The sequence below is a fragment of the Paenibacillus sp. LHD-117 genome (genome assembly GCF_030929555.1).
Lineage (GTDB): Bacteria > Bacillota > Bacilli > Paenibacillales > Paenibacillaceae > Pristimantibacillus.
The window spans coordinates 115,343-282,510 of record NZ_JAVFVT010000003.1 but is presented as its reverse complement, the minus strand read 5'-3'; the positions used below and the strand labels follow the sequence as shown (position 1 = coordinate 282,510).

At 48.4% G+C, this 167,168-nt stretch carries 122 protein-coding genes and 3 pseudogenes (1 of these 125 cut by a window edge); 22 read left to right on the top strand and 103 right to left on the bottom strand.

From position 1 onward, the window contains the following. Positions 1 to 190: 190 nt before the first annotated feature. On the bottom strand, positions 191 to 331 hold the full coding sequence (locus RB620_RS03605; RefSeq protein WP_308092150.1) for a hypothetical protein: 141 nt from the start codon (positions 329 to 331) through the stop codon (positions 191 to 193). A gap of 66 nt (positions 332 to 397) precedes the next feature. After that, the gene (locus RB620_RS03600; RefSeq protein ID WP_308092149.1) at positions 398 to 2,842 is read right to left on the bottom strand and encodes a glycoside hydrolase family 27 protein; all 2,445 of its coding nucleotides are present in this window, start codon (positions 2,840 to 2,842) and stop codon (positions 398 to 400) included. 445 nt (positions 2,843 to 3,287) lie between these two features. On the opposite strand from RB620_RS03600, the gene RB620_RS03595 reads away from it, so the two are divergent. Both RB620_RS03595 and RB620_RS03590 read left to right on the top strand, forming a co-directional pair. Next, a complete protein-coding gene (locus RB620_RS03595) occupies positions 3,288 to 3,860 on the top strand; it encodes a PadR family transcriptional regulator (protein WP_308092148.1) in 573 nt (190 codons plus the stop codon). Continuing rightward, positions 3,844 to 4,824 (top strand): BtrH N-terminal domain-containing protein, encoded by a 981-nt coding sequence (locus RB620_RS03590; protein ID WP_308092147.1) that lies wholly within the window; start codon positions 3,844 to 3,846, stop codon positions 4,822 to 4,824. The genes RB620_RS03595 and RB620_RS03590 overlap by 17 nt, the downstream gene beginning before the upstream one ends. Positions 4,825 to 4,913: 89 nt before the next feature. On the opposite strand, the gene RB620_RS03585 is transcribed toward RB620_RS03590, so the two are convergent. Continuing rightward, complete coding sequence (locus RB620_RS03585) at positions 4,914 to 5,399, bottom strand: tetratricopeptide repeat protein (protein WP_308092146.1); 486 nt, start codon at positions 5,397 to 5,399, stop codon at positions 4,914 to 4,916. Then, a complete protein-coding gene (locus RB620_RS03580; RefSeq protein WP_308092145.1) occupies positions 5,396 to 6,340 on the bottom strand; it encodes an aldo/keto reductase in 945 nt (314 codons plus the stop codon). Before RB620_RS03580 ends, RB620_RS03585 begins: the two co-directional genes overlap by 4 nt. 559 nt (positions 6,341 to 6,899) lie before the next feature. Between RB620_RS03580 and RB620_RS03575 the strand changes: the two genes are divergently transcribed. Then, complete coding sequence (locus RB620_RS03575) at positions 6,900 to 7,151, top strand: cyclic nucleotide-binding domain-containing protein (RefSeq protein ID WP_308092144.1); 252 nt, start codon at positions 6,900 to 6,902, stop codon at positions 7,149 to 7,151. Here the strand turns inward: RB620_RS03575 and RB620_RS30260 are convergent. The 3 genes from RB620_RS30260 to RB620_RS03565 all read right to left on the bottom strand — a co-directional run bounded on the left by RB620_RS30260 (position 7,138) and on the right by RB620_RS03565 (position 9,208). Next, positions 7,138 to 7,323 (bottom strand): zinc-binding dehydrogenase, encoded by a 186-nt coding sequence (locus RB620_RS30260; RefSeq protein WP_374121356.1) that lies wholly within the window; start codon positions 7,321 to 7,323, stop codon positions 7,138 to 7,140. The genes RB620_RS03575 and RB620_RS30260 overlap by 14 nt on opposite strands. A 518-nt stretch (positions 7,324 to 7,841) precedes the next feature. After that, on the bottom strand, positions 7,842 to 8,273 hold the full coding sequence (locus tag RB620_RS03570) for a DUF6326 family protein (protein WP_171688075.1): 432 nt from the start codon (positions 8,271 to 8,273) through the stop codon (positions 7,842 to 7,844). Positions 8,274 to 8,392: 119 nt separating this feature from the next. Then, a complete protein-coding gene (locus tag RB620_RS03565) occupies positions 8,393 to 9,208 on the bottom strand; it encodes a hypothetical protein (RefSeq protein ID WP_308092143.1) in 816 nt (271 codons plus the stop codon). 268 nt (positions 9,209 to 9,476) lie between these two features. Between RB620_RS03565 and spoVB the strand changes: the two genes are divergently transcribed. After that, positions 9,477 to 11,027 (top strand): stage V sporulation protein B, encoded by a 1,551-nt coding sequence (gene spoVB / locus RB620_RS03560; protein WP_308092142.1) that lies wholly within the window; start codon positions 9,477 to 9,479, stop codon positions 11,025 to 11,027. Positions 11,028 to 11,091: 64 nt separating this feature from the next. Here spoVB and RB620_RS03555 read toward each other — a convergent pair whose 3' ends face one another. From RB620_RS03555 to RB620_RS03515, 9 genes are all read right to left on the bottom strand, one after another. Next, positions 11,092 to 11,475, bottom strand: a complete 384-nt coding sequence (locus RB620_RS03555; RefSeq protein WP_308092141.1) for a VOC family protein — start codon at positions 11,473 to 11,475, stop codon at positions 11,092 to 11,094. Then, positions 11,475 to 11,753: an ArsR/SmtB family transcription factor gene (locus RB620_RS03550; RefSeq protein ID WP_308092140.1), complete on the bottom strand. Its 279-nt coding sequence runs from the start codon at positions 11,751 to 11,753 to the stop codon at positions 11,475 to 11,477. Before RB620_RS03550 ends, RB620_RS03555 begins: the two co-directional genes overlap by 1 nt. Positions 11,754 to 11,899: 146 nt before the next feature. Continuing rightward, positions 11,900 to 12,223, bottom strand: a complete 324-nt coding sequence (locus tag RB620_RS03545; protein ID WP_308092139.1) for a type II toxin-antitoxin system RelE/ParE family toxin — start codon at positions 12,221 to 12,223, stop codon at positions 11,900 to 11,902. Beyond that, on the bottom strand, positions 12,207 to 12,491 hold the full coding sequence (locus RB620_RS03540) for a type II toxin-antitoxin system Phd/YefM family antitoxin (protein WP_308092138.1): 285 nt from the start codon (positions 12,489 to 12,491) through the stop codon (positions 12,207 to 12,209). Before RB620_RS03540 ends, RB620_RS03545 begins: the two co-directional genes overlap by 17 nt. Positions 12,492 to 12,576: 85 nt before the next feature. Next, on the bottom strand, positions 12,577 to 13,080 hold the full coding sequence (locus RB620_RS03535; RefSeq protein WP_308092137.1) for a hypothetical protein: 504 nt from the start codon (positions 13,078 to 13,080) through the stop codon (positions 12,577 to 12,579). A 3-nt stretch (positions 13,081 to 13,083) separates the two neighbouring features. After that, entirely contained in the window at positions 13,084 to 13,554 is a 471-nt protein-coding gene (locus RB620_RS03530; protein ID WP_308092136.1) for a hypothetical protein, read from the bottom strand. Positions 13,555 to 13,727: 173 nt separating this feature from the next. Beyond that, entirely contained in the window at positions 13,728 to 15,152 is a 1,425-nt protein-coding gene (gene araA / locus RB620_RS03525; protein WP_308092135.1) for an L-arabinose isomerase, read from the bottom strand. Positions 15,153 to 15,197: 45 nt separating this feature from the next. Next, the gene (locus RB620_RS03520) at positions 15,198 to 15,893 is read right to left on the bottom strand and encodes an L-ribulose-5-phosphate 4-epimerase (RefSeq protein ID WP_308092134.1); all 696 of its coding nucleotides are present in this window, start codon (positions 15,891 to 15,893) and stop codon (positions 15,198 to 15,200) included. A gap of 2 nt (positions 15,894 to 15,895) precedes the next feature. Beyond that, complete coding sequence (locus RB620_RS03515) at positions 15,896 to 17,512, bottom strand: xylulokinase (protein WP_308092133.1); 1,617 nt, start codon at positions 17,510 to 17,512, stop codon at positions 15,896 to 15,898. A gap of 286 nt (positions 17,513 to 17,798) precedes the next feature. On the opposite strand from RB620_RS03515, the gene RB620_RS03510 reads away from it, so the two are divergent. After that, positions 17,799 to 18,881, top strand: a complete 1,083-nt coding sequence (locus RB620_RS03510; RefSeq protein WP_308092132.1) for a GntR family transcriptional regulator — start codon at positions 17,799 to 17,801, stop codon at positions 18,879 to 18,881. An 80-nt stretch (positions 18,882 to 18,961) separates the two neighbouring features. Here RB620_RS03510 and RB620_RS03505 read toward each other — a convergent pair whose 3' ends face one another. From RB620_RS03505 to RB620_RS03450, 13 genes are all read right to left on the bottom strand, one after another. Beyond that, the gene (locus RB620_RS03505; RefSeq protein WP_308092131.1) at positions 18,962 to 21,343 is read right to left on the bottom strand and encodes a glycoside hydrolase family 95 protein; all 2,382 of its coding nucleotides are present in this window, start codon (positions 21,341 to 21,343) and stop codon (positions 18,962 to 18,964) included. A 79-nt stretch (positions 21,344 to 21,422) separates the two neighbouring features. Continuing rightward, on the bottom strand, positions 21,423 to 21,968 hold the full coding sequence (gene paiA / locus RB620_RS03500) for a spermidine/spermine N(1)-acetyltransferase (protein ID WP_308092130.1): 546 nt from the start codon (positions 21,966 to 21,968) through the stop codon (positions 21,423 to 21,425). A gap of 16 nt (positions 21,969 to 21,984) precedes the next feature. Beyond that, entirely contained in the window at positions 21,985 to 22,434 is a 450-nt protein-coding gene (locus RB620_RS03495; protein ID WP_308092129.1) for a MarR family winged helix-turn-helix transcriptional regulator, read from the bottom strand. Positions 22,435 to 22,707: 273 nt separating this feature from the next. Continuing rightward, positions 22,708 to 22,908 (bottom strand): DUF5605 domain-containing protein, encoded by a 201-nt coding sequence (locus RB620_RS30255; protein WP_374121355.1) that lies wholly within the window; start codon positions 22,906 to 22,908, stop codon positions 22,708 to 22,710. 20 nt (positions 22,909 to 22,928) lie between these two features. Beyond that, the gene (locus RB620_RS03490; RefSeq protein ID WP_308092128.1) at positions 22,929 to 25,430 is read right to left on the bottom strand and encodes a glycoside hydrolase family 2 TIM barrel-domain containing protein; all 2,502 of its coding nucleotides are present in this window, start codon (positions 25,428 to 25,430) and stop codon (positions 22,929 to 22,931) included. 13 nt (positions 25,431 to 25,443) lie between these two features. After that, positions 25,444 to 28,092 carry a glycosylhydrolase-like jelly roll fold domain-containing protein gene (locus tag RB620_RS03485; protein WP_308092127.1) on the bottom strand — a complete coding sequence of 883 codons (2,649 nt, stop codon included), beginning with the start codon at positions 28,090 to 28,092 and terminating at the stop codon, positions 25,444 to 25,446. Positions 28,093 to 28,168: 76 nt separating this feature from the next. Next, positions 28,169 to 29,740 carry a type 2 periplasmic-binding domain-containing protein gene (locus RB620_RS03480; protein ID WP_308092126.1) on the bottom strand — a complete coding sequence of 524 codons (1,572 nt, stop codon included), beginning with the start codon at positions 29,738 to 29,740 and terminating at the stop codon, positions 28,169 to 28,171. A 74-nt stretch (positions 29,741 to 29,814) separates the two neighbouring features. Next, on the bottom strand, positions 29,815 to 30,690 hold the full coding sequence (locus RB620_RS03475) for a carbohydrate ABC transporter permease (RefSeq protein WP_308092125.1): 876 nt from the start codon (positions 30,688 to 30,690) through the stop codon (positions 29,815 to 29,817). Positions 30,691 to 30,692: 2 nt separating this feature from the next. Continuing rightward, positions 30,693 to 31,598: an ABC transporter permease gene (locus RB620_RS03470; RefSeq protein WP_308092124.1), complete on the bottom strand. Its 906-nt coding sequence runs from the start codon at positions 31,596 to 31,598 to the stop codon at positions 30,693 to 30,695. 149 nt (positions 31,599 to 31,747) lie between these two features. Then, positions 31,748 to 33,331, bottom strand: coding sequence for a response regulator (locus RB620_RS03465; RefSeq protein WP_308092123.1), 1,584 nt, complete (start codon positions 33,329 to 33,331; stop codon positions 31,748 to 31,750). Positions 33,332 to 33,352: 21 nt separating this feature from the next. Next, positions 33,353 to 34,933: a cache domain-containing sensor histidine kinase gene (locus RB620_RS03460; RefSeq protein WP_308092122.1), complete on the bottom strand. Its 1,581-nt coding sequence runs from the start codon at positions 34,931 to 34,933 to the stop codon at positions 33,353 to 33,355. A 510-nt stretch (positions 34,934 to 35,443) separates the two neighbouring features. Continuing rightward, entirely contained in the window at positions 35,444 to 37,018 is a 1,575-nt protein-coding gene (locus RB620_RS03455; RefSeq protein WP_308092121.1) for a hypothetical protein, read from the bottom strand. 254 nt (positions 37,019 to 37,272) lie between these two features. After that, the gene (locus tag RB620_RS03450) at positions 37,273 to 38,493 is read right to left on the bottom strand and encodes a cytochrome P450 (RefSeq protein ID WP_308092120.1); all 1,221 of its coding nucleotides are present in this window, start codon (positions 38,491 to 38,493) and stop codon (positions 37,273 to 37,275) included. Between the two features lie 245 nt (positions 38,494 to 38,738). On the opposite strand from RB620_RS03450, the gene RB620_RS03445 reads away from it, so the two are divergent. After that, a complete protein-coding gene (locus tag RB620_RS03445) occupies positions 38,739 to 39,287 on the top strand; it encodes a PadR family transcriptional regulator (protein ID WP_308092119.1) in 549 nt (182 codons plus the stop codon). An 81-nt stretch (positions 39,288 to 39,368) separates the two neighbouring features. Here RB620_RS03445 and srtB read toward each other — a convergent pair whose 3' ends face one another. From srtB to RB620_RS03365, 16 genes are all read right to left on the bottom strand, one after another. After that, positions 39,369 to 40,493, bottom strand: coding sequence for a class B sortase (srtB, locus tag RB620_RS03440; protein WP_308092118.1), 1,125 nt, complete (start codon positions 40,491 to 40,493; stop codon positions 39,369 to 39,371). A 247-nt stretch (positions 40,494 to 40,740) separates the two neighbouring features. Next, positions 40,741 to 41,367: an LPXTG cell wall anchor domain-containing protein gene (locus tag RB620_RS03435; protein ID WP_308092117.1), complete on the bottom strand. Its 627-nt coding sequence runs from the start codon at positions 41,365 to 41,367 to the stop codon at positions 40,741 to 40,743. 170 nt (positions 41,368 to 41,537) lie between these two features. Further along, entirely contained in the window at positions 41,538 to 43,847 is a 2,310-nt protein-coding gene (locus RB620_RS03430; protein ID WP_308092116.1) for a glycoside hydrolase family 2 protein, read from the bottom strand. A 206-nt stretch (positions 43,848 to 44,053) separates the two neighbouring features. Further along, the gene (locus RB620_RS03425) at positions 44,054 to 44,812 is read right to left on the bottom strand and encodes an SDR family oxidoreductase (protein WP_308092115.1); all 759 of its coding nucleotides are present in this window, start codon (positions 44,810 to 44,812) and stop codon (positions 44,054 to 44,056) included. A gap of 50 nt (positions 44,813 to 44,862) precedes the next feature. Beyond that, positions 44,863 to 45,078, bottom strand: a complete 216-nt coding sequence (locus tag RB620_RS03420; protein ID WP_308092114.1) for a hypothetical protein — start codon at positions 45,076 to 45,078, stop codon at positions 44,863 to 44,865. 127 nt (positions 45,079 to 45,205) lie between these two features. Then, positions 45,206 to 46,801 (bottom strand): GH35 family beta-galactosidase, encoded by a 1,596-nt coding sequence (locus RB620_RS03415; protein ID WP_308092113.1) that lies wholly within the window; start codon positions 46,799 to 46,801, stop codon positions 45,206 to 45,208. A 33-nt stretch (positions 46,802 to 46,834) separates the two neighbouring features. Then, on the bottom strand, positions 46,835 to 47,686 hold the full coding sequence (locus RB620_RS03410; protein WP_308092112.1) for an SDR family NAD(P)-dependent oxidoreductase: 852 nt from the start codon (positions 47,684 to 47,686) through the stop codon (positions 46,835 to 46,837). Positions 47,687 to 47,924: 238 nt separating this feature from the next. Then, entirely contained in the window at positions 47,925 to 49,520 is a 1,596-nt protein-coding gene (locus RB620_RS03405; RefSeq protein ID WP_308092111.1) for a response regulator, read from the bottom strand. Next, positions 49,517 to 51,271, bottom strand: a complete 1,755-nt coding sequence (locus RB620_RS03400) for a sensor histidine kinase (protein WP_308092110.1) — start codon at positions 51,269 to 51,271, stop codon at positions 49,517 to 49,519. Before RB620_RS03400 ends, RB620_RS03405 begins: the two co-directional genes overlap by 4 nt. A gap of 104 nt (positions 51,272 to 51,375) precedes the next feature. Beyond that, positions 51,376 to 52,260 carry a carbohydrate ABC transporter permease gene (locus RB620_RS03395; protein ID WP_308092109.1) on the bottom strand — a complete coding sequence of 295 codons (885 nt, stop codon included), beginning with the start codon at positions 52,258 to 52,260 and terminating at the stop codon, positions 51,376 to 51,378. An 11-nt stretch (positions 52,261 to 52,271) separates the two neighbouring features. After that, positions 52,272 to 53,237: an ABC transporter permease gene (locus tag RB620_RS03390; RefSeq protein WP_374121354.1), complete on the bottom strand. Its 966-nt coding sequence runs from the start codon at positions 53,235 to 53,237 to the stop codon at positions 52,272 to 52,274. A 170-nt stretch (positions 53,238 to 53,407) separates the two neighbouring features. Then, positions 53,408 to 54,679 (bottom strand): glycoside hydrolase family 1 protein, encoded by a 1,272-nt coding sequence (locus tag RB620_RS03385; RefSeq protein WP_308092108.1) that lies wholly within the window; start codon positions 54,677 to 54,679, stop codon positions 53,408 to 53,410. An 18-nt stretch (positions 54,680 to 54,697) separates the two neighbouring features. Further along, positions 54,698 to 56,272, bottom strand: a complete 1,575-nt coding sequence (locus RB620_RS03380) for a glycoside hydrolase family 43 protein (protein ID WP_308092107.1) — start codon at positions 56,270 to 56,272, stop codon at positions 54,698 to 54,700. A 52-nt stretch (positions 56,273 to 56,324) separates the two neighbouring features. After that, the gene (locus tag RB620_RS03375; protein ID WP_308092106.1) at positions 56,325 to 58,100 is read right to left on the bottom strand and encodes a family 43 glycosylhydrolase; all 1,776 of its coding nucleotides are present in this window, start codon (positions 58,098 to 58,100) and stop codon (positions 56,325 to 56,327) included. A gap of 149 nt (positions 58,101 to 58,249) precedes the next feature. Next, positions 58,250 to 59,800: an ABC transporter substrate-binding protein gene (locus tag RB620_RS03370; RefSeq protein WP_308092105.1), complete on the bottom strand. Its 1,551-nt coding sequence runs from the start codon at positions 59,798 to 59,800 to the stop codon at positions 58,250 to 58,252. A 64-nt stretch (positions 59,801 to 59,864) separates the two neighbouring features. Then, positions 59,865 to 62,690, bottom strand: a complete 2,826-nt coding sequence (locus tag RB620_RS03365) for a family 78 glycoside hydrolase catalytic domain (protein WP_308092104.1) — start codon at positions 62,688 to 62,690, stop codon at positions 59,865 to 59,867. A gap of 224 nt (positions 62,691 to 62,914) precedes the next feature. Between RB620_RS03365 and RB620_RS03360 the strand changes: the two genes are divergently transcribed. Continuing rightward, on the top strand, positions 62,915 to 63,724 hold the full coding sequence (locus RB620_RS03360) for an SDR family NAD(P)-dependent oxidoreductase (RefSeq protein ID WP_308092103.1): 810 nt from the start codon (positions 62,915 to 62,917) through the stop codon (positions 63,722 to 63,724). An 85-nt stretch (positions 63,725 to 63,809) separates the two neighbouring features. Here the strand turns inward: RB620_RS03360 and RB620_RS03355 are convergent, their stop codons facing one another. From RB620_RS03355 to RB620_RS03285, 15 genes are all read right to left on the bottom strand, one after another. Then, positions 63,810 to 66,059, bottom strand: a complete 2,250-nt coding sequence (locus RB620_RS03355; RefSeq protein ID WP_308092102.1) for a glycoside hydrolase family 2 protein — start codon at positions 66,057 to 66,059, stop codon at positions 63,810 to 63,812. Between the two features lie 27 nt (positions 66,060 to 66,086). Next, the gene (locus RB620_RS03350) at positions 66,087 to 67,877 is read right to left on the bottom strand and encodes a family 43 glycosylhydrolase (protein ID WP_308092101.1); all 1,791 of its coding nucleotides are present in this window, start codon (positions 67,875 to 67,877) and stop codon (positions 66,087 to 66,089) included. Positions 67,878 to 67,893: 16 nt separating this feature from the next. Continuing rightward, positions 67,894 to 69,660 (bottom strand): ABC transporter ATP-binding protein, encoded by a 1,767-nt coding sequence (locus RB620_RS03345; protein ID WP_308092100.1) that lies wholly within the window; start codon positions 69,658 to 69,660, stop codon positions 67,894 to 67,896. Then, positions 69,657 to 71,384, bottom strand: a complete 1,728-nt coding sequence (locus RB620_RS03340) for an ABC transporter ATP-binding protein (RefSeq protein WP_308092099.1) — start codon at positions 71,382 to 71,384, stop codon at positions 69,657 to 69,659. Before RB620_RS03340 ends, RB620_RS03345 begins: the two co-directional genes overlap by 4 nt. Next, complete coding sequence (locus RB620_RS03335) at positions 71,381 to 71,833, bottom strand: MarR family winged helix-turn-helix transcriptional regulator (protein ID WP_308092098.1); 453 nt, start codon at positions 71,831 to 71,833, stop codon at positions 71,381 to 71,383. Before RB620_RS03335 ends, RB620_RS03340 begins: the two co-directional genes overlap by 4 nt. Before the next feature lie 427 nt (positions 71,834 to 72,260). Further along, positions 72,261 to 73,598: a glycoside hydrolase family 30 protein gene (locus RB620_RS03330; RefSeq protein WP_308092097.1), complete on the bottom strand. Its 1,338-nt coding sequence runs from the start codon at positions 73,596 to 73,598 to the stop codon at positions 72,261 to 72,263. Next, complete coding sequence (locus tag RB620_RS03325) at positions 73,595 to 75,628, bottom strand: beta-galactosidase (protein WP_308092096.1); 2,034 nt, start codon at positions 75,626 to 75,628, stop codon at positions 73,595 to 73,597. Before RB620_RS03325 ends, RB620_RS03330 begins: the two co-directional genes overlap by 4 nt. A 21-nt stretch (positions 75,629 to 75,649) precedes the next feature. Next, complete coding sequence (locus tag RB620_RS03320) at positions 75,650 to 76,474, bottom strand: carbohydrate ABC transporter permease (protein ID WP_374121353.1); 825 nt, start codon at positions 76,472 to 76,474, stop codon at positions 75,650 to 75,652. After that, a complete protein-coding gene (locus tag RB620_RS03315; RefSeq protein ID WP_374121352.1) occupies positions 76,474 to 77,376 on the bottom strand; it encodes a carbohydrate ABC transporter permease in 903 nt (300 codons plus the stop codon). The genes RB620_RS03320 and RB620_RS03315 overlap by 1 nt, the downstream gene beginning before the upstream one ends. A gap of 69 nt (positions 77,377 to 77,445) precedes the next feature. After that, positions 77,446 to 78,735, bottom strand: coding sequence for an ABC transporter substrate-binding protein (locus RB620_RS03310; RefSeq protein WP_308092094.1), 1,290 nt, complete (start codon positions 78,733 to 78,735; stop codon positions 77,446 to 77,448). Positions 78,736 to 78,836: 101 nt separating this feature from the next. Next, entirely contained in the window at positions 78,837 to 79,895 is a 1,059-nt protein-coding gene (locus tag RB620_RS03305; RefSeq protein ID WP_308092093.1) for a response regulator transcription factor, read from the bottom strand. A gap of 9 nt (positions 79,896 to 79,904) precedes the next feature. Next, a complete protein-coding gene (locus tag RB620_RS03300) occupies positions 79,905 to 81,680 on the bottom strand; it encodes a sensor histidine kinase (protein ID WP_308092092.1) in 1,776 nt (591 codons plus the stop codon). A gap of 268 nt (positions 81,681 to 81,948) precedes the next feature. Next, complete coding sequence (locus RB620_RS03295; protein WP_308092091.1) at positions 81,949 to 85,227, bottom strand: S-layer homology domain-containing protein; 3,279 nt, start codon at positions 85,225 to 85,227, stop codon at positions 81,949 to 81,951. Between the two features lie 270 nt (positions 85,228 to 85,497). Then, positions 85,498 to 86,088 carry a response regulator gene (locus tag RB620_RS03290; RefSeq protein ID WP_308092090.1) on the bottom strand — a complete coding sequence of 197 codons (591 nt, stop codon included), beginning with the start codon at positions 86,086 to 86,088 and terminating at the stop codon, positions 85,498 to 85,500. Positions 86,089 to 86,091: 3 nt separating this feature from the next. Next, positions 86,092 to 87,315 carry a sensor histidine kinase gene (locus RB620_RS03285; protein ID WP_308092089.1) on the bottom strand — a complete coding sequence of 408 codons (1,224 nt, stop codon included), beginning with the start codon at positions 87,313 to 87,315 and terminating at the stop codon, positions 86,092 to 86,094. 163 nt (positions 87,316 to 87,478) lie between these two features. On the opposite strand from RB620_RS03285, the gene RB620_RS03280 reads away from it, so the two are divergent. Beyond that, the gene (locus RB620_RS03280; protein ID WP_308092088.1) at positions 87,479 to 87,901 is read left to right on the top strand and encodes an ACT domain-containing protein; all 423 of its coding nucleotides are present in this window, start codon (positions 87,479 to 87,481) and stop codon (positions 87,899 to 87,901) included. Between the two features lie 893 nt (positions 87,902 to 88,794). On the opposite strand, the gene RB620_RS03275 is transcribed toward RB620_RS03280, so the two are convergent. Together RB620_RS03275 and RB620_RS03270 are read right to left on the bottom strand one after the other, a co-directional pair. Next, positions 88,795 to 89,001: a DUF1657 domain-containing protein gene (locus RB620_RS03275; RefSeq protein WP_308092087.1), complete on the bottom strand. Its 207-nt coding sequence runs from the start codon at positions 88,999 to 89,001 to the stop codon at positions 88,795 to 88,797. Next, on the bottom strand, positions 88,985 to 89,554 hold the full coding sequence (locus RB620_RS03270; RefSeq protein WP_308092086.1) for a class I SAM-dependent methyltransferase: 570 nt from the start codon (positions 89,552 to 89,554) through the stop codon (positions 88,985 to 88,987). The genes RB620_RS03275 and RB620_RS03270 overlap by 17 nt, the downstream gene beginning before the upstream one ends. Before the next feature lie 247 nt (positions 89,555 to 89,801). Here RB620_RS03270 and RB620_RS30250 point away from each other — a divergent pair. The 3 genes and pseudogenes from RB620_RS30250 to RB620_RS03255 all read left to right on the top strand — a co-directional run. After that, positions 89,802 to 90,030, top strand: a pseudogene (locus RB620_RS30250) (Tn3 family transposase); the annotation flags it as partial. A 638-nt stretch (positions 90,031 to 90,668) separates the two neighbouring features. Beyond that, positions 90,669 to 91,277: a YhcN/YlaJ family sporulation lipoprotein gene (locus RB620_RS03260; protein WP_308092085.1), complete on the top strand. Its 609-nt coding sequence runs from the start codon at positions 90,669 to 90,671 to the stop codon at positions 91,275 to 91,277. Between the two features lie 194 nt (positions 91,278 to 91,471). After that, positions 91,472 to 92,248, top strand: coding sequence for an alpha/beta fold hydrolase (locus RB620_RS03255; protein WP_308092084.1), 777 nt, complete (start codon positions 91,472 to 91,474; stop codon positions 92,246 to 92,248). Between the two features lie 84 nt (positions 92,249 to 92,332). Here RB620_RS03255 and spoVAE read toward each other — a convergent pair whose 3' ends face one another. Genes spoVAE through RB620_RS03235 form a run of 4 tightly spaced genes read right to left on the bottom strand, consistent with a single transcriptional unit; the run spans position 92,333 to position 95,065 of the window. Further along, positions 92,333 to 92,683 (bottom strand): stage V sporulation protein AE, encoded by a 351-nt coding sequence (spoVAE, locus tag RB620_RS03250; protein ID WP_308092083.1) that lies wholly within the window; start codon positions 92,681 to 92,683, stop codon positions 92,333 to 92,335. A gap of 1 nt (position 92,684) precedes the next feature. Beyond that, the gene (gene spoVAD, locus RB620_RS03245; RefSeq protein WP_308092082.1) at positions 92,685 to 93,698 is read right to left on the bottom strand and encodes a stage V sporulation protein AD; all 1,014 of its coding nucleotides are present in this window, start codon (positions 93,696 to 93,698) and stop codon (positions 92,685 to 92,687) included. A 1-nt stretch (position 93,699) separates the two neighbouring features. Continuing rightward, a complete protein-coding gene (gene spoVAC / locus RB620_RS03240) occupies positions 93,700 to 94,182 on the bottom strand; it encodes a stage V sporulation protein AC (RefSeq protein WP_308092081.1) in 483 nt (160 codons plus the stop codon). 22 nt (positions 94,183 to 94,204) lie between these two features. After that, complete coding sequence (locus RB620_RS03235) at positions 94,205 to 95,065, bottom strand: DUF421 domain-containing protein (protein WP_308092080.1); 861 nt, start codon at positions 95,063 to 95,065, stop codon at positions 94,205 to 94,207. A gap of 420 nt (positions 95,066 to 95,485) precedes the next feature. Here RB620_RS03235 and RB620_RS03230 point away from each other — a divergent pair, with 420 nt between their 5' ends. The 3 genes from RB620_RS03230 (at position 95,486) to RB620_RS03220 (ending at position 98,866) form a co-directional block, all read left to right on the top strand. Beyond that, positions 95,486 to 95,608: a hypothetical protein gene (locus RB620_RS03230; protein ID WP_308092079.1), complete on the top strand. Its 123-nt coding sequence runs from the start codon at positions 95,486 to 95,488 to the stop codon at positions 95,606 to 95,608. Positions 95,609 to 96,401: 793 nt separating this feature from the next. Beyond that, a complete protein-coding gene (locus RB620_RS03225) occupies positions 96,402 to 97,805 on the top strand; it encodes a sialidase family protein (protein ID WP_308092078.1) in 1,404 nt (467 codons plus the stop codon). An 8-nt stretch (positions 97,806 to 97,813) separates the two neighbouring features. Then, on the top strand, positions 97,814 to 98,866 hold the full coding sequence (locus RB620_RS03220; protein ID WP_308092077.1) for a YheC/YheD family protein: 1,053 nt from the start codon (positions 97,814 to 97,816) through the stop codon (positions 98,864 to 98,866). A gap of 149 nt (positions 98,867 to 99,015) precedes the next feature. On the opposite strand, the gene RB620_RS03215 is transcribed toward RB620_RS03220, so the two are convergent. Continuing rightward, complete coding sequence (locus RB620_RS03215; protein ID WP_308092076.1) at positions 99,016 to 99,618, bottom strand: TetR/AcrR family transcriptional regulator; 603 nt, start codon at positions 99,616 to 99,618, stop codon at positions 99,016 to 99,018. 212 nt (positions 99,619 to 99,830) lie between these two features. Here RB620_RS03215 and RB620_RS03210 point away from each other — a divergent pair, with 212 nt between their 5' ends. Beyond that, complete coding sequence (locus tag RB620_RS03210) at positions 99,831 to 100,799, top strand: alpha/beta hydrolase (RefSeq protein ID WP_308092075.1); 969 nt, start codon at positions 99,831 to 99,833, stop codon at positions 100,797 to 100,799. A 2-nt stretch (positions 100,800 to 100,801) separates the two neighbouring features. Continuing rightward, the gene (locus tag RB620_RS03205; protein WP_308092074.1) at positions 100,802 to 101,968 is read left to right on the top strand and encodes an MFS transporter; all 1,167 of its coding nucleotides are present in this window, start codon (positions 100,802 to 100,804) and stop codon (positions 101,966 to 101,968) included. A 309-nt stretch (positions 101,969 to 102,277) separates the two neighbouring features. On the opposite strand, the gene RB620_RS03200 is transcribed toward RB620_RS03205, so the two are convergent. The 9 genes from RB620_RS03200 to RB620_RS03160 form a co-directional block, all read right to left on the bottom strand. After that, complete coding sequence (locus RB620_RS03200) at positions 102,278 to 104,509, bottom strand: FAD-dependent oxidoreductase (protein ID WP_308092073.1); 2,232 nt, start codon at positions 104,507 to 104,509, stop codon at positions 102,278 to 102,280. A gap of 99 nt (positions 104,510 to 104,608) precedes the next feature. Continuing rightward, positions 104,609 to 109,075 carry a hypothetical protein gene (locus RB620_RS03195; protein ID WP_308092072.1) on the bottom strand — a complete coding sequence of 1,489 codons (4,467 nt, stop codon included), beginning with the start codon at positions 109,073 to 109,075 and terminating at the stop codon, positions 104,609 to 104,611. Between the two features lie 168 nt (positions 109,076 to 109,243). Further along, entirely contained in the window at positions 109,244 to 110,857 is a 1,614-nt protein-coding gene (locus RB620_RS03190; protein ID WP_308092071.1) for a response regulator, read from the bottom strand. Continuing rightward, on the bottom strand, positions 110,823 to 112,526 hold the full coding sequence (locus tag RB620_RS03185) for a sensor histidine kinase (protein ID WP_308092070.1): 1,704 nt from the start codon (positions 112,524 to 112,526) through the stop codon (positions 110,823 to 110,825). Before RB620_RS03185 ends, RB620_RS03190 begins: the two co-directional genes overlap by 35 nt. Before the next feature lie 164 nt (positions 112,527 to 112,690). Continuing rightward, complete coding sequence (locus RB620_RS03180; protein ID WP_308092069.1) at positions 112,691 to 114,286, bottom strand: extracellular solute-binding protein; 1,596 nt, start codon at positions 114,284 to 114,286, stop codon at positions 112,691 to 112,693. A gap of 70 nt (positions 114,287 to 114,356) precedes the next feature. Beyond that, entirely contained in the window at positions 114,357 to 115,226 is an 870-nt protein-coding gene (locus tag RB620_RS03175) for a carbohydrate ABC transporter permease (protein ID WP_308092068.1), read from the bottom strand. Positions 115,227 to 115,238: 12 nt separating this feature from the next. After that, a complete protein-coding gene (locus RB620_RS03170) occupies positions 115,239 to 116,198 on the bottom strand; it encodes an ABC transporter permease (RefSeq protein ID WP_308092067.1) in 960 nt (319 codons plus the stop codon). Positions 116,199 to 116,745: 547 nt separating this feature from the next. Next, a complete protein-coding gene (locus RB620_RS03165) occupies positions 116,746 to 117,204 on the bottom strand; it encodes a MarR family winged helix-turn-helix transcriptional regulator (RefSeq protein ID WP_308092066.1) in 459 nt (152 codons plus the stop codon). 58 nt (positions 117,205 to 117,262) lie between these two features. Further along, positions 117,263 to 118,060: an SDR family NAD(P)-dependent oxidoreductase gene (locus tag RB620_RS03160; RefSeq protein ID WP_308092065.1), complete on the bottom strand. Its 798-nt coding sequence runs from the start codon at positions 118,058 to 118,060 to the stop codon at positions 117,263 to 117,265. Positions 118,061 to 118,257: 197 nt separating this feature from the next. Here RB620_RS03160 and RB620_RS03155 point away from each other — a divergent pair, with 197 nt between their 5' ends. Next, entirely contained in the window at positions 118,258 to 119,160 is a 903-nt protein-coding gene (locus RB620_RS03155) for an AraC family transcriptional regulator (protein ID WP_308092064.1), read from the top strand. Between the two features lie 71 nt (positions 119,161 to 119,231). On the opposite strand, the gene RB620_RS03150 is transcribed toward RB620_RS03155, so the two are convergent. The 13 genes from RB620_RS03150 to RB620_RS03090 form a co-directional block, all read right to left on the bottom strand. Then, positions 119,232 to 121,343, bottom strand: a complete 2,112-nt coding sequence (locus RB620_RS03150; protein ID WP_308092063.1) for an alpha-galactosidase — start codon at positions 121,341 to 121,343, stop codon at positions 119,232 to 119,234. Between the two features lie 30 nt (positions 121,344 to 121,373). Beyond that, a complete protein-coding gene (locus RB620_RS03145; protein ID WP_308092062.1) occupies positions 121,374 to 123,452 on the bottom strand; it encodes an alpha-galactosidase in 2,079 nt (692 codons plus the stop codon). A gap of 29 nt (positions 123,453 to 123,481) precedes the next feature. Beyond that, the gene (locus tag RB620_RS03140; protein WP_308092061.1) at positions 123,482 to 124,450 is read right to left on the bottom strand and encodes a carbohydrate ABC transporter permease; all 969 of its coding nucleotides are present in this window, start codon (positions 124,448 to 124,450) and stop codon (positions 123,482 to 123,484) included. A gap of 21 nt (positions 124,451 to 124,471) precedes the next feature. Continuing rightward, complete coding sequence (locus RB620_RS03135) at positions 124,472 to 125,377, bottom strand: carbohydrate ABC transporter permease (protein WP_308092060.1); 906 nt, start codon at positions 125,375 to 125,377, stop codon at positions 124,472 to 124,474. Next, positions 125,374 to 127,908: a DUF5696 domain-containing protein gene (locus RB620_RS03130; RefSeq protein WP_308092059.1), complete on the bottom strand. Its 2,535-nt coding sequence runs from the start codon at positions 127,906 to 127,908 to the stop codon at positions 125,374 to 125,376. The genes RB620_RS03135 and RB620_RS03130 overlap by 4 nt, the downstream gene beginning before the upstream one ends. A 17-nt stretch (positions 127,909 to 127,925) precedes the next feature. Continuing rightward, a complete protein-coding gene (locus RB620_RS03125) occupies positions 127,926 to 128,546 on the bottom strand; it encodes a Yip1 family protein (RefSeq protein WP_308092057.1) in 621 nt (206 codons plus the stop codon). Further along, positions 128,536 to 129,972 (bottom strand): tetratricopeptide repeat protein, encoded by a 1,437-nt coding sequence (locus tag RB620_RS03120; protein ID WP_308092056.1) that lies wholly within the window; start codon positions 129,970 to 129,972, stop codon positions 128,536 to 128,538. Before RB620_RS03120 ends, RB620_RS03125 begins: the two co-directional genes overlap by 11 nt. 17 nt (positions 129,973 to 129,989) lie before the next feature. Beyond that, entirely contained in the window at positions 129,990 to 130,859 is an 870-nt protein-coding gene (locus RB620_RS03115; RefSeq protein ID WP_308092055.1) for a carbohydrate ABC transporter permease, read from the bottom strand. Between the two features lie 5 nt (positions 130,860 to 130,864). Next, positions 130,865 to 131,794, bottom strand: coding sequence for a carbohydrate ABC transporter permease (locus tag RB620_RS03110; RefSeq protein ID WP_308092157.1), 930 nt, complete (start codon positions 131,792 to 131,794; stop codon positions 130,865 to 130,867). A 53-nt stretch (positions 131,795 to 131,847) separates the two neighbouring features. Beyond that, positions 131,848 to 134,742: an extracellular solute-binding protein gene (locus RB620_RS03105; protein WP_308092054.1), complete on the bottom strand. Its 2,895-nt coding sequence runs from the start codon at positions 134,740 to 134,742 to the stop codon at positions 131,848 to 131,850. Between the two features lie 109 nt (positions 134,743 to 134,851). After that, the gene (locus tag RB620_RS03100; RefSeq protein ID WP_308092052.1) at positions 134,852 to 136,252 is read right to left on the bottom strand and encodes an extracellular solute-binding protein; all 1,401 of its coding nucleotides are present in this window, start codon (positions 136,250 to 136,252) and stop codon (positions 134,852 to 134,854) included. 504 nt (positions 136,253 to 136,756) lie between these two features. Further along, positions 136,757 to 137,761 carry a LacI family DNA-binding transcriptional regulator gene (locus RB620_RS03095; protein ID WP_308092051.1) on the bottom strand — a complete coding sequence of 335 codons (1,005 nt, stop codon included), beginning with the start codon at positions 137,759 to 137,761 and terminating at the stop codon, positions 136,757 to 136,759. Between the two features lie 160 nt (positions 137,762 to 137,921). After that, the gene (locus RB620_RS03090) at positions 137,922 to 140,552 is read right to left on the bottom strand and encodes a CBM35 domain-containing protein (protein ID WP_308092050.1); all 2,631 of its coding nucleotides are present in this window, start codon (positions 140,550 to 140,552) and stop codon (positions 137,922 to 137,924) included. A gap of 219 nt (positions 140,553 to 140,771) precedes the next feature. Between RB620_RS03090 and RB620_RS03085 the strand changes: the two are divergent. Further along, positions 140,772 to 141,163, top strand: a pseudogene (locus RB620_RS03085) (VOC family protein). A gap of 547 nt (positions 141,164 to 141,710) precedes the next feature. On the opposite strand, the gene RB620_RS03080 reads toward RB620_RS03085, so the two are convergent. Both RB620_RS03080 and RB620_RS03075 read right to left on the bottom strand, forming a co-directional pair. Continuing rightward, on the bottom strand, positions 141,711 to 142,160 hold the full coding sequence (locus RB620_RS03080) for a cell wall hydrolase (RefSeq protein ID WP_308092049.1): 450 nt from the start codon (positions 142,158 to 142,160) through the stop codon (positions 141,711 to 141,713). 163 nt (positions 142,161 to 142,323) lie between these two features. Beyond that, complete coding sequence (locus tag RB620_RS03075; protein ID WP_308092048.1) at positions 142,324 to 142,692, bottom strand: histidine kinase; 369 nt, start codon at positions 142,690 to 142,692, stop codon at positions 142,324 to 142,326. Between the two features lie 345 nt (positions 142,693 to 143,037). Here RB620_RS03075 and RB620_RS03070 point away from each other — a divergent pair, with 345 nt between their 5' ends. Next, positions 143,038 to 144,276, top strand: a complete 1,239-nt coding sequence (locus RB620_RS03070; RefSeq protein WP_308092047.1) for an RNA polymerase sigma factor — start codon at positions 143,038 to 143,040, stop codon at positions 144,274 to 144,276. 749 nt (positions 144,277 to 145,025) lie between these two features. Here the strand turns inward: RB620_RS03070 and RB620_RS03065 are convergent. From RB620_RS03065 to RB620_RS03045, 5 genes are all read right to left on the bottom strand, one after another. Next, positions 145,026 to 145,388, bottom strand: coding sequence for a hypothetical protein (locus tag RB620_RS03065; RefSeq protein ID WP_308092046.1), 363 nt, complete (start codon positions 145,386 to 145,388; stop codon positions 145,026 to 145,028). A 347-nt stretch (positions 145,389 to 145,735) separates the two neighbouring features. Beyond that, a complete protein-coding gene (locus RB620_RS03060; RefSeq protein WP_308092156.1) occupies positions 145,736 to 148,819 on the bottom strand; it encodes a discoidin domain-containing protein in 3,084 nt (1,027 codons plus the stop codon). Between the two features lie 78 nt (positions 148,820 to 148,897). Continuing rightward, positions 148,898 to 150,535 (bottom strand): ABC transporter substrate-binding protein, encoded by a 1,638-nt coding sequence (locus RB620_RS03055; protein WP_308092045.1) that lies wholly within the window; start codon positions 150,533 to 150,535, stop codon positions 148,898 to 148,900. 140 nt (positions 150,536 to 150,675) lie between these two features. After that, a complete protein-coding gene (locus RB620_RS03050; RefSeq protein ID WP_308092044.1) occupies positions 150,676 to 152,406 on the bottom strand; it encodes a cache domain-containing sensor histidine kinase in 1,731 nt (576 codons plus the stop codon). Continuing rightward, positions 152,381 to 153,898, bottom strand: coding sequence for a response regulator (locus tag RB620_RS03045; RefSeq protein WP_308092043.1), 1,518 nt, complete (start codon positions 153,896 to 153,898; stop codon positions 152,381 to 152,383). The genes RB620_RS03050 and RB620_RS03045 overlap by 26 nt, the downstream gene beginning before the upstream one ends. 242 nt (positions 153,899 to 154,140) lie before the next feature. Here RB620_RS03045 and RB620_RS03040 point away from each other — a divergent pair, with 242 nt between their 5' ends. Together RB620_RS03040 and RB620_RS03035 are read left to right on the top strand one after the other, a co-directional pair. Beyond that, on the top strand, positions 154,141 to 155,055 hold the full coding sequence (locus RB620_RS03040) for an ABC transporter permease (protein ID WP_308092042.1): 915 nt from the start codon (positions 154,141 to 154,143) through the stop codon (positions 155,053 to 155,055). A 14-nt stretch (positions 155,056 to 155,069) separates the two neighbouring features. Further along, positions 155,070 to 155,963, top strand: coding sequence for a carbohydrate ABC transporter permease (locus tag RB620_RS03035; RefSeq protein WP_308092041.1), 894 nt, complete (start codon positions 155,070 to 155,072; stop codon positions 155,961 to 155,963). A 153-nt stretch (positions 155,964 to 156,116) separates the two neighbouring features. On the opposite strand, the gene RB620_RS03030 is transcribed toward RB620_RS03035, so the two are convergent. Beyond that, on the bottom strand, positions 156,117 to 158,585 hold the full coding sequence (locus tag RB620_RS03030) for a beta-mannosidase (protein WP_308092040.1): 2,469 nt from the start codon (positions 158,583 to 158,585) through the stop codon (positions 156,117 to 156,119). A 196-nt stretch (positions 158,586 to 158,781) separates the two neighbouring features. Between RB620_RS03030 and RB620_RS03025 the strand changes: the two genes are divergently transcribed. Beyond that, positions 158,782 to 159,618 (top strand): helix-turn-helix domain-containing protein, encoded by an 837-nt coding sequence (locus tag RB620_RS03025; RefSeq protein WP_308092039.1) that lies wholly within the window; start codon positions 158,782 to 158,784, stop codon positions 159,616 to 159,618. A 109-nt stretch (positions 159,619 to 159,727) separates the two neighbouring features. On the opposite strand, the gene RB620_RS03020 is transcribed toward RB620_RS03025, so the two are convergent. From RB620_RS03020 to RB620_RS02995, 6 genes and pseudogenes are all read right to left on the bottom strand, one after another. Further along, a complete protein-coding gene (locus RB620_RS03020) occupies positions 159,728 to 161,929 on the bottom strand; it encodes a glycosyl hydrolase family 95 catalytic domain-containing protein (RefSeq protein ID WP_308092038.1) in 2,202 nt (733 codons plus the stop codon). Positions 161,930 to 162,172: 243 nt separating this feature from the next. Continuing rightward, entirely contained in the window at positions 162,173 to 163,261 is a 1,089-nt protein-coding gene (locus RB620_RS03015) for a GntR family transcriptional regulator (RefSeq protein WP_308092037.1), read from the bottom strand. Positions 163,262 to 163,618: 357 nt separating this feature from the next. Next, the gene (locus RB620_RS03010) at positions 163,619 to 164,818 is read right to left on the bottom strand and encodes an MFS transporter (protein ID WP_308092036.1); all 1,200 of its coding nucleotides are present in this window, start codon (positions 164,816 to 164,818) and stop codon (positions 163,619 to 163,621) included. 17 nt (positions 164,819 to 164,835) lie between these two features. Then, positions 164,836 to 165,645 (bottom strand): Cof-type HAD-IIB family hydrolase, encoded by an 810-nt coding sequence (locus RB620_RS03005; protein ID WP_308092035.1) that lies wholly within the window; start codon positions 165,643 to 165,645, stop codon positions 164,836 to 164,838. Further along, positions 165,623 to 166,414, bottom strand: a complete 792-nt coding sequence (locus RB620_RS03000; protein ID WP_308092034.1) for a DeoR/GlpR family DNA-binding transcription regulator — start codon at positions 166,412 to 166,414, stop codon at positions 165,623 to 165,625. The genes RB620_RS03005 and RB620_RS03000 overlap by 23 nt, the downstream gene beginning before the upstream one ends. 270 nt (positions 166,415 to 166,684) lie before the next feature. Beyond that, a pseudogene (locus tag RB620_RS02995) lies at positions 166,685 to 167,168 on the bottom strand (glycoside hydrolase family 127 protein); it runs 1,462 nt beyond the window's last position.

The following is a 167,168-nucleotide window of genomic DNA, read 5'->3' as shown; positions in this document are numbered from 1 at the left end:
TTTCGTAAATGGTGGGTCGCACTTCCATTTTACCAAGAAACGATTTCTTTTTGTTATTTCTTTAGACAAAAACGGGGCTAGCCCTCAGGTCAATGAATTGACCTTATGGGACAGCCCCTTCTTATAAACACCGTCCATATATGGTTTTACTTTGGAATTATTCCGAATTCACTTTATGCTTGTCGCTCCTCTAGCTTCGAATGGGGCGAAAGTGGTACATCCGGCCCGTCTTGGTAGCGAACCGGACTCCTCCTTGCTCCAAGCGCTGAACGGCGATTTCCTCTCCGTCCAGCGTGATCGACAGCCCGTCCGCCTCGGCGATCACGTTCATTTCCCTCTCGTCGTTCTTACGTTTTCGAAGCGCTTTACTCCGGTTGGCGGGATCTCGCTCTAATTACTACGGAATGATCCGCAGGGAATCCAGAAGCATGAACGTACCCGATTTCTTCACCATTTTAATCGTGTGCGAGCCACTGGACAAACCGCTGACGCTATAGATAACCTGATTCGTCAGCCGCGTTGCGTTAAACGTGTTGACTGTTTGCATTAGCACGTTGTCGATGTAGATGTCAACGTTGCCTTGGTCGGCTGCCTTCTCGGTCAGCAACTCGATACCCGTGCCGGTGAATGTGTACTGCAGGTAATCGTTGTTTGTCGACGTATAGTGAACGTCATCGTTGTAGTCACCAAAGCCACGGTTCCAGTTTTGGTGCCAAGAGCCGGAATAAGTGATACCGGAATCCGTATTATTCACCTGAATTCGGTTACTGCGGACATTAAACTTATCAAGCACCATATAAGTTCCCGATTTTTTGACACCCTTAATCGTGTGAGTGCCACTTGGCAGTCCGCTTATACTATACACCGTCTGTTGAGCCAGTCTCGTCGGGTTATATGTGCTCACTGTTTGCTTGAAAACATTATCAACGTAGATGTCGATATCCCCTTGCGAGGCTTCCTTTTCGGTAATCAGGTCTACACCTGTGCCGGTGAACGAGAATTGGAAATAATCGTTATTCGTCGTTGTGTAGTGGACATCATCCTTATAATCCCCGTACCCTCGTGCACTGCTCAGGGACCAGGATCCGTTGTAAGTGATGCCCGTGTCGGTATCATTCACCTCGATCGGAGACGCTACGTTGAATGAGAGTTTATCGAGCAGCATGAAGTCGCCTGATTTCTTCACTACCTTGAGAGTATGGAGACCGTTCGAGAGCCCCGTGATGCCGTACACCTTTTGTTGCGTCTGTCTAGTCGCGTTGAATGTGTTCACTGTCTGTTTAAGAACGCCATCGATATAGATATCGACATTGCCTTGGTCAGCCGACTTCTCGGTAAACATCTCAACACCTGTGCCATTGAACTTAAATTCGAAATAGTCCCCGTTCGTATTCGTATAATGAACGTCGTCTTTGAAATCTCCAAAGCCCCGGTTCGCGCTGCGATACCAATCGCCTGTGTAAACGATGCCTGTATCGTCGTCATTTACAACATTCGAACCTCCGTTGCTGACGACTCTCAGGAGCCTTGAAGCATGGGGTGCCAAGTTAACGGAACTGAAGCCCGTTGCAAATGTACCCAGGTCGGTATGAGTCCAGAGATCTCGGACGGTTGCGGATCCATTAAGTCCAATATCGCTCCAGTTCACGTTCACCGTTGAGGCCGAATTGCCGAGATTGACTAGCGCCACCGTATAGCTGCCATCCCCGTTATTGGCGTACCACGCTTGCTGGTTTGTTGCAGTAGATACGGGATGCGCCGGCCTTCCTGCCTGGTTAACAGCGATGACCTCATCGTTCGTCAGTAGTTGAATGCCAAAACTGTCCAGGTTGGTCAAATCGTTGCCCAAATACAGCGGTGCGCAAGCCATCGACCATAGAGTCATCGCAGTGCGCCTCTCGTCTTGTGTCAATCCGTCCATCGCCCCGTTGCCGACATTAAGTGAATCGAAGTCGTTCCAGCCACCCGGTCCTGCATCACGCCACCAAACGGCTGCATCGGGAAACAACCGAGCGATGTTGTTCCACTCCGTCAACTTCACTCCAGGTTGATAGGCCTCAACGTCCCAATTGACGCGCCATCCATTGGCATACTTTTTCCATGTGTCGACGTAATAGTGATCCAGCGCCCAACTCAATTCGAACCATATACCGTGCGGTTCCAGCGCTTTGGACCACGCGGCTACGTCGTCGCGCGCATCAATCGATGTATCATTATGGCCAGATCCAGGCGTAACGCTATCTAATTTGAGGAAATCGATTCCCCATTCTCCAAATAGGTCTGCAATGGAATCGATGTATTTCTGCGCGCAAGGATTAGAAAAATCAATTTTATAACCGATATCCCAATAATCAGCTTTTCTGAGTGGTTGCGCGGCGATATCCTGCATGTGGCAGGTTGTTCCAAATATCGGTAAATTTTGCTCATAAGCATACTTTGATAATCCCGGAATCATATAGACGCCGATCTTCTGCCCGTTGTTGTGAACATAATCAATTAAGTTCTGAAATCCATTCGGGTAAAGCGTTGTACTCGGAATTGGTCTACCATATCCATCCATGCTGCCTTGCCAGCCTGCATCGATGTTGATGTAATTGTATCCATGCGACTGAAGCGTGGTATGCATGGCGTCAGACATCGCCTTGATTTTAGCCTCTGAATTCCAATTCCCTGCACCATCGTATACCTGCATGCTCCAGCTGCTCCAGCCCATGTACGGCTTCTCGCCTAACCCATTATTAGCCGCAATAGCCGAAGGGGTATGCGTGAACCATCCAAATCCTCCTATGGCAATCATTAGAACTAGAATGCTGGATAGAAGTTTGCGTGCCAAAACTTTCATCAAACCTTCTCCTCTCAAATAGCAAAATGGTATACCTCAGTCTTTCAAGCGGAAGCCGGACTTTAGTAAAGTTACATCTGAGCCAGTTCATTCGCTTACCGTCTTCTTGATAATCTTTTATCAAGTTCTAATCGATGATGTCTTCAACTCATCCCCTTTACCAAATGTCATAATGGATGCGCTTACAAAAACTTGGTGTAAAAATATACCTACCATCAGATTCTCTTCAACCTAATGGGAATTAACTGGAGATCATCTCCTTCCATATTTGAATTCACCACTTATTCTATAAAAACGTTCTGTTGTAAGAAATAGAAATTGTTATGACTTCTAGGAGAATTCAACGATTGACCTCCTATAGTTTTCGAGTAGATTCGGATATTGAACTATTATTACACCCATGATATATTTCATATATGAAATAGTAAAGATAAGGAGTCTCTCTATGCATACATTATCGAATGTCGAATTCATGCTCCTGCAAATGATCGCGGAATATCGTCAAGCTTCCGGATACGATATTATGAAGTTAGTCGATCAGCGAGGTTATAAAGAATGGGCGAATATCGGTACAACTTCGATCTATGCAGGATTGAAGAAACTTAGCGATAAAGGATGGATCTCACCCGAGGCATCCGACGAGAAATCCGGCAAGGGACCAACGCCGAACCGGTTTGCCCTCACCGAAGCTGGTATACGTAAGCTGAGAAATGAAATTCTTGATAGTCTGTCGTCTACACGGGAACGTGACAACCGCTTCGATCTCGGTTTGGCCGCTTTGCCCCATATCGGGAAGGAAGAGGCCATCATTGCTTTACGGAAACGACTGGATTTTCTTGGACAAGCCTCGATAAAAATAAAACAGAAGTACGAATCACAAGGCGGTGCTAGCTTGCCGCTGAACGTAAGGGCGTTGTTCTTGCATCCGATAAGCTTAATCGAGAGCGAGCAAGCGTTCGTTGGCCGTTTAATACATGAATTATTGGAGGAGACAAGTGGATATGGTCAAATTTATTGAGGGTTTTATTCCTTATCAAGGCGAACATTGCGAAACAACCGCCATGGGCAATTTAATGCAATATGCGGGTGTCCACTTGTCTGAGCCGATGTTGTTCGGACTCGGACAAGGGCTTGGATTCATATACTGGGATTCGAAGGGAATGGACTTTCCCTTCATCGGAGGAAGGGTAAAACCGGATGAACTGACCGCTTATCTCGCCGACCGACTCGGCTTGACCGTCAATTTTCAAGAAACCTCGTCCGTCAATAAGGCGTGGCAGAACGTCCGGAACTGCATCGAACGCGGCATTCCGGTTGGGCTTAAATTAGATTCCTATCACTTGGATTATTTTAAGAACAAAGTGCACTTTGCCGGCCACTATGCGGTACTTTACGGTATAGATGACGAATACGCCTACATGGCGGACACCAGACAACAGGGTGGACTTGTAAAGACGCGTTTGACAAGCTTGGCCGCTGCCAGAAATGCGAAGGGACCCATGAGTTCCAGAAATCGTTCTTTTACGATCGAACCAATCGACGCATTGCCTCTGCTAGTTCCTGCTATACGGAAATCCTTGACCATGAATGCACATGACTATCTGAACCCGCCCATTCGGAATATTGGCAATAAAGGCATTGTTAAAATGAGCAATGAAATCTTGAAGTGGCCTTCTCGCAGCAACAATTTCGAACATGATTTATGTCTTACTGCGTCGCTAATGGAGCGGGCGGGAACCGGTGGCGCTTTATTTCGGAATCTGTATAGGGATTATTTGAGCGAATGCGCTGATCGGTTGGAGGACCCAAGGATCGAACAAGCTCACCTTATGTTTACAGAGATCGCTCCAATGTGGGTCAGCGTCTCTTCATCAATCGACTGTGCGGGAAGAACGGGTGATGACCAAGAGCTCGTGCAAGCGTCTAAGCTGTTGCTCGAGATTGCGGATAAAGAACGCGCAGCCATGGAGCTATTGTTGTGATAGCATGCCGGCATCTCCCAGCCACCGACTCCCCCAGCATCCTTTTCTTCAACTTAACTAAAGGATGTCAACCTGCGAATTCATGATTCCTAGGACTTCCATATCTGATCCAATTTATCCGAGTAAAAAATTATCGCTTTTCTATAGTCCTGGATCCCCTTATCATCACTTGTTTCTGCAAGTTGCATTAATAAAATTGACATCGCTTCACTGAAAGCATTCTGATTGTATAAGACCATAGCTTGAAAAACTTGATACTCTCTACGAGCTGGATATTCTTTAATGGCTTCTTCAAAAATTAATTTGGCTTCATCATACATCCCTAAAGTTCTATATGTACTTCCAAGCCCTAATAATGCACCTTGTCTTTCCTCTTCTTTTAATCCAAGTTCTAAAGATTTCTTATAATAAGGCACTGCTTCACTTTCTAATCCAAGTACGTCATGAACCCATGCACATTGATACCAAACAGATGGATTTAATGGTTGTTGAACGAGTAATTCAAGTAATAATGAACGTGCCGCTTCAAAATTTCCTGATTCTCTTAATTGAATAGCTGCTTCTAATTGATTCATTTTTCATCACCTTTAAAAATACGATCAATTTCGTTGATTTCTTCTTCTGTCAGTTGGACGTCTAATGTTTTCAAATTATCCAGAACTTGCTCTGCGCTTTTTGCTCCGGGAATGACAACATCAATCGAATCATGTTTTAAATACCAAGCAAGGACTACATGAGCAACTTCGGCATTTTTTTCATTTGCAATTTTACGGAGCTGCTCTACCTTTTCTAGATTTTTATTAAATTTATCTCCCTGGAAGTGAGGCATATCTTTGCGTAGATCATTGAATGTCATTTCCTTATAGTATTTACCGGCCAGCAAGCCTGATGCTAGTGGAAAGTATGGAATAAACGAGATATTATTCTCTCTCGTATATGGAAAGAATTCTTGTTCCGCTTCACGCTGCAGCAAATTGTAGTTTCCCTGTAATACATCGACATAACCATCCTTATTTGCTTCTTTCAATTGTTCAAGTGAGAAGTTAGAAACGCCAATTGCTCTAATTTTACCTTCGTCCTTTAGCTGTTTTAAGACTCCAACCGCCTCATCTTTTGGCGTATCCTGATCTGGAACATGAATATAAAATAAATCTATATAATCTGTTTGCAGCCTTTTCAAACTATCTTCAACGGATTGTTTTAAAAAAGCAGGCGAATTATCCATCGCAACATCATTGCCGACAAGCGTAAGGCCGCCTTTTGTTGCAAGGATGATTTCATGACGCTTTCCTGCTTCTTTTATCACTTCACCTACTAGCTCCTCTGAACGTCCTGTTCCATAAAAAAACGCTGTATCTAAAAAATTCACTCCATGGTTGATCGCAGCCCGCACCAAATCTTTTCCTACTTCTTCATTTAAATTTGGAAAAATATTGTGCCCGCCTACAGCGCTTGTTCCAAGTCCGATTGGATTGACTTCTAAATCTATTTTACCAATTCGTGTTTGTTTCGACATTCTCTTCAACTCCCTATTTTTTATCAATTAGTCAACTTTTATATAACCTTGTTCTCCAGTAATCTATTCAGCCTAAAATTGCGATGCAAAAAAACAACCCTCCGCTTGTAGAGTGTAAAGTGAGTCTACCAATAGGGCGTTACTAGCAACAGAAAGGTCTGAAGCACTGGAACAATGTACTGCCTCTTCGAGGATGAACGAGCAGGGCGGGAAGGGCGAGTACCGCCAATCCCAACCATTCTCGTGTACCGCTTTAGTTCCATACATCAGATCCTTTGCTTTATTTTTTATGCTTTATCTCATGTGAGTGCTTTTACTATAAGACATTACGCTACGTAAGGTGCAAGAGGAATATAAAAAAAATAATCTCCAAGTGTGGAAGATGAAGAAAAGCTGTCAATTCATTTATGGAAAACTGACAGCTTTTCACTGAAGTGTGCGACAATTCGCCGTCGATGAGAAAGGGAAGGAAACGAAGGAGGAGACGCTCACTAAGTGTAGTTTCGTCTGCTCTGAAGATTGCGTGCTTGTGGTGGGAAATCTGAACGAAGAGGCGGACATGTTTGCTCAGTATGGCCAGCTCGAGAATATGACACGCCGGATGATAGAGCATAATGCCAGCACGGTCAAAGACGATTTTGCTAGTTACATCTCGGCTTCGCCGGAGGAGTGGTTCAGACTGCTGTTGCAACAACGTCCCGACCTCCTTCAACGTGTGCCTCAGCATCAATTGGCAAGCTATCTAGGCATAACGCCGGAATCGCTTAGTCGCATCAAGCGGCGGGTGTTGCAAGGGACTACGATATCGTGAGGATTACGTTTCCCTTCTTGCGTCCTTGATCTACATAGCTGTGAGCTTCGGCTATTCGTTCGAAGGGAAAGCAAGTATCGATTACCGGTTGCAGATGTCCGAGCGAGAGAAGTTCCCCGAGAAAATCCAGATCCTCCTTGTTGGCTTTTGCAAACCCGGCTAATATCGTCACGTATTTGCCGTTTTCCGTTAACACTCTTGCGCAATCCGTCCTTGATTGTTTCCCCACGGCGTCGAATATGAGATCATACCGATATATAATGAGGAAAAGATTGTCAATGTGTTTTCTTATAATCGTTTTTGGTATTATGGGTAGTGATTGACCAAATGGACATCGTATATGTTGATTTTGATGGAGTCGGGTGGGAGTATGACGGCGTCAGCAACCAAGTCAATACTGGCTGTTACACGATGTCCCACCGCTGACCCAAGAAATGTAACAGCAACATATTTTATCTTACTTCGGATACTTGTGTGAATTTTCGCACAAAAGTGGGCGGTCATCGCAATTAATCAACCATTTTGTATGATTTTCCGTACAAAAGTGAGCATACCCCTCGACGCCATGAATACCGATATGCAAAAGTTGCGACTATGTCATCATCATTCTTCTTAGTAATGCCCGAAACCCGCGTTGCTAGCTATCCTGCCTAGGCCACTTCCATGCAGTAAAGATAATTAGTAACGTAATTACCGTAACGAAGAAGGCCATTTCCATGCATACCAGATAATTAGACAAAGAAGAGCGACTTCTACAACAGCGCCAAACACCATGTGCACCCAAGCCTCTCCTGTCAAATTAAACAATGTATAGGGAATATACACCGCGGCAATAATGATATTTGCCCAGCGACTTACTTTTGCCGGCAGGGCAACAGAAAGGAAAATCATAAGAGCTGGAATTGTTACCGAAATCAGTGCTATCAATAGAAAGACATATGAAATGTCAAATATAAATATTTTTCCTGCCAGAATACCTTCTATTTTGCCCGGCATATATAAGGCGAAATAATCAACATAAATATAGAGAAACATAAAACTCGCCCACAGCGTAGCAATCTTCAGTTTCGAGCTGACTTTGATGTCTTCCAGTGCATTTTGCGCTTTATTTTGTGTATTCATATTAATCTCTCCTTTAAGGTTATATGGTTTCTCTTGCCTACAACCTTAGTCTAAAGGAGAAGTATAAACACCCTCGAAAGCAATTCTAAAAATTTTCTAAAATATTACATTTTGAGGGTTCATGGGTTTTGCCGCTCATCAACAAGTCCATCCACATCCATTGGTGGTTTTCCACTCACGGCATAAAATCCTAGATCCTCTTCCTGACATTCAGTAATTGACCCCAGATCGTCCCCTTTATTCCACAATCCAAAAGAGTTCCATTGTTTATTAAACTTTCCGTAAAAATAAAGCGTATAATTGACATGACCTTCTCCATGTCCAAACCCGCCACCTTCCGGTGGACAATGAATCCAGCCTTCTATTGTATCTCTACCGGTTACCTTAATGTATTGTTTTGTAGACCGACCAGCAATTCTTCTGGCCAAATCAATTTGAATCTGACCGTCATCGGTTTCAAGAAACGTAAATCGAAGTATACCCGCACGATATGTAGCTGTCATTTCCGCACGAATATGATAATCATCAAGCGTCACCGCATAATAACCTGCCTGCGTAACTTCGGATGTATGATCATAACGTGATTTCCAGCCAGGTTTATCAGTTTGATACAAATCATGGCTGTTGCTGCCGCTATGGAATCTTATCTCTCCTGTCGTAGGCATGACTTGCAAATTCCCTAAATCGCCATACCATCCTATTCCACTCAAATGGTTGAAACTGAAACCTTCAATCGTTTCATGGTGATAGCTATAACCCGGCCCGTTATCCCCACCGGTAATAGTATCAGGGCTGAGTTGCACCATGCCGAATGGCATGACAGCTCCTGGATAGGTTTTTCCCCCGCCATGAATGTTCGCAGACTCCACATCTGCCACACAACCGGTAATCGTATTCACATATCTGGAATAGCTTTCGTTATGGTTAGCTGACAATACAGATGACCTCCATCCATAAAAGTTAAGTTAGAATATTATACAAATTAACATTGATTTTTCTAAAATAACATGCAAAAAATTAAGTTAAGTTGGACTTTTTATTGTTATTTGCTTTATTCTTTCAAAGTCATCCATAAACAATCTTTTTCCAATTCATCATTCATAATCTTTGGAAGTCCAAAAATGAAATCAACACCGGCTTGTTCGCATGCTTTTCCAAGTATTGAATACACTTAAGTATTCGATAGTCAGGAGGATACAAGTCATGTCACAACACGGACAATCGTTCATGCGAGGCGCGCTGGTCTTATCTGTCGCTGCTTTCATTAACCGTATTCTCGGTTTTATCAGCGGCATGTATATCGCTCGCTTACTGGGCGCAGAGGGTATCGGCATCTTGATGATGGCGCATCCGCTCGTCCCGCTCGTCATTACGATTACGGAGCTCGGATTGCCGGTAGCCATCTCAAAGTTGGTCGCAGAAGCTCACGCTCGCGGAGAACGAAAAAAAGTGAGACGCATCTTGCATGTCTCGCTCGCTGTCACGGGATTTTTGAGCATAACGCTCACGACCGTATCGTTGCTTGGATCTGAGTGGATCGCATCCATACTGTTAAGCGATCAACGCGCCTATTACGCGATGCTGGCGATTACGCCGATCGCGCCGATCATCGCTATTTCTGCCGTATTAAAAGGATACTTCCGCGGTATGCAGCAGATGAAGACCATTGCCGCTTCCGATGTGCTCGAGCATACGGTTCAAATCGCCTGCGTACTTGCGCTGGTCCACCTATTGCTGCCTTACGGCGTCGCTTATGCGGCTGCCGGAGCGATGGCTGCCTCTGTCGTCAGCGAAGCGATCAGCCTCTTGTTCCTGGTCACAAGCTACAAACTTTACGGAGAACCGAAGATGCCGGGCGAGACTTGGGCAAGCCACCTGAAACAAGGAAGAAGCACGCTCGGAGAACTGCTGCAGATTGGACTGCCGACAACCGGGCATGGTGTCATTCAATCCTTATACAGCACCTTCCAGCCGCTTCTCATTACAACCAGTCTGGCGCTGGCCGGCATCGGCACGGCTTTGGCCACGAAACAATTTGGCCTGCTGGCCGGCTACACATTCCCGTTGCTCTTCATGCCAAGCTTTATTACGCAGTCCTTGTCCACCGCTCTCATTCCTGCGATTGGCGAGGCAGCGGCGAACAAGAACAGTCTGCTCATCCATGAGCGGATGCATCAGGCTATGAAGTTTGGACTACTGATAGGCGCGCCGGCGACCGTCATTCTGTACGAATGGGCAACTCCGCTAACGACACTGATCTATAATGCTCCGGAAGCAGGATTGCTTCTGAAAATACTGGCTCCGATGTTTTTCCTGCATTATTTTGACGCTCCCCTTCATGCGATTCTGCTCGGTCTCGGCCGCGCGAAAGCAACGCTGTGGAATTATGTAATAGCCACCGCATTCAAGGCTGTTTCGATCTTCGTATTAGGCAGCCAATTCGGTATTAGCGGCGTTGCTTACGGCATCGGTATCGGCATTGTGATGCAAACACTGCTGAACTTCTTTTCCATCTCAGGCTCGATCGGATTTTATTGGAGTATTTATCCTTACGTCAAGGTTGGGATCTGCATGATGCTGATGGCGATAGGCGGTCACTGGATCTACAACTATGTTGCCGGATATGGTTTGCCGCAGTTATGGTGCGTTATCGCTTCGATCGTCTGTTCCTTGTTACTCTATTTCGCCGCACTCATCTTGACGGGTACGTTGAATTGGAAAAGTACGCGCCACCGATTTTCGATTCCATGGTAAGTTTATTTGAGAAAGAAAAAGCAGCCATAATCGGCTGCTTTTTCACTGCATGCTTATAGGAAAATTACTTCTGCATAATCTGAATAAGGTTGCCGCATGTATCGTTGAAGACAGCTATTGTGAGATCGCCCATTTTTGTCGGCTCTATCGTAAAACTCACGCCGTTTTCCAATAATCGATTGTACTCATAATTAATATCTTCAACGCCAAACATGGTTGCTGGGATACCATCGGCAAGTATCTTCTTTTGATACTCTTTGGCGGCAGGATGGTCATTCGGTTCAAGTAACAGCTCGGTACCGTCCTGCTCGCCGGGAGAAACAACCGTTATCCACCTGAATTTTCCGACGGGAACGTCATGCTTTTTTACAAAACCCAGCGTTTCTGTATAAAACGCCAATGCCTTGTCTTGATCTTGAACGAAAATACTAGTAACAATAATTTTCATTACTCTATCCATCCTTTGAGCAAATTTTTAAGAGGTTCGTTGTTGAATATAACCACTCTATATTTCCCCTTTTTTTCCGATCTTACAAGCCCTGCATCTTCCAATACAGAAAGATGTTTAGCTATCGCCTGTCGCGATATGGAAAGATCGTGCTTCATAATGAGACGTACCGAAAGCTCATATAACGTCATCTCGTTGCGTTCGGATAGTTCGTCCAAAATAAGCCGCCGATTCGAGTCGGCAAGTGCTTTGAATATAGCGTCTTTGTCCCCGTTCATGTATCGATTATAAGCAACCGTACGGTTGCTTGTCAAGCATAAGCAACTGTTGAGTTGCTTATTAAAACCGCAGAATCGGCATTTTGTCGGTTCAACGATTATAATAAACACGGCCAGCAGAATATTACCGGCTGGCCTTCATCTTTTTATGTTTGGTGGAGCCAAGCATACTCTTGCCTACAGTCTATAATAAAATCTACATATACATGATCGTTTTTGAACTGATAAATGATAAGATAACGCTTTCCAAATACGAGTTTGCGGTATTTGTTTATCGGCAAAGCGGAATCAATAAGCCAAGGGTTACGTTCAGGAAACGTTTCCAAAGACATCGATGCTGATTGAAAATCCTTAATCAAATTCTGAGCAGCCTCTTCGCTTACATTCGCAAGGAAACGTGCATGATCGACCAACATTCCGACTGCTCGTTCTGACACAATCACGGCATGACGCTTATTTTCGTTTTGCATCCATAACCTCATTAACTGCTTTTTGCATCAAAGATACGGTTTCTTCAATTGAATATCCTTTATTCCCGTATAATCGATCTTCCTCAGCTGCTACAAGGTGCTCTCTAAGTTTCAACATACTTTCGCGTCTTGTAAAAGCTTCGATATCCATGACCACGAGGTCACCCTCGCCATTTTTGGTGAGGTAAACGGGTTCACCGGTTTCCTTGCACCATTCTGCGATTTCGTTGTAATTGTTACGAATGACGGCTGAAGGCTTAATTTTCAAGTTCATCGCCCTCCAATAGCAATAGGATACCTTTATTATACACTTATATCGCTATGCTAACAATAAGACTAAGTTGGCAGATTCATTAAACTCCGCGTTCCGTCCTCATGCCGTTCATTTTGTGAAAGAAAAGAAGAGACAAGCTGATCACCAGAAGATAGATCGGGAAAGAGTAATAAAGATTGTATCCGTTTTTATAGTGAAAAACGCCTATTTTCATAGCAAACCATTCCACGCCTACAGACAACAGCGCCCAGCACAACACATATAGAGGATCGCGTGATGGTTTGATTTTCCAGCGGTCATGAAGGTAGGCTAACAAATAGGAAAATGGACCGTATATGACATATGTCAAAAAGTCCAGTAACTCAAAGCTGGAGTTATCATTCACGTCGTAATAGTCTAACGGCTCTACGGCGAGCGTATGGTCCAGGTACAATCCGGAAAATGCTCCGTATAGGGTAAAAACGGCAGCCCATTTTACGGGAAAACGCCTCGGCAGCACCGCAAGAAGGATAATGACGAGGGTTAGCATTCCGATCACGAACCATTCATTTGCATTGAAACGATTGTCGTAGTGAATGATCACGGCTTATATAACCTCCTCCTTGCGGAAAAAATAGGCGAAAATTTTCTCCAGCAGCCAGGCGGCCGCCATAAAAAACGCGAACATGAGCATGCTTAGCAGGGGGTTCCAGTGAGGAAAGGTCATGGCCTGCATGAACTTGAATGAGAAATGGACGGAGCATAGCGCAGCGAACGTAAAGAGCACCATTCCGAAGCGCAGCGCCGCCGACCGAGCGGCAAAAAAAACATTCGTAAACACAAGCAGCAGGACCGGATAGATGATATAACGCGTAAACTCACGGCAGAAAAAAATATCAAGTTTGTCGCTGAATTCGATTAATTTAAAATTGTGGATGATCGTTGTGAATGTGGACGTCATCAGTAGACAGATGCAGAAATAAACACACAAGTTTTCCGTAATAGGCAATTTCTTCGGGAGTAAGGCGAACAAAGTAATGACGATCCAAGCGACCATACTGTAAACAAAGATAGTCATTCCTACCACCTTCATCCTTCTTTAAACATCAGATTCAGTATGAATCGCATCCAGGAAAAATATGCATAACGGCCCTCTGAAGTCGGCAAAAAGAAACCGCTCCTTGGTAAATGGAATCAACCATTTACACAAGAAGCGGTTTCTTTACGTTCTACTTTATTATCCAATAAAGGTTACTTAATAACGACGTACTCCAGGTTCACCAGCTTCGCGTAGGTGACGATCTGGTCGGTCGTCAGGTTCAAGGATACGACGGTATGATGGCCGCCGCCATTCTCGATCCAAGCCTTCACCCCATCCTGGAAGTTCGGTTTCACGGTCCACAGGACGCGAGCTACCGGCAGGTTAGGAGCCGGAACCGTCGGTTCGAATGCAGAAACCTCGTTGATTAGCAGTTTATAATGGGTGCCGAAATCGGCCATGGAGACGACGACGCCTTCGCCGGATTTGCCGTCGAATACGAAACGAGCAGGATCTTCGCGGTCGCCGATTCCGAGCGGATTCACAATGATTTTTGGCTTGTTGCTTGCCAAGGACGGATCCACTTCGAGCATATGGGATTGAAGGATCGCTTCCTGTCCGGCCGCCATCTCGTACGTGTAATCCTCCATGAAGCCCGTATTCTGGTTGCGGCTCATCACTTTCAGCAAGCGGTCGAGCGCGGCCGTCTTCCAGTCGCCTTCGCCTGCGAAGCCGTAGCCTTGCGCCATCAGACGTTGAACGGCAAGTCCCGGAAGCTGCTTCATGCCATGCAGATCCTCGAAGTTTGTCGTAAAGGCATTGTAGCCTCTCTCGTCGAAGAAACGTTTCATGGCGATTTCATAGCTAGCTTGGACTCTGACGCTGGCTTCCCAAGACTCTTTGCTGTTCGTGCCGTAATCGAAGTCGTACAGCTCCGCGTATTCGCCCATCAGATCATCGATCTCTTGCTCGGTAACGGCATTCACGTATTGCACGAGGTCGCCGATGCCGTAGTAGTCCACGGTCCATCCGAATTGGATTTGCGCTTCGACCTTGTCGCCTTCCGTTACGCCCACGTTGCGCATGTTGTCTCCGAAACGGGCGACTTTGACGTTGAAGCTTTCGTTGTAGGCAACCGCTACGTCCATCCAGTCCGCAATTTGCTTCTGTACTTCCGGACGCTCCCAGTAGCCGACGACGATTTTGTTTTGCTTTTTCAGACGCGCATTGATAAAGCCGTATTCGCGATCGCCGTGAGCGGCTTGGTTCAGGTTCATGAAGTCCATGTCGATCGTTGCCCATGGAATACTTTCGTTGTATTGAGTGGCCAAGTGAAGCAAAGGCTTCTGCAGCAGCTTCGTGCCGCGAATCCACATCTTCGCAGGCGAGAATGTATGCATCCAAGTAATGACGCCCGCCACTTCGTCGCGGTAGTTAATCTCTTTCATGATGCTGGTGATTTTATCCGCGCTGACCGCCAGGTCCTGCAACACGATCGGGTAAGGCAGTACACCGCTATTATTCAAGGCGTCCGTCATCGTCTGCGCGTGCGCTTTGACCTCGGCCAGCGCTTCTTCCCCGTACAAATGCTGCGAACCTACGACGAACCAAAACTGTTTAGCTGCTGTTACTGACATCCTGATCATCCTCTTTTCTATAATTTAAGTAAGGAATAAGTCCAATTACTTTTGCCCGTAATAGGCGTCTTTTCCGTGCTTGCGGAGATAGTGTTTATCGAGAATGCCCTGCGGCAGTTCTTTGGCAAAGTTGTTCAACTGACGCGCGTACAAGTTCATTTTGCATACTTCCTCCAGCACGACGCTGTTCACGACCGCCGACTTCACGTCTTTCCCCCAGGTGAACGGTGCATGTCCTTGGAGCAGGACGGCCGGAATCGCCATAACATCCAGTCCGCGCTTCTCGAACGTCTCGATAATGACGTGGCCCGTTTCTGCTTCGTACCCCCGGTCAACCTCCTCTTGGTTCAGAAACCGAGCGCAAGGGACGGCGCCGTAAAAGGTATCCGCATGCGTCGTTCCCATGACGGGTACATCGAGCCCCGCTTGCGCCCAGATCGTTGCCCAGGTCGAGTGGGTATGCACGATGCCGCCGATTTGCGGATAATGTTTGTACAGGACGGCGTGAGTTGCGGTATCGGAGGAAGGTCTTAAGCTTCCCTCGACCACTAGTCCGTCCAAATCCACGACGACCATATCGCTCGGCTTCATCTTCTCGTAGCTGACGCCGCTCGGTTTAATGACGAACAGTCCGCTCTCCCGATCGATCGCGCTTGCATTGCCCCATGTAAATTTCACGAGTCCGTGCTTCGGCAAATCCAGGTTCGCCTGATAGACCTCTTCTTTCAGCTGTTCTAACAACGTTAGCCCCTCCCGTTCTCTAGCAGATGGTCTACTGCTGCCTGCTCAATCGCAAGACCTGCTTTGTATCTTTCAAGGAAGGCTTCGAACCCTTTCACGTCCGCCGGATCCGGGGCCATCTCTTGTCCCTCGACATCTTGGAACACTTTCCGCTCGAGGAAGTCGTCCAAACGCTGTTCTTGCTCCTTGTCGATCAAGTAAGAAGCCAGCAGCGCCATGCCCCATGCCCCGCCTTCGCCAGCCGTGGACATGACCGAAATCGGTACATTGAGCGCGGCGGCTACGATCCGCTGTCCGACGACAGGAGTCTTGAATAGACCGCCATGCGCCAAGATGCTGTCGATAGCCACGTTTTCGTTTTCGGTCAAAATATCCATGCCAATCTTGAGCGCTCCGAATGCCGTGAACAAGTGCGTGCGCATGAAATTGGCCAGATTGAAGTTGCTTTCCGGCGAGCGGACGAAGAGCGGCCGGCCTTTTTCGATTCCCGTCATATTCTCGCCTGATAGATAGCCGTAGCTGAGCAAACCTCCGCCATCCGGATCGGCTTCGAGCGCTTTATTCAGCAACACGCTGAACAATTTGCCGGAGTCTGCCTCGTATCCCATGGCCACTGAGAATTCCCGGAACAAGCCGATCCAGGCGTTGAGATCGCTGGAGCAGTTGTTGGCATGCGCCATGCCGACCGGACTGCCGTCCGGCGTCGTCACCATATCGATCTCCGGATACACCTTGGACAGTTCTTTCTCGAGGACAATCATGGCGAAAACGGATGTACCTACAGAGATGTTGCCCGTACGCTTCCTGACGCTGTTCGTCGCCACCATGCCCGTCCCCGCATCGCCTTCCGGAGGACAGAGCGGAATGCCGGACTGCAGATCTCCGGCCGGGTCCAGAATGGCAGCTCCCGCTTCCGTCAGCTCGCCTGCTTGCTCGCCTGCGACGTACACTTTGGGGAGAAGATCGTTTAGCTTCCAAGGAAATCCCTTGGCTGCGATTTGTTCATCGAATTGCTTGACCATCGTCGCATGATAGTTATGGGTAGCTTCATCGATCGGAAACATGCCGGAGGCATCGCCGACGCCAAGCGCCTTGTTGCCGGTCAGCAGCCAGTGGATATATCCTGCAAGCGTTGTCACATGATCGATGCGAGGCACATGCTCCTCTTGATTCAAGATCGCTTGGTATAGATGCGCGATACTCCAGCGCTCGGGAATATTGAATTGGAAAAGGTCCGTCAGCTCTTTGGCCGCCTGGCCGGTCGTTGCGTTGCGCCAAGTCCGAAACGGCACGAGCAGCTCGCCCTTGTTGTCGAATGCCATATAACCGTGCATCATCGCGGAAAATCCGATCGAACCTGCCGTCCGGAGAGTCACTCCGTAATTCCGTTCAACATCCTTCTTCAATTCGCTATACGCGGTTTGAAGGCCTGTTAGAATATCCTCCTGATCGTACGTCCAATACCCGTCCTTGAGCAGGTTCTCCCACTCATGGCTGCCTGATGCGATAGTCTGGAAACGACGATCGATTAGCACCGCTTTGATCCTTGTGGAGCCTAATTCGATACCAAGCGAAGTTTCGCCGTTGATTAATGCTTCTTTCAAGTCCGCATGACTCATGATCACGTTCGTCCCCTCTCCGTTCAAAAGTACGCGCTTTCCCTAATTGACAGCCTAAGTATATTTTTTGTACGTACATTTGTCAATATAGTCTTGTAGTTATACCTACATAAGTCCCTGTGCCTGATTCTTCAATTAACACTCAAGTTTTACGATATTTATGCAACAAATGTATATAGTTACAAGCTTAATTCAGCATCGTTGCATTTGCATTCTAACCGTTTCATGCTAGAATATGTACGTACAACTTCCCCTACATGAAACAGCGAAGAAAGAAGTGGATCACATGAAGCCAAAGTACCAGGTCATCCTTGATGATATAAAAAGCCATATTCTGTCCGGAACGTACAAGGCAGGCGAGCAGATTCCAACGGAGTCCGCCTTGCAGGACAGCTACAATGTGAGCCGGCAGACGGTTCGGAAAGCCATTTTGGAGTTGTCGAACGAGGGTTTCCTGAGAAGCGAGAAGGGCTCCGGTACGTACGTCAGCAGCCAATACCGGTCCCGAACGGGCGGCAAACGAACGATTGGCGTCATAACGACCTATATTTCCGATTATATCTTCCCTTCCATCATTCGCGGCATCGAAAGCCGGTTGAACGAAGATAATTATTCTTTGCTGCTTGCCAGCACCAATAATGATATCGCGCAAGAGAAGAAGGCGCTGGAGATGATGCTGTCCTATGGCGTGGACGGACTTATCGTCGAGCCGACCCGAAGCAACGTCTACAATCCAAATATCGCGTACTATCTGTCCTTCAAGGAGCAAGAGGTTCCTTTTACGATGATCAATGCCTACTACGAAGAGCTGGAGGTCCCGTTCTTTTGTCTGGATGACGTGCAGTCCAGCTATCTTGCAACACGGGAGCTGATAACCAATGGGCACGCCCAGATCGGCCTCGTCGCGAAAATGGATGATTTGCAAGGAAAATTCCGCATGAAGGGCTACATCAAGGCTCTCGGGGAAGCCAAATTGCGGTTCCAGCCCGAGCATGTGCTTTCCTTCGATACGGCGACGAAAGCGGATCTTTCCGCCAACCTGGAAGCATTCCTGAACGACAATCGGGATGCGTTGACGGCGCTAGTCTGCTACAACGACGAGGTAGGCCTCGAAGCCGTCCATGTCTGCCGAAAGCTCGGCATCTCCATCCCGGACGAGCTCTCCATCATCGGGCAGGACAATTCCTATATCGCCAAAACTGCGAACATCAAATTGACGACGCTGACGCACCCCCAGGAGCAGATGGGACACGACGCAGCTGACTGGATCATCAAAAAATTGCAGGGCAAAAAAGATCTTCCCGCCAACACCTATTACCAGCCGGTATTTGTTCCTGGCGAAACTGTTAGAGCGATTAACGTGGAATAAACAACGAACACGAAAACAATTGGAAATAGCAAGGGGCAGAACCCTTTGTCACTAACGATGACTGGGACCGCCCCTTACAACTATTTAATATCGTATCGCTGACCTGAACGAGTCTGAATACGATAAAACTCATCGTTGTTGTTCCCGATTGCGGGAACAACTTTTCCCTCATGCCATACTGCGAATCCGTTAGGAAGCTTAATGACACATTCTGCATCATTACAAGCGTAAAGCTGGGCTTGAAGCAATGCGCCGTTCTCCCAATTGATATCGATAACGAACCCCCCGCGAGCCCTGAGTCCCTTAATGGCCCCAGATGGCCAAGCATCCGGCAATGCCGGTAGCAGATCGATATACCCATCATGGGATTGAACGAGCATCTCCGCGATCCCCGCTGTAGCAGCGAAGTTGCCGTCGATTTGGAAAGGCGGATGCGCACAAAATAGATTGGCATACACGCCGCCGTGATGATAATTGTCTGCTTCTTCTGCACGTACAAGCCTTAGCATGTTCGAAAGTAACGCGAAAGCTCTGTTCCCGTCCTTAAGCCTGGCCCAAAGGGCGATTTTCCACCCTAAGCTCCAACCCGTACCTTCGTCGCCCCGCCGCTCCAGCGATTGGCGGGCTGCGGAAAACCGATCAGGGTCTTTCCGCTCCGTCCATTGCCCTCCCGGATATAGGGCAAACAAATGCGAGACATGTCGATGATGCGGATCTTCGTCTTCAAAATCCCTCGACCATTCCTGAAGTCGGCCGTCGCTGCTGATTACGGGAGCAGGGAGCTTCTCCCTTACGCTCAAGAGCGATTCGCGCCACTCCTCATCGATCTCAAGCAACGAGGCAGCATGATAAGTGTTCGTCAGCAACTCCCAGATCAGTTCCAGGTCCATGGACGTAGATTCACTTAAGCTATAGATCCCGCCTTGTATCCTGAAATTATGCTCAGGAGAGGAAGAAGGAGAGGTTATAAGTTCGCCGTCTTCTCCTTCGTGGAGCCAATCCAAGCAAAACCGTGAAGCCTCCTTCATGATTGGATATGCCTTCTCGCGAAGGTAATCCCTATCGCCACCGAAAGCAAAGTGCTCCCACAGATGCTGGCAAAGCCAGACGCCGCCCATCGGCCAAATCGCCCATACCGGATCGCCATGCCGGCCGTAATCGCCGACCGGCGAAGTCTGACCCCATACGTCCGTGTTATGGTGAGCAACCCATCCACTCGCTCCATAATGAAGTCTGGCCGTCTCTGCCCCGTTTCGTGCCAAAACGCCTGTAAACCGGAGAAGAGGCTCGTGGCATTCGGCCAAATTACAGATTTCGGCTGGCCAATAATTCATCTGAGCGTTAATATTCAGCGTCCAGTTACTGCTCCAAGGAGGGCGCGTCTCTGCGTTCCAAATGCCTTGCAGGTTAAGAGGCAATCCTCCCGGCCTCGAGCCAGAAATCATTAAGTAACGTCCGTACTGGAACAGCATTTCGACCAATCCTGTATCGAGCGCACCTGTTTCGGATATGCGCCGATGAGTCGGAACGACATTCGTTTCCTCTCGTTTCTCATCTCCAAGTCGGAGACTGACGCGATCGAACATGGCCTTATAATCAAGGAGATGACGCAACAGGAGCTCGTTATCGCTATATTTGGATGCAGCCGCTAACGTCTCTATCGTTGCGCGTGAAGCGCTTATTGATTCCTTACCTGGCGCGATGCCGGCTTCGATGAACGTGGTTGCCGCCGTAAAAAGAAGCGTGACTGAAGTTGCTCCACGGATATATAGCCCGTTCGAATCGATTTCCATCGTACCGTCTTCGTGCTTGGCGCTCATTCGACCTTCGAATCGCATGGCGTCCGTCTTGTTCGTGTCGCCATACCGAATAGGTTCATCTTCGTTATAATAGCTTGGCGTGACGTGTTCCGGTGCTTGTCCCGATAAGATTAACTGTCCTCCTGAGGCCGACAAGCTGCTTCTTAACTGACTTTGAAGCGACGCTCGCATCGTTATAGCGCCTTTTCGGGAAGCGATTATTTTCATCACGATGACATGATCCGGCTGAGAGATGTACGCTTCTCTACGGTATTTGGTGCTCCCAATTCGATACTCGGTGACGGCAACCGCTTCGTCTAATGAAAGGGTCCTCCGGTATTCCTGCGAGATATCTCCGTGTTCGAATCGCAGAATGAGGTCCCCGAGTGGAAGATACGACTGCGTGTATGGCCCCATCATGTCGCGAGCTCGCACGCCGGCCTCCAAGTACCGCTCCTCACGAATGTTAGCACGAACTTCGCCTAAAGCCTCCAACGCTTTTGGATTATGCCAATCGCGCGGACTGCCTGACCATAACGTTTCTTCGTTAAGTTGAAGACGCTCCGTTTCCACCCCGCCAAATACCATGGCTCCCAGTCGTCCGTTGCCAATCGGTAGCGCCTCCGTCCAAGCCTGAGCGGGCTTATCGTATACCAGCTTCATTTCGTCTCCCCGCCTTCGCCTGTAACCGTTTTCCCACATTGTATCATCAAATATCTATTGTAAATATGTCGGATAGACGTTAATTTGTATCCTTATTTGATATTCCTTCAGATGAGAGTGTTTTAGTCATAATAAAATCGATTTGCTCTTCATTCCCCATATAGAAGGAGTGAACTCCCGTTTGAACAAACCCCTTTCTTTTGTAAAAAGCAATCGCATTTTCGTTTTTCTCCCATACGCCTAACCATATTTTCTTTTTATTCCGTTTTTCCGCAATTTCCATTGCTTCATTTAATAGCTGCTTGCCAAGTCCGTGTTTTTGATAGTTTCTTTTGATATAAATCCGTTCGATTTCAAGCGATTCATGACCCATTTTTTCAGACTGAGCATCATCAGTATTGATTTTTAAATATCCAGCAACTTCATCATTCAAATAAATAAAATAAAACTGCGAAAAAGGATTGGATAGTTCACCCTCTAGTTGGTTTAAGTTAAATGCTCGTTCCAAATAGTCATTTAAAGTATCAGGCGAATTTTGTTCTTTAAATGTCTCATTAAATGTTTCATAACTAATGACTTGAAGTTTGCGTGAATCTTCAAGGGTACATTTTTTTATAGCAATCATCGTTCCTCGCCCCTTTTCAATAATTACGTTCGTTTCCCTTTTTCACATATTCCCAGTCCTTCTCAATATTGCTTCTTATTCTTGCTAGAAGATTGAACACGGTTTTTACTTCACTTTCGGATAAGCCTTCTAGTGCAACGCTAGTGGAATAATCATGTTCTCTCTTTATAGAAGGATAAACATTCTCGCCCTTTTCAGTCGGAAAGAGCTTTTTAATTTTTTTGTTATTCGTATCTTCTTTCTTCAAAATAAATCCATTCATTTCAAGTTTTATAATTGCACGCGCTGCCGTTGTTCGATCTACTTTTATCATCTCAGCCAACTTCTCTTGAATGATTCCCGGGTTTTCACATATTCTCACAAGGTACAAATACTGCCCTTTTGTAAGGTCATATTCTTTGAATTCAATATTACTTATTGAGTCTAATGCCCTTGCAATCATTCCAATCTCACGTAGAATTTCCATCTGAACGAACTCCTTAACTCTAAATTTTATTGCATATACAACAAAATCAACACAAATCTAATTTACCTCATCTTTGTTGCATTTGCAACAAAATAGTTATTTAGATAGTATCCACGTACTTACCAAAAAGTTAGTACGAACGCCAAAGATCTTTAAGTTTAACAAAACCTTTGTTCTTTTTTTCGAAAACGACTTCTTTAACGAAAAAAACAAAGAGGCGGCTTCCCTCTTTGTTTTTAGCTTACTCCATATGAAGCCAGATACCGGTTTCTATCAAATACCTAATTGGTTGTGTATTGCGATGGCGGCGGTTCCTTCCTTACCCGGCAGCTTTATCTTCATTTTCCCACTATCCCTCGGAATGATGGTCTCGCGCGTCATCTCCCAAATATCGACGAGATCTATGGCATATTCAGATCCCTCAGGCAAATCCAGGGTATAAGCAGCTTGGCAACTTTTGCCGAAGTAATGGATCAGATAATTGTCTTATTGCCCTATTGGGCATTCGCACTTCGAGCGCCATGAGGATGATCCGTCGCTTCGGTTGAGTATGCAACAGCCTTGATCTGTATGACCCTGGGTTCGCATCCGTCTGCAGCTACCGTCACGGTGATCATTCCAGCATCCTTGGGGCGTACAACCGCCAACACTTTCCCATCAAAAGTCGTTCGTTCGGCATCAAAGAAATTTTCCGTAGACTTCGGGTCCGCACTGCCGAATCCTTGCAGAACACCTGGCCCCTCAACCTGGACTTTCACTTTGCGGTCGGCGCTGTTGTATAGATTCCCTTGAACGTCCACCAAACTGATCGTTACAAACGACAGGTCACGGTCGGACGCGACGATTTCCTTCCGGTCCGCCTCTACGTTCAACTGGACGTCGCCCGTTGCTGAATAAAGAATCATTTGGCCGGTTGGTTGACCATCCGTATAGGCTACGGCCATGATTTCTCCTGGCTCGTAGTTGAGATCGAATTCAGCTTTATATCTGTGCTCTTCTCCTGCAGCTGCCTTTCCTGCCGCTCTGCCGTTCACGAACAGCTCAACTTCATCCGCATCGGCATACACTTCCACCCGGATCGGTTTTCCTTCGAAACCGTTCCAGGACCAACTAGATACGGAATCGCTCCAGCTCCATTTGGTCAATATCGGTTGTATACCGTAATACTCGGGGCGTTGAACCGCGATATACGGATCTTTGCGAAGACCAAAGACGATCTCACGGTAATACGATACCGGGCGCCGGTTACCGATAATATCAATATCGCCGCACCAAGCCGTAAGCCAAGGGTATGCCCCCATAAAACCGCCAGATTCGTTAAGATCATACTTGATCCGCCCGATTCCCACTTCACCCAGGTAGTCCCAGCCCGTCCAAGTAAAATCGCCAATAACATGATTGTTCTTCTTCACCAGCTTCCAATTGATATCGATCATCGCGGGAAAAGTTTCGCTACCCACGATCACCCGGTTAGGAAACCGCTCCCTATCAGCCAGATATCGCGCCTCCGCATAATTATAGCCAGCAATATCTACGTAGCCGAACGATTCTGACGTTCGATGCGTGGCGAGCTCCGAAGTATTAATAGCTGCCATCGCCTGACCGATGTTGTTCATCATCGTGTTAATGCCTATATTGTTAGCGGCCTGGTTCTCGCTCATCAACTTCATTTGTTCTACTATGACGGAAATAATGAAGTTGACTGAGTTTGTTATGAAACGGGTGTTGTCGATCGACCGGATCTTCTCTGCCAGCTTATGTCCCCAAACAGAAGCAATCGGCTTGCCCGCTTCCGGAATTTCGTTCCCGATTGAATACATAATGACACAGGGGTGATTGTAATTCTTGTCTACCATTGCTTGAATATCGTGCTCCCACCAGACTGGGAAATGAAGCGCGTAATCGTTTTCTACCTTTGTTGAGGTCCACATATCAAAGCTTTCGTCCATAACAAGCATGCCGAGTCGGTCGCACGCAGCAAGAAGCGCCTTACTTATCGGGTTATGCGCGCTACGAAGCGCATTGAACCCTGCCTGCTTAAGAATTTCGACTCGTCGCTCTTCGGCCCGATCGATCGTAACAGCTCCGATCACGCCATTGTCGTGATGAATGCATGCCCCGCGCAGCTTCACAACTTCGCCATTGATACAAAGCCCTCTGTCCGGATCCAGTGTAAGGGAACGGATTCCGAATGTATTCGTCTCCTCGTCCACCAACTTATTTTCTTCTTCAATGCGAGTCCAGCACTTATATAAATGAGGTTGTTCAGCGCTCCAAAGTTGAGGCGACCTGACATTCAAGCGCTGGCGAAATGTCGTACGTTCTCCTGCGAACGAAGTAACGGGTAACGTATCGCTGGCAACGATGTTACCGTCTTTATCCATGATTGTCGTATGCACGTTAACACTTCGAGTTTGATGACCCTCATTTTCAATCACGGTACCTATGGTGACTACGGCACGGTCTTTCGTTATGTCCGGGGTGGAAATTTTTACGCCGTCCAAGGCGATATGCAATAGCTCCCCTATTATTAGGTTAGTGTTGCGGTATATCCCTGCACCGGAGTACCAACGCGAATCCTTATGATTCATCGCAATCACTTTAATTTCATTTTCTTCGCCGTATTTCAGATAACGATCCGCTTTTATATAAAAGTTCGAATAGCCATAAGGATGCTGTCCAGCGAAAGCCCCATTCAGGTACACCATCGCATTCCTGTACACGCCTTCAAACTCAATGGTTACTCTCTTATCTTTGTACGCATCCGGCACAAAAAATGTCTTTCTATACTCGTATTCCCCTTCTGGATAGAAACCGATATTGAAATCGCTTCGACCGCTGTCTTCGCCTTCTGCAGGTTTCTTGCGATGCCTTTCGATCATGGCATCATGAGGCAGCGTAACGTCCTTCGGATTTATCTTTGCATGAGCTTTTTCTGAAAAAAAACCTTTTTTGGGACCGACTGTCCATTTTTTGTTAAAGGATGTCCGATTCATGGTAACCTCCAATTCATATGATGCCGATTAATCGGACAGGCCCGATCAACCCGCTCGGCTCTTGCTGCGCAAAGGCAGACAAAAAGTCATGCTGATCCTTCGCCAGAGTGTTCGTCACTTCGATTACAAGCTTATTGATGCCTTTCTTGATCAGGCCATCTATCTCCATGCGGTATGGCGGACAAATCCGTACTCCGGCTTGTTCGCCGTTCACCCATACTTCGGCCGTTTCGAACGCCTCGCCCAAGTCGAGCAGCACGCGGACTGCGGATTCCGTCCACTCGAACTCTGTTTCATAGCGGAAGGTGCCGCTGAATCGAGGCAACTGCTCGCGTCCGCTCATATTTGTCAACGCCGTCAATGTTCCCCATTCCTTGAAATGAGGATAGTTCATGGAATCAACGATGGAAACCGACCAATCGCCCCGAAGCTCGAGCTCCCCATTGGCGATAATACTAGGGTGTGCAGCGAATCCGTCAATACCGCTCCCATGGAGCATTATGATAGACTCGTACGGGATAAGCTCAAGCTGAACGTCCGTCATGCCGTCTTCCGCCTTTCCGTTCAAGTGTGTGAGCCGGTTCAGGAACGCATCATAAATATAGACCTCCCCATGTACAGGCAAGGTAATCCTCGTCGACAACGATTGATAAGGATGCTCATTGAAGAACATAAATACATTCAGCCCGTCAAGCACATAATGATAGCTTCGAAGATACGGCTCATATTGATTCACTTGAATATCGTAATGTCCGTCTGCAATAAGTTCTTTTGCCAGTTGGTCCAAAGCAACGCACTTCACCTGCCGGTGTCCGGCAAGCTGAGCCAGCTCAGCGGAAACATCGTTCCCCTCGCTCGATCGAACGGGCAGCCCGTCCACGAACCGAATTGCCAATCCTTGCTCAGCTAATTGAACCAGATACTGTATCATCGCTGCCGGCAACGCTTCTGCATAAGGGACGATCAGGCAGCCGAAATCCTCGCGATGGATCAGCAGCCGGCCGTCGCTCACGCTCGCTGCTTCCAACATAACATCGATGGGAACGACGTCGCAGTCGATCTGATGTTGCATGAGCGTCTTTAATGGCTTATGGAAATACATGGCCTCCCCCGACCATTCGGCTTCGGCGTGATAGAGGACTGCCGCGGACGCTATGTGGCTCCCGCCGGTAATGAGGTGGCTTATTCGGTTTATGTAATGGTTCAGATGTTTGTAATACCGGAATTGTGGATTCTTCCCGCTTGCGTACATATGCGGCGGACAGTCCGGATCAGGGAAAGCCTTCTGGGTAAAAGCATGCGGGACAAAATAATTGACACCGCGGACGAGCATATGGTCGGTCAGCCATTTCATCAGCTTAAGACCTTCCGTCCATCCATACGCCCCGTACACCTCGGCCATCGTCCGGCCATGCTTCTTGGGATCGAGATGTCCAAGCGACACGCCTAACTTCGCGAGTCCATAGTGGAAAAATTCGCTGTCCGTCTCTGAGCCGACACCACGGAAAGAGATTTCATCAAAACCAGGCACGATCTGCCAGAGCACTACGTCAATGCCCGACATGTCCTGTCCCCACATCGAGCGGAAGAAATGTCCGGTACTTGGACCAAGTCTGGCATGAACATTGTTGTCTTCGAGTACATGACCGATATATTCAACTCCGCGTGCTCTGCACCATTCACCGATCTGATTGCAAAAGTTTTCCCCGTAGAGTTTGCTGACGATATTCATATAGGCATACCGGACGATGTTCGACTGTTCGCCCTCATGCCAGAGGAGGTGCAGCTGCTTCCGATAGTCCACACCAAGTGCCTGCTCTAGCAGAGCCGGCATCTCGCTGCACCAAGGCAGCGGCACTCCTTTCTTACCGGGCCTCGAGTTGAAGTCGAAGGTTGTTTTATCGTTGTAGAAGCCCGGTTCGTCCGAGAAGAAACCAAGGAACGTCTTGCCGAATTCGTCTCTGTACCGTGCATAGAAAGCCTCGTAGACGTTGTCGATCAGAATACGAACGGAATCCCGCTCCAGCGGGTTTAAATAATCCTTCTGCGCCTCGCTGCCACCATCCTTATTTTCGGAGAGAATGAAGACTCGCCAATATCCGTCTGGGATATCCCAATACAAAATACCGTCATGCGCATACTCCGTGATGTCGACACAGTCATCAAGCAAAGCGCCATTCGATGGATCACGGCGGACTGCGATAACGGCAATCAGCTTATTCCTACCGTTTACATGTGAGGCATTCGAGATGGTTGGCCGAAGCCCGTTCATAAGCAGTGTATCTATTAGCACCGAGGCGCCTAGCGCAGGGCCGACCGTATCGATATAACGTTCGCCCAGAAATTTGCGATGCAGCGATTCAGGTGCCCCCCTCACCTTTCCTGCAGCATGTCCCGTAGGAAAATGATCATCGTCGAGCATCCATACCTTCATGCCGCGCTGCCGGGCTTCATCCATAATGATGTCCATATCCGTCCACCACTTGGATCCGAGAAAATCCGGATGCGGCCTAGCCTCAATACATACGGCTCCAATACCTGACTCATGTACACGGGCTAACTCTTCCCGGATGACGTGCTCTTCCTCGCCATGTTGCCAGAGAAAAGGCAGTATATAATTGTGCTCCTGACCCTCTAGCACTTCCTTCAACCTTTTGTTCATTGGATAGCCCCCTTATTAAAACGCGCGCCCATACAGGCGCGCGTTCCAGTATTAAATTCTAGTCCTTTAGACCACACTACTGCTTGACCTTTGCGAGCCATTCTCTGGCCCGTTTTGTAACCTCTTCGCCGCCCGACTGGTTCCACTTCTCGACAAATTCGTCGAACTTCTCGATCGAATAGGTGCCGATGATGATTTTGCTAGCATACTCCGTGTACAACGTACGGTTAGTGATGTCCGGAAAGCCCTCATAAATGCTTGCCGGCATACCGTCACCTGCAATTGATTTCGCATACTTCTGTGCTTCCTGAATATTTCCGGTAACCTGATCCATTGCCCACTTATTGTCTTCCGACGCGGTACTGTTATAGAGATCAACGGTCATATCCAGCGTCCCTACACTCGAGTACGTATTCAAGAGCAGATTTTCCTGATTGGCCTTGTCATCCGGAAGCTTGACGGCTTTGCCATCTTTCATCGTATAGTGCATGCCTTCCACGCCAAGGTAAAGGTCCTTAAATTTGCTCTTATCGTACATGTTATTCAGCAACTTCAATGTGGCGATCAGCTTGGCCTCATCTTTGTTGTTCTTGACAAGCCATTGCGCGTTCGCAATCTTCTTCATCGTATAGAAGCCTTCATAGCCTTCAACTTTTGGAAGAGGAAGCACGGAGTACTTAGCCTTGATTCCTGTATTCTTAAAAAGATTTTCAAAAACTAGGCTTCCATGCTCGACCCAATGGAAGTAGTTTCCAACCTTATCCGAATGAATTTTTCCTTCCCACTTATCCTTCGTATTCAAAAGAGATTCCTTGTCGATCAGGCCTTCCTTATACAGCTCGGCTATGAAAGCCAAGGCCGCTTTCATGTTAGGCGTTACTGCAGAATATGTCAGCTCGCCGTTATAAAGATCCCATTCCGGGTAACCTTCGAACATCGCGACCCCGTACATTGCAAAGAGATGGTCCATCCAACGCACCTGCTCCCGGCCACCCGTCGGGATTTCATCCTGCTGTCCATTGCCGTTCGGATCCTTGTCCCGAAATGCCTTCAGCACCTCGACGTATTCATCCTGCGTCGTCGGCATTTTCAGACCAAGCTTGTCGAGCCAGTCCTGACGGATCATTCCGCCGTATCTGCCGTATTCCACAATGCTCGGGATATAATATATTTTACCTTGACCTGTCGGATCGTTCGCTTTTACCACATTCCAGATATCCTCCGAAATGGCAGACATCACATTCGGGGCGTACTTCGGCAGCAACTCTGTCAGGTCCGCGATCGCACCATTCTGGGCCAGGCTGACTTCAATCCCTTGTTGAGGGATGAACAGATCCGGCATTTCATTGGCCGCAATCTTCATGTTAAGCTGGTTTAGATAGTTGGTTCCTCCACCCCATTCGATGTAAGGGTGTATAACGCCGACGCCAAGCTTCTCTTTGTAGAACTCATACAACCTGCTTCCTTTTTCAATCGGCTTATAGCCGATATTCGTACCCCATACTTCGATATCGACAATACCCTCGGCAGTGTCCGTTTGATTCTGTTCATTCTCTTTGGACGAGTTCTCGTTGTTGCCGCACCCGGACAAGACGGTCATGCCCAGGATGAGGGCTGTAAACAGCAGCCCCATTTTCTTAGTCTTCATGCTTGTTCCCCCTTAGAATCATTATGATATGTTCAAGGCGTTTTTCGCCTATAAACCGGATGGAATGTTCAAGCCTAACCTTTTACGGAGCCGATCATAGCTCCTTTGACGAAATACTTCTGCAAGAACGGATACACCGCAATAATTGGAATGATCGCGAAGATAACGGTCGCCGCTCTTAGCGTGCGTTCATTATAGTTCAGATCGGCCGTTGAAGCGGCACCGGCCATAATTACGTTATCGTCGGTAATGAACTGCCGGATTTTTATTTGCAACGGGAACCAGTCCGGATTTTGCAGGAAGAAGAGCGGGTGCTGGAACTGGTTCCACAGCATAACTCCATAGAACAATGCTAGCGTTGCAAGAACAGCTTTGGAGAGCGGAAGCACGAATTGAAACAGCATCCGAAAATAACCGCAGCCTTCCAGAAAAGCCGCCTCCTCAAGCTCCTTAGAGAATTGCTTGAAGAACGTTCGCATAATAATCAAGTTGAACGGATTCAAAATATGCGGGATGATCAGCACAAGCGGATTATTATAAAGCCCGATGCCTCGAACCGTCAGAAAATAGGGAACGATCGGTGCCTTGAAAATCATGGCGACGACGACGCCGACCATTATGACTGCTCCCCATCGGAACTCCGACTTCGACTTTGACAACGGGTATGCCAGCAGCGCAGTCATCAATAGGGCCGCAATGGTTCCAACTACCGTCGTGCCCAAGGTCAGGAAGAACGAGCGCCACAAATCCGGACGGTCGATGATATACAGCCAGGAGTCAAGCGTCACCTGCTTTGGCCACAAGGTGACCAGGTTCATTTCTACGGCGCTCTTGGAACTAAGCGAGGTGGAAATGACCGAAACAAGCGGAATAAGCGCCATAATGGATAAGAGGATGAGCACTACTGTAATGGCATTGACGAATACTTTTTCGCCTTTCGATTCGAACATGTTTACCAAAGCCCCCCATCCGATACTTTCTTCGAGAGCCGGTTAAAGACGAATACAAGAATGAAGCCGATAATCGACTGGAACAAGCCGACCGCCGTTGCAAAACTGTACTGCGCTTGCTGAATGCCTGTCCGGAACACATACGTGTCCAGAATATCGCCGACGTTATATGTCATCGGCGTAATCAGATTAAATACATGATCGAATCCGAGATCCAAGAAGTTGCCGATCTCCAACAGAAACAGCACGAGTACAGTCGGTAGTAGTAATGGGAACGTAATATGGCGAATTTGCTTAAACTTTGACGCGCCATCAATCATCGCCGATTCGTACAACTGCGGATCAATTGCACTGATGGCAGCGATATAAACAACCGTTCCCCAACCGGCATCCCTCCATATGGAGGTAAGCACGTACACCAGCCGGAAGTACTCGCTCTCCTGCATCGCTAGAAGCGGTTCGTATCCGAGCCTGTCAATGATAATGTTGAACAATCCGCTTAAGGAGAAGAAGTCGAACACGATGCCGGCCACGATAACCCAGGATAGGAAATGCGGGATATACAGGGCGGTTTGAATGCCTTTCTTCAGCGCCTTCTTACGAATCTCGTTAATCATGAGCGCCAGCAGAACGGGCACAGGGAAAACCAGCGCAAGCTTGAGAAATCCCAGAATGAGCGTGTTGACGAACACGCGGGCAAAGTCGGGATGCTGCAGCAATGTCTCGAAGTGTTTGAATCCGACCCAAGGGCTATCGAGCACTCCTTTGAACACGGAATAATCCTTGAAGGCGATTACAGCTCCGGTCAGCGGAATGTATTTGAACACAATGAGAAATGCGATTCCTGGAATCGCCATCACATATAGCGGCCAATACACCTTCAATCGATGAATTGCGATAACTTTCACTTCATTCCCCCCAATATCTTGTTGCTGAATTCGCTTACAATGTAAATATACAGTCAGCGGCCGCATCTCTCAATCGGGCTATTTTAAGGAAAAACACGGGGTTTTTTGCGCAAAAAAACACCACTCCTTAATGAGTGGCGGTATCTTTACTAGGCATTCGGGTTCTGCTTACGATAGTCCCTCGGCTTGCAGCCGGCCAGTTTCTCGAACATCTGCGCGAAATGCTGAGTATCTAAATAGCCAACCATCCGACATATTTCGTACACCTTGAGATCCGTTTGCTTCAGCAGCTCTTTCGCTTTGGCGATGCGAATCTGGGTCAGGAAGCTCACATACGTTTCCCCTGTTTTTTGCTTGAAATGTTTGCTCAGATAGTAGGGACTGATATAGAAACGCGCAGATAAATCAGCCAGTGTTATCGGTTCATTATAATGCGCCGCCACGTATTCCTTGACCTGAGTGATAATATCATTCTTCTTACTGTTATTATGTTCCTGTTTGAAGGAGATCATTCTATCGATGATCTCAATCATCCATTCCTCTAGCACTTCGAGCGTCCTGAATTTGGATATTCCCTCCAGCGATAGGATATGGCGGCCAAGGAAATCGTTCTGCTGCAGCTGCTGAAACGACATCTTCCGAATGCTCGATAATAGAATGTTCAGGCAATGCATTTGGAGTTCGTCGGGCCTCATGCCCGGCTCATCTTCCATGAGCCGGAAAATTTCGCGCAAGATGCGCGTGCATTCCTCTTTGTCCATATGATCGATGGCCGCTTCAAGCTTGGCGATTACCTCTTCCGGAACCGATAGTCCCGGTCCTGTGAGCTTCAACATGTCAAGATAGGGAAGAACGGCGTCCGTCCCTTTTATCACCTTATAGCTCAGTGCTTGCCTAGCCTCCTCGAACGACTTGCTGATCCCCGTTACGCCACCATGGACTCTGCCGATGCCGACGGTGACGGACAGTTTCAACTCTCGAAGAGCTGCCTCCTTCAGCACACGAATCATACGGATTAATTCCTCGTCTTTCATCGGAGAGCCATGGGCAACCACAATCGCGATCTGGCCAGCAGAATACCGGAAGCGATACACACAATGGTACCTTCGCAGCGCGAGGTCGATCTGCCGGTATAGCGGCTGAAGGCCATTCTCCTTCAACGAATCGGTATTTCCATCAAATTCCATTAAAATAGATGCAAACCGGGAGCACTTCTTTGGAATACGGGCGGCTAGCAGCAGCTCTTCCATTAGATCCGCTTGCTCCGGACCGATATACGAAATATCCCGTAACGCATCCTCTTGGATACGGCTTAACACTTCCTGACGCAATTCATCTACCTCTGCAAGTTTGTCCCTGTCAGATCTGATTGCATCCATCACCTGATTGACGCATTCGCGCAGCTCCTCTTCCTCGACCGGCTTGTTAAGGTAGAACTTCACCCCTAGTTGGATACCTTTTCGGGCATATTCAAAATCCGCAAAACCGCTCAATAAAATAAATGCTGCCCGGCTGTTCGCCTCTCGCAACATGTTGATCATATCAAGGCCATCTGCTTGGGGCATTCGGATATCGGTAATAACAATATCCGGCTGCTTCTTCCGAATGAGTTCGAACCCCTCGAGCCCATTGTGCGCGGTACCGACAACCTCACATTCTGGGATATAGCGGCCAATCATCTTCTTGAGCCCTTCTACTATGCCTTTCTCATCGTCCACGAGGATGAGCTTCATAGACTACCATCCTTTCTTCATTCAAGTTATGGGAATGAGAAACTCCACCATCGTTCCTCGCTTATCCGTTGGAACGATTTTCAAATAATACCGATCACCGTATTTAAGCTTGATGCGATCGGCGATATTCCGCAACCCTAAGCCTTGATCGGCCGAGTCTTCCTGCAGCAGTTTGTAGTTGTTCGATTCTGCCCCCTCCAACAGCACTTCCAGCTCCGCCTGCTTCAACACGGACATACCGATTCCATCATCCGTGATACGTATTAACATTTCGTTTTCTGTGGTCCATACTCCAACGATGTCAATATTCATAGACCGACAGTAATTTTCAAAGCCATGATTAATGCTATTCTCCACTATAGGCTGGAAGACGAGCGGAATGACGCTGCAATCAAGCATCTCGTCGGGTATCTGTATATTTAGTTTAAACATATTATTGAACCTAATATTCTGCAAATGCAGATAGTTGGTCGTATACTCCAGCTCGTTCCGGATCGAATGGTGCTGTCCTTCTTTGCCTAACGATAACCGGAACATGCGCGCCAATATTTTGATCATATCGGCAATCTCATCCTCATCCTTGACCAGCGCTTTCATCCGAATGGACTCCAGTGTATTGTACAGCATATGGGGATTGATCTGATTCTGGAGCGAAATGAATTTGGCCTGGCGTTGCTTAATCTCCGCGATATATACGTCTTCGATCAGCGTTCGGATAGTCGTGATCATCTTGTTGTAGCTGTGCACGAGACTGCCGATCTCGTCGTTCGTATGCTCCTTCTCAATCGGTATATATTGGCCCACTTCCGCCTGCTTCATGCTTCTGCGGAGCGCCTTAATCGGCTTCGTGATCGTATAGCTTAAACCTAGCGAGATGAGGGTAATGACCAAACAGCTGACTAGAATGACAATAACGGTTGTCCCTTTGATCTGATTGATCTTCGCCAACAGCTTCGCGCGCGGGATCTCTGTCTTAATGCTCAGCTCTCCTCGCAAGGTGCTTCCCGTCAGCGTAATGCTGTCCCGTCCACTGTCGGTCTGGATATATTCCGAGCCCAGCCTGAGCACACGATCCCATGATAACCGTCCGCTGGCCGCATCGGAATGATAGACGATTTCATTATGACGGTTGCTGATTGTCACGCTCATCCCGTACTTGTCCCTGGCGAGGACGAATTCGTGATCAAGCTGGAGAAGCGAGAACGGATCCAGATCGATCAACAGAATGCCAGCATAGGCCCCTTTGGAGCTGAACAGAACGCGTCCGACGGTCACTACAGCACCTGCTTCTTTATCCTCGTAATGGGCACGATCATGCAGCCCGGTTATAAACAACGTTTCGTCCAAGCTGCGGATCCCTTGAAACCATTTTTGAGCCAACAACTGCTCCTCATTCACTTTGTCTTTCGTATTCGTATATTGATACACGCTGTTTCCGCGGCTGATCAGCATGACGGTGCTGATCTCCGACTTTAGCACCGCAACTCGCATCAACAAGCGCTGCACGTCTAGTCGCTGATTTACAATCTCGTCGATCGTTAGATTACGCTCATCCCCGAGCTGATAGATTAGTTCGTTATCGACAAGGACAGACTTCGTCACCTTGTCATACTCTTTTATGAACTCATTCAACGAATTCTTGATTTGTGATGTATACAGGGAGGCGAATTCTTCCGAAGAATCCTGAAGCCCCGTGGCTGACTGATGAAATATGAGCGCGCTTACAAATAAGAGTGGAGCAACGCAAGCGAGCAGATAGCCGGCCATTAATTTTTTTTGGAATTTCATATTGCGAATTAATAACGATGCCCTTCGTATCCAGTCTTTATATCCCATACAGGTCCTCCCTTTCGACTTTCTATTCCATCATCCGTAACGATACGCAATGATCATATCGGGAACAACAGGGTATTTTCGTGTTTGTATAGGGGGATTTTAGCTTTTCTACAACAATCATTTTAAAGTTAGTTGTCAGTCGATTGTGCTGATGTAGAAAAAAACAAAGAGGCGGCTTCCCTCTTTGTTTTTAGCTTACTCCGTATGAGCCACCAGTTAACTATAACCGATAAATCGTTATTCAGGCGCAGTTTCAAAATGGAATTATTTTCACAACTATTCAAACAGATCTGCAATGTTTAGTGTGACACCGTTATATGTTGCTGAACCATAACTTTTGGGCTTGCCGTCTGCATCTGTGTCAAATAACAGTCTGACTGGCTCAGGTCCTGCAAGTGCCGAGAATGTTGCCCTAAAATTCATTTCCCCTTGCTTGGAGCCAGTCAATTGAATGTCAGTTTCATAGCGGCAACCTTCGGCTGCGTTATAATGGTTCTTCTCATATCCATTATAGAAATTTTCGCCATCGTCACTAAAGTTGACAAACTGCGCCTCCGTCTTACCCGAGTAACCGGAGAGATTACGGGTATAGTTCATGTATCCGGAGTGTTTCCCCGCAATTTTCCCTTCTATATTCGGATTGATGGAATCCAATACGGTCAAGTCTCTTATACCATACGGGATATTATCGGTAGTTGTTGTCAAAGGTACAGGAGGTTCCGGCTTATAATCCGGCAACTTCGCTGTCTGGAGCCGCATTTGTTTGCCGTCGCTACCTCTAAGCATCTCCGGCCACATGACCCGTTTCCCGTCGGGATGCCAGGACATGGGCGAGCTATAAACCCAATTTTTCTCGTCCGTTGTCAGCTGTATCCCTTGATATCCTGCTTCGTGCATGGAACGTTGAATGTCGATCAATACCGGACCAATATTCCCAGGCCTGAATTTACGTACTCCATCTACCGCATACATATATTGAAAGCTAATCATCCCCAACGAGGTATAGATCCCGTAGGGTCTGGGCATAAGTCCGAATATGGCCGGATCCGTGTTTTTCGAGAACCTGGTGCTCATGACGATTCCCAATCGTTCATTGGGAGAAAAGATAGTGGTTTCATCATATCCGGGGGTATAGGTGATTTGCGAAAGATTGTCGGAGGTCAAATCCTGCACGATGGAATCGGTGGTACTGTTATGTTTCCCCCCAACGATGGATATAGCATTTCCTCCCCGTACAAACTGCTTCACTTCCCCTCCCCGTAAGGGGCTCGGAATGATAAAGCCAGGATTGTTCGGGTCATGCTCAAAGGAATGTATGTTGTTTATAAGCTGCACGTTTTCGATCGCATAGTGATCCGTTTTGCGTTCTAGTACGCCTATCGCTACAGCGGCACCAAGATCTGAGCGGAGTATCGTCCAACTCATATGCTTATTGTCAGGCGCGATGATGATCTCCGACCAGTGATGGGTTGTGCGCGAATCTTCCTCGAGGATCGACGGGTAGGCGATGGGAACTAATGTCGCGCTAGTGCAGGTGTCAATATCGGGCGTGCATTCGAGTACGTAATCTCCCAGCAGCACCCGCTTATTATCCTGATAGGGCATATACCGAATCCCGTTGGCCTTAGGTTTTTGTGGAATGACGCCGGAGAAGATCACCTTGAAATCCGTTCCATCATCATTGAGAACAGCCAGGTTATAAAAATCGACTGTATGAATATCCTTTTCTGTCTTATACGAAACCAGTACTTTTCCGGAGTATGTGTAAGTACCTATTAGCAGAATAACATCATCCGGCATTGAGACAGTACTTACCACTACTCTTCCGATTGAAGCATCTTTTTTTTCCACCAATATCGCCTCCTGTTTTTTCTATCATTTTCATCATAAGGTTAATCTCAAGAGATCACTAACACTCTCACGACTTTTCCATTACGGTTTTACCGACTTCCTTTATTGAAGTCTGGCGAAACCAAAATGAACAGTAAAGCAGACAGCAAAAAGACGGACTCATTGCCCAAAAACCGGGAAATGGGTCCGTCTTTTGCTTTGCATCTTTAAGCTGCTCCATCAAATTATGAGTTATTCAGTGGCCTTCAGCAGCGCTACGTCTGAAGTCCGATAGGCAAACTCGTTAAAGACTGACCAGCGATCGACTCGGTTAAATGCTCGCCTACGTCGAACGCCTCCACCCGATGAATGCCGGCGAACCTTTTCACAAACGACGCTAAAGCCATATTCGCTTCCATTCGGGCGAGCGGTGCTCCCAAGCAGAAATGAGGACCGGCTCCGAATGCCAGATGACGTTGATTACCCGAGCGATGGATATCGAAGATATCCGCGTTCGCAAATTGGGATTCATCCCGATTCGCGGCACCGATCCATGCCACGATAGCTTGCCCCTCCTTCATCTGGGGACCGAAGACATTCGTATCTTGCGCCACCCTCCGATCCATCGAAGCGGGGAAGCGGAAACGAAGCACTTCCTCGACTGCATTGGGAACCAAAGACAAGTCGGCTTTAAGTTGTTGATAGACGTTCGGCCCGTCGTAAAGAATGGAATAGAAAATATTGGAGAGCAGCGTGGTCGTCGTTTCGTTGCCCGCGCCGAGCAGGCCGATGGCCGACATCACCACTTCTTCATCCGTTAATCGTTCGCCTTCCAGTTCGGCCTTGGTCAAGTCGGATATGATGTCATCTTCCGGATGCTGCCGTTTCTTCAGGACAATGGGATATAAGTATTCCACGAATTCCTTCATGGCGATTCCCTTTCGCCTGTCGATATCAGCATAAGCCTCCGTGTTATACGGGAGGAAGAGAATATCGGACCATCCTTTGATCAAATGGCGATCCTGGGAAGGAACGCCTAGCAGATCCGCAATGACGGTAACGGGCAATGGAATTGCCAGCTTCTCCACGATATCGATAGTCAGGAAGCCTTCCATGTTCGCGATCAACTCGTCAACGATACCCTGGATCCGCGGCTCCCACTCTTTTAGACTGCGGGGAGTAAAGGCTTGAGAAAGAAGGGCACGCCGTTTCCGATGATCCGGCGGATCCACCAAATTGACGTTGCTGCGGCTTTCAAGCCGATCGGGAATCGGAATCAAGCTTCTCTGCTTTTTGTTAGAGAACAGCTCATGGTCGAATAGCACGCGTTTAACATGGTCGTACAAGAACACGTTCCAAACATCTTGCTCGGCGTCGTAATAGACGGGACTATTATCCCTCATCTCCTTGTACCAAGCATACGGTTCCCACCCAGCTTGCTTGGTGTTAAGCTTCGTGATTTCGTTCAGCAGGATCATCTGACGCTTCCCATTCATAATCGTTCCCTCCAAACCGGATTCATTTGCATGAATTGCGCGTTTTTTAAATTACAATCTGCCTTCCTCTCGTGATGATGATCCTAAATCTATCATTTGTGCTCGAAAAACCTCCTTCCAGACGCAGCCATATTGGCTTTGCCATTATTATATGTTAATCTTACATAGGTTAGTTTAACATATAAACTGAGTTTCCGGTATTTGGATAATGTTTGTTCACCAAAAATTCACCGAAGGAGGACCCTATGTACGCGGACATCTTGATATTGGGACAGTTATTAACCGGTCCAAAGCATGGCTACGAAATCAAAAAAAACGTTCAGGAAGCGCTCGGGGAATCGTTCGAAATCAACAATAATTTATTGTATCCTGCTTTACGGCGATTTTTGGAAATGGGTGCGATAAGTAAGAATACGGAGAAAACGGAGGGCAAACCTGACCGGCATATCTATCTGTTGACGAACGCGGGGGAAGAAATCTTTAATGAGCTCATTCGCGATTTTCCGAGGAAATCGGCTTCCAATTCATTAGATTTTATGGTGCGCGTCGCGCTGTTCGACCGTTTGGAGCCCGATGTGCAGCTCGAGATATTGCGTAAACGGCTGACGGTGTTGGAGGAAGAGATGGGGCGATACCGTAAATTCGACGAAGTTCATTCGGAAAATCGGTTTGCCGCGGAAGTCATTCATTTCAACAGGACGCAAACCGAGCATGAATGGACATGGGTGAAGAAGCTGATGTTAATCGTCCAATCGGCGGCCTCGGCTTCAGACCACGAAGAGACATCATTCTGATTGCTAACCAGTCAATCCCCTCTATGCAAACCATGCAGGAAGCACGCTATCGTTTACATGGAGGGGATATTAATAAGCTTCCTAAGAAGCCAATCGCATGATCTTGATCGTATAATATCGGGCATATTGCAAGTCTCGCGACCTAATTTTCAAACGAATTTCGTTCTCTCCTGCTTGAAGCTGCAGCTTGCCCTCAGGGTCGGCCTTCGCTTGATTAACCGTTGCTTGAATTGTTGCTTTGGGATCCGTCGTCTTCATAGCCAACGATACCGTACTGACTTCGGCAGGCACTTCCAACGAAAATTGTTTGATGAGGTTATCGGAGGAAGATATCAATTCCTTCTCCACCACAGAGCCGTCCTCCGCAAAGCTAAGCTTCAACTGCTTCAGATACACATTGGCTAGTACGGGAATTTTAACACTCTTCTGCGTTTCATTGTCCGCATCCGATCCTTCTGCCTGAACCGCCGATCCGTCGTATACAACTTGACTCACCAGCCTGGCATGGATAACGGAACGGCCGTCCTGATAGACAGACTCATCGCAAGTGGACAACGTCAGAATCTTCTCCTGCGGCCCGAGCTTCACTCCATAATCATGCACCGAAGCGCTTTGAATTTTGTCCAAGAATGCCGCATATTCCTCGTCATTATCGAACACCGTCTGTCTGTAATTATCGTTCGCGTCCGCCGTATACACGGAGAACACTTCATATTCCAGGCGCGTATGGAGCAAATCCACATAAATCTTCGTTTTGTTCAAGTAATCATCCGGCGTACGATGATAGTCTCGCAGATTGCCGAACATCGAGAGGTTACGCATCGCATGACCGTAAAGGATGATGTGGTTCTGCAACGTCGTCGGATCATTTAATCCTTCCATGAAGATCGACCCAGCGAGGGAAGCATTTTTATAGAAATCATTGTGCAAGTAGTATTCGTTGTCCCCCGACCACATGATCGGGTAATCAATCGGCTTCTTGAAGCCGGGCATGCTGACCCAACCGACCATATCTTCGTTTAATGCGTTGAGCTTTTCATATTCTTGCAGAATGCCTTGTTTGCCCAGCTGCTCCCGGTTGCCGGAGCTCACTTGATAAGGAAGCGTTTGCTTCTCGGGAAGCCGGGAGATCGGCACCGGTTCACTCATCCGCTCACCTTGATGGAAAGCGTCCTCGAATCGCTTAGATGGCTGTAATGCCTCCACTTGGGCACTAATCTCCTGATAGGTCAAGTCGGATGTACGATATTCCCAAAGCCTGCTCACAACTTGAAATACGGCAAAGAGGAAGACAATCATACACAACCCGAAAACCGTCCTGTACCAAATTTTGCTCCTTCGCGGTATATCCCGCTGCGTGTTCGTCATCACACGAGCTCCTCCAGTGACTGAAAGCCGGATCCTTGTCGAGATCCGGCTTTCTCATTTCTTATTTAATTGCGGTCGCCTAAGCTTAAGCCGTAAATCTTTTCCGACCCAATGCAACCATGCCGATCAAAGCAACACCTGCAAGGACATAATAGACTAGCATATTGCTGTCGCCGGTCTTTGGATTCTCAGATACAGCTTTAGTGCCGGAATCTTCTGCGGAGGCAGTCTCTTTAGATCCGGAACCGTCTGCGGAGGCAGCCCCATCTTCACTAATGCTGCCGCCTGCATCTTTAACTACGTTTTTCCACAACGTTACGAGGGATTCATATACGCTTAACCCTTCAACCGGTTTGGAGGACTTTACGACTTTCGCTCCATCAAGGGTACTATTCAATTGCTCTTGGTATTCATCGATTTCAGCCAATTCCGCTTTAAACGCATCCCGTTGATCTTCAGCCACATACTCCGCAAATGCAGCTCTCATCTTCGTTTCGCCGCTATACTTTCCGAAATCAATGTTATCAACTTTTCCATCGGCTACTGTCAAGACCAGTTTATAATTACTTCCATCCTTTGCAGTCTCTCCGCTCGCAACAAAAACCCCGTCTTTCAATCCGGTTGTAGACGCTGCGCTTGCAAATGCGGACACGTACAACATCATGCTAAAAATTGCCATTGCCAATACGATTGCTTTAGATCCTCTTTTCATATAAACCCTCCTTAGATTTGAAAAACGATATGGCTTGCTTACATCCTTATCATAGCTTCCGGCGAATTCGGCAACTAACACTTTGACGACTATTGTGATAGCGTTTTCACGACTTTCTCCAGAACGAACATTGAAGGCTTGAACTCAGGGGTTCAAGCCTTCTTGTCTGACTAACCTTTTTTTATGAGGGTGAGTTCTTTGTTAATGGCGAATAAGAGCTTGTCAGGGAAATTTTCCGGCGCCATACCTGATAACATGTCAATCGTAAATCCTTGCATCATGGGGTATTGCGGCACGTCCCTGAAACCTTCTCCAATATACTTATTCAGGACAATTTCTGCATCTTTATTTGCAAACAGCTCTTTAAACGTGCAACGGGTGGAATACACATCGTCTGTAATCTGTAACTCCGCTAACTCTTCCGCGCTCGTATCGGGCAGTTCGAACCAGTTGTTAACTTCTTCGCGTTTATCCTCAACCGGCGGCGTTTCATAACTTGCATTTGGTTCTTCCACCTTACTAAACCGTGCAATATCTTGATAAGTTAGAAGATTTTCACTTGCCACTGCACGGATTTCATTCACGCCCTCTGCCAGGACAACTTTCTCGAAGACAAAGACTTTCTCTTCACTGGATATAGATTGCAACTCTTCGCCATTCAAATAAAGCGTAACCTTCTTGCAATTCGAATAGACCTTAACTTGAATGCTGTCCTCGGCCCGATCCACAAAGCGCTTGCTCGTAATATGGACAAATTTTTCTTTGGACCAATGGGCTTTGTACATATAGAAAGCATCCTTCTTAATCTTTCTATCGTAGGTGACCAGCCCTTTATTGTTCCTTCCTTTGACTCCACCTTCGTCTCGAATATTGGCTCCAAAATCAAACATATTCCAAACATACGTTGCCCAAAGGAACGGTTTTTTCTCAAAAATTTTCCAAGCGACTTCATGATACAGCGCGTGGTATTCTTCGGTGTAGTCTTTCACCTTCGGCTCAGCACTGTGGTACTGCACGATCCCTTCTACGCCATATTCGGAAATACACAGCGGTCTGTCGGGATTGATCGCATGGAACTTGTCTATCCACGGATCAAAATCTTCTGTCTTGCCGTGATACCAGCCGTAATACTTATTGTATCCGACCACGTCCGTCATACGGTTGAATTCGTCTTTCTCGTCTACGAAGAGAACGTTGGCCATCGTAGTCAGTCTGGTAGGATCTTCTTTTTTGGTCAATTCATTTAACTCTTTAACGAGCCTTCTAACTTCCGGACGTTCTCCGCCGATTTGAATTTCATTTTGCAGCCCCCAGAATATGATCGAAGGGTGATTGAAATTCTGTTTGATCAATTCCAGCATCTGCTGCTTAGCATTAATCCCTTCCACTTCGTTCTGCGACATGATCGAAATGAAAGGAATTTCCGCCCATACTACCATGCCTTCTTTGTCACACAAATCGTAAAAGGTTTGGCTGTGCTGGTAGTGGGCGAGTCGAAGCGAAGTCGCGCCGATTTCTTTAATCAATTCCATGTCCTCGATTTGCTCTTGTTCCGTAATGGCCCAGCCCATATCTTTTCTGTCCTGGTGTCTCGATACACCGTACAACGGCAAATGCTCGCCGTTCAAGAAGAAACCTTTCTCAGAGTCGACATGAAAGTACCTAACGCCGAACGGAATCGCGATTTCATCCACCGTATCGTTAAAGCTAGTCATGGATACGTTAGCTTGATACATATAGGGATTATTTCTTCCGTTCCAGAGAATCGGATTATCGATGACACATGCCAAGGTTTCCGTTCTTGACTCGCCTGCGGCCAAGACGACTTCCTTGGCTGCATAAGTTACGGAACCGCCATCGGCATCCGCGATATCTGCCCAAAGCCTAACCTTTTTCTCCTCGTCGCTGTCATTTACCAATCTGGACTCGATTTTAAGTTGGGCCTTTTCTTTCGAAACCTGTTCCTGTACGATATACACGCCGCTCGAACCGTAATCCATTGCGTCGAAATGAACCGGATTCGTTACAAGGATGTTCACATCACGGTAAATACCGCCATAGAAAGTAAAATCCGCTTTCTGAGGATAGACGTCGTCCACGACCGTATTGTCGACCTTAACGGCGATCACGTTCTTCGATCCGAAGGCAACATCGGCAGTAATGTCAAACCTGAAGGTGGAGTAACCGCCTTTGTGCTGACCTGCATGCCGACCGTTCACATAAACATCGGTAATGCTATTGGAGCCGCCAAATTCGATAAACACTTTCCTTCCCTCATCGGAAGGATCAAGGGTGAACTCTTTTCTGTACCAGCAAGCGCCTTGGTAATATTCATATCCATTCGCCCCATCCACCGCATTCCAGGTATGGGGAATCGTAACCGCGTTCCAATGGTCGTCTTGATAGGTTACGGCTTCGGCCAGATCTTCATTTTGACGAATAAATCGCCAAGCATCATTCATGCGAATGATTTTTCTCATTCTACTCGCTCCTTCAGAGACGCTGTCTCGGGTAATAGGGATTCCTCTGCATCCTCCTATGATAAGGCGAATCTATCTTCGCTACTAACACTCTCACGACTTCTCGACTAACGGTCTGACGACTTCTTGTCGAAAGAAAAAATCCCCTTACGATACAGGAGCGAATGTCGCGCCTGCCTTCGATGAAGGGGAAAGCTGATCTTCTATTAATAGGCCGTCCAGCCCGCATCCGCGGTAACCGTCGTGCCGTTGACAAAGCCGGAGTCGTCGGAGGCGAGGAACAACGCGACCTTCGCGATGTCTTCCGGTTGGCCGATGCCGGGGTTGATGCCCATGCCGATCTGCGCGCGTTCCGCGCCGAACGGATTCGGTGCCGTGATGGACATCGCGATATTCGTTGCGACCCCGCCCGGCGCGATCGCATTGCAGCGAATGCCGTGCGTCGCGTATTGAAAGCCGACGTTCTTCGTGAATCCAACGACGGCGTGCTTCGAAGCGGTATAGGCGACACCCGCCCGGGAACCGAACAAACCGCCGGCCGAAGCGATATTCACGATAACGCCTTTCTTCTGGCCGATGAAGATGGGAAGAACCTTCCGCGTCGTCCGCATCGGACCGGTCGTATTCACGGCGAACACCTTTTCCCATAGCTCGTCCGTAATATCCCCAGCAGGAACGAAATTATCCATGATGCCGGCATTGTTGACTAGAATATCCACGGTACCATACGTTTGAACCGCGGTGTCGATCAAGCGCTGAACGTCTTCCTCGACGGCGACATTGGTTTCCGTCGCGATAGCCGTTCCGCCTTTCGCTTCGATTCCCTCGACCACTTTGCCAGCGTTATCGACATTCAGATCGGAAACGACCACTTTCGCGCCTTCTTCGGCGAAGAGTTCCGCGATTGCTTTGCCCATCCCCGACGCCGCTCCCGTTACGATCGCTACTTTACCCTTAAGTTTCATCTATTCAACCTCCTTGGTTCCGACTCTTCGGAATACCCGGTTATTTCGATTTATTCTTCGATGGCCGCTAAATCGGAAACGATGGATGCCAGTACTTCAGAGGAAATATTCGCTTGCGGGAAAGCTGCCAATTGACCGAGCGTAAACCCGCTCGCCATACTGGTCATCGGGTTGCTGGCGAATCCAGGAAGATGCTTGTCCAATACCGCTTTAGCAGCTTCATTCGCCAAGAAGTCTCCCACTTTGGAATTTTGATCGAATTTCATCGTCGTATTCACCTCCTTTAAGTCACGCGATAGTTTGCTTGCTAGTCTAATCATATCGATTTGTCTCAAGCCGGACTAACGGTTAGACGACATCTCGAATAACACTTTCACGACTTCCGCGATCCCATTATTGGTACCCGAACAATTTGATTTTCAGCAACGTAGGCTTCTCATACCGCATGATGGCGACCTCGTCCCCGTTCAGCCGCCGGGTCATTTTCCAATTTCCTTGTTCAAAACGTCCTTCTTCCAGGGATAAGATATCCACGTTGGGCTTAGCCGGATTTGCGGAGAACGGGAAGACGGCACAGCCATTGGCAATGAGATAAAACTCGTCCGCGGTCTTCTTCAGCACAAGGCATACCCCGTCTTTCCGAGTCAAAATAGGCAGATTCATCATCACTTTGAAGCCATATTCCCCGAACACCATCGTATCCTGTTCCGGACGCTCGACAATCGCGGCCTGCAAATCCGATGTTCCGTATTTTTCCGTCAATAACGGCATCATGCTGTTAAGCGTCTTGTTATACCATGCGTACTCCTCTATGTTTTGAGGCGTTTTCAACATGGGGTCGGAAATATCCACGCCGAACAGATAACTGTCGATGGCCGTAAACGGTTCTCCCAAGTCCTCAAATCCGAAAGGAGCAAATCCGAGCGCATGATAATGCCCCACCACATAAACCAGCCTCGGACCTGCGTAGCTGTGGGTCGCCGTCTCCGGAATAAAGAGAGGATTGTCCATCTTGACGTACTCGTCGCACACGCCGCAAAAATTTTGAACATAGATATCCGGTGCGATCACATCCACATTAGGCGCGCAGTATTTCCATACTTCCATTACCCGGGATACCGGGCCGCCGCTCGGATACTTCCCGGCTTTCTGGCCTTTGTCCAACCAGCAGTTGGACATCATAGGCAGCGGATAAATCTCCTTGCCTGCCGCAGCTACTTTATCGATATAACTTGCAACGTGATACGCGCTGAATACTTCTTCCGCCGCATCTCCGAACACCGCCTGCCAGTTGCCGCTCTTCGCGCCATTCTCGACGGCCTGACGGACATCCGGGGCCATTGTTCCGGTATGCGTAATCATATAATCGACGAATGGCTGCGGGACATTCGCTTCAAACAGGGCGTCGGCCGCATCGGAATGTTCTCTCGCGGCCCCTTGCAGCCCCGGTTCGTTCTCCACCTGAATCAAAATAACCGTTTGCTCTTTTTCGTCCACTTTCTTAATATGCAGCATCATTTCCCGAAACGCTAAAGCATCCGCCATACAGGTTGCTTCGCAAAGATAGGAGAGCGTCGTATAGGACATCCCATGGAAATCTTTTAAATTTGTTTTATTTCTGCCTTTCTCGACTTCCGCCCTTTTGAAGCGTTCCAAGTCCGTCTTGACCCACGACGGCGCATAATAACACTGCGCGTTCTTCCAGGCGCCAAACCATAAGAAACCAATTTTCATCTCATGCCTTCTCGCCTGAGCAATCAGTTCATCCACGATTAGGAAATCAAACACGCCTTCTTCGGGTTCAATCATTTCCCATGTCACAGGCAGCAATAAACTGTTCATGCCGAGCTTGACGGCTTTTTCCCAGATGGGTTCCATATATTCAGCGGATGAGGAGCTTGAATTATGGACCTCTCCCGCCAGCATAATAAACGGTCTTCCTTGATCGACTAGCAGATGTTCTTTTCTTTGCAGCACTTGATTCAACATGTAAATCCCCCTCTTCATGTATGTTAATGGTGTTTACGACTTCGCCATCCCGCGAAGAATCGCCAACAACTCTTGTTGCACAGCGGTATCTCTTGCAACGCGAGGAAGAGCGGCAGGTCGTCCGAACTCGAAGTACAATCCGCTCCGGCCGTCATCGGCCGGCGAGGTTGCCGCTTCAAATATGCGCTCGGCGCCATTCTCAGGCGGGACGAAGTACCAGCGAATCAACCGGAACCATACCGGCATCGCTCCGCCGAGAGACATCGGCGTGCGGGTTGGCCCCGGATCGGCAATCCGAAGCGTAATGCCATCCTTCGCATAATCGCCGGCCATCGCATGGAATGCCGCGGCTGTTGCCAGCTTCGTATGGGAGTAAGGCTGGAACCTCCTGAATTTATCGGGCTTGCGCAGTCCTTGAGGGTCGAAATTACGCGCCATTCTCATCCCGCTTGAACCGACGGCGACGACGACGGCATTGTTCGCGGACGCCAATTGGGGCCGGAGCAGCTCGGTCAACAAATACGGGGCGAACGTATTCACCTCGTAATGGAGATCGTTGCCTTGAACGGATAGCTCTAGTCGCTCCGTTGCGACACCTGCATTATGGATGAGGAGATTGATAAAATCATGAGTTCTCGCTACCTGCTCGGCGGCCCGCCGTATGTCCTGATGATTCGATAAATCGGCTTGAATCGATTGCACGGAAACGGAGGGAGCGAAGGCTTGAAGTTCACGCAGCTGCTGACTCGTTCGATCGGAGCTCCTGTTAATGACAACCAGGTCATAGCCGGCGCCGGCGAGCCGCTTGCTCAGTTCGGTTCCGATGCCGGAATAAGAAGCCGTTAGAACAGCGACCGGGCGTCTTGCGCTCGGATTGTCATTCATGTTTTTATCCATCCCCTTTCCTACTTTGTTTCATCATATCTTGTTTCCCTTGGGAGGACTAACGGTTAGACGACATGCTGAATAACACTTTCACGACCAAGCGTAAACGGCTGCGCCGTCCTTTGGAGGCGCAGCTTACGTTTCGCGGTGAAATATAAGCCCAGTATAAGTGAAACTTATACTTTCTTATATTTTAAAAAAAGAAGCTGCCGCATGGAGCGACAGCCTCTTCCTTCGTTTAACCGGGCTGGTTGCGAAATTCCGTCGGCCCTGTTCCCACATACTTTTTGAATATTTTGGCAAAGTGGGAAAAGTTCGTGTATCCAACCGAAGAAGCGACGGCGCTTACGGACACGTTCGTTTGGAGAAGCAGTTCCTTCGCTTTATTAATTCTTTCCAATAGGACGTAGTCCGAAATCGAGTATCCCGTTTCCTTCTTGAAAATTCGCGACAAATAATCGGGATTCAAATAAACCTGATCAGCGATCGTCTCTCTCGACAAGTCTTGATCCATGTTGAGCGCGATGTACCGTTTAACGGTTAGAACGACGGTATCGTTTTCCTTGACCGCTTCCGCTTGATACATGGCTTTGTTAACGGCATGGTGAACCCACGCCATCATATCGGCAACAAAACGCCCCGCCGACTCCGATAGGCGTCTGGACTGTTCGTCCCCGAACAATTGGTGCGCCTGAATGCCTTTAGCGTTCAGGAAAGAATACAGAACCTGCACGAAGTCTTGACTGAATCGATGCAGCGTTTCTGCATCCATCTCTCGATTGCGAACGAGATCGTCGAGGTATCTCTCCACTTCTTGCTTGACGGCTTCCTTCGTTCCGGTTTTCAATAAAGAAGACAAAGCGCCGAGTTCAGGAAGCTGAGCCGGGTAATCCGATTGCTCCGTACGATCGAGAGCCAGTACTCGATTGGAGTACGCAACGTTGTTCCGGTCGCGATCCCGCAGCGCCGCGACCATTCCCGCCATCTCATGCGCTTCTGCGGAACGTCCCAAATAACAGGATAGGTTGCAGTAGAAATAGCGATTGCATGACTCCACATAGAGATCGGCTGCTTCCCTTATTCTTTCCTCGTTCCAAGGGATCTCCCTTTCCGACATCAAGATGACGAGCAGCAACCCTCTTTCGAGCTGAAAACAGATGCCGTTTTCGTGGCTTCCGATAAGAATCTCGTCCGCGGTATTTTTAAGCGCGTATTCCAAAATTTTTTCGTCTCTGCGCTTCATCTCTTTGTTCCAGCGTTGGATGGAAATCAAGACTGGAAAGAAAACCGAATCTTCCGTAATCGGGATATGATGCTGTTCGATCTGTTCCCGAATCGCAGCTTGATGGCTGGGGATCGAATGGTGGATCAGATCCAGCCAGAATCGTTCGATGATAAACGATTGATGCTTCTGCCACAATTGATGGAATTTAACGTTACGGGTGTTTTCGCTGTTCTTGGCGATGACGGCCTGGGCCTTTCGAATAGCGTTCTCCAGCTCTTCCGCCAACACCGGCTTAAGCAAATAGTCAAGACTGCCGAGCGTAAGCGCTTCTTTCGCGTATTTGAAATCGGCATGGCTCGTCAGAAAAATCGTGACCGTGTGCGGGTAACGTTCCTTTACCCAGGTGAGCAATTCCAAGCCGTTCCCTTGCGGCATCTCGATATCGCATAACAGAATATCGATACTTGCGCTTTCGAACCATTCTTTGGCCTGCCTAATATTATTGGCGGTATACAATTCCGAGATCCCGAGTTTTTGCAAATCGAGATCCGCTTTTACGCCTTCGATGGCATGAATTTCGTCGTCGACGATGAGCAAGTGATCGTTCATTGCTTGTCCTCCATTAGGGGATTAATCGGGAGAATGATGAATATAGAAGCGCCGCCGCTTTCCGGATCGTTAGCAAAATGAATGGATACCGAATCTCCATACAATAAATACAGGCGCCGCTGAACGTTCCATATTCCGGTATGCTCTCCTCGTTCGTTTTCGACGCTTCTGCCCGCTTGCAGTTCGCGAAGCACCTCTTCGCCGAATCCGCTGCCCGTGTCTTGAATGCTGATTTTCACCCAGGATCCGCTGTCTTCGTCCAAAAAGTCGATCCGTACGGAAATATGGACGGGCCTGTCCATCGTAACAGCGTGTTTAATCGAATTCTCGACGAACGACTGAATGACGAGCGGAGGAATCGGCGTATCCGTCAAGTAGCGCGGGGCTTCAAGCGTCCACGTCAGTTTCTCCGGAAAACGCAAGGCTTGAATCCCCAAGTAGTTCCGGGTGTGCTCCAGTTCGTCTTTCAAGGGGACGAATGTCGTATTGCTTCTGAACATGTAACGGAAATAATGAACCAATGACCGCGTCAATTTCATCGTTAAATCATAATTTTTCACCTTGGCCAAATTGTAAACGATATTTAGCGAATTCAGGAAAAAGTGGGGGTTAACCTGCAACTGCAGCCGCTGCAGCTCTTCCTTCTGCTTGTTTAACTGCTCTTCGTAAACGTTGACGCGAAGCGTTTCGATTTCCGTCATCATGGAGTTGAATGATTCTCCGAGTACTCTGAACTCCTCCGAACCGCCTTTTTGCATGTCGACCCGAATGCTCCAATCCCCGCTTCGGACCTTCTTCATCGAGACAAGGACCCGGTATAACGGCACGAGTATGGCCTGCCGGATGAAATACAGCCCGATCGGGATAAAAAGCAGGGAAGAAGCGGTCATGATCCATATGATTCCTTGCAGGTACGGCAATCTATCCAGGATATGGTGATCCGGTATGACGGCGACCAGCTTGAAGTTGCCTCTGACGGAAGCCGAATCGACGATCAAATACTTCCGGTCGGAACCGGTCAAATAATAGTCGCCTTCGCTTTGGTGCAACCGGATTCCGTTCTCGTCGACAAGCTCCGTGTCCGTAATCGGCTCTCCCAGGTCATTCGCGAGCAAGACACTCCCCCCTTCTCCGATCTGAAGGGATTGGAGGGGCGCCAGCAATTGGTCGGTTCTCACCCAGCCGCCCAAATATACGCTGCCGGATCGGACGATATCGATTAAATAATCATTTTGCCCAATTCGGGCGTAGTGCCATCTTTGCATAGCGTTACCCGGAAGCCTGGGGGATTGAATAAGATCGGAGATATATTGTTGGATGAGATCCTTTTCCTCAAACGTTAAATTCTGCGTCTTATTCACATCCATAAAGTCTTGCCGTTTCTCCGCATAAATGAAAAAAGAACTTAGGGAGTCGTATAAAGCAATATCCTTGCTCAATTTGTTAAACAAAAAAAACTTCGAATCGTAATAATCCGCATCCGATTCGGCCTGATCAAGAGAAACCAAATCAATACCCGATAACATGGAGTTCAAATAGATATCGACATCGTTTAATCCGGAATCGATCTGTTTCATGTATAGAGACAGCATGTTTTTATACGAATCCGCGACCTGTTCCCTAACGACATCAATGGCATAAAAGTTGTTATATAACAGCATGCTTAACAACGGTCCCGTCATGATCAGCACGCTTAAGATCAACTTGAACTTCAGGGAACCTCGTTGCCGCAACAATCCGGGTATCTTCATGCTCCTGGCTCCTTCATCGGTTTCCTTCATCATATACGAAATGAAAGTCCAAGCGCCACAACCCTGGGCCTGGCTGCGGCGTTTGGACCTTCTATGCGGTCAGCTTAACCTTTTACGGCACCGATCATGATCCCTTTGATGAAATACTTCTGAAAGAACGGATAGGCGACAAGGATCGGCAGCACGCCGATTACCGCAATAGCCATCTTAACCGAGTCGGTCGGCATCTGCTGCATGGCCTCGCCCGCGTCAGAGGTCAAATTGGTGCTAATAAACTGAATATCTTGCATAATTCGGTTAAGCAGATTTTGGACGCTGAACAGCTCAGGGTTGGTGATGTAAATCATCCCGTTCTGCCAGTCGTTCCAGTACATGATGCAGGTAAACAAGCCGATTGTCGCAAGGACGGGCGTCGACAGCGGCAGTACGACGGACCATAACGTCCGGTACTCGGTGGCTCCGTCCAGCTGCGCCGATTCGATTAACGCCGGCGGCACGGTCGTCTGGAAGAACGTGCGCATCATCATGATGTAAAAGCCATTCGTGAGCAGCCCCGGTACGATAAGCGCCCAAATCGAGTTCTTAAAGTCGAGCAATTGCGCGTACACCAGGTATGAGGGGACGAGCCCCCCATGGAACAGCATGGTAAAGAAGACGATGAACATGATCAGATTTCGGTGCGGCGTTTCTCTTCTGGATAGCGGATAGGCCAGCAAAGTCGTAAGGGCCAACCCGGCCACAGTACCGAAGACCGTAACGAATACCGTTACTCCGTAAGCTCTCGCGATGTCCGAGCCTCTGTTCAACAAATATTCGTAAGCCGACGTACTGAACACTTGAGGGATGAAAGAATAACCGTGAGCGGTAATCGCGTTCTGATCCGTAAAGGATGCCGAAATGAGCAACAGAAACGGAATGAGACAAACCGCAGCGAATAGAAACATAGAAACATGACTAATTACACTTATAACTCTGCCTTCGTTTTTCATGTCAGGACCTCCTAGAACAGCGCATTATCTTTGTTGGAACGCCTTATGATCAGATTCGCCAAGATGACGAGTATAAAGCCGACGATAGATTGATAGACGCCCGCTGCTGTGGACATGCCGATGTCGCCTGTGCCCATCAGTCCTCTGAAGACATAAGTGTCGATCGTGGAAGTGGATTCGAACAGTGCCCCGGAGTTCATCGGAACCTGATAGAACAATCCGAAGTCAGAGTAGAAAATCCGTCCGATGTTTAGCAGCGTCAACATGGTGATGACCGGCACAATAATCGGCAGCGTGATGTTACGGATTTGCTGCCACCTTGAAGCGCCGTCAAGTCTGGCCGCCTCGTAATATTCTTCGTCAATGCCAAGCAGCGCCGCGAAGTATACGATGCTGGAATACCCGATGGCCTTCCAGAAATGGACCAAAGTCAGAATCCAAGGCCAATACTTATTTTCCGTATACCACGAAATTCCTTCCTCGATGCCAAGCCATGGCAGCACCGTCCTGTTGAGGAACCCCGTGTCCGGGCTTAAAAAAGCGAATCCGAGATAGCCGACGATAACCATGGAGATCAGATGCGGCAGCGTGATGATGCTCTGGTACGACTTCAGCAGCACCTTGTTCTTGATTTCGTTCAGCAGAATCGCGCAGGCTAACGAAAGCACCGTTCCTAGCACAATGAACACAATATTGTAGAGAATCGTGTTGCGCGTGATGATGTACGCATCGGAAGTCTTGAACAGGTACTCGAAGTTGGCGAATCCAATCCAATCGCTCTGCAGAATGCCTTTGGCGAAGTTCACGTCCTTAAATGCGATGACGATCCCGAGCATTGGGAGATAGTTGTTGATCAAAATGTAAAGAAGACCGGGAATCATCATAATCAGAAGCGGCGCATATTTCCGATAATGGGTCTTCCTTTTCTTTTGTTTCTTTGCGGCTTTTTGGGCATTTACCACAGAGGCTTGTGCCATAGTCGTTCCCCTTCCTGTTCATGTGTTTTCTGTTTCTGACTATCCTTATCATAAGGGATGACCGCACGGCCAACTAACGGAATGACGACTTTTTAGATAACGGTTTGACGACTTTTCCCCCCGTTTAATTTTGAAGCCGGATCCTCTCCAGGATCCGGCTTCAACCGCTCTTAAATCGAATTTTCCCTAGCGATGCTCCCGAGATGATACGCGCTCGGTTTGGGCTTGCGTTCTTGCGTCGACCGGTCCACTTCGATCAATCCGAACGTCTTCGAGAAGCCGAGCTGCCATTCGAAGTTATCGAGCAGAGACCAGTGCATATAACCAATGACCGGTATTCCTTCCGAAATACAAGCTTGTACGCCTTTCAACGCTTGATCGATAAACGCAACGCGGCGTTCGTCGTTGTCCGTCGCGATTCCGTTTTCCGTGATCATAAGCGGCTGCTTCAGATGCTTGGAAACGAAACGAACGGCTCCCCCAAGCGCTTCCGGATAATACTCGTTCCCCATCTGGGTTTTTTCCGCATCCGCGGGAACCGGCTGAAGTCCATCCGGCCCATATACCATGCGGGTATAATTTTGCAAACCAAAGAAATCGTCATCTTCCAGATACGGAAGAAACTGCAGAAATTCTTCGTGATAAGCTTCAGCAGCCAGCTCTTCTCCGCCTGGGATCGATTGAATATCATACAGCGACAAAGACAGTCCAATCCGGGTATTCGGACTCGCCTGACGAATCGCGCTTCTCGCCTCCGTATGCGATTTGAAAATAACTTCTAGCCCTTTCTCCGTACGAGCACCGAGGAAAGAGTGTACCTCTTGCGGATGAACGCCGAATGCTTGCCCCAATGCCATAAAATATTTTTGCATCTGGCTCATACTATCCGTATTGATTCCGACCTGCGCTTGGCCTCCCCCGGCTTGATGCCGCATAATGATTTTCGCGATTCCGATGGAGATATTCGCTTCATTGATCGTGCAAACAAAAGGAATCAACTCGCCTAATTCCCTCATGACATGGGCACAATAACGGGCAAAACGGGCAGGCGTCTCAGCCGATTCCCATCCGCCCGCGTGAATAAGCCATTGCGGCGTTGTGAAATGGTGCAAGGTGACAATCGGCGTTACATTCGAGTTTTTGCAGGCCAACAATACATCCCGATAATGTTCAATAGCATCCGGATCGAAACGCCCTTCTTCCGGTTCAATCCTCGCCCATTCGATGGAGAATCTATACGAATTTAATCCGAACGAGGAGAGCAGCGCAATGTCTTCCTTGAACAGCCGATAGTGGTCTACGGCGCTGCCCGAACGCTCCTTAAAAATCGATCCCTCCAAATTTTCCATAAGCCAGAAATCGGAGTGGGTATTATTTCCTTCCACCTGATGGGCGGCCGTCGAGGCCCCCCAGTAGAAATCGTCGGGAAAACTTCTTGTCATAATGAATTACTCCTCTCCTCAAGATAGTGACATAATCGTGAAAAAATCCATCGGTTTATCTTCCAAAGGCCGATAGTCGAGATAATCGAAATGAGCAGGCGTTGTTGCGTTCTTCCCATTCCCGGTCGCATACATCGCGAAGAACACGCCGGTAAAGCCCCCCGCGACTTCCTTGGATAGGAAAGCCGTCTCACCCTTTCCAATCACGACGGGTTCCTTGCCTGGAGCAGCGTACGTAAACGTATATAACACTTCGTTCGCTTGTACGCCTAAAATAACTGTCGGTTCGGCGTAATCCACTTCTGCTGCGACATGTACGATACTTCCGACCCGGCGCCTCAGGATAAGCTTTGGCTTGCCGTCCTTCATCGTTTTGGCAACTTCGTAATGGAATTTTTCGTTCATGAATACGGTGAGTCCGGCCTCTTCGCCTTCTTCCGACGGCCCAAACTCCAGCAGGGTCTTGATCTCGCAATTTAGATGCTGCTGTCTGCGGCCGACGAACGCCGGCGAATCTTTGTCGTTCAAGGTGCAAGCCTGCCCCTTGAGCGTCAACCATCCCGCCCGGTCTGTCAGAGACCACGAATCCGGGACGGGATTTCGGTAGAAATTCCAAACCGGCTGAAGCTTATCCGAATCAAAATCATCCCGGCTTTCCCACTCGATAGGCTCTCCTAGCGGCAAGCTCCCGGCATCGTGCTCAAGCTCGGCTCTGCCAAGATTGCCGACAACCGGCCAACCTTCTTCGTTCCAAGTGACGGGCGCCAGATTCGTCTCGCGACCCAGGATATGGCGTTTCGCGTTAGCGACCGGCCGGATGCCTAGAAACACGCACCACCAGCTGCCGTCTGCAGCTTGTACGAGATCGGCATGTCCCGTCCCCTGAATCGGCTTCGGCGTGCTTCGATTGGAGAGGATCGGGTTAGCCGGATTGCTCTCGAACGGACCGTACGGGCTGCGGCTCCGCGCGATCGTTTCCATGTGTCCGTATTCCGTTCCGCCCTCCGCCACCATGAGATAATACCATCCGTTGATCCGATATAGATGCGGACCTTCGGGATGGCTTCCGCCCGTACCTTCCCATATCAACCGCCGCTTGCTTAATAATGTCCCGCTTGCGATATCGATCTCCGCTTGATAAATACCTGCGCTTTCCCCATAAAAGTTAGCCGTGCCCGTCAAATACACGTTGCCATCTTCATCGAAGAACAATGACGGATCGACGCCACCCCAGCCCTCAAGGTAGATCGGCTCAGACCAAGGCCCTTCCGGACGTTCTGCCCGCACATAGAAGCTTTTCTGGACGGAAATGTTCGTCGTAATGACGTAGAAACGTCCGTCGTGATAACGAATCGTTGGCGCATAAATTCCTTGAGAATATCCCGGCGGAAGCATGCCCTTAAGCGGCAACTGGCTTTCTCGCGTCAACACATGGCCGAGCTGACGCCAGTTCACCAAGTCCTTGCTATGGAAAATCGGAATGCCCGGAAAATAATCGAAGGAGCTCGTAACCAGATAGTAATCTTCTCCGACTCTGCAAACGCTGGGATCGGGATGAAAGCCCGGGATAACTGGATTTTTGAATGATGCCATAGCTTACTCTCCTTAGTTTATTTCTTAATCAGGTTCAGTTCCTAATTCTCAGTTATACCTTGATTATGTCACCTTCTGTGATGCCACTGTCGTTGAAGCTATCTACCCTTATATAGGTTTCCTGCCCTTTGACGAGTCCGCCTATTCTTACGCTCTGTTCGAAAACCTGGTAGCTGTGATATAGCTTGTCAGGCGCGTATCCCCACTCTACAACGTAGCCGGTACCTGTACCCTTCCAGCTTAAATCAAGGTCTAGATCGCCTGCGCGATTTACGGTAAGATCCGTTGCCTTTTCGGGGGCCTTGCCGCTGCCAAGTCCGAATACTCGCAATCCGGATACGCAGGCAGCCTGTCCATATGGAAGAGCCACTACTGTGAGTTTAATAAATCTTGCCTTTATTCCCTTCTCATTGACTACTAAGTCATGGGGAAGATCGGTGTTGGCATCGCTCTTGTCCTCGATGACGAAGTTGTTACTGCCATCTGTCGAGCCCTCAAGTTTCCATCGCGTCGGCTGCGGAGTTTCATCTATCCATCGTTGCTCGTGCAGAGCACCTTTAAGTTCTGCCCCCTCCGGAAGAGGAAGGGAGAGACCATCGTCCGCAAAATTAATCTGTACCGCATGAACATCGTATTCTTTGCCGAGGTCTACCTCTATCCACTCGCCCGGCTTGTTCGAAGATGCCTTCCACCAGGTCTGCACGTTTTCATCGGTTACGCTGGTGTGGATTTTACCCTCCGCACAAGATGAAGCCTTCGCCGTTTTGCCGTAGGAGAGAAGCATCCATTCCGGTTTTGCCCAAGGGTCGAGCTTTGCCTGCTCTACACTGATCGGCCAGTCACCGTATCGCTGATTGCAGAACAGATCCCCGTCATGATCCCAGCCTGCCGGCCATATGCCAACGCGCCGTTCGAAATGGTGGCTCATGTTGATGCGCATCGTTGCGGTATGCCATAGATTCCCATATTGATCCTCCATGGTAGAACCGTGTCCGGCCCCAGGGATAAATCCACCCGGCTTATAGGAATACGGATTGTTTTTTGCAAGCTTGAAAGGGCCCAGCGGGCTGTCCCCCACGTATACCCCATCTCCATACACGTTATAACGCGAGCCGGAACTTGCATACTGCAGATAGTAGATGCCGTTATGCTTATTCATCCAAACTCCTTCGATATAAGGCGCACCAGTGATGTATGCCAGTGCCGAATTTTTCAGCTCCTCTGACATACCTTCTGAACCTTGCTCAAACCCTTTAAGCATTTCGGCAATTTGTTCGGGTGAACGTGGCGGCACATGATTTTCCCCAGATCTTTCATAGCCAAGTTCGTTGACGTTACTGACGATCAGTTCTTTTTTCTCGCCGATAGGCATCATGTCTGCAGGGTTGAGTTCTATGCCATAGAGGGGCAAGTTCGGTGAAGAGCCCCAGTACAAATAGATTCGTCCGTCATCGTCCGCGAACAGATTCGGATCCCAGAATGGGAACGCGCTCTTGATTTCTTCGAACTTGTCGCTGAATAAATCCTTCGTACGGTAAAAGCTGCAGCTTTCGTGTGAAGATGCGCAGAAATATACATAGTCGCCAACAACTCTTACGTCGGGAGCGTAATCGTAGGCCGGCAGGCTTTTAAGTGCATAGAACTTCCATTCTGCCATGTCGTCGCTGTACAAGAAACCGCAGGTCATCGACGGGAATATATAATATCTGCTCTTAAACATAATCATTGACGGGTCGGCTGCTTCGCGGGAAACAGATATTTCGCCGCTCATGGTTTTGTTGAATTGGTACTTGTAGCTGATGTTAATCGGATTGCATAAATAATTCATATTTACCTCCCGCTTCGATCGAAAAATAGAGGGCCTAATGAATGACGCTTCGAGAGACGCTTCGATCCGATCAAGTTGCTTCAGATCGATGCGCCCAAGCGTCCCATTAAGCCCTGTGATGCCTTAGTGGTAGAACCCTCTTGCCTATATTATTTTTTCGATGCCGCCCACTCGTCCAGCTGCTTCTGCTTTTCCGCGATGACTTTATCAATCCCTGACGACTTAAGCTTCTCTCTGAGCTCTGGCAGTTTGTCTGCCGGATCGAATGTTCCCGACTCCAGGGCCTTTCTATATTGTTCGATGACATTATTGAGAGCTGTAATTTCGTTCTTGACCGGCTCCGAATTGAATGCGAAGCCGAGCGCTTTCGATTTGATCGCGTTATTATTCGCTTCCGCCGTTAACTCCCATAATTTTGGCAAGTCAGAAGTCATCGTATAGGCGATGGATGGGTTGGGGGCCATCCAGATTTGAATTTTATACGCTACCGTAGTCCCATCGATGCCTTCCGGATAATCAATCGTGGTATCCGACACCTTCACATAGTGTTTACCTTCAATACCCCGCACGAACAAATTGGCAAGATCCTTATCCGTGTACATGAGGTCCAGGAACATCATCGTTCTTTCGGGATTCGTCGAATTGTTGGAGATCGCCCACAATCCCGCCGTTGCATCGGTTGTTGTCGCATAGGTGTTCGACGATATCGGTACAGCGATGAGTTCTTTGCCTGCTGCTGCGCTTTGTACTTCCGCTCCTCCGACCTTAAGGCCGTCGAAGTAAGAAAAGGCTTTGCCCGCCTTCACCATTTCCGTACCGTTGACTTGGCTTGTAGCCGCGTCTTTGTTGATATATCCAGCCTTAAACCAGCTGTGCATCTTATTCAAATAGTCTTCGTACTCTTTGGACTCATATATGTTTTCAACCTTAAGCCCATTGTCGAATCCAGGCAAAACGCCAAATCGATTGCCCAGCCTGTCATAATCGCCATACTTATCCGAAGGAACGGATAACCCTACCGCAAACGGTACAATACCGGGCTCGTTTTCCTTAATCGTCTTAAATACCTGATCCAGGTCATCGAGTCCTTTGATGGAGGTTACATCGATCTTATGTTTGTCCACCAGTGCTTTATCCATGAGGATCGAATTTGTTCCGGTTGTATAGTCCTTGTACACAGGTACGCCGAAAGTTTCTCCTTTAAGCTTGGCGCTAGCCAAATACTCCGGACCAATCGCTCCTTTGATACCCGCGCCATATTGATCCAAGAGACCGTCAAGCGGAATAATTTTTCCTGCTGCCATATCAGCGCTATAGCCCTGTCCAAATTCGAACATCAGGTCCAGCTTCTCGCCGCTGGATGACATCAAATTCATTTGTTGTGTCCATGCGCCAATGCTGATGGGCAAAATTCTTACGGTTGCGTTAATTTTCGCTTTCGTGATCTTGCTCATTTCTTCTTGAACCAACGCTAGATCTGGCGGCGTTGCTCCAATGATCGGCAGCGCAAGCGCGATTTCGAAAGGATCTTTTGTTGCTTCGTCCAAACTAGCGCCGGGCTCCTGCGTACTCGACGGATTGCTCGATGGGCTGTTTGTTGCACCGTCCTCTCCGTTGTTAGACGACGAGCACGCGCTGATCAACCCCATCAACATGACCGCTGCAATTGTCAAAACGACAAATCTCAAATTTTTTCTCATTGCAATCCCCCCTCATTTAACTTTAACTTACACCTTCATCGTATCCGTATGACCCTAGTGCCGACTAACACTTTGACGACTTTTTTGATACCGCTTTCGCGACTTGTTCGGTCACTCTAAAGCGATATTCGCCGCTTCCCGCCGTAAACAGGATTCGGCCATCTTCGTAACGCGCATCCGGGAAATCCTCGAATCCGTTCTTCAGGTCGTCTTGGTTGCCCGGAAGCATGATCGTCGTCGTCGTATTGGCCGGCACTTCGAAATGATAGGCGATCCCTTGTTCCGTCTTTTCCCAGCTCGATTGAATCGTCCCGTAGAGGGATTCGAACGTAGCGGACGCTTGCGTAAGCGTTCCCCCATGCAATGGTTTCAAAATAAAATGTTTATAGCCCGGCGCGTCCCATACCGGACGGATTCCGGCTACGCCCGCGAATAGAAAATCGCATACGGCTCCGTACGAATAATGGTTGAGCGATCCGGAGAACTCGCCGTCAGGCTTCATTCCTCTCCAGCTTTCCCAGATCGTCGTCGCTTCCTTGCTGACGGCATACAACCACGACGGGCAAGAGTCTTGCTCTAACAACCGGAAAGCGATATCCGCATGTCCGGAATCCGCCAACACCTGGAGAATGAACGGCGTCGACAGGAAACCCGTGTTCAGATGAAAGTCTTGCTCCGTGACCAGTTGCGCGAGCCTGTCCGCAACGGCTTGTTTTTTGTCGTCATCCGCTAATCCGAATGCAAGCGTTCGGACATTCGGCGCTTGCCTTCCTTCAAGAATTTGACCGTCTTCTTTAATAAAATACCGATTGTACACGCGTTTGATTTTGCCGTAGAGCTCCCGGTACTTCGCTTCCTCCTCGGTCTTTCCTAACACTTGCGCCATCTCGGCAAGCAGCCTTGTGGAGTAAGCAAAATAAGCCGTCGAAACGTCAGGGAAGCATCCGCCGGTTTTCGTTAATACCGCAGCCAGATCCGTAAATTCCGTGTCGGTTTCCAGCCATTCTCCCCAATGGAACTTCGTATCCCACACGTAATTCGCGTCAAGCTCCCCGTCGGTATAATTTTGATAAACGGGGGTATCTTTAAATCGTTGGTTCGATTGTTTCGCGTTTGAGGCCATATAGTCCACCCACGCCTTCGCGGAATCGAACTGTTTTTCCAGAATCGACTTGTCGCCGTAGCATAGGTACATGGTCCATGGGATAATGACGGCCGCATCTCCCCAACCCGAAGATCCGTCAAGCATGCTGGCTACTCCAGGCTTGCGAAACGCCATCATCGGATTGGTGCTTGTCTTGGAAAGCCGCTCCCATTCAGCTAAATTGTGGTAGCCGATTACAGTCGGTACCGTGCTTGGCACCGATCCATCGAGGAACTGCTCGACTGCCAGATCGGCCATCCACTTTTCGAAGAAAGGATACACATTCATGAAATCGGACGACGTTCTGGAATAAACCTGCGCATCCCCCGTCCATCCAGCCCTCTCCCGTGTCGGGCAGTCGGTAGGGACCTCCATAAAGTTACCCTTCTGGCTCCATTTGGAGTTGGATACGAGCTGATTGATCAACGGATGCGAACTAGTGAACTCGCCCGTTTCTTCCATATCGGAATAGACAGCGACCGCCGTAAAGTTTTGCGGATCGATTGTACCCGGGTAATTTTTCAGCAGGACATAACGGAAGCCGAAGATGGCAAAACGCGGACGGTAGCTCTCTACCCCGTTCCCTGCCAAAATGTAATGGACCTCTTGGAAATCCGCCAATTCTCCGTGCGCAAGATTTTGCAACGTGAAGTTTCCGTTATTGTCCAACGCTTCTCCATGGACGAGAACTACCTCCGTTCCCGCGTCTCCTTGGACCTGCATGTCGACCCAACCGGCGATATTTTGCCCGAAGTCGAGTACCGTTTCTCCGTTCGGCGTCCGCAGCACTTTAGGCGTGAAACGTTCTTTCGTTCTTACCGGCACGCTGTTCGTACCGATTAAGTTGTCGTATCCATCCTCCGTGACGGCGACCTGCTCCCATCCGGAATCGTCATATCCGGTCTTGTTCCAGCCTTCGATATCGATTGTGGCGTCATAGACCTCTCCCGCCTTCATGTCCGTCTTCAGCAAAGGTCCGCGGGAGGTCTTGAAGGAATCGTCACTGGCGATCAATTCGCGACTTCCGTCCTCGTAGGTCAACACCAGTTGTCCCAGAAAGGCTACTTTATAGCCGAAGTTGTTTTTCAAGCTTGCCCCGCCGGTGGTGCCTCTCCACCAACCGTCCCCGAGAATGACCCCCAGCGCATTCGGTCCTTCGCGCAGAAGGCGAGTCACATCGTACGATTGGACCTGCAGCCTCTTATGATAGGAGGTGAATCCCGGCGTAAACAAGTGGTCCGTACCCTCGATCCCGTTCAAATAAAAGCTATATAATCCTTTCGCCGTCAGATAGGCTCTTGCCGAGACGAGGCCCTTCTTCACGTCGAACTCCTTCCGAATATACGGAGCCGGTTTATAGGCGTCGATGTCTACCTCTTTCTCCGGTTCGATCCAACGAGCCTTCCAATCCGCAGGATGCAACAGTCCGATTTCAAAATACACCGGCTCGCTGAACGGCGATTCCTCTCCAACATTGTTCCATACCTTGACCCGCCAATATACGCGCTGCATTGATTCCAATTTGGGACCGGCGTACAAGACATGCTGCGATTGGCCTGTCTCCATTTTCCCGCTGTCCCACGTCACGTCAGCGAAACTTTTGGTTGCAGATGCTTGCAATTGATATGCGCATTGTAGCACATTTTTTCCGTCGCTTCGAAGCTTCCATCCCAGTCGCGGCTTGACCGAATCCAACCCCACTGGATTATCCAGATATTCCGTTCGCAAAGACACTGCTTCCAGCATATTTAGTAACCTCCTATACCATTTCCGCTGTAGATCCTTTCCCCTTTCACGATAACATTTCGAAAAAAATCAAACTAACACTTAGCCGACTTTTTGGATGCCGTTATCACGACCAAAAAAGTCGTGATAACGACATCCGTAAAGTCGTAAAAACGTTAGTGAAACAACCCGAATTGTCTTATGGTGGAGGTGACAGGTAATGTTCAATTGAGGAGGGTATTTTTATGACGGATTTTTCAAGTGTAAAAGAAAAAGTTGCCATTGTTACGGGCGCTGCCGACGGCCTCGGCAAAGCGATCGCATGGAGTTATGCAGAGAACGGCATGAAGGTCGTCGTATCCGATATCAATGCCGATAAGGGATCGAAGGTCGCTGAGGAGATTCGAGCAGCGGGCGGAGATGCAGTTTTCTTCAAAACGGATGTAAGCAAAGAAGACGAGGTCAAAGAACTCGTCGACTTCGCTGTCGCGACGTACGGTAGATTGGATGGTCTCGTGAATAATGCCGGAATCGCAGCCGAGAGCAGGCCCACGCATGAATTTTCGGTGGCTGAGTTCGATCGATTAATGGCCATCGACTTGCGCGGCGTCTTCCTAGGAATGAAATTCGCCGTCGAAGCCATTCTGAAGACCAAGTCGACCGGCGGGTTCATCATTAACGTTGCTTCCCAAGCAGGGATATTGGGCAACAGCTCCATGGCTACTTATGCTTCCGCCAAGCATGGCGTGGTCGGTCTAACGAAAAGCGCCGCCCTCGACTATGCGCCGTACAACATCTCCATCAATGCGATTTGTCCGGGAACGTTCCGAACTTCCATTTGGGGACAAGCGCCTGAGGAAGTCGTTTCCCAATACGCGAAAATCCTGTCCCCAAGCGGAAAGCTTGGCGACCCGAAAGAAATCGGTCATTTGGCCTTGTTCTTAGCTACAGATTTGGCTCGTTACATCAGCGGTTCCGCTATTGTAATCGATGCCGGCTCGCATGCGGGCAAGGTGACTCCCGTCCAATGGGCGCATCCGGAAATTTTGGAGTAGGAATACGCCAATATCCCGTCCCCTTGTTACCAATAAAAATGCACTTTTGTCATAAGATTAGACTTATGACAAGAGTGCATTTTAATTATTGATCCGTTTTTTTAATTTTGTTTAAAGCTGTGTTAATCTCGAGCATCTTCTCTTTGGGAATCCGGCCTGCAAAAATCCTTCTAACGGTTAATCGATTAACCATCTCTTGCATTTTCGCATCCATCTGAGGCGCTGGAGAAGCCTGACTATTCTCAGAGCCATCACCTGTTTGAGATCCAGCTATTAGGTCGCGTATTCCCTGTAGAATTAACGCTCCCTGAGGATGACTCGCAACATCTCCTACCTTATCATGGATTGAGAAATAGCCATCCGGTGCGGTAAGCTCAAACCAGTTGATGATATCTCCATCTTCCTTCAGTTGCTTCATACGGTACTCTTCATTAAATACATCGACTTTTCGGATCAGGCTTTCATCCTCACACTTTCCTGCATTTGCAACTAACCTTGTTTCTCCTGAGATCGGCACTTCAAAATAGAAGAAATGCACATCGCTGCTTTGTTTTCCAAGACTTTTTCCATCGGCGAACAATTCAACTTCCGGCTGGTTGGAATAGACCGTAACCTTGGTAACCTCCTCAACCCTGTCCACATATCTCTTTCCGCAGATATGCACAAACGGTTCATCGGTCAGCCACGCTTTATAGGCATAGAAGGCATCTTTTTTATATTTTCTGTCAAAGGATACGAGTCCTTTATGGTTGATTCCATCCTTACCGCCTTCTGCTCTAGCATCAGATCCAAAATCGAACATATTCCAGACATGAGTTGCCCAGATATAAGGCCGTACAAATAATTGCTTGATTAATTCCTCATGGTAATGGGCCTGGTATTCTTCTGTATAATCTCCCTTACCCGGTGTTGAAGTATGCCAGTTGCATGCCGCCTCGCAACCGTATTCGCTTAATCCGATTGGCTTATTCGGGTACTTTTTATGGAACTCATCCATAAATTGGCCATTCTCATGCGTTTCCCCAACATACCATCCTAAATACAAATTATAGGAAACGACATCCGTGATATGCACATATTCTTTTTCAATTGAACAGTCTTTTATAACGGCTAAGGTCGTAAGTCTTGTTGGGTCCATTTCATGAACCATATCGTTTAAGATGCGGTGGTTCTCCACCATATCCTCATCGTCCGCTCCAAGAATGGTAATTTCATTCGACAACCCCCAAACCACGATTGAGGGATGATTGTAATTCTGAATGACCAGCTCCCTCATCTGTGAAAGGGTATTTTCTCTTCCTCCCGCCATATGGCACGCAATATAGGGGATCTCCGCCCATACGATCATTCCTCGTTCATCGCACAGGTCCAAGAAATACTGGTCATGCTGATAATGGGCAAGCCTGATCGTTGTGGCACCCATTTCGCAGATTAAGTCCATGTCTTCGTCTTGGTGTTTCGGCAACAATGCATTTCCGATTTCCGGACGGTCTTGGTGACGATTTACGCCGCGCAATGGATAGCTTTCTCCATTCAGGAAAAATCCTTTTTCCGGGTCTACCTTGAAGGAACGGCATCCGAATTTGACATCTCGTCTATCTAATTCCATGCCGTTTTCAACTAATCTGACTTCCAGAGAATAGAGGAAAGGGTCCTTCCGTCCATTCCAAAGATGCGCTTGTCTTATAATAAATTTTACCTCGGTCGTATCCGCATCGGTTATTTGTTCGGCGACGATCTGATCTGCAGCTTTTACCGTATAAATGATCTGCTGTGAAGGCAATGCGCCTGTAAGAAATACTTGTACATCCACTTCAGCATCGCTGCCATTCACGACAGGAGTAACCATCACACCAGGACCGCCATAAGAATCCAAGTCAAAATGGGAATCAGGGACAGTTATAACCGACACGTTTCTGTAGAGTCCTCCATAAAAAGTGAAATCCGCTTCTTGAGGATAAACTCTTGAATTAGCAGCATTATTTACTGCAACCACAATAAGATTGTCGTCTGCCAGCAAGTCTGTAATATTCACTCTCCATGTTGAATATCCGCCATCGTGGTGTCCTGCATGGCGACCATTCACATAAACATCCGCCGACGAATTGGCAGCTTGAAATTCAAGGTATACCAGCTTTTCAGCAGAAATATCATCCTTGCGCAGCTTTTTGGCATAATAACAGGTTCCCCGGTGATAATCATTTCCGCCGTCCTGCCCGTCTTTTCCATTCCACGTATGGGGCAGGTCTACCGCTTCCCAGTCAAGCGGAAGTTCCTGTGGGATAGCCAAAGCTGTTTTCGAAAAATGCCATGATTCATTCCATAGTTTAATCATTTTATTATTCCTCCAGTTATGATTGAATTACTCGACTGCTTTATATACTTCGCCTTCTGTGATTCCTATTTCATTGAAACGATCCACTCTTACAAAAACCGGTTCTCCTTTGATCAACGCTTTAATGGTGAGCTCATTGACACCGAAAACCATATGGCTGTGATACAATTTATCCGGCGCAAAGCCCCAAAGCACGTTGTATCCGACGGCATCGTCAAGTGGATTCCACGTTACGGATAGATCCAGTTCGCCTAACCGTTCTGTCTGGACGGCAATTGCTTGTTTCGGCTGCTCGCCTTGTCCGATCCCGAACACTCTAAGACCGGAAATGCATGCCGATTGGTTATAAGGAAGCTCATTTACCGTTAATCGAATAAATCTGGCCTTGAATCCCTCTTCCTTGACGATCAGATCATGCGCCAAATCGGTTGCAGCTTCCGATTTATCCTCGATCACGAAATAGGTGTTGCCGTCCGTCGAGCCCTCTAGAAGCCATCTTGTCACATGCTCCCGCTCGTCAATATATCTTCTTATTTCTCCGACTTGCATTAGCGTTGCTCCCTCGGGAAGCGGAAGGTCCATCTGATCGTCCGCAAAATTCACTTGAACCGCATGTACGTCGCATACATGCTTCAGATCAACCTCAAGCCATTCACCGGAGGTGTTAGACGCCGCTTTCCACCACGTTTGAACGTTCTCGTCCGCCGCTTTCGATGCGTCTTTTCCCTCTTCGAAAGATGAAGCCTTGGTCGGCTTGCCGTAAGAGAGAAGCATCCACTCGGGATTGCTCCATGGATTCAGGGATGCTTGGTCGATCCGAATCGGCCAATCGCCATAACGTTGATTGCAAAATAATTCCCCGTCCTGATCGAAGCCCGCCGGCCATAGCCCAATCCGTCTTTCAAAAATATGGTTGACGCTCACTCTCATCGTCGAAGCATGCCACCAATTTCCATGCCGATCTTCCATGGTCGATCCATGTCCCGCTCCTGGCATGAAACCTCCAGGCTTATATGAATACGGATTATTTTTCGCTAGCGCAAACGGCCCGAGCGGGTTGTCCGAAATGTAGACCCCGTCCGCATACACGTTGTATTGCGTCCCCGGCGCGGAATACTGGAGATAATATTTGCCGTTATGCTTATCCATCCACGCCCCCTCGATATACGGATCTTGATTCCCGAGGGACTTTCGGATGATTTGCAAGAACTCCTCCGTAACATCGGGATTCATTTTCACGTAGTTATTAACCATCTCCTCGACCTGTTCCGGCGGTCTAGGTACGTGATTTTCGCCGTTTCTTTCATAGCCGATCACAGCGGTATTGCCCTGCACGAGGGCGATCGGTTCTCCAATGGGCGTCATATTTTCCGGATTTAGTTCAACCCCGTAAAGCGGCGTGACATTGGAGCATCCCCAGTAGAAATAAACCTTGCCGTCGTTATCCAAGAACAGATTCGGGTCCCAGAAGGGGAACGTCCCTTCGATTTCTTCAAACGCGCCATTAATTAGATCTTTTGTTCTGTAGAAGGAACAGTTCTTGGCTTTGCTCGATGCGGAAAAATAAACATAGTCTCCGATGACCCGAACATCCGGGGCATAGTCGTAAACCGGCACATCCTTCAGCGGGTGGAAGGTCCAATCGGTCAAATTGCCGCTGACAAGAAATCCTGCCGTCATCGAAGGAAACAAATAATATTGGCCTTTGAACAAAATCATGGAAGGATCTGCCGCTTCCCTATAAGTGACGTTAATCCCTCGTGAATCGGTGAATTGATATTTGTATTCCATATTGATCGGGTTGCACATATACGTCATTCAGCTTCGCTCCTCCTCAGATCGCTACTTTTTCGTTAAATTGGCTATGGTACAACTCCGCGTAAAAACCTCTTTGTTCCAACAATTCATGGTGGTTGCCCCGTTCCACGATCTCGCCGTCGTTCATGACAAGAATCAGATCGGCATCCCGAATCGTCGACAGCCGGTGGGCGATGACGAAGCTTGTTCTGCCAGCCATTAATTCCTTCATCGCTTTCTGAATATTCATCTCCGTCCGAGTGTCGACGCTGCTCGTCGCTTCGTCGAGAATCAGGACGGTCGGGTCGGCTAAGATCGCCCGAGCGATCGTTAGCAATTGTTTTTGCCCTTGCGAAATATTCGAGGCGTCTTCTCCGAGCATCGTATCGTAGCCGTCCGGCAGCTTGCGGACGAAATCGTCCGCGTAAGCGCTTCGGGCGGCCAGGACGATGTCCTCTTCCGTCGCGCCTGCGCGTCCGTAGGCGATATTGTCCCGAATCGTTCCGTTAAACAGCCACGTATCCTGAATGACCATGCCGTATCGGCTTCGGACTTGCTCTCGGCTCATGTCCTTGTAATCGACGCCGCCAAGCAGGATGCTCCCTTCGTCGACCTCGTAAAACCGCATCAATAGGTTAATCAGCGTCGTTTTGCCCGCGCCCGTCGGTCCGACGATGGCGATGGTCTGGCCTTCCTTCACGTCAAGATCGAATCCGCGAATGATCGGCTTGGCTATCTCGTAACCGAAGCTGACGTTCCGGAAGCTAACGCTTCCCTCGATCTCGTCGGCAGGGCTGATCAACGACCCGCGTCGGTCTTCCTCTTCTTCATCCAGAACGTGAAATACCCTCTCGGCGGAAGCGATCGCCGTTTGGATCAAGTTCATGATGCCCGCCACCTGCATCAACGGATAATTGATCTGCTGCGTATATTGGATGAACGCTTGAACATAGCCGATCCGCATATTCCCGTTCAACACGAGAGCGCCGCCGACGATGGCGACCAATACGTAACCGATGTTGCCGACGAAAGTCATCAGGGGCATCATCAGACCGGAAACGAACTGCGCCTTCCTTCCGGCTTCATAGAGCTTCTGATTCATCTGATCGAAGGATCGGATCGCTTCCTCTTCGTACCCGTACGTTTTCACGACCCGATGGCCGCCGAACATCTCCTCGACATGTCCGTTCACGTTGCCTAATTCCGCTTGCTGACGAACGAAATACTTCTTGGATTTGCCTGCCATCCATCTCATCGCGAATGCGCTGAGCGGCAAGGTGATACCGATCACGATCGTGAGCCAAGGACTGATGTAGAGCATCATCGCAATGATCCCAACGACAGTCAGGACCGAGCTCATGATTTGCGAGATCGCCTGTTGAAGAGAAGTATTAATGCTATCGACGTCATTAACCGCCCTGCTGATCAAGTCGCCCTGGGAATTCCGGTCGAAGTATCGAAGAGGCAAGCGCGACATTTTCTCCGTAACCTGTTGCCGCAGCGTCGCGGTTACCCGTTGGGCAATGCCTGCCAATACGTACTGCTGCAAAAAGGAAAAAAACGAAGAAGCCGCATACAGACCGAGCATCCCGATCAGCCATTTGCCGAGCCAGACGAAATCGACACCCGTGCCTTCCATGTAACTGTCGAACAAGAAATTCGTAGCGTCCCCGAGCAGTTTCGGGTTGACGACGCTGAATACCGTGGCCGCGATAGCCGCGAACCCGACGAACGTCAATTTGCCTCGATGGGGCCCCAGGTACCCCATCAACCGCCGGAGCGTGTTTCCTTTGTTAACCGTCATGCGCTCTCCTCCTCCGTCAGCTGAGAAGCAACGATTTCCCGATAAATGCCGTTTGATGACAGCAGTTCATCGTGGGTTCCGATGCCGGCGATTGCTCCTTCGTGCAGCACGATAATCCGATCGGCGTCCTTCACCGTGCTGACGCGCTGGGCGACGATCAAGATTGCAGCATCCCCCGTGACCTGCTTCAACGCTTTCCTTAACTCGGCATCCGTCTTGTAATCCAGCGCCGAGAAGCTATCGTCGAACAAATAGATGGCGGGTTTTCTCGCGATAGCTCTTGCGATCGACAACCGCTGCTTCTGACCGCCGGAGAAATTGGCTCCTCCTTGCGCGACTTCTTCTTCCGAGCCCTTCTCCTTCGAGCGGACGAAATCCAAAGCCTGCGCGGTTCGAAGCGCTTCCTCCAGCTGTTCCGGCGATAGCCGATCCCGCCCGAACGCCACGTTATCCGCAATCGTCCCCCGGAATAAGGACGCTTTCTGGGTGACGTACCCGATACGGGACCTGAGCGATCGCTGAGGCATATTCCGAATATCCACGCCATCGATGAGTATCGCGCCGCTCTCTACGTCATATAAGCGAGGAATGAGCTGCAGCAGCGTCGTCTTGCCTGAGCCCGTGCTCCCGATAATTGCCGTCGTTTCGCCCGGTCCGGCTTGAAACGAAACCGCTCGAAGCACCGGATTCGCGGCTCTGGGATAACGAAAGGTGACCTCCTTGAATTCGATACGGCCCTTGATCTCGGTTGGAGATTCATCGTTCCGGGCGTCCGCGATCGTCGGTTCGAGCCGTAGCACGTCGGCAATTCGATTGGCGGAGGCTTGCGCTCGCGGAATCATGACAAACATCATCGATAACATGATCAAAGCAACCATAATCATCATCGCGTATTGCAGGAATGCCATCAGGTTGCCGATCAGCATGTGCCCTTGGTCGATTCGAATTCCGCCGAACCAGACTATCGAAACATTCGTTAAACTCATCACCATGGTCATCGCGGGGAACAGATAAGCCATGATTTTGTTCACTTTGATGCCCGTGTCGCGATAATCTTCGTTCGCCCCGTTGAAGCGCCCGCTCTCGTATTCCGTCCGATTAAACGCCCGAATGACGCGCATGCCGCTTAACGTTTCGCGAATGATTAGATTCAAGCGATCCGTTTTTGCCTGCAACAAACCGAATAAAGGAACGGCTTTTCGCATGATTATGAAGATAATTCCCGCCAACAACGGCAAAACGGCGATAAAAACCAAGGAAAGCATCGAATCCCGATAGAACGCAAGAATGATGCCCCCCAGCAGCATGATGGGCGCACGGGTCATCATCCCGAACAGCGCATTTACAAAATCTTGCACTTGCCGGATGTCGTTCGTCGTTCGCGTCATGAGCGAAGCCGGTCCGAAGCGCTCGAATTGTTGCAAGGAGAACTTCTGTACTTGGACGAACAGGGAGAGCCGCAAATCTTTGCCGAACCCGTGCGCGACTCCGGAAGAGAGATAGTTCACGCCGACGGTGATCGCCACCGCGAAGACCGAACAGAAGATCATCCACCCGCCGGTCTGAAAGACGTAGTCCATATCCTCTTTCGCGATGCCGAAGTCCACCATGTTCGCCATCAGCGTAGGCAGATACAGTTCGAGCATGATTCCCGCGAACATCAGGAAGAGAAGCGCCGCAATCGATTTCTTGTAGGGTTTTAAATATCGCAATAATAAGGTCATGTTCGCCTCTTCTCCGAATCGTATATTCGGGCATCGAGATAATCGATCGATTTCTGCAGCAGACTGGACAACATGCGGCTTTCCTCGGCTCCCAGATGCTCCGCGAGCCCCACATAAAGCTTGCGGGAATACTGGAGAAAATCGGAGGCTTGCTGTTTCCCCTTCTCGGTCAATGAAACCCGAACAACCCGACGATCTAACGGATCTTTGTCGCGGACGATCAAATCCCGTTCGACCATATCGTTCAACAACTGGGATACGAACGGGGAAGTCACTCCCAAATATTCGCTGAGCTCCAATACGCTCATACGGTCCTGCTCTCTCTCCATGAGGATCAACAGCATGCGGGCTTCGTTTACTTTTCGGTTAGCAGTGTCTATGCGGGTTTCGATATTTTTGCGGTACAGACTCCCGAAAACCTTCATCAGCTCCAACGATTCGTGATCCATGCGATTCTCCTTTCGCGATCATAACCGAATAGGTAAGTTACTTATTTATTCGATCTGATTTCATTGTAAAAAATGGCGCATTCCCTCACTAACACTTTGCAGACTTTTTCGCTATCGCTATTACGACTTCTTGGAACGCTTAGATGAGAAAAACGCCTCTGGTTGACAAAATAAAAAGAATACCATCCCGCACTAAGTGGAATGGTATTCTTGTGAAATATTATGGAATTGTCGCGATTAATCGAATTACCCCTTCACTTTTGCATACCATTCTCTGGCATTCTTCGTCACTTCTTATTCGATAAACAGCGTGCGGTTGTTAATATCCGGGAACCTTCGTAGATGCTGGCCGGTATGCCATCGCCGGCTATGACCTTCGCGTACTGCTGGGCTTCATCCATGTTCTGGTAGAGATCCTTCCCTCCAATTAACCAAAAACAATCGTGTTAAAGGATTCCGCCTCCAGCTCGAACCCGAACGATTCAGCGCCGTCCGAGATTCGTACCGTTCTTGCTTCCTTGAACGGATTCGCGATGACGACGACCCGTTCGCCTTCCGGCGTTTCATAGCTGACCGCATTCCCGTACCAGTGACCGCGCTGCCCGATTCGTCTGGCGCCCGGCCCGATGAAATGCGAGAAATGCTTCATGACGTAATACTCGGGGTTCTTTACGACCGCCCCTTCGTCCGGATGCACCGTCAACATCGAGTTTTGCTCCCAGCCCCAAGTGCTCCGGCCTTTGGGCTCCAGCACCATATTCCAATAAATATAGGCGTTTACTTGATTCGTGAAATAGTGCTGGTACAAGTTGAACACATATTTCGCGTAATCCCATGTATTCGTGCCGTCGCCGCACTCGTTCTCCGTCTGCATGTACCGCAGTTCGGGATAGCTAAGCGCCGTTCGCTGGATCGCCCATTTGCCCGCCCATTGATAGCCGACGCCTTTGATGTATCGATAGGCTGCCGGATCGCTCAGCACCGTGTGCGCATAAGCGTCATGGTCGGCTGCCTTTTTCTTCAGCCACTCGTCCCAAGGCTCCGGAGCGTTGATTGTACCAAGCCATATTTCGGTGTCAAGACCTTGTTGCTCGAAGGCCGGTCCGAGGTAGTCCCGTATGAATTCCCGAAGTTGTTCGCCTGTCCATACGCATGAAGGGAACTTCTGGTCGGCTACGACCTCATTCTGCACATGGATCTGGTGGATCGTAATGCCCTCTTTCTTGTACGCCTGCACGAACTTAACGAAGAACAACGCATACGCCTGCAAGTTGTCTTTCTCCCAGCGCAGCGTGCCATAGTTGTACGCCTTCGGAAACTTCATCCACGTCGGCGGGCTCCATGGCGAAGCGAACAGCTTCAGCTCCGGATTCAAAGCCAATGCTTCCTTGATATAGGGGATCAAATATTGCCGATCCCGATCAATCGAGAAATGCTCCATCGCATAATCTCCGTCCGTCTCGTTCAGGCTGTACCACTCCAGCGCATAATCGCTTGCGCCGATCGGCATACGGCAAATGCTGAATTTCTGTTCGCCGTCCGGATGAAACAGGTCGTACATCGTCCGCTTACGCTCCTCCTCCGGCAAACGGCTGAGAGCGGCCCAGCCAAGCTCGTTGAAGCAGCCGCCGAACCCTTCCACCTCTTGGTGTACATCGCTCGATAACGCCAAATCCGCCGTTCCTTCTGCCGCAACAAGCGGCACAGCTTTCTCGATCCACTGCTGATCTCTTAAGCTTGAATTCCATCGCTTCGGTTGTCTCATTTGATACGCTCCTTCGTCGCTCCATCCATCGTCTCCATGACACTGACGCCCCAAGGCTTCAGCCGGATCTCCTGATCCGATCCAACAGCCGTCCCGCTCAGCAGTTCAGTCCCGTCACCATGCGGGTAACTGAAGGTCTGCTCGCTGTCCGAGTAGTTCAGATAGAATCTGACCGTTCTTCCGAGCTCATTCGTCCCTGTCTTCACGATGAGCGGGAAGGACAGCTCCTGATCGAGTCCCCATAGCCCCGCTTCCTTCACGGCGCGCTCCAGCACGCGGCTCATAACCGCTGCGCTGACGTAGCAGCCGATGTAGAACGCTGCCCCCTGACCGTATTCGTTCCGCGTAATAGCGGCGTACCGTCCCCAATGCGGATGTTCGTATCGCGCAAGCACCTCGGCTGTCGTCGGCGTCAGAAGCTCCATCCAGGTATCAATCCTGTTATCTGCTTCACCAACCCCAAACGGATCGCCTTGCAGCGATACCTGCTTCGGCTCGACGAACATGCTGTATTCCACCCCGCATGCTGCCCGAATGATGCCCGGCTGCTGCACGGTTCTCACCTTCACATTCTCATTCGTGAACCCGCTCTTGAACGTGTATACAATGCAGCCGCCGTTCTCCACGTACGCATTCAACCGCAACAGCAAATCATCATGCGCCGCGTACAGCGCGGGCACGAGCAGCAGATCATAGTCCGCGAACGATTCCGTATACGGGCTGACGATATCGCAGCCGATGTTCAGTTTATACAGCGCATCATACATGAGGCGCACCACATCGTTATAATTGCGATCGTTCGTGAACGAGAACTTGAACCAATCCATGGCCGTTAACGACTCGTTGCTGACCAGGATGGCCGCCCGGTTCTTCTTCCGCAGGTTGACCAGGTGCGGCGACAACCGGTCGAAGTCTCTTCCGATCGTACAGGCTTCCAAATAGACGGGGTTCGGCTCGAAGTCGTGGCTGAGCAGCCCCTTCCAATACGTCTCGAACGAGTTGTGGATCGAATGCCAGTGCCAGTAAGCGACCATGTTCGCTCCGGATGCGATATGGCTGAATGCCTGCAAGCGAAGCTGATCCGGATACGGCGTCCAATGGGTGAATGCCTGGGCCTCAGTCTCCACGACGAGGTAGTTCTTGCCCTTCGTGGAACGCGCAACGTCCCCGCCGAACGATATTTCGATCCCGGTCAGATCGTCTTGCGATGGATGGTAGATGTCAACGCCGGTTACGTCGAACGGTTCCGCGGCCGCAAAGTGGTCGACGTCGCGCTGCACCCCATACGAATAGCCGCGCCACTCGAAATCAAAGTTCTGCATGACGAACTGGCCCGGACGCTTGTACGCGTTGACAAGCTCTACCTGCCATCCCAGGAACCTTGTGACCAGCAAGCGCTGGAATTTTGCAAACTCCGCTCCGAGACTGCCGTTTATCGTGCCAACGACTGAAGGGAAATCCTCCCACGCATCGATCCGATTGCTCCAATAGTCGAGACCGAAGCGGCGGTTCACTTCCTCGAGCGTCCCGTAGGTTTCGCGCATATATTTCACGAACGCCAGCTGCACATTTGGCCCGGCCGTGCCGTAATGCTTCGTCTCGTTATCGGTCTGGTAGCCGATTACCGCGGGATGATCGCAGACGCGCCCGATCAGCTTGCGAATAATGCGTTCGGCGTAGAATAAGTACACCGGATTCGTTATATCCATGATTTGACGGGCGCCGTATTTGCCCGCTCCTTTCACCGTCGTCGCAAGCACGCCTTGATGCTCGCGAACCATCCATGCCGGCACCGCATAGGTGGGAGTGCCGACAATGACGCGGATGCCCGCTTCGTGCATCGCGTCCAGCACCCGATCGACAGAGCTGAAGTTGAACACGCCGTTCTGCGGTTCATGCGTGCTCCAAGTCGATTCCGCGATCCGCACGACATTGATGCCGGCTTCCTTCATCATTCGTATATCCTCATGAAGCCTTTCATAAGGCATATATTCGTCATAATAAGCGACTCCGTACAACAGCTTATCCATCTCCGATGATCCTCCCTTTTCTTATCCTTTAACCGCGCCTTCCGCAATCCCCGCCATAATGAAGCGCTGGAAAATCGCGAAGATGATGAGCACCGGAATGGCTGTCAACACTAACGCTGCGAGAATCAGGGACCATTCTTTGTTATACTCCCCGAACAACGTGTTCGTAGATAAAATCAGCGTATACTTCTCCATGTCCGTCAGCATCAGAAGCGGAAGCAAGAAATCATTCCAGATCCATAGGAAGTCAAGAATGGCAATCGTCACCGTAATGGGCAGCAAGAGCGGGAAAATGATGCGGAAATACGTCTGGAACTCCCCGCATCCGTCGATTTTTGCCGCCTCCTCCAGCTCCCTCGGAATCGACTTGACAAAGCCGTGATAAAGGAAAATGGCCATATTAACGCCAAGTCCGATATAAATCAACGAAAGTCCCCATAGGCTCCCCTGCGCCTCGAGCGCTTTGGCCATCCGCGTGAGCGGAATCATGATGGAGTGAAACGGAACAAGCATCGACGCCACGAATAAGAAAAAAATCGCATTACTGATTTTCCCAGCCGTCCGGGACAACTTATAGCCTGCGAGCGAAGCGCAGAAGATGATGCCGCCGATTCCCAGCACGGACAAACTAACCGAGTTGAACGTGCTCTTCAGCAGATTGACCTGCTCGAAAGCATTCGCGTAGTTTTCCCAGTGCAGCTTGGTCGGAAGCGACGTGAACGAAGCGAACATTTCGCCCTGCGTCTTTAGCGAGTTCACGATCGCCATGTAAATCGGGAAAAAAGCGACGACGCCACCTAGCGCCAGAACGAATAGAATGGAGGCCGATGATAGTCGTTTTGCCATTATGCTTCCACCTCTTTCTTCTTCATGATGCTAATCTGCAGGAAGGTGAATACGAGAATGATGATGAACAGAATGACAGACTTCGCGCTTGCGTAGCCATAAAGAAAGTTGTTCGAGAATGCCTCCTCATAGATGTTCATCGTAATCACCTGCGTGCTTCGTCCCGGTCCGCCTCCGGTTAAGCCATAGACGACCTCGAACACCTTGAACGCGCCGTTAAGCGTCAGGAACAAGCAGATTGTAAGCGCATGCGTAATCATCGGCAGCGTCACGCGAAAGAACGTTTGGAATGTGTTCGCCCCGTCAATGATCGCGGCTTCCTTCAGCGACTGAGGCACGCCTTGCAGAGCAGCCAGGTAAATGATCATCATGTAACCGACGCCGTTCCACAGGGAGACGATCAGAATGGAATAGAACGAAACGTTAGGATCCCCGATCCAGGACTGATCCAGAAACGTAATCATTGTTTTCTCCGCCAATTGAGGCAGCACTTGCGTGAACACGAAAGTCCACATGAAGGCGCTGATGATCGTACTGATCATGTTGGGCATGAAGAATAACGTCCGAAAAAAAGTTTTGCTCCGCTTCCGCGATTCGATCAAGACGGCCAGCAGAAGGGCGATGACGTTTTGCAAGACAACCATGAACAGCACATATTTCAGCGTGAACAGCAGCGAACCGATAAAGTCAGGGTCATCCGTAAGCGCATCCACGAAATTTGCGAAGCCGATAAAATCATAAGTCCGGTTAAGGCCATTCCAGTCGGTAAAGCTGTAGTACATGCCGCCAATGGTTGGGATCAGCAGAAATATGGCATACAACACGAAAGCAGGGGCGACAAACGCAATCAGCAGCAGTAGATTTTTGTGTACTCTGATCGGCACGGTCTTAACTCCTCCCATAAAAAATCTCTATTTTATAAAGCCGGGATGAAGAAGCGGCTTTCCGTCTCTTCATCCCGTGAAGGCATCTTATTGGTTGACTTTATTGTAGCTTTTCCATGCGCGGTCCAACGCTTCGAGCACTTCCTCTTGCTTCATCTGGCCGGCATAGTAGGATTGCAGTCCTTTGCCTACTTCATCTTTGACGGCTTGCGGGATCGCCGGGTCCTGGTAGGACTTGCCCGCTTTGACGTATTCCGTTGCGTCCTGCACCCATGGGAAGCTCTCGTACGTGTGCACCGATGCGATCGGGTTGAACTTAAGCGATTGGAAGAACGCATTCGAGTCTTGGTCGTCGAGAATGTAGTTAATGAAGTCGATCGCGAGTTCTTTGTTCTTGCTTTCAGGCGAAACGGCCAGCGATGTCGACGTGCTCAGATTGATCATCGTCGCGTCCGGGTTGTCGTTGATCGGCAGAGCCGCTACTCCGAAATCAAGATCGGGATTAGACTTCAGAATCGTATCCGCATACCACGGACCTTGCAGCCACATAGCGGCTTTTCCTTGCGCGAACGCCGCGGCGCCGTCATCAGCGCTCACTTCAAGCGCCTTCTCCGTGCCATTCGAGTTGATCAAATCGAACACTTCGAACATGGATTGCATTTCCTTGAAGGAGCCTTCGTCTTTGTTCATTCGTTCGATAAAGTCGTCATTCTCCGTGTTAATCAAGCCGCCGGCGGCTAGCGGCAGCAGCAGCTGCGGGACCCAGGCTTCGCTGTAGGACAGCAGGAACGGCTTCACATTGGCCGAATTCAGCTTATCCACCACCGTCTTCATCTCCGACAGCGTAGCGGGAGGCGTCAGCCCGTGCTCGGCGAAGATCGTCTTATTGTACAAGTAGCCCCAAGACAACGTCTCGAGCGGCACTGCGACAACTTTACCGTCGATCGTAACGGAGCCTCGCACGCTTTCCATCAGCTTGCCGACGAAAGGCTGATCCGACATGTCGGTCAAGTAACCGGCGCGGTAGAAGGAAGGGATCTCGTTAATGGCATGCAGTGTAAAAATATCCGGCGCATCCCCCGAAGCCAAACGCGTCTTAAGAATTTGCGGCGCGGTATCCGCTGTCGGCATTTCCAATTGGACCGTGACGTCGATATTTTTTTCTTCTTTTATTTTTTGCTTGAACTGCTCGATATATTGGTCATATTGCTGCTTGAAGCGCGGCTGGGCGATGAACATTTTCAGCGTGACCGATTTGGCAGCACCGACGCCTCCATTTGACGCTCCTTCTGCATTTTCATTCTCTGCGTTTCCGCAGCCCGCAAGCATTGTAACCGCAGATGTGACGATAAGTACGCTCTTGAACCATTTCTTCATCTGTTTCGCGACCTCCCGAAGTTTACGTTTTTGTTTACGCTTTCATTATAACCGGATGATGTAAGCGGTTTAATTGGACGCTATTAACGCATTGGATTGGATCATTTTAAACCTTTCAGTTCCACGCGCATCTCGCCAGGCGACATACCGAAATGTTTTTTGAACACGCGATAGAAGTATGAAACATCCTCGTAACCTGCCATTTCGGCGACCGATTTGATCGGGATCTGCTCGTCTGCCAGCCATTCCATCGCTTTCTCCATTCGCAAATGAAGCACATAATCGGTCACGTTCCGTCCGTACTCTAATTTGAATGCCTTGCTGAGATACTCTTTGCTGACGTAAAAACGATGAGCCAATTCCTCAAGCGCAACCGGCTCTTGGAAACGGCTGTCGATGTGGCGTCGAACCTCTTCAAGGTTCAACTTGGTTTTGAACTTTCGCTGCTGTACAAGGGAATCAAGCGCCACGACGAATTTGGCCTTCAGAAATTCGCTTAACTCTTCTCCGCTCAGGATGCCGTCCGGTATGGCAACATGACGAAGCTCTTCGACCGACACCGAGTTTTCCTCCATCAGCTCTTTTAATAGGATAAGAAACTCTCTCGCCAGCCGCTGAAGCTCCTTCTTCGACGGTTGCTTGTCCGCCATCTCCATGCCGAGCTGGCGGAATTGCTCAATGAGCCTTTCTTGGTTCATATCCCGGAACAGGGACCGCAGCAAATCCATATGTTTTTTGACGGATAAACCGGCCTCCAGGTCGATAACCAGCTGTTCCTCCTTGTCGGCAGACAGCAGACTCAACCGGCACCTATCCAAAGCAGCGTTCAACTCAGTTGCATCCACTGGTTTCAATATATAGTCAATGGCTCCGTGCAGAAGGGCATGCCTCGCAAGCTCAAAATCATCATATCCGCTGATGACGATCATACGGATATCGGGATAACGCCCCTTCACTACTCGCATCAGCTCGACGCCGTCGATACCCGGCATGCGCATATCGGTAATGACGATGTCCGGCGTATGCGCCTCGATAAGCTCCAGCGCTCCCGCTCCGTCTTCCGCTTCCCCTACGATTTCCATATCATGGCTTTCCCAAGCGCCGAAGCGCTTAATAATGTCCCTCGTCCAGCCTTCATCGTCTACGATTATGACTTTCATCTTTATGACTTACTCCTCTCTATGGAGAGGGACGCGTATCGTAACCAGCGTCCCCTCCGCCGCATGATTCTCGACGGTAATGCCATAGTTAATACCGTAATGTTTATGGATGCGGGACGCCACATTCGAAAGCCCGATCCGCTCCTCTATTCCCATGCTTCCCGACTCGAACGCGAGCCGCTTCCGCAGCCGATCCAGCTTCTCCTTCGGCACGCCGATTCCATTATCCTGAATGAGGATCTCGACATCCGAACCCGTCACTCTAACTTGTACCGCTACGCGCCAAGGCCCCGGCTTTGGATCCAGCCCATGGATGAACGCATTTTCAACAATCGGCTGCAGCGTCAGCTTCGGAATGAGCGCGCTAAACGCATTGGGCTCATGATCGAGCCGGTAGGTCAGCCGATTCGCAAAACGCATCTCTTGGATTCGCATATAATGAGCCAGATGTTCGAGTTCATACTGTATCGGAACGAGCTGATCCGGCTCCCGAATGACATAGCGGAACATCTCGCTGAGCGATTTGATGATCTCGTAGCACTCCTCCGGCTTCTTCGAGAACAGCATGCTTCCGATTAGCTGCAGCGTGTTATGAAGAAAATGCGGATTGATCTGCGCCTGCAGCGCCTTTAGCTCAGCCGTTCTCATTTCCAGCTTCATGCTGTATTCGGTTCGAATATGTTCCCGGATCCGCGCGGACATGTTATATAGTTTGGACTCGAAGAGCCCAATCTCGTCCATCCGATTAGAGAGCGGACGGTCAGTCTCTTTCATCAAGCCTACTCCGCTCATCGTTCTAGAGAGGGCAACGATCGGTCTGGCCACCATCCAGCCGAGGAACACTGCGGCAGCCATGGATAGCAGGACAGAAATAATACCGACGACGAGACCCGTCTTCATCGTTTGATTCGCGCCGCGCGTAATCACGATTTCCGGCACGATCTTCACGACGCGCATCCCGGTCGTTCCGATCGCTCCGTAAAATAAATAGCCGTTCTTGGTACGAAGGAATCCTGTTTCGGCATCCGACGCCTGCCACGCCTTCACGGCATCCTCGATGCCCTCGAAGTCGTCTTCCTTCGCCGCTTGAAGAGCGTACATCAGCTGCCCATTCTCATGGATGACTGCAACGTCCTCCTCCTCCTTAGGCGACAGAAGCTCCATACTCTGATGGAACATGCTCCACCGCATGTCGATGGATATTCCGCCAAGCTTCTCCCGATTCTCGAATCGATTGATGCTTCTAACAAGTTGGAATTGGTCGGGCTTGTCCTCCGAGGTATGAATCATCACATTCTTATTATTCTCGAATAATGCCGCAAAAGGCTCCGGAATCCCCGAAGCGGTCTCGATATCGTTGCCCATGGAGTTGGCAGTGAACAATCGGCCGCTTTCCTTCGCATATAACTGCACCCCAACCAAGTGATTGTTGCCGGAATAAAAAGCGGATGTCAGCATATTCATAATGCTTCGCTGGGCAGTGAACTGTCTGGACGGGATCAAGCTTCCGTTCATGTATTCGCTTACTTCGGGGTGAATCTGAATAGCGTATATCTGATTGTTCAGCTGCGCCACCTTCTCTCCCAGGTTGGCCGCGGTCCACCGCATGTTGGAAAGGTTCGTCTGCACGACTTCCGCTTCCATGCTCGCCCGATTGTTCTCGGCCGCGATGGCGGTTATGACGGTAATCGGGATGACCGGCAGCAAGACCATAATCAGAATTACTTTATTGCGAATGCTTCTTCGAATCGGCTGCAGCAGCCACCGCGCCGCTTTCATCAGCATGGCTCCCCCTCCTTCCGGCAATGCCCGTGCATATTCTCAAGCTAGTATACACAGTCTGTGCCAATTGTTAACACACGCCTTCATTATATCGAAAAAATGAAAGCGTTTAACTGAACAATATTAATGTTGGGATTGGACGATTTTAAACCTTGAGGGGAGATAAAGGCCAACCAATAAAATCTGGTAAGAAGGGGCTGTCCCTAAGTCTTCTACGACTTTTGGGACAGCCCCTCCAACTATACATATCTGACTTTTAGATAATCTTCGCTTACTTGCTCAAATGCGCCAGCATATTCAGCAAAACCGTGACAGCCTCTGCTCTTGTCGCATGGCCCGATGGGGCGAATGTATTGCTGCCTTTGCCCTGCACAATGCCTGCTTGCTTCACGTAAGCTACGCTGGCCTTTGCCCACGCCGGAATATCGTTGTCGTCCGCGAAACCTGTTGCTGCGCCCCCGCCTGCTGAATGACCCAACGCTTTCGCGATCATCGCTGTCATTTCTGCACGCGTAATTTCCGCATCCGGACGGAATGTACCGTCCTCATAGCCTGTAATCCATCCTGCTTGTACCGCTTGCGCAACTGCTTTCTGCGCCCATGCTTCGATCTCCGCGGTATCGGTGAAAGTCAGAGCCGCTTCTTCCCCTTTCGGCTTCAACGCATTCATTAGCATGACCGCGAATTCCGCGCGCGTCACGGTTTTCTCAGGCTTGAACGTACCTTCTGGATAACCGCTGACGATCCCGTTGCTTACCGCTTGCTTGATGTTCGCCTCAGACCAGTGTCCGGAGATATCGCTTAAGTTAACTGTTGCCCCTTGACCTACAGCGAATACGGCATATTTCGTAAAATGATTTACATCTACGGTAATTTGATCGCCGCTGACAACGCCGCCCGGAACTTCCACCCATTCCTTCTTCGTTTCGTCATAATAGAATACGGCTACGGTTTGGTTGCCGCTTAATTTAGACGGATCGAAAGCAAACGTCAACGTGACCGGTTTACTGAAGTTCTCTGAAAAGTTTTTCAGAATCTCAAAGACTGGGCTGGCTAGGACGTCATTATTCGTTAGAAGCGGAGCCGTTTCCAGCACTTTCTCAATCGTTAATTTCAGTTCTTGGTCAGTAGCGCCTACCGGAACAGTGATCGTGACTTCATCTCCCAAGCTAACCTCGCCTGTTTTGCCTGTAGGAAGCGTTAACTTGCCATCCGTGGAGGTGACTGGAGACGTTGGTGCTGTTAACCCTCCACCACCGCTACCACTGCCAGATGGAGTGTTAGGCGTTACGCTCACTGAGCTGGAAGGAACGCTACTATTCCCTAAGCCGTTCGTCGCGACAACCGTAAACGTATAGACCGTTCCATTCGTCAACCCTGTGATCGTGATTGGACTTGTTGTTCCGCTTTCCGTTATGTCTCCCGGACTAGCCGTTACCGTGTAGCCCGTAATCGCGCTTCCCCCATCACTGACCGGCGCCGTAAAGCTGATGGTGGCTTGACCGTTGCCTGCCGCAGCCATTACTCCTGTTGGGGAGCCGGGCATGGACAGCTTCTGGATGCGATGATTTTTATTATCAGCCACATACACATTTCCGCTGCTGTCTACCGCCACTCCACTCGGATAATCAAACTCGCCCAAGCCGCTTCCTGACCCACCGCCGCTCTTCCTCCACTCGCTCCAAACCCCTGTGGATACCGTCAGCTTCTGAATGCGATGGTTTTCGGTATCCGCCACATACACGTTGCCGCTGCTGTCTACTGCCACTCCACTTGGATAATCAAACTCGCCCAAGCTGCTTCCCGCTTCGCCACCGCTCTTCCCCCACTCGCTCCAAACTCCCGTCGATACCGTCAGCTTCTGGATGCGATGGTTTTCCGTATCCGCCACATACACATTTCCGCTGCTATCGACTGCCACTCCACTTGGATAATTAAACTCGCCCAAGTCGCTTCCCGGTCCGCCGCCGCTCTTCACCCACTCGCTCCAAACTCCCGTGGAGACCGTCAGCTTCTGGATGCGATGATTATCGGTATCCGCCACATACACATTGCCGCTGCTGTCTACGGCCAATCCACTTGGATAATCAAACTCGCCCAAGGCGCTTCCCGATCCGCCGCCGTTCTTCCTCCACTGGCTCCAAACCCCCGAGGATGCCGTCAGCTTCTGGATGCGATTGTAATTCGTATCCGCCACATACATATTTCCGCTGCTGTCTACTGCCACTCCACTTGGGTGGTCAAACTCGCCCAAGATTGCATTTTCGCTGTCCCCCCTCCACTCGTCCCAAGCCCCCGTCGATACTGTAAGCTTCTGAATGCTATAATTATCAGCTACATACACATTTCCGCTGCTGTCTATCGCCACTCCATTCGGTTTGTAAAACTCGCCTGGGACCGAGCCGTAGGTAGGTCCAATATACCCCCACTGACTCCAATCACCTATAGATACCGTCAGCTTCTGGATACGATGGTTAGCTTGATCCGCCACATACACATTTCCGCCGCTGTCTACCGCCACCCCAGTCGGATAATTAAACTCGCCAAATTCGTTTCCAAATATTGGAAAGTCATTACTGTCTTTTTTCCCCAAATCGCTCCATTCCCCCGTTACCGTCCGCTTCTGGATGCGAGTGTTGTACCAATCAGCCACATACACATTTCCGCTGCTGTCAACCGCAACTCCAGCTGGATAACTAAATTCTCCCAAGCCATTCCCTGATATTGGGAGGTCGTTACCGCCTTTTTTCCCCCAATCGCTCCATTCCCCCGTTACCGTCTGCTTCTGGATGCGATGGTTATTCATATCAGCCACATACACATTACCGCTGCCGTCTACCGCCACTGCACTTGGATTATTGAACTGGCCCAACCCGCTTCCAGTTCCGGAGCCCAAACTGCTCCAAGCATCCGGTATCCCCGGAATTGGGGATACCGTCAGCTTCTGGATGCGATTGTTATAACTATCAGCCACATACACATTTCCGCTGCTATCTACCGCCACCCCACCTGGATAGTAAAACTGGCCCAAGCCGCTTCCTGTAGCAGGGATTCCTGGGTTTCCTGAATCCTCCTCTTTGGCCCCCCACTCGCTCCACACCCCCGTTGATACCGTCAGCTTCTGGATACGATGGTTATTTCTATCAGACACATATAAGTTACCGTTGCTGTCTACCGCCACTCCATTTGGATTATTAAACTCGCCCAAGCCGCTTCCTGAAGCAGGGATTCCCGGGATTCCTGAACCTTCTTCTTTCGCCCCCCACTCGCTCCAAATCCCCGTGGAGTTCGTCAGCTTCTGGATGCGATGGTTATAAGTATCCGCCACATATACATTACCGCTGCTGTCTACCGCCACGCCAGTTGGACCATTAAATCCTCCTAAATTTGAACTAGCGACAAGCGATATCTTGGCATATTGACTCCAAGCTCCTGCTGCTTGTACCGGGACTGCAAATGTACTTACACATACAATAAGCAGCAACAAGCTCAGCATAGATCTTTTCCCTATGCCTTGTTTTGCTTTTTTTGATTTTATGATTGTCGTCATTTTTTTCCTCCCAATCTACCATTTCTGATAATAAGATAAGCTAGAGCATGCTCCACTTAAACAAACGATTACCCCGAAACCGTATCTGTTCAACTATAAAGTCCTCTCCTCCTTCAAACCTGCTGAGCCTGATAATCGTTACAATAAAAGTCGAACCGCTTTTCTTCATGTCAACTTTTGTCGAACTATTTTAAGTTTAAAACGAGCCTGACAATAAAAAAATCCCCCGTTTGGGGGAGAATACGCTACATCTATCAGAGAGGTTACCTCTCACAGTATGTTCATTTCTTTCGCACGAATCAACGCCTGAACGCGGCTGTTTACTTCAAGCTTCCGGTACACGTTCTTAATATGCGACTTGACCGTTTCAGCCCCGATATTCAAGAGATGGGCGATCTCCTTGTTCAGCAATCCGTTCGCGATCAGCCGCAACACCTTCGTTTCCTGCTCGGTTAGTATATCGCTAGGCATAATCGCTACAGGCTCGAAAGCCGCTCCCCGATAACTTTTCCTGATCTTGTCCAGCGTCCTGGATACGCGCTGAGCGGTTACAGGCTTCATGATATAATCCAAGGCGCTCAGATCGAAGGCCTCCACTGCGTAATCGTCATAAGCGGTTACAAACACCACTTCTATAGAAGCATCATGCTCCAAGAGCATACTGGAAAGCCGCATCCCGTCAATTTCCGGCATGGAAATATCCAGAAAGGCGACATGTATCCGATTCGCCTTCACGTAATCGTACGCTTCGAACGGATTAAGAAACGTCTGGCATATATCGACATCGCCGCTCTCGGCCAGTATCCGCTTCAACCGGTTTACCGACAATTGTTCATCATCCACGATAATGGTTCGCAGCATGCTTTACCCTCCAGCCCTCTGAAGCTGTCGATCGGGAATTTCAAAGTACACCTTCGTACCGATTCCTTCCGCGCTTTCGATATGTAGTCTCTTTCCGTACAGTAGCTCGATGCGCTGGCTGATGTTCCACAGCCCGATTCCTTTCTTATCGACATCCGGTTTAAGCAGTCCCGCCCGCGTTGCATCGCTCATCCCGCTCCCGTTGTCCTCTACCGCAAAGCTGACGGTGTCAGCAGCTGTCATCTTTGCTGCTATTTTTACCGTGCCTCCCCGTAGATTGGACATCAAGCCATGTCTTATCGCATTTTCCACTAACGGCTGTAAAATGAGAGGGGGCATTCGCGTTTGCGGATTCGCATCCACATCGTACTCCACTTGTAATCTGTTGCCGAAGCGCGCTTTTTCGATATTAATGTACGCTTCGATCAGCTCGAGCTCTTTGCCCAACGTCGTCAGTGATTCCAAATGTTTGAAGTCAAAGCTGCCGCGCAAATAATGCGAAAGATCCAGCGTCAATTGCTCAGCCTTACGAGGCTCGTCAATGCAGAGGGATGCAATCGAATTCAGCGCGTTGTACAAGAAGTGAGGCTTGATCTGGGAACGCAAAAAAGCGATTTCCGCCTCTTTCGCTTCCGATTGAAGCTGCCGGTTTTTCCTGAGAATATCCTGTATCGTTTCGTTTAAGAGAGTAAAGAACAATACCGCCGACACCGCTAGGCTAATATGAATAATCTGTACTTGCAGCACCTGAAATGAAAAGCCTCTTATTGAGATAGCGGATATTAATCCAACGAGACAATAGTAGCTGGACAATCCTAGCGTGATGAAGATCCGCTTTCGCTTCAATGCTCTCGTGAATATCTTTTGAAAATAGACGATCACCGGCATGCTGAATGCGAGAGCCAATACGGTCGTGATTAGTCCCGTGTCGACCCCGAGATAAACCCGATAAAGAATGATCAGCGCGCAGAGAAATAAGCCCGTTCTCCAACCGCCGTATAATGCCCCCAACAACAAAGGAACGATTCGAATGTCGATGCGGAATTGGGCGTTCACATAAGCAGGGAACGTCATGCAGAACAGAATGGATAGCCCCAGCAGCACGGTTAGGATGAGCTTGACGTGTTGTTTTCTCTCATACCGCTCCGCGAAAAAGATTTGATACGTATAGACAAGTGTAGCTACCATCGCGACTTGCAGCAAGAAGTCCTTCATTGCGGTTAACATCGTTCGACCACCTTTGTCATGAAAAAGCCCATACGGACTTCTTTCATTATCGTCCATTGGTCGGAGCGCTGTCGAGAATAATTTCCTTGTGTTACAATGTGACGAAAATTCCTATATAATGTAGATCTTCAACAAAACATACAATGAAAAGAGTGATACAGTTATGATTTTAGAAATTATGGAGCCCTCTTTATCTGTTCTCAAATTAAATGCCAATGAAACTATTCCAAACTGGGCTTTAAATAGCACATGGTTTTCAATAACTCGTACCAGCGAAGAATTGTCTATTGTGTGCCCCTCCCTGGATCTGGAAGTCAATCTTGATTCAAACGTTGAACATGGATGGAAAGGCTTGAAAGTAACCGGAATACTGGATTTTAGTTTAACGGGAATACTTGCTTCTTTGGCCGTCCCTCTCGCTGAACATAAAATCAGCATTTTTGCTGTTTCAACTTTTAATACAGATTATATCCTTGTTAAAGAAGAGCTGTTATCCCAGGCGAAAGCGGTCCTTGAACAGGCCGGCCATACATTTACAACTTCATATCAACCCAAATTACGAAAGTCCATAATAACTAGCCTTTGATACGAAATGGAAATGGGTGATCCAACCAGTTTTGGATGAACGTTTATCCAGATTCATTTTCTTTAGCGCGGGAGCCAATTGATCGTGAGACGCTCCGAAGCGAATGAGTTCCTTGTTTAGCAGGCTGTGATGAGGCACGCGACCGCCAAGCTACCCAGCGCGCCGATCGTTTCAAGAAATGCAAGAATGACGTTGTTCTCGTCAAACACCGTTCTACCAAAGATGAGGGCATTTTTTTATGTTTTTATGAGACGGTACTTTCGTAATTCAGGGTGAAATAAACAACTAAAGACGAAATCAATTATAAATACCATAATTTCACTAAAACAGTAGGATTGAGCTTAAAAAATGTAAGAATTCACTTAGAAAATCAATAAAACCCTTGCTACGCAAGGGTTTAGTTCATCAAATGTTTGGTGGAGCCTAGGGGGATATGACTCGCACAAGCTCGTCTATCCAACATGGGATGTCTGAATCTCGATTATATGGCTGACGAAGCCTATTCGACGAGGACTTTTAGCGGTAGCTTCAGACTCCGTTTTCACACCCCACAAAGTGACGAGCAGCTTCGAAGCTTACTCCAATTACTTTGCGGGGACCCCGTAACCAATACGCCATCGTCTCCGTCCGCGCGGACTGAACCCCTGACCTCAATACCTTGGTAGTCGTTTTCGTCCAAACCTAACTCATCAATTCCCATCAGATCAAACTGACTTTCAGTAACTTCTTTCATGATTATTCCGTCTCCATTAATGAATTCTGCATATTCATGACATCGATAAAAATGATTTACCGCTATACGGGCGACTCCCTTTGATCTTTGTGCAATAAGGGGTAATACAACATGAAGAACAGCCATGAGTGATCGTCATCATGGCTGTTCATTGTATGTTTTAAAATCCTTTATATTGAGGCTCTTCGTTTTCCAATTGTTGGACGCGGCCTTCCACTTGTTGCACGATGGATTGGGTTTGCTGCGCGGCATTCGTGAAAAGGGTTTTGGCCTCTTGATTTTGGGTTGCTAATGCAAATTGTTCGAGACTCGCTTGCGCGCTTTTCAGCGAAGCAACACATGTTTTAACATCAGACGCGACTGTCACAGAAATCACCTCCTTCCAGTGAAGGATTGAAGAACTCGGCCGAATAGCTTACGGATTCGAGTTCGTCTTTCAGCATGGCGGAAAAAAAGATTTCATTGTAAACGAAACATTTGGTGAACTTTTTTAATATTTGGCATTCAAACTGTCCGGCTTGAAATAAGCTCAAATAGCTGTTTTCGTTTCGTATATATTCACCGTCATCGTACCACTGCATAAACCGGTTATTCCACTTTGTACGATCGCATAGATAGGGCTCCATCACTATAACTTTCCCGCCCGGTTTCAAGACCCGTTTGAATTCTAGCAAATAGTCTTTAATTTGATCGTCCGCTATATGGTGAAGAACCGCAACGATGAAAATATAATCGAACGTTTCATCTTGTGCGGAAATCTGTTTACCGTCAAAAATCATAAAGTTATGGTCAGGGTAAAGCCGTTTGGCAAGTGTAACCCGACTGACATCCGGTTCGATGCCAAGATAAAAGCCGGGTTTGCAAATAGAACAATTTGCCCCGGTACCGGAACCAAAATCAAGAATGAGTTTATTATCCAAACAGACATGGCCTTCGATGTGGTCATGGATATATTTTTTCGTAAACCATCTCGGTCGGACAAACCAATGGTACATTCGTGGGGACAGAGGCATGATCGTACATTGTCACCGCCTTTTTTTAATGTAACGAACACTAATTTAACTCGTTACCGACATAATGATGCAAGGGAAAAATTGTTAATCCGTCCGAAAGCTGCACGATCCTTCCAGTTCATCATTTAATATGCTTTCCAAACTGTACGCTATCGAAGGGGAAGCCACGAACGTATTGGCCAGAGCGATATTTTCTGGCAACCATGGCGAGCTGCGAGAACGTACGCTATAAGACCAGCTCCAAAGGGCAAGTGCCTTGAACATTATCATCAATGCAATTAGCTTTTTATCTCCAGCAAGTAACAGAACACCGCAAAAAGCAAGGGAAGATTCAGGAGGAACTGCTAAACCACATCTCTCCCCTTGTTTGGGATCATATCAATTTACCGGTCAAAGGATCGATAACCGATTTCGTGGTATCACGTTTTCGGCAATATTGCTTTATTGGATCGGCTCTTCCAAGATTAAAGAATCCAGTCGACGACTGGATTCTTTTTTTATTCTTATTATTCCCATATTATCTGCGTCTCCGCGTGATGCCATAAGCAGTAGCGCCAACTCCTAAAGCTAATAAAGAAATGATGGTTTTCCGATTATTCATTCTTCCCAGCATGGACTTCATCCTTTGCATACCTTCTCACCGCCTCTTACTGAATTTCCTCCTAACAGAGGAACAATCTCTATTCTGCGTAGAGGCCTTATCCTTTCATTCAAACAATGTTTTACCAGCAATGAGTTCAGGTCGCGCTGCATTATAGAAAAAGAATTTGAATCGTCCCAACAATGTAGTAGTAAATCTATACATTTTCCTATTGTGGGAAATGATTTTTGATTTGAGGCTAGGCTTTTAACAAATAATCTAATGTGTTGAAAATTGTGATGACTGGCCAGCGCGGGTATTTCCGCCGCCATCATCTTTTCCTTGTTGGCAGCTTTGTTCGTTAAGCCCAAAGGAAAAATTTGCATGTATGGAAGCGTACCGAAAGAGAGAATATAAACAAAAAAAGGAGCGAACCGATCTATGTATAAGAACAAGAGTACACTAAAAGTCTTAATCGTCATGATGACAAGCTTGATATTATTTGCAACTGGATGTACGCTAACTGATAATAATCAAGTGAGACAGCAGAATACCCGGGACAATGATCAGGGGTGGGAAATCTTTCGCAATCGCAACAATGCGGATAACCGGAATAATCGTCCGTTCGGAGATGCCGATAATGGCCGAAACGGCCTGTTTAATGCGGATAATGACGGAACTCGCAATGGCAACAACGATGGATTAAGAACGGCTGAGGATCGGGTCGAAGTAGCCGATCGGGCTGCAGAAAACATTACGAAATTAAAAGGCGTCCGGCAGGCCAACGTCCTTGTTACGCGGCGTAATGCTTATGTTGCGGCAGCCCTTGATGACGACCAAAAAAAGCTAACACGCGATATTGAAGATCAGATCGCGAAGCAAGTGAGAGCTGCGGATTCCGATATTCAGAACGTCTATGTATCCACGAATCCGCAATTTGTAGATCGTATCAATGGATATGTCGATGACGTTCAACAAGGAAGGCCTGTTGCCGGATTTGTGGAAGAATTTAATGAGATGGTGGCAAGAATATTTCCGAATGCGAGATAGCTCATATATACGCAGAAAAAACAGCCATGCTCAAAAGAGCATGGCTGTTTTTCTTATTCGTCAGTTATTGCCTAATTCGACAGGTTGAAACAACAGGATTTGACAAACCGGCCGATTGAATGTTTTTCGTTCTTATAGGTTAAATTATTGGAGAATCATTTATCGTAGGAACCTAATAGAGATGGAGCGTGGCGATGACTACCGTAAATATAAACGAATACTCGATGCATTATATAGATCGTGGAAAAGGTATCGCCATCCTTTTCATTCATCCTCCGGTACTCACAAGCTTAAATTTCACATACCAAATCCAAGGGCTATCGCCTCATTTTCGAACCATTGCTTTTGACATCAGAGGACACGGTAAGAGCCGGCCTTCGCATGAAAAGGTTTCTTACCCTGTAATCGTCGAAGACATTAAACAGTTGATGGACCGGCTTAGCATCGATAAATGTTACTTGTGCGGGTATTCTACCGGCGGTTCGGTGGTGCTCGAATTTCTCTTGACTTATCCCGATCGGGCATTGGGGGGAATAGTCATCGGCGGAATGTCGGAAGTGAACGAACGGCGGTTAAGAAACGAAATCTCTTTAGGCATTGCTTTCTCCAAAATCGGAGCTATCGGCATGCTCGCGTTTTCCCTTGCCTGGAGACAAACTAAAAATCTTACTTTGTTCCGCAAGTTATTTAATGACGCGAAGAAAGCAAATGCCAGAAATGCGGAGCAGTATTACCAGTACAGCTTGAAGTACAACTGTACGCCGCGGCTGCCGGAAATTCATCTGCCCGTCCTGCTCGTATACGGGGAAAAAGACAAGCACTTCCATCCATATGCCAAAATGTTGCATCAACGATTGCCGAAGAGTGAACTGGCGTTCATTAAAAATGTCGATCATCGGATTCCAACGAAAGCCTCCGAACAATTGAACGAACTGATAAAACAGTTTGTTCATCGACATGGCCACTCGTAACAATAATTTATTTAATGCAAAGAACTACCTGACTATGGATCGCGAATATTGTCCCCTTCTACTTTAAGTTAATCCAATTGCAATCTAACCTTTTGGTTTAACTATCAAAGCGGCCAAAAATGAGAAAATAATGGCTGCCGAAATACCTGCGCTGGTAACCTTGAATATACCGGTAATAACACCGATCCATCCGTCTTTCTGCAATTCCTCCAAAGCGCCGTGAACCAGAGCGTTGCCAAAACTGGTGATGGGGACGGAAGCGCCGGCACCGGCAAATTTAACGAGCGGGTCATACAAGCCAAGTCCGTCAGCGACAGCTCCCAGAACAACGAGTAAAGTCATGGTATGCGCCGGAGTCATTTTAAACGCATCGAAACAAAGCTGACCGAAAACGCAAATGGCGCCACCTACAAGAAATGCCCATAAAAAGATCATGTCAAACTCCTCCTGCTTCTATAGCTACAGCATGTGCGATGCAAGGAATACTTTCCCCTTGTTGAAACGAAAGCGGCGATAAGAGCGCCCCTGTTGCAACAACAAGCAAACGTTTGATTTCTCCCTCCCGTATTCTTCTCATTAAATGACCGTAGGTGACAACGGCCGAGCAGCCGCAACCGCTTGCCCCCGCTTGCACCATCTGGGTATCGTAATCGTAAATCATCATGCCGCAATCGGCATATTGCGTTTGATCGATCGGAAAGTTGTGTTTTTCGAACAATTTGCAGGCAATCTCATAGCCTACCTTCGCCAGATCGCCCGTGACGATCAAATCATAATAACCCGGCTCGATCTGCAAATCCCGAAAATGAGCTTGAATGGTGTCAACCGCAGCGGGCGCCATAGCCGCTCCCATGTTAAAAGGATCCGTTATCCCCATATCGATAACCCGGCCAATTGTCGCTGACGCGACGACTGGTCCTTCCCCTCTCTGCGCTACGATCGCCGCTCCGGCGCCCGTAACGGTATATTGGGCAGTTGGCGGCTTTTGCGAGCCGTATTCGGTCGGATACCGGAACTGCTTCTCGACGCTTGCATTATGACTGCAAGTCCCTGCCAGTATATATTTCGCCCCTCCGCTATTGACGAGCGCGGAAGCGAGCGCCAGACTTTCCATCGAAGTTGAGCAAGCGCCGAACACGCCGAGATAGGGGATCGACAGAGAACGGGCGGCAAAGCTGGTGCTTATAATTTGATTCATCAAATCGCCGCCGATATGAAATTGGACTTGCTCCTTGGTTAACCCAGCTTTTTCAATCGCCAGTTTTGCGGCTTCTTCGATCAATACTTTCTCCGCTTTTTCCCAGCTATCTTCTTCAAGCATGGAGTTACCGTGTATAATGTCAAAATCGCGGGCAAGCGGCCCCCTGCCTTCAAACGGGCCAACTACGGCAGCCGAAGCCTGAATAACCGGTTTATTTTCAAAGATCCAACTTTGATGCCCTTTTAGCATATCAATGGCCTCCCCCAGTACCTTTGAACACAAACGTGACGATACCTACAAAAAATGCCGCTACGGTTCCGAATACAATGACCGGACCTGCAAGTTTGAACATTTTCCCGCCTACGCCTAAAACCAATCCTTCGCTGCGATGTTCAATTGCGGCTGAAGCCATTGAATTGGCGAATCCGGTTACGGGAACCGCCGAACCGGCACCCGCCCATTGCGCAAATTTGTCGTATACGCCGAGGCTCGTCAAAACAACGGAAATGAGAATGAGCACCGCCACCGTCGGATTGGACGCTTTTTTCTCATCGAAGCCGACCCAATGAACAAACATTTCCTGAATGGCTTGTCCGATCACGCATATCGTTCCCCCGGCAAGAAACGCTCGCAAGCAGTTTTTGAATATCGGCCTTTTGGGCTCAAGCTCTTTAGCGAGTTTTTGATACTCCTGCTGGACCGGCGTTGCTTTTTTCAGCTTGTTATTAGCCATTTTTAATCCTCCTGATTATCTATTAACGAATGAGGAGCGGTTTGACTTCCTCAATGACTCGTTCGAGCTCTTTTGCGCATTCTTCATACATTTTTTTCGCATTTTTTTCTTTTGTAGATAAACTGAACATTTCCAGGTCCGCTTCGCATTTTTTTAGAGTCGCCAGCAAAGAAGCTTTCTTCTGAGGCTGAGGGACTCTGAGCTGATCGTCAAATAAGTCGACATACAGTTGGCCATAGGCGTCTACTTGACCGAGAAACACATTTTCAATGGCAACGCCTATCTTTTCGAGTTCCGTATCAAGCCAATCCCGGTTAAGTCCCATGATTGCCAGTGGTTCATCCATAATATTTCCATCCATAACGACAGTCTGCGGTTCCTTTTCGAGCCCCACCTTGATACCAAGATGTTTTGGCGTTAGGGGTTGATTCTCTTTCATTAGCAGGATGTTGATATCTCCACTCGGTTCCATAACCGCAAATTCTACATTCGCCGCTTGGAATACGTTTTTTTTGCGCAGTTGTTCCAATAGCTCGTCGGCGGTAAGTCGTTCCTTCTTGAGGTTTTCCTCCAGAATTTTCCCATCTTTAATGATCACTCTTGATTTGCCATCGACAAAATCTCTAACTAATTTACTCTTCATTTGTAAAAACTCGATTCCTAAGGAGACGCCTACCCATACAATCAATGAAACGATGCCTAAATACCAGTTTTCATCCAAATCCAACGATATATAGGCTGCTATGCTGCCGATCGTGATCCCGGTTATGTACTCAAAAAAAGATAGTTGGGAAATCTGTCTCTTTCCCAATAACTTCGTCATGATAAAAAGAACGACAATCGCTAACAAAGTCCGTAACGAAATTAGTAACCAATCTGGCATGATGTAGCCCCCTTCATTGTTTATACCAACTATCAATTTCCACATGATGTTAAATCATATATAAGCAAGATCGTCAGTTTTTCGTTATTTTATTCATGGATGGGGTCTCGCCAACATTTTATGAAAATATACGTTAAGCCTTCGAACCTCTGGGTGGGGGCTTTCTCATACTCTAAGCTTAAGGTCTTAACACATAATAAAAGCCCCTTATCGGGGCTTTATAATTCCGCAAACGTAGCATCTGTGGTTTCTTCCCTTAATTTGCTTTAGATTTTCGCAATATTGACATTTCACAGTAAACACCTCCGAAGGATATTATACTGAAGGAATTATATTCCTATGCAAAGTCCGCTAATGTTTAACGGTCCGTCAAAATGTAAGCGTACAATAGCCCCCACCTATACGTGAAGGCGAGGGCTAATGTACGATCTTATTATGATGAAAATACGCGGCATGTTAACGGCAACGAATCCCGAAGTCTTGAGCAAGCTGGCTCTCTGGTCGACATCCTTGCCGCTGATCTGCCGACAATTCTCGAAATAATTCACACTGCTAGCCCTTCCTTGCGTATCTATTCCTCGCGCGAGCACTACATTCATATTCTCATGTAACGGGTCTTCATCGAGGCGAGCACAAAAAAATCCTTTACAATAGATATGGTAGGTAGCCCTGTCCATAATCCATCGAAAAGGATGGACAAGCATACGCTATTTTCATCGTTTGGAAATGGATAGCGCAAATATGTACGAGAACGTTCACAGATCGGGTGTCTGAAACCCGGCAAGATAAATTCACGAAAAAGTTAACGACATCTGCGTACTAAAGCTGTTCCTCGAAGAGAAATGACCGTCTAACTTCCAACCCTTTCAGATAATTACGAACAAATTTACATAATTCATCCAAGTGGAAAGAGCTGCCTTTATGAGGCGTCCGTCCATTTGGATTTGCTAGTCTGAATTTTCAGACATAAAGATCGTCACGATTTAATGCAACGCTAGTGTCTCAAGTTAAATGCCAATGAAACTATTCCAAACTGGGCTTTAAATAGCACATGGTTTTCAATAACTCGTAACGTTGAACATGGATGGAAAGGCTTGAAAGTAACCGGACATGTTAAAGAAGAGCTGTTATCCCAAGCGAAAGCGGTCCTTGAACAGGCCGGCCATACATTTACAACTTCATATCAACACAATTGAGCATAAGAAAGAGGGGCGGTGGACGGGATATTTGTTTGCCTAAATCCATCAGTTTGTACATTTGTCCAAGTCGCCGCTCATTTGCATTTCATAGTGTATATAGCTTGCTATAAACTTCTAAGATGATGGAGCGTGTTCACATGGAAGCTAATCCTAGACTGAGTATCCCGCCAGTGTTCGAAGGAAGTCCCAGCCTGTCCGCATTACTGTCAACCGATACCACGGACGTTCCGGTAACCACCAATCCCGCACCGCAAAATGAACCAAGCATTGCCGCCAATCTATTGAATACGAGCGTGATTTGTTGTACGGCCAACGACTATCGGAACGGAGATTCCGCCATCGGTTTGTATCGGTCGACAGACGGCGGAGCAACCTGGTCCAACATGGTGCTGCCTCTGCCTGTCGGTTTCGATGCCGGAGGCGACGGGATTGTCAACTGGGGGTGCACAAATTTCTTCCTTGTTACAGGAATTTCATTCGACCGGGATTTCGGCGGCAGCAACGGTTCGATCATCGCGTACCGTTCAACGGACAACGGGGCGACTTTCACGGGTCCCGTATTTGTGAATCAGGGGAATTTGAACGAGTTTAACGACAAAAATTTTTCGGCAGTCGACGTCTGCACCACCAGCCCGTTTCAAGGCAACTGTTATGTCGCTTACGTCCAATTTACTCCCTTCGGATCTCAAATGCTGTTTCAACGCTCTTTGGATGGAGGCGCGACCTGGAGCGCGGTTCCATTCCCGATTAGCGGTATTGTAGCTGGAGCCCGGTTTGTGCAAGGCGCCTGCGTTGCGGTCGGACCGTTCGGAGAAGTATATGTCAGTTGGATTGACCGGACCAGCAGCATCGCCGGCGGCGCGGCAACCTTCTTCATACGGCGCTCCGACGATGGAGGCGTAACCTTCGGGCCGGCCGTTACGGTAATGAACTTCACGGCCGCGCCGAACAACTTAAATTCAAGGGTGGCGGGATGGCAATTCCGGACGCCAACGTTCTCCTACATCGCAACGGACATTTCCTTTGGTCCCTTCGCCGGAAGAGTATACGCCTCCGTATGCGACTTTTCCTCCGGAAACGCCCATATTATCGCATCCCATTCCTCCGACAACGGCGCTACGTGGACCGCTCCGGTACGGGTTGACAGCCTGAGTCCGGAGGCTTCCCAAAATTTCTTTCCTTATCCTGCCGTATCGCCTGCCTCCGGCGCGTTCAAAGTGACCTACTATTCGAACCGCTTGGCTTCGCCCGCTGGGGTGGAAATGGATACTTTCGTGGCGGAGTCCGTAGACGGAGGGGTTACGTTTCCCCAAAATATCCGCGTTACCGACGTATCCTTTAACCCGAATACCGGAGAATTCGGCAATATGTTCATCGGCGACTATAACGGCAATTCCTTCCTGCCGCCGGTGGGAATGGGGCCCGATCGGATCATTTCCGCATGGACGGATACGCGGCTTGGCAATCAGAATATATTCGCGGGAATACTCATACAATCGCCGTTGAAAGGAAGTTTCTCATTGAGGCTTTGCGGAGGCTGATTAGGAATATGCAGACTCGCAGCTCGCTCGGCTTGATCGGAATATGCGTTTTATATCCCAGGCATGACTTGATAAAGATGAGGATCTTGTGGTTTGGCGACAACGATGTTGATTTTGTTCGATTTGGCCCGAATGACATTCGGTTTGAAGAAGGGATCTTAAAGGGATTTAAGGCGGAGAAGGATGAATTAAGGGGAACGATACGTTGGATCGAAGGGGACTATCCGATACCGGACGTGATCTATCTGGATGGCCGTGTTGACCTGGAGACAGTGCGCATAATGGAACAAGCTGTAGGCAGGAAGGTATTCAACAGCTTTATATTCGATAAACTGCAAGGACAAGAATTTCTCAAGCGAGACGAGATGTTAAGCCGACACTTGCCGGATGCCTGCAGCGCTCTTGAGGGCAACAGGCCAAACCCTGACTTGGAACGTTTCTTAAGGCTGCATCGAAATGTGTATATGAAGCCCACGGATGGATGCAGCGGCAAAGGAATCATCAGGGTGAAGCTCGACGAAGGTGGCCAAGTGCTCGTAAGCCGATTCGAACATACGGAATCCGTTACAAGCTATCCCTGCATTCAGATGTGGATTGCGGAGTTGAAGCTGACGCAAAACTACATCGTGCAGCGGACGGTTTCCACAGTGAAATGGTACGGCCTGCCTACGGATATCCGCTTGAATATGACGAAGAACGGGGTGGGGGAATGGGACATTTCGTTCCTGATCTCCCGCGCCGCATTAACCGGTGATTATAACAAATTAAATCAATACCAGATGCTGCTTCGGAGAGATTTCGCCCATCTGTTCTCATCTACTAAGAAGAGCTGCGAGGAAATAGAAGCAGATATCATCAAGGTGGGGCGGCGTATTTGCGCCTTCTTCGATGAATCGGACTATCACATGGGCGATCTCGGTATTGATCTTGGCGTCGATGAGGCAGGAGAAATTTGGATTTTTGAAGTGAACCCTCTTCCCTACCCCTATAATATGGCCATCGGGGACCGGTCTTTGGTTCGCCCGCTGGAATACGCCCGATATTTGGCGCTGCAAGCATAGGCGTTTCTGACCAGATGCGGGATGCAGGCATTCCACGAGAAATGAGTCTCCTTCGGCGAATGCGGCCGAATCCTCCGAGCTTCGCCAGTCGAAGCTCCGGGGGAAATTTCGACGAGCTAGCTACACTATGCACGGATCGGACCCTACGATCACTTCGTAGTAGATTTAAAAATTCGCTCGCTGATCGTATGAAGAAAGCTTGTCCATTCCGCTTGAAATTCCGGATCAGTAGGAAGTTTCCCCGTTATCATTCTCGTCACATCACCGAATATGAGCGGATAGATCGTTAAACTGGATATCGCCAAAGTCAGCAAAGCCGGATCCAGATCATCAGGGACAAGCCCAATCTCTTGTTTGGATTTCATGTCGTCAATGTAAGACTGAAGCACTTTTCTTCTCTTCTCTTCCCCCATCAGAGAGCCAGGACGTGGATCGATCGCTTCCCAAACGGTAAACCGTAAGAAATCCAATATTTGCTCTGCATTTATCTTAAATCGATGTTCCGCAACGCGTATGGGATTCGCAGGCATCATAAAGAATTCCGGATTCCACTCTCCAAGCAAGTGCGCCATAACTTCTTCGTACAGCTCGTCTTTCCCCTTGAAGTAATGATAGAGCAGTTGTTTTTTCACGCCAGCTCTGTTGGCAATAGCTTCGATACGCGCACCGGAGTACCCTTTTTCAAAAAATTCCGCCCGAGCTGCTTCAAGAATAGCTCTGCGTGTACGTTCGGCATTACGAATTTCGCCCATTTTAACAACCATCCCGTCCCGATCATTATAGACTGATATTAGTTATTAATTTTATAAAAGTCAAATTTTAATTAACGAATAGGAAAGTTAAATCAACATTTAACTTGACAAGTGTCAAATTATAACTTACCTTTAATTCAAGTTGTAACTTACCATTTGGTCAAATTATAACTGAATTTAGCTTCAAATACTAAAATACGAGGAGAATTACTATGGATTTCGTAAAAAGAGTGGCGCCAGAGTTGAGAGAGGTTCTATCGTTAATGCCTGACTTGAAATTACCTGATGATTTGGAAATGGTTCGTAACTTTCCGATTCCGCAAATCGAGAAATCTCAACACGTCATTACTACAAGCCGATTGATTGCTGGTCCTGACCAAGAGCTATTCATCAAAATTTATGAGCCTGCCCATAGGTCTGAAACGCCATTGCCGGCGGTGTTATGGATTCACGGCGGAGGCTATATGATGGGACATCCCGACATGAATGACGGTCTATGCGAAATTTTCGTTAAGGAAGCCAATTGCGTCGTGGTTGCGGTCGCCTATCGATTAGCTCCTGAGCACCCTTATCCGGCGGCGATCGAAGATTGTTATGCATGCTTATCCTGGATGACTGCAGCTTCAACACAATTAAACATTGATCTGGAAAGAGTCGCAGTAGCAGGTGCCAGTGCCGGCGGTGGCTTGGCTGCCGCGCTCACCTTAATGACCCGCGATAGAAATGGACCTGCAATCGCTTTTCAAATGCCGTTATACCCGATGATCGATGACCGTAATGTAACTCCTTCCAGTCTTGAAATTACTTCCAGCGATGCGCCTTGGAATCGGTCTCGCAACATTACGGGTTGGAGTTTATATTTGGGAGAACATGCCTCTGAAGAGATCTCCCCTTACGCCGCTCCGGCTCGTGCGACAAACCTGGCTGGACTTCCTCCCGCGTATACTTGTGTTGGACAATTAGATCCGTTCCGGGATGAAACGATCGAATATGTCACCCGATTAGCACAAGCAGGCGTACCCGTCGAATTTCATATATTTCCTGGATGCTACCACGGCTTTGAAGATATCGTTCCGCAAGCTAAGGTCAGTCTACGGGCAAGACAGGAATATGTTCAGGCTTTATCAAGAGCATTAAATCCTGAGTTTATTGCTGAAGAGTCGATTGGAAAGGAAGTATGAAAATGAATCGTACGGTTATTTACCTTCTAACGTTAGGGGTATTTCTTACGGCTACAGCCGAATTGGTCGTTGCCGGAATTCTCAACGTCATCGCTGAAGAAATGAACGTTTCGATCGCTATGGCCGGTCAATTGATATCCGCATATTCGCTAGCATTAGCAATTGGTACGCCTATCGTGATCTCGATGACCTCACGGATGGGGAGAAAAAAACTATTGTCATGTGCATTGTCTTTTTTTATCGCGGGTTGTCTACTTTCTTCTTTCAGCAATGACTATTCGATGTTGATGGTTTCCAGAGCCATTTTGGGGCTTAGTGCAGGCGTATTTCTCGTCGTTTCATTCAGTACCGTTGCCAAACTCGTCCCTCCTGAGAAAATAGGCAGTACGATTGGCACGATCATTCTCGGATTTAGCTGCGCGATTGTGCTTGGTGTACCTATCGGTATTACAATTACCAATTGGATGAATTGGCATCTCATCTTTATCATTCTGGCCTTTTTAAGCATTCTGATTCTTTTGGGGATAATCCGCCTGCTTCCGAAGATTGAAGGCGATATTCCGGTACCATTCAAAAACCAACTCATCGTGCTGGCTAGTCCCGTTATTCTCACCGGTTTGTTCATTACCTTCTTTAGAGACACGGGTAACTCGATCATGTACACGTATTTGACACCTTTTCTGGAAGACATCCTGCTCTTGCGCCCCACCACAATCGGATTGATAATGCTGCTCTTTGGGGTTTTCGGTGTCATTGGATCGCGTTTAGGCGGTTTCGCAGCCGATAAGTGGGGGACAAAACGAATCATTTTGTTATGCATTACGGTCCATGCAGTTTCTCTTGCTATACTTCCTATGGTTACCTCATTGCAGATAGCCGGATTAGCGATATTAGCCGTTTGGGTCTTTTCCATGTTTGTGGTCGCTCCAGCACTTCAAACTTACTTCATTCAAGAAGCGCCTCAATCATCTAGTCTTGTACTTAGTTTGAATACTTCCATTACTCATTTGGCGCTAGCAGCAGGAGCAGGTTTGGGAGGGGTGGCTGCGAGCAGTGCTTCCAGCGTGTTTTATCATCCGTGGGTTGCAAGCCTTACTATCGGATTAGGGCTTATAGCGGCCATCGTTTCTTTCTCTATTCGTCAAAATAAACAAACGGTTCCGGCATAAAACACTTCGCTAAGGAGCTGTGGAAGAATGAGATGCCCGCTCTTCCGCATTCGCTCCGTCTGCGCGGACTGAACCCGGGTTCGCTCCCTTTTGGGGCTCCACCAAACAACAAACAACCACTTCGACTGAAGTGGTTTGAATTTGTTGTTTGGTGGAGCCTTGTTCTGTCTGGGTTTTGACAGATTGCTTTCGGATCTGATCGGATGCAGCATGATGGATGGGGACGAAGTTCGTCCCTAACGTTCGAATCCCTCCTGGGACGCCACAACCTCGACGCTTACCGTCACGTTCTGCCCGCTTATTGCCCCCCTAACCCATTCCGTCCGGAGCATACAACTTCACGGCGAACACCTCATAGTACGGCGAACCGTAAGTCGCGCCAAATTCAAACCGAATCCGGGTTAAGCCCCTCGCTGCCACCTTATGTTTATTTAGCGAGAGATAGTTCCCTCTGACTTCGACGGTCCGCTCGCTCCCGTCCGCAAAGGTTAGAATCGCATCGTAGTCCTTGATCAGGGTTTCGATCGGGTCATCGAAATGCTCCAAATCCAACCTTCCGTTGAATACCAGATGGAATTCCTCCAGATCCTTGGGTCTGTCAAAAGCCAACTCCAGCCACTCCGGCGAACCCTTTCCATCCGACCTGCTTAAGGCCGAAACCCAAACGTTCGGCAGCCCGTACGGCCGCGAGTGACCGTTGATCACGTTGCCGGGATCGTACATATTTTGGGCGGGCAGCAGCTCTTTGAAGCAGATATTCTTGTCCCATCGCTTCAATCGGGCCGGCTCCTCCGGACGATAATGGAAGCTGACGGCTCCGGTAAGCTTCTCATCATTGCAATACACAGACAGACCCGTATTGCACTCCAGCACAATATACACTTTATCGTCCGCCGGCCTCTCCTGATCCAAGTCCAGCGCAATCCATCCGTCATGTCCTGATTCGATCGCCAAGCTATAACTCTTCAACTCGCGACTAGGAATATAATTTTCTTCCCGCTCCCCGCCCATTAGCTTCACATGCAGCATCTCCGTCTGCCGGGTTTCATTCCTTACTTTCAAGCTCACTCTGTTCACGCGATCCGTACAAACGGGCAGCGCCAAACACAGCCCCCGATCCAAAGGAACAGGAACTCCATTCGCCTCATTCTCGTACTTCCGCTGGGACGATGCCCGAACGGTCAATCCGTCCGCGAGGCAAGGATTCAACTCCTCCTTCAGGCCGACGATCGTCTGGCCATCCCGAAGCAGCATGGACTGAAGCTCGGCCATATGTCCGGCTGCCACTGAAGATGGATCCGCGCCGTATTTGACGCATAATGCGGCCGCCGTTCCCACGGCCTGTCCCATACACCCGCAGGTTGCCATCACCCGGGTCGAACCGAAAGCCACATGGGTGGCGCTTATATTGCGGCCTGCCATCATGAGATTGGGGACATTCGCCGAATATAGGCTGCGGAAGGGGAGGTTGTACAAGCCGGGAACAAAATTCCACGCCGTAGCCGGTCCTTCATCATAGATGCCCTTGGCGGCATGCAGGTCCATCGCCCATCCCCCGACCGCCACGGCATCCTCAAAATGCGGTTTGGCCGTCAGGTCGTTCTGGGACAGCATATAATCCCCGATGAATCGTCTCGACTCCCGCTTGCCCGGAATAGGACAAACATAATCCAGGATGAGATTGTCTACATCATCAAATTCGCCGCTGTTCTTGATATAATCCCAAATGCCGTATACCAGCTTTCGCAGCTCCAGCGCGATCTCTTCGTTGTTCTTGATTACATCCAGATGCCCGCCGTATTCCAGCCACCACAATCCGCCAAGACCGCTGACTTTGCGTGGAAATACGCGATGGTTCAAACCTTTCCGGAGATTCTCGAAGAAGCTCAGCTTCGTAATATCATAGGCAAACTCGGGCCTTCTGAACGGAACCTTATACCCTAAATCACGGGTTTGAAAGAGAATCGTATCCCCCATCGTGTACCGGTCCGCCGTGTCGGGAGCCAAATCCTCATCGAATTCGTTCCTCGCTTCTCTCCCCCTTTTGTATCGAGCGCCTGCCTGATAGCCAACCACTCCATCCCCCGAGCAGTCGATAAAATACGGGCTTTCAAACTTGAATTTCCGTTCGGAAGCCAGTTGCAAACCGTCGACCCACCCGATTCGGCCGCTCTCCATCCCCGTTTCATACACGCATGTGTTCAGAAACAACGAAATGTTGGGCTCGCCGTAAACCATATCCAGCAGGACCGTATCCGACACGGAGAACATCAGCTTTTTATTATAAAGAGGGTTGTAATGGAAAACTTTCAGTTTGAGCTCTTCCACCAAACCTCCCTCGCGCGCGTAATAGGAAGGGCTGTTTCCGAGATAAGCCGAACCGTTAATATGCACTCTGACCTCGCTGCTGGCATTCCCGCCCAGAACCGGGCGGTCGTTAACAAGCGCTACCTTCAATCCGTTCCGCGCGGCGGCAATGGCGGCGCAAATTCCCGCGATCCCTCCGCCTACGACGGTTACATCCGATTTAATAAGTTCCATTATGATAACCTCCATGAGTAGATCTGCTAATAGCGCCGATTCATCCCGTCTCTGAAGAGAAAGGATGAATCGGCGACAAGGTTAAATGCCGGCCATCAACTACTTATTGTGCGGAACGAGAACTTCAACGGAAGCCGTCGCTATATTCCCTGCCTTGTCCGTTACCATATAGGTTATCGTGTACGTTCGCCCGTCACCCGTTCCCAGTCTTCTTGCTCTCAAGCTGAATTCCCTGTCGTCCGTTCCGAATTCCGCTCCTTGAACATCTCCTTCCGCGATGGGCTCGTCGCATGTTATAGACACCAGCTTTACGGATGCGATACCGGATTCATGATCGACTGCATTCACATTGACCTGAACAGGTACCATCTTATTATTCGGCGGCCAGATCGTCGCAGGGTCCGCTTCGAGCGACAATTCGGGCGGTATCGAATCCGCGGGGTAAATCGTGAGTGCAATTTTGTAATCCTTGTAGTCCATGAGCGGAACCGCGGCGGTTGGATTGACGACCAGCACCGCGGTACCGTCGGAACGCGCCTCGTTCCTGACAATCGTGCTGTCCAGATTCAGGGCGGAACCGTTCGTTTTGTGCGTCAGCGTGCCGGTAACCCGCAAGCCTCTTAACGTGTTCTCCCTTATCGGGAATGGAAATGGCGAGATGGGCACAACCAATCGAATCACTCCCTCGGTTGCATTCATACCGGGATAATTGACCGTGACATCAAATGGATCGAACATGCCTAACGGTTCCGGCGGGTGAATGTTGACAACAACGTGATAGTCTCTGTAATCCGCAAGTGGAACTGCTCCGTCCGGATAGATCACAAGCACGGCAGTTCCGTCCGTGCGGACTTCATTTCTTTTGATGATACTGTCCAGTCGCAAGGTGGAACCATTCGTTTTGTGCGTCAACGTCCCTGTAATTCGCAAACCGATTAACAGATTTTCCGTAACCGGAAACGGGAAATCGTCTACAGGGACGACCCACCGGAGAACGCCTTCGCTTGCATTCATGCCTTTCGTAGAGACCGTTAACTCGAATGGTTCAAAGTTATCTACGGTCGCGGGCAGCGTGATGCCCGCGTCTTCGAAATCGTTGGGCACAAGCGTACCGCCGCCGAGGTTCTCCGTCTGTCCGTCCGTTTTGACCGCTTGCAGCTCGTATGTGAACGGTTTTGCCGGGTCATCCACTTTGATCAGGAATTCGTAAGGATACCCGGTTTTCTCCACCGTCTGCTGCTCGTCGCCGATTCGATACGTCATCGTCAATTTGCTCGTCGTGTCGTTCATATCGGATATATAAACGTAGGCGTGATAGCTTTCCGGTGAAACTTGAATGACGTGACCTTTTCCTCTCGTATGCTCCGTCACGGTGTCGCGATTATTGTTGGAATACACGTAATCCGTCTTGGCATAAGCCGGCGCTTTGACGCCGGGGATGCGCAGCACGACCGACCGGATTCCTTTCGCGGGAATATCGATGGCAAACCGGCCATCCTGAACGGCGATCTGCGAAATGGCGCCGTCCGCCTCGTACACCGTAGCGGTTCCGGTATAGGTTGCTCCGCCTTCCACTTTCTCCGCTAAAGAGATGGTGGTCGTGACAGCCCCGTTGCCCTCGTTCATTAAAGCTAGTCCGAGAACGCCGTCTTTCCGAGCCGCAATATAATCGATTTCAACCGAGTCCGGTTCGATGATTCCCCGGTCAAGCCACAGCCACATGTCCTCTTCGTCGTAAAACCGTCCCGGCGCATGGCCGAATTGATTCGAAGCGAAGTAGGCGTAGCCTGACTGGTAGATCGACGGGAAGGTTATGTTTCGCTCGGATTTCGACCAGGCGCTGTTGATCAGGAAATCTTCCAGCATGGAAATAAACACGGGGATATGATGAAAATAGATCGACGTATAGTCCGGACCATTGTAAGGATAATCCGCCCGCATCTGGTGGAAAATCGGTCTGTCCTGATAGTATCCCGCATAGTTGCCGAACCTGCCGATCATCGCATTTCGCGCCATCGTTTCAAAATACGGGTCTCCCGTATATTCCGACAATTTGATTAGCATGCCCGCCCAGTTGTTCATCGTGATAATGTTGCCGCCACCCGGTGAATGCGGATGCTCGGTGCCCATGCCGGCTTTGGCGATGAGCCAGCCGGGCGCCGTCTCCTCCAGCAGGGGCGGACCGCTCTCCTGCGGCGCCTTAGCTTCGCCATCGGGATTACCAAGCCTCCACTGCTGGTCGCCATGCCACCAGAAATTAAACTGGTCCGCGACCAGCGGCCGTTCAGACGTTGCCTCGGGATCCAAGGTATACTCGGAATCCGCGTAACCGTTGTGGTACCCTGTCGTCCACAAACCGGTTACGAGCAGCTGTCCGGCTTCCTCGGCAGCATCCAGATATTTCGTTTCCCCTGTCGCTTCATAGGCTGCCAGGAAGGTCGTGACCATCGGGATGTAATCGCCGTAGACAAAACCGGTTATAAACCGGGATTCCCGGTTTGCTCCGGCATTGGGATGGTTGACCAAATAACGGTCCGCCAATTGCTTGACTTTGCTCAAGTAAGTCTCATCGCCGGTATACTTGTACATCGCCGCCTGATCGGCAACGCCGCTCAAATTCGCGCTTTCCTTTGCGAAATCGATTGCTGTATCGAGCAAGAACGGCATGCGTCCCTGCGTCATCTCGTATAAACCGCCGAATACGCTCGCGGAATATTTATCTACAGGTCCGCCCATTGGCGTCGGCAACTCGGAAACGTATTTCGCTCCTCCCACGCTATCCGTGATTTTATAATGAAAGTTTTTCTTGCTCAGCATAAAGGCCAACGTCGGAACCGCTCGTTCATCCAAAATTTCCTCGTTCTCCGTCAGCAAATACCGCTGCACCGCCGTCAACGAATTGGCCAGGGTCGTCAAATCTCTCTCTTCCATATTGTAGTGAGCCATGTTGACTGGATCCCAACCGCCGTAATCGTCGTCCAGCATCAAATCCGTGGCGTTGTATATGGCTTCATTGATCGAATGGAAGTAATTCGTCCTCAAATCTTTCAGGTTGTACAAATGCTCAGATACATGCGTTAGCGTATCGTACCAGGAGTTCAACTGATTGACGATTCGGTATGACACCTCATAATGGTCGCCGCTTTCAAATAAGCTGTGCTCCGTGCCGAACATTGGAGCAATGAGTTGAGGCCTTACTTTCAAGTCGGGGTCTCTCAGCACCAACCCAAAACGTGAAGTGTCCGTATAAGCGAATCCTTGCGGCACGCTGGACGGGTCCATCACGACTCCGGAGGTCAACGGTTTGCCTTGCACCTTCGACTGGTTTTCCTTAAAATGCAAGGTGGCCATCGGAGTAAACAAGTAACTTTCCGCGATCATGCCCGCATCGGCGGGTACCGCCTTCTTCACATACAATAGCGGTGCGGTAACCGTATCGTAATCCTCAAGGCTAACGCCATCGCCGCTATACAGCATGAAGGAATAAGCGCCTTGTTCCGCGAATACGGCCTGAAGCGTCACCTTGGGGTCGTCCGTCAGCTCGTCCAACTCGAATGTCACCTTCAAATCCGCTTCCGTATTGGGGAACGTCAGTTCGATTCGGTCTTCGTCAACCTTCTGAAAATCGGATGGAATGAACCAGACGGGAACACCGGATTTAAAGTAATCTCCCGTTACGGCACTAACTACTCTGCCATCGAAGCCAACCGTTTGTTTGACCAGGGAAAATTGTTTGTTTTCTCCAGCCAATTCGCTGTGCAGCGCGGACATCATGAGGAAACCGAGCTCCTCTGTTTTCCCTTTCACCAGAGCCCAACCAGCTCCGTCTTTCACATAGATTTCGTTCTGCACCAAGTCGCCTAGTTCCCCTGTGCCCTGATGAAAAACAACCTTAACCGAATCGTTCTCAATCGATTCCGTCCTGACCGGCGTCACATCCGCTTTCGCCCATGCCGGAAAAGCGGCGGACGGAAGCGAGTTGAGCGGATTGGTCGGCTGGACGATTTCCAGCAGCTGCTCTTTGTCCTCAGGCGGGATCAAATCCAGATTCTCCGTAAGGAAAAATCCTTCGCTTCTGGCATAGAAGCCGGAGGTGTCTACAAGAGCCAGCTCGTGAATGCCCTCATCCAGTTCATAAATTCCGACTTCCGACCAGCGAAACCCTTCTTGTCCGTGATCTCCGAACTTTTCATCGGCCATGACGCCATTGATCGACACATGGAACGATCTCGTGCCCGGCTGATTGGTAGCGAAATCCCGGTCGCGCACCCACAGTCTGTAGCTCGCGCTTTTGGTGATGTTTACTTCCGCAATCGCAGGCTCTCCGCCCGAGCCGTCCGCTTCGTCCGGCGTCGTTGCGGTCGCGCGCCCGAGCAGAAGATCGCCGTTTAATGTCCATGACCCATACGACTTGAAAGACGTAGGGGGAAAGTAGAAATGCTGATACGGCTCTCCCTCCAGAACGCTCGCCTCCGATGTCGCATCTTCCGCGGCAATCCCGGCAGTCACGGAAAATGAAGGCGCTATCAAAATTAAAATAACAAGCAACGACAGTACCTTTTTCATCAAGATCATCCTCCTTATCCCATTGGTTTTCGATCGATTTCATCATAACGTGTTGGGACTCGAAAAATTTCTTTGATTTTAAGAACTTCTTATAAAATATTTTGTCGCTGACAAAGAAAAAGCTATGTCAGGATGCGTAGTCCGCATTCCCGCATAGCATACGTTGATCTACTTCAGCCCTTGAATTTTTTTCCGGTATTGCTTGGGAGTAAATCCTGTATACTGCTTAAACAGTTTGCAAAAGTACCCTTCGTTCACAACTCCCACTTCCTCGCACAATTCAAAATTCGAATAATCTTTTACCTGCAACAGTTCAAGAGACAGTTCGATTTTTCTCCGGTTGATATATTCGACTACTCCCTCTTTCATCGTTTTCTTAAACAGGCTGCTGAAATAAGCGGGAGCCAGATTCACATGATCGGCTATGGCTTGAAGAGTCAGCCGTTGCTTCACATTTCCCTCGATTAAGCGCTTAGCTCGTATAATCTCCGTACGCTGGGAGAGCTGGCCGTCCTGCAGATGTTCGAAGATGAAATCGCCAATCAATCGAAGCTGCTCGCGAAACGTCATGAACTGAATAGGGAACTCTTCATCGCCAGGCTCCAGGACATGCCAAGCTTTCAGTTTCGACGCAACATCTCTGTACAAGTCCCTCATCAGGGGTGCCGTAACGGACTTATGGATTTTGCCTTCAATCACATACCGGTATAAAGCTTCCATTTGTTCTTCAAGCTCTTGCCTGGAAATCCCCCTATGCATCCAAGCTAAAAAATCCGTCAGTTTCTGCTGCAAAGCGGGACCAGGAACATTTTGATACCGAATGCGGTGCGCAGGCGTTTTGACGGTCTTTTCTTCATGAAAATAAAAATCCTCGCTTATATCCGCCGCTTGCGAATAGGCTTGTTTGATGGATTCCAATCCTCTGTGCGGGCTGCCGAAAGCGACGGAAGCCTCCTGATTCAGGTATTGCATCAAATGATTCACGATCTGGCGCCCCAATGTAAGGCAGGCAAGCTGAGTGTCCATTTCGCTACGGTTATGGTCCCATGCAAAGAAACCGATAAACCGGTCATCGTGCAATTCGGATGCCACTCCCGCCCCGAAGCCCACCAGCGTTTCTTCGATTACATTGGTCATCGCATATTTCAAAATGCTTTGGTCTACCGCCGAATATTCATTCCGGAAGCTTTCATAATGATTTATTTCCACAATAAAACAGCAGTACCAGGATTGGAAATAATGAACCTGCATCCAGTTACCGAAATCCGATACCCGGTAAGAGGAGATTTCCCCCCGCACCAACTCATTAAAAAATTGTTTGCGTATGCGGTATTTATTTTCTAGTACCGTCACGTTTAATGATTGAAACTCATCCTCTTTCTTCCTGATCTCTTCCAATGTGCCGGCCGCCTTATCCAATGCACGCTCCAAATCCGCTTCCCGCAGAGGAACCTTGACGATGTATTCCAGAATGTTGGCACGGATCGCCCTCTGGGCATAATCAAACGAAGAGTATGCAGACAATAAAATATATTGGGTGTTCGGAAGCTTCGGCTTCAGCTCTTCGATCATCGAAATTCCGTCCATTTGCGGCATGACGATATCCGAAATAATAATGTCCGGTTTTAGCCGCAGAGCTTCCTCGATCCCCTTCGTCCCGCTGTAAGCTTTGCCGATCAGGCGGAACCGCCCGTCCCTTCCCGCCAGCTCCTGAAAGAACAGCTCCAATCGTTGAACGATCAGGTCTTCATCGTCTATGATGAGGCAGGTACAGGTTCTCATTTTCATGCAGCTCCTTTGCATGGTTTGCCGGAAATCGTGCACGGATGCAGGTTTCCTTCCCCGGATTGCTGATGATTTGCAGTCCATACTGTTCGCCGTAATGCAGTCTGATCCGCTCGTGAATGTTATTCATCCCGATTCGTTTCCGTTTGGCTTCTACATTCTTCGTTTCGGGTTTCAACAGCTGCCCGATCTTATCCTGTGGAATGCCCACCCCTTGGTCCGCCACTTCGATGACGGTGAAAGCTCCGTCCCGGTAAGCACGAATTGCAATCGGGCCTTCGATCTGGCCGCCGTTGTAACCATGAAAGATACTGTTCTCCACCAAGGGCTGCAACAGCATTCGAAATACCGGAAAATCCATAAGTCCTTCTTCGATATTCTCGAGCAACTGAAAGTTGCGGTTATACCGAATGTTCTGGATCGCGATATAGTCCGAAACATTCTGCAGTTCATAGCGCATCGCTACCTTCTCCGAAGCCTCGGATATCCCGTACTCCAATAAAGATATCAATGAACCGATAACCACATCCACTTTATCCAGCTGCCCCAGTCGCGTGACATTGCTGATGGAACCTAGCGTATTATACAGAAAATGGGGATTGATCTGGGATTGCAAAACTTGAATCTCCAGCTTTCGTTTGTGCTCGTTATGGATCTCCAGACTTCGGATCAGCTCCACGATTTGCTGCAGCATCCGGTCAAACGCCCTGGAAAGAACGCCGAACTCATCGTTCCGGTTGATAGAGATGGTAATGCCGAGATTCCCCTGCTCCACCTGTTCCATTTTCATCTTGAGCGCATACAAGGGGTGCCGGATATACTTGGCAATGAAATAGGAAATGCACAAGCTGAACAACAGGCCGGCGGCCAGAAGCCCGAAGTAATACCTTTCCAATCTGGACAATGCCGCCTTTAAACGGGATTCATCATTAATCGAAACGATAAACCATTTGAACTTTTCCGTAGGCTGCTTCATGATGGAAACCGGCTTTCCTTCTTGCGTTTGGATCTGCAAAACGGAACCGTTGGCATCCACGATTTGTGCCCCTGTCATTTCCCCAATGGAGAATGAATGGTCTTGCAGATCGAGAGGTTCTCTATTTTCAGAAAACCCGGCGATGATTTTACCTGCCGGGGTAATGAGAGCCAGGTTCATTTGTTCTTGTTTGTTGATCTTGAACAAGGTCGCCTCAATCGCATTAAGGTCCAAATCTACCGCGACAGCCATGGGTACGGGTGAATGATTCAAATAACGGACCATCGTCACCGTCCAGCCCGAATACAAGGATTTGTAGGGTTCGCTTACGAGCGTCATCCGTTTGTTTTTGTTCGCCGCATCGAAGAGCGGTTTTCTGTCCGGCAAAGCTCCGTCAAAGATCCGGGTAGGAAAGCTTCCTCCGATAATGGACAGATCGCTTTTGATCAGATAGATATTGCTTACATAACTGCTGTTCAACTCATACAGTTGCCTGACCTGATTCCGGATCAGATCCGGATTATGGAGGTTGGCCTGCACGGAGGATTCAAGCGAGAATAGGATCGTCTGGAAGGATGCAAAATTTAACGTTAAATACTGATCTACCTTGTCTAGGATCTGCTGCAAATAGTAGGCGTCATTGGCTCTTACTTCTTTCTGGATAAATTGGTAGGACAATTGGCTTATCAAGATTACACAGCTTAATATGAAAGCAAAGCAGATCAGGAATAATTTCAAGGGCAAACTAGTAATTTTCCGCATCGGCTATCTTCCCTTGCGTGCATGATTGACATTAGTATAGCAGAATGCAACAAAGAGAGGGACAATACCTATTTGCCCCTCTCGTCAATGATTTACTTGATATAACCAATTGATTTCAGCTGTTCGGTTACATTTTCCTTGTATTTTTGCAGGTCGAACGTGGCTTCCAAGGTTTCAATATAGTGATCCCAATTCGATAGCGGCTCCTGTCCGCTCATGAATTTGACCAAGGTTTCGTTAATATATCGCACCCTCTCCGCAGCTTTCGTATCGTTCGGATCCGACGTCAAGGCTGCTCCCGGCAATGTCGGCGACACATACTTTTGGTTGCTTGCAAAGGCTTCGATCGTTTTCGGATCTTTGAAGCTGAAATATTCCGGATCGTCTCCGCGGCGCGGGAACCGATAATGGTCGACCCAAGTATATTGATCCTTGATTTCCTTGGGCAGTTCGCTGTTTTTGTTATCCGCCTTGCCATCCACGATGTCCCACTGAACGCCTTTTACGCCGTAAGCGAAGTGCGGATACGCTTCTTCATCCGTAAACGCATATTCCAGCATGGAGAGGACCCGGTTGATCTTATCCTCGTCCGCTTTGGCGGAAATGGCCCAGGAATTGCCCTGATATGTTTTCCGTTCCAGAATCTGATCGCCGTAAGGTCCCGTCATCGGGGGAATCACAATCCATTCCGCTTCTTCGCCAGTGACTTCAACGATTCTCTTCTGAGTCTCCGGCTCCAACTTGCGGATATCCCGGACCATGACGCCGACTTTACCCTTGAACAACTTCTGGTCCAGCAAATCAGTCGTATTCATCGACACCCAATCCGGATCCACCACCTTGGCTTCCATCATTTTGTTAATGTAGCTCACAGCCTCTTTCATCTTCGGATCAGTGAATAGGAGGACCGCTTCATTGTTTATCACATCGATGGCTCCGGGAGGGTTCACGCCGAACATCCACATCAGGGTATCGAAGCCGTAGGTTTGCAGGTTGCCTTCCTTATTCATGCCTCCAATGAAACCGTACGTATCGTTCTTCCCGTTTCCATCAGGATCCTGTTCGGTAAAAGCTTTCATGACTTCGAAGAGTTCTTCATGTGTGGTCGGGATCTCCAAATTCAGCTTCTTCAGCCAATCGTTCCGGATGAACATGCCGTTGATTATCCCGTTCACGTTGTCGTAACCCGGCACAGCGATCGTCTTGCCGTTATACTTCATGGCTTCCCAAGAAGTGTCGCTGAAACGCTTCTGCAATTCCGGGTATTGATCCAGATACGGGGTCAGATCCGCCAGAATGCCCTGGTCGTAATATTGGGAAAGATCCGCCCGGCTCTTCAGGAAGATCAGGTCCGGAATATCTCCGCCCGCGATAAGCGTATTTAATTTGGTCGTCGCTTCGCCGGCTTGCGGAATGATCATGTTCAGATCGATATTAACCGCCTTCTCCAGCATCTGACGCTGAATGTCTTCTTCCTTTGGAGGCAAGGGAGCCCCCGCATTGAAGGTGCCGGCATTGAACATCGTGATTTTCAACTTCTCCTCAAACTTGTTGTCCTGAGAACTAACCGAGTCGGTCGTTGTTGGTGCAGGATGATTCACCTCATCTTTGCTGCCGCAGCCTGACAATACCGTTCCCATGCCAACTGCTAATGCGAGGATGGGAAGCATGATCTTGCTTTTATGCATGTTGACCTCTCCTTTTTTTCATAAATTTATTACCACGGTTAAACCGCGACAATCGAAGTGAATTCGCTTATTACCCCTTGACGGAGCCCATAAGCACGCCCTTGGTAAAATGCTTCTGCAAAAATGGATAAACGATCAGGATCGGAACCGTTGTAACGACAACAGCGGCCATCTGCATGGCGATCGTGCTGACACGCTCCATATCGGACAGAACTTCTGCGCTTTGCGCCTGGACATTAAGCAGAATGTTGCGCAGCACCACCTGAAGCGGCATCAAATCCGTATCGTTGATAAACACGATGGCGTCGAAATAGCTGTTCCAGTGTCCGACCGCATAGAACAAGGATATGGTGGCCAGCACGGGCATCGAGAGCGGCAAGATGATTTTCCACAACGACTGAAGCTCGCTTGCCCCGTCAACCCGGGCCGATTCCTCTATTTCGGCAGGCAGCTGCTCGAAGAAACCTTTGATGATCACCAGATTGAATGCGCTGATCAAACCCGGGATAATCAAAACCCAGGGCGTATCCAGCAAGCCAAGGGAGCGGATCACCAAGTAGGAAGGGATCAAGCCTCCGCTGAACATCATCGTAAAGACGATGAACAGCAGGAAGGAGCTGCGACCCGGCAAATATTTTTTGGACAACGGATATGCGGCAATAATCGTAAACAGCAAGTTGAGCGCTGTACCGACAATGGTACGAAACAGGGTAATCTTGTACGCCTGTCCGATGCCGTGGGAGCGGAACACTTCGAAATAACCTGCTAACGTAACGCTTTCGGGAATGATGACGACGCCTCTTCTTAATACTTCAGATTCCGGGGTGACAGAAACCGCGACCACATATAGAAAAGGGAACAGACATAGCACAGATAAAGTAATCAGAACGATGTAAATAAAAACTTGTCCCGCTTTTTCACCGATAGTCAAATTGATCATCTAGAACTCACCTCACCAGATTTGCCCGTCGAATTTCTTCGCAAGCTTGTTTGCAACCAATACCAATCCAAACCCGACTACGGATTTAAACAATCCGACTGCGGTCGCCAAACCGATTTCCAGCCGTTGCAAACCTTCGCGGTAAACCCAGGTATCGATAATGTCGATCTTTTCCTGGTTGAAGGTATTGGCGAACATGAATATCTGGTCAAAGCCTGCATCCAGAATATGGCTTAATTTCAAAATCAACATCAGAATGACGACGCTCCGGATGCCGGGCAGCGTAACGTGCCAAAGCTGCCTCCACTTGGAAGCGCCGTCGATGCGGGCCGCTTCGTACAAGCTTGGGTCGATTCCCGCCAATGCCGCCAGGTACAAGATAGCTCCCCAGCCGATGTCTTTCCAAATATCCGACATGACGATTACCGCTCTGGCCCAGGCTGGGTCCGTCAGGAAGGCAACGGGACTCCATCCGTTTTCCTTTAGCAGCATATTGATCAGACCGTCGCCCGGAGCCAATAAAGCGACCATAAGTCCATACACAATTACCCAGGACAGGAAATGGGGCAAATAGGTGATGGTTTGCACGATTCGCTTAAACCTTTGGATCGTCACCTCATTCAGAAGCAAAGCCAGCACGATGGGTGCGGAGAAACCGAACAACAGCTTATACAACGAGATGACAATTGTATTTTCCATAATATCCCAGAAATAAACTCCATTAATGAAATCCTTGAAGTTCCGGAGTCCCGCCCACGGGCTGTCCCATAGCCCCAAAACCATATTGTAATCTTTGAATGCGATCACGATTCCGGCCATCGGGATGTACTTGAAGACGGCAAAATAGATCAACGCCGGGAGTAACAGCAGATACATGGTTTTATATCTGCGCATCGTTTTTATCCAGGATTTCAAGCTGCTTGAGAAGCCAATGGTGCGTGTACCTGCGCCTGCTGCCACTTTCGTCTGCATTGTCATCACCTAATCTTTATTTTTCTATATCTTAGCACGAAGGCAGCAACATAAATTTCTTGGATTTTTAGAAGTTCTTATAAGATCTTAAGGGCGGTTGTAAGCCTTTCACCCTAGAGATGACGCCCATGCTGGGCGTTCAACAAAAAAAACCACTTCGTCCGAAATGGTTTTTTGTCGCTATAAGAGAACACTTCAACGCACAGATCGATGACGGAGGCAGGATATCAATATTGCAAGACTCGCAGACAGGAAGACGATTTGCATCAAGGTGCGGGGAATCAATGCATCCTCCGGACTTCCGATGAGCTCTTCCCGCATCCATATGAAGTGAACCGAGCCAGTCAACATAAACATGGCAGCCAGCCCGCCTCGCAGCGCAACGGGCCATGAGCGTAAATGTCTTACCCCCGCAGCTCCTGCACCGAGAATGGCAAGCGTGACGACAACAAGTACAATAAGGGGTTCCATAGAATTACCTCCGTCATGATTGGTTATCAATGTGTATAGATACTAAACACATTGCATAAAAAAATATGAAGATGCATCACCATTGGTGCAATTGTTCTTCTATCTTTATTAAAAAATCTTTGGTGAATCTCACCTTATCGTGAGGAGCATCACTTAATATTTCTACAACCATTTTTTTGAAATTGTCTTGGTATTCCAAATGACGGGCATAAGCAATTTCACCTTTAGCGGTTACCTTCAGAATTAACCTTGATTGATTGCGATCATCCTTTTCTTTGGTGACTAACCCTTTCTGTTCGAGCTTTTTTAGAACTTGAGACACCGCGCCTTTGGTTACTCCACAACGTTCTGCCAGTGCTGTAATATGGATGCCTTCATGTTCTCTTATTTCGTTAAGGGTATGAATCTCGGAATGAAACAGCGGCTCGCCGACTCCATAATCCTTATTTTTCCTGTCCAGTTTTGAGTACGTTTTAAAAACATCCAAAAGGGCATTGCTAATTCTCTCTTTTGAAAGCTCATCATTATTCATCATACAAAGAAGTGTAAAGCACCTATACACTGTTGTCAAATGAAGATAACAATATGCTGTTTTAATCTTTCGGTTGGACTTTTTGGTTATTCTTAGAATTGCCTGCATATTCAAAAAGCGGTTCACTAAGTTTGAATTCAAAGGTTTCTCTGTCAACTATGCCAACTGTCATGTTGCTATCGTAAAGCTGCAAGAGAAAATTGGCCATTTCATCGCTTGTATGATAGGAAGTAAAAATTTTGTCATAGTCATACTCGCTCGTATGGTTTGCGACTTTTCCAAATTCGGTTTTGGTTGCCGCCGGCGCCAAAACTTTAGCTTGTAATTTGGCATTGGCGGCTTTCAGTTCATGGGTCAACCCCTCGGTAAACGCACTGACAAAAAACTTGGAAGCACAGTAGGTAACGGCCGTTGGCACGATTGTGTATCCGCCAGCTGAAGAGATATTGATTAATTGTGTACCATCCACGTCTCTATAATCACGCACATACAAGAACGAAAATATAGTGAGGGCTTCCACGTTCAGGCGCAGCAATGTTTCAATCTTTTCCAAATCTTGACCAGAAACAGTGTCATAACTACCGAAACCTGCATTATTAATCCATGTTTCGATTTGATATTGATCTAACTCTCGATAAAGTTGATGGGCGTTTTGAATGACGGATACATCAACTGCTTTTACCACAATATCCAGCTCAGGGTTATCCTGCAAGATTTCTCTTTTCAGTTCATTCAGATTGTTTTCGCGACGGGCAACAAGTACGATATTTTTCTTGCGTTTTGCGAAAGCTTTAGCTGTCGCGTAACCTATACCGGAGCTTGCTCCTGTAATAACTGTATATTTCCTCTGATTATCCATTCTAATCTTCCCCTTTACATTGGCATACTGACCTCTAATATGGATCAGCTTAGGCATCCTTATTATGCAATAGATGAAAAGGCGATCGGTATCCCATTCTTCTCAAATGATTGCCTAATACTCGCACAGTCATTTACGTTACGTACGAATATAAATTATGATGGAACTATCAAGGATGAAGGAACAAGGAGGATCTTATGTCTGAACGAATAGATAAACAGCAGGAGGAGCTTGCCAAACTCATTGAGCGATATTCAAGCCGGGACGGTGTTCACGCGACTGCAATTCCGTCATTATTTTTCACACGTCGATCTGATGTTACTGGATCAAATTTTGGAGTTTACATTCCTTCCTTTTGCATGGTCGTTCAGGGCTTGAAGGAGGTATTGCTGGGACAGGAGCGCTTTAGATACGGTCCTGCCGATTACCTTGTTGCATCCGTTGACTTGCCGGTTACCGGCCAAGTCATGGAAGCCTCTTCCCAAGTTCCGTATTTGTCTCTCAAGCTTGAATTTACCCCGAGTCAAATCCTAGAGATTTTAAGCGATTCTGAAATACGAGTTGGCCCGAAAGAAAACACTAAGCGAGGTATGTTTGTCAGCCGGATGGAATTATCTTTGTTGGATGCTGTAATCAGGTTAACTCGTTTGCTAGATCATCCTAAAGATATCCCGGTACTTGCTCCTCTGTTCACGAAGGAAATTCTCTATAGGGTTCTGGAAGGGCAGCATGGGGTTGCACTGGAGCAAATTGTACTAGATGGAAACAGCGCCAAACAAATCAAAGACGTTATCAAACATATCATGAATAACTATGATAGTTCTTTTCGGATTGAGGAGCTTGCGGAATTAGCGAATATGAGTGTTTCTTCGCTACACAGGCATTTTAAAGAGGTAACCGCTATGAGCCCTATTCAGTACCAAAAACAACTGAGACTGCAGGAAGCGCGGCGCCTGTTATTATCCGAGTCAACAGATGCCGCGGATGTCGCATATCGGGTAGGCTATGAAAGTTCGTCGCAATTCAGCCGCGAATATTCCCGAATGTTTGGTTTTTCACCAATTCAAGATATTAAGCGCCTGAGGGTAATAAACGCATGAAATCCTCTGATCTAATCGGACGGGCGTAGGATGGTTGGGGACGAAGTTCGTCCCCAATGGAAGATACTCCCTTACTCCTGTTCCCGGATACGATACATGAGACTATCCAAATCGCCGCGCAACGGCAGCTCGATCCCAATGTTCATCATTGCTTTGCCTGTCCACGCCCCTGGAAGCTGCTCGATTGCATACATCTTGTCCGGTTGAAGCCCCCGCAGGCGGAGACGAGGCAGCGGCTCGCCCAGCCGCTGCGAATGAAGGAAGGCGAATACCACGGTCTCTGACGCCTCTTTGTTCACATACTGTACGGCTGCGACTCCTTGCTTCTTCAGCGTATCTAGACGGTATTGATGACCGTATTGCACCAGGGGACGGATCTCCTTGTATTGCCTCACGTAACCCGCCGACTCATCAATAAGCTCGTCGCTCCATTCGTTCAAGTTCGAACCAATCCCGAGCGTCCCCATCATTGCGCTATGGAACCGGTATTGCAGCGAGGTTGTGCGCTTGTTCATCCCGCTGATGGCTTCCGTTACCCAACAGGTCATTAGCTTCGGCGCATAGACATACGAGAATCCTTCCTGAATACTTAAACGATCGAATGCGTCCGTATTGTCGCTTGGCCACGTCTGATCCGCATAACGAAGAATACCGAGGTCAATTCGCGATCCACCGCCCGCGCAAGTCTCGAATGCGACATGCGGGAATCGTTCCCGAAGCTCCGCCCATATTTCATATAAGGTGTGCGCATGCCGAATCCAAACTTCCTTCTGTCGCTGCAAGGGATGATCCTTCATCCCCGGCTGCGTAATGGTCCGGTTCATATCCCATTTAATAAATGCGATGTCGTGCTTCGATAAGAGTTCGGTCATAAATTGTAGAATATAGCTCTTCACTTCCGGTTTAGTAATATTCAGCAGCAATTGATTACGCAATTCCGTCCGTCCGCGTGTAGGGAAATGGTAGACCCAGTCCGGATGCTGACGGTACAAGTCGCTGTCCGGATTTACCGATTCCGGCTCTACCCATATTCCGAATCCCATCCCAAGATTATGAACCTTCTGAATTAATTCCTCGAGGCCATTAGGGAATTTCTCCCGATTCACGAACCAGTCGCCAAGACCTGCGCGATCATGATTCCGCTCTCCAAACCAGCCATCATCGACAACGAACAGCTCTACGCCTAATCTGGCCGCCCTTTCCGCCAAGGCCATCTGATCCTGGGCATTCACATCGAAATAAGTCGCCTCCCAAGAATTGTAAAGCACCTTTCTTGGTTCTTGACTCGGAATGACATAGTCATATTGATATTGATGCAGATGACGGCTCATTTCGCCAAATCCGCCTGCTGTATAACCGCCAACAAACGTCGGGGTTTCGAAGCTTTCACCCGCTCCCAACGTCCACTCGCTATCAAAGTCGTTGATTCCGCCGGTCACCTTGACTTGATTGAACGCCGTCTTCTCCGCTGTAATTTTCCAGTTTCCGCTCCATGCGAGGGCACCGAACCATACGTCCCCGCTATCTTCGGTTGCGTATCCGTTATCGACCGCGAACCATGGATTCGCATGGCTATCTGTAAATCCTCTTCTGGATTCCAGCACTTTCTTCCCTTCGGATAATATCGTATTGCGAAGCTGGAATTCACCCGACCATTTCCCCGTCACATGCGTCAATCGGTAATCTGGCAAATAAGGAATCGACCATGATGCCGATTGCGTGTTTTCCAGGATGACGTCATGCGAGCCTGTGTTCACGATTTTCGCGGAACGTACGATTAGGTCAAGCTCGGGGATCACCGTATAAGATAAATGCGTTTCTAACGGATACGCCTCGTCTTGCAGTGTAATCACCAGCTTTTCTTGTCCGTCTTGTTCCACGATGCGATGTTCCGCAACCTTCATCGAGAGATCCCGAACGCCGTCATGCCACGACACCTTTAGAGACGGCTCGGTATAGACCAGATCGCCCCAGAAGCTATACTCTTCCAGAATTCGCTCTATCTCCATATCGAAGGAGCTATGCGACCAGGTCCGAAGCAATGGGGCGCAATCTTCCGGATCCAGGGAAGAACCCCAATATAGATGCTGGAGTCTTCCTTTCCCGTTTACTCCGAAAATATAAGAAGTTTGATTCGTTTGTATTGCGAATATGCGATGCTGCTCATTATATTGGATTGTCAATGTAGTCACCTTCTCGTTCGTATGATTTCGTTAAATATGCTTGATCAGCAGCAGTTTGGATTCGGAGGGCTTCAGCTCTACAAGATACTTGTCTGTGCCTGCCTTAATGCGCGATTCACTTCCGTTCCACAAATCTCGAGCAACCATTTCCTTTGTGGAATCGATACCCATTCGTTCAAACGATAAGCTTTTTTCGTTTCCGCGCTCCGCGTCGAAATTAAAGATCGCAACCCATGTTCCTTCTTCGTCGCGAAGCAGGAACAAGTCCTCGCCTTGATTGCCGCTGCGACCTTCCACAGGGCGGAATGTCACTCCCTTGCGCGCCAGCGACATGACCTCTGTATTCGTCATCCATTCCTTCGCGCGCCGGGCCGCTTCCTCCATCCGGTAATCGTCGCCAAGAAGCAGCGAGGTGCCGGCAATGACAGCGCTGTTCAAGCGGCTTCTGCCTTCCGCTTCGCTGACCGAACGTTGATTGCAGCTTTTATACAAAACAACATGGTCGGGATCATTAAATCGGTACAGGCTGTCATTCACCCACCAGCCGTACGCGAGCGCATTCAGCATATACTCTGTATCGTTGATTGTACCGAATGCGTCACAGGATACTCGGCGGCTATGCGCATATCCGTGCGGAAACAAGGGGGCAATGGACAAATTAATGAGAAATGGCCGACCAATCTCCTTCGGATCCAATACTTGACAAATAAACGACATCCCTTTGTTATACGCCTGGATACCCGTCCGCACGCTGGAATCGTGGAACACGCCTTCCATCGCGCCATGCGTCATGAAATCCAGCTTCACATACTCAAAGCCCATTTCAACGAAGCTCTCCAGCTTTTGCTTTATTCTCTCCAACGCCGCCGGATGGGTCGGATCAATCGCATACGCACCGTCCAGCTTCGGCAACGGATTTCCGGCATGATCCTTAATCAATATATCTCGGTATAATACAGCGCCGTCCGTTCCTTCGACAGGCGTGTTCGGATCACTTCCCCAGAATGCGAACGGCGTATAATAAATACCCGGCTTCTGTCCGTTTGCCGTAATCCTGCTTACCGCTTCGCGAAGCTCATCCGCAGTCAAATTGTCCCAGAAGGAATCAAAATTGACGTATAAGCTTCCATCGGTATCCGAGAAACCATTGGTCTGCAGTTCCTTACGGAAAAAATCAGATGTATGCGTGTAAATGTCCAAATCGATCTTATTCATCACGGCAGACCAGCTATTCCAGCCCATAGGCACGCCGCCTTGCCATGGAAGCGCGGGAGTCAATACCGCGTTAGCTTTGCCATAGGCTTCAAGTCCATCACGAAAGTCCGAAAATGCTCCCACGAAAATCCTCGGTGAAACGATGCTTTTGCCTCGAACAGAACCATGCGGAATCGTGTCCCGCGTCTGCAGATCAGCCGCTCCTCCAAATACGCGGAGCCTGCCGACCGAGCCCCCGAATGTCCCTTCAACGCATAAGCCCGTTTTCCACGTATCATGCGTCACAGATCCGAGAACGAATCCGTTTCTGCGTCCGGAATGGAAGATAGACGTCACCTCGTAGCTTTGCAAGCTGCAAGGTATTGGCTGGGAAGCGAATCGAACCCATTTATCGTTATCGAAAGGAACGAACAACGCTCTTATCTCGCCAGCGGATTCGGAAATATCTCCAAATTCCAGTACATTTCCATCATTTAAATGAGAGGCTAACGGCGTTATTTCGTTCGTCTCCCATTCGTATTCGGATTCCACTTCCAACTCGGCGAACAGATACGGAAGCTGTTCGTACATGCGAATATGCTGACGCATCGTCGGCTTATCCCGCTCTTCATGCTCAAATGTCCAACGAATGCCCCGTCCAAATCCGTCTTCAATCGGCTGTACCGATGCTTCAAGGACAGCGTGCTTGCTGTAATAGGTTGAACGTAATTGTTCAAGCCCGGATCGCGCTTCCGCATATAATCCGACCATCGCCTCGCCGCCGCTCCAACGGAACGCGAGCGTCCCGTCGCTCAAATTCGCCTCAGCGCGAACGAAGCCATTATCGACGATGAATTCACTCATCGATTGTTCCAGTTTCATTTCCCCATATTTCAATTCCCCAACATTCGCCATTATCCGTTCTCCTATCCTTCATTTTTTGTTTAACCTACAATACCGCTCCGCTCCATACTCTCCACGAAATGCCGCTGCACAAACAAATACATAACGATAAGCGGTAGAATCGCAAGCAGAACACTCGTATTTTGAATCAATGACAGATAGAGCGGGTCCGCTGTCGCCCCTCCAGACTGTATTCCGATATAATTGAGAATTTGTGCCCCGGCAGACGCCATCATCGATGACATAACGCTAGGATCCGTGAGGAACAGACTCGTAAAGAAGGAATCATTCCACTGCCATACGAAGGAGAACAGCATGACCGATACGAGCGCAGGAACCGCGTTCGGGACGATGATTCGAATAAAGGTCGTGAATGTGCCTGCGCCGTCCACAAAGGCCGCCTCTTCCATTTCCCTTGGAATCCCTCTAAAAAACTGCCGGAAAATAAAGACGAACAACCCCGTTTTGAGCCCCATGCCAAGAACGGACGAAATGAGAAACGGCCAATACGTATTAATCAAATTCCACGATTGTCCGCTCATTAATGAAATCAATCCTAGAACATCGAAGTTCTTATATTGCAAGTAGGTCGGAATCATAATCGTCTGCGGCGGAACTACTATCGTAAAAATAACGAATGCGAACAATATGCCGCTGCCTCGAAACTTGATTCGCGAAAACCCGTATCCGGCGAGCATGCATGAGAATGTCTGAAGGAGCATCACTCCGCCGGACAGCAAAATAGTGCTAATCAATACCTCGGTATAATTCAAAGCGCTGAATACAAGCTTAAAGTTATCCAAAGTAAAATGCTTCGGAATCCATAACACGGTAGAATCATACATATCGATTTGGTCCTTGAACGCGATCGACACCTTGGTCATGATGGGATACAAAATGACGAACGAGATGCCGCAGATCAATACGGTTCGAATGATGATCCAGACCCAATTCTTTATTTTTTGTTCCCAGAAATGCATGGTCGCTAATCTTTCCATTAGCGTCTTCATTCTTCTGCCTCCTTCTGCCGTTTAGTCGTAATAAAACACTTTCTTGCTAATGAGTATGGTAATGATCCATAGAATTAACGAGATTATAATAAAGTAAATCCAGGCCATCGCGGAGCTAAGTCCAAAATCGAAGGTTCTGAAAGCCGTCTCATGAATTTGTCTGCTCGTCTGGCTGGTGGTCAGATTGTCTACGATGGAATAAATCACATTCGTCAGAATTAACGGGCTAATCATCGGAAATGTAATCTTCCAGAAGGATTCGTAGGGCGTTGCTCCTTCAATCTTCGCCGCTTCATACAAGGAGCCCGAAATCGATTGCAGTCCCGCCATAAAGATCAACATTTGCACGCCGGATGATGTAATAATTTGATAGATTCGGTTGACGGCATTGACCAAATAGCCGACGACTTTTCTGTCTACCCCCGATTCAATTAACATTTTTGCCAAATCCAAATTTTTGAATAACGTAAATTCGCCGCTCGACTGCTGGCTTGCTCCCCGCATAATCGCCTGCATATAATCTCCGCCTTCTATGGAAGCAAGCACACCTGAGGCCAGAATAACCGGCAGGAAGAATATGGCTCTAGCAAGCGCTCTGCCTTTGAACCGCTGGTTCAGCAGAACGGCTGCGAGTAAGCTGAATATGACGATGAGCGGCACATTAATGAACATATTCATCAGCGATTCCGTTAACACTCTGACGTAGGATTCGTGCTCCAACAGAGCGTTCTTATAATTGCTTAAAGCCGAATACGTAACCGAAAAGCCAATTTCGTTAATTTCCAGCTTACTGAAGCTATAACGAAGCGAATGAATGAGCGGGAGAAAGAAAAGAAATAGAAAGCCGATCAGCCACGGCAGGATGAACCATAGTCCCCCATACTTTTGCTTTTGATACAAGGTCAGTTTCAACTTGGGCGCTCTCACGGCTGGTCACCTCGCATTAAGTATCCCATCGCTTCAATCAGATCTCCATCCGCGGTTACGCTGTAATCGTTATAATTGACAATCACTTTGCTTCCACCTTCATAGGTTGTTGCATATACGCCTTTTTCCAGCTTGGCGTGGTCGATGATCGTTTTGTTTCTTAGTTTGCGAAGCACGGCATTGACTTCCTTATAGGCAGACCCGGCTTCGTCGATCCAGTCCGCATAGTTTGCGGCATACAAGTCGTTATACTCAGTCTCCTTCACTGCCGACGACTTCGCGTAAAACCACGTATAATTCAAATTCGAGCCAGTCTCCAGCGCCTTCAGAATATGAGATTGCACGTCCTGATCGTCTTCCATATTGAGCGCGGAACCCGCATAGTCGATATAACCGTGCAGCACGATTTCATAGAAGGGAACCGCTTCGTCCGTCAAATTATAAGCGCTGTTCGAAAGCGGCGCATTAACAACACTGTCGGCATAAGGCAGCGAATACGCATTGCCGCCATTAATCATCAGACCGCTCACCGATTGATCGATTTTCGACAGCTGATTTTGGGCAAGCCGCTTCGCTTCTTCTCTTGTGATCATCACTTTCTCGTTATAGTCGGAATGAAGCTCATTCCCTAAATCTCTTAAAGATAGCCGAGTACTATCATACTTCTTATAGTCTTGCAGGAAACGGTCGACTACGCCGGACAGCTTCGACGGGGATAGTACATAATCAGGCGCTACGCTCTTATCTTCCATATAATTAGCAGCGTAATACGGATAAATCTGAGCCACCTTTCCAGTCATATACCGCGCCCCGTCTTTCTTCGGACGGAATCCCCAACTGTCGCGATACACTTGCATGAAGCCGGCGTCCGGGTAAACATCGATCCCATGATCGGCAGCGTAATCCAGCAGCCTTTCAAAATCTTTCCGACCGCCGAGCTTGCCATCCACCGAAGTCGATCTTGGAATCGTATGGTCGACCCCTCCGTTAAACCAACCGGTATACCGCAAGTGAATACGATTAACGCCCTTATCCTTTAATTGTTGAAGGATTGCTTGCGCATCGTCGAAGGTCGTCAGCGCTTCATACGATTCGTAAGGAATCCCAAGAAAAAACTTTTTCTTCGTAATTCCGCCGATGAGCTCCAGATTGAAAGGCGTTTCTTCCTCTTCCTGCAGTTTTGTCAGCTTGTACTTCTCCGCCAAATAGTTCCGGTAATAGGCTGCCATACCGGTATAGGTCGCATCGTCTCCCAACAAAAACCCGTAGCGGATCGTAATATCGCCTTGATAAGCCTGCTTCTGAAATCTAGACACAGTCTGGGAATTCCAATTCCCTGACAGCGTAAGCTGCTCGCTGGCGCTTAACTCGTAGCTGCTGAACACATAATTATAAGAGTTTGTTCTGCCGCTAATATCCGCTTCAATATTTCCGATGGCGTCCCCGTTCTCGATAATCGCTACGAAGCCTTCGTTTTCTTGCTTCATCCCGAATACGGGCAGTCTTGCTACACGGTTCTGAAGCGGATTCGAAAGCGCAATTCGACTCGAATCCTTTCCATAGAGCGCGGTCATATATGGAGCCGCATCAAGCTTGCCGCTATTCAACTGAATGAGCGAGCCCGAGCCGTCCGGGACGAACATATAGCCGCCGCGATCCGCGCCTGCCGCTCCAAAGAAAGGAAGAACGGCGAGCTTCTGCAGATGAAAGAGATCGGAGTCGATTTGCTCCGTCGAAACGTTCACAACCAATTGATCCTTCTCCAGGCGGTACGTTATTGGAAGAACAAATTCCGCTTGTTCACTTAGCTTCCCACCCGAATAGGCCTCCCGGTCAATATTTCTCTCCTTCTCGTCGTAACCGATCTCGGCGAACAATTCTAACACTCGGGACAATCCGATCCCTTTGAACGCAGCGTCTCGCCGCTCGTATACCTTCTTCTCCTCGTCGTACTTAAACCGTTTTTCCAGATCCTTGCGTTTACGCTCATCCTCGATTTTATCGAGGATGAGCGTCTGGAACCGCTCTTCGCTTATAAATTGAGGAATCTCGTCGAGCCCTTTCGTTTTCTCGCCGATGGTATAAGTAATTTGAATCCCGTCATTCAGCTCTTTAATTTCATACTGTTTGTTCTTAATGCTCTGATTGAAATTATCATATTGCTGCGGCTTTCCCGACGAATCGGAATATTGGATCAGCAATTGACTGCCCAAGATCGATTTGTTGTAACCGGACGCCTTGGCATCCTGCTCGCGGTTTATCGGATTCGAATACCAGGTTGTGCCCAGCTTCTTATTCTTGACGGCAACTTCGGTCGTCTCCTCGTTGAAATATAAAGCTAACGATTCATTCTCCGCCGCCACCTTCATTGCTGCGAGATCTGAAGCTGCCGGCCGGGCGATTGTCGTCTTCTCCGCTGCCGTCTCGACTTGTCCCGCCTTCGTATCCGCCGACTCAACAACAGTTCCGGAAGTCATAACCAGACTTAACAATAGGGCGGAGATCACGCCCCATGTATATCTTTTTTTCAACCGGATGACCCCCTTTCCTACATACGTAATGAAAGCTCGGTATACACAGAGAGTGCGAATCCGAGCATTTGCTGCATGAGACTAAAGAACAACAGCCCCAAAAACATAATAATGCCCATAACCAGCAGAGTAAGCGCCATCGTTACAATCGTCTTTAGCACGGTATATTGATGAACGGTCATCGTGCCGATAAATAAAAGCCATATAAACCATATAAAAGCGAAAGACTCCAGAAAATAATAAAATGCGGACTCCTGAAGCGTTATCATATTACTCAGAATCGTACTGATCAGATGAACAAGCGCCAGCGGCAGAAGAGCATATCCGGTCACCGTTATAATCTCCCGAAATTTCCCTTCGCCGTCCATTAGCGTTGTCAATGACCAATTCGACACGCACCATAAAATAAATGGAAGCACAATATACTTCAATTCATTCACACTGTTCAGATCGGCCGGATTGTTAAAGTTAACGACGAATCCTGAAAACTGACGCTGCAAAATCGTTGCAATCGTCAGCAGGAGCAAGATCGCCAGCGAAATGCGAACCTTGCCTTTATTGTCATATTTGATGTCCCAAAATCCATTGAACGGATGAAGCAACACATAAAATGAATATTTGACGAGTTCAGGATACATCTACTTCCACCCTCTTTTTTAACCGTCTCTTCAACTTGCTCCCTACTAAACATGCCGCGGCCAGAACAACCAAACTAGTCATAATCAAACCGAAATTTCCGCGCAGCATATCCTTTCGATATTTCCCAAAGGCCTTCGAATAGTACTCCCTGTCATAACCCAGCTTGAGGTATTCCATCGCTTCATCATACTTTCCCTGTCTTAACAGCGCTTTGCCGATCCCGACATACGCGATATCATTGTTCGCATCCAGCTTAAGCAAATCCCGCCACACGCTCACAGCCTCTTCACTCTTGCCAGTGGTGTATAAGACATTCGCTTCATTCGTCATCGTGCCAAAGCGGGTGGGGCTAAATATGGTAATCCGATTCATATTCTGATCCAGTACCAGAATATCGTCTCCGATTCTTTCAATGGCTACCGGATTCGCGAAAGTCCCCTCTTGATGTCCAAGCTGCCCGAAGATATACATCAGAATGCCGTCCTCATTATACGTAAATATTCTGCCGCGCTTCGAATCAAGCACGCTGTACACTCCATGATCCCAAACCGCAATATCTGTAAGCAGGGAACCTTGCACGGAGAACAAGTCTCCGCGAGGCGGAAAATATCCTTCACGGCGCAGCACATCAATCCCTGTTGAGTTCAGCTTCTTAATCGGATCCGAGGAATTGATTTCGGTATTCGTCGTATAAATAAAGCCCTCTTCATCTAAATCCAGGTTATTGAACTCCAGAGGTACGAATTGAGCCAGCTTACTCCGTTGAGCTTTGGTGGAAACACTCTTCCAGAAATAATCCCACGCGTTGAATTTCACTCGATTCGTCCCCATAAACCCGGTAAACACCCCGTCCGAATCAAACTCCATAATGCCATCGAATACGCCTTTGCCTACCACATAAATCCGGTCGGCCTGGTCGACAGCGAGCTTAATCGGCAAATATTGAAAGCCCGTTCGGATAATTTCCGATTGAGGTTCGCCTATCTCTCTTACAAATTGCCCTTCTTCCGTTAATTGAACAATCCGCTTGTTATCCGTATCTGCGATATACAGCTCGCCTTTATCCGTTACGAATATACCTTGGGGGTTGGACAAGCGATCCTGTTTCCCATTGTTCTGAAACTCCTCAATTTGCCGAACAACGTTCCATTCCCGGTCAAATACAACGATCCGACCATTGCCCGAATCCAGAACGTACATCTTGCCGTCATTGGCTACGAAAAAATCGGACGGAGCTTTAAAGCCGCCAACGCCTTGTTCCTTGCCATCGATCATCGCGCTTGGCTTGTAAGCAATCGGGGAGGGTCTCGTCTCTCCCCAATACGTCCACGTGTACCCTTCATATGGAGCCGCTTGAGCGGTGAGCGTCGACAATCCGCTTAGGATGAATAATGCCGCAATAAGCATCGCCACTTTAGATTTCACCAGTTACACCCCTCACCCTATTCCTTAATTCCGGAAGAGGCCATCGTCTGAATAATTTGGCTTTGGGTAATGACAAAAATAATTAACGGTACGATCATCAGCATAAACGCTACGGCAGCGGCAGCCCCCGCGCGAGCGATTCCCCCCTGAACAATTTGCCCCATCGCAAAGTGCATCGTTTTGAGCTCTTCACTATAGATGAAGCCGCCTCCATCCGTGCCCCACAGCATTTGGAACACCAGGATAATAAGCGTGAACCACGCCGGCTTCACTAGGGGCATAACTACGGTCCAGAAAATACGGTATTCGCTTGCGCCATCGATTTTGGCCGCTTCAATTAATGCCATAGGAATCTGCTCAATAAATTGCTTCATTAAATACAGCCCCAACGGGAACGCGAAAGCCGGTATAATAACGGCCCAATAAGTGTCAATCCACCCTAACCAGGACATCGTCATATAGTTTGGAATCGAAGTCACCTGGGCGGAAAACATCAGAGACAATACAATCAACTGGAATAAAACCTTGGATCCGCGAAAGTTATATTTGGCGAGCGGATAAGCCGCTGCCGAAGCGAGAATAACATGACCGATCGTTCCAACCAGCGTTATAAACACGGTATTAAAGATGTACCGCGAGAAAGGAACCCATGATTTCGCCATCAGGTGGAACAAATCAGGGAAATTGGATAACGTCGGGTTGCGGACAAATATTTTGGGCGGAAACAGAAACAATTCATCCAATGGCTTGAACGCATTGTTGACCAAATAAACTAAAGGAATGGCCATGAATGCCCCCGCTGCCGCCAGCAGAATAAACAAGCAAATATCGACGTACCAGGAACGGTTAATTCGTCTCGGGCCTAGCAGCCGCATTGAGATTTTCATGGATGCTATTCACCTACTTTCTTAAGCATCTTCTGGATGATTAGGTTAGATCCCAGCATGATTGCGAACAGAACCGTCGCAATCGCGGACGCATACCCCATCTCGAAGCGGATTGTGCCATAATCGATCAAATGTGTGACAATGGTGTGCGCCGAATATTGAACGCTCGGAAATCCGGCCAAATTCATAGCCACGTCAGCCACGGCTAAGGAAGACGTAATTTGAATAACCGCCCCGAACATCAGTTGCGGACGCATCGAGGGCAGCGTGATAAACCATAATTCCTGCCAACGATTGCGGATGCCGTCGACAGCGCCCGCTTCATACAACGTTTTATCCGTCGATTGAAGTCCAGCGATGAAGGCAAGGAAGCTCGTTCCGAGACTTAGCCATAACTGAACGATTATGATAATCGCCAGAGTATACTTCGGGTTCTGGAACCAGAGTATGGGTTCGTTAATGATCCCGGTTTTCAACAAAAAACCGTTGATGATCCCGTATGAGTCTCCCGAGAACATGATTTGCCATATGAAATACACATTGCCGGAGATCGAAGGGGCATAAAATACAAGCGTCATCAAAGCCCGCGTTTTGGGACGCAGCTCGTTAATCAGCCAGGCAAATAAGAAGCAGGCTATATAGCTGACCGGCCCTGTAATGACGGCAAAAACGAACGTATTCTTCAATGCGATAAGGAAGATATCATCCTCAAGCAGCAAGCGTTCATAGTTCGCCCATCCCACCCACTTCGGAAACTCCAGCATATTAAAGCTCGTTAAACTAATTAGCATTGACATGGCTACCGGAAACACGGTAAAGATAAAGAAAAGCACAATATAGGGAGCGATCAGCACATAAAGATGCTTATCGCGCTTCATATCCTGAATCGCCTGCTGGAGCTTGCCAGGTCTATCCGTTTTGCGAAGCGGCTTCATATCTGCTTTTCCGGGAATTAGCTCCGATTGCTGCAAGGTGGTCACCCCTGATTCTAGTTCTGATTCATTTCATTTCTTTTGGTCGTGATTTCACGATTAATCTCCTGTACATAATCATAAAGCGCATCGCGGGTATTGGTCCCGTTGTTGACGACTTCGCGGAATGCGTTATCCAGGTTCCGGCCGGTGTAGTATCCGCCAGCCACTTCCGGAACGCCTCTCACCCATTCCCACTGCTTCTCCAAATTCAGATAGTCCTTCACCGGCCATGGAAGCTCCTTCAACGCTTCGATATTCGCGGTAGGATACCGGGCGGCAGCGCCCATCAAACCTTCCATCTCGCGTCCGAAGCGCACCTGAGTCTCCTTGCTCGTCCACCACTTCATAAATTCCCATGCCGCATCCTTATCCTTGGCTTGCTTAAGCATAACTACGGCCGTGCCTCCGCTCGCAACCTCGCGCGAGATCGTGCCATCTTCCTGCTTCGTTCCGGGAATCGGCGCAAAGTCCCACAGCCCTCTAATCTCCGGGGCGGAGACGCTGAGCGTGTTGTACAAGGTATAATCCGCAATCCCCATCGGAATCTCTCCTGTACGGAATCGGCTCGGGAAATCGAATTGCAACGGGAACTTATAGTTCGTATAGAAGTCTGTCCACTTATCAAAGGCCTGCATCGCGATTTCCGAATCTAAATGACTGGCCGCGCCCCCGTCCTTATAGAACTCTCCGCCCATTTGGTACAACAGCATTGCGAATGCCTTGCTTGGCTCCATGCCGGAGACGCCCGTCGTTTGCGCGATCGGCAGCGTAAATTGCATATGGTTTTTTTGCAAGACCGGGATGATCTTGTATACGTCTTCCCATGTCTCGGGCACTTCGATATCGAGCTGCTTCAGAATGTCTTTGCGGTAAAACAGCATTTCGAACACTTGCTGCTCCGGCAGCGCGTATACGGCATCATTAAATCGGTAAGGAACAATTGCGCTGTCGCGAAACCGCTTCGTCACGTCTTCGATATCGCTAAATTGGGACAAATCAACGATCGCATTGCGCATACCATAATTGACTGGAATGTCGTTGGCGATTTGCATCGCAACATCCGGACCTTGTCCCGCCAGCGTCGCCTGCAAGAGCACGTTGCCGCTTACCAATTTGAGATCAACATTGATGCCCGTTTCCTTCGTAAACGACTCGTCTGCCAGCGCCTTCATCACTTGCGCCTGGTCGCGTCCCGTGCCAATCCATACCGTAACCGTCCTTTGCTCTTCGTTCATATTGCCGATACTGTTATAATCCTCGAAGAACGAATGATATAAGGACTTCATCTCAAATTTTGCCTTCGTGAAGAAGGACGCGTTCGCTTTCGGCATTTTCTTCTCAGGCGATGCAACGACCAGATAATCAATTTCCAGCGGCTGCTCTCTAACCTTCTGAATCCATGCGCCCAAGCTTCCTACGTTAATTTTCAACGAATCCATCCGCTTCTGTACCGTTTCCGGCCGATCCGCCAAATCCTTCAACTGATAGGCAACCTTGTCCAAAATCGCGATCTGATCGCTGTTCTCTCCAGTGAGCTCTACCAGCCGGTCTGAAACGCCATATAATATTTCGCTTTGTTCCTTGAACACGCCCACCATATCCGGAAGCCGACCCTCTAGGTTATAATCCCGGAACGGATCGGGAACCGCGCTTGTTATCATCAATATTTTGCGGTACATCGCATTGATATCCAGAATACTCGACTGTACCTGACGAATCGATGTCGCAAGCGGACCCAGGCTAACCTCCAGCTTGAGCTCATGCTTGCCTTTGGATAAGTAATAAAGATAAGGCTCATTCCCGTCGCCAAGCGCATCCATCTTCCAATCGCTTGAATAGTAGAACGGAACATTCTTCATTTCCTGAAATGGTATCTGACCATCAATCGATAGCGTTCTTGTGGAATACACTCCGCGCAAATATTCTTGTCTGCTTTTGAGACCGATTTTGTATAGCCCGTCCTGCGGCACCTCGAAGTGCCATGTTATCGACTCTCCCGGCATTCTCCAATTGAGTCCGCCTATCGAGTTGATTTTCACTTCGGTAATGGATTGAGGCTCCGTTGTCGGACTGGAGCGGTCGGTAATGGGATATAAGGTCGGGGATGATTTATAGACAGCCGCCTCCCCTTGCACCTTAATCATTTCTCCTCCGACTTCCTTGTACCCCTTCTCCCGATATTCCCGAAGCAGTTCTTCATAAGTTGGCGGCTGATTTATTTGAGAGATTTCGATCGTATCGATAATAGCCGGCTCTCTTAGCGATACGAGAGAAATCCTGTGATGGCCCGCGGTAAAGTAAAAAGAATAAGGTTCTTCATAGTACCCGTCCGAATCTTTAAATGGAGCCTCCTGCCATCTGGCCGCTTCGACCTGGCGAGGCCTAATATCATTGCCGCGATTATCCTGCTCGATCTTCTCGTTCTCATTCACCCATGTACGCGGAAACAGCAGACTGCCGGCACCCGCAAAGGGCGTTTCTCCATCGATTAGCAACTGCCTTTCAATAGCAGACGCTTTACCCTCTGGCGTAAAAAATCGGAGCGACATATTGTATAAGCCGTCCTTCGGAATCTCTACTTCCCATTCAATGGTTCCTGTATCCTCTGTATAAACAAAACTGCCCTGTTCATCTCCAACATCCGAAACAATCTTCGGCTGCATGCGCGCTGCATGGGTAAAGGCGCTTCCCTTCACCACTATTTTCTCTTCCGGTTTATTCGCATTCTGATATTGCTGCAAATAACGGTCATAGCTATCTTCCTGAGCGCTGTCTACCCGCAATTTGTCGCGATCCGAATTTTCGGCACCCTTCTCCCCTTGGACGATATTTGTCCAACTCACGGAAGTAAAGACAAACGCGCATAGCAGCACCAACGCGACCAAGTTACGGGATCCCTTAGACAACATGTATAACATCCCCTGCCCTGCTACTTAGTTTGTTCGACGAATCAAGAGATCCCTATCCTTATCTGGAAGAATAGGGACCTCCGATCTCTTCATTGAAATTGGCCCCGCGCTACTCCTTGGCCTCTTGCTGAAACTTCTCCACTTTCGCCTGCAAGACCGGCATAATTTGCGCTACGCCTGTTGCGGCTGTTATTTTACCCGCAGCGATATCATTTGCCAGCGGATTGAAATTTTCTTCGAAATTATAGGCGTTGTAACGGCCGAACTCCATCATGGTCAGCGTCTCTAGAGCGCTATTAACAGAATCTTCGTCAAGGAAATAAGTTTCTGCCCACACGCGGTCGCTCTCCTCGACATTCCAATCCTGCAATTCCTCCCATATTTTGTATACCACTTTCGGGTTTTCTACGCCCTTAGGAATGAAACTCATATGGAACTGCGACATACCGACCTTAAAGTTATCCGCTTTCGGCCCTTTAGGGAAATGAACGAATACATATTCGTCTTTCATTTGATTTTGGAACCGCGAGCCCGCTTCCCAAATGCCGCCCGGATACATCGCTGTTTTGCCTTCTTTGAAATATTTAGCGGGATCTTCCCAATCATTTCCTTCATTCCGTTTGACCACTTTAAATTCGTTATAGAGCTTGTTCATCATATCGAGGCCTTCGATCGCATTAGGCGAATCCAACAAAAACTTGCTCTCTTTTTCGTCATAAGCCATTGTATCGTTAGAATAAATCAAGGATAGACCTAGCACATTCGGAGCGGCCGCAATGCCCCACTGATCCTGTTTCCCGTCGCCATTCGTATCAAGCGTTAATTTTTTGGCATAATCAATAAAGGTGTCCCAAGTCCATGTTCCTTGCTTCTGAACTTCGGTAGGCGATGGCAATCCCGCTTCTTCGAAAATTCGTTTATTATAGTACAACCCTGTATTGTCAAAGAGCGCCAGCGATCTATTAAAACCGTATGTTTTCGAAGTATGGTAGCTTCCCGCTTCTATAACGGCATCCGGCAGCTTGCTTTCCGCCCTGACGTCCATGAAATCATCCAGTGCCGTAAAGTATCCGCCTGCTAACAATCCCGCAATAAGATAGTCAGGCACTAACACAACGTCGGCAAAAGGTTTGCCGGCCATAACCGTTGAAGACAGCTTCTCCGCTGTTTGATGATAGTCCTGATTGACATACTTAATTTTGACATTGTACTTTTCTTCAACTTCCTTCTGGCGCTGCAATGCAGCTTCGCCCTCAGGCGTTTCCGCATTAGGGGTGCCGTCCCACCAAGCAGAGAATAAAATTTCCCTGCCTGCCAAATTGATTTTTGTCTCTTCTTCTGGAGTTTCTTCAGTCGGTTTATTTGTTTCTTCAACTGGCTGCTTGCCGTCATTGCCTTCGGCACCGCTGTTGCTTGCCGCAGGCTTCTCATTGCCGCCAGCGCACGCTGACAAAGCAAACATTAATAAAAATACCAAAGTAATGACTGTCCATTGTTTCATCTTCTTCATGGTCATACACCCCTTGTTATCCATAATAGAAAATATGTAATGCGCTTACATTTTCTAAAACACTTCATCCGACTACATGAAACTCACCTCCCCGTTATGTAGAAGCGCTTTCAAAAAGACTGGTATATTATGATCGCGCTTCCTTTTTCGAATATAATTTTCACTTAAATATTTCAGAATTGTTCTGAGATGACAAAAAATTAACTAAAACAATTAAGTGAATATTAACTGTATTATTACTTGTTTTTCATCATATCAGACTGCCTGAATATTATCAACTACTTTTCGTATGACGGCTTATTAGCTTGATCGTAGCATTCCGGTCCGGTACAAGTCTTGTATTGTTCCTACTTTTTTTGTGCTATAGTAACATTATAGTTAAGCCATTTCTATCACTTATTCAATCAACATTACGGCATCACCCCGGGCAAAATTCGCAGTCGTTGACATAACAAAAAAAGGGCTTCTCTATGAAGAGAAGCCCTTATTTTTAGTAAAAAACAACTATGTTAACTGAACTCCGCTGCTGTCGCGAACGATCAGTTTTGATGGCACCGTCACTTGTACAGGAATTTCCCTGCCGCCAATTCGATCGAGCAATAGCTTGACGGCCATTCTGCCCATCATTTCCGTCTGGACTTTTACCGTAGTAAGAGAAGGGGTTACAAAAGCGGCCATCGGAATATCATTAAAGCCCGCGACCGCCATCTGCTGTGGCACGCTAATCCCCGCCTCTTGCAATGCCCGCAGCGCGCCAATGGCCAAGGAGTCGCTGGCGAAGAAAAAGGCTGTCGGAAGATAATTCTTTTCGATAATTCGCTGCATCGTGTTGTACCCTTCGGTCGTAGTCCATTCTCCGATATAAACATGCTTGGGATCGTAGATTCCGCATTCCTTCATGATGTTCTCGTAATTAAGATGGCGTTCATCTTTCCCATCGGACTGGACGCCGCCCATAAAGCCGATTTGTTTGTGCCCCGCCTTGATCAAATGATCCAAAACAAGCTTCGTTGCTCTTTCGAAGTCAATGATAATGGAGTCAAATTTCTCAACATCCGGAGCGTAATCCACGAATACAACGTTGTCGACCTGATTAACGATAGTAGCAATATTATCAAGGGAACCGCCTATTATAATGACCCCGTCGACATCGTTTATGACTAAATCGGGATTGCCATATTGAGATAACCGCATAACTTTCGTCGTCGTGATCCCGGCGGCGATACATTCTTTTTCAATTCCTTCCCTTATCGAGCTAAAGTAAACATCCCCTTCCTCCTGCTGTTCAGTAAGAAAGATAACCGTACCGATTCTGGCGTCGCTGCTTGAAGTGATCATATGTTTCCCTTTACGTTCTCGAGGCGTTTTGTAGTTCAGCTCCTCGGCAATCGACAGAATACGCTGACGCGTATCATCGGAAACGGAGAAGGTTTGGTCTCGATTTAACACTCGAGAAACGGTAACGCTGGATACTTGTGCTTTCATTGCTATATCGCGTATGGTAGCCACATGAATTCCCCATTCATTAATTTGCTTAAATTTTCACTTAAGAACTATCTTATCAATAAGTTGATTGATTTACAATTAAGCAGACATCCCGCTCGTCCTGAAAATACGAGATTTAGAAACGAAGCCCCCAGCACCAATTCGTGCCGGAGGCTTAGATCTTTTATTGCTTCCCTCTGCCGCCGCCCGGCTTAGGGGTAATTTTATATAACACGGATTGCGCTCCGTCCAGGCTTACTGTTAACTGTCCGCTTATCTGCTTCGAAGCATCCGTCCACAGATCGGTGACTGTATAATTCGAGGCACCTGAAATGCCCGCGAGGGCCAAATCAACTGTCTTCGTTACTGCGGAATCGGTGTAATTGAACACAGCTAAATAATAGTCGCGTTTGTCCTTCAGAATGAATAGGTCGGCCGCATTCGTGCCCGTATCGCCTTCAACAGGCCGAAAGGCTTTTCCTTTAATCGCCACTTCATTCACTTTCGGATTGGTCAACAACGCTTTCATATACTCCTGGGCAGTCGGGTCATTCACATCATCGGAGTTCAGGAATACCGTCCCCGATATGACCGCGGAGTTCACCCGAGTTTGCGCCGCGGCCATCGAACCGCCTTTCGCCAGCGACATGTAATCGGGATCCGTATATGGATAAATCGTGCCGTTCTGCCACCAGCCGTACGTCAAATTGTTCAGCTGATATTCGGTTGAACTAAGATTGCCGTAGATGTCGCACGAAATCCGACGCGCATGCGCATACTGGCTTGGAAAGAGAGGAGCAATGGATTCGCTGATAAACATTTTACCGTCCAACACTTCATTAATATGCGCCATACCCTGGTTATAAGCTTGGATACCCGTCTTCACATTCGGATCGTAATGCTTTCCTTCAAATGAAGCGTGGCTCAAAAAGTCGATCTTGATGTATTCAAACCCAAGATCCAGAAAACGTTTGTAATGCTGTTCGACGTGTAGTTTAGAGCCGGGATGGGTAGGATCAATCGCATATGCGCCGTCCACCTTTGGCAAAATTTTACCGTCATAATCCCTTAGCACAATGTCGCCATACGTATATTTACCATCGGTGCCAGGAACCTCTTGATCCATATTGTCGCCCCAATAGACGAACGGTCCATCATAAATGCCTGGCTTTTGCCCATTGCTGCGTATAACCGAAACCACATCTTCCAACTCTTGCGGTGTCAGCCAATCCCAATAGGAATCCAGATTGATATAAATATTTCCTTTATTATTAAAGGATTCGTCTTGCAAATTCTCCTTGAAGAAATTGGACACATCAACCACCTTATCGTGACTCAGGGTGCCGCCATAGGCGCCCCAACTGTTCCAGCCGACCGGTACGCCTTTCGGGATATTCTTGCCGAACGGAAGCGGCGGCGCAATTGCCGCATTGGCATGTCCGAAGCCTTCCAAGCCGTCACGGTAATCGTCATAATATCCGACAAAGATTTGCGGCGACGTGACCTTCGTACCCGATATTTTTCCATGCGGAATAGTATCATGAGTCACTTTGGTCGAAGTAAAACCTCCAAATACCTTCAGCTTGTTCAAGCGGTCATTGGAACCGCTCCAGGATATACCGGTTTTCCATGTGTCATGCGTAATCGAACCGATAACCAGGCCGTTCCTGCTCTCATTATCGTAGATGGCCGACAATTCCGAGCTGACATAATTGCCCGTGTTCAAATAAGTGTTGATCGTCCGAGCTTGATATCTGGACCACATATCGTTATCGTAAGGAGCGACCAGCACCCTGTTATCCGTATAGCTGCCGATATCGACTCCGCCCTTCGCGTTGATGACGATCGGAGCCATATTGTTTGTGCTAATCTCGGCCGTACTATGTACTTCTTGACTTGTCACAAAATACGGCTGGCGATCATAAATTTGATAGACTTGCTTTATCGTCGGAAGACCGTCCTGCTTATTTTCAAAGACGACTTTAATTCCTTTCCCATGGCCGTCTTTAATCTTCGCGATGCTGCTCATCGAGAACGTATGCTCGGAGTAATCTTTACTGGATAAGGGCTGATCGAGTTCCACGGTACTGTATATACCTGTAGCGACCGTCTTCCCATTCCAACCATAAGCCGCGAGGCCGGATTCCGTATGATAGGTGACTGTGTAAGTATCGTTAGAGAGCGTTACCCCCTTCTCGTGCTCCGTTACTAAGATAGAACCGAATTTTTTCGAATCGACACGCTCACCGATATCGCCGATCTCCCCATCATTGTCGGGGATTTCACTCGAATTGTCTGAGAGAGAAATCTCGATCTTATCGATATCCGGCCCCCATCCTCCGTTATCGTCGAATTTGATTGTGTTGCTCCCAGCAGTTAGCGATACCTCCATATCGAAGCTGCCAATCGTGTCCCAATTCTCCGTTGTCGGCATAGTAAAAATTTCCGGTTCTCCACCGTTTACAGTCAACCTGATTGGATCGGTGTTTTGTGAAATATAAACAAGTTTTAAAAGATAGATGCCAGAAGTCGGTACGTTAACGTTGTTAAATTGCACCGATGATCCATTTTTCCCAAAATCGCCTATCTTTTTCCCGCCGGAACATCCGGTCTCGGGCTTGCAATCACGAACGGCCGCATTGCCCGTTAAGGTATTATCCGGTGATTCCGCCTCATATTGATAGATGCTCTCGTCTGCATCCACCGTTTGCTGTACTGCCGAAACTGCCGGTGCGCTCATAAACCATTGAGATAAGATGATCAATACCGCCACGATAATAGATAACGACCGTTCGATGCTTGCTCTGTTTAACATAAAATCCTCCTCTACGCATTGTTTATGGGATCATGAGTGCGTTTCTAACGAACTACATTTGAACTCGCCTCCTCTCCGATTACTACAAGCGCTTTCAAAAAGTTACTTCGTTAAGTGAAAATTAACTGTAATATTACTTGCTGCTCATCTTATCAAAACGATAGAAGAATATCAACTCCTTTTTTATTCTTCGTGATTATCCTTCCAGAGGAGGAAATCATGGGCAGATTAGTTCATTTCGAAATTCATGTCGATGACATGGAGCGTGCTAAGAAATTTTATGGAGAAGTATTTGGATGGACATTTGAGGATTGGAGCTATTATGCGGGGATGCCCTATTTCGGGGCTGTGACGGGCGATGCAAATGAACTTGGAATTAACGGTGCATTAATACAACGTCAAGGGGATTGCTCAGTACCAGGCCAGGCTTTGAATGGCTATGCATGTACAATGGGAGTGGGAGTCTACGATTCTACGGAACCAAAAATCTAAATCATAGCGGCAAGGTTGCAATGCCAAAGTATGCTTTGCCTGGAATGGCGTGACAAGGGTACTATATGGACACGGAAGGTATTTTTGGCATACATCAGCCAGATGAGAACGCAAAATAGAATGATTTCGAATATTTCGCATGTTCTCCCAATCATGTCCTATGAACTCAACAAGGTGATCAGGGTCAAAAACATCAAAATCCGGCATTATTCCTTCTAGTTCTTTAATGACATATGTTTCCCCTGACCCACTTGCACCTGTTACAATAAACAATGGCAACCTATTCCCCCCTTAATCCACTTGTAATTGACAATTATATTACTTCCCGAACGATATAGATAGAAGATAGTAAACAATTATAACTAACCTGCCATTAGCGTGAAAAAGACAGCCGATAGTCGGCTGCCTCGTCGTGGTCTGTATTACGCTATCGTGCCCGTTAGCTTAATCTTCTTCCGATACTACTTGAAATTTGATAAAAGCTCACCCTTGATTATTTAAAGTTGGATTTGCAACTACTTTTAATTTATTTTTTCACAGTCAGGTGAGGACTCTTATCAAGAAGAGGCTGTGCTTCTTTTAAGGCAACTTTTCGTAGTCGATGGCATACCAAAGTTTTTTTATTTGGCATTGAATGCCTTATGGCATTCGCCCTTATAAAGTTTTTTATCGGTAAATTTCCGCGCATTCTGTGCTTGTAGGTTGGTAAAAACAATGATTTTTCCAAGCACCCGCGAACGGTTGACCGTACCACATTGCGGGGCAAGCTTGAGACGTTGGCCCCCACGGGTTGAAATACCACAGCGAGTATTTTGAAGGCCATTCTCGCCAGCCTTTTATGGTCTGTTCAGCTAGCCGCCGCTCGCGTTCCCGTGGCTTCTGATAAAAATCAGGTTCTATAATGGCGTCGAACATGGCATCGCCATTCATATAATGGTAAATAACATCATTAATATTGTTGACGTTCTTGAAGTCCGAACACCTGACTACGGCCCGATTAATCACGACAGCGCCAACCGTTAACATACCCTTTTCGCCTTCCGCCTGTGCCTCGCCCCTCATAAGCCGCGCCAACAAATCAACGTCAGACGACCTATACTTAACCCTCGCACCCATGACAAAACCCCCTTTAACTGGTTAACACACTATATTCACATTTTGGCAAAATGACCCTTGGCGTGCGGGGCGGGTCACATGCATGCCAGGGTGTCAAAACTTAAAAAAGCAGCCGATCGTTTGGCCGGCTGCCGCTGTGTAATGGTTGAACTATCGTCTCCCGTTAGTTCAGTGAATTATTGTCTTCGGCATCAAGTAAATAACCGATAAACTCTTCGTGTAATGCAATATTTTCTCGCAGAGATTCTCCTGTTTCCACAACAACAAGATCAATATTGAATTTCTCAGCAAGTTCCGTTCCACCATCGATCATAACCAAAACCGAGTGTATGACCCCTGTTAAGGTGTTTTCCAAGACTTTCTTAAAGGCATCCATTTCATTTTCGTTCTTGATTGTATTGCGTAATGTTTCGTATTCTTCTTTGATCTCAGACCATTCTGGAATAACCGCACTCGGACCGAGGTAATCCACATTTGCCCAGGTATCCCTTATCTGTTTCAGATCTTTGAATAGATCGTCATGCTTACTCATTTCTTCAGCCCCCGTTTCTTCATTTCATACAATTATGATCTAACCGTTCCTCCACTAAACTGCCCGTTAGTTGAGAAAACTGCAACCGTTGGCCGGCTGCCGCTGCATCGTAATTTAGCTAAAGTATCTCCGTTAGTGCATTCACTCCCTAATCTTGTTCATCCAATTCCATGATTAACTCCTGTGACCTTTTCATTGCTTCCGTTTTGTCTCTCGCTGGTCTTGTTATCACTTATCCGTTTGATGAAGGATGGCGTCATGAAAATTTATTTTTTAAAAAATGATGTGGCTTTTTACCTCCCTTCGGTGTCTAATGAATTGTAAGTTCAGGAGGAGGTACTACTGGTGTCACGAGCTCAAGACAAAACGAAAATCCCTGTTCTTCCGGAGGAGCAGGAACACATCCAGCATTTCGAAGAAATTTATAATCAATATCAGGAGAGAATTCGAAAATATATCGCAGTAAAAACAAATTCAGCAGTAGCTGATGACTTAACGCAACAAGCTTTTTTAAAAGCAATGGAAAACTTTCACTTGTTTAAGCATAACTCCAGTATATTTACTTGGCTATTCAAAATCGCGCAGAATATCGTGAAAAACGAGTATCGTACAAGATCACGAAATAAAGAAATAGTGCACGAAGTTATCGATTTTCAGTCCCAATCGATTTCCCTCGATATCGTTAAAGATGTTGATATCCGTCTTGATATTAGTGCTGCATTAGCCCAATTGAATGAGTTAGATCAGCAAATCATATCATTGCGGTTTTTCGTCGACTGCACTCTATTGGACATATCCAAAATCATCGGGATGCCTGAAAGCGCGGTTAAGAACAGACTTTACCGCGCATTAAACAAACTAAAAATAGCATTAAAAGAATGGGGTGACATTACAATCATGTCTATCAAAGAATTGATATCGATTGTGGATAAGAACGAGGCTTCCACCAAGAATGATGGTATGAATAAGGTATACCATGACTTATTCGAGGAATTGAAATCCAATGTAAAGCGAATTCTAACAACATATCGTCATCGACCATCTCAGAAAATCACTATTGAAATCTATCCGGATCTGTCCACTTTTCACCAAGCAATAGGCGAACCGGATGCGCCTAACTGGTTCATGGGTACCTACGAACACAACAAAATAAGAATCGTATCCCCACTGAACCCAGGCCCTGAACATACGTACCAATCGGTACTACGACACACGATAAGTTTGTTTACGATGTGGTTAGTGAATGATATTAATCCGTTGGCACCGAAATGGCTTACTCATGGGCTTGGCGGACATGAAGCCAAACAAATGTCGCAAGAATATATCAAGTATAGCACCTCCGAAGCGATTCGAAATGAGGCTGTCCCTAGCTTTCAAGCATTAACTAACGATACGTGGGAATTCGAGAGGATGGGGGGATATGGATTCTCGCATTTGATCGTTGAATTTCTCCTCCATTCTTACAGTTCAGATGAGCTCAACAAATTCATACGCGATGCCACTGATTTTCATGGCGCATTTCAGGTATCGGAAGCTGAGCTGCACGCGATGTGGGTGCAATATTTAAAATCTAGGCTATGTTAAACTTTAATAATGATATTTGACCATAACAAAACCACCTTCTAAAAGGTGGTTTTGTTATGGTCTCCCTTAGCTCAACTGTACACTATACATTGTTCTATCTAGTACCGCCTTATAGCCCCTATCATTAAACTATCCTGCCCGTTACTTCAATGGACAACGGCAGCCGATCGTATGGCCGGCTACCGTGGTGTGTAGATTCAACTATCATTCCACGTTAACTTAACAATGACGAAATCCATTTTTTCATTTCAGCACTGGGGGAGCTTTTCTTATGCTATATAGAAAGGAGCTATAACTGATAATCACATCCGAGCTTCAGGTCGTCTGATAACGAATTCGATTTTATTACTTCGTGCCATGGAGATAGGTATTCGGAAAACATTGTGTGCCTTTGGATGAGATAGAAAAATATGCATATAACTAATTACAAATCTCAGGAAAGGAGATTAGAACATGGCCGATTCGATTAAGCCCAACGGTTCACAGCATGCCGCACCGCCATCGAACGATCCGAAGAAGCAAGGCAGATCCGCAGCTAAGAAGAAATCAAAGTAACTCTGATATCAAATGAATGGATAGGCCGCCGGTTGGCGCTTTGGATCAGCCGGCAGCCTTGCTGTTTATTGTTATCATGCCCGCTAGCTCAATCCCATCTATATATCGAGACACTGTTTCCAATCGTAATGGGGATGCCATAGCCCGTTTTATTTCATTCTTTCGCTCAGTTTTTTTCTTGCATTACTCCCGCATCATGCAAAGGCATATCTGAACAACCCATAATACAAAGGACCGACCATGACAACAAATGTTATCAACATCCAGACTCTCCTCGCCACAATCGGCAGTTCCTCCAAGATTTCTTCCCCTTCATAACCTTTTAGAAGCATCGTGATTGATAAATCCCACAGAAAAGCTGCAACGGAGACAAATTTCCAGACAGTGGGATTTAGAATTGCCGTTTCCGTAACGTACCCGAACAATCCAATCCATGTAATGATGGATACGACAAAATCTATTTTGCTAAGTTTCGACTTATATTTTCCTTTAAATAAAAAAGTGAGCGAAGCTGTTGCGAGCAACCCTAAATAAATCGTCCATAAAACGTCAACCATACATACTCCTCATTCTTTTTCTTTATACTTTTGAATTTGATGACCCTTCGTCATTCTATTGCTATTATAGCTACTCAAGTCCATAATCGATATATTTAATAACTTAATAATTATTGCCAGCATGCTATTCCTCAAGCCTAGTTAAGTTACTGCAAAAATCCACTATAGCACCTACAGCGACCAATGGAGTTCTTTAGCGGTTAATGTAACTTTAGAATTCTCCTTCGCAGACTCGCGGCATCCATTGTGTACAATTGGCGCGCAACGTTCTAAAGGTGGTAGTAGGGCAGGACGCAAAAAAAGAGGCGGCCGATGATGACATCGACCGCCTCTTGCTTCCGGTTGAGCTAGTTATCCTGCTCCCCGTCGGTATAAATCGTGAAAATTAAATCGCGATTGCCGTTGTTTTCCGTCGTCCATGTTTTGCCGCCATCCAGCGACAGCCTCTCATATCCATCCGCATACGAATTCGAATCATTGTACGCGAATCCGTAGTTATTATCCGTCGTTTCTGTCATCGCCGACTTCGGCGATCTTAGGATAATCCCATATTTCTTAGAAGTATCCAGGTTTGTCAGCTTCGGATAAATCGAATAAGGACTAACGCTTCCCGGGATATTGTAGGCCGGAAGCGAAGCGGTAAAGATCGTTTTATACGGGTTGTCCTGCTCATCCAGCACGACGATATCAAAGAAATAAGTGTCAGCCGGTACAGTATTCACGTAGCTCTCGTAAATATACAGATCAAGCTTAGGCAGGCTAGTGTCATTCAGCTTGAACACCTGCATCCGCTGCACACCTGCGCGAATGTCCGAATAACTCGCATACTCCGCATTGCTGTTGTCCTGATCGATGACCGGACCGCTGTTCCCTTTGACATAATAAGCCTCAATCTCTTCGATCGAAGGAATGAGATAGTTCGTCTTCATAAATAATCTGATTTTCGAAGTCGTCACCGTTCCAAAGTTAATGACCTTATTGTCTCCCACGGTAAAACCTTTCGTAATATCGACGTACTTCGAGCCGTCCCAATACTGCAACGCATAATTCGCAATTTGGAAATAGTCGCCCTTATGCTCTTTGATCACGACCCGGTTTACGTCCGTATCCTTGCCAAAATCGATTTCCGCCCACTGGTCGTTCTTCTGTCCGTCAGCGGCACTCCATCTTGTGGAACGTTGGCCGTCCGTCAGTTTATTCGCCTCGTAGCCCGGATCGCTCCAGGTCGAAGAAACCGCTGTCTTCTTGCCGAACGCGAGATTGACGAGCTCCCCGCCGTTGTCCTGGCCCGTACCGCCCTTCGACACCTGGATAATGGCGGTTCCGCTTGGCTCCAGCGTATACGTGAACTGCCCCGATGCCTTGCCCAGCACCTTGCCGGAATACAGCTCCGTTAACGTATGCTTGGCCTTTGCATTCAAGCCAAGATCGGATAGCTTCACCGTCAATTGCTTCTCTTCCTTTGCGTTCCAATTGGACAAGCCGACAAACACGTCGCCATTGTCAGCCTTCAAATAAATAACAGACGGGGAACGCTCTCCTTGATGATACACATTCGGCATATTGAGCGGCTTCGCCGCTTTGCCTTCCTGCACAAGCCCCAGCAAACCCTTATTCTCAAGAATGCTCATTCTGTCCTCGGCGAGGAACGGGAAATTGTCGCCAGACAGCCAATGTCCGCCGCCCATCGCTACCGTCGTGGCCAGCAACTTGCCTTCGCTTTGACTGTATTTGTACCAGAAACCTTGGGCAAAATTTTCCGGAAGGATCATGTCGGCATCATTGTATTCGTACAACGTCCCGTTCGACCACCACGAGGCAGCCGTATTAAAGGCCTGCCGCTCGATGCCGGAGTATCCGTCAACGCCGATCGTCGTATCGCATCCCGATCTTCTGCCATGGGCGAATGCTGCCGGCAGCAGCGGCGCGATCGATTCATTAATATAAATCGGACGGTCCGCGGCAAGCACCGCATCCCGAATGATGCCCATACCGATCCGGTAAGCCTGAACGCCGTTTACCGACGGGTCATAGTGCTGTCCGTCATACATCCCCATATCGATAAAATCGAGCTTCAGGTAGTCAAATCCCCAGTCGATGTACTTCTGAATGGCGCTGCGCAACGCCACCTTGGCTGCAGGATGCGTTATATCCATCGCATAGGTGCCCAGATACGTACGGATCAGCTGTCCGTTCTCATCCTTCAAGGAAATATCCCGGTGGTTATATTCCGTGCCCGGAATAGGCAGATCGAGCCAGGCGTCATAAATCGTGAACGGCGTTTGATAACCGCCGACCTTGAGTCCTTTGCTGTGGACATAATCCGCGAATGCCTGCATCCCGTCATCGAAAGGCAGATCCGAGACCGGTTGAAAACCGCCGTCCAGATTAAAATACTCGTAGCCCAGCGGCTTCAGGTGTTCTGCCATGTAATCGACCAGCGGATACATCGCTTCGGCCGACGCGTAACCATAATGCGAATAATAAGTATTGTAGCCCATTGGAACTTCCCCGTCCCACTCCAAATGAGGCTCTCCAATATTGTACACGCTGCCGTACTCCTCGAGGCCGGTCTGATAATCGCTGTAGAATCCAAGGAAAAAGCGGTCGGAGCCTACCGACTTGCCGCTCTGCGTCCCGCCCCAATTGTAGAGACTGAACGAAGACAACGGACCGTTCGCCTGCGCCGCTTCCCCGAGCTTCTGACTGCTCTTCCACTTTTTCACCGTCGCGGCGCCCGCCACAAAGCCCTGCTTGGACGTATTGTCGAACATTGCCGCAACCCAGTGGCTGATGCCGTTGAACGGCTCCCACTTCAACTGCTCGCCTTCGAACCTGTCGGCGCCGTTCTGGCTGTTGCCGAAGTCATTGACAGGCGCTACGCCAAAGTCAAAGTTGTTCGAATATGGCGTAGTGAAGATACGTTTGTCGCTGCCCGCCCCGATATCCAGGAAGGACGAGGCGATCGGCTCAAGGATTTCCGCTGTCTGGGAAGTCTGGCCTTCCACGCTCATTTCAGTCAGAAAATAAGCCTTATCCGCATAAAAATAAAATTGCGTGACGATCTTGGAGCCGCTGTTCAATGCGTTATCGATCGTCAATTTCACGCCGCCTGTACCGTATCCGTCATCCGGGATTTGGCTCCACTTGGCTGTCCGGACCGCCGGATCGGAGGAACGAAATCTGGTTTCGCTGTCAGCCAGCTTATAATTGGAATGAAAGCCTTGCAGAACCTGCCGGCCGCCCCAGGATACGTCCCCAAGGCCGTTCGACAAATTATAAGTAAACGTATACTGGCCGTTCGTTGCCTTCACGATCCCGTTTTTCTGATTAATCTGCAGCTTTTGCGGTTTAGCGGAACTATCGTCTGGCAGAATAACAACCCCCATCACGAATATCAAAAGAATAACAATCGCTTTTCTAAAAGCCATTTTACCCAATGTGTTCCCTCCCGAGCTTTTATTCGAATCACCGCACTGTCGAAATCTCCACGCACATCATAATTTTAATTAGCCCCAAAGCTCTTTCCGTTTGTTGAAATTTTCGGTATAAATCTTCTCCAGCTTCGCAAGTCCGGCCGCATCCAATTCCTTCATCATTGTTTCGTACAGATTAACGGCTTCCGCTTCGGAAGACGCCATTATCATGCGAGGGAAATATTTGTTAACCGTCTCGCCGACCTTCGTCTGCATAATCGCTTCCGGTGTGCCTCCGCTTGGGCCTAGATTGTCATAGAGAGCCGTGTCGAACGAGGAGTCCGCCAGGTTCTTGATCGCCAGATCGGCAACGGCGTCCGTCTCGTAGCGGCCGATTAAGTCATAAGGCGTTCCGTCCGAGCCCGGACCGTTCTTCACCGTCCACGTCCACTTCCGGATGCCGGTCTCCTTGGAATAGCCAGCCCAGTCCTTCTTAAAGCCTTCCAGCACTTCTGGTCTTGGCACATGCTTGCCGTCTTTCATGTCCCAGTGCGTGCCTTCCAGGCCCCACATCATCAAATATTGGCCTTCTTCGCTGGCCAGGAAATCCAGAAATTTAATGGCGCGGACCGGATCGGCATTTTTGGTCGTAATTCCGATGCCGTCCCAGCCGAGCGAGCTCTTCGGACCGAAGGTCGTTTTCGCAGGATCAACGCCAGGCGCGATGACTTTGTAAGGATAGAACTGGCTCTCGTCTTTCTTGGATGGATCAGCCGCTTCCTCCTTCAGAATCGTGTTCGGCTTGCCCAGATTCCAGAAGGCATCCGTTGTGGCGAATACCGTGCCGGACGCCGTCTTCTGCTCATATTGCTGCGTCTTGATCGTTGCCCATTCCGGATCGAGATAGCCCTGCGTGTACAAGGAATTAATAAACTTGATCATCTCCAAATACCTTGGATCTCTGACGTCGCTCTTCAGCTCGCCGTTCGTTTCGTAGTACGGCATCAAGCCGTACATGCCTTTGAACGTGTTCATCACCGCACCCATGTTCTCGCCGTTGAAGGTCATTGGGATCGTCGGTTTGCCGTCAACGGTCGGATATTTCTCTTTGAAGCTCTTAAGCAGGCCGACGAATTCTTCCGCTGTGAACGGTTCGCCGTTCGTCGCTTTCTCCCCGGCTCCAAGCTCCTTCATGACATCCATCCGCATCATAAATCCGAATATAGGATATTGCTCCAGCCCGTACCAGTTGGCCAGATAATAGTTTTTGCCGTCCGGCGAGCGGGTTTTGTTCAGCATTTCACCGTACATTTCCTTAATGTTCGGACCGTATTGGTCAATTAAATCGTTAAGCGGTATGAGCGCTCCCGCCGCAATATATTTGTCGAGAATATCACCGCGCGAAATCGCCATCAAGTCCGGCAGATCGTTGCTGGCCAGCATCAGGTTTAATTTCTCGGCCGGATTGCCGGTCGGCTGTTGAATTTCCAGGGAAACGCCGGTTTCCTCGGTAATTTTTTTGGCAACCGGATTATCGAACGAATCGCCGACATTGCGGTCAAAAAAAGTAAAGGTGATCGGTTCATTCCCATCGGATGCGGTTTCGCCGCCCGTATTCTGCGCTTCATCCTTGCCTTCATTTGCAGGTGCCCCATTGCTGCTGCAGCCGGCAAGCAGCGCTATCAATAACACCGTCAGAACCGTAAATCGAACAAGCCCCTTCTCTCTCATTCTGATCTGTTCCTCCTCGAATTGGGTTGCAAGCGGATCAAGCAGAATCATCGAATCCGCTGTGCTTAGCCTTTATTTTAGACAGCTGGCCGGCTCTGTTTCTATATAACTTTGTTATTAAACGTGACGGAAAATGACTATCATAAATAAACAAACGTCTTCGGAACCCGGATTTGCACCGATGTGCCGATGCCGAGTCTGCTGTACACGGACACGCCGTAACGCTCGCCGTAGGCCAGCCTGATCCGCTTGTCCACGTTATAAATGCCGTAGCCCGCCTGCTGATCCGTCGCCGTCAGCAACCTCTCATACACATCGCGAGCCATGCCCATCCCGTCGTCGATGACGGATAACAATAGATCCTCGCCCTCCGAACGGAGCTTGATCAATATGTTAATTCCGCTGTCGTCGTCCCAAATCGCGTGATTAATGCAGTTTTCGATAAAAGGCTGTACGATCAGCTTTAAGGTTGTATAAGGAAACAGCGATTCATCCAAATCGTAATGGACCCGGAACAAGCCCTGGAATCTCGTTTTCTGAATGGAGAGATAATGCTCCGTCAGCTTAATTTCCTGCCCTATGGTAATCGTCTTCTTCCCTTTGTTTAATGAAATCCGGTAGAAGCGGGCAAGATCTTCCGCCATTCGGTACACCTGATCGTTATTGCTCATCGCCGCCAGCGCCGATATGGAAGCCAGCGAATTGTAGAGAAAATGCGGCGTAATTTGCGCTTGAAGACTGGTCATCTCTGCCTCGTTCTTCAGAACTTCTTTCTTGTACACGTCCTGAATCAATTCCTGGATCTTCAAAGCCATCTTCTTCAAGGCAAATGAAAGCTGTCCGACCTCGTCGTGCCCCATCGCCGGAAAGGTTAAATCGAAGGAGCCTCGTTCCACCTTGCGGATTTGATTGAGCAAAATTTCGAAACGTTTCGTCATGAGCTGGCTCGTACCGTAAATAAGGATAATCGCAGCGAATATGCATGCAAGCGAGATCGTCAGCATTTTTCCCGAGGCGGCCTTGGCCTGCGTCAGCAATTCCTCGTAAGGCAAAACAACGGTCGTTTGCCAGCCGTTAAGAAGCGGCTTCTGAATAACGATTGAGCTGTCATTCTCCTCAGTCATCAATTCGGAAATGTTCTGGATGCCAGCGCTGCTCCGATCCGACGTAATGACATTTCCGTCCTGATCGGACACGATAATCGTCTTGTTCTTGCTCTCTTTCTCGATCAGCGAGTAGATCTCCCTCTCCGAGACGTTCATGGTCAGAATGCCGTAAGGGAAGTTCAGGCTCAAATAATTGAGCGATCGAGCCAGCGTGACAACGCGCTCCCCCGCTGCTTCGTCCCCCGAATAAAAGTGGGTAATACGCCCTTCCGCATGCAGCGACTGGGTAACCAGCTTAGCTGGCAGCTCATCCATATGCTTGATAAACAAGCCGTCCGAATGAAGCGTCTGATTATCTGTGTAGATCGTAATGGACAGCAGATTCGGATTCATAGCCAGAATCTTGTACAGGGTTTGATTAATATAATCGTACGCGTCCAGCTTGGAAATATCATTTTTGCTATAACGGTTCAACAAGTAATCCCGCAGCTGCGTATCCAAATAAATTAACGTGGCATTCTGGGCGTAAATGTCGAGCTTATTCTCAATATTGTTATTGATCTGGTCGATGGTATTTCCTACGTTCAGGGTTGCCTGCCGGATGAGCTGGTCTTTGATCGTCTGGTAGGAATAGAACACAAAAAAGGTGATGGGCAGAATCGTAACCAGCAGATAAACGAAAAACAGCTTGCTCCTTAGCCGCCTGTTCGTCATGATGCGCCGGAAGAGCCCGCGGATGCTAGAGAAATTTTTTACGATACTCATTAGGCGTGACCCCTTGCGTTTTATAGAAAAACGAGCAGAAATACGAGGTGTTGTCATAGCCCACCCGTTTGGCCACATCATGAATCTTGAGCGTCCGGTCGCGCAGCAGCTCAAGCGCATTGGCAAGCCGGACCTTCGTCAAATATTCATGGATCGTGCATCCCTGCTTCTCCTTGAACAAAGCTCTTAAATAATTGGGGGAAATATAGACCTTCGCTGCCAGCTGCTCAATCGTAAGCGGCTCGAAATACGCCTTGTCGATGAGCTCCGCCACTTCCCGAACAAGCAGCATGTGCCGGTCCTGCTGACGGTCCGCCATATAGCGGCTGATACGATCGGCCAGCTCCAGAATAAACGCTTTGATCCCAGGCAGCGTGTCCTGCCGGACGATCGCCCTGTTCCAGTCATGAAGCTCGCCAAGCTCCTTTCTTGCCTGGTCTTCGATTTTGGCGCATGCGTTGTCCATTTTCTTCAGCAGATTTATGGCCGCTTCATAAGCCTTCTCCCTTCTCACCCGCATCCGGATAAGCGAATCGAAATAATGCTCCACGCTGCTGATGAAGGAGGAGGAGGACAAGTCGAACAAATCCAAATCTCCCGGAAGCGCCACATCCTCGAGCGGATACGCAGCATCCATTCGTTCCGCCTGCACCCGATTCGCATGAATGATACGACCAAGCCCCAAATAGAATCGTTCTCCGGCCGCCTTCCTTGCTTCAATCAGCATCGCATACGCCTGATCCAGCGCAGCCGCCTTATCGGCAACCCCGATCGTGACGGATAATCCGCAATCTTGTCTGACGGCATGCCAGACGGGCTCAAAATCTGTTTCTGCCGTATATTTTACTGCGAGAAGCCACTCCTGCTCATCCAGCTTGATGACCGTTCCTTCCAGCTCATGAGCAAGTAGCTGCTCGCGAATCAATCGAGGGATGTTCTTTATATGATCGTTATCGGCACGAATTAAAGCGGTTACAAAACATTCATGCCGAACCTCGGGGGCGATCCGTACAAGCTCCTGCCATGCCTGCTCTCTGTTCCCGCTGTCAGCGGAGATGTACAATTCCTCGATCCGCTTCTCAATCAGGACATGCTTCGAGGTGCGGAGCAAATGCTCTTTCTCCACTTCCTCCTTCACCTTAGCGATAACCGCGGACAGCTCCAGCCGGTCGATCGGTTTAAGCAAATAACCGATGGCGCCGGCTTGCAGTGCGGTCTTCACATAAGTAAATTCATCGTGCCCGCTGAGAAAAATGATCTTCATCCATTCGAAATTCGTCCGAATGAGCGAAGCCAGCTGCAGTCCGTCCATAATCGGCATACGCACGTCAGTCAGTACGACATCCGGCTTCAGCTCCCGGATTTGTTCCCAGGCTTTCCTTCCGTTCTTAGCGGCTCCTGCCACCCGGAAATTCATGCTCTCCCAATCGATATGATTCCGAAGCAGGTCCAGCTCAATCTTCTCGTCTTCGACTAGAAAAATAGTCAACATCCAGCATCTCTCCCATGATCCGAATAGTATATCCGATTAAATCACTGGCATCTTCATCCAAGCAGGACAAAGGTTGACCGGCGTTGCATGAAAGTCGTTTTCCCGTACGTTTCTTCACATTGTTTTATTGCCCTGCGGAATCGGCGGCTCGTATAATTTTTTACATTACCACGGAACGAGGTGCTCACATGGGAATGGCCGTCAATACGTTACACAAAAAAAATGAAGGAATGAAAAAAAGGATGAAACAGCGCTTATTTGAGCAGCGGTATCTTCTTCTGCTGCTGGCGCCGGCAGTCATTTGGGCGGTCTTCTTCGCCTATTTGCCAATGGCTGGCTTGTATATGGCTTTCGTCAATTACCAGGCATCGCTTGGCAACTTCTGGGGTAATTTGTTCCAAAGCGAATTTGTCGGCATGGATTGGTTCAATTATTTTTTCAGCAACGGCGATTTTCTTGTCATTATGCGGAATACGCTGGCATCGACCTTACTGACACTGGTTATCTCATTTCCGGTTCCGATTGTCATCGCGATTGCCTTGAATGAGGTCAGAGGCGCGCTGTTCAAGCGGACGGTGCAAACCGTGTCTTACCTGCCTCATTTCATTTCCTGGGTTATCGCCGCGAATATCGTCGTCACCGTCCTCTCCTCGGACGGCATCGTCAATAAGCTGCTGCAGTGGCTGAATTTGACGGACGCGAGCATCCTATTCCTGCAGGAGGGCAAATATTTCTGGTGGATCATCGCCCTCGGCAACACATGGAAGGAGATGGGCTACAGCGCAATCTTGTATCTTGCCGCGATCTCATCGATCAACCAGGAGCTGTACGAGGCCGCAAGAGTCGACGGCGCCGGACGCTTTAAGCAAATCGTGTATGTGACGCTGCCGCATCTGAAGCCGACCATCGTCATCCTGCTTATCCTGTCTCTCGGCGGCGTACTGAACGCGGGATTTGACCAGCATTATTTGCTCGGCAACGGCCTCAATCTAGGCTATTCCGATGTTTTGTCAACCTATTCCTTCCGGTACGGCTTACAAAACTCCATGTTCTCGTATGCGTCGGCCGTCGGTCTATTCAATTCCGTCGTTGCCTTTATTCTCGTCGTTATCGTGAATTACGCATCCAAAAAACTAAACAACCAGTCGTTATTTTAAGGAGCGGATGAACAATGCCCAAACTACAATCATTACCCGATAAGCTTTTCGATCTGTTTATCTACCTCTTTCTCATCGTTATTTTTCTCGTCACATTCTACCCCTTCTGGAACATCCTGGTCGTTTCCTTGAACGATGCGACCGATTCGGTGCGCGGGGGATTATATTTGTGGCCTAGACAGTTCACGCTGGAAAGCTACCAATCGATATTCCGGAACCACGAGCTCATCAATTCGGTGAAGGTAACCGTGCTGCGGACCGTGATCGGCACGCCGCTATCCGTGCTGGCTATCAGCATGATGGCCTATTCGCTCAGCAAGCGCGAGTTGATCGCTTGGAGAGCCTTTACGCTGTTTTTCATCTTCACCATGTATTTTGGCGGAGGACTCATACCGACCTATATGATCATCAAGTCGCTTGGGCTGATCGATTCGTTTTGGGTTTTTATCTTCCCCGGCCTGATCGGCGTGTTCCTCATGATATTGGTCCGCACCTATATGGAGCAGCTACCGCCAGAAATAGAAGAGTCTGCCAAAATTGACGGAGCGAACGACCTGCAAATTTTCGGCAAAATGGTCCTTCCGCTCTGTGTTCCCGTATTGGCAACGATCGCATTGTTCATTGGAATCGGGCATTGGAATTCCTGGTACGATTCGTATATTTACACGTATAAGCCTGAGCTGAAGACGCTTCAAGCCATTCTGGTGAAAATTTTAAATCAGTTCCAGACCGGCGCCATGCTGTCGGAAGCAGAAGCGTTGGCGAACAGCTCGAAGCGGATTCCGGTGTCCGGCGAAAGCATCCGGATGGCGGTTACAATGGTGGCTACCCTCCCGATTATTCTCGTATACCCGTTCCTGCAGCGTTTTTTTGTCAAAGGGATCATGATGGGCGCTATAAAAAGTTAATGATTCGTCACATCAGCTAAAAATACACAAAATAACCCGGTCGATTCATTCATCACCGGGTTATTCTTTTAATACCACTGTAACGCCGTTACGAGGCAATTCCAATTGACGATATGCGGAGAATGATGGATGATATTCGCCGTATTCGACGGTTTATTCGAAAGTATCGAACAAGCTCGTCACCGTCAGCCGTTCCTTGAATGCGTCCAAGGTCAGCGGCTCGGACAGACTTTCCTTGCCAACCGTGACGCTGACTGGACGTCCGGCTGACAGGTCGAAGACGTTATCGCTCCAGCGCGCATCCGCGTCTATCAAATCAAGCGACACGAACTGGGCGAACGCCTGACTCTCCAGCCTGATGACGAACCGGTCCTCCTCCTCAGTCACGCTGAAGCGAATTGCGGGATCCAGGAAGTCGAAGTGCTTCGATTTAACGAACAGCACCGTCCCCGAGCTAGTCGCCTTGCCTTCGACGACAAATTCGAAGTTCAGATAGCTGCGGCGCAGCTTCTGCTTCGTATTCAGCGTCTCGGCGAAGTTAAGGGCGAGAATCTCACGAGTGGACAGCGCGTCCATGGACGTCTCGGCTTCTCCGCTTTGGATAACGTCCGACTTATGATCCATCAGACGCCAGCGAAGCACGCCATTGACCTGGTCGAGCGTCTCGTTGGTGACGTGCAGCGCAACCGTCGTCCCTTCCTCGCAAGCTGACGCAAGCACCGGCGCGAAGAACCGCTTGGCGGCATGATGCGTCGCCTTCCATCTGCCGAAGTAATCAAGGCTCGACCAGGACGCGCCGGGCCAAATGTCATTCAGCTGCCAGTATACGGCACCCATGCATCTTCCCCGGTTCCGTCTCCAGTGCTCCACGCCGACGCGCATGCCTTCGGACTGAATCAGTTGGGACACGTAGAGCAGCGATTCGAAGTTTTTCGGATATTTGAAATATTCGCTGATGTAGAACATAATTTTTTCGTTGCCGGTGCCATTCTTCTGATGGGCTTCCATCACGTAGGAGAAGATGTTCCGGTCTTCGGGCAGCGTGAACGTTTCCACCGTCTTAAGCAACGGGAACGACTGCAGGCCGAATTCTGACATGAATCTCGGGAACAGCGTTCGGAACTCCGTAATCGGCTTGCGTCCGTGCCATACGTCCCAATAATGCATATCTCCGATCTCCTCTTTATTCGGGTCGTCGATGCCTCCTGTGGAGGATGGCGACGAAACCCAATAAAACGTGTTCGGATCAAGCGATCTCGACAGCTCCGGGAGGAACTCCTCGAACTGGCGGAGATAATCGTCACGAAGCTTCTCTCCGTAACGCTCGACCCAGCCCCAATAAGCCCAGGCGTATTCCAGCTCGTTGTTGCCGCTCCATATTCCGAGACAGGCGTGATGGCGGATCCGCTTCATGTTATCGATCGTCTCCAGCCTGATACTTTCCTTGAAATCGTCATTAAAGTCGTAAGCGCCGCAGGCGTACAGGTGATCCTGCCATACAATCAGGCCATATCGGTCGCACAAGTCATAGAAATAATCGTCGCAGTAATATCCCCCGCCCCAAACGCGGATGCAGTTATAGTTGGCTTCCACGCAGCTTCGGATCAACTGCTCCATCCGCTCGGCGCTGCGGCGTCCGAATACATTGTCCTCCGGTATGAAGTTGGCCCCCATCGCAAAGATGCTCTTCCCGTTGATCTCGAACTCGAACGATTCTCCCCATTCGTCCTGCTCCTGCCTAATGGTCAGCTTTCGGAGCCCGATGCTTAGAGCCTGCCCGTCAAGCTCCCGTTCTTCGTCCAGCAGCTGCACGCGCAATGAATAAAGCGGCTGACTGCCCAAATTGTTCGGCCACCAGAGCTCCGGATTGGCTACGACGATCGACAGTTTGCTTGCTTGATCGACGTTCTCCGCCACCGCTTCGAGCTTAGTCCCGTCCGGTGTCTCCAATGTTGCTATTAGCCGCAGTCCGGCTTCCGACCATTGCTGAAGCTGTACCGCGATCTCAAGCTCGACCTGGCCGTTCTCATGCCGTTGCGTCACGTACACGTCTTCGATTCTGGCTATGTCATGGCCGCATATCGAAATATCCCGCCAGATGCCCATGTCCGGCAGCTTAGGACCCCAATCCCAGCCGAACATGCTGTGTGCCTTGCGCAGATGGGAGATGCCAGGCACCGCGTCGGCGCAGCTGGACAGGTGATATTCCTTATCCTTGTCCAGCACGTAGTTCGTCGCCGACCGGATGACGACATGAATCTCGTTCCAGCCAGTCGCAAGCAGCCCCTTGATGTCCGTCTCGTAGGTCCGGTGCATATTGTTCGTTTCCAGAACGAAGGTTCCATTCACGGACAGCTCGCACAGGGTATCCAGCCCCTCGCAGCGCAGCAGCACCTGATCGTGATTGAGCGCATCGCCTTCTACGAAGAAGCGTCTCTTGTATTCATAGTCGAACTTGGTCAGCTCGAGAATATCGTATTCGTTGTCCCGGAAGAACGGATCCTCCATCTTCTCCGCCTGAAGCAAATCCTGGAAGACGGAGCCTGGAACGACGGCATCGATCCACTCCGCCTCATCGGTTCTCTTCATCTTCCATTCGCCGTTCAGCGTCAATAAATGCATATGTCTCCACCTGCTTTTCAAGTATTGTTTTGTAGTATACATGCATGTCCCTACCCGCGCTTTCGAGCATAGATGCGGGAGTATTAGCTTGATCGTAGCATTCCGGTTTGGTACACGTCTTGTATTGTTCCAACTTTTTTTGTGCTATAGTAACATATACGCTTATCCAACTTTTGACGCGATGGAGAGACTTACGATGACAATTCCCATTCTGCGCGAGGCGACGCTGATCGATCCACAAGTGCAGTCCAATTTCCATATCGAGTATACGGTCAAGCACACGTACCCGCTGCATGGCCACGATTATTACGAGATTTTCATCGTCACGGCCGGCAAGTGCACCCATTCGATTAACGGCGAAGCGCAATATTTGGAGAAAGGCGCCATGGCGTTCATTCGTCCCGACGACAAGCATTGCTATGACTTCTACGACGGCGAGGATTGCCGGTTCATTAACGTCAATTTCTATAGGGAGGTCGTGGAGAGCGCATTCGATTACGTCGGTCACTCCGCTTTCGCCCAGTCGCTCAAAAGCCCAAAGCTGTCCCCTTACGTCATGCTCTCTATTGAAGATATGGAAGTCATGATCGGCAAGAGCGCACAGATCCAGCTCTACACAACGACCGACAAGCAGAAGGCGCGAATGATGGCGCGAAGCTTTCTGACCGACGCTCTGGCGCATTTCTTCCTTCGTTATCGGAACGAGAACAAGAAGCCCATGCCGCAATGGCTCGATCTTCTCCTCGCTCAATTGCAGAAGAAGGAGAACTTCACCGCCGGACTGGACAGGATGAATGCGCTGGCCGACCGCAGCGGCGGCCATTTGAACCGCGTGTTCAAGCAATATCTCCGCATGACGCCGACGGCCTACATTAACCGGCTGCGCCTCGCCTATGCCAAAAACCTACTGCTGACGACCAGCATGTCGATTATGGACATCGCCTACGAAGCCGGATACGAAAATTTAAGCCATTTCTATCACTTATTCAAGCAACACTACGGTATCGCCCCTGGCAAAATTCGCAGTCGTTGACTGCACACAAAAAGGGCTTCTCTATGAAGAAAAAGCCCTTCTTATGCTCACGTAAAGGTTTAAGGTGAAACCGGTTCATCGTCTCTCAGCTCAATTAAGAATACTCACCCTATATATCTAAATGTTGTTTTCCTGATCTTAAGATATAACTCTTGCCTGCTTCCGTAGTAAAAGAAACGATGTCTCCGGTCAACTGCGCATCGATTTTTTTCTGAATATCTCCGCATTTCTCCATAACTACAACTTCTTCCATCGGCCATGGGTTGACAATTTTACATGCCCTGCCCTTCTCACTTATTATGTTTACGTAAGTTACGTTTTCATCTGCCAGTTCGCTCGATATCATAAATGCTCCGACGGCTCTTAAATTTGCAAAGCGGGCGTTTCTTTCACGGGGCCAGGCGGGAAATAACTTGATTACATGTTCATGGCTTTGCAATAGCATCTCGTTGATTGCCGAAGGTACACCGCTGCAGCACTCAATGCCGCCTCCACCGAAGAAAATGAACAGATTCGGATAGCTATGTTCAAGACACTGACGACGCAACTCGCGCAAGATGACTTCGGGATCGTATCCGACCCGGGCCGCGGCTGTAAATATCGTTGGAAAACCGTTATAATCCGTCCAACGGTTCAAAACAGTAATCGTATCTTTAGCTATTTCAAGCAGCTTCTTATCCGAGCCAAGTCCGATCGCTCCGGCAGGCCAGATATGCTGAATGGCCAGCGTATTATCATTCCACCAATCTCGCCCTTCTTCCGTTAAGCGAAATATCGTTTTTCCATCGCGCTCGAACGTTGGAAAATTGCTGATATGCTCCAATATATGCGACCATTTATCCCGCCGGTTCGAATCGAGGTTCAATTCATGGGACATATCCAGCAGCCCTTTGAATACTGCCTGTATTAGCGCTAACGAGAGAATCGGATTTTTGTCCTCGAGCTCCTTCAACCATTCATCGTCAGGATGTGAATCCGTATAAGTAGGGACTTCGTGAATCGCATCCCGATATATGACATATCGGTTTCCTTCGAACGTCAAATAATCCTCCCAGAAATCGGCAACTTCAAGCAGGAACGGATACGCCTCCTGACTCGCGTATTGCATATCATAAGAGTAGTAATAACGCATCAGCATATTGATTGCGCAATACGCCGCGTTGCTTTTTTGCCCCAAAAATAAATGGCCGTTCTCATACTTTATGCTTGCTTGCGAAGAGGACAGGGCAGTCGGTAATCCTTTAGGTCCTATACCGACATCATAATAGATTCCTTTACAGCCTAAATATTGTTCAGCATACTTACGTCCGTTCGGCATATATTCCCGCAACGGCGTATCGTAAGGTTCGCTCAATTCGATATGATTCGACGAATACACTCCCCACCAAGGGGCTTGGTAATTGTAATTCAAGTGAAAATCCCCCGCCCAGGCAGAGTCGTCCGTCGTAATCCAGTTGCCGAACAAACCAGGCGGAAACGCCTTGTTGCGGCTGCAGCAAGCCATGATGTAGTGAGAGCCGTACCAATACTTCTCCAGCACATCATCGCCGATTTCAATTTCGGATTTTGCCCAAAACTTGCTCCACCATCGTTTATGATCCGAACGAAGCATCTCCGTTCGGTTTACGTCCATAAGTCCGGCTCTTCTAACCGACTCTAGCAGATAATCTTCAACATTATGACTCGTCAATACAGATGCAACGATACATGTTTTTATTCCCGGCTGCAGCAGGAATGAACCGCGCCCGCCGCCCAAGCAGCGCATGGCGACTGCACCTTCTGTCGGCCAATCGAGGTCGGCGCCGTTAAACTTTCGAGACACCCAAACAACATCGTCCTGCTGCCCCTCTTCCGTCTCGGATTCATTCCCTTGCTGTACCCACAAATCAACCGTAATCGGTACGGCTTCGCCCTCACAAGTAAGCTCAACAATTACCATATTCTCGCCAGCCGAAACCCAGTAGTTTATGGAGACCGATGTCGCGTCATTATGAAATACCGATGCAACTTCCGCTTCAAGCAACCTCTGTTCACTGTTATACGAAGCATTTGCCAACGCAGGTATATGAATATCGATTCCTCCGAGCAAGCATGGACTGCCGTTCGGATACATCCGCTTCGCTTTCCAAAAGTCGGTCTTCGATATCCATAAACGCTGCCGTTCTGGCGATCCGCTGATCACTACTCCGACATCACCGTTTCCAATTAAAGGGCCGTCCACCACTTTGTCCGTAGGTATGTTTTTGGGCGGCTCCGTGAAGATTCCGTTATACTTGGCCATTCGTTCTTTCCATTCAAATTCACTTTTCAACCATCGTCACTCCCTGTACTTTAATCATTCACTTCGCTAAGTCAGATGTTATTATAGATGGATAACTGTGTCAATAATAAGTTAATTAAATATCATTTTTATGATACATATTTTAATACAAACTTAATCAATAACAAAGTGGAGAAGTGTAAAAAATACGATGGGCTTTTGGTCAGCAAAAAGACGACTATTATCCCAGATATTTGGAATAACAGTCGTCTTTACTTCAGCAGCCAGCTACAACTAAATCGACTTAACAGATTCTCCAATGTCGATCTTCGATTTGCATACTAGTCCGATATTATATTGTTCCCCTTTTCCAGCAATCAAATTGAGCAATAATCTGGCGGCACACTGTCCCATTTCATAAAAGGGCTGCGAAATTCCCGTTACATTGAAATTAATTTTCCGGTTTAAATTGGCAGCATCGTACGTTACAAGCGATATTTCCTCGGGAATACTATATTTTAGTTTTTTGAAAGAATGAATTGCCGCTTCCCCAATCTGATCATTCGCTGTAAATACAGCCGTAAAATTCAATTGTTTCATTTTCTGCTCAAATACGTCGCAATACCAATTGAATTCGTCGGAGAAATCCTCCATTCTGGTCGGTATAATCACATCAAATTCCTCGGAATATTCTAAATCAGAATCGATAATAGCTTGTTTAAATCCCACTAACCGTTCATTCATTGTACTTATGTTCGAATTTCGGATAAATAATATACGACGATGGCCATGATTGATTAACAACTTCGTTAAATTATATGCCCCGGTAATATTGTCGCTTGTTACATACGGAATATTGCTGTTATATACTGTTCGATCCAGGCACACAACTTTAATTCCATTATCTTGAAGAAGGGAGAAGATTCGATTATTGATATCTTCATGTCCAGGACTCAAAATTGGACATAATATGACTCCTTTTACTTTTCTCGCTACCGCCCCTCTTGCAAGCACTTCCAACTTCTCCAAATTTCGATCATTACTTGAGCTTATCAGTTGATATTGTTGTAAATATAATACATCTTCAATTCCTCTCAATGCAGCCGACCAAAGCGGATTCTCAATGCCAAAAACGAAAGCAGCCACCAGATGAGTGCTGCCTTGAGCAGTAAGCTTCCTTTTATCCATGAAAGTTCCTCTTCGGGTATCCCGGAATAGCCACCCTTCTTCGACTAATTCTTTGATGGCTTTCTCCACCGTATTCACACTGGATTCATAGTATTCGGCAAATTCTCTGCTGGAGGGCAGTCTAAGGCCTTCCGCCCACTCCCCATTCATTAGTCTTCTATGAATGTCTTGTTTTAGAATAATGTACTTAGCCACAAAATGAACTCCCTGTTTTTATTACCACATTAACTTTTCGCTTTCGCTGTGTCAAGTTTTTTGATACAGAACATACATCCGATAACCACTTCGTCTAACAGATCTGAATCGTACTTCCCGAACGATTCGATTTCAGTGCTGCAGTAAACAAGGCATGACTTCCCGCCGCCTCCTCCGGAGTCGCGCAATTTGAGGATCCCCCCTGACCATATGTGATCGCACAACCGCATGAACGAATTCGTTATTAATAGTACCTTACAAAATGGCGAGATACCTGAGAATTACCTGATCGTTTGCTGAATTTCCGAGTACATGCTTCAATTGTCAGCAGAAATGTCTATATTCCATGACAGTTTTTTAATGGTCAAGTGATGTCACCGATTCAATGTCTCGTCTACCGGCAGACATCCTAATTCGGAACAAACACACCAGCATCAAGAAAGCACAGCCGACAAGCATCCATACCGCGCCAGTCGCTGACAACATATCCATACTCCAGCCAGTTGCATATGGCAATACAGCACCGCCGACTCCTCCCGATGCAATCAGCGTGCTCGTGATCCGCTTGGTGTTCCCAGCGAATACACGATTCGCGTACACAATGAGAACGGCAAAGATGCCAGATAAGAACAAGCCTGTCGTCATTACAAATCCAAAGGCAGCAATCGGGTGCCCGATCATCGTCATACCCGCTAGACTTAAGCCCGCCCCGATCGCGCTATAGAACAGGAAGCGATCGTACCGAAGTCGATCGGCAATGTAGCCTGTAGCGAAACGGCCGATTACCATCGCCACCCATAACAACGTAACCGATAGGCTTGCATCCGAGGAATGGAGCGCGAACTGCTGCGAGAAGATCGAAGGCAGGAAATTATTAAGGCTGGTTTCTAGACCCGTATAAAGGAAGACAAATCCAACGAATACTAGCAGCAATGAAGCAGAGAGTGGAGCTTTTTTAATTGTCGTGTCCTGATAGGCTGCGCTGACCGAAGGCATTGTCTTCATTGGTTTATTACGACCAGCTGTCATGGCATTCCGGGTCCAGAACAGCATATTGATAAAAGCTGCGACTGCGACGATCGCGAAGGACCAGATCCAGTCATACTTGGCGATAAGTATGCCCGTGACGATCGGCATGAATAAGGCACCGATGCCAAAAGCAACCTCCAGTCGACTCATTGTCTTCGCGGCTTGATCTGTTGTCTCTAATAAATAGGTGCCGATCGCCGTCTGCGTCATGCCGAATCCGCAGCCGTTAAGGGCTGCGAACGCGATCACGAGTCCCCACATCGGCTCCGAGAAAAAGACCGCATGGGTTACTGCCAGACTAAGCATTCCCAGCCAGATCGTTCTAGGGTACCCTAGCCAGTCAATCAGCCTGGGGGTCAAGGCAACCCCAATGAAGAATCCCGCGAACTGCGCGAATACCAGCTGGCCGCCGCTGGTGTAACTTTTGCCGTAGCTTAGAAGCAGCTCCGGGAGCAAGGCGCCAAACACGACTGTAGCTAACCCGACCATAAAATAGGCGGAGCAGCCTAACCAAACGATACGTCTCATGTGCTCATCTCCCTGCCCTATTTCGTACTGGACATATAATTGTAGGCAATAATGTGGTCGATGGCTTCAGCAACGGACTGAACGACTGTGCTCGCGCGGCTGCGGATCTCGTCACGGCTCTCGCTCATTGCAAAGCTGTGCGGCGTTAAGGCGAACATCGATAGATCATTGAACGAGTCGCCGATGCATGCGATCTCATCTGATGCTATCCCCAGTTCCTGGATGAGCAGCTTTAACGCGTCACCCTTGGAGACGTTGCACGGCATCACATCCAGACAATCTTTATCGCTGATGAAGGTTTCGATCTGACCGGTGAACCTATGTTTGAACCGCGCCTCCAGCTGGACTAGCTTTTCCAGCTCCCCGAAGTAGGATAGCTTGCTGCACCGCATGTGGTCTGCAGCAATGGCACCCTCCAAGTCGGCATGGGTGGAGATCGCGGTCATAATCCGTGCTTCGTATGATAAAACTGCCTCATTCCAATCGCGTACGTAGAACGAATCATCGTTACAATGGATGAAATGAATGAATTCATCTCGACCGGTGACTTGAAGCAGCTGCGTTGACAGCTCCGGAGTAAACTCCGCCGATGCCAGCAAGCGCTGGTCGTGCATATGAATGGTCGCCCCATTCTGGCCGACAGCATAAAACCGATTCGCAAAGGGCTGCAAGAGAATTTGAATCTCCGAGTTCATCCGCCCAGACGCGATGCACAAATCGAACCCATGGTCGTATGCTTTCGCAAGGGACTGCAAATCCCGTTCGTTAATGCGCTTCCCATGATCCAGTAGCGTACCATCCAAGTCACTTACGATCAGTTTTATCATCGAGTTCCTCCTCCGATACAACGAGTAATTCCACATGATGCTCCGCAAGCTTCTCCATAAATTGGCGATCTGGCTGCTGGTCGGTAATCAGCAGATCGATGGCGTCCAGCCCTGCAATTTTGTAAAACATTTGATCGCCGAATTTCGTGTGGTCTGCCAATACGATGACCTGTTTCGCCTTCTTGATCATTTCGCGCTTCACCACGCCGTCTTCTACATCCGGGTACGACAATCCATCGGACGTAATCCCGCATGCGCCAAGGAATAATTTGTCCACTTGGTAATTAGCCAAACTGTCTATCGCCGCCTGCCCGAATAGAAAACGGTGCTGCAGATTCAACTCTCCGCCCAATAGGTAGGTTCGTACTGCCTTCTTCCGTGACAACGCGTCTGCGATATCGATCGAATTCGTAACCGCAACGACGTGTTCTGCCGTGAGATGCTCAGCCGCGAACTGCACGGTCGTCGAAGCATCCATCATGATGAAATCGCCATTGTTCACGAGCGATGCTGCCAGTTGTCCGATATCCCGTTTCACACTGGATTCCTTGATAAGCCGATCCTTGTACTCGAATATCTCCTTCGACTTCTGCGGCAGGACCGCTCCCCCATGCGTTCGAAGAATGAGTCCGAGCTCTTCCATCCTTAACAGGTCCCGACGCGCCGTATCACGGGAAACGTCGAACTGTTGGCATATATCCTTGATATCAATCCGTTTGTTCCGGTTTAATTGCTCCATGATCATATTGATGCGTTCTTCCTGAAACATAAATCCGTATCACCTCTTCTGAATTTTGCGTCTTTATAAGTCGTTGTGCAACATCATATAAGTAATTCTATATAAATATCGTCAAATTTGCAACATATACTACTTTAAGTATTTGAAAACACTTATATCTACGCATGGTTAATCCCGCAGGATTTTTTATAGGGCTCAACTTAAAACGGCAGCCTCCTGGAATTCAGGAGGCTGCCGTTTCAACATTTAAAGCTGTAATACATTTGTCCCTAGGATTCTCTCCCAGGGACTTTAATGGATTCAACTATTTTGTTTCAACCAGACGTTCATCTCGCCCGGCTCGCGATTTCCCCATAAGTAATATGGAATGGCTTTTATTGCAACAGGCTTGGTTTCCATGCGGGACTGTTGACGATATAAATCATCGTTTTGCCATAGAGACGGAAGATTGATCCCTGCCCCATTATGTTCCAGCATGACGTAACCGCCTAATTGATCCGGAACGGCACGCTCCGCCCACTCGGAAGCAGGGTTTACGAGCAACGAACTAATCAACTCATCATGATCCGTTTCTTCTACGCAATAAACAAGCGGTCCGCGCTGAATGGCGACCTTCCCGGCGTTGGAACGCATGTTGGGATGGGCGGCAATGAAATGGGTTTCGACCGGCAATACCCACTCCACCGTGTCACCTTCGTTCCATGCACGCTCGACTTTTGCGTATCCCTTCTCCTTGCTATACTGCTGCTGTTGACCATTGACCTTTAAGAGAGGTTCGCCGCTC

Coding starts and splice junctions, on each gene's coding strand:
- RB620_RS03385 (WP_308092108.1), bottom strand. CDS start 54,679: ATGACAAGAAGTTTTCCCGACGATTTCTACTGGGGGGCCTCGACGGCC.
- RB620_RS03065 (WP_308092046.1), bottom strand. CDS start 145,388: ATGGTTGACGTTTTATGGACGATTTATTTAGGGTTGCTCGCAACAGCT.
- RB620_RS03235 (WP_308092080.1), bottom strand. CDS start 95,065: ATGCCAGATTGGTTACTAATTTCGTTACGGACTTTGTTAGCGATTGTC.
- RB620_RS03210 (WP_308092075.1), top strand. CDS start 99,831: ATGGATTTCGTAAAAAGAGTGGCGCCAGAGTTGAGAGAGGTTCTATCG.
- RB620_RS03375 (WP_308092106.1), bottom strand. CDS start 58,100: ATGAATTATTTATGCAATCCGATTAACATCAGCTACAAGTACCAATTC.
- RB620_RS03465 (WP_308092123.1), bottom strand. CDS start 33,331: ATGAAGCTCATCCTCGTGGACGATGAGAAAGGCATAGTAGAAGGGCTC.
- RB620_RS03175 (WP_308092068.1), bottom strand. CDS start 115,226: ATGATCAATTTGACTATCGGTGAAAAAGCGGGACAAGTTTTTATTTAC.
- RB620_RS03490 (WP_308092128.1), bottom strand. CDS start 25,430: ATGAATCGGACATCCTTTAACAAAAAATGGACAGTCGGTCCCAAAAAA.
- RB620_RS03055 (WP_308092045.1), bottom strand. CDS start 150,535: ATGAGAGAGAAGGGGCTTGTTCGATTTACGGTTCTGACGGTGTTATTG.
- RB620_RS03180 (WP_308092069.1), bottom strand. CDS start 114,286: ATGCATAAAAGCAAGATCATGCTTCCCATCCTCGCATTAGCAGTTGGC.
- spoVAC (WP_308092081.1), bottom strand. CDS start 94,182: ATGGCTAATAACAAGCTGAAAAAAGCAACGCCGGTCCAGCAGGAGTAT.
- RB620_RS03445 (WP_308092119.1), top strand. CDS start 38,739: ATGTACGCGGACATCTTGATATTGGGACAGTTATTAACCGGTCCAAAG.
- RB620_RS03060 (WP_308092156.1), bottom strand. CDS start 148,819: ATGGCTTTTAGAAAAGCGATTGTTATTCTTTTGATATTCGTGATGGGG.
- RB620_RS03350 (WP_308092101.1), bottom strand. CDS start 67,877: ATGACGTATATGTGCAACCCGATCAATATGGAATACAAATATCAATTC.
- RB620_RS03505 (WP_308092131.1), bottom strand. CDS start 21,343: ATGAAGCTGGTATACGATAAGCCCGCTCAGGCTTGGACGGAGGCGCTA.
- RB620_RS03550 (WP_308092140.1), bottom strand. CDS start 11,753: ATGAACGGGGACAAAGACGCTATATTCAAAGCACTTGCCGACTCGAAT.
- RB620_RS03345 (WP_308092100.1), bottom strand. CDS start 69,660: ATGACGGTTAACAAAGGAAACACGCTCCGGCGGTTGATGGGGTACCTG.
- RB620_RS03220 (WP_308092077.1), top strand. CDS start 97,814: ATGCAGACTCGCAGCTCGCTCGGCTTGATCGGAATATGCGTTTTATAT.
- RB620_RS03450 (WP_308092120.1), bottom strand. CDS start 38,493: ATGAATGGGAAGCGTCAGATGATCCTGCTGAACGAAATCACGAAGCTT.
- RB620_RS03090 (WP_308092050.1), bottom strand. CDS start 140,552: ATGTTAAACAGAGCAAGCATCGAACGGTCGTTATCTATTATCGTGGCG.
- RB620_RS03125 (WP_308092057.1), bottom strand. CDS start 128,546: ATGTATCCTGAACTCGTCAAATATTCATTTTATGTGTTGCTTCATCCG.
- RB620_RS03435 (WP_308092117.1), bottom strand. CDS start 41,367: ATGAAAAGAGGATCTAAAGCAATCGTATTGGCAATGGCAATTTTTAGC.
- RB620_RS03160 (WP_308092065.1), bottom strand. CDS start 118,060: ATGGATAATCAGAGGAAATATACAGTTATTACAGGAGCAAGCTCCGGT.
- RB620_RS03195 (WP_308092072.1), bottom strand. CDS start 109,075: ATGAAAAAGGTACTGTCGTTGCTTGTTATTTTAATTTTGATAGCGCCT.
- RB620_RS03395 (WP_308092109.1), bottom strand. CDS start 52,260: ATGAAAAACGAAGGCAGAGTTATAAGTGTAATTAGTCATGTTTCTATG.
- RB620_RS03575 (WP_308092144.1), top strand. CDS start 6,900: ATGTTTGCTCAGTATGGCCAGCTCGAGAATATGACACGCCGGATGATA.
- spoVB (WP_308092142.1), top strand. CDS start 9,477: ATGTCACAACACGGACAATCGTTCATGCGAGGCGCGCTGGTCTTATCT.
- RB620_RS03050 (WP_308092044.1), bottom strand. CDS start 152,406: ATGAGTATCGTAAAAAATTTCTCTAGCATCCGCGGGCTCTTCCGGCGC.
- araA (WP_308092135.1), bottom strand. CDS start 15,152: ATGTCAGTAACAGCAGCTAAACAGTTTTGGTTCGTCGTAGGTTCGCAG.
- RB620_RS03405 (WP_308092111.1), bottom strand. CDS start 49,520: ATGAACGATCACTTGCTCATCGTCGACGACGAAATTCATGCCATCGAA.
- RB620_RS03605 (WP_308092150.1), bottom strand. CDS start 331: ATGAACGTGATCGCCGAGGCGGACGGGCTGTCGATCACGCTGGACGGA.
- RB620_RS03570 (WP_171688075.1), bottom strand. CDS start 8,273: ATGAATACACAAAATAAAGCGCAAAATGCACTGGAAGACATCAAAGTC.
- RB620_RS03100 (WP_308092052.1), bottom strand. CDS start 136,252: ATGAAGAAGATGAAACAATGGACAGTCATTACTTTGGTATTTTTATTA.
- RB620_RS03045 (WP_308092043.1), bottom strand. CDS start 153,898: ATGTTGACTATTTTTCTAGTCGAAGACGAGAAGATTGAGCTGGACCTG.
- RB620_RS03260 (WP_308092085.1), top strand. CDS start 90,669: ATGTATAAGAACAAGAGTACACTAAAAGTCTTAATCGTCATGATGACA.
- RB620_RS03225 (WP_308092078.1), top strand. CDS start 96,402: ATGGAAGCTAATCCTAGACTGAGTATCCCGCCAGTGTTCGAAGGAAGT.
- RB620_RS03400 (WP_308092110.1), bottom strand. CDS start 51,271: ATGAAGATACCCGGATTGTTGCGGCAACGAGGTTCCCTGAAGTTCAAG.
- RB620_RS03140 (WP_308092061.1), bottom strand. CDS start 124,450: ATGAAGACGCTAATGGAAAGATTAGCGACCATGCATTTCTGGGAACAA.
- RB620_RS03545 (WP_308092139.1), bottom strand. CDS start 12,223: ATGCAAAACGAAAATAAGCGTCATGCCGTGATTGTGTCAGAACGAGCA.
- RB620_RS03035 (WP_308092041.1), top strand. CDS start 155,070: ATGCCCAAACTACAATCATTACCCGATAAGCTTTTCGATCTGTTTATC.
- RB620_RS03370 (WP_308092105.1), bottom strand. CDS start 59,800: ATGAGAAAAAATTTGAGATTTGTCGTTTTGACAATTGCAGCGGTCATG.
- RB620_RS03295 (WP_308092091.1), bottom strand. CDS start 85,227: ATGACGACAATCATAAAATCAAAAAAAGCAAAACAAGGCATAGGGAAA.
- RB620_RS03515 (WP_308092133.1), bottom strand. CDS start 17,512: ATGAGTCATGCGGACTTGAAAGAAGCATTAATCAACGGCGAAACTTCG.
- RB620_RS03415 (WP_308092113.1), bottom strand. CDS start 46,801: ATGTTGAATCAAGTGCTGCAAAGAAAAGAACATCTGCTAGTCGATCAA.
- RB620_RS03600 (WP_308092149.1), bottom strand. CDS start 2,842: ATGAAAGTTTTGGCACGCAAACTTCTATCCAGCATTCTAGTTCTAATG.
- spoVAE (WP_308092083.1), bottom strand. CDS start 92,683: ATGATCTTTTTATGGGCATTTCTTGTAGGTGGCGCCATTTGCGTTTTC.
- RB620_RS03165 (WP_308092066.1), bottom strand. CDS start 117,204: ATGATGAATAATGATGAGCTTTCAAAAGAGAGAATTAGCAATGCCCTT.
- RB620_RS03380 (WP_308092107.1), bottom strand. CDS start 56,272: ATGGCATCATTCAAAAATCCAGTTATCCCGGGCTTTCATCCCGATCCC.
- RB620_RS03315 (WP_374121352.1), bottom strand. CDS start 77,376: ATGGGAGGAGTTAAGACCGTGCCGATCAGAGTACACAAAAATCTACTG.
- RB620_RS03340 (WP_308092099.1), bottom strand. CDS start 71,384: ATGACCTTATTATTGCGATATTTAAAACCCTACAAGAAATCGATTGCG.
- RB620_RS03305 (WP_308092093.1), bottom strand. CDS start 79,895: ATGAAAGTCATAATCGTAGACGATGAAGGCTGGACGAGGGACATTATT.
- RB620_RS03170 (WP_308092067.1), bottom strand. CDS start 116,198: ATGCAGACGAAAGTGGCAGCAGGCGCAGGTACACGCACCATTGGCTTC.
- RB620_RS03410 (WP_308092112.1), bottom strand. CDS start 47,686: ATGAATGACAATCCGAGCGCAAGACGCCCGGTCGCTGTTCTAACGGCT.
- RB620_RS03110 (WP_308092157.1), bottom strand. CDS start 131,794: ATGAAGCCGCTTCGCAAAACGGATAGACCTGGCAAGCTCCAGCAGGCG.
- RB620_RS03510 (WP_308092132.1), top strand. CDS start 17,799: ATGAAGCCAAAGTACCAGGTCATCCTTGATGATATAAAAAGCCATATT.
- RB620_RS03115 (WP_308092055.1), bottom strand. CDS start 130,859: ATGAAAATCTCAATGCGGCTGCTAGGCCCGAGACGAATTAACCGTTCC.
- RB620_RS03155 (WP_308092064.1), top strand. CDS start 118,258: ATGTCTGAACGAATAGATAAACAGCAGGAGGAGCTTGCCAAACTCATT.
- RB620_RS03200 (WP_308092073.1), bottom strand. CDS start 104,509: ATGGAACTTATTAAATCGGATGTAACCGTCGTAGGCGGAGGGATCGCG.
- RB620_RS03480 (WP_308092126.1), bottom strand. CDS start 29,740: ATGAAGACTAAGAAAATGGGGCTGCTGTTTACAGCCCTCATCCTGGGC.
- RB620_RS03215 (WP_308092076.1), bottom strand. CDS start 99,618: ATGGGCGAAATTCGTAATGCCGAACGTACACGCAGAGCTATTCTTGAA.
- RB620_RS03420 (WP_308092114.1), bottom strand. CDS start 45,078: ATGAAATTCGATCAAAATTCCAAAGTGGGAGACTTCTTGGCGAATGAA.
- RB620_RS03190 (WP_308092071.1), bottom strand. CDS start 110,857: ATGAGAACCTGTACCTGCCTCATCATAGACGATGAAGACCTGATCGTT.
- RB620_RS03360 (WP_308092103.1), top strand. CDS start 62,915: ATGACGGATTTTTCAAGTGTAAAAGAAAAAGTTGCCATTGTTACGGGC.
- RB620_RS03430 (WP_308092116.1), bottom strand. CDS start 43,847: ATGAGAAAAATCATTCGCATGAATGATGCTTGGCGATTTATTCGTCAA.
- RB620_RS03255 (WP_308092084.1), top strand. CDS start 91,472: ATGACTACCGTAAATATAAACGAATACTCGATGCATTATATAGATCGT.
- RB620_RS03590 (WP_308092147.1), top strand. CDS start 3,844: ATGGTCAAATTTATTGAGGGTTTTATTCCTTATCAAGGCGAACATTGC.
- RB620_RS03010 (WP_308092036.1), bottom strand. CDS start 164,818: ATGAGACGTATCGTTTGGTTAGGCTGCTCCGCCTATTTTATGGTCGGG.
- RB620_RS03335 (WP_308092098.1), bottom strand. CDS start 71,833: ATGGATCACGAATCGTTGGAGCTGATGAAGGTTTTCGGGAGTCTGTAC.
- RB620_RS03580 (WP_308092145.1), bottom strand. CDS start 6,340: ATGTCGAAACAAACACGAATTGGTAAAATAGATTTAGAAGTCAATCCA.
- RB620_RS03145 (WP_308092062.1), bottom strand. CDS start 123,452: ATGGCGAATGTTGGGGAATTGAAATATGGGGAAATGAAACTGGAACAA.
- RB620_RS03005 (WP_308092035.1), bottom strand. CDS start 165,645: ATGATAAAACTGATCGTAAGTGACTTGGATGGTACGCTACTGGATCAT.
- RB620_RS03025 (WP_308092039.1), top strand. CDS start 158,782: ATGACAATTCCCATTCTGCGCGAGGCGACGCTGATCGATCCACAAGTG.
- RB620_RS03365 (WP_308092104.1), bottom strand. CDS start 62,690: ATGCTGGAAGCAGTGTCTTTGCGAACGGAATATCTGGATAATCCAGTG.
- RB620_RS03555 (WP_308092141.1), bottom strand. CDS start 11,475: ATGAAAATTATTGTTACTAGTATTTTCGTTCAAGATCAAGACAAGGCA.
- RB620_RS03475 (WP_308092125.1), bottom strand. CDS start 30,690: ATGTTCGAATCGAAAGGCGAAAAAGTATTCGTCAATGCCATTACAGTA.
- spoVAD (WP_308092082.1), bottom strand. CDS start 93,698: ATGCTAAAAGGGCATCAAAGTTGGATCTTTGAAAATAAACCGGTTATT.
- RB620_RS03425 (WP_308092115.1), bottom strand. CDS start 44,812: ATGAAACTTAAGGGTAAAGTAGCGATCGTAACGGGAGCGGCGTCGGGG.
- RB620_RS03300 (WP_308092092.1), bottom strand. CDS start 81,680: ATGCTGATGAAAGCGGCGCGGTGGCTGCTGCAGCCGATTCGAAGAAGC.
- RB620_RS03290 (WP_308092090.1), bottom strand. CDS start 86,088: ATGCTGCGAACCATTATCGTGGATGATGAACAATTGTCGGTAAACCGG.
- paiA (WP_308092130.1), bottom strand. CDS start 21,968: ATGATTGCTATAAAAAAATGTACCCTTGAAGATTCACGCAAACTTCAA.
- RB620_RS03230 (WP_308092079.1), top strand. CDS start 95,486: ATGTACGATCTTATTATGATGAAAATACGCGGCATGTTAACGGCAACG.
- RB620_RS03040 (WP_308092042.1), top strand. CDS start 154,141: ATGAAACAGCGCTTATTTGAGCAGCGGTATCTTCTTCTGCTGCTGGCG.
- RB620_RS03030 (WP_308092040.1), bottom strand. CDS start 158,585: ATGCATTTATTGACGCTGAACGGCGAATGGAAGATGAAGAGAACCGAT.
- RB620_RS03595 (WP_308092148.1), top strand. CDS start 3,288: ATGCATACATTATCGAATGTCGAATTCATGCTCCTGCAAATGATCGCG.
- RB620_RS03075 (WP_308092048.1), bottom strand. CDS start 142,692: ATGAGTAAGCATGACGATCTATTCAAAGATCTGAAACAGATAAGGGAT.
- RB620_RS03280 (WP_308092088.1), top strand. CDS start 87,479: ATGATTTTAGAAATTATGGAGCCCTCTTTATCTGTTCTCAAATTAAAT.
- RB620_RS03330 (WP_308092097.1), bottom strand. CDS start 73,598: ATGAGACAACCGAAGCGATGGAATTCAAGCTTAAGAGATCAGCAGTGG.
- RB620_RS03495 (WP_308092129.1), bottom strand. CDS start 22,434: ATGGAAATTCTACGTGAGATTGGAATGATTGCAAGGGCATTAGACTCA.
- RB620_RS03325 (WP_308092096.1), bottom strand. CDS start 75,628: ATGGATAAGCTGTTGTACGGAGTCGCTTATTATGACGAATATATGCCT.
- RB620_RS03205 (WP_308092074.1), top strand. CDS start 100,802: ATGAATCGTACGGTTATTTACCTTCTAACGTTAGGGGTATTTCTTACG.
- RB620_RS03485 (WP_308092127.1), bottom strand. CDS start 28,092: ATGAACAAAAGGTTGAAGGAAGTGCTAGAGGGTCAGGAGCACAATTAT.
- RB620_RS03320 (WP_374121353.1), bottom strand. CDS start 76,474: ATGGCAAAACGACTATCATCGGCCTCCATTCTATTCGTTCTGGCGCTA.
- RB620_RS03310 (WP_308092094.1), bottom strand. CDS start 78,735: ATGAAGAAATGGTTCAAGAGCGTACTTATCGTCACATCTGCGGTTACA.
- RB620_RS03105 (WP_308092054.1), bottom strand. CDS start 134,742: ATGTTGTCTAAGGGATCCCGTAACTTGGTCGCGTTGGTGCTGCTATGC.
- RB620_RS03390 (WP_374121354.1), bottom strand. CDS start 53,237: ATGGCACAAGCCTCTGTGGTAAATGCCCAAAAAGCCGCAAAGAAACAA.
- RB620_RS03080 (WP_308092049.1), bottom strand. CDS start 142,160: ATGGGTGCGAGGGTTAAGTATAGGTCGTCTGACGTTGATTTGTTGGCG.
- RB620_RS03355 (WP_308092102.1), bottom strand. CDS start 66,059: ATGATTAAACTATGGAATGAATCATGGCATTTTTCGAAAACAGCTTTG.
- RB620_RS03000 (WP_308092034.1), bottom strand. CDS start 166,414: ATGTTTCAGGAAGAACGCATCAATATGATCATGGAGCAATTAAACCGG.
- RB620_RS03285 (WP_308092089.1), bottom strand. CDS start 87,315: ATGTTAACCGCAATGAAGGACTTCTTGCTGCAAGTCGCGATGGTAGCT.
- RB620_RS03585 (WP_308092146.1), bottom strand. CDS start 5,399: ATGAATCAATTAGAAGCAGCTATTCAATTAAGAGAATCAGGAAATTTT.
- RB620_RS03530 (WP_308092136.1), bottom strand. CDS start 13,554: ATGACTATCTTTGTTTACAGTATGGTCGCTTGGATCGTCATTACTTTG.